Source organism: Rhizobium sp. UGM030330-04 (assembly GCF_003208455.1).
Taxonomy (GTDB): Bacteria; Pseudomonadota; Alphaproteobacteria; order Rhizobiales; family Rhizobiaceae; genus Agrobacterium; species Agrobacterium rhizogenes_A.
The window spans coordinates 55,434-237,195 of sequence record NZ_QKML01000010.1; the positions used below are offsets into that span (position 1 = coordinate 55,434).

Genomic DNA, 181,762 nt, shown 5'->3' on the forward strand with positions numbered 1-181,762 from the left:
CGATGAGCATCACCTGCTCGGCCGGGAAATCCTTCAGTGCCTTGAAGTTCAGGTCGCCGATGCGGGCAACGGCTGCGCCATCGACAAAATTGTCGACCTTGGTGAGCGTCACCGGCTCGCCGCGTTCGAGGCTCTTCTTCAAGCTGGGGGCGCCTTCCGGCTCGCAGAACACGAAGTTCTCCCTGTCGACCGTGCCGGCCAGAAAACCCGAAAGGCCGGCCGAAAGACCGCCACCGCCGACCGGCATGACGACGATGTCAGGCTTCGTGCCTTCCGGCAGCTGGTCCATGATCTCCGCGGCGACAGTCGCCTGTCCCTCGATGATATCCTCATGGTCGAAAGGCGGCACCATATAGCCGTCATTATCCTCGACATGCTTGCGCGCAGCCGCGTAACACTGGTCGAATATATCGCCCACCAGACGGATGCTGATGAATTCGCCACCGAAGATACGGGTCTTGTCGATCTTCTGCTGCGGCGTCGTCACCGGCATGAAAACGACACCGTGAACGCCGAAATGACGGCAGGCGAAAGCAAAGCCCTGGGCATGGTTGCCCGCGGACGCACAGACGAAAACCTTGTCCTTGCCAGCCTTCGCCACCGCCTTGCGGAGAAAGTTGAATGCGCCTCTAATCTTGTAGGAACGAACCGGGGACAGATCCTCACGCTTCAGCCAAATCGACGCGCCATACCGACGGCTGAGATGTTCATTCAACTGCAACGGCGTTTCCGGGAATATCTCCCGCACTTCCCGCCGCGCGGCCTCCACAAGCTGCTTGTCCACGATTGTCAATCCATTGAAATTCATAATGGCACCCGCTATGCCATAGGAAGGCGTCGGAGACAAAGACTCATTTCAGCGCGGCCACGAACTCTGGGTTTCATTTCTTGAACAGCAACCTTCTGCGCTCGGTCATTTATGTGGCGTCCATCTTCGGGCTCTATCTCGCGACGGCCATGTTCCTGCCCGCGCTGACGGATCTTTATTACGGCAATGACGACTGGATGGTGTTTGCGCTGTCCGGCTTCATGTGCGGCGGCTTCGCTCTTGCCTGCGCGCTCGCCACCCGCGGGCCGATCGCGTCCTTCAACAAGCGTTTCGGCTTCCTGCTCGTCAATATTCTCTGGCTGGTGTTTTCCATCGTCGGTGCGGTTCCGCTCTACCTGTCACAACTCGACCTGACGCCCGGCCAGGCGCTGTTCGAATCCGTCTCCGCCATCACCACGACGGGATCGACCGCGATTTCGGGCCTCGACAACGCGCCGCAGGGCATTCTTCTGTGGCGGTCGCTGCTGTGCTGGCTGGGCGGCATCGGTATCGTCGCGCTCGGTCTCTTCATCCTGCCGCTCCTGCGTGTCGGCGGAATGACCTTCTTCCGCATGGAATCCTCCGACACGGGCAATGACCGGCCCTTCGCGCGGCTGGCAAGCTTTACCCGGGCCTTCGTGGCGATCTACATTATCATGACGCTGGCCTGCACCATCGCTTATGATTTTGCCGGCATGTCGCATTTCGATGCGCTGAACCATGCCATGTCGACGGTCGCGACCGGCGGGTTTTCCACCCACGACGCCTCTTTCGCCTATTTCAACAATACCGCGCTGCTGTGGATCGCCACCATCTTCCTGATCTTCGGCAGCCTGCCCTTTTCGGTCATGATCCTGCTTGCGGTGCGCCGCCGGCTGGAGACGCTGCGCGACCCGCAGATCGCCGTCTTTCTCGGCTATCTCTGCGCCATCTCGATTGCGGTCGGCGTCTATCATCATTTCAGGAACGGCGTGCCGCTGGACGACGCGCTCAGCCATTCCTTCTTCAACATGACGTCGATCCTGTCGACCGGCGGCTTCGCCAGCGATGACTACACGCTCTGGGGGCCTTTCGTTGTCGTCGTCGCCTTTTTCGCCACCTTCATGGGCGGCTGTTCCGGCTCGACGGCGGGCGGCATCAAGGCCTACCGTTTTCTCATCATCTTCAACGTCGTGCGCGCCGGTCTGAAGAAGCTGATCTATCCGAACGCCGTCTATTCGGTGCGTTATGGCCAGCAGGTGGTCGATCCCGATACGATCAGGACGATCTTCCTGTTCGTCAGCTGTTTCATCGCGCTGTGGATCGGCGGCAGCCTTGCCATGAGCCTGATGGGTTATGATTTCCTCACCGCCACCTCGGCGGTGGCGACCTCGCTTGCCAATGTCGGCCCCGGCATCGGGCCGATCATCGGACCGGCGGGCAATTTCTCCACCATCAGCGACCCCGCGCTTTATCTCCTGTCGGTCCTGATGCTGCTCGGCCGCCTGGAAATCCTGACGGTTCTGGTGCTGCTGATGCCGATTTTCTGGAAGAACTGAGATTGCCTCACCTGCGTGAATAAAGCGCTTGACCTTCCCACGTTGGAATAGTCCAGGCTCTCCCGGTTACGAATTCCCAACCAAGGAGAACCACCCCATGTGCACCGCTCACCAGCATCATGCCGAAACCACCACGGCACCGGTTGATGCAGACCTTTCTTTCCATGTTGAAGACATGACCTGTGGTCACTGCGCCGGGGTGATCAAGGGCGCGATCGAAAAGACCGTTCCCGGTGCCGCCGTGCATGCCGATCCCGCAAGCCGCACCGTCGTCGTCGGCGGCGTTTCCGACGCGGCCCGTATTGCCGAAATCATCACCGCCGCAGGCTACACGCCGGAAGCACGCGCCTGATCGAAAGAAATACCGGCGGCGCGTATCCCCGCAGCCGCCGGATCATCCTGCCTGCCCCGCGTCACGCTGAATTTGTGTGACGGATTTTGGACGATGCCTGCGCTCGTCCCTCCTGTCTTCGCAGACGGCAGATGCCCTCTCCTTTCGCCAGTTCTCCACATTCCAGCTACCGCGCGATCAGGTTCCTGATCGCGGGAAATCCTTTTCACGGCGTGGAGGTGCCATGGCTGGACGCGGCCTCGCGGACGTCATGACCGAGGAGAGGCTCTCCGACTTGCCATGAAAAGACCCGGCTCTTTCAAGCCGGGTCTCCCTGTTATCGACAATATCGCGCCAGCTTATTTCGTTGCCAGATCCTTGGTCATGACAAAATAGTTGAGCGGATGGGGCCTGTAGTTTTCGAGCTTGGCCGAATAGGCGTCGAACACGGTCTCATGGATGAGGAAAACGGAGACGGCTTCGTCGTAAATCTTCTTCGCCGCTTCGCTGTATATGGCGTAGCGACCGGCGGGTTCGGCCGTGGCATAGGCGGATTTGATCAGCTTGTCCGTCGCCTCGTTGCAATAATGCGAGATATTGTAACTGCCGCCGCAGGTATAGTCCGCATTGAGGAAACCGGCCGGTTCGGCGACATCGGTGGCATAACCGCGCGACAGCAGTGCCATGTCGAACTTGCCGGCCAGAAGGTCGGGTTCGATCGCGCTATAGTCAGCCACGCGGACATCAACCTTGATGCCGAGTTCCTGCAGCTGCGCCTGAATGATCGCCGCGACATCCTTCAGTTCCGTTTTTGCCGTGTAGGCGAGCAGCGTGACCTTCAGGCTGCCGGGGGCCACTCCCGCTTCCTTCAGCAGGTCCTTGGCCTTTTCCACGTCATAGGCGGGCTTGCTTTCTTCGGCGGCCCAGGGCTCACCCGCCGCAAAGGGCATGGCCGCACCCTTGACGGCGCCTTCATAGATGCTGTCGGCGATGCCGCCCGTATCGATAGCGGCCTGGATTGCCTGACGCACCTTGAGATTGTCGAAAGGCGGCCTGGAATTGTTCAGCAGCAGTTCCGTGATGCGGGGCGACGGGATCGGCGCGACCTTGACGCCGTCGGTGGATTCGATTGTCTTGACGGTCCATGGCGGAACGAGGCGCGAAATCTGCGCTTCTCCCGTTCGGGCCTGGGTGGCACGGGTGTCGGCATCGGGAACGAAGTTCACGCGGCCACCCGCAAGCTTCGGCATTCCGCCCCAGTAATCGTGATTGGCGGTCAGTATCATATGCTGGCTGGGATCAACTTCCGTGATCTTGAAAGGTCCGGTGCAGGTTCCGACCGGATCGACCTTGCCGTCCTTGTAGGCGGCGGGTGCGAGAATGGAGGTGGCGGGGCTCGCCATCTGTGCCGGCAGCAACACCGAGGGCTCGATCGTCGTTATCCGGACGATATCATCGCCGCCGGCTTCGACCGAGGCGATCAGTTTGGGCGAAAAGGCGCGGGCCGGAACCGGAGCCTCCAAAAGATTGGTAAGAGCATTGACTGCGGCCCTGGCATCGAGCGCTTCGCCATTCTGGAATTTGACGCCCTTGCGCAGTTTGAATTCCCACACCTTGGGGTCGGTCTGCGTCCAGGATTCAGCCAGACTCGGCTCCAGTTTCATGTCGTAACCGACACGTATCAGGCTCTCGAAACATCCTGCCCGCGAACCGAGATAAGCGTCGTCGGACGCCATCTGCCAGCCGGTCTTCACCCCGAAATTATCGTCATAGGTAATTGTCGCGGCCTTTGCCGCATCGGCTCCAAACGAGGCCACGATGGCGCATGTCGCCCAAAGTGCGTGCTTCATCATAGAATATTCCCCTTTTATTTTTGATGATAATGCTCACAATCCATTTATCTTCACGAATTTTCCGATTAAATATCCTTAAGTCGCAAGACAAAAGAATATCAAGAGGATATTCATTGAATATCCATCCGAATATCATTCATTTTACGTTTCTATACTCGAAATATAATTCTGATATTAAATCTCAGACGCACGATTCATCTGTTTTTACCAAGGCGCAGAACTGTAACTGCTTTATGCTTCAGCCCCATTCGCGCCAGTGGTGGCAGCGTGCGAAATGCTCACCCGCAACACCCTCCAGAACCGGCTCCTTTTCGCCGCAGATCGGCGTCGCATATTTGCAGCGGGTGTGAAACTTGCAGCCGCCGGGAGGGTTCAGGGGGCTCGGCAGATCACCATCCAGCAGCATTTCCGGCGCATAAAGGCCGGTTTCATCCAGCATCGACGAGGCGATCAAAGCCTTGGTGTAGGGATGTTTCGGCGCGCGAAAAAGCTCTTCCCGGTCAGCGATTTCAACGATCCGCCCGAGATACATCACCGCGATGCGATCGCAGAGATAACGCACCACGCGCAGGTCATGGGAAATCATCAGAACGGTCAGGCCATGACGGCGTTTCATGTCCATCAGCAGGTTGAGGATCTGCGTGCGCATGGAGGCGTCAAGCGCCGATGTCGGCTCGTCACAGACAAGGAAGCTCGGATTGAGAAGCAGAGCGCGGCCGATGACCACACGCTGCAACTGTCCGCCGGAACACTGGCTCGGGTAACGGTCGAAAAACGATGAATCGAGGCCGACCTCTTCCAGCATCCTGAAAACGCGCGCCGTGCGCTCCTCACGCGTGCCGATACCATGCTGGGCAAGCGGCGCCTCCATGCTCTGCCCGATACGCATGCGCGGATCGAGCGCGGAATACGGGTCCTGAAACACCAGTTGCACGACACGGCGCATGCGCCGCAGCGTCTCGCCCTGCATGTGCAATATGTCGTGTTCGCCGATGCTGACTTCGCCTTTGGTGGCGTGGGTCATCCGGGTGATCAGCCCGGCGACGGTGCTTTTGCCGCATCCGGATTCGCCGACGAGGCCGAGCACCTCGCCCTCGCCGATGGTCAGGGACACATCGTCAACGGATTTCACCACCCGGTGACCAAGGCCGGATATCGGATAATATTTGCAGAGATTCTTCGCAACCACATAAGGCCGGCTCTCGCTACCAGCCATTGGCGGGTTCTCTCTCATCGCTGTCGATAACATGACGCCCTCTCCTTCAGCAGACCGCATGGCTGGCATGATCATGACCGGTGTGGTCCTCGCCGACTGCCCAGCACCGCGCCTTGCGGCCTTCCGGCAAGGCATTCAGGTCCGGTTCCGACGCCATGCACCGGCTGCCCATGCCGGCCGCCTTGGCGAGCGAACAGCGCGGATGAAAACGGCAGCCGCAGGACATGTCATGGGCCTGCGAACTCGATCCGGGGATTGTCAGCAATTGGCCGTCGCTGTCGGTGGTGAGAAGCGAGCAGCTGATCAGCGCCTTGGTATAGGGATGCTGCGGCGCCTTGAGGATCGCCTGCGTCGGCCCTTCCTCAACAATGCGGCCGGCATACATGACCGCGATCCTGTCCGCGAAAGCGGCGACGACCGACAGATCGTGGGTGATGAGCAGGGTTGCAAGCCGACGCTTGCGGCGCTCGTCATCGAGCAGGCGCAATATCTGTGCCTGGACGGTGACATCGAGAGCCGTCGTCGGTTCATCGGCGATCAGCAGTTGCGGATTGCCCGAGAGTGCCGCGGCAATCATGACACGCTGCGCCATGCCGCCGGAAAGCTCATGCGCGAAACATTGCGCCCGCGCCGAAGGGTCCGGGATGCCGACATCTGACAAAAGACCGACAACCCGGTTGAGCGCGGCGTGCCGGCTCATCTTGCGGTGAATCCACAGCGGCTCGGCAACCTGCGTCCTCACCCGGCTGGTCGGGTCGAGCATCGCCTGTGGCTGCTGGAACAGCATGCCGATATCGGCACCGCGCAGCGCATCGAGTTCGGAGGATGAAAGTGCGAGGATATCGCGCCCGGCAAAGGAAATGCGGCCGGAATTGATTTCCGCACCCTGCGGCAAAAGCCGCATCAGTGACAGGGCCGTCATGCTCTTGCCGGAACCGGATTCGCCGACGAGAGCGACAACTTCCCCCGCATTGACGGAAAGGGTGAGGCCCGAAATGACAAATTTACGGCCATTTTGCGCCGGCACCGAAACGTGCAGGTCCTCAATCTCCAGAAGCGGTGCGCAGTCGGGAGACATGGCCGTATTGGCATGCGTCTGTCCTTCGATATTCATAAGAGTTCCCCTTATTTTTATTGAATCGGAGGCATTTGCGTATTTTCATGCGGCTTCAGACGATATTACTCTCCTTCCAGTTCCTTCGCCTCAGCCATGTTTGACGATGATCAAGCCGGTCATTGCCCGTCGGCAGGCGTCAATGACCATTCTGTTTTTTGGTCTCCAGGTTCAGCCCGTGGCCAATCCATGTCACGCTGAGCGCCGACAGGAAAATCGCCAGACCGGGGGCGATGACGAGAACGGGCATGCGTTCCGCATAGGCCTGCGCATCGGCCAGCATCAATGCCCAGTCGGCGGCAGGCGGCTGGACACCGAGGCCCAGAAACGACAGCCCGCCCACCGTGATCAGCTTGTGGCCGAAGCGCAGGAACGCCACGGCCGCAATCGGCCAGATCGTGTTCGGGATGATATGCCGGAAGATGATGAAGCGCCGCGTGCAGCCGAGCACTTCCGCCGCGCGGATATATTCGCGTGAATTGATCGACAATGTCAGTCCGCGCGCCAGCCGCGCAAAGGGCGTCCAGCCAACGATTGTCAGCGACGCGATCAGCGTTCCATATCCCGGCCCGAAGATGGCGACGAGGAAGATGGCGATCACCACGTCCGGTATGGCGATGAGCAGATCCACCACGCGCATCAGGACCTCATCGAGAATGCCGCGGCTGCGGCCGCTGATGATGCCGATGAAGGTGCCGATGGCGACCGAGAGAATGACGGTGATGGCGGCAATCGTGACCGTGAAACGACCGCCGATCAGCAGCCGGCTGAGCACGTCGCGCCCCAGATGGTCCGTTCCCAGCCAATAGGTGGCGCCTGGCGCATTCAGTCGCAGGCGCAGGTTCTGCTGTGCGGGATTGTAGGGCGAAATCCACGGGGCGACGACCAATAACAGGATGATGGCGAGAAAGATCGCCGATCCCGCATAGAAGGTCCAGTGCCGCCGACGGATGAAGTCGGTGAAGCGGGAGAGCGTCGAGGGGCGCTTGGGCGTGGTCATCGGCAAGGCGGCGGCTGTCGCGGCTGGAAAGTGACTAATGGTCATTGTGACCTCGCATGGCTGGATTGATCAGGACATAGAGGCCATCGGCCAGGGTATTGATCAGGATGGACAGGGCGACGATGCAGATGAACCCGCCCTGCAGCATCGGGATGTCCCGATTGACCACCGCGTCATAAAGAAGCCGGCCCATGCCGGGGATGGCGAAGATCACCTCCACGACCACCGATCCGCCCAGGAGGCCGGCAAGCCACAGGGCGAAGAAGGTGACCACCGGCAGCGAGCCGTTGCGGATGCCGTGGCGCATGACCGTGCCATGCATGCCGAGCCCGCGGCTGCGCGCCGCCGTGATATAAGGCGCACGCAGAACCTCGGCCATGGCGGCACGCGTCACCTGCGTGAAATAAGCGAGCGGGCGCAGCGTCAGGGTGAGAGCCGGAAGCACCAGGGAACGCCAGCTTTCCCATCCCGCTGACGGCAGCCAGCCGAGATAAAGCGCAAAGACCAGCGCCGACATCGGCGCAAACCAGTATTCCGGCGTTGCGACGAATGTCTGGATCATCAGCGTCGCGAAATTGTCGAGCCGTCCGCCCGGGCGCATCGCGGCCAGCGTGCCGAGCGGCAGGGCGACGGCGACCGCGATTGCCAGCGCCGTCAATGCCAGTGTCACGGATACGCCGAGCGAGCGCAAAAGCTCGCCGGCCACGGGCTGGCTGCTGGTGAAGGAGAAGCCGAGATCGCCGCGCAGCGCACTGGACAGCCAGGCGAAATATTGCACGTAAAGCGGCCGGTCGAGACCGAGGCTCACCCTCAGCGCCTCCACCGCATGCGGATCGAGAGCGGTATCGCGCATGCGCGAAAACAGGATGGTGCGGGCCGGATCGCCACCCGCCATATAGGGCAAAAGAAACGCGATGACGGAAACGATGGCCAGCATCAGGCACAGGATAAGGAAGCGTTGCAATATCTGTATCCACATGGCCCGGTTTCCTTCACCGCAATTGGCGTTTGCTGCAATCAACGATCTGTTCCCGATGGGAACGGCTGGTTATTTCATGAGGCGCGGCAATTCCGTCACCGCCCCGGAAGTGCCCTTCAGCATTCCCGAACGCTTGGGCACAACCGCTACCGGAACAAAATCGGGATCTTCGGATTGCGCCAGATCCTGAATGATCGGGCAATCCGGCTCGCCATTATCGGGGCAATAGGTTGCGAGGTTTCGCAGCGTATCGGCCATGTCCCGAAGCGTATGCATCTTCGCCTCGAGGTCGACGACATGTTCCATGACGATGCGCTTGACATCGCAGGACGCACCGCCCGGATCACGCCACAACGTCATGAGCTGCCTGATCTTTTCGATCGAGAAACCAAGGTCGCGTCCGCGCCTTATGAAGCGCAGCGTTTCCAGATCGTTGGCCGTATAGACCCGGTATCCGGAATCCGTGCGGTTTGCCGATTTGATCAGGCCGATCATTTCGTAATGACGGATCATCTTCGCAGAAACGCCTGACGCGGTGGCGGCTGTGCCGATATTCATGGATCCTGCTCCTATCTGTCCGGGGTGAAAAACACGTCTGCATGAATGTCGGCGGTGCGCATGCCACGCGCCACCAGTTGCGGCACCGTGGCCTCGATCATGGCCGGCGGGCCTGCGAGATAGGCCTTCCAGCCATCGAGATCGTCGAAATCATCCGCCACCGCATTGCCGACATAACCGCACCGCATCTGCGCATGTGGCTCATTGGAGAGAACCGGAACGAAACTCAGATTGCCGTGCCTTGCGATGAGCGCCTCGAAATGATCCACCATATAAAGATCACGCAGGGCGCGGGCGCCGAAATAGACATGGATCGGGCGTTCCCGGCCGGCCGCTTGCCCCGTCGTAAGAGCCGCCTCGACAACCGCCTTGACGGGCGCCAGCCCGGAACCGCCGGCAATGCCGAGGATCGGTCCACAATGTTTTTCCCGCAGGAATGAGGAGCCGAAAGGCCCCACCAGAGTGACGGGATCACCTGCCCTGGCGCGAGTGACAATGTGGCTGCTTGTCAGACCGCCCGGCACATGCCGGATATGGAATTCGATCAGCTCCTCATCGACCCGGCTGGCGATGGAATAGTCGCGCGGCGAACAGTCCGGATAAAGCAGGCGAACATATTGCCCCGGTTTGAAGCTGAATGACGCGCGGTCATCGAGCCTGATGCGGATGAGCCTGATATCATGCGTCACATCCACCGCCTCCGCCACCGCGCCCTCGAAGCGGCCAGTCGGAATATCGGCGATTTCATCGGCTCCGTCGAGCCAGCTTATCGTCACATCGCTCAACGGCACGGCGCGGCAGGCAAGCGTCAGACCTTCCGCCTTTTCCTCTTCGGTCAATGAAAAGGGCGTGTGCTTGAGAAGATCGATCTCGCCGGAAATGAGATGGGACTTGCAGGCGCCGCAGCGGCCCATGCGACAGCCATGCGGATAGGTGACCCCTGCCGCCAGTGCGGCCTGAAGCACGGTCTCGCCTTGGGTCGCGGTGATGCCGCGCCCGATCTGGGGCAGATAAATTGTGTTGCCAGGCGTCATCACATCCGCCTCCTATTCGGCCGCTGCAAGCTGCATGCCGGACGATTTGTCCGCCAGCGGCGCGTGGAAGCTTTTGAGGCGCAGCGCGTTTGTCAGGACGAATACGCTGGAGAGCGCCATGGCTCCGGCGGCAAGGACAGGCGACAGCAGAACGCCGTTGACAGGATACAATATTCCGGCTGCCACGGGAACGAGCGCGGCGTTGTAGGCAAAGGCCCAGAACAGGTTCTGGCCGATATTACGGATCGTCGCCTTGGAGAGCGCTATGGCATTGGCAACGCCACGAAGATCGCCCGACATCAGAACCACATCGGCGCTTTCAATGGCGACATCCGTGCCCGTGCCGATGGCAAGGCCGACATCGGCCGCCGCGAGCGCCGGCGCATCGTTGATGCCATCGCCGACAAAGGCGACGCGCCGTCCGCCGGCCGCCAGTCTCTTCACGGCCTCGACCTTGCCGTCCGGCAGCACTTCCGCCACCACCTCATCGATGCCAAGGCGGCGAGCGATGGCTTCCGCCGTGCGGCGATTGTCGCCCGTGATCATCGTGACCTTGAGGCCAAGCGCATGCAGCGCCGCAATCGCTTCCGGCGTCGTTGGTTTCACCGGATCGGCAACGGCGATGATCGCGGCCAGCCTGCCATCGACGGCGGCATAAAGCGGCGACTGCCCTTCCCTGCCCAGCCGCTCTGCATCACCGGCAAACATCGCGACATCGTAACCGAGCTTCGTCATGAAGCGATCCGCGCCCGCCTCGACCCTGCGGCCGTCCACGATTGCCGCCACGCCGAAACCGGGGGTGGCCTCAAAGCCCTCTGCATCGGCAAGCGTCAGCCCACCATGTTTCGCAGCCTCGACGATTGCCTCGGCGATCGGATGTTCGGAACGGTTCTCAAGCGAGGCGACGAGGCGCAGCACCGCATCCGCGTCGAACCCCTCCGTCGTGATGAAATGGACCAGTTTCGGCTTGCCGAGCGTCAGCGTGCCGGTCTTGTCGACCGCAATAACATCGGCGTCGCGCAGGGTCTGGAGCGCATCGCCGCGCCGGAACAGCACGCCCATTTCGGCGGCGCGGCCGGTGCCGACCATGATAGAGGTGGGCGTGGCAAGGCCCATGGCGCAGGGACAGGCGATGATGAGGACTGCAACAGCGTTGACGAGCGCGAAGGTCAAGGCCGGGTCCGGCCCGAACACGAACCAGACGATGAAGGTGGCGAGCGCGGCGAGCATCACCGCCGGCACGAACCAGTTGGTCACCTTGTCCACCAGCGCCTGTATCGGCAGCTTGTCGGCCTGCGCCTCCTCGACCATGCGGATGATCTGGGCGATCAGCGTATCGGCGCCCACCTTGGTGGCGCGGAAGGTGAAGGAGCCGTTGCGGTTCACCGTGCCGCCGACGACCTCGGAACCCGCCGCCTTCGTTACCGGGATCGGTTCACCCGTAATCATCGATTCATCGACATAAGAGGAACCATCGAGCACCAGCCCGTCGACGGGCACCTTCTCACCGGGACGAACGACGATAACGTCGCCCGTCTGCACATCCTGCAACGGCACATCGATGGTTTCGCCGTCGCGCAGCACGCGGGCCGACTTGGCCTGCAGGCCGACCAGCCGCTTTATCGCCTCGCTGGTGCGCCCCTTGGCGCGCGCCTCGAGAAAACGACCGAGCAGAATGAGGGTGACGATAACGGCCGCCGCCTCATAATAGACATTGGCCGTGCCTCTCGGCAGGATTTCCGGCAGGAAGGTCGCGACCACCGAAAATCCCCATGCGGCGGAAGTGCCCAGCACCACCAGTGAATTCATGTCCGGCGCCAGCCGCAGAAGGGCGGGTATGCCCTTCCTGAAAAAGCGCAGGCCGGGTCCGAACAGGACCAGCGTGGTCAGCGCAAATTGCAGATACCAGCTTTCCCGCATGCCGATCGTGTCCATCACAAAATCATGGATGGCGGGCACCAGATGCGAACCCATTTCCAGGACGAAAACCGGCAGCGTCAGAATAGCGGCGGCGGCCAGGCTGACTTTCAGGCCACGCAACTCGGCCTCGCGCCGGTCCGGCTCCTCGCCCTTGGCTTTGTCCGCGGCGATCTCGCTTGCCTTATAACCGGCCTGCCTGATTGCTTCGGCCAGCCCGGCGGCGGAGACGGCATTGCCCGCGACGCGGACAGTGGCGCGTTCCGTTGCCAGATTGACGCTCGCATCGGAAACACCGGCGACCGCTTTCAGTGCCTTTTCGACACGCCCGACGCAGGAGGCGCAGGTCATGCCCTCAATATCGAGTTCGATGGTTTTCTCATCGACGCCATAACCGGCATTCCGCACGGCTGCGATAACGGCCACGACGTCGGGCGGCCCGGAAAAGGCGATATCGGCGCGTTCGGTGGCGAGATTGACCGAGGCCTTGAGAACCCCCGGCACTCTGGCAATGGCCTTCTCCACCCGGCCAACGCAGGAGGCGCATGTCATGCCATCGATCGCAATCTGATGACTCGCGCGGATCTCCATTTGTGACATGCGTATGACCCCTCTTTTCTTGTATTAAAAAAAAGATAGGGCTTCCCATCGTGGCAAGGTCAATAGGTTCTTTTTGATGATTTTCAAGAAGGGATGACGCGCGCGTGAACGGGCGTTTTATGTCGGTTCAGAACTTGCGACATCGGATAGATCAAAGGAAAGCTGGTGCGGACGGCGGGACTTGAACCCGCAAGACCAATGGTCGGCAGATTTTAAGTCTGCTGCGTCTACCGATTTCGCCACGTCCGCATTGCCGCGCCGCGTACCGTTCCGGCCGGGTGGCGCTGCAAAAATCGTCATGCTTCGGGCGCCCGGCGCAGGGGCCGATCCCAAACACGACTTAGCCCCATCTACACAGGCCGGGCCGTTTCGGTCAACGGGGCCTCAGCCACACCATGACTGATTTTTTGCCGATGCCGGATGCGCGAGCCCTTCCCGCACCAGCTGGTCGGCAAAGGATACGCCCGAACGGGAAAGCCGTTTGCGTTCCGTGGTTTGTCCGCCCGTAACAGCGGAAGAAGCCACGTCGAAGGCGCCGGCATTCAGCATGTCGCGAAGCCTTACCTTCGCAACGAAACCGCGCTGGCGCTCTTCCATGCAGCGCGCCCGGTCGATCTGCGGGACTTCGATGCCGGCAAGCTGCATTTTCACACCCTTCATCCAGAAGGTGTTGCCATCGGCCACGCAATTGTTGAGACCGGAACGACCACAGAAGGCAAAAGTGCCGCTTTTTTCTCCGAGCGAGATTTTTTCGACCGAAGGGCGCGTTTCCGGCAGGATAGCGGCGACCTGGCTCTGCTGTGCCGTGGACGGCATGGCAATCGGGCGTGGCGGCACCGGGCCATTACCGGGCAGAGCGGGCGATGCCGGGCGAATGGATGCGACTTTCTCCGGCGTGACGGAATCGCGCCTGGCCGCGGTCGCGACTTTCGGAGAATTCGTGGCCGACGATGTGGCCTTCGCAACATGCCGCTGCGGCAGAAGACTGTCGCGGTGCTCGTAAGCCTGAATGCCGCCGGCAACAACGCCCAGCATCAGCACCCAGGGCCAAACGCTTCCGCCACCCGATTTCTTCGCCGTGCGGCGTCGTGCTGTCGATTTTCGATTGCTCACGATCGGACTCCTTTTTACGGAGCCGCATTATCGGCCAAAGGAGTTTCCGAAAAGTTGGCATTCCCGAGCGTTTTCGTTTTTCCCGGAATCGGGAAACGCGCTAACTCCTTGTTTTTTCGAATTCCCCGATGGGAACCGCTCAAAACAGCTGTGGATAAACCGTCAGCGAACCTGATCGAGCAGGCGCTTGCATTCCAGCAGATCGAACAGGGCTTCCTGCAACAGCGCCTGATCGTCCTTGCCGATGCCCGACTTGCCGACCGATATTTCCGCATCGCTGTTGCCGCCACCGAAGCCGAAGAAACGACCGCTCGGCCTGGCCTTCGGACGGCCGACAACCTCGTCCCCATCGGTATCGATGACGCGCGGCTCGACGACTTCCTTTTCACCGCTCGCCGCCATGATGGCTTCCATGGTCGCGAGATCACCCGAGGCAATCGCGGCCACGAAGCGGTTGCCATTGGCTTTCAGCAGCTTCTGGACACCCTTGATGGTGTAGCCATGGTCGTAAAGGAGATGGCGAATGCCCTTCAGGAGATCGATATCGTCAGGGCGGTAATAACGGCGGCCCCCGCCCCGTTTCATCGGCTTGATCTGCGGGAAGCGTGTTTCCCAGAAACGCAGCACATGCTGCGGCAGGTTCAGCTCATCCGCCACTTCACTGATCGTCCGAAACGCGTCGGGGCTTTTGTCCAAATTTCCACTCCCATCCGAACCGGAGCGCCATGCATCCGGCCGGACACTGAACGAGAACGCTTTTCCTCCACCGGTCCAGACACCATGCGAAAGCCGTCTTCCGACCCTCGCGCCGATACCCGTTGCGGCGAGATACAAATCACTAAAATTGATTATGATGTGAGTCGACAGGATTTCAACGGCTTGCACGTTGAAATTCAAGCATGTTCACAAGAAGAATGGGGAAAAGGGCTTGCGATACGGCAAAAAAGGCGTGTCGCTGCGGCTTCAGGTCGGGCTTATGCCCCGGCCTTCTGGCCCTTCTGCTTGGCCTTGCGGGCCGTATGCGCCTTCAGGATGCGCTGCTTCAGCACGTTCGACGCCTTGAAGGTCATGACACGGCGCGGCGAAATCGGAACTTCCTCACCCGTCTTCGGGTTGCGGCCGATGCGCTCGTTCTTTTCCCTGATCTGGAAAGTCGCGAAGGACGAGAGCTTGACGACCTCGCCGCGAGTGATCGCGTTACATATTTCGTCGATGATCGTCTCGACCAGTTCGGCGGATTCGGTGCGGGACAGCCCGACTTTACGAAACACAGATTCTGCAAGATCTGCGCGTGTCACTGTCTTCCCGGCCATTTTTCCCCACAAACCGTGTCTGAACTCTTCTCTAGGAGCCGCCGAGATTATTTCCCTTGTGGCGACCGGTCAAGGGATTGTTCCAGATTCATTTGAGGCTTTCGGCAATCAGTGCAAGGGCTTAGAGCACCCGGCGCGGTTTTGCCGCAATAGCCGGGCGCTCAGGCGCGACGGATCAGGCTTCGGCTGCGAAAAACACAACCGATTTCGCGCCGCCGCCTTCCCGCAGAATAAATTCATCGCTACCAGCGCAGCAGCACTGCGCCCCAGGTGAAACCGCCGCCCATGGCCTCCAGCATGACCAGGTCGCCCTTCTTGATACGCCCGTCACCGGCGGCAACGGCGAGCGCCAGCGGAATGGAGGCGGCCGAGGTATTGCCGTGCTGATCGACGGTGATCACGACCTTTTCCGGGTCGATGTTGAGCTTCTTCGCCGAGCCGTCGATGATGCGCTTGTTGGCCTGATGCGGAACGAGCCAGTCGAGATCATCCGCCGTCGTGCCTGTCGCTTCGAAAGCCTGTTCGATGACGTCGGTAATCATGCCAACGGCATGTTTGAAGACTTCCCGGCCTTCCATGCGCAGATGGCCGACCGTGCCGGTTGTGGAAGGTCCGCCGTCGACATAGAGCTTTTCCTTGTGCGAACCGTCGGAACGCAGCTGCGCGGTCAGGATGCCGCGATCGGCGGAGGTGCCCTCGCCTTCACCCGCTTCCAGAACAAGCGCGCCGGCGCCATCGCCGAACAGGACGCAGGTGGTGCGGTCCTTCCAGTCGAGAATGCGCGAGAATGTCTCGGAGCCGATGACCAGAACGCGCTTGGCCATGCCACCGCGAATATAAAGATCGGCGGTCGATACGGCATAGACGAAACCGGAACAGACGGCCTGCATGTCGAAGGCGAAACCATGGGTCATGCCGAGACGATTCTGGATATTCACTGCCGTTGCCGGAAAGGTGTTGTCCGGAGTGGACGTCGCCAGAATGATGAGGTCGATATCATCAGGGGTCAGGCCGGCATTGTCGAGCGCGGCACGGGCCGCCGCCTCGCCGAGAGACGCGGTGGTTTCATCCTCGCCGGCGATATAGCGCTGCCTGATGCCGGTGCGCTGCACGATCCATTCGTCTGATGTCTCGACGACACCTTCGATTTCGCTGTTGGTCATGACACGCTTCGGAAGCGCTGCCCCGAAACCACGGACTATAGAGCGGATCATTCCCTTATTCCTCGTCAGCCACGAGAGCTTCGGGCGCCGGGGGCGGAAGCCGTCTTGCGTGGTAAATCTTCAGATCGTTTTCAATCTTGGCGGTCAGGCCGTTGTGAACCATGTCGTAGCCGACATCGACGGCGGAGGCAAAACCGATGGCATCCGTGCCGCCATGGCTCTTGATGACAATGCCGTTCAGGCCGAGAAACACGCCGCCATTGACCTTGCGCGGGTCCATTTTCTCCCGCAGCACATCAAAGGCGCTTTTCGCCAGAACATAGCCAATCTTGGCGAAGAAGCTGCGGGAGATCGCCTCGCGCAGCAGCGTGGTGATCTGACGCGCCGTGCCTTCGGCGGCTTTCAGCGCGATGTTGCCGGTGAAACCTTCGGTCACCACCACATCCACCGTGCCCTTGCCGATATCGTCGCCTTCGACGAAACCGCGATAATCGATGGTGCCGAGGTCAGCCTCGCGGATCAGCCGTCCGGCTTCCCGCACTTCTTCCTGACCCTTGACCTCCTCGACCCCGACATTGAGCAGGCCGACGGTCGGCCGATCAATATCGAAAAGCGCACGCGCCATGGCGCCGCCCATCAGGGCGAAATCCAGAAGCTGCTGGGAATCGGCGCCGATCGTCGCGCCGATATCGAGAACGATGCTTTCGCCTTTCAGCGTCGGCCAGATGCCGGCAATGGCCGGCCGCTCCACCCGCGCCATGGTGCGCAAACAGAATTTGGCCATGGCCATCAGCGCGCCGGTATTGCCGGCAGAGACGACAACATCCGCCTCGCCGAGCTTCACGGCTTCGATGGCACGCCACATGCTGGAGACATAGCGGCCGCGCCGCAGCGCCTGGCTCGGCTTTTCGTCCATACCGACCGAGACTTCACAATCGTGAAAGACCGACTTTTCCCGAAGCGCGGGATATTGTGCCAGAATGGGCTCGCATTTGCTCTTCTGCCCATAGAGCAGAAAAGTTACATCGTTGTGCCGTTCAAGCGCCTTGGCGGCACCGGGTATGGCAACATCTGGGCCGAAATCGCCACCCATGACGTCAATTGCAATTCTGATCACTCGTCCCTTATCCTTTTTGCCGCCACTCCAGCGGATTTTGCGCGAAAATACCTTTTCCGGCTTTTGTTACAATAAAATTATTTCAGCCCGGCGGGGCCATTCAGTCTTTTTTCCAATCTTTCAGCGCGGCGAAAGGCGACGGGCGCTTTTCCTCTTCGCGCTCCCCGTCGCCGGTATCAACAAATTCGGCATCCGGTTTGCGCGGATAGGGGTCGATCGCAAGGGCGGCAAATTCCACGACGACAGCGCCGACATCGATGCTGTCACCCGTGAACTGGTCGGGAATATCAGGACCATCGGGATCGAGCACGATCTCGCCTTCCTCATTGGTGACCATCCGCGCCAGCTTCGAACCTTCCGGAACGAAAATCTGTTCGAGCGTCTCTTCGATCCTGCTCGAGACCGGCTCCAGCGTCACGACGCAGGACTGGGTCACGGCCGCATGCACCTCACCCTTGATCTTCAAGCCATCCTTCTTCCAGCGGGATACCTGCAGCTCCGCCTTAAGATAATCGACGGAAAGCACATCCCAGAATTTCGCCAGCGCCTTCAGTTCCTCGGCGTCGGCCTCAAGACCAATCCTGACGGGATTGGCGGAAATATGGCCTACCTTTACGGGATAGGAAAAAGGCAGGTCGTCATTTGCGGCGTGTCGCGTGTTCATCGTAAACCTCATCGTCCAGGCAAGGGCAGCGTCAGGCTTCCGGTTGCGATTGTTTCTTCGGAGCAGGCGGAAAGGGCCAGGGAGGCTTCCATCATCCAGCCCGCCAGCCCGTCCAGCGCCGGTGCGGTCTCGTCTGTCTGCGGATATATATTGCGCCGGAGCGCTGCGGCAAGGGCAACGGCGTCCGACGCATCCAGCGCCGCCGCATAGGATTCGAGTCGTCCATAGAACATGCCGGCGAATTTCTTCATGCGTTTCGGCACGCCCTGGTCACCGATGCCGAGCTCACGGATGGAGTGATCGATATCCTGAAAAAAGGCGTCGACGATCTCCTGTGCGATCTCCTGGCCGCTGACGCCGGAGGACTTGGTACGGCGGAAATAGAGAATCATGATGACCGACAACATCTCGAAGCGGCCCATCACGGTATCGGGAACACCAAGATCGAGATAAAAGGCCGGCGTGCGGGCAGCAGCCGTCAAGGTCTCGTATTGCCTGTCGACTATGGCGCGATTGTTGTTTTTCTTCTTGAACAGCCCGAATATCATCGTTTTTTTCCGAACGGGGCCGGTGAATTCACTTACCGCCCCTCGCACTTGTTGCATGATCGTCAAAGCTGGTTTACCGAAGCATCCACGAATTGCAATGCTGTCGCGGTCACGTTCGTCTTTGCGCTGAAACAGTCGAAGAGAACCGGAGGAGTTCCAAAAGACCGGGAAAGCATTGAATTTGGGGGGTGATCGGGATTTTCCGTCCCCGGATTGACACAATCATGTGCACAGACACTGTGCACCACGCAATGCCGGAAGGTGCCATTCATGATCGCAGTCGGGGAAAAGCAGTTGAGCAAGCAGAAATCCGCAAGTCACGGCAAAATTCTGAGCAAGACCGCCATCGCAATCGTGCTCGCATCCGGCCTGCTTTCCGCCTGCACCAGCACGACAGACGTATTCCACAACGGCTATGTCATGGACGAGCAATCGCTACAGCTGATCCCGGAAGGCTCCAGCCGTGAGCAGGTTCTGCTGACCATGGGCACGCCTTCCACCACCGCGACCTTCGGCAACGAAGTGTTCTATTACATCTCGCAGAAGCGTGTGCGCCGCGCCGCCTTCATGAAGCCGACGCTGGTCGAGCAGAACATTCTTGCGATCTATTTCAACAAGGACGGCGTCATCGAGCGCAAGGCCAATTACGCGCTGCAGGACGGCAAGGTCTTCGACACGATTTCGCGCACCACCCCGACGGGCGGCAAGGACCTCACCTTCCTGCAGCAGCTGCTCTCCGGCGGCACCTCCGGCGCCAATATTGCCAAGAGCATTCTCGGCCAGGGCAACAACACGCCCTGATCGGAACAAGGACAATAAATTCAAAGGCCCGGGGATCGCTCCCCGGGCCTTTTTCGTTTGCCGGAACCTAAAGCCTTCAGTGGGCAAGAACCGCCAGCAGCAGCAGCGCCACGATATTGGTGATCTTGATCGCCGGGTTGACGGCGGGGCCAGCGGTGTCCTTATAGGGGTCGCCTACGGTATCACCCGTCACCGACGCCTTGTGGGCGTCCGAACCCTTGACGTGGCGCACGCCATCCTTGTCGATGAAACCATCCTCGAAGCTCTTCTTGGCATTGTCCCATGCGCCGCCACCGGAGGTCATGGAAATCGCTACGAACAGGCCGTTGATGATAACGCCGAGCAGCGATGCCCCGAGTGCGGCAAAGGCTGACGCCTTGGAGCCCGAGATCAGCAGCACGCCAAAATAAACGACGAGAGGAGCGAGAACCGGCAGAAGCGACGGGATGATCATTTCCCGGATCGCCGCTTTCGTCAGCAGATCGACCGCCCTGCCGTAGTCAGGCTTTTCCGTGCCCGCCATGATGCCGGGTTTTTCGCGGAACTGGCGGCGTACTTCCTCGACGATGGCACCTGCCGCCTTGCCCACCGCCGTCATGGCGATGCCGCCGAAGAGGTAGGGGATAAGGCCGCCGAACAGCAGGCCAGCCACCACGTAGGGGTTGGCGAGGCTGAAGGAAATCTCGCCTATGTCCTTGAAGTAGGGATAGGTATCGCCATTGGCGGCGAAGTAGGACAGGTCGTTGGCATAGGCGGCAAACAGCACCAGCGCACCGAGGCCGGCAGAACCGATGGCATAACCCTTGGTCACCGCCTTGGTGGTGTTGCCGACGGCGTCCAGCGCGTCGGTCGCCTTGCGCACGTCGGGATCAAGACCGGCCATTTCGGCGATGCCGCCGGCATTGTCCGTGACCGGACCGAAGGCGTCGAGCGCGACGATCATGCCGGCAAGGCCAAGCATGGCGGTGACCGCGATGCCGGTGCCGAACAGGCCGCCGAGCTGGTATGTGCCGATGATGCCACCGACGATGACAATGGCCGGCAGCGCCGTCGATTCCAGGGAGACGGCAAGCCCCTGGATGACGTTGGTGCCGTGGCCGGTGACCGATGCCTGGGCGATGGAATTGACCGGCCGCTTGTTGGTGCCGGTATAATATTCGGTGATGACGACGATCAGCGCCGTCACGACCAGGCCGACCAATCCGCAGAAGAAGAGGTTGGTGCCGGTGATCTCCATTCCGGCCACCGTACCCACCGTTCCCCAGCCCACCGTCGCATAGGTGGCGACCGCAAGACCGACGACCGAAAAGACGCCGGTGGCGATGAGCCCCTTGTAGAGCGCGCCCATGATGGAATTGTTGGTGCCAAGCTTGACGAAGAAGGTGCCGGCAATCGAAGTCAGAATGCAGGCGCCGCAGATCGCCAGCGGATAGACCATGGCGCTTTCCAGTATCGGTGTTCCGGCAAAGAAGATCGCGGCGAGAACCATGGTCGCCACAACAGAGACGGCATAGGTTTCGAACAGATCGGCCGCCATGCCGGCGCAATCGCCGACATTATCACCGACATTATCGGCGATCGTCGCGGGGTTGCGGGGGTCGTCCTCTGGAATTCCGGCCTCGACCTTGCCGACGAGATCGCCGCCGACATCGGCGCCCTTGGTGAAGATGCCGCCGCCGAGACGGGCGAAGATGGAAATCAGCGACGCGCCGAAGCCGAGCGACACCAGCGCGTCAATCACCTCACGCGAGCCGGCCGGATGGCCCATCACCGAGGTGAGGATGAAATAATAGATGGATACGCCGAGCAGCGCGAGCCCCGCCACCAGCATGCCGGTGATGGCGCCCGACTTGAAGGCGATATCGAGACCGGCTGACAGGCTGTGCGAGGCGGCCTGCGCGGTGCGCAGATTGGCGCGCACGGAGACGTGCATGCCGACGAAACCGGCGACGCCTGAAAGCACCGCGCCGACGAGGAAACCGATGGCCGCCATGGAGGACAGAAGATACCAGGCCAGAATGGCGACGATCAGTCCGACGATGGCGATGGTGAGATATTGACGGGTGAGATAAGCCTGCGCACCTTCACGGATAAAACCTGCTATTTCACGCATACGCTCGTTGCCCTGATCGGCATCGAGAACGCTCTTGGTCGCCCATACCGCGTAAACCACGGACAGGACACCGCATAAAATCACTATGGGTATTACGGTCATGCGCACTTACCTCCCAAAAGGCCGGGTCTCACTCCCTCCCCGGCGTGGCGAACCATGTGCAAGGACAGGGGCGATGGCACGCACTCCAGGTCCTGTCGTGGCCATTTGTTCCCCTCCCAAGGAAAAACGACCTGCGCGGCAAGATTGCGTTGGCGAAAGGCGCGGCGTCAAGCCCACAAATTCGCCTGAAACATGAAAGGGCTAGAAGACGGAGCCGCCCTATGCGGTGTTTTTGCGCGGCTTCAGCATCAGCGACAGGACGAGCAGGAGGCAAAGCCCCGCAACCGGCCAGATGACGAGGTTCATCACCGACCATCCCCAGGCCGTAAACACCTTGCCGGAAGAGAAGGATGACAGCGCCACCGTGCCGAACAGCACGATATCGTGGAAGCCCTGCACCTTGTCCGCCTCATGCGGGCGGTAACTGGAGGTGATGATGGCGGTTGCGCCGATGAAGCCGAAATTCCAGCCGAGACCGAGCAGGATGAGCGCCGCCCAGAAATTCCACAGCTCGATGCCCATATGGGCGACGATGGCGCAGGCCATCAGGACGACAAGGCCAGCCGCCACGATTTTTTCCGCACCGAATCGGGAAATCAGCATGCCCGTGAAAAAGCTCGGGCCGAACATGGCCAGAACGTGCCACTGGATGCCGAGCGTGGCAAGTTCGGTGGGGAAACCGCAACCGACCACCATGGCAAGCGGCGCGCCGGTCATCATGAAGGTCATCAATGCGTAGGAGCCGATGCCGCAGATCATGCCGGTGACGAAACGCTGCGTGCGAACGATTTCCGACAGGGGTCTGACGGCCTCCGTATGGGTGGAGGCGGCCTTTGGATCGGGCAATTTCAGGAATGCCAGAATGGCGATCGAGATGATGCCCAGCGGCACCAGCGCGATGAAGGCGCCGGCGAAGGTGACCGGCGCCAGCAGGTCCTTGCCGAGAATAGCCAGCTGCGGCCCGACGATGGCGGAGATGATGCCGCCCGCGAGAATCCACGAGATTGCCTTCGGCTTGTAGAAGGATGGCGATGCATCGGCGGCGGCGAAACGGATTTTCTGTGTGAAGCCGCCTGAAATGCCGATCAGCAGCAGACCGACGGCAAACAGCCAGAAATCCGTGCGGAAGAGCGCGACTGCGGCGATGCCACCGCCGATCGAGCACATCAGCGCGCCGACCATGAAACCGGCCTTGCGCCCGAGAAAACGGGATGCCGCAGCAACGCAGATGGCGCCGAGCGCCACGCCGATATTGAAGCCGGTGAGCGGCGCGGTCGCCAATGACTTGTCGGCGCCGAGCAGCTGATAGCCGGCAAGCGCGCCGACCGAAAAGCTCAAAGGCGCGGCCGATCCCATGATCGCCTGCGCCATGGTGAGGAGGAAGACGTTGCGCTTAGCCTCGTCCAGTTGAACTTCAAGTCCGGGGACGGAAACGGCGCTCATGTCTTCCTCACCTAAGGTTTTTTAGCGTTTTGCCTCGCCGCGCACCTGCTTGGCAATGCGGTCAAGTACCGCATTCACCAGCTTCGGCTCGTCGTGTTCAAAGAAAGCACGGGCGATTTCGACATATTCCGTGACGATGACGGCGACCGGCACGTCATTACGCTCGAGTATCTCGAAGGTGCCGGCGCGAAGAATGGCGCGCACGGTGGCATCGAGACGCGACAGCGGCCAGTCTTCCAGAAGGGCGGAACGCACCAGGGGGTCAATCTTCGTCTGGTCACGGACGACGCCGGAGACGATGGAGCGGAACCACGACGGATCGGCCTTCAGATAGGTATCGCCATCGACTTCCTGACCGAGACGGTGCGCCTCATATTCGGCCACCACTTCCATCACGCCGGTTCCGCCGACATCCATCTGGTAGAGCGCCTGCACGGCCGCAAGGCGGGCCGCGCCGCGCTGGTTGGCGGGCTTTACCGAAGGCTGGCGCGGTTCGCCGCCATTATCAACATTCGACATGCGCTCAGCCACCCAGTTTCTTCTTCAGCTCGATCATGGTCAGCGCCGCACGGGCGGCAAAACCGCCCTTGTCCTTGTCGGAACGGCGCACGCGCGCCCAGGCCTGCTCGTCATTTTCGACGGTGAGGATGCCGTTGCCGATCGGCAGCGATTCGCTGACGGCGAGATCCATCAGGGCGCGGGAGGATTCGTTGGAGACGATATCGAAGTGATAGGTCTCGCCACGGATGACCATGCCGAGTGCTACGAAACCGTCATATTCCGTGCCGTCATTGTCGGCACCGTCAAGCGCCATGGCGATGGCGGCGGGGATTTCCAGCGCGCCGGGAACGGTGATGACGTCATAGGTGGCGCCGGCCTCATCCAGCGCGAACTTCGCGCCTTCGAGAAGGGCATCCGCCATATCGTCGTAAAAACGTGCTTCCACGATAAGAAGATGGGGTTTGGACATGTGAGGGTTCCTGGGGATTTTCCCGAAAAGCTTTACGCCGGATCATACCGGCTTTTGCGGCGGTCAAACCACGGCTGGCCGTTCTTGGCAAGTATTTTCATGCATTACCCACGCAGCATGGCCCGTTTGCGGGGTATCCCGCAAGGCTTGATGTCTCTGCAGCGCGGCTGAAAAATCAGCTTTTCTGGAAAGCCAGATGCACGCCAAGCCCCATCAGCACCGTTCCGGCTGCGCGCCGGGCCAGAGCCTGCACGGCGCTCGACCGCTTCAGACGCCCGACCATCGCGCCCGCCAGAAGCACGCCGACGAGATCGGCGGAAGAGAAAATGAAATTGACGGCGATGCCGAGGATCAGGAACTGCAGCCAGACCGGGAAAGCGGCGGCCGGATCGACGAATTGCGGCAGGAAGGCCAGAAAGAACAGCGCCGTCTTCGGATTGAGGACATCAACGATGATACTGTCGATGAAGGCCCGACGCGCCGATTTCGGCTCGATGGTGAGATTGACCGCCTCACCTTCCAGCTTGCTGCGCAGCATCGAGAAACCCAGCCAGATAAGATAAAGCGCACCGCACAGCTTCACCGCCAGGTAAAGCCATGGAACCGCCTGAAACAGCACGGAGAGACCGGCCGCAGCGGCGAAGATATGGAAATAGCAGCCGACATGGATGCCGAGTACCGCCATCAGCCCGGCAAACCGGCCCCGCGCCATGGTCTGGGCGGCTGCATAAAGCATGGCCGGGCCGGGAATATAGGCGAACAGGGCGGTGGTGATGAAAAAGGCTGTCAGCAGTTCAAAAGACGGCATGATGTATGTTCCCTACCCCGTTGGCGCATAGTCGATCTCAAACGGCCGAACGACGTCTGTACAATCTTTCCGGTTCGACCGGAAGTGTGGCGGCGACCGACACCGATCAGGATTAAATTCGCTGCTCCTCCTTCGTCATGCCGGAATCGATCCGGCATCCAGCCGACGCGCGTCTGTGCGGCGAAAGGAGTCTTTTCAGCCCAAGGACTTGGGCTGGCTGGATTCCGGCTCAAGGCCGGAATGACGGGAGAAGGAAGAGTCCGCGAACATAATAAAGCGCCGAGCCTCCCCAGCTTACGCCGAAGGAAACTCCGCAAGCCGTGCGGCATAGCGCGCCATCGTATCGACTTCGAAATTGACGAAGTCGCCGGGCTGGCGCTCGCCCCACGTCGTCACAGTCAGCGTGTGGCGGATCAGCAGCACGTCGAAATCCGTACCCTCGACGGCGTTGACGGTCAGCGAGGTGCCGTCGAGCGCCACGGAACCCTTGGGCGCCACGAATTTCGCCAGATGGTCCGGTGCGCGCAGGCGGATACGTACTGCTTCGCCTTCCGGCTCCACGGCCAGGATTTCCGCCTTGCCATCGACATGGCCGGAGACGATGTGACCGCCAAGCTCGTCGCCGATCTTCAGCGCCCGCTCCAGATTGACATGGGTGCCCTGTTTCCAGCCGGCAATCGTCGTCAGGCGCAGCGCCTCTTCCCAGGCCTCGACCTCATACCAGCGCTCGTTGCTGCCGTCTTCCGGCAGCCTCGTCACCGTCAGGCAAATGCCGCCATGGGAGATGGATGCACCCATATCGATGGTCTTGGGATCGTAATTGGTCGCCACCCGCAGACGAATGCCTTCCGCCAGGGCCTCCAGCTCGGAAACAGTTCCAACGTCGGTGACAATTCCGGTAAACATCAAATCGGCCTTTCATAATCGAAGCAGCGATCCGGCCCATAGGCGGTTTCGCTGACCAGAGCATAATCGCCCGCAATATCGGCACGACGGAGCGGCGTTTCAATGCCGCCCTCACCGATCACAACAGGGCTTTCGAACAGCATGATACGGTCCACCAGCCCGGCTTCAAGGAATGATTTTGCGGCAAAGGCACCGCCTTCGACCAGAAGTTCCGACATGCCGCTCTCGGCAAGGATGTGGAGGAGGTTTTCGAGGGTTGTGGCTTCGAGAATCTGGACGCCGGCATCGGTGAGGAGCTGGCGCTTTGACTCGCGGTTACCCCCCTCTGCCCTGCCGGGCATCTCCCCCTCAAGGGGGGAGATCGATGGAGCGACGTGTTGCCCGACATCAACAGCTGGCGAATGAGACCCCGACTCAAAATTTGAGCGAGCGGACAGCCCCTTGCCGATCTCCCCCCTTGAGGGGGAGATGCCCGGCAGGGCAGAGGGGGGTAAAGCCGCAACCACCACCGGAACTTCACGCGCACTCCGCACCAGCTTCGACGTCAGCGGCAATTCAAACTGCCGATCCAGCACAATGCGCACCGGCGAACGCTGTTCCATTCCGGCAATGCGCACCGTCAGTTCCGGATCATCCGCAATCGCCGTGCCAATCCCCACAAGGATGCAATCGCAACGCGCCCGCAGCTCATGCACGGCATGGCGAGCCTCGGGACCGGTGATCGCCACCTGCCCCTCGCCTTTTCTGCCGATCATGCCATCGGCGGAAACGGCAAGCTTCAGAATCACATGCGGGCGTTTTTTCATCTGGCGTGTGAGGTAACCGGCAAGCGCCCTCTTACCCTCATCACGCAGCAGGCCGGTTTCCACGACAATGCCGGCATCGCGCAAAATCATATAACCACGGCCGGACACACGCTCATCCGGATCATCCACCGCCACCACGACACGGGCGACGCCGTATTCCACCAGGGCATTGGCGCAGGGCGGGGTCTTGCCCCAGTGCGAGCATGGTTCGAGCGTCACATAAGCGGTAGCACCACGAGCCGCATCGCCGGCGATTTCCAGCGCCTGCCGTTCGGCATGGGGGCGGCCGCCAATGGCAGTCACCGCTTCGGCGATGATTTTCCCGTCCTTGACGAGAACACAGCCGACCGAGGGGTTGGTCAGCGTCTGGCCCTGGTGGCGAAGCGAAACCTCGATTGCCCTTGCCATGAACCTTTCGTCATCGGCACGGCTCGTCACGGCTAGACTCCGGCGTCCGTGTCGCGGGCGATCTTGGCGTTGATTTCGGCAATCACGTTTTCAAAATCCTCGGCATGGCTGAAATCGCGATAGACCGAGGCGTAACGCACAAAGGCCACGTCATCGAGGCTCTTCAGCGCTTCGAGAACCTGCAGGCCGATTTCTTCCGAGGGAATTTCCGTCTCGCCGGAGCTTTCGAGGCGACGAACGATGCCGGAAACGGCACGCTCGATCCGGTCGCGATCAACCGGGCGCTTGCGCAGCGCGATCTCGAAGGATCGCACCAGCTTTTCCCGGTCGAAAGGCAGCTTGCGGCCGCTTTTCTTGATGACCATCAGCTCGCGCAGTTGCACGCGCTCATAGGTCGTGAAGCGGCCGCCGCAATCGGGGCAGATGCGCCGCCGGCGGATGGAGGTGTTGTCCTCCGCCGGACGCGAGTCCTTGACCTGTGTGTCTTCGGAACCGCAAAAGGGGCAGCGCATCGTCTTTTTTCCTTACATGTACGGGTACATCGGGAAACGGTCGGTCAGGCCGACGACCTTTTCACGCACCGCAGCTTCGACGGAGGCGTTGCCCTCGTCCGAATTGGCGACCTTCAGGCCGTCGAGAACCTCGACGATCAGCTTGCCGATTTCGCGGAATTCCGCTTCCTTGAAACCGCGCGTCGTGCCGGCCGGCGTGCCAAGACGGACACCAGAGGTGACGAAGGGCTTTTCCGGATCGAAAGGAATGCCGTTCTTGTTGCAGGTGATGTAGGCGCGGCCGAGAGCTGCTTCCGCGCGCTTGCCGGTGGCGTTCTTCTTGCGAAGGTCGACCAGCATCAGGTGGTTGTCGGTGCCGCCGGAGACGACATCCAGACCGCCTTCGACCAGCGTTTCAGCCAGCGCCTTGGCGTTCTTGACGACCTGTGCGGCGTAGTCCTTGAACTCCGGCTGCAGCGCTTCACCGAAAGCAACGGCCTTGGCGGCGATGACATGCATCAGCGGGCCGCCCTGCAGGCCGGGGAACACGGCCGAATTGAACTTCTTGGCCAGATCCTCTTCATTGGTGAGGATCATGCCGCCACGCGGGCCGCGCAGCGACTTGTGCGTCGTCGTCGTTGCAACATGGCAATGCGGGAACGGCGACGGGTGCTGGCCACCAGCAACGAGACCGGCGATGTGGGCCATGTCGACCATCAGGTAAGCGCCGACTTCATCGGCGATCTCGCGGAAACGCTTCCAGTCCCAGACGCGCGAATAGGCGGTGCCGCCGGCGAGGATCAGCTTCGGCCGGGTTTCCTTGGCCTTGCGCTCAACTTCGTCCATGTCGAGCAGGTTGTCGCCTTCGCGCACGCCGTAAGACACGACGTTGAACCATTTGCCGGACATGTTGACCGGCGAACCATGCGTCAGGTGACCGCCCGAGTTCAGGTCGAGACCCATGAAGGTATCGCCCGGCTGCAGCAGCGCGAGGAACACGGCCTGGTTCATCTGCGAACCGGAATTCGGCTGGACGTTGGCGAAGTTGACGCCGAACAGCTTCTTGGCGCGCTCGATGGCGAGTTCTTCAGCGATGTCGACGAACTGGCAGCCGCCGTAATAACGCTTGCCCGGATAACCTTCCGCATATTTGTTGGTCATGATCGAACCCTGCGCTTCAAGCACGGCGCGGGAAACGATGTTTTCCGAGGCGATCAGTTCGATCTCGTGGCGCTGGCGACCCAGTTCCTTCTCGATCGCGCCGAAAATTTCCGGATCGACATCGGCAAGCGGACGGGAGAAGAAAGCATCTGTGTTCGACATGGTGAAGGCTCCTGAAACAGTAATGCGATGGCGTCTTAGCGTTCCGCCCGGACAAGAGCAATACGGGGTGCGAGATTTGCCTGTCAAACTGCGACGTTGCGACAAAAAACAGCAGCTGTTTTCAGAAAATCGCCAAGAAAAAAGCCGCACCCGAAGATGCGGCCTGTTTTCATCGATGAAAGCGTGGATCAGTTGCGCGGCAGAAGATCGTCATCAACAGGGCCGGCCGGCTGCTCCATGCCGCTCGTGGTGTTGAGCGCCAGTTCGGCATTGCCATCCTTTTCATAGATGTCATCGCGGAACTGCACCACGCCGTCCTTCGCCGACCATGCGGTGATGTAGACGAAATAAACAGGCACTTCCTGCGCGAGCTTGATCGGCGTGTTGACGCGGGTGGCGATGACACGTTCCATTTCCTGACGCGACCAGCCGGGCGTGTCGCGCAGCAGCCAGCTTGTGAGGTCGCGCACATTCTGCACGCGCACGCAGCCGGAGGATTCAAACCGCATCAGCTTGTTGAACAGGCCCTGCTGCGGCGTATCGTGCATATATTCGTTGTTCGGATTGTGGAAGTTGATCTTCGTGGACGACATGGCGTTGATCTTGCCGGGGTCCTGACGGAACATCAGGTTCGGGGCCTTCGGCGCGAACCAGTCGACCGCAGTCGGCGGCACTTCCTGTCCCTTGCCATCGATGAGGCGGATATTGTTCCGCTCCAGATAGGTCGGGTCCTTCTGCATCAGCGGCACGATATCCTTCTCGATGATCGAGCGCGGCGCGGTCCAGTAAGGATTGAGGATGACCTCGTAAATCTTGGAGTTGATGACATGCGTCGGGCGGCTGGCGCGGCCGACGACGGCCGTGTTGCGCAGGACGACGCGTTCATTTTCAACGGCTTCGATGGCGGCGGCCGGAATATTGACCATCAGGTGACGCGGGCCGAGATCGCCCGACATGGACTGGATGCGCACGAGGTTGGTCTGCAACTGCGCCAGACGGATCTGCGCGGAAACATTGAGCGCCTTGGTAGTGTATTCACCGCTGACACCATCTGCCGGAAGGCCATGGCGGGCCTGGAAGCGTTTCAGCGCGCCATCGACGTAGCTATCGAAGGCGCTGGAAATGCCGGCTTCGCGCGGCAGGTCGCCGGATACCATCAGTCGCTGGCGAAGCGCCTGTACGGAAGGATCGGAGACGCCGATCTGCAGACGCTGCTGGGAAGCAGGCACTTCCGGCCAGCCGCCATTCTGCACGATCTGCTGATATTGCATGATCGCCTGCTGCATGTAGACAGGCGCTTCGCGTCCGAGAACCGGATTGTTGGAAACGACGCCCACGGCCGAACGCGACGTATTGGCGTCGAACTGGTCATCCCAGTTGCCGCGGCGCGACGAGCCCATGAGATCGTTGAGCGCGTTCTGCGCAAAGGCGGGCGCGGCAAGCGCGGCAGCACCAACGGAAACGGCCGAACGCAGAAGCGCGCGGCGCGATACGGAATCGGAAACGGATTTCTTTGTCATTCTACCTACCAGCCACTCTCTTCGGCATTCTCAACAATGCCTAAATCAATATGATTAACAAACACGTACAACGTGCCTGCCGGCCGGTAATGCTCGAGGCCCAGGGTCTGGGCGCTACAGTCTGGCAGAACAGTCGGGACTTGCCGCGACAGCAGGAGAAACAGCCGGCTCCCTCACCCTTGCCGGTCCCATATCAATATGGCCAATTCGTGTCACGAGCCTTTTCTCACAAAGCTGTGTTGCCTGAAAATGAAGGCGAAGGCTCAGATAATGGACCGGGCTTGACATGAAAAATGTGGGCCGGCGCTGCTCGGAATCCGCAAGCCGGAGGCAAAGCGATGCCCCCGGCTTAAACAGTGAAACCGTCGCGGATATCAGAGACGATAAGCGATCGAGTCGTTCCAGAAGCGATCGAGGCGCTGCAGCAGCTTGTTCATTTCGGAGAACTCGCCGGTGCCGATGCCGCCGACCTTTTCGATCGAACCGACGTGGCGTTCATAAAGGCGGGCAACCGTTTCGGCGATTTCCTGGCCCTTTTCCGTCAGGCTGATGCGGACCGAGCGGCGGTCGACACGCGAGCGCTGGTGGTTGATGAGGCCGAGATCGACCAGCTTCTTGACGTTGTAGGAGACGTTCGAGCCGAGGTAATAACCACGCGAACGAAGCTCGCCGGCCGTCAGTTCGGAATTGCCGATGTTGAACAGCAGCAGGGCCTGAACGGCGTTGACGTCATCGCGACCCTGACGGTCGAACTCATCCTTGATGACATCGAGGAGGCGGCGGTGGAGACGTTCCACCAGGTGCAGCGACTCCATGTAGAGCGAGCGGATGGTATCTTCATGTGCATCGGCAACAACGGCCTGCGGCTTAACTTTGCTATTGATCATGACTGCCTCACTGTTTTGTTTGGCGGTGTGTTTGTTTGTCTCCCGCCTTGAGTGAGAACCTAATCAATGCGCATAAAATTCTACTTAAAAGCTACGATTAACAAATGGTTACCTGCATTTTCCCTGGAGGGCCCAACTTGTGGCGAAGCGGGAATGGCCAGAGGCTATGCATTATAAATCAATAGCTTAGCGATAAAAAACGGCCTGAAAACAGGCCGAATTGCTTTATTCTTATGGTAAATCAATTCTTGCGCGTTCTTCATTCTGGCGGTGATCCAGCCAGAAAGCGACCAGGAATAGTATATAAATGGTTGCCACAAGGCCGTGCATGACGGGTACCAGCGTGTTGGCGCCGAAGATATGCGGCCATACCTTATACATGGCGATCTGCGCGCCTGCCCCCATGACCCACATGACCGCCCCCCAGGAGGCGCCAAGCCAGAGACCGAGTGCCGCGACGGGGAAAATGACCGCCAGCGCACTGCCCGCCACCCGCCAGGGCAGGTTCAGCATATCGAACCGCCCCTGCCCGCCCAGCGAATACCCCGTCAGCATCGCCCAATATTGCAGGCCGAACCAGAAACAGGAGACTGCAACCAGCCTCATGAAGACCAGAAAGAGGATTTCCGTAAGCGGACGTTTTGGCAGAGGTTGAGAATCAGGTTCCATGGCCGGAAGATACGGTCTCGACGGGCGGGCGACCAGTCCATATTGAATCTCGCCACCTGCCTTGTCAAAGCATCATCGCGGCGCGGGACGCCAATGAGGGAAGATTGTCGCATTCGCACGGGCGACTCTTCATGTTATGCAGCGTTCCAAATTTGATCGAAGGACACTCTTACATGCAGGACAAAACGCATCTGGTCGACGAGATCACCGGCCATCGCCGCATGCGGCGCAATCGCAAGGCGGATTGGACGCGCCGTCTGGTGCAGGAAAGCCGCCTCACCGTCGACGATCTCATCTGGCCGGTCTTCATCGTGCCGGGCAGCAATATTCTCGATCCCATTCCAGCGATGCCCGGCGTCAACCGGATGAGCGTCGACAAACTGGTGGAAGCCGCAAAAGAAGCCGCCGATCTCGGCATTCCGGCGATCGCCACCTTCCCGAATATCGAGATGGAGCTGCGCGACGAGACCGGTTCGAACGCGCTCGAGGCCAACAACCTCATCAATCAGGCGACTATCGCGGTCAAGAAAGCCGTTCCTGATATCGGCATGATCACGGATGTCGCGCTCGACCCTTTCACCAGCCACGGGCATGACGGCATTCTGCGCGGCGACGAGATCGTCAATGACGAGACCGTCGAACAGGTCGTCAGGGCGGCGATCCTGCAGGCCGAAGCCGGCTCCGACATTATCTCTCCATCGGAGATGATGGATGGCCGCATCGGCGCCATTCGTCGCGGTCTCGATGCCGCCGGGCACCAGAATGTCGGCATCATGGCCTATGCGACGAAATTCGCCTCCGGCTATTACGGTCCCTATCGCGAGGCCATCTCCACGGCCGGCCTGCTGAAGGGCGACAAGAACAGCTATTACATCAGCCCTGCCAACGGCATGGAGGCGATCCGCGATGCCGCACTCGACGTGGAGGAAGGTGCGGATATGCTGATGGTCAAGCCCGGCCTGCCCTATCTCGACATCTGCTGGCGACTGAAGGAGAATTTCGGCCTGCCGACCTTCGCCTATCAGGTGTCCGGCGAATATACCCAGATCAAGGCTGCCGCCATGAATGGCTGGATCGACGGCGAGCGGGTGATGATGGAAACGCTTCTCTGTTTCAAGCGTGCGGGCTGCGATGGCATTCTGAGCTATTTCGCCATCGAGGCGGCACGCAAACTCGCAAAGGGCTGAGGCCAGCGCTTATTGTATTCGGTCGTTTTCTTCCCATATTGTCTGCTGACACGGCAGGTTTGCCGAGCTGTCAGACCCTCTCAGGAGAAAACGACCAATGAGCCTCGACCAGAACCCCACCTATATCGCACCGGATGACTGGCGCGCCTATAGCGGCGTCCTGAGCCGGCGCGTCTTCGCGTTCCTGATCGATTACGCGATCGTTCTCCTGTTGTGCATTCCGGCCGCAGTGATCGTCTTCTTTCTCGGTGTGATCACGCTGGGTCTCGGCTTTTTCCTCTATCCGGCGCTGTTCGTCATCGTCGCGGTGCTTTATTTCGGCATGACGCTCGGCGGCCCCTCGCAGGCGACCCCCGGCATGCGGGCGATGGGGATAGCCATGGCGCGCATGGACGGACGGCGAATCGATTTCCTGCTTTCGACCGTTCACATCGTGCTTTTCTGGGTCATCAACTCGGTTTTGACGCCGCTGATTCTGCTCGCGGGCCTGTTTACCGAGCGCTCGCGCCTCGTTCACGACTTCCTGCTCGGCACCGTCATCGTCAGAACGCGCTGATATCGAAGAAAGCCACGCAAACGTGGCTTTCATATCAGGCAAATACCGCATCTCGCAGTTGACGTTTTCCGGCATTTTGCCATTCTGTGACATTATGCATGTCGCTTGAAGCGTCGCCGCCAACCCCGTGAAATCGCGGCGCGCTTTCATAACAGACGCAGGAGGCGATCACGGTTCGATGAACACGCAGGCGACGCCCTCTCCTCAATTTTATCTTACGGCGCCGGCCACATGCCCCTATCTGCCGAACCAGATGGAGCGGAAGGTCTTCACCCATCTGGTCGGCCCGCGCGCTTCGGAAATGAACGATCTTCTGACCCAGGGCGGTTTCAGGCGCTCGCAGAACATCGCCTATCGACCGGCCTGCGAAAACTGCCGTGCCTGTGTCTCCGTGCGCATCCTGACCGAGCAGTTCCAGCCGACAAAATCAATGCGGCGTGTTCTGGCAGCCAACAGGGATGTCGTCGCCACGGTGCACGCCGCCGAGCCCTCCACCGAACAATTTGCCCTGTTTCGCCGTTATCTCGACCACCGCCACCAGTCAGGCGGCATGTCCGATATGTCGGCGCTGGACTATGCGATCATGGTGGAAGACACGCATGTGAACACCCGCATCATCGAATACCGTGTGCGCGAACCCGGCTCCGGCATCGATTCCAGCAAGCGCGGCGAACTTCTGGCCGTGGCGCTCAGCGACGTGATGAGCGACGGCCTCTCGATGGTCTATTCCTTCTTCAATCCCGACCTTGAGAAGCGCTCACTCGGCACCTTCATGATCCTCGATCATATCACCCGCACCCGCGCACTCGGCCTGCCGCATGTCTATCTAGGCTACTGGGTCGATGGCTCGGAAAAGATGGGCTACAAGACCCGCTACCATCCGCAGGAGCATCTGACACCGCGCGGGTGGGAGGTTTATACGCCGGAAGAAAAATGAGCTGTCGTCAAAGCCTCAGCGAATGCTGAGTTCTTGTAAGTAAGACCAGGAAAGACGTCCCGGCTTTGCCGCCGGGAACATCATTCACATATTATCCGCCAAACTTCCCGCTGCGCGGAAAGCCCTTCGGCACGGTGCGGCCCGCCGTTGCGCGGTCGGCCAGCCATTCGCGCAGTTCTTCACCCACCTTGTTGAAGAGACGCCCGGCCGTGTCGGACCAAGACAAGCCTTCGGCAAGCGCGAAACATTTAACGTCGACAACGCCGCCATCCTTGTAGCGCTGCAGGCGCACGCCCTTGCCGCGCGACATTTCCGGCACCTGCGCCAGCGGGAAGGCCAGGAGCTTGCGGTTTTCGCCGACGACCGCGACGTGGTCGCCCGTGACCGGCACGGCGAGCTTGGCTTCATCGGGCATCGAGACATTCATGATCTGCTTGCCCTTGCGGGTATTCGCGACCATTTCGCTCTCGGGTACGATGAAACCGTTGCCGGCCGTGGAGACGAGCAGCAGCTTGCGCGACGGATCGTGTACGAAGGCGGTCAGGATATCCTGATCGTTTTCCATGTCGACCATGATGCGGATCGGCTCGCCATGGCCGCGCCCGCCCGGCAGCTTGTCGGCGCCGAGCGTATAGGCCTTGCCGCCTGTCGTCAGCATCAGCAGCTTGTCGGTGGTCTGCGCCGGGAAAGCCAGTTTCAGGCCGTCGCCTTCCTTGAAGGTGAGCGAGGACGTGTCGGACATATGTCCCTTCAGCGCCCGGATCCAGCCCTTCTGCGAAATGACGATGGTGACCGGTTCCTTTTCGATCATCGCCTGCTGGATGGCCTCGATATCGGCATCCGGCGCATCCGCGAACTGCGTGCGGCGGCGGCCGATCTCGGTTGCCTTGGCATATTTCTTTTTGACCTCGCCGATTTCCCAGGCGACGGTCTGCCACTGCTTGTCATCGGACGCGAGCAGACCTTCGATCTCGGCCTTTTCGCTGCTGAGTTCATCGAACTCCTTGCGGATTTCGAATTCCTCGAGCTTGCGCAGGTTGCGCAGCCGCATGTTGAGGATGGCTTCGGCCTGCGTGTCGGTGAGCGACCACTTGGCCATCATCACCTGTTTCGGCTCGTCCTCCTCGCGGATGATGCGGATGACCTCATCGAGATTGAGATAGGCGACGAGCAGGCCGCCGAGAATCTCCAGCCTGCGGTCGATGGCCGCCAGACGGTGGCGGGAACGGCGGACCAGCACATCCTTGCGGTGCGCCAGCCACTCGCTCAGCACCTCGTTCAGCGCCATCACCTTCGGCACCTTGCCGAGCGACAACACGTTCATGTTGAGCGGCAGGCGGCTTTCGAGGTCGGACAGGCGGAACAGCGATTCCATCAGCAGCGTCGCATCGACGGTACGGCTCTTCGGCACCAGCACGATGCGCACGTCTTCGGCCGATTCATCGCGAATATCCTCGAGAAGCGGCAGCTTGCGGGCAATCAGCAACTCGGCGATCTTCTCGATCAGGCGCGATTTCTGCACCTGGAAGGGAATCTCGGTGATGACGATCTGGTAACCGCCGCGGCCGAGATCTTCCGTTTCCCATTTGGCGCGCACGCGGAAACCGCCACGACCGGTCTTATAGGCATCGAGAATATTCTCGCGGCTTTCGACGATCACACCGCCGGTCGGCAGATCGGGGCCGGGAATGAACTCCACCAGCTTTTCCACCGTCGCATCGGGGTGCTTGATGAGATAAAGCGCCGCGTCGCAAAGTTCATGCGCGTTGTGCGGCGGGATCGATGTCGCCATGCCCACCGCGATACCGGAGGCGCCGTTGGCGAGCAGATTGGGGAAAGCGCCCGGCAGGACGACGGGTTCTTCGTCTTCCTCGTTATAGGTGGCGCGGAAATCCACCGCATCTTCGCCGATGCCCTCGAGCAGCAGCGCCGCAACCTCGGTCATGCGCGCTTCGGTGTAACGATAGGCGGCGGCGCCGTCGCCATCGATATTGCCGAAATTGCCCTGCCCGTCGACGATCGGATAACGCTGCGAGAAATCCTGCGCGAGACGCACCAGCGCGTCATAAACGGACTGGTCGCCATGCGGGTGGAATTTACCGATCACGTCACCGACGATACGGGCGCATTTCTTGAAGGCCGAGTTGGGGCGAATGCCCATTTCACTCATGGCGTGAATGATGCGGCGGTGAACCGGCTTCAGGCCGTCACGCACATCCGGCAGCGCACGATGCATGATCGTGGACAAGGCGTAAGCGAGGTAGCGCTCTTCAAGCGCCGCCTTCAAATCGACCGGATGAATGTTATCGTCTCCGCCGGACGGAGGTACAAGATTTTTTCCCATGGTGCTTGACTAGCGGAAATGCCGATTCCCGGCAAGAAATTCAGGGGTCTGCCCTGTGGATGAAAGCACCCCTTTCATGCGCTTTTTTGTTAACCGCGTTGCAAATGCCGCAATGCCGCCGTCATGGGAATCGATCTAAATCCTATAGACCTTTGAATAATCGCGAATATAAGTATCAGCATTCGAATTCGAACACGGTACACAGCCGTACGTTGAGGGAAGAAACATCATGAGACTGAAATCCACCCGGCAGGTTCTTTTTGCGAGTGCCGCGCTTCTCACGCTTTCGGCGCCGGCTTTCGCGCTGGACGGCGGGGATGTGCTGAAGAAGATCAACGCCGCCTATGCCACCCAGGGCGGTGAGATCGCCGCCGGCTCCGTTGCCGTCAACGGCACGACGGTGACACTGAACGGCGTGACCTTCAACGCGGCCGCAGATCCGGCCAAGAAAATTCCGGTCGGCAATATCACGCTTGAAGGCGTCGAGGAAAACAACGGCGGTTACACGATCAAGAACGCCCGTTTCGACAATATCGACTACAAGCAGGAAAACGTGGAAATCAAGGCAAGCGACATCTACATGTCGGGCCTCGTCATTCCCGCCGATGCGACCACGGGCACCGTCGACGCTCTGATGTTCTATGACGAAGCCCATAGCGGTCCGGTTTCGGTTTCCATCGACGGCAAGCAGGCTTTCTCGCTTGAGGAAAGCACCGCGACGATGTCGGTCAGCGACGACAAGGCCTCGATCGGTTTCGAACTGGATGCATCCGGCTTCAAGGCCGATCTCAGCGAAGTCACCGACCCGGCCACGAAGGACGCGATCGAGAAGCTCGAACTCAAGGCCCTTTCCGGCGACATGACCATGAGCGGCAGCTGGGAAGTTGCCTCCGGCACCGTCGACGTCGAGGAATATGCCATCAATCTCGACAATGTCGGCCGCCTCAACATGTCGTTCGGCTTCTCCGGCTACACGCTCGACTTCATCAAGTCGATGCAGGAGACGGTAAAGGCGCAGGCCGCCAATCCGAACAAGGAACAGGCGGACCAGGCAGCAAGCCTTGCCATGCTCGGCCTGATGCAGCAGCTCTCCTTCGTCAACGCTGAAATCAGCTTCGAAGACGCCAGCATCACCAAGCGCGCCATCGACTATGCGGCAAGCCAGCAGGGCATGACGGGCGATCAGCTTGCCCAGACCATCAAGGGCATGGCGCCGATCATGATGGCCTCGCTCAACGTTCCGGACCTGCAGAACATGGTCTCGGCGGCCGTCAACGCCTATATCGACAATCCGAAGAACTTCTCGATCACGGCGGAGCCGGAAAAGCCGGTTCCGTTCCCGATGATCATGGGCGCTGCGATGGGCGCGCCGAACACCCTGCCGAAAATGCTCGGCGTGACGGTGACGGCAAACGAATAAACAAAAAAGCCCCGGTTTTTCCGGGGCTTTTTTTGCGCTTAGTGCAGCGGCGCTGCCGCCGCATCCTGCTTGTCGTGCAGGGCGAAACGGTCGATCATATGGGCGCTCGCCTCGTTGACCCCGATCACCTCGACCCGCCTGCCGACTTTACGGAACTTCAGGACCACCTTGTCCAGCGCGCCGACCGCGGAAATATCCCACAGATGCGCCTCCGTCACATCAATCGTTACCGCCTCCACCTCTTCGGCGAAATCGAAGGCGGCGATGAAGCTTTCCGTCGAGGCGAAGAAAATCTGGCCGTCGACGCGGTAGATCCGCTCGCGACCATCGGCTGAAAGCTCCGGTCTGACGTGGAAAAGCTTGGAAACCTTGCCTGCGAAAAACACGCCGGAAAGAAGCACGCCCGCCAGCACACCCTTTGCAAGGTCATGGGTGGCAAGCACCGTACCGACGGTTACCAGCATGACGATGCTTGACGATGGCGGGTTGCGGCGGAGATCGATGATGGAGCGCCATGAGAAGGTGCCGATGGACACCATGATCATGACAGCCACCAGCGCCGCCATCGGTATGATGCGCACGAGATCGTCCAGCACCAGAATGAGGAACAGCAGGAAAGCGCCTGCCACAAAAGTGGACAAGCGGCCACGACCGCCGGAGCTGACATTGATGACGGACTGGCCGATCATGGCGCAGCCGCCCATGCCGCCGATAAGGGCAGACGCGATATTGCTCGTCCCCTGCCCGATGCATTCCTGGCTCTTGTTACTGCCCGTATCCGTCATGTCGTCAACGATCTGGGCCGTCAGCAGCGATTCCAGCAGGCCGACGGCTGCGAGCGCCACGGAATAGGGAAAGATGATCTGCAACGTCTCGAAAGTCAGAGGCACCTGTGGCAGGGCGAATATCGGCAATGTCGAGGGCAACTCGCCGAGATCGCCGACCGTGCGGATATCCATGCCGGAGAAAACCGCCACGCAGGTCAGGGCGACGATAGCGACCAGCGGCGAGGGAATGACCTTCGTGACCAGCGGGAAGAGATAGATGATCGCAAGACCGGCCGCGATCATGACATAGGTTTCGACGGGCACACCGATCAGTTCGGGCAATTGCGCCATGAAGATCAGGATCGCCAGCGCATTAACGAAACCGGTCATGACCGAGCGTGACACGAAACGCATCACCCGGCCGAGTTTCGCAAAGCCCGCAGCGATTTGCAGCACGCCCATGAGGATGGTGGCGGCAAAGAGATATTGCAGCCCGTGCTCCTTGACGAGCGTGACCATCAGGACGGCGGTGGCGGCGGTGGCCGCCGAAATCATGCCCGGTCGACCGCCGGTGAAGGCGGAGACGCAGGCAATGGCGAAGGAGGCGAACAATCCCACCTTCGGATCGACGCCGGCTATGACGGAAAAGCCTATGGCTTCGGGAATGAGGGCAAGTGCCACGACGATGCCGGAAAGAAGATCGCCGCGAATATTGGAAAACCACTCACGTCTGTAAGTCTGAAATCTGTTCATCTGATTTTTTCGCAAAGAATGACGCACCGGCCGGAGCCATGTCCGGTAGATTGAAAAGGAATGTCGGTGCTTTGCGTTGTCTGGCGGATCGGCGGCCAGAAGAGCCACCCGGAATTTCACCGGGTCCGTGGTGAGTGGCCCACCTATAAACGGCAAAAAAGCGGGCGGCAAGTTGCGCGCCCGCTTTTCGATGGCGTCGATGGCGTCTCAGGCCGCTTCGCGTCCGTGATAATCCAGCATCTCCACCTCGCTCAGCCGGAACTGGCAGACCAGTTCCTTGAGGCGTGTGGTCTCGCCCGCCAGCATGGCGCTGGCGGCATTGTTTTCTTCCACCATGGCGGCGTTCTGCTGCGTGCCCTGATCCAGATGATTGACGGTGGTGTTGATCTCGGAAAGCCCGACCGACTGTTCCTTCGTGGCGGCGGCGATGGCTTCGATATGGTCGTTGATCGTCTTCACCGAACCGCCGATGCGCGACAGGGCCGCGCCGGTTTCCCGCACGAAACGCGCCCCGTCCTTCACCTCGGCGCCGGAGGTCTGGATGAGCACCTTGATCTCGGCCGCCGCCCTTGCGGAGCGCTGCGCCAGTTCGCGCACCTCCTGCGCCACGACGGCGAAACCGCGACCCGCCTCGCCCGCACGTGCGGCCTCGACGCCGGCATTGAGCGCGAGAAGATTGGTCTGGAAGGCAATTTCATCAATAACGCTGATGATGCTGCCGATCCGGCCGGATGACTGCTCGATCTTTTCCATGGCCGCGATCGTATCGACGACGAGATCGGCCGTGCGGCTGGCATCCTCATCTGCGGAATGGGCAACCGTGCGGGCTTCCACGGCGCGTTCCGCCGAGATGCGGATATTGGCCGTCAACTCATCGAGGGCCGCGGCGGTTTCCTCCAGCGAGGCGGCCTGCTGCTCGGTGCGCCGGGCAAGATCGGCGGCGCTCTGGCTGATTTCCTGGCTGCCGCCATCAATGGCCACGCTGGACTGCACGACGCCAGACATGGCCGCATCCAGCTGGCGGATGGTGCGATTGAGATCGTGCCGCAACGCCTCGAAATCCGGGGCGAAAGGCTCGTTCAGTTCAAAGGAGAGATCGCCGGCGGCAAGACGATGCAGCGCTGCCGCAAGGCCGGTCGTTGCCTGCATCAGCCGCGCCTGCGCCTCGGCTTCCGCCTCGCGCTGGAAACGCGCCTTTTCCGCTTCGGCCTGTTGTCGGGCCGCAAGCGCCTGATTTTCCAGTTCGATCTTGGCGATGGCGGCCTGCCGGAAAATTTCCAGCGCATGGGCCATGGCGCCAAATTCGTCCTTGCGGCGCAGACCGGGAACGTCGAAGTCGGTCTCGCCTTCGGCAAGGCGGCGCATCGCGCCGGTTATTGCCGTGGCGGGTCGCGTTATCGAGCGGCCAATGAGATAGACACCGGCAAAAAGGACCAGAACGGTCAGGGCAATGAGGGCGACAACGATCGAAACCGTGCTTTCCGCCGCATTTTTATTCTCGAGCGCGCTGGCCTCCCGCTCCTGCCGATAGGTCGAGGAAATATCCGCGACGACGGGCAGCAGCGCCGTATAGGCGGTGACGACCGTTTCGCGTGCCTTCTGCTCCTCCAGCACCGCCTGCGCGTAGAAGCGGAAGGATGCGGTGTAGATTTCCAGGGCGTCCATGATGCGCTGGCGCTCCACTCCCGGCCGGTATTCCAGCTTCACCAGCGCCTTGAAGGTTTCCACCTCGGCGGCGTGTTTCGTCGCATAGGTTTCGTCGCGCCGCAGGATGAAGTCCTTTTCGTGCCGGCGCATCATCAGCATGCTGGCGCGGATTTCGGCATTGGCGACGGCGTCGATGAGTTTCTCGATGGAGTGCACACCATTGCGCATGGCGCCTTCAAGACCGTCCGCGGGCGTGAGACCCAGCTCCCGGTTCCTGGCAACCAGCGTCTTCATGCGGTCACTATAGGCAACGACGCCCTGCGACAGCGCCTCGAGTTTCGCACGCGTCTGCGCCGCCGCGCCGCTATCGAGGGAAGCGATGGACTGCTCGACCTTGCCCATCGTCTGGTCGAACTGCGCGACGGAATTCATATCCCTCGACAGCAGGAAGTCCTTCTGGTGCAGGCGGCTTTCATGCAGGGCATCCACCAGCGTCGTCAACACGCCGTCCCTCTGGATCAGCGTATCTTCAGCGACGCGATAACGCGCCTCCATCTGCCTTTGCCACAGCAGCATGCCCGCGATGACGGCGATACCGCACAGCGCGGCCAGCGCCAGCATAGACACGCGATGCGCTATTTTGAACGTCGAGACCAGCGAAAACATTCAACCCTCGTTTGTGAAATTTCATGGGGGCGATGAATGATCGACAAGGCTTAAGAAGTCCTCTACCGGATTTGTCAGTTCGATTAAGTTTTTATGACAATCCACAGGTCAAATCGGAAGAAGCTGACGTTTCCTGCAAGCAACAGACCTCTGCGGCCAAGATGCCCGCAGTAGAAAAGAGCGGATAAGAGACGGGAAAGCAATGCTTTCCCGTCTTGCGCGCTACCCCACCCTTCACGCCGGATGCCAAGCCGGATAAGGAAAAGCGGGCGTTATGGCCATCAGGACGGATGCTCTCGGAGCGAACGGAAACTATGCCATATTGTCCGTGGCGTTGCCTGCGCGTGTGGATCCGGCGCCCGACCAGTCGACCTGCCGGGTGGCATACATGGTTGCCGCAATGGCAATGAAGGAAATCACCGCGCCGGCCAGCAGCGCGTATTCATCCTCATTCAGAACCAGATACATGACGCCATAGGCGACCGCCAAAACCATAAACAGCGCCACACCGCTTTTACAACTATTGGTTGCACTGCCGAGATAAGATGCGATCAGCGCCGCCGTCGACGCCGATGCCGCGGCATAGGCGATCGTGAAGCCCGTATGTTCGGAGAGCGCGAGCAGCAGAACATAGAATATGACCAGAGCCAGCCCCGTCAGCACGTATTGTATCCAGTGCACGACTTTGCCGCCCTTGAGTTCGACGATGAAGACGGCGAGGAAAACCAGCGAGATGAAGCCGATCGAATATTTCAGCGTCCGGGCGATGATCTGGTAGAACTTCACGGGTTCGACGAGATTGATCGTCATCAGGCTGCCCGACAGTGGCAGGCGCGTGCCCTCCACCACCCGGTCTATGCCCCTGGCAAGATAGGGGATGGTCCAGCTGGCCTTGAAATCCGTGGCGGTGACAGTCTTCTGTTCGGGCAGGAACAGGCCTTCAAAGCCCGGATGCGGCCAATCGGCGTTCGCCGCAAAGCTCGTCGTCTGGCCAGCCGGCGCAACGGCGAAACTGCCTGAACCATTCAGGGAAAAGGCGATATCGAAGGCGAATCCGGTTTCGATGAGGTTTCTCTCAATCGGCCTGTGCACACCGGCATCTGACCTGATGGCGATTTCCGGACCGGCGCGGTTGGTCATCACCGAAATATCCCGCATGCCGGGATCAAAAGGCAGAACCGGGCCGCCATCGATCTTGACGCCGGCGCTGGACCGGATGCCGGTAATATCCTGTATGCTGAGGACGAGAATGGCGTTCTCCAGTCGCGGCGTGCCGGAAAAGCGTGCGAGGTCCTGCAGGATGCCGGAACCAAAGCGGCCTTTCAGCGCGATGTTGCCGTTATAGACCGGCAGGCTGTAGATCGACAGCTGCTTCTCCTCGGTCTTCAGATCGGCCGCGACATCAAGCGTTTCCGGCATGACCAGCACCCATTCCGTCGTGCGGTCGACGATGCTGCGGCCATCCACCTCGCGGCGGCGGTCCACGTCGAAAGGCACGGCAAGATAGGGGCCGTTCACCACCTGATCCCCACCCCAGCCATTGGCGATCCGCCCCGAGACGTCTTCCGCCCGCGAGGCGCGCTCTTCCGTCAGCCCCCAGACGAGCAGGAGCGGCACAAGCAGAACCATAGATATGAAGCCGATCATCAGGAACTTGGCGCCGGGCGAACGCAGGCTGACGGCGAAATTGCTGCGCGGCGGGGCTGGAGGTGCATATCCACCCGCCGGCGCGATATCTTTTTCCGTTTCATGTACCATTCTGAAATCCTTATAAATATGATCGCGCCGAAACCGAAAGCGAAGTTCGGCCGGCGCTGTCCCAAGTTTAAAACCCCGAATAGTCTTGCGTCCCTCAGGTGAACGCGAAGCCTATACTGGAAGCGGATTTCGGCTGATTGTGCGCGGAATTCGGTTTAACGCGCGGTAAAATTGTGACTTTGCCGCGTTCGTTGCAAAAAACAAAAAAGGGCCGGCGTCGCCGCCAGCCCTTTGTTTGAACCTGAATAATCCAGATCAGTCTTTCTTGGACGGAACCACCCGCAGCGCCAGTTCGCGAAGCTGCGTCGGCGTTGCCGGGGACGGCGCGTTCATCAAGAGATCCTGCGCCTGCTGGTTCATCGGGAACAGCGTGATTTCGCGCAGGTTCTTGGCGCCGACCAGCAGCATGACCACGCGGTCGATGCCGAATGCGCAACCGCCATGCGGAGGCGCGCCGTACTGGAAGGCGCGGTAAAGACCGCCAAAGCGCTCTTCCACGTCCGTCTGGCTGAGACCCACCTTTTCGAAGGCCTTGACCATCAGCTCGGGCGACTGGTTACGGATCGAGCCGGAGGCGATTTCGAAGCCGTTGCAGACTGCATCATACTGGAACGCCTTGATGGAGAGCGGGTCCTGCCCTTCCAGTGCTTCCAGACCGCCCTGCGGCATGGAGAAGGGGTTGTGGGCGAAGTCGATCTTCTTTTCCTCTTCGTTATATTCGAAGAAGGGGAAATCGACGATCCAGCACATTTCGAAACGGTCGCGGTCGATCAGGTTCAGCTCGTCGGCGGCGCGGGTGCGCGCTTCGCCGGCAAACTTGTAGAACTTGGCGGGATCGCCGGCGACAAAGAAGCAGGCATCACCCGCCTCAAGACCGAGCTGCTGGCGCAGCGCCTCGGTGCGTTCCTCGCCGATGTTCTTGGCAAGCGGACCGGAACCACCGACCTTGCCGTCCTCTTCCTTCCAGAAGATGTAGCCGAGGCCGGGCTGGCCCTGAGACTGTGCCCATGCGTTCATGCGGTCGCAGAAAGCGCGCGAACCACCGGTTTTCGCCGGGATCGCCCAGACCTGAACCTTGGGGTTGGAGGCGATCATGTTGGCGAAGACCTTGAAGCCCGAACCGTCGAAATGTTCAGTCACGGCTTCCATGACGATCGGGTTGCGCAGGTCGGGCTTGTCGGAACCATACTTGCGGATCGCCTCGTCATAGGGAATGCGCGGCCACTCTTTGGTAACCGGCTTGCCTTCGGCGAACTTTTCGAACACGGCCGTCATCATCGGCTCCATCGTGGTCCAGACATCTTCCTGGGTCACGAAGCTCATTTCGACGTCGAGCTGGTAGAATTCGCCCGGCAGGCGGTCGGCGCGCGGGTCTTCATCGCGGAAGCACGGCGCGATCTGGAAATAACGGTCGAAACCGGCCACCATCAAAAGCTGCTTGTACTGCTGCGGCGCCTGCGGCAGGGCGAAGAACTTGCCTTCGTGGATGCGCGACGGCACGAGGAAGTCGCGTGCGCCTTCCGGCGAAGAGGCCGTCAGGATCGGCGTGGTATATTCGGCAAAGCCGGCATCGGCCATGCCGGTGCGCATGGCGGAGATGATCTGCGTGCGCTTGACGATGTTCCTGTGCAGCGTTTCGCGGCGAAGGTCGAGGAAGCGATATTTCAGGCGAACGTCTTCAGGATAGTCAGGCTCGCCGAAGACCGGCAGCGGCAATTCCTTGGCAACGCCGAGAACTTCGATCTCCTGCGCATAAAGCTCGATCTCGCCGGTCGCCATGCCCTTGTTGACGGTGTCTTCCGAGCGTGCCTTGACGAGGCCGTCGATGCGGATGACCCATTCGCCGCGCACGGTTTCTGCAACTTTGAAGGCCGGGCTATCGGGATCGGCCACCACCTGGGTGATGCCGTAATGGTCGCGAAGGTCGATGAAGAGAACGCCGCCATGATCTCGCACGCGATGAACCCAACCGGAAAGGCGAACGGTCGCGCCGACGTCGGACTTGCGGAGAGCGGCACAGGTGTGGCTGCGGTAACGATGCATTTTTATATCCTGGAACGTGCTGCGGGCCAGATGGGCCGCACTGTCGAAATTGGCCGGAAAAGCGCATGGCCAGCCCGATTTGTCAAGGCAAAGCGCAACAATGTCGCCTCCTGGCTGTCCTTTCCCCCGCCTTCGCTTTAGATAGTGCTTATTCAGCCCGCCAAACCGAGTCGGCCCGCAATGAGCCAGATCAGACCTCTTATCCCGCTTCTCGTTACCGCCGGCATTCTGATCGGCGGCAATGGCCTGCAGGGAACCTATATCGCGCTGCGTGGCATTTCCGAGGGATTTTCGGCCAGCACCATCGGCCTCATCAGCGCCGCCTACAGCGTCGGATTCGCGCTCGGCTGCATTTCGGTGACGCAGCTCATGCGCCGGATCGGCCATATCCGTACCTTCGCCACCATGGCGGCGGTAGCCTCCGCGGCCTCCATCGCCATGCCGCTTGTCATTCACCCCGTGTTCTGGATGCTGATGCGTTTTGTCATCGGCATTGCGGTCGCCTGTCTTTTCGCCGTGATCGAAAGCTGGATCAATGCGCAGGTGACGAATTCCAACCGGGCACGCACCCTGTCCATCTATCGCTTCGTCGACCTCGGCTCCGTCACGCTTGCGCAATATATCATTCCCATCGCCGGCATTGGCGGGCCCGTCGTGTTTTCGCTGATCGCCATGGCGCTCTCGCTGTCGCTGGTGCCGATCTCGCTTGCCGACAAATCCAATCCCGCGCCGCCGAAGCAGATTCCCTTCAATCTTTTCGCCGTCTGGCGCATCTCGCCGCTTGCCGTCGTCGGCTGCGTGGCCGTCGGCCTCAGCATGGCGGCCTTCCGCAATATCGGGCCGATCTACGCCGAACAGATCGGCCTTTCGGTGACGGCCATCGCCACCTTCATGAGCGCCGGCATCATCGGCGGCGTGGTGCTGCAATATCCGCTCGGCGTCTATTCCGATCGCTATGACCGGCGCATCATCATTCTCGCCACCACGGCCGGCTCGGTCATCGTCGGTCTGTTTCTCGCCTTTTTCGCCGGCACGGATGAATGGAGCAACATCATCGGCGTCTTTGTCTTCGGCGCCTTCGCCCTGCCGCTCTATTCGCTGAGTTCAGCGCACGGCAACGACCATGCCAGGGAAGGCGAACATGCGATGATGTCGGCCGGGCTTCTGTTCTTCTGGTCCGTGGGCGCGACGGTGGGACCGCTTCTCGCCTCGCTCCTGATCGACCAGTTCGGCCCCAAGGCACTGTTCAGCTATACGGCCGCGATACAGGTCGTTTTCATTGCCTACACCATCTATCGCCTGCAGGTGCGCGAGGGTGTGCCCGTGGAGGAGAGGAACTGGCGGTTCCGCTCGCTTTTGCGCACATCCGCCTATTTTCAGAAGCTCGCCGCGCCCGCGGCACCCAAAAAGGACGGGCCGGAACCCAATCCGCCCGAGAAAAACGATCCATAAGCCTTCAAAAGCGGGCTTTGTATTGACATGCGCCCGTCAAAGGGAAAGTAAGACGAATAATTTTCACGAGTGGCCATTTGCAATGATTGAAACGACTGCCGCCCTCGCCGAGGCCTGCACGGAACTGGCGAAATCGGAATTCATCACCATCGACACCGAGTTTCTGCGCGAAACGACCTTCTGGCCGGAGCTTTGTCTCGTGCAGATGGCAAGCCCGACGCTTGAAGTGCTGGTCGATCCGCTCGCCAAGGGTCTCGATCTCACCCCGCTGTTCGAGCTGATGGCCAATCCTGCCGTCGTGAAGGTTTTCCACGCCGCGCGGCAGGATATCGAAATCATCTATCATCTCGGCGGGCTCATTCCGCACCCGATCTTCGACACCCAGGTCGCCGCCATGGTCTGCGGTTTCGGCGATTCGATCTCCTACGACCAGCTGGTGCAGAAGATCAAGAACGTGCAGATCGACAAATCCTCGCGTTTCACCGACTGGAGCCGCCGCCCGCTGACCGAAAAGCAGCTGGACTACGCGCTGGCCGACGTGACCCATCTGCGCGATGTCTATCTCTCGCTGAAAGCCCAGCTCGAGCGCGAAGGCCGCTCGCTGTGGCTGACCGAAGAGATGGATATTCTGGAATCGCGCGATACCTATGACATGCACCCGGACGATGCGTGGCTGCGGCTGAAGTCGCGTCTGCGCAAGCCGACGGAACTCGCCATTCTCAAATTCGTCGCCGCCTGGCGCGAGCGGGAGGCGCGGTCGCGCAACGTGCCGCGCTCACGTGTCCTGAAGGACGATGCGATCTTCGAAATCGCCCAGCAGCAGCCGAAGGACGCCGAGGCGCTGTCGCGGCTTCGCACCATTCCGAAGGGTTGGGAGCGCTCCGCCTCCGGTACCGCCATCGTCGAAACAGTGAATGCGGCGCTGGCATTGCCGAAAGAGGAAATGCCCAAGGCGCCACGCCACAGCCATGCACCGGAGGGCTCCGGCGCTGCCGTGGAACTGCTCAAGGTTCTCCTGAAACTGACGGCGGACAAACACGGCGTCGCCGCCAAGGTCATCGCCAACAGTGACGATCTGGACAAGATCGCCGCCGAAGGTGAAAACGCCACCGTGGCGGCTTTGACCGGCTGGCGGCGCGAACTTTTCGGTGATGTGGCGCTGAAACTCATCAATGGCGAAGTGGCGCTGCGTTTTGCCGGCAAGAAGGTCGAGGCGGTTGAGGTGAGCGGGTCGTAATCCCCCGCCCTTCACCCCAATTTTGCCCGCATCGCGGTCCATCTGTCTCAAGACAGTTGCGCTTTGAGGGTCTTCGCATGAAACCTGCCCGCACCCTGCTGCTGGCCGCCCTTCTGGCGGCCGCAGGCTTTCTTCCCACTCCGGCCCCTTTCCTGGCGCGCGCCGATGACGGCAAGGTGGACCTGCAGGGCGAATGGACGACCGATTGCCTGACAATCGGCAGGAACGACCGGCACGGCATCGTCACCCGCATCACGATACACGGCGGCCGCATGCACGCCATCTCGCAGATCTATGCCCGCAATGGCTGCCAGCAGCCAACGGTGCAGGTGCGTTACGAAGGCACGCTGGATGGCGGGCTGAAAGACCATGGCAGCCTGCTCTTTGCCCATACCGTTAGCGCCATCACCATGACGCCGAATGATGGCGACGTTGTCGCGCACTATAATGGTGACCCGAAAGGCACCGGCTGCGGCTTGAGCGGCTGGAAGGAGAATATTCCATTCGACGTCGACGGGCGGACCTGCGCCGCCATCACCTTCGCCCGCAAGGGGGAAACGCTGTTCGACCGGGCCTGGATCGATGGCAACCGGCTGCGTTTCGCCGCCTTTCCGCTCAAATGGTCGAACCGCTCACCGGACGACCGGCCGCAATCCCCGCTTGAAACGGTCTATTACAGAACATCATATTAGACGTAGCAGCGTCTCTGCGCCGGTTTTGCGGCAACAGGGCAACAACCTTTCCAATCCTTCATGTGACCTTACCGAAAGGTCACTTTTTGCAGCGCTTTTTCCGCATTAATGTCGCATATGACCACAATAGAAGCTTCGCCGACGGGAGCGGCGGACCTTCCCTTCCCGAGATCAAGAACCGACATGAGAAAATTGCTGCCCATTCTGGATTACGTGGTGCTCTTCGTTGCCGTGGCCGGCAGCGGTGTGGCCTACGCCTTTCTGGAATATGGCGGCGGCGCGCTGATCGGCGCGACCTATGCGCTGTTCGCCTGCGCGCCCATCCTCGCTTTTGAGCGCGGTTACATCATGCCCGGCCTGTCGCGGCGGGTCAGCGCCCTGCCGACGCCGGTCTATATCGCCGTCGGCCTCATCATCTATGCCGTTCTCGTCTTCTGCGGCTTCGGGCTTGGCGGCACCATCCTGTGGCTGAGCGGGATATTTCCCGGCACCTGGAAACGGGCGGTGCATGCCGAGGTGCAGACGCTCGTCTTCACCCTCATCGTCTGCGGCATCATCGTCTTCATCATGCGCGTACGTGAGCTTCTCGGGCGCGACATCTTCATCGATCTCATTCTCGGGCGCTATCGCCGGCCTGTCAGCGAGGACCGCGTCTTCATCTTCATCGATCTCGTCGGCTCCACCTCATTCGCCGAGACGCATGGCGACCTGAAGGCCCAGGAATTTCTCGGCGAAATCTTTGCGAGCTATGCCGCGCCGGTGAGAAAACACGGCGGTGTCATCGACGATTATATCGGCGATGCCGCCATCATCACCTGGCCCTATCACATGGCGATCCGGCGGGCCGCCTGCGTGCGCTGCGTTTTCGACATTCAGGCGACCATCGAGGAAAAGCGTGACATGTGGCTCTCGCGTTTCGGCGAAATGCCGCGCCTGCGCTTCGCCATCCATGGCGGGCCGGTCATAACAGCCGAAATCGGCGTCGATCACCACAAGATCACCTATTTCGGCGATACGGTGAACACGACCTCACGGCTCGAATCACTGAGCAAGATGCTCGGCCACCCGGTACTGATTTCCGCCGACCTTGCCCATCAGCTGGTACTTCCCAAGGGCGTGCGCAGCGAATATCTCGGTGAACATGCGGTCAAGGGCCGGGGCCAGACGCTGGGCGTGTGTACGCTCAGCCAGCATCAGGCCTCCGCCGCCTGAGGCGATACGCCGGAAAAGGCCATGCTATTCCGCTGTCGCCGGCGGCCGTCATCAAAATTCATCAAAGCTTCAAACGACAATCACCTGCCTGTCATGCGACGACCCTATCGCCTCAATCCTGTCTTCAACAGGTATCGAGGGGTCTCCATCATGAAGCACATTCTTTTCGCCTCCTGCGCGGTTCTCGCGCTTGCCACCACGTCTTACGCAGCTGAGAAGGAGTTTCCGGCGAAGCTGGTCTCCCACGCCATCCTGCCGGCCAACACCATTATCGCGGCGCCCGCCGATGCGCCGGAACACCTCAAGACCTCCGCCAAGTTCACGACGGCCGACCGCAAGCGCGCGGAAGGTACCGGCACCGTTCCCGGCAAGGATGGCGTGCGCCTGACCGGACTTTCCATGCCGTTCAACGGCCAGGCGATGCAGGGCTTTTCCGGCATCAAGGCGATGCCCGACGGCAGCTTCTGGAGCCTTTCCGACAACGGCTTCGGTTCCAAGCTCAATTCCAGCGACGCCATGCTGATGCTTCACCACCTGAAATTCGACTGGGACGCCGGCAAGGTCAACGCGCTTGAAACCGTGTTCCTCTCCGATCCGGACATGAAGGCGCCCTTCCCCATCGTTCTGGAAGGCACCGAGAAGCGTTACCTGACGGGCGCGGATTTCGACGTCGAATCCATTCAGCCCGTCGCTGACGGTTTCTGGGTGGGCGAGGAATTCGGCCCCTACATCCTGAAATTCACCCGCGACGGCAAGCTGACGGACGTCATCGCCACCAAGGCTGGCGACATCGAGGTGAAGTCTCCGGATCACCCCACCCTGGCCCTGCCCGGCAACCCGACGCAGAAAATGCCGGCCTTCAACCTGAAGCGATCGGGCGGTTATGAGGGCATGGCGCTTTCCAAGGACGGCTCCAAGCTCTACGGCCTTCTCGAAGGCCCGCTTTACATGGCCGATGGCCAGGTGGAAAAGACCGAAGACGGCGCGACCGCGCTGCGCATCATCGAACTCGACACCGCCAAGAAGGAATGGACCGGCCGCACCTGGCTCTATCCGCTGGCGCAGGGCGGCGAAGCCATCGGCGACTTCAACATGCTGGACGACAGCACGGCGCTGGTCATCGAACGTGACAATGGCGCCGGCACCGCCGACAAGGCGTGCGCCGATCCGAAGAAGCCGGAAGCAAACTGCTTTGCCGTGCCTTCCAAGGTCAAGCGCATCTACAAGATCGAGTTCAACGACGCCAATGTCGGCAAGGCCGCACGCAAGATCGGCTATATCGATCTTCTGAAAATCTCCGACCCTGATAACAAGAAGCGTCAGGGCGGCGGCGACGGCTACTATGACATGCCTTTCGTCACCATCGAGAATGTCGACCGCGGCGATGCCACCCATATCATCGTCGGCAACGACAACAACCTGCCCTTCTCGGCCGGCCGTGCGCTGGACAAGGCTGACGACAACGAGTTCGTCCTGCTGGAAGTCAAGGACCTGCTCGACGCCAAGTAAGCATAATGGCGCCGGAATTCGTTCCGGCGCCCTCCTGCGCCCTGCGCAGGTTCGACAGGACGGAGCGTCCTCGCAGCCTCTGGAGAAGGCGCGGCGCTCCGTTTCTCTTCAGATCATACCTGACCCGGACCCCGGCTCCGTAACAGGAAAGACCCCTTATGCAGGATCATGCCGAACGACTTTATTACGCGCTGAGGAAAAGCTGGTCTGACGAAACCAGCAGCCTGTGGTCGCGCGAAAATCCCGCCCGGGGACAGGGTGGCGTCACCGCACTGGTGGTTCAGGATATTTTCGGTGGCGAGATTGCCAAGACCGCAATCAGCGGCGCCGACCACTTCTATAATATCGTTGAGGGGATCCGCTGGGATTTCACCTTCGCCCAGTTCGATATTCCGGTCGGTTACCAGGACAGACCCTCCACCCGCGTGGAAGCGATGGCGAAGATCACGCCGCTGCAATATGCTTATCTCAGCGCCTGCATCAGAAAGGCGCTGGGGCACGGTTAATCCACTTAAAAATGTATTGATCCCGGCTTTTCCCGCAATGCGGACACAATCCATGACATATGATCGGTCAGCGAAACGAGGCGCACCAAGAGGAGAATTGCCCCGTGAATGAAAGCTGCCCCATCCTGACACCGGCCGAACGGCAAGCGCAGGACATATTTGAACAGACACAAGAAGCAATGATGGCTGCAATTTACGCGGCGCTTGAGCAGGCCAGCAGGAAGGCCGCGGAAGAACTCCAGGCCATTGGTTCAGAGATCGAGCCGCCAGCCTATGAATATCTTGTCGCCACGGCGCATCAGCAGCTCTTCCTGCTATTATGCGGAGCCGACCGGGAAACATTCGAGGGCGGAGACCCCGAAATCGCCGCCCACATCATCCGGAATGCTCAAAACATATCCGACCATTATTGGCGCAAAAACCAGACGGATGCCTCGAGCGACTGACGGCCTTCCTTCTGCCAACGTTTCTGCCTGTAGGCAGGGTTTTGCACGGCACGACGTGACGCCCACGATTCATCTTCAAATGGAGCAACCGGCGCGACCGGGCTCCTGTGGTGTCCCAGCCGTCACAGGCCCTTCATCATCCCCGGTTACGCAGGCGCAAATCCGGAGGCAGAAATGGATTCGACCGCACAACCCAATCGCCCGAAAATCGCAGAAACCGTTGTCCACGCGACGGCCAGCATCAGAGATTCAAACATCGGTAGATGCTGCGAAATTCTGGCGGATAGCTCGCTGCACAATGTCGAGCTTGGCGATTACTCCTATCTTGGGCCCCGTTGCATGGCAGGTGACGCCACCATCGGAAAGTTCTGCGCCATCGCGGCGGAGGTCAGGATCGGTGCGCCGAACCATCCGATGGACCGGCCATCCATGCATCGTTTCAGCTATTGTCCTGAATATTATTCCGCGAATGCCGTGCGTGACGATGCCTTTTTCGCCCAGCGAAAGCAGGACCGCACCGTCATCGGGAACGATGTCTGGATCGGACACGGGGTTATTGTCTTGCCCGGCGTAAAAATTGGCGACGGCGCCGTACTCGCAGCGGGCGCCGTCGTCAGCAGGGACGTACAGCCCTACACCATCGTCGGCGGTGTTCCCGCGAAAATCATTCGCGAGCGCTTTTCACGATCGATCGCGGAGAAGCTCGATTCCATCGCCTGGTGGGACTGGCCATTCGAGACGATCATGGCGCGTCTTGCCGATTTTCAGTCAAACGATATCGAAGCCTTTTGCGAGCGCTGGTCCTAGCCTGCGCCCACGACCCTTTTCATCGCAAAATAACACCGTGCCGTTGCGTTATTCGAACACGAATGCCAGCCGCTTGCCCGTCAGCTTCGCCAGCTGCTGCAAACGCCCATCCAGACGCTCGCCGGCAAAATCGCAATATTCGTGCGGCACCACAAATTCCAGATCGAGATCCGGATTATCGGACTTGCGGAATTTCAGGTGATCAACGACGCCCGGCATCGAGGCCGAGAAGAGGTAAACGACACGCAGCAGGCCGCCGAGCAACTTGCCGAGTTCGAGCAGGCGCTCTCCCGCCATGGCCGCAAGCGGCTCCGTGGTGCCGTTGTCGTTCAGTCCCTCAAAACGATAATAATTGGCAAGCGCGATATAGGCTCGGCCCGGATGGGTGATTGCGACGAAGGAGGAATGGGCGATGATGTTCAGCGCCTGCAGGCCGCGATAATCCGGATGGGCGCGCCAGCTGATATCGGCCAGCAGGCAGGCCGCCTGCCGGTAACGGCTCTCTTCTTCCGTCTCGTTGATGCCGAAGACCGGAAAGGTGCGGCCGCTCCAGTCCGCCAGTTCACGCGCATGTTCGGGCGAACGGGCACGCAGAATGGCAAGCTCATCGGCCGTGACCAGCAGCGGGTCCAGATCCCGTTCCGCTTCCGTCAGCAGCGAATAGAGATAACCTTCACGCACGCCCTGCGCGGAGAAGGCAATCTTCGCCGGTTTCATCACCTTCAGAACCTCGCGCATGGCGATGGCGCCGAAAGGCAGAAGCGAGCGGCGGCTCTTGGAAACCGCCTGCCACGCCGGGTCCTTGCTGTCCCTGGAGAGAATGACCTCTTCCAGAAAATTCAGCATTTCCTCCAGCGGCAATTCATATCCCTGCATCATATGCAGCGGATAACCGGTGATTTCCATGTGCAGCTTGGCGATGTTTCGCCAGGTGCCGCCCACCGCATAAAAGGTGCGCCCCTCGCCCGCCGTCAGCAGCTTTGCGAAGGATTTGACGTGTTTCCTGGCAATGGTGGCTGCTTTTTCCAGCGAGCCATCGGATTGTTCGGAAAGCCTCAGGCCACCGAGCGGCAGGGTAATGCCCTCGCCGCAGCTCTTGCCCTTGATGTCGATGAGTTCGAGCGAACCACCGCCCAGATCGCCCGCGATGCCGTCCGGATCGTGGAAACCGCTGATCACCCCATAGGCGGAATAAAGCGCTTCCTTCTCGCCGGACAATACCTCGATTTCACAACCGAGAATGGCTTCGGCCTCGCGGATGAAATCCGGGCCGTTTTCCGCTTCACGCGCCGCGGCGGTTGCCAGCACGTAGAGTTCCTGCGCCTGCGCCTGTTCGGAAAGCGCATGGAAGCGCCTCAGCGCCATCAGCGCCCGGCTGACACCTTCTTCATGCATCCTGCCCGTAAGCGCCAGCCCTTTGCCGAGACCGCAGAGGACCTTTTCGTTGAACAGCACGGCGGGCGCGCGGGAGAGACCTTCATATACGACGAGACGAACGGAGTTCGAACCAATATCTATGACGGAAACGGGGGCAAGGCCGGTCAGCCGCCCCTGTGCTTCTGATCGAGTCATTCAGCCTGTTTCTTGCGGGAAGAAATCAACCCGGCAATCAATTTGGGCGCACTGGATTTCAGGGCTTCACCACGTCCGGAAAGGCTGGGATTGGTCATGAAATAGTGCTGCGCGTTGAACGGTTCTTCGCCTTTACGCACCTCGATGCGCCTCGACGTTCCGTCCGCAAGTATCTCGTAGCTCTGCTGGTTGTCAATGAGATTGCCCAGCATAATCTGTGAAAGAACCTGCTCATGCACGGTGGGATTGGTAAGCGGCACCAGCGTTTCCACGCGCCGATCAAGGTTGCGCGGCATCATGTCGGCCGAGCCGATATAGACCAGCGCCTTGTCCGACGGCAGGCCGAAACCGTTGCCGAAGCAGAAGATACGGCTGTGTTCGAGGAAGCGCCCGACGATCGATTTGACGCGGATATTGTCCGAGAGGCCGGGCACCTGCGGGCGCAGGCAGCAGATGCCGCGCACGACGAGATCGATCTCCACGCCCGCCGCGCTGGCGCGGTAGAGCGTGTCGATGATCTCGGGATCGACCAGCGAATTCATCTTCATCCAGATCGCCGCCGGCGCACCGCGCTTGGCGTGCTCGATCTCTTCATTGATGTGCTTCACGATGCGGGCGCGCAGCGTATAGGGCGAAACGGCCAGCTTCATGCCCTCTTCCGGCTCGCCGTAACCCGTGATGAAGTTGAAGATATTCGCCATGTCATGGGCGATCTTCGGGTTGCAGGTGAAGAAGGACAGGTCGGTGTAAATCTTGGCCGTGATCGGGTGATAGTTGCCGGTGCCGAGGTGGCAATAGGTTCTGAGCTTGCCGTCTTCACGGCGCACCACCATCGACATCTTGGCATGGGTCTTGAGCTCGATGAAGCCGAAGACAACCTGCACGCCGGCACGCTCCAGGTCGCGCGCCCAGCGGATATTCGCTTCTTCGTCGAAGCGTGCCTTCAGTTCGACCAGCGCGGTGACAGACTTGCCGGCTTCGGCCGCATCGATCAGCGCGCGAACGATCGGGCTGTCATTGGAGGTGCGGTAGAGCGTCTGCTTGATGGCGAGCACATCGGGGTCGCGCGCCGCCTGCAGCAGGAACTGCACGACAACGTCGAAGCTCTCATAGGGGTGGTGAACCACCATGTCCTTTTCGCGGATGGCGGCGAGGCAATCGCCGGCATGTTCGCGCACACGCTCGGGGAAACGGGCGTTATAGGGTTCGAACTTCAGGTCGTCGCGCGGCGCACGCACGATTTCCGAGATGGTGTTGAGCGCCAGAAGACCGGGCAGAACGGCGACACGATTGTCGGGCACGCCAAGCTCATGCACGACGAACTGGCGCAGCGACTGCGGCATTTCGCTGTCGGTCTCGATGCGGATGACGGAACCGCGACGGCGGCGCTTCAGCGCGCTTTCGAAGAAACGGACCAGATCTTCCGCCTCTTCCTCCACCTCGATATCGCTGTCGCGGATGATGCGGAACGTGCCGGAACCGCGCACGGTGTAACCGGGATAGAGCCGGTGAATGAACAGGCCGACCACGTCTTCAAGCGTGATGTAGCGGATGGCGTTCTTGTCATCCGGCAGGCGCACGAAACGGTCGAGCGCCGGCGGCAGGCGCAGGAGTGCCGTCATCGGCTCGCGGCCGTTGACGCTGTCGAGCTGCAGGCCCATGGAAAAGCCGAGATTGGGAATGAAGGGGAACGGGTGCGCCGGGTCGATGGAGAGCGGCGTCAGCACCGGGAACATACGTTCCTCGAACTCCGTTTCCAGCCAGGTGCGGTCCGCATCCGACAGCGCGGCGGGGCGCACGATGAAGATTTCTTCCTTGGCGAGATATTGCTGCAGAACGGCAAGCGAGGCCTGCTGCTCCATCTGCAGGTTGTCGATTTCCTTCAGAATATCTTCCAGCTGCTCGGCCGGCGTCTTGCCGTCGGGCGTCTTGACGGTGATCTTCTGGCGCACCTGGCCTTCGAGGCCGGCGACGCGGACCATGAAGAATTCATCGAGGTTGGCGGCAGAAATGGACAGGAAGCGCAGCCGCTCCAGCAGCGGATGATCCGTGTTCAGCGTTTCCTCGAGAACGCGGCGATTGAACTGGAGCCAGGAGAATTCGCGGTTGACGAAACGTGCAGGGCTGTCCCACAGGCTCTCGCCCTCGGTCACCGGCTGAACCTTGTTGAAGTCTTCCTGCGCGATAGCGTCCATGCCCTGTTCCATCCCCTGACCAATTTCCAATCCGTGATCCTGTTGCATCGCGTGATCGTCCTTCTTGCCCGTATAACAGTTTGACGACGGAACTGTGACAGTCAATCGACGTCCAGCCCGGGGCCTGCCGCTGCGCTGTCCATCGCATTGAGGACCTCCGCCGCCAGCGGGCGTGTTATTCTCGTTCCGCGCGCCAGCGCCAGCCTGTCGATCCGCTCCACGATCGTCTGCGCCGTATCGAGCGAACGCTCCATTCTGTTGACGATGTAACCTATGAGTTTGTCATCCATGTAAAGCTGCCGGTCGGCGAAGAGTTTTACCAGCACCTGCGCCAGCAGCCCCTCGTCCGGCTCACCGGTCTCCACCACCGTCACGGCCTTCAGGCGCGAACGCAGGTCCGGCAGCGTCACCGGCCATGCGGCCGGCCATTGCCGGCTTGTCATCAAAAGCGTCGTGCCGTGCTGGCGCACGCTGTTGATGACATGGAACAGTTCGGTATCGTCAAAACCGCGGCGGTCGGCATCCTCGAAAAGAACGGCTCCGCTCTCGGCCACGCGTGCGGCGTCCGCGCCGGCCTGCGGGTGGATATCGCGGGCGCCGGCGATGTTTTTCCAGATATTGGCAAGGTGCGACTTTCCCGAGCCCGGCGGCCCGGCCAGCACGACGACCGGCGCGCGCCAGTTCGGCCATTCATCGACGAGGCTGACGGCGGCCTCAAGCGATGCGGACACGAGAAGATCGTCCCTGCCGGAGGCGGGCTGGTGCGAGAATGCGAGCGGCAGCTGCTCGGCCTTCGACCGGGCGTTGTCGGTTTTGATTTGGTCAGTCATCGTCAGCTCTGCGAGTCAACCTTGCCGGAGGACGTTTCCCCTTCTTCCAGGGCAGAATTGGTGTCCCAGGGAAGGTTGGCGGCATGCCCGTGGTAAAGATCGCTTTCAAGATACCGCGACAGGGCGAAGCGGACAAGCACACCGACAGCGGCCGCCGCCGGCACCGCGACCAGCAGGCCGACGAAACCGAACAGCGCGCCAAAGGCGAACAGGGCGAACATCAGCCACACCGGATGCAGGCCGACGCTTTTGCCGACAAGCTTCGGCTGCAGGATGTTGCCTTCGATGAACTGGCCGGAAAAGAACACGACGAGCGTCAGAAACACATAGATATAGTCCGGCCAGAACTGCACGATGGCGACGCCGACGGCAAGGATGAGGCCGACCATGGAACCGATATAGGGAATGAAGCTGATGAGGCCGGAGAAAAGGCCGATCAGCAGGCCGAAATTCAAACCCACCAGCGACAGGCCGACGGCGTAATAAACACCGAGAATGATGCAGAGCGACCCCTGCCCGCGCACGAAGCCGGCGATGGTCTTGTCCATGTCGCGGGCGATCTGGCGAACGGTATGCACGTAATCGCGCGGTATCCAGCTGTCGACCTTGTCGATCATGCGGTCCCAGTCGAGCAGCAGGTAAAAGGCCACAACGGGCGTGACCACCAGAAGCGACACGACATCAACCAGCGATTTGCCGGAGTTCCATATCTGCGTCAGCAGGGTGCCGATGAAGCCGGCACCTTCAGTCAGGAGCTTGGAGAAGTTCTCTTTCACCGCATCGATCTGGTTGCTGACCCAGTCCGGCAGGAGGTTGGTATCGGCACCGGCGATCAGCTGCTGCAGCGACGAGATATATTGCGGGATGCGCGTGATGAATTCCGAGGCCTGGGCGGCGATCAAAGGAATGATGATGATGAGCGACAGGGCGAAAATCAGCACGAAGGAGACGAGGATGACGACGGTGGCCATCAACCGGCTCAGGCCTCGCCGCTCCAGCCAGTCGGCAACCGGATCGAGAAAATAGGCAAGCGCCATGCCCGCCACGAAGGGCAGGAGAATGGAACTGAAGACCATCAGGAAAAGGACAAAGACGGCGAGCACGCCGATCCAGAAAAACACCTGCCGGCGCAGGTTCGTACCGCTCACATGGGGTTGCATTCATTCATCCTCTTGTCGCCGTGCCGTCACCGCCCATGATGGAGATAGGACGCCCATATGCATATGGTCAAGACCGGCCTTGCAGCGCACAGGCGGCTGCGCCCCGCAGGCCACCGGCGTTTTTTGGCGCGAAAGCCTCCCGCGCGCAAAAAACCGCCTTTCCGGGACCTTCCGCCGCAACGGCAGGTTGACCGGCGGATAGTCTTGGACAAATATCAAATATTATCGGGCGAGCCCGCTACGCTCCGTCATGCCCGATGGCCGGAGGCACGATGCAAGGCACCAGTGAAAATGGCATCGCTGAATACAATGCCGGTCTTTTCGACAACCCCGAAGTTGCCGAATGGTACGACAACCAGCAGCTTTACCCGGCCGAACGCATCATTCTCGACCAGTTTCGCCATGCCTATGCGGACAAGCGGCTGCTTGACCTCGGCGTCGGCACCGGCCGGACGACAAAGCCGCTTCTGCCGCTGGTGGGTGAATATATCGGTATCGACCGTTCCCAACCCATGCTGGCGCTCGCGCGGCGCAATTTTCCCGCCGCCACCTTTCTCGATATGGATGTGCGGGCAATCGGCCAGTTCGGCACGGAGCGTTTCGATTGCGTGCTCGGCGCGCTCGCGATCTTGAGCGCCTTCGGCCATGAGGACCGGCTTGCCATCATCCAAGCCGTCCGAAACATCCTGTCACCGGGCGGTTACTTCATCTTTTCGTTTCATAACCGGCAATGGAGGCGGGCCGGCGGCATGCCGCTGCATCGGCGTTCCTGGCACCCGCGCGAGGTGGTGAATTCGCTGCATCCGCAAAGCTGGATCAACTATCTGCGCCTGCAGCCTTCGACACGGCGGACACCGGAATATGCAATTCTGGCCGATCAGGCGCACCGCTGGAGCGGCCTGTTCTATTTCATCGACCTTGCCGCCCAGACCCGCCAGCTGGAGGCGGCGGGCTTCGAGATTGTCGGGCGCTACGGTGAAAACGGTCGGCCGATCGCGGAAAATTCCGATACCTCCAATGACGGCCTGCTCAATCTGGTCTGTCGCGCCGCGCCGCGGCCATCGTGACCGCCCAATCCGGCAAGCCCCGCCAAAGCCGTTAAAAACCGGAGCTTTTGCCACTCAAACCCTTGCATCAGGCCCCGTCCCGTGCGAATGGCGACGCGAACGGAACCAGCGGAGACGAGAGCCATGAGCCAGTCGGGCAAGAACGGTCTTACCTATAGTGACGCAGGTGTGGATATCGACGCCGGCAATCTGATGGTCGAGAAGATCAAACCGGCGGTGCGCTCGACACGGCGCCCCGGTGCGGATGGCGAAATCGGCGGCTTCGGCGGCCTGTTCGACCTGAAGGCCGCAGGCTTCACCGATCCGGTTCTGGTGGCCGCCAATGACGGCGTCGGCACCAAGCTGAAGATCGCCATCGACGCCAACTATCACGATACCGTCGGCATCGACCTCGTCGCCATGTGCGTCAACGACCTTGTCGTTCAGGGCGCGGAGCCGCTGTTCTTCCTCGATTATTTCGCAACCGGAAAGCTCGACCCCGACCAGGGTGCGGCAATCGTTTCCGGCATCGCCGCCGGCTGCCGCGAATCCGGCTGTGCGCTGATCGGCGGCGAAACCGCCGAAATGCCCGGCATGTATTCCGATGGTGACTACGATCTCGCGGGCTTTGCCGTGGGTGCGGCCGAACGCGGCCAGCTTCTACCGGCCGGCGACATTGCCGAAGGCGACGTCATTCTCGGCCTCTCCTCCTCCGGCGTTCACTCCAATGGCTTTTCGCTGGTGCGCAAGATCGTATCGGTCTCCGGCCTCGACTGGGACGCGCCTGCCCCCTTCGCCGAGGGCAAGAAACTTGGCGAAGCGCTGCTGACACCGACCCGCATCTATGTGAAGCCGCTTTTGAAGGCGATCCGCGAAACCGGCGCGCTGAAGGCGCTGGCGCATATTACCGGTGGCGGTTTCCCGGAGAATATTCCGCGCGTTCTGCCAAAGCATCTCGCTGCCGAAATCGATCTCGATGCGATCAAGGTTCCCGCCGTCTTCTCATGGCTGGCGAAAACCGGCGGCGTTGAAGCGAAGGAAATGCTGCGCACCTTCAACTGCGGCGTCGGCATGATCGTGGTCGTTTCGGCTGAAAATGCCGGCAAGGTCACCGATGCGCTGACGGCGGAAGGCGAAACGGTTTTCCCGCTCGGCCGCATGGTCGCCCGCAAAGAAGGCGCGCATGGCACGATCTACAAGGGCGCGCTTGGCCTATGATGCGCGCCGCCCTGTCGTCCGGCCGCAAGCGTGTCGTCGTTTTCATCTCCGGCGGCGGCTCCAACATGGTGTCGCTGGCCAAGGCCTGTCAGGCAGCGGATTTTCCGGCTGAAATCGCCTGTGTGATCTCGGACAAGGCTTCTGCGGGCGGGCTGGAAAAAGCCCGTGAACTCGGCATTCCGACGCTCGTCTTCGAGCGCAAGACCTATGCCAGCAAGGCCGAGCATGAGGGCGCCATTCTGGCCGCACTTGGCGAAATCGCGCCGGATATCATCTGCCTTGCCGGTTACATGCGGTTGATATCGGGGGATTTCATCGCTCCCTATGAAGGCCGCATCATCAATATCCACCCTTCCCTGCTGCCGCTTTTCCCCGGGCTACACACCCATCAACGCGCCATTGACAGCGGCATGAAGATTTCCGGCTGCACCGTGCATTTCGTCACCGAAGGCATGGATGAAGGCCCGACAATCGCCCAGGGCGCCGTACCGGTTGTTCCGGACGACACGGCCGAGACACTCGCGGCCCGCATCCTGACCGTCGAGCACCAGCTTTATCCGCTCACCCTGAAACGGCTCGCAGAGGGCAAGGTGCGGATGGAAGGCAGCAAGGCCGTCTTCACAGGCCACGACAGTAAAGCAGAGTATTCCACCCTGATTTCCGCCTTCTGATAAAGAAATCACTAAAGTACATCCGCACTTAAGATGGTATTTTTATAAAATAAACCGATCATTTACCATAATCATCTCTAATGCCCGCAACGGCCCCGTATTTCAGGCCCTCCGGTCATTCAGGAGCGATTATGCTATTTTCGAGATTTTCCCTGCCGCTTTTTGCGGTCGTGCTGATGAGCACAGGTCCGCTCGCCGCCGAACAGGGTGGTATTACCGCTTCGCTGGATGCGGGCGTTCTCAATCTTCGGGCGACGGAAACCGTTCATATCGGCGGCAGCAAGATCAGCGAACTCGAATGGGAAACCAAAAACGCCATGGCGCTGCGCGGCTCGCTGGGGCTTGAACTTGCGCCCGGCTGGCGGGTGAAGGCAGAAGGCCGCGTCGGTTTTGAGGGCGATGGCTACATGACCGATTACGATTGGGTGTGGCCGTTTTCCAGAGACTCATCCAAAGAGAACTGGAGCCATCGCTCCCAGCATGACGATACGCGGCTTGATCACTATTTCGCGGGAAGCCTGGAACTCAATCGCATGTTGCTGGATGATCCCCAGCAATATCTCAGCGCCGGCGTCGGCTTTCGCTACACGGATGTGCAATGGTCGGCCTATGGCGGCAGCGCCGTCTATAGTCTTTTCTCGCGAAGGGATCTGAACATCCGGTTCGAGGACGGTGAGAAAGGCATTACCTACCGCCAGCAAATTCCGGTCTTCTACGGCAACCTGACGGGCGGCCAGAGGTTCGGCAACTGGTCGCTCAATGCCGGCCTTGAAGGCGGCGCGATGGTATTTGCCAAAGCGACGGACGATCACTGGATGCGCGACATGCGCTTTACCGACAAATTCGACGTAGCCGGCATGTTCGGGGTAAAGGCGGGTGTTGCCTATGACCTGACCGAGAATGCCTCGATCTATCTCGACGGCGCCTATGAATATACCAGCCTGGGGCGCGGCGACACGCACTACAGCGGCGCGGGTGCGGGAGGCCTGTCATCGGAAAAGAACGCCGGCGGCGGTGACTTGCAGTCTATTTTCGTGGGGCTGGGCGTCAAAGGGCGCTTCTGATTGCGGAGATTACCCCCTGCCCTTAAAGCCGGGTGCGGTTCAGCATCGCCCATTGCAAAAGAATGATCGTCTTGGAGTCGGTAATCTCACCGGACGCGATCATCGCGAAGGCTTCGTCGAGGCCGTAAGTCAGAACCTCGATATCCTCGCCCTCGCTTTCCAGCCCGCCGCCGCTGCCGGCCTGCACATCGAGATCGATGTGCGCAACGAAGAGGCTGACCTTCTCCGTCAAGGTTCCGGGGCTGGCATACATGTCGAAGAGATAGTCGACCTTCTCGACCGCGTAGCCGGATTCTTCCATCGCCTCGCGGCGGATGGCATCGGCGGCATTGTCATCATCGAGAAGCCCCGCCGGCACCTCGATCATGAAGCTTTGGTCTCCGTTCACGAAGGCCGCGGGGCGGAACTGGCGCACCATCACCACGCTGTCGCGCTTTTTATCATAAAGCAGGATTGCGGCGGCGCTGCCGTGATCGTGCACTTCGCGCACGATGCGGATCGTCCTGCCATCCGGCATACGCTGGTCGAAAACGAGCTTCTGCATATGCACGAAGCCCCTCCAGACCGTCTCTTTTTCCACCAGCCGGATCCTGTCCGCGTCGCCGGTGGAAGCCATTTTCAGTGAACGGTCCATAATCACTCCGCAGGCAATCCCGTCACAGGGTGAGGGACGATTTGTTCAGGGCCGCCCATTGCAGCAGCATGATCGTCTTTCCATCGCAGATATCGCCGGTTTCTATCATCTTCATGGCATCCGCCAGTGAAAACTCCAGAACCTCAATATCCTCGTCCTCATGGGCGGCACCGCCACCCTCCTCCAGCCTATCCGATGAATCGATGACGGCAGCAAAAAAGTGGAGAATTTCGGTCACGGAGCCGGGCGACATGAAGGACTTGAACAGAAACCGGACGTCTCTCACGACATATCCGGTTTCCTCCATCACTTCACGGCGAATGGCCTCGGCCGGGTCGTCACCATCCAGAAGGCCGGCAGGCGCTTCCAGAAGCCAGCCGTGATAGCCGTTCACATAGGTCGGCATGCGGAACTGCCGCACAAGGACAACAGTGTCGCGGCGCGGATCATAAAGCAGGATGGCGGCGCCATTGCCGCGATCATAGGCTTCGCGCCTGATGACCTTCGTCTCACCCTTCGAATTGGTGTAATTATAGGTGATGTTGCGGAGATGATACCAGTTCTTCGAGAGCGTCTCGTCCTTGAGAATCTCGATCTTCACATTATCGAACCTGCTCATTCCATGTCCTGTCAGTCTCTTCGCAGCCACACCTTGTTGTCATGGAAAGCCGCGCCGCCATAGGGGGCAACGGCATCGGCGCCGGTAAGAACATTGATGCCCTCACCGTCCAGATGCGCCTTGTTGGGCCACAGCCCTTCGGCGATCAATACGCCCGGCCTTGCGCCCTCCACGATCTTCGCGTGGAGACGCACTTCGCCGCGTCCGTTGCCGATACGGACGATATCCCCATCGACGACACCGTGACCGGCGGCATCCACGGGACAGATCATCAATTCCGGGCGCCCTTCCTTCTGCACGGAGGTTTTGGTTTCCGCGAAGGTGGAGTTCAGGAAATTGCGCGCCGGCGATGTCGCCAGCCGGAACGGGTGCTCCTCATCAGCAGCCTCGATGACATCGACCTGGTCAGGGAATTTGGGAAATTCGGATACCGGTCCCATGACACCGATGTTCTTCGGCGGTTTGTTCGGAGACGGTCCGCTCGCCCAATCCGGGCTGAAACGGAATTTGCCATCGGCGTAACCGAAGCCTTCGAGATAATGCGCCACTTCGAAAGACGGCTGCGCATCGATCCATTTCTCTTCGGCCAGCGTATCGAAATCGCCCCAGCCGCTGACTTTCAGCAGACGGTCGACATGGTCGCGGGCCGAAAGGCCGAAGCCCGGCATGTGGTCGATGCCGAGGCGTTTCGCCAGTTCCTCGATGACGAAGAGGTTGGTACGCACCGTTTCCGGCGGCTCCACCAGTTTGGGCCCGAGCAGAATATGGTTCTGGCCGCCAGCACGGTAGATATCGTCATGTTCGAGGAACATGGTGGCCGGCAGCACGATATTGGCAACGTCGGCCGTCTCCGTCATGAACTGCTCATGCACGGCGACGAAAAGATCGTCTCGCAGGAAGCCCTGCTTTACCAGCCTTTGTTCGGGCGCAACATTGACGGGATTGGTGTTCTGGATGAGCAGCGCCGTCACCGGCCCGCCGTGGCGCAGCGCTTCCGCGTCACCCGTCAGCACGCGGCCGATCTGCGACTGATCGAGCTGGCGCACGTCAGGATCGGCATAGGCAGTGCCCATCAGCTCCGCCTTGTTGAGCCGGAAAATGTCGCCGTTGTTGTGAAAGGCGCCACCACCCTCATATTGCCAGGAGCCGAGAACGGTGGCGATGGACAGGGCCGCGTGCATGGAGGCTGCGCCGTTGCGCTGGCGGGCAAAACCGTAACCCAGCCGGAAGAAGGTCTTTTTCGTGGTGCCGACCAGCCGCGCGAAAGCCTCGATCTCGTCAACGGAAAGACCTGTTATCCCGGAGGCCCATTGCGGCGTCTTCGTTTTCAGATGTGCTTCCAGCCCTGCCGGATCGTCGGCGAAGCGCGCCATGTAATCACGGTCGGCATAACCATCGCGGAAGGCGATGTGCATGATGGCGCAGGCGAGCGCGGCATCCGTGCCGGGGCGAAGGACGATGCGCATGTCCGCCTGTTTCATGGTCGGATTGTCGTAGATATCGACGACGACGATCTTTGCGCCGCGTTCCTTGCGGGCCTTGACCGCATGGGTCATGACGTTGACCTGCGTGGCGACCGCATTGGTGCCCCAGATAACGACGACATCGGCCTTGCCGATCTCGCGCGGATCGGGGCCACGCAGCGCACCGGTGCCCATCACGTAGCCCGTCCAGGCCATGTTGGTGCAGATCGAGCCGAAGAAGCCGGAATATTTCTTGGCATGGCGTAGCCGCTCGATGGAATCGCGCTGCACCTGCCCCATGGTTCCAGCGTAGAAATAGGGCCAGACGGCCTCGGCGCCATGGCGGGCTTCCGCCTTGACGAAAGCATCGGCCACCTCATCCAGCGCCGCTTCCCAGGAAATCTCCTGCCAGTCGCCCGCGCCTTTGGCGCCCCTGCGGCGTTTCGGGGTCAGCAAACGGCCGGGATGATAGATGCGTTCGGAATACCGCGCTACCTTGGCGCAGATCACGCCGGCGGTGTATGTATTGCTATTGGCACCGCGCACGCGGCCGATACGGCCTTCCGCATTGATATCGACCTCCAGCGCGCAGGCGCTCGGACAGTCATGCGGGCAGACCGTATGACCGATACGGAGTTCGGCCTTGGTGGCGGTTTTTTCAGCGGAGATCGGGGTCGCAACGTTCATGGCTTTTGTATATTGCATCAATGTTGCGGCCAAAAGGCCGAAGTGACGTCCATCAAGAATATTCATCCTGACCATTCATCCGGATAAACGGCAAGCGAGACACATCCATGAACTACCGCCACATCTATCACGCCGGCAATTTCGCGGATGTTCTCAAACACGCGGTTCTCGCCCGCCTCGTGCGCTACCTGCAGAACAAGGACAAGGCATTTCGGGTGCTGGACACCCATGCCGGCATCGGGCTTTACGACCTGACCTCGGAAGAGGCGCAGAAGACCGGCGAGTGGCAGACCGGCATCGGCAAGCTGGTGGAGGCCGACCTGCCCGCCCCCATCGCCGAACTGCTCGAACCCTATCTTGCCGCCGTGAAGGAACTCAATCCGGAGGGCGGCATTCAATTCTATCCCGGCTCGCCGAAACTGGCGCGTATGCTGTTCCGCCCGCAGGACCGGCTTTCGGCCATGGAGCTGCATCCGGATGACAGCCGCGCGCTGTCGCGCCTGTTCGAGGGGGATTATCAGGTGCGCGTCACCGAACTGGACGGCTGGCTGTCGCTCGGCGCGCATCTGCCGCCGAAGGAAAAGCGTGGCCTCATCCTTGTTGATCCGCCATTCGAGCTTGAAAACGAATATCAGCGGCTGGCGGACGGGCTGAACAAGGCCTATCGGCGTTTTTCCACCGGCACCTATTGCCTGTGGTATCCGCTGAAAAAGGGCGCCCCGATCAAGGATTTCCATGAGCGGCTGCAATCCTTCGACATTCCGAAGATGCTGTGCGCCGAGCTTTCCGTCAAAAGCGACCGGCTGGATGGCCTGAGCGGCTCCGGCCTCATCATCGTCAACCCGCCCTACACGCTGAAGGACGAGCTGCACACGCTCCTGCCCTTCCTGAAGACGGTGATGGCGCAGGACAGATATGCTTCCCACCGCGCCTTCTGGCTGCGCGGCGAGGAAAAGCATGAAGAGGATTGAGGGCTACCTCAACCCTTCCCGCCTCTGTGCCGCCGCAAGCTGTGACCGTTCGAAGAACAGGATCACGAACAGGGCCATGATAAAGGGAATGATGAGGTAGAACAGCCGGAAGACCAGCAGCGCTGCAATCACATCCGCGGGGTTCATGTCCGGCAGGCCGGTGACGAAAACCAGCTCCAGCACGCCGAGCCCGCCCGGCGCGTGCGAGATGAGGGCCGCCGAAAAAGACACCAGAAAAATGCCGAGAATGACCATGTAGCCAGGATTTCCGGCTTCCGGCAGCGCAAAATAGATTATGCCCGCTGCGCCGATCAATTCGATCGGACCGATGACGAGCTGTTGCGCCACCAGCTTCGGTGCGGGGTAAGGCAGCACGAAGGAACCGATTTTCAGAGGCTTCAGCCTGAGCAGGCTGCCGAGAACATACAGGCCGACGAAAAGAAGCAGCAGAACGCCCGTGGTCGTGGAGGCTTCGACCGGCAGGATTCCGGTAAACCGTTCGGTGATGTCGGGCTCGTACAGCAGCACCAGACCGATCAGCATGATGGTCCCGATGAGGAAGGTAAAGGAGCAGAGGCCGACGAGGACGCCCACTTCCGCCACGCTCAGCCCCTTGGATGTATAGGCCCGGTATCGCACCACGGCGCCCGAGAATACGGACGCCCCGACATTGTGGGACAGCGCATAGGTGGTGAAAGAGGTGAGCGTGATGAAGAACCAGTTCACCTTGCGGCCGAGATGCTGCAGCGCGATGCGGTCGTAACCGGCAAGCGCGGCATAGGCCAGCAGAGTGGCAAGACCGGAACACAGCCAGTCACGCACGCGGATTGCCTTCAGACTGTCCCAGAGGTCATCGAGCGACAGGCCACGCAGTTCGTGGAAAAGCAGCCAAGCGGAAAAACCGATCGTCGCGAAACCAACGACAGGCCAGATGTATTTTTTGAATTTCATGCGGTCATGCCGCCTATTTCCTCCAGATTCACCCCTGCCCGGCTTCCGTCTTTCGCGGAAGATTCGTTCGACTCTATTCGTTATGCGGCGAAGCTTTCAACCTTTTTGCCCGTTTGCCTCGTTCACAAATTTATGTAAGACCGATTTGTCGCCGACGGCGATATGAGGTCGTCCACTTTCCGGGGAACGAGCACGGAATGAAGCGTTATGCGGGTTTCATCGCCTTGGGTCTTCTGTCGCTTGCAGCGCTGTGGTTTGCGCAGGAAAATCCGACGCCGAACGCTTCCGTGAACAACCGGCAGACGCAGGCCCCGTCGCAACCCGCAGGACGTCCCGGGCCGGAAATGTCCCGGCGCGATGCGGGCAATAATCCTGCGTTCAAGGGAACGGGATTCGATTTTTATGTTCTGTCCCTGTCCTGGTCGCCGGCCTTCTGCGCCAGTTCCGAAGGTTCCGGCAACCGCCAGCAATGCGGCAGCGACAGGCGCTACGGTTTTGTGGTGCACGGGCTGTGGCCGCAGAACGAAAACGGCTATCCCGAATTCTGCCAGAGCCGAGAACCCGACCGTGTTCCGGATGCGATCGGACGAACAATGTTCGACATCATGCCGTCCATGGGCCTCATCGGCCATCAGTGGCGCAAGCACGGCTCCTGTTCCGGCCTGTCGCAGAAGGATTATTTCTCGGCGACGCGGGCTGCCTTCGAGGCCGTGAAACTGCCTGAGACGATCGCTTCGGGCGCCCGGGCCACCACCCTTTCCGCCGATGCGATAGAAACCGCCTTCACCGACGCCAATCCGGGCCTGTCGAAACGCGGCATTTCAATCAGCTGCGACGGCAAGCGCCTGGAGGAAGTACGCATCTGCCTCAACAGGGACCTGACATTCCGCGACTGCCCCGAACTTGACCGCAGGGGATGCCGCGCCGGCTCCGCCGAAATCATCCCGATACGCTAATCACCAGATATCAAACCCACAGGACCCGATCATGGAACTGCTCTATTCGCCCGCCTCCCCCTATTCCGCCAAGGTGCGCATGGCCGCCCGCCATCTGGGAATCGACATCACCTCCGTGCGCGTCGACGCCAGCGCCGAACCCGCGACGCTGATGGACAACAATCCGCTCGGCAAAATCCCTGTCCTGCTTCTGGATGACGGCGGCTCCGTCTATGACAGCGTGGCGATCATGCATTATCTCCACCGTCTTTCGGGCGGCAAGCTCTACCCGAAAAAGGACGGCAAGCGCACGGAAGCGGAAATTCTGGAAGCGCTCTGCGACGGCATCATGGATTGCCTGCTGGCCATCGTTTACGAGCGCCGCTTTCGCCCGGAAGACAAGATCCACCAGCCGTGGATCGACAAGCAGTGGAAAAAAGTGGTCCGGGGTCTCGATCATCTGAACGCGAACCTGCCGAAGACCGGCAAGAAGCTGCATGGCGGCCATTTCGCCCTGGCAGCGATGATCGGTTATCTCGACCTGCGTTTCGCGGGTGAATGGGCCGAAGGGCGCGAGGCTCTTTCGCAATGGCCGGAGACTTTCGGCAAGCGCTTCGACGCCTATGAGGAAATGAAGGCGGCTGCCTGATACCGGGGCAGAAGCGTGCCCGGCCTCCGCGCCGGGCGACCGACCCAGACGGAAAAACAAAAAAAGCCGGGGCGCAAACCCCGGCTTTTCCTTAACCGATCCGGAAAGGATCAGAACTTGACGCCGATACCGGCCTTGACGGAATGGTCGTCGAAACCGCGCGAGAATGCGCCGGAGTCGAGACCGTAGTCCTTCTTCTGGTAGTCGCTGTAGCGATATTCCAGACGGGCGGTGATGTTGTCGGTCACCATGGCTTCAACACCGGCACCAACGGTGTAACCGAGGGCGGTGGCGCTGTCCTTGGAGGTCGCGTCACGAACCTTGTTGTCGGAGACAGCAAGACCGGCCGTGCCGTAGAGCAGGAACGGGTTCATGTCGTAACCGACGCGGCCACGCAGCGAGCCGTTAACACCCTGCTTGCCTTCGATGGCATTGCCGGCAACCGTACCGGCGGAGCCCTTCTCGTCGCCCAGGTTCACGTCTGCTTCAGCACCGTAAACGATCTGGCCGCTCTGCATGTTGTAACCACCGTAGAGGCCGCCACCGAAGCCCTTGGCGTCACGACCGTCATTGCTGGAGCTGAAACGGCCCCAGTCATAGTTGACGGTACCACCGAGGTAGGCGCCGGACCAATCCTTGACCGGTGCGGGCTGGTCGTAGGACACCGGTGCCTGCGGCACTTCATTTACGGCATCAGCGGCGTGAGCAGCCGAAAAGCCGGCGGCTGCAATGGTCGAAGCCATAAGGGTTGCTACGAAAATACGCATGCTATTCTCCTTTCAGGACCGCTCTGTACTCAAAACATCGTTTTCAGACGCGGTGTAAACTCGTCGGGTTAATCGCCCCTCTGGAAACTGAATTTGATGGGAGAATGCGGAGATCAAAGAGCCAAAATGTGAATTGTTTGGGGCAGAGGCGTGACTAGAATTAGACGTTGCCTAATTGCCACAAGGGTTTTATTAACCCTAACGGGATCCTAACCAGCAATAGATCAACTTTAAACTTAGTTATATTTAAATTAAATCAAAATTTCTTTTCGAATAAAAAATCGCCCAATTCTTTTAAGGCCGACGGACAGCTTGCGATTTGCATTTATATCCAGCACATAGGGCGTGTATGAGCAAATGCAGGTCCGCCGTGAAAGAAAATATACAAAAGACAGTCTTGATAACGGGAGCCGCCCGCCGGCTCGGGCGGGCAATCGCGACCGATCTGGCCGCTCACGGCTTCGCAATCGCCGTTCATGCCAATGAATCGATGGCGCAGGCCGAGGAATTCGCTAACGAAATAAGGCAAAAAGGTGGCAAGGCCGTTGCCGTTCAGGCGGATCTGACACAATCCGCGCCAACAATGGCGCTTGTCGACAAGGCCGCTTCCGCTCTCGGCCCCATCGGCGTGGTCGTCAACAACGCGTCGGTTTTTCTGGATGACACGGCGGACAAACCCGATCCGGCAATCTTCGATACGCATTTTTCCGTGCATGTGCGGGCGCCGTCCCTCATCGCCGCCGCCTTCGTCGAACAATTGCCGCGGGATAAATCCGGCCTGATCGTCAACATCATCGATCAGCGCGTGCTGGCGCTCACACCACGCTTCTATTCCTATACGCTTTCGAAATCCGCCCTCTGGACCGCCACGCGAACGATGGCGCAGAGCTTTGCGCCGCGTGTCAGGGTCAACGCCATCGGGCCGGGCCCCTCCTTCAAAAGCGAAAGACAGGCGCCCGAGGACTTTCAGGCGCAGATCGACGGCCTTATATTAAAGCGTGGTCCTGAACCCGACGAGTTCGGGCGGACGATTCGCTTTTTTTATGACACGCCGTCGGTCACCGGACAAATGATCGCGCTCGATGGCGGCCAGCATCTTGGCTGGGAAACCCCTGACGTGGCGGAGATACCTGAATGAACGGAAAGAAGCTGCCTGATGGCGGTATTCTCTTCGATGAAACCGATGACGAAGACGACGATGCCAGCCTTTCCGCGACGGATGCGGGCGAGGTTTCGCGCGATGTCGCCGGCATGGACTGGAATGCGGGCTGGAAGAACGAATCCGGCCTGAAGGGCATGGACCTCATCGGCGAATTCGTCAAACACCTGCCGAATGCGCCGGGCGTCTACCGCATGTTCAACGAGGCGGGCGACGTGCTTTACGTCGGCAAGGCGCGGTCGCTGAAGAAGCGTGTGGGCAATTATGCTCAGGGCCGCGTGCACTCCAACCGCATCGCCCAGATGGTGCGGCTGACCACCCATATGGAATTCGTCACCACCCGCACGGAGACCGAGGCGCTTCTCCTGGAAGCTAACCTCATCAAGCGCTTGCGGCCGCGCTTTAACGTGCTTTTGCGCGACGACAAATCGTTTCCCTATATTCTCATCACCGCCGACAATCGTGCGCCGGCGATCTTCAAGCACCGTGGTGCCCGGGCACGCAAGGGCGATTATTTCGGCCCCTTTGCGTCGGCCGGCGCCGTGGGCCGCACGATCAATTCGCTGCAGCGGGCGTTTTTGATCCGCACCTGTACCGATAGCGTTTTCGAGACCCGCACCCGCCCCTGTCTTCTGTACCAGATCAAGCGCTGTTCCGGCCCCTGTACGCATGAGATCAGTGATCAGGGGTATGCGGAACTCGTCAAGGAAGCCAAGGATTTCCTGTCCGGCAAAAGCCAGAGCGTCAAGACCGCGATTGCGCGGCAGATGAACGAGGCGGCGGAGGATCTCGATTTCGAACGCGCCGCCGTCTATCGCGACCGGCTGGCCGCACTTTCGCATGTCCAGAGCCATCAGGGCATCAATCCCGCCGGTATCGAGGAGGCGGATGTCTTCGCCATTCATCATGAAGGCGGCATTTCCTGTATTCAGGTGTTCTTTTTCCGCACCGGCCAGAACTGGGGCAACCGCGCCTATTTCCCGAAGGCCGACCCTTCCCTGCCCGGCTCGGAAATCCTCAACGCATTCCTCGCGCAGTTTTACGACGACAAGCCGGTGCCGAAACAGATTCTGCTATCCGAAACCATCGAGGAACAGGAACTGCTGGCTGCGGCGCTTGGTGAAAAAGCGGGACACAAGGTGACCATCAGCGTGCCGCAGCGCGGCGAAAAGAAGGACATTACCGACCATGTCCTGGCCAATGCCCGCGAGGCGCATGGCCGCAAGCTGGCGGAAACCTCGTCTCAGGCGCGGCTGCTGAAAGGTTTTGCGGAAACCTTCAGCCTGCCCTACGTGCCGCGACGCATCGAGATTTACGACAACTCCCATATCATGGGCACCAATGCCGTTGGCGGCATGGTGGTGGCGGGGCCGGAAGGCTTCGTGAAGAATCAGTACCGCAAGTTCAACATCAAATCGACCGACATCACCCCCGGCGATGACTTCGGCATGATGCGCGAGGTGATGACCCGGCGCTTTTCACGTCTCCTGAAGGAAGAAGGAAAACCGGATCGCGAACGGACGCCAACAGCCGAAGAAGCGGCCGACATGCCCTTCCCCACCTGGCCGGACGTGATCCTGATCGATGGCGGTCAGGGGCAGATGACGGCCGTGCGGGCCATTCTCGACGAACTCGGCATTCGCGATTGCGTGACGGCGATCGGTGTCGCCAAAGGCGTGGACCGTGAGGCCGGGCGCGAACGTTTCTTCGCCGACGGTCGCGCCGATTTCTCGCTGCCGCCGCGTGATCCCGTGCTTTATTTCATCCAGCGCATGCGTGACGAGGCGCACCGTTTCGCCATCGGCTCTCACCGGGCGCGGCGCAAGAAGGAAATGGTGCGCAATCCGCTCGATGAAATCTCAGGGATCGGCCCGGGGCGCAAGCGCTCCCTGCTGCAGCATTTCGGCACCGCCAAGGCCGTGTCCCGCGCCGGCCTCAACGATCTGATGGCCGTCAGCGGTATTTCCGAGACGGTGGCACGACAAATCTACAATCACTTCCACGAGAGCGGCGGCGATTGATACCGCACCGTCGTGGCGAACTGCTAAAAAAACATAATCACATGTTGACCCTATGCGTCAGGGGCGGCATCAAGACAGCTGATCTTTGACTGACAGGTTTCCCATGGCTTCGCGCGCATACAGCATTCCCAATCTTCTGACCTATGGCCGCATATTGGCGGTTCCTGTCATCGTTTTGTGCTTCTTCATCGAGGGCAAGCTGGAAAGCTCTGATTTCGCGCGCTGGACGGCTCTGTGGCTGTTCATCATCGCGTCGCTGACCGATTTTCTCGATGGTTATCTGGCCCGCATCTGGAACCAGACCTCCAATATCGGCCGGATGCTGGACCCGATCGCCGACAAGCTGCTGGTCGCTTCCGTCCTGCTCCTGATGGCCGCGGACGGCACCATTGCCGGCTGGTCGCTCTGGGCGGCCATCACCATTCTCTGCCGCGAAATTCTGGTCTCCGGCCTGCGCGAATATCTGGCGGCGCTGAAGGTCAGCGTTCCCGTCACCCGCATCGCCAAGTGGAAGACGACGATCCAGATGGTCGCCATCGCCTTTCTTCTCGCCGGTCCTGCGGGCGACAAGGTCCTGCCCTATACGACAGAGATGGGCATCACACTTCTCTGGCTCGCGGCGGCGCTCACCATGTATACCGGCTATGACTACTTCAAGGCCGGCCTGAAGCACATCGTGGACGAAGACTGATGACACGGATCGTTTATTTCGCCTGGGTTCGCGAAAAGATCGGCACGGACGAAGAGGAGCTGGACATCCCCTCCTCCGTCACCACGGCCGGCGAGCTGATCGCATGGCTCACGACCCGTGGCGAGAATTACGAGGCGGCCTTCGAATTTCCGGATGTGATCCGTGTCGCCGTCAATCAGGAACATGTCGAGCATGACGAGAGCATCGCCGGCGCACGCGAGATCGGTATCTTCCCGCCGATGACCGGGGGATGAGCGGATGCAGAAAGCCGTGCAGCCGACGATCCGCGTACAGGCAGGGGATTTCGACGCCACTGAGGAAACGCGACGGCTGACGCAAAGCGACAAGGGCATCGGCGCGGTGGTCGCCTTCACCGGGCTCTGCCGGGACGATGGTGGAACGCTTGCGGCACTGGAACTCGAACATTACCCCGGCATGGCGGAAGCGGAAATCGGCCGCATCGCCAAACTCGCGATAGAGCGCTTCAACCTTCTCGGCCTCACCGCCATCCACCGCTACGGCAAAATCGCTGCCGGCGGGAATATCGTTCTCGTCATCGCCGCTTCCAGCCACCGGCAGGCGGCCTTTGACGGCGCGAATTTCGTGATGGACTATCTGAAGACCTCCGCCCCGTTCTGGAAGAAGGAGCATGGCAAGGATGGCACGGCGGGCGACTGGGTTGCGGCAAAGACAACCGACGATACGGCAAAGGACAAGTGGCGGTAATCCATCGCCTTTTCCGCCTTTCCGGGTGGAAGACCGCAGTCCACTTTTCCCGGAAATGCCTCAGGGTGCCTCCACCCTGCTGCGCATGATGATCAGCCAGCCGACCAGAAGCGCCAGCACCGCCGCATCGCGCCAGACGACCGGGCCATAACCGGCCCACAGGGTTTCCGCAAATCCGACGGCAGCAGCTCCCAAACCGCAAATAAGCGGACTGGCATAACCGCCCGCCGCTGAAATCAGCACGACCTTGAGGCCGAAGACAAGTCCGGCGCCAAAATCCATGGTGCCGTAATAAAAGGTGGCGAGCACCCCGGCGATGGCGGCGACAAATCCCGCCGCGCAATAGGACAGCAGGAACACCCTGCCCGCATTCACGCCGCAGAACGATGCCGCAAGCGGATCATCGCAAACGGCCTTCCAGCGCCTGCCGAAAGCGGAACGGCCGAGATAAATGGACCCTGAGAGGATGAGTAGTCCAAACACCGCCGTGTTCAGCATCTGCATCGGCGTCAGGGTCACGGCAAAGCCGCCGTCGCTCCAAAAGCGTACCGGCTGCGACAAAAGTGGTGGCAGCCACAATTGCCGGGTGCCCGCGGCAAGCCTTGCGCTTTCGGTAAGCGCGATCAGCACACCGACGGAGGCGACTGTCACCGCATTGGGAGAGGCCTTCGCCAGAGGCCGCATCACCGCCCTGCCGACGAAACCCGCCGCCCACAACCCACCGAACAGGCCTGCTCCTGCCCCGAGCGCGAGCGTTGCCGGCAGAACCAGCCACAGCCGGTTCCAGCCGAAATCGGCAAACAGCAGGCACGTCTGGCCGGCGAAAGCGAAGATGGCGCCATAGGTGACATCGGCGCGCCTGGTGATGGAAAAGGCGATGGCATAACCGAAGGCCAGAACCGCATAAAGGGCTGCGACCGGCACGGCATTCAGCAATTGTTGCAGGAAATAGGCCATGCGCGTCCTCCCGCCATTATTATAACTGTTAAAATACATTTTGACAGTTATAATGTGCAGCATGAGTTTTCGCTGGACAGAACATCGTTTCGCGGGCGGCGCCCTGGCGCTGGATGTCGCCAATAGCGTGATCCTGCGCTCGGACGCGGCAAAATCGATCGATCGTTTTGCCGTGCCGGAGCAGATCGTCGCCTTTGCCGAAGCGGCGACACGGCTTGGCGCGGAACGCGGTAGGTTTCCCGCGCTCATTGCCCCCCAAGCGGCACAAAAGCCGGATTTTCTGGAGTTGCGGGAAGCGATCGACGATTATTTTCGTGCATCCATCACCAATGGCGGCGATGACGACGGCAGGCTGGCGCGGCTTCTCTTCGCCTGTGGCACGGCACTGCGCGCATTTCCGCTGGCCGAAAGTCTCGGCAATGCCACCGCCCATTCCGCTCTGTCACTGCTTGCGGCGCAGGCACGGGAAAGGCTGCGGATCTGCAGCAATTGCGGCTGGCTTTTCATCGATCGCAGCAAGAACAGAAGCCGTATCTGGTGCGACATGGCGGTGTGCGGCAACCGGCGGAAAGCCAGCCGGCACTATCACCGGACAAAGGAGGCACAGGAATGAAGGCAATTGCCTTGCCATTGCTGGTAATTACGGCTGCACTCGGCCTTTCGGCTTGCCAGCGCGACGAACCGCGCGAAGTCGCGAAGGTTTCGGGCCGCATGTTCGTCTTCAACTATCGCGTCGCCGTTGCCACTTATCTGGTCACGCTTCAGCGCATCGCCCCCATTCGCGACGGCAGCACGCTTGAGGCAACATTCGAAAATCCACGCGGCGGCCCTGACCTCACGACGAGCGACAGGATTTTTCCGGCAGACGAGAAGATCGCCGTTCAAAGTCCGCCAGTCGAGTGCGTGAAGCAGGACCGGCCTTACCGGGTCACCATCCGCATCAAGGGGCCGGAGGGCGACATTCTCCAGACGATCGAGACCACGATCCGCTCCGACACGGACCAGTCGCTTCTTCCCGCCAAGCCGCTGGTGATCGGGCCGCTCTATACGCCCAATCCGGAGGTGTTCAAACCTGACGGTACGACGGATATGCGGCCGGTCCAGGGGTGTCCGGCGTCATGAAGACTTTCTGCGCTTGAGTTCCCGGAGCGAAATAACAAGCTCTCATCCGTCATGCCGGGCTTGACCCGGTATCCAGCAGCCGCGCGTCTGCGCGACGTAAAGAGCCTTTCACGATCAAAGACTTGATCGCGCTGGACCCCGGATCTCGTCCGGGGTGACGGAGTGTGGAGGCCCGTACCTGTCACCCAACAAAAAACGGAGCCTTTCGGCTCCGTTTCCTCGAGTCTTTTCAACGGCCTCGCGCAATCGCCTGAAAGGACGATTCAAGCCGTTGATATTTTGAATCAGCCGACGATTTCGGTTTCGGCGAACCAGTAGGCGATTTCCTGTGCGGCGGTTTCCGGAGCGTCGGAACCGTGAACGGAGTTTTCGCCGATGGAGAGCGCGAAGGTCTTGCGGATGGTGCCTTCAGCGGCCTGGGCCGGGTTGGTGGCGCCCATGATTTCGCGGTTCTTGAGGATGGCGTTTTCGCCTTCCAGAACCTGAACGATGGTCGGGCCGGAGGTCATGCCTTCAACGAGCTCGCCGAAGAAGGGGCGCTCCTTGTGAACGGCGTAGAAGCCTTCGGCTTCGCGCTTGCTCATCCAGACGCGCTTGGAGGCGACGACGCGCAGGCCGTTGTCTTCAAATACCTTGGTGATCGCGCCCGTCAGGTTACGCTTGGTTGCGTCCGGCTTGATCATCGAAAATGTGCGTTCAATCGCCATGTGTCCGTTTCCTTTTCCTTCAGAGAAAGTGGGCGGTCTTTACCCGCCCAAAGGCCCGAAAACAAGGGGGATCGACGAGATTGCGACGATGACGCCAGACATTTCACGCCGCTGTCACACTGCGGCCTCTCGCATCATAGAGATCGAGGCAGCCTTCAAACCAGTCCCGCACCGGGTCATTGTCGGAAAACAGATCGGCCCCGGTGGTGATCCTTGCCCATTGCAGCGCGCCGAACACGATATAATCGGCAAAGAGCGGCGACGTACCGCCGATGAAAGGCTGGAAGCTCAACATGCGGCGGATCGGTGTCAGCAATGCGGGGAAGGCCGCGATTTCCGTCTCGCGATTGGCCACCACATCCTCAAGCGGGCGGCCGAGCACTTTCGTGCGGCTGTCGCGGAAATAACGGCGATCCGGCTCATCCAGCATGTTGTGGATATCGAGGACGGCGATGCGGGTAATCGCCGGGTGAAGCACCGTCTGCGACCAGCTTTCGACGAAACGGGCCATTGCCTTGCCACCCTCCCCGTCAAACAGCGAGGGGCGCTCCGGATAGGCGTCGTCCAGGTAAAGCGCGATCTCGAAGCTGTCGCTCACGAGCTGGTCGCCATCGCGCAGGATCGGCACCGTCTTCGAAAACCCGTCCTCAACCGTCGGAATGATGGTGAAGGGCAAAGGGCGCTCCTCGAAATCCAGCCCCTTATGCGCCAGCGAAAGAACGGTTTTCCAGCAATGGGGAGAAAAAGGCCGGGAGATATCGCTTCCGCACAGTGAATATAAGGTTCTGGAGGTCGTCATGATAAGCACCCTTTTTGGCAATCTCGATGGAACGATATAAAAACGCCCGCCGTCCGAAAGCAAATCAGCATTTGTCATATTATCGATCAAAAGCCGTTCGGAAGACGCCGGCTGCGACAGCGGAAAATAAAACCTGAAGGCGATCAAACTCTCTCCAGGGTTTAGCCAATTTTAAGCCGTTGGCGGTATGAATACGCCATTCAAAAACGATTTTTTCGTTCAATTCATACAACCATCGATATTGGAGCTGACAGCGATGGCATCTGCTGGCGATAAAAAACGCGAACAGGCAAGGAATAGTCTTGTCTTTACAAAAATCGCGCAGTTCATCGCCAAGATGAATATTGCGCCGCTGCCGCGCAATTATGAATTGATCTACGAAATATTGTCGGGACACAATCCGGCCATGGGCCGCGACATCCTCGCACTCGGCAATGCGCCGCAACAGCATGAGATCGATCTTGTCGGCCAGCGGCATAATCTGCCCGGTTTTTCCCGGATCGAGGCGGAACAGATGGCGAGCGAGGCCTTCGAGACCCTCAAGCAAATCTCCGCGCGGCTGGAAGCCGGCCTGCAGCGCACCGAAACCTTCATCGACAGCCTCTCCGATGACGAACATCGCGGATCGACGGCAACGGAGCGGCTGGCGGGATTGCTGGACGACATTCAGGAAGAACAGACAAGCCTGAAACATTTCATCGCCATGGGGCTGATGAAAATCCGCGAGGTTGAGCAACGCAGGGCCGATCTGCAGGCAAGCTCCCTTCGCGACGCGCTGACGGCGCTCCCCAACCGTGCAGCCTTCCTTGAAAAGCTCGGAGATATCTTCGCCGGCGATCAGGCGGCATCCGCCACCTCGCTGATGCTGCTCAACATCGATCATTTTCGCGAAATCAACGGCAAATACGGCCCCACCGCCGGCAACAAGGCGTTGCGGCGGCTTGCCGCCCTCTTCCGCAAGACGATCAAGAAGGACGATTTCGTCGCACGCATCGGCGGCAATGAATTCGCCTTCCTGTTTGCCGGTGTCTCACAGCATACGGCCGAAGCGATTGCCGAGCGCCTGCGGCAGAGCGTGGGGTCGCTGCGTTTCGTGACCAGCGAAGGCGATGGCGAGCACCTGACGGTTTCAATCGGCGTTGCGGCCGTTGACGGCACCGCCACGCCCGCCGAATTTTTCAGCCATGCCGAACTTGCCCTGCTTTCGGCACGCTGCGGCACGCGCAATTGCGTGGTCGGCTATTCCCGTGAGGTGGCTCAGCACAGCCGCGGCAGCTATCTGGCCCAGCTCGGCTGCTGAAACATCTCCAGCGAAACGGCACCCTTGTTTCCCCCTGGAAAACGCATGAAACCGAAGATATGGGATGCGCCCGGAGGGTGGCCTGCAAACCGGCTGCTTTTCCGGCGCCATATCTGCCCTGATGTGTCGTCGCTGCTCTTGCCTTGGCTTCCCAGTTCAGCCAAAACGACGCCATGATTACGATTACCGATCTTTCCGCCCGCATCGCCGGGCGCCTGCTTCTCGACCATGCGAGCGTGACACTTCCTGCTGGCGTGAAGGCGGGCCTTGTCGGCCGCAACGGCGCCGGTAAATCCACCCTGTTCCGGGTCATCACCGGCGATTTTTCGGCCGAAAGCGGTTCGGTGACGATCCCCAAACAGGCGCGCATCGGCCAGGTCGCGCAGGAAGCACCGGGTACGGAAGATTCGCTGATTTCCATCGTGCTTTCCGCCGACAAGGAGCGCAGCGCGCTTCTGGCAGAGGCCGAAACCGCGACCGATCCGCACCGGATCGCCGAAATCCAGATGCGGCTCGTCGATATCGACGCCCATTCGGCGGAAGCGCGCGCATCGAGCATTCTCGCCGGTCTCGGTTTCGATCACGAGGCGCAGCTGCGCCCCGCCTCCTCCTTTTCCGGCGGCTGGCGCATGCGCGTGGCGCTCGCCTCCGTGCTGTTTGCCGAACCGGACCTTTTGCTGCTTGACGAGCCGACCAACTATCTCGACCTCGAAGGCACGCTCTGGCTGGAAGACTACATCCGACGTTATCCGCATACCGTCATCATCATCAGCCATGACCGCGATCTTTTGAACAATGCCGTCAATTCCATCGTGCATCTGGACCAGAAGAAGTTGACCTTCTATCGCGGCGGGTACGACCAGTTCGAGCGGCAGAAGGCAGAGGCCGACGAATTGCAGATGAAGGCGAAGGCGAAAAACGACGCGGCACGCAAACATCTGCAAAGTTTCATCGACCGCTTCCGCGCCAAGGCCACCAAGGCGCGGCAGGCGCAGAGCCGCATCAAGGCGCTGGAGCGCATGGGCACCGTTGCCGCCGTGATCGAGGACCATGTCCAGCCGATCACCTTTCCGGAGCCGGAAAAGCAGCCCGCCTCGCCCATCGTCGCCATCAATGGCGGCGCTGTGGGTTACGAGCCGGGCAAATCGATCCTGAAGCAGCTCAATCTCAGGATCGACAATGACGACCGCATCGCGCTGCTCGGTTCCAACGGCAACGGCAAATCCACCTTCGCGAAATTCATTTCCGGCCGGCTTGCCCCGCAGGCGGGCGATCTTCGTGTGGCACCCGGCCTGAAGATCGGTTTTTTCGCGCAGCACCAGCTGGATGACCTTGTACCGGATGAAACACCGGTCGAACATGTGCGCAAGCTGATGCCGCTGGCGCCGGAAGCGCAGGTACGCGCACGCGTGGCGCAGATGGGTCTCGCGACCGAAAAGATGGCAACGGCGGCGAAGGACCTGTCCGGCGGCGAAAAGGCACGGCTGCTGATGGGGCTTGCGGCCTTCCATGCGCCGAACCTCCTCATCCTCGACGAACCGACCAACCACCTCGACATCGACAGCCGCCGGGCACTGATCGAGGCGCTGAATGACTATAGTGGCGCGGTCATCCTCATTTCGCACGACCGGCACCTCATCGAAGCGACGGTGGACCGGCTGTGGCTGGTGGCCGACGGCACGGTCAAAACCTTCGAAGGCGATATGGAGGAATATCGCGACATCGTCGTTTCTTCCGGCAGGAAAAAGGAAGACAAGACCGAGGCCGCTCCCGATCAGGCGTCGAAGGCCGATCAGCGCAAGGCAAGCGCGGAGAAACGCGCCCAGCTTGCGCCGCTGAAGAAAAAGATCAACGAAATCGAATCCCTGACGGCAAAGCTTGAGAAACTGATTCAGGCGCTTGACACCGAACTGGCCGATCCCGCCCTTTATGAAAAAGCACCCGCCAAGGCGGCGCAGAAAGTCAAGGAGCGCGGTGAAGCCGCAGCAAAGCTTTCCGACGCGGAAGAGCAATGGCTGCTGCTTTCCGGCGAATATGAGGAAGCAATGGCGGGGTGATGTTCGGCAGTGCAAGGCCGGCACGCGGTCCGGCGGCCTTCTACGAAGCCGCCGGATTACGTTGACGCTGCTTATTTCGCGCCGATTGCATTGAGACCTTCACGGGCGCATTCGGCATCGATGGCGCCCGACGGCGCGCCGCCAACGCCAATGCCGCCGACCAGCGCTTCACCGATCTTGATCGGCAAGCCACCCGCCTGGATGACCATGCGTTCATCCATATTGCGAAGACCATCATTGGCTGGCTTGGAAGCGATGAATTCCGCGATCTCGCCGATGTCGCGACCGAGCGAAGCAGCCGCGAAGGCCTTGCCCGTCGCGCTGGAAACCGTGTGCGGGCCGGAGTTATCCGCTTTCAGCACCGCCTTGGTGGCGCCGTCGCGGGTAACGATGGCAACAGTGACGGCATTACCCTTGGCGACGCAGGCCTGAAGCGCGGCTTTCGCTGCCTTCTCCGCCATTTCGAGCGGCAGATAGGGAGCGGTTGGCAGCGTCTGGGCCAAGGCGGCCGCAGGAGCGAGCAGAACGGAAGCGATGAGAAGATTGCGGATCATGAAAAGGTCCTCTTGCTTGATGAGGACTGCAACCTAGGCAATTGGAACGGGACTGCGAATCCGTAAGACTTGCCGGCCAGTCGGTAGTTCTACCGATCTTCGCCGGCCTCCAGCCACAGCCTTGTCATTTCCGCCTGGGAAGTGGTGCCAAGCTTGAGGCCGATGGCGGCGCGGTGGCTGTCGACCGTGCGCGGCGAAAGGCCGAGCCCGTCGGCGATCTGGCGGGTGGTGAAACCCAGTGCGATGCGCTCGAGTATCTCACGCTCACGCGCGGTGAGAAGCGACAGAAGCGCCATCGTTTCCGCCTGCAGCGCCCTGGCATCCAGCGTGCGCGCAAGCGTCCGGTGCGCTTTCTGGATCGCATCGATGAGATCCTGCTCATCCACCGGCTTGGAGAGAAAATCGACGGCGCCGTTGCGGAAGGCGCGGCGGCAGGCCTCGATATTTCCATGGCCGGAAATGATGATGACCGGCCAGTCGATGCCTTCCTCAACCAGTTTTTCCTGCAGTTTCAGGCCGGTGATGGCCGGCATGCGGATGTCGAAGATCAGGCAGCCGGGCTCGAGACCCGGCAATTGACCGAGAAAAACCGTCGGATCGGCAAAACCCTTCGCCTTGATGCCGACGGTGGACAACAGCAATATCAGCGCCTTGCGCACGGCGTCGTCGTCATCGACCAGATAGACGGGCAGCGTCATGGCTTCGTTGCCTCCGCCATGACCGGCAGGACGACACGGAACAACGCGCCGTTTTCCTGCTCTATGGAGAGGATTTCGCCCCCGGCGCGCTCCACCAGCCGCTGGCTGAGCGCGAGGCCAAGTCCCATGCCGTTGTTTTTCGTGGTCGCGAAGGGCGTAAAGAGCCGGTCGCGCAATTGCGGCGCCACGCCGGGCCCGTTATCGGCGACTTCGAATATGGCGAGATCACCATCGCGGCTGAGCGTGGCGGTGATGGCCCCCCTGCCCTCGGCACCGGCCAGCGCATCGAGGGCATTGCGCAGCAGATTGAACATGACCTGCTCCATTTCCACCGGATCAACCCGAACCAGAAGCGGCGCCTCCGGCTGCCGGATATCTATGACGACCTGTTGCCGCGCCGCTTCGCCGGCCAGCAACGCATCGACATTGCGCAGCGCGACGCGCAAATCATGCGCCGTGGCAGGATGGCGATGCGGCAGCGACCAGTTGCGGAACCGGTCGAGCATGTTGGCGGCGCAGCGCGCCTGCTCGATCATGTCGTCCAGAGCACCGGACAGCGTTGCGACATCCTGACGGGCAAGAAGCCGCCGCCCGGCCTGCGCCTGCGCCAAGATGGCCGTCAACGGCTGGGTCAGCTCATGGGCAAGGCCGCTGGCCATCTCTCCCAGCGCATTGACCCGCGATGCATGGGTCAGCCTCGCTTCCATGCCGCTCAGTTCGGCCCGCCTTTCGGCGGCGCGCATACGTGTCCTCTGCCTTGCCATAACGATGCCGAACACAAAAACGACGCTGGCACCGGCAAGCCCCGCGAGCAGGACGCGGCCCGGCAGAAGTTCCCGCCAGGTGATGGGAAGTGCGACTTCCAGAAGCAGCGGCTGGCTGGCGCTGCTGAGCTGCCGGGCATATTGCGGCTGCGCGGGCAGTTGCGGCGGGCCGTATAACAGGCGTCCATCGGGCATTTTCAGACGGATCACGGCGTGCTGTGCCGACCAGAAGGGAGCATCGGAGGCCAGCAGCTGCGCGGCGTCGACGGCCAACACAAGCGCCTGCTGCGCCGTCTCGCTGTTGGGGCTGCGCTTGACGATCAGGTAGTGGCCGGGCCTCAGCGCACTCGCCAGCAAAGCCGGCCGGCCTGAAAACACCGATGCCGCCTCGCGGACCGCTGCGGCCAGTTCGCTTTCCAGCGGCCGGGTGCCGATGGCGGGACCTCCCTCCGTGAGGGAGACCAGCTGAACTTCGTCGATACGCGGGTAAAATTGCAGTATGGGCGCGGCAATGGCGAGCAACAGACTATCGCCCGGTCCCTGCTGCGCCTGCGCCGCCGCCGAAAGTGCCGTCACATGGGCATCGTGCTGGTCGGCCCGGCGCGACGCCTCGGCCTGCAGGGCGTCGCTCTGCCGTTCCAGCTCACCCAGCAGGCTGACATATTGGTAAGCCGCCAGAGTGGCGACGACCGCAGCCATCAACAATGCCCAGACAGCGAACACCCTTAGCAGCGGCCAGGCCGCCGGAGGATTGGGATATCCCAACACAGGCCCTGCGCCGAATTCGGCATCGGCGATGGCGCCGAGCGACTGCGCGACGTCCGCTCTTGCCGTCTTTGCTTCCGGCGGGGACTGGCCGGATATTCCGGGCTGCCTGTTCCATGCATCGTTATTTTCAAGCATCGGTTCGCTCGCGTGACCGGAAAGCACGGTCGGACCACTGGTTCGTCATGGTACCTCCTCAGCACAGACGCGCCAAACATTCAATCCGGCCGAAGCCGGCTTCGATGTCGCTGGAGCCGCAACGTGGCGAGGTAACGCCGGGCCTGGTCCTGCCGGAAACCCTCTAGGCGCATTCCCTGCGCGGCTGCAAGCGATCGAGCGGCACCGCGGGCGAATAAAGATAACCCTGCCCGAAGCGGATGCCCATCTGCATGAGAAGCAGGCTCTGTTCTTCCGTTTCTATGCCTTCCGTCACCAGCTTGGCGCCGTAACGCTCGGCGCTTTCAAAGGCGAGCGCGATGGCGTCCCTGAACCGTGACTGATCGAGCCGGGACGTCATCCAGTGGTCGACCTTGACCTCTTCGAAAGGAAACCGCGCAAGCAGGGTGAGAGCGGAATAACCCGTGCCGAAATCATCAAGCGACAACCGCACGCCCGCCTCGTTCAGCGTGTCGAAATTCTGCTGCACGATATCGATGGCCGGTATGCGGCTCATCTCCGTTACCTCGATGGACAACCGATGCGCCGGGACCGCCATTTCCCTGAGGAGCGCCACGACCCGGTTTCCGAAACGTGGGGTCGCCAAAGACGAAGCGGAAATATTCACCGCCAGATGAAAATCGGGGGCGAGGCCGCGCAGGTCGGCAAGGTCACGGACAACCGCTTCGATGGTCGACCATTCGAACTCCACCAGCAACCGGTGGCGCTCGGCAATCTCCAGCACGTAATAGGGTGAAAGCGCCTGCCCGCGCCCATCGGTCGCCCGCAGAAGCGCCTCCGCGCCGATCATGTGGCGATTGTGCATTTCAAATTTCGGCTGGTAACATATGGGCGGCCTGCCGGATTTGATCCAATGGACCAGCATCTGCCGAACGCCTTCGTCGCGGCTGGCTTTTTCGGCAAAGGAGAACGGGAAAATCTGCACCGGATTTTCACTTCTTCCCAACTCCAGGCTGAGATGCCGGAGGAACGACGCCACATTCTGGTGGGAAAGCATATCCAGATTGGCCGCGCCTATCTTCAGATGCGGAACAGGCCCTGCCTCCGCGGATCGGCAAAATGCGCTCAGCCCTTCATGAAGATGCATCATGAGTCTGGCGCTTTCCGATTTTTCCAGCGCAATCCCCTCGACGACCACCGCAAGCGTCGTATCGCCGAACATGAAACCGCATGGCGCATTGGAACTCGACAGCAGGCTGCTATTGCCTTCGCAGATCTCCCGCGCCAGTCGCGGCCAGAAAAGATCGGCCCAGTCCTCGCCTTCGCAGGCGGCGACATCGGCAATATTGACGATTTCGATGAGAAGGAGCGCGCGTGGAACGGCCGGCTCCCGCCGTGCCGCCGTTTCGATATGATCCTTCAGCGCGCGCCGGTTGGGCAGGCCGGTCAGGGGATCCGTCAGCGCCGCGATCTCGCGCTTCCTCACATCTTCCCGCGCCCGCGCCTCGCTGCGCAGGAGAAGAAACAGGCAGGCAATCATCGGCAGACCGACGATGACCGCCCCGAGAGTGCGGCGGCCGACCGCGTCCAAAAACAGCGACTGCTCGACAAGACCAAGGCCGAACGACACGGAAATGGCGAACAGCACGGCAACAAACCGCACGGCAAACACGGCAAGAATATCCCGCATTCCCAGTTCGGCGAGGCTGCGCCTGCGCATCCAGCCATACATCATGATTCCGAAAGCCGAGATGATGGCCATGTCCTGAAAAGCGGCGAGAAACAGCACGGGGCCACCGACCAGGTAGCGCGCGGCCGCAACGAGAAACAGCGCGATGCCGCCGCCCTGCCATGACCCCAGAAGCCCGGCGAGAAACAGCAGATCCGAACGGATATAGGGTTTGGAGGGCAGCCTGATGAACTCGGCCACCAGAAGCGTCAGCAGAAAACCGGCCACGCCGAAAACGACGCCATAATAAATCTTGTAACGCGGGTCATCGAGGGCAATGTTGCGGCGCATGAGGATCAGCAGGGAGACCATGCCGATCACCGCGGCTGCCTGGAGCAGCAGGAATGGAAGCTCAGCGGCAGCGGCCGCCGCCTGGATGGCGATCAATTCCATCATCTGCACCCCCCCGATTGTCATTTGTCTCACAGCCGTAATTCCGGCATTTGCCCTTCACACTTTCTGTCTCTGCGGAGCACAATATAACACGCCGCCGATGCGACAGGCCGCCGACAAGCGGACGGCACCGATACGTATCCAATATTCACTCGCCGACGCGGTACAGGCACTGGCGAAGGCGGACATCAGTGGCGCCGTGACCAGCATGTACACCGGCACACGAGGTATTTCATGCGGGATCGCACCCGGAGGTTCCGGCACCGCATAATGCCGCGCCAGCAAATAAGTCAACCGGAGTGGCGTGACAACAGAAAGCCACAGGATAATGTTCGGCCGGATAATCTACTCCCCGCCCAATTCATATCGACATAGCTACAGACTATCGATAGCCATGCCGAACTCGGTCCATACATATTGAACCGATGATTGATTTCATTCATCTTGTAAAACAAAATACAAGAGATTTTCTTCTCAAAATAAAAATATCATCCAAACGCAATTCGAAGAACTCACAATAAAAACTAAAATCGACTATTAAATTTCCACGATGAATATCAAAAAACGATCTTATAAAACCATCTGAAGTTGAATTTTTTGATCAATTCTCAATTCATTATTTAATTTCAAGAATATTACTTTATTCACAAATAACGCTTTCACGTTTTTAACACCTGATATTGTTAGCCAAAAAAGCCGTTCCCGGTCTGGATGATCACCTTGCCCCTTCGGCCGTTTCTGCTAAAAAACTTGTAAAGTCACACTTTATCTCATGAAGCACTCAAACGGGTACCTCTCCATGTCAGCCACCAAGCTTGCCATCGTCGGCGTCGGCAAAATCGTTCGCGACCAGCACCTTCCAGCCATCGCAGGCAATCCGGATTTCGAACTGATCGCCACGGCAAGCCGTCACGGTACAGTGGACGGCGTCGCCTCCTATGGCACCATCGAGGCGATGCTCGAAGCGGTTCCGCAAATCGAGGCCGTGTCGCTGTGCATGCCGCCGCAATATCGCTACGAGGCGGCCTATGCGGCGCTGAATGCCGGCAAGCATGTTTTCCTCGAAAAGCCGCCGGGTGCCACGCTGTCCGAAGTGCAGGATCTCGTGCGCCTCGCGGATTCGAAGGGCCTTTCCCTGTTTGCCAGCTGGCACTCGCGTTACGCACCGGCAGTGGAAGCCGCCAAAGCGTTTCTGGCCGCGACAAAAATCGACAGCGTGCATATCATCTGGAAGGAGGATGTGCGCCACTGGCATCCGAACCAGGCGTGGATCTGGCAGGCGGGCGGCCTCGGCGTGTTCGACCCCGGCATCAACGCACTCTCCATCATCACCCACATCCTGCCGCGCGCGCTGTTCCTGACCAAGGCGACACTGGAATTCCCGGAAAACCGCGACGCACCGATCGCCGCCGACCTGCATTTCTCCGACGTGACGAAAATGCCCGTTCATGCCGAATTCGACTGGCGCCAGACCGGCAAACAGAGCTGGGATATCGTTGCCGAAACCTCATCCGGACGGATGGTGCTTTCGGAAGGCGGCGCGAAGCTCTCGATCAATGGCGAAGAGAAGCTCTCTGAACCGGAGCGGGAATATCCGGCGCTTTACGAGCGTTTTGCGGAAATCATCAAGGCGGGCCGTTCGGATGTGGATCTGGCACCGTTGACCCATGTGGCGGACGCCTTCCTTCTCGGCCGCCACAAATTCGTGGATTCCTTCTACGACTGAGACGCCGAAACGCTTTTCGAAGAAGCAGACATCACAGGGCGCGGCTGACGAAGCGGTCGCGCCCTGATTTTTTGGCCTGATACAGAGCCTCGTCGACGCTGCACAGCAACGTCGCTCGATCGGCACCCGCCTGCGGAGCAATCGCGCCGCCGATGCTGAGGCGTGCCTCGACCTCCTGGCCCTCGACATCGAAAGGTTTGCGGAAGGCGGATAAAAGCCGGTCGGCCATTGCGCGCATCACTTCCGGCGCGCCGGGTCGCGGTATGAAAATAGCAAATTCATCGCCGCCCATACGCACCGCGATATCCTCGCTGCGAATGGCACCGCGAATGCGCCCGGCGGCGGCGGTCAGCACGCAGTCACCGGCCGGGTGGCCGAACGTATCGTTAATCGTCTTGAAACCATCCAGATCGAGATAAAGCACGCCGAAGGTCTCGCTCGCCTGAAGTGCGGCGCCCAGTTGCCCGTCAACGATCGCTTCCAGCGCCTTGCGGTTATAAAAGCCGGTCAGAGGGTCTGTCATCGCCGCGTCGCGCAACTCACGCTCGGCAAGGCTCATGGTGAAATTGGCTTTCTGAAGCCGCAGGAGCGCCGCCGCCAGCATCGCAAAATGTCTGAGATTGTCGATTTCGCCGCGGGAAAACTTTCTCGGCACCGTATCGACCAGACAAAAGGCCCCGACGACGAGGCCGGGTTCCAGCTCGATCGGCGCACCGGCATAGGAGCGCAGTTCAGGCCCCCCTTTAACGTAGGACATGAAGCGGAAATCCGGATGCGCCGTCAGATCGGAAATGGCCACGACATCCCGCCTGTCAATGACGCGGTTGCAGATCGACAGATCGCGCGGGCATTCCGACAGCTGCATGCCCGCCTGTTCGGCAATATGCAGCCAATCCTCATCAACGATATGGACGGCGGCGCGCGGCACGCCGAAAACGCCCTGCCCCAGCTGCGAGAGCACCTTCAGCTCCGGTATTTCCGCATTTCTGAAGGACATGACGGACCTTACCGCGACCAGACGTTCCGTTTCCGCTTCCGGTCGCGATATCGCCTGTCCCATGATAATGTCCTTCCGCTGCTTCCTCTGAGGCCTCCGGGCCGGCCGGCACATAATGCAAAAACCGGCATGCGACGCCACGTGCGAGTTTTTGCCGGTCCGTTTATGGGCTATGCTGGCGGGCGAGATCGACACCTGCCCGCGCTCACGCCTTCTTCTGCCAGCGGCCCTCCGGCGACTGTTGCCAATAGGTCAGGGCATGACCTTCGCTCTTCAGTCGCTTCCAGTGATTTCGCGCCATTTCGAGCTGATAAGCATCATATCCGTCAAACATGAAGACGATGCGCTCATAGGCTTCCACCGCCGGCGGTTCGGCGCCGTCCACCAGAAAGCGGACATTTGCGCCGTTACCGTTGGCCTCCGAGGCCGTCAGGAGAATCGGCTGGCTTTGCGGTACCGAAGACGTATCCGTGGCGTGCGGCAGAAAGCTGTCGTCACGAAAGGTCCACAGATGCGTCTCGAGGAAGTCGCGACGCTCCTCGTCAACCGTCTGGATCGCGACCTTCCAGCCGCGTTCCAGCGATTTTTCGAGCAAAGGCGGCAAGGCATCCTCGAGCTTCGATTCCGTCAGATGGTAGAACAGAATTTCAGTCATCCGCAGACCTGGAGCTCCGGCCGTCTCAATCTTCGTAATGCGCGCGAACGAGTTCGTTCAAAAGCCGCACGCCATAGCCCGATCCCCAGGACTGGTTGATCTCGGTGAGCGGCGACCCCATGGCCGTGCCGGCAATATCGAGATGCGCCCACGGCGTTTCGCCGACGAAACGCTTGAGGAACTGGGCGGCGGTGACGGAGCCGGCCAGACGACCCGAGCTGTTCTTCATGTCGGCGAATTTGGAATCGATGATCTTGTCGTAATCCTTGCCGAGCGGCATGCGCCACAGCTTTTCAGCCGTCACCTCGCCCGCATCTGCAAGGCGCGTGGCCAGTTCATCGTCATTGGAGAAGAGGCCCGCCTGCAGATTGCCGAGCGCAACCGTGATCGCGCCCGTGAGGGTGGCGAGATTGATCATGAATTTCGGGTTGAAGCGTTCCTTGGTGTACCAGAGCGCATCGGCCAGAACCAGCCGGCCCTCGGCATCGGTATTGATGATCTCGATGGTCTGGCCGGACATGGAGGTAACGATGTCACCGGGGCGCTGGGCATTGCCATCGGGCATGTTTTCCACCAGGCCGATGACGCCGATCACATTCGCCTTGGCCTTGCGGGCGGCGAGCGCATGCATGAGGCCGGTCACGGCCGCAGCGCCGCCCATGTCGCCCTTCATGTCTTCCATGTTCAGGCCGGGCTTCAGCGAAATGCCGCCGGTATCGAAAACCACTCCCTTGCCGACGAAAGCAACGGGTTCATCTTTCTTGGAGCCGCCATTCCACTGCATGACCGCAAGCCGGGGCGGACGGGCCGAACCCTGCGCCACGCCGAGAAGCGCGTTCATGCCGAGTTTCTTCAGTTCCTTCTCGCCGAGAATTTCCACATCGACGCCGAGCTTGCGCAGCTCTTCGGCCTTTTCGGCAAATTCGACGGGACCGAGAGCATTCGGCGGCAGGTTCACGAGATCGCGCGCCAGCAGAACGCCGCCGGCCACGGCTTCGGACACGGCGAAGGCCTTTTCCGCTTCCCGATGGGCCGCGGTGACGATGATGACATCGACCTTCTTCGGGGTCTTTTCGTCGTCGGACTTCTTCTTGGTCTTGTAGGCATCGAAGCTATAGGCGCGCAGCAGCAGGCCGAGAGCAAAATCCGCCGCCGCCTGGGCACCGACCTCAATGCCGGGAGCGTCGAGATAGATGGCGACCTTGTCCGCCTTGCGGAAACCGGCGGCAGCCGTGCCGCCGGCGCGCAGCCAATCATGCGCCACGAGTTTCGACGGCTTGCCGAGACCGATGACGAGCAGCCGGTCGGCCGCGGAACCCTGCGGCGCGATCACGTCGAGCGTCGTCATCGACTTTGCGGAGAAGCCGGATATCTTCGCCGCCCTGTCGATCACCCCACCCGGATCGGCCTCGGAAGCACCGGCGACGGCCTGTGCCTCACCCGAGGCCTGCAGCACAACGGCCAGAGCGTTTTCAAGCGAAGCGGAATTGGCGAAAGAAATATCGAATTTGGCGGACATGTTTTCCTGCTCTTCGTGAACGACCTGCATGATGCGCACAATCATGGCCTTTTCGGCCCCGGGCGCAACCCTGCATTCTTTAAAGGCCTACAGTCTTTAAAGGAAAGGCATTTTTGTGAAACAGGAAATCACGTCATGAAACCGACAGCTTGTTCCACAAAAAGACACAGGCGATGGAAAAATCGTCGCGCAAAACATATTTGTGAGCACGCCGGAATAGCCAATTGCAAACGATGCGATTAGATAGGCGGAAATCCGGCGGGCGATCGTGCGGAAAAAACAATGTCGACAAGGGCAGTATGAAGCTTCTCGAGAACTATATCCTGCGGCGGACAACGCAGATGTTTCTGGTCGCGCTGCTGCCGGTGCTGGCCATCATCTGGACCATCCAGGTTCTCCAGAGAATCAATCTCGTCACCGATACGGGCCAGTCGATGGGCTCCTTCATGGCGCTTGCGACCATGATCCTGCCGACGCTCATTCCCGTCGTCCTGCCTTTCGCCCTCGTCATCGGCATCACCCAGATATTCACGGCGATGAACAATGATTCCGAGCTTGCCATCATCGATGCGGCCGGGGCGCCGCGTTCGGTGATGTTTCGCCCGGTTCTCATTCTGGCCGCCGTTCTGAGTGCGTTTTCCTTTACCATCACCAATTTCATCGAGCCGCCGGCGCGCAATTCCGCCCGGCAGATGGTGGCTGCGGCCTATGCCGACCTGCTCTCATCCGTGATCGAGGAAAAGACCTTCCGCACCATTCAGGACGGTCTTTACGTGCAGATCGCGCAGCGGCAGGGCCGTATTCTCAAGGGCCTGTTCGTCGCCGACCGCCGCGATCCGAATTTCGATCTCATCTATTACGCCAAGGAAGGCATGATCGATGAGAGCGGTACGTCGCTGACCATGCGCGACGGCGAAGTGCAGCAGAAGACGCCTGACGGCAAGGTCTCGATCGTCAAGTTCCTGTCCTATGCCTTCGATCTCTCGACCATGTCGGAAAAGCAGGATTCCGAGCCGTCGCTGTCTCCCGGCGATGCCAGCCTCAGCTTCCTTCTTTCTCCCGACGAGAACAATGCAAGCTACAAGCGGTCGCCGGAGAACTTCCGCAGCGAATTGCACAAGCGGCTGTCGGACTGGATGTTCGCCTTCTCCTTCGCGCTCATCTCGCTGGTCATCGCCGCCGATGCCCGCTCGCACCGCGAGGCGCGCATGCATCCGATGGTCGCCGCGCTGGTAACGGCCTTCATGCTGCGCTGGCTCGGTTTTTACGTCACCAATCAGGTCAAGCAGAGCGCGGCCTTCATCCCGCTGGTCTATGCCGTGCCGGGTCTCAGCGGCGCCGCGGCCGCCTTCATCCTGATAACCGGTCGCAAGCCGAAAATGCCGAAGGTGATCGCGGATACGGCAGGCCGCCTGCGCCGTCTGTTCTCCAGCCGGCTGGCACGCAATTCGGGGAGCGGCAACGCATGATTTTCAACACCCTCGCCCGGTATTTCCTGAAACGCTATCTGATAACCGCCGTATGGTTCGTGCTCGGCGTATCGTCGATCATCTATCTCGCGGATTTCAGCGAGACGGCGCGGCGCATGTCCAGTGTGCCGGGCTATTCGGTTCCGGGCGCACTTGGCCTGACAGCACTTCGCCTGCCGCTGATCCTGCAGCAGACCGTTCCCTTCATCGCCCTTTTCGTGGGCATGACGACGCTGATCTCGCTCAATCGACGTTATGAACTGGTTGTCACGCGCGCAGCAGGTGTTTCCGCCTGGCAATTCATCCTTCCCTTCGTCCTGGGAGCGGTCCTTCTCGGCATTCTGTCCGTCGTCGTTTTGAACCCCATCGCCGCATGGGGCCAGAACCGGTCGCTGGCGATGGAAGCGGGATGGCGCAACGAAGCCAATGGCGGCCGCCAGCAGCAGATCATTCCGTGGATGCGTCAGGCGAGCGGCGGCCAGGACACGATCATCGGCGCCAAGAGCTTCGAGGACAATGGAACGATGCTGCTCGATGTGGTTCTGATCCACCTCGACAAGGACGGAAACATCGTCTCGCGGCAGGATGCCAAGTCGGCAAAGTTGGAAGATGGTTACTGGCTTCTTAACGGCGTAACGGAAACCCGCGCGGGACATGTGCCAGTTCGGCAAGAGAGCACGCGGATCAGTACCAATCTGAGACGGGAATTCGTGCAGGAACGGATGACGCAGACGGAAACCGTTGCTTTCTTTGATCTTTCTCACAAGATCGAAGTTGCAAAGTCTTTTGGACTGTCTTCAAAAGCGCTTGAGACGCAGTATCATTTCCTGCTATCGACGCCCCTGCTTCTGGTTGCGATGACCTTGATCGCCGCGACCGTTTCATTAAAGTTCAGCCGCTTCGCCCAGTCGCGCTCCGTGATTCTGGGTGGAATCGTTTCCGGCTTCGTGCTTTATGTAGTAACCGTGCTCGTAAGGGCATTCGGGAGTGGTGGTGTTGTCCCTCCCACCGTCGCGGTCTGGGTTCCAGTTATCGTGGCGTTGGCTTTGGGGGCAACCATTCTGCTTCATCAGGAGGACGGCTAGTGGCGGTATATGACCGCGGGAATATCAGGCGGCTTTGGACGGCCCTTCTGACAGGTGCCGCTGTGTGCGCGTATTTGGCATCCAGCCCGGTCGCTTTCGGCCAGGATGGTTTGCTTGCGTCGGCAAGCCAAGACGATTCGAAACTCCTGCTTACAGCAAATGAACTGACCTATAATCGCGATTCCCAGCGCGTCATCGCGAAGGGCGTGGTTCGCATGAAATATTCGGGCTACCGCATGGTGGCCCAGCAAGTGGAATATAATCAGCAGACCGGTCGCGTGATCGCCCATGGCAACATCGAGCTGATCGAGCCCGGCGGCAACAAGATCTATGCCGACGAGATGGATGTCACTGACGATTTCGGTCAGGGCTTCGTCAACGCGCTACGCGTCGAGACCCCGGACAATACCCGCATCGCGGGTGAGAGCGCCGAGCGTCTCGAAGGCGACCTTATGGTCCTCAACAACGGCGTCTACACCGCCTGTCTGCCCTGCGCCGCAAAGCCTGAAAAGGCGCCGCTCTGGCAGGTCAAGGCCGAGCGCGTCGTCCAGGACGGAAAGACCCATACGATCCGGCTGGAAAAAGCCCGCCTGCAGCTTTTCGGCCATTCGATTGCCTATGTGCCGTTCCTGACGGTTCCCGACAATACGGTGAAGCGGAAGTCCGGCTTCCTGTTCCCGCAGATGAGCATTACCGACAATCTCGGTTTCGGCATCGGCGTTCCCTATTTCCACGTCCTGTCCGATACATCGGATGTGACGGTTACGCCGACCTATTACACGACGCAGGGCCTGCTGTTGCAGGCGGAACTGCGCCAGCGTTTCGAAACCGGCATGCACACGGTCACGATCGCCGGCATCAGCCAGCTGAAATCCGAAACCTTCACGGCCGGAACCAGCGACGCGCTGAACGACAATCGCGGCATGATCGCCAGCAAGGGCGACTTCACCATCAATCCGCGCTGGGCCTTCGGCTGGGATGCGATGGTGCAGACCGACAACAACTTTTCACGCACCTACGGGCTGAAGGGTTACAAGAACGACGTCCAGACCAACCAAATCTATCTGAGCGGATCGAGCGAGCGTAACAGCTTCGACGCCCGCGGCTATTATTTCAACGTTCAGAATACGGATAATACCGAATCTCAGGAACGTAAGCAGGCTATCGTTCATCCGGTCGTCGATTACCGTTATTTCGTGCCGGATCCGATCTATGGTGGCGAGCTCTCGCTGACCACCAACCTGACCAGCATCACCCGCCTGAAGCAGGATTCCTACGCACTTGGAGGTTATTCGCGCTTCAACGGACTCGAGGGCGATTATACGCGCCTTTCCACCGAAGCCGAGTGGAAGCGCACCTTCACGATGGATAGCGGTCTGCAGATCACGCCTATCCTCGCTGCACGCGGCGATGCGCTGTGGACGGACATGTCTCCGTCAAGCTTCACGTCGGGTGGCACATCCTATGCCTATGAGGGCATGATGCATGACGATGCTGCGTTTCGCGGCATGGTCACGGGCGGCCTGGAAGTGCGTTACCCCTGGCTCTTCACGGCGCTCAACAGCAGCCACGTGATCGAACCGATCGCACAGATTTTCGTGCGCCCGAACGAGCAATATTCCGGCCGTCTTCCAAACGAAGATGCGCAGGCATTCGTATTCGATGCGACCAATCTGTTCGAGCGCGACAAGTTCTCCGGTTTCGACCGGATCGAGGGCGGCACCCGCGCCAATCTCGGCTTCCGCTATAATGGTACCTTCGACAACGGTTATGGTGTTCGTGCCATTGTCGGCCAGTCCTTCCATCTGGCGGGTGAAAACTCCTTCGCCTCCTACGATCTGGCCAATGTCGGCGCCAATTCCGGTCTGGAATCGGACCGTTCGGATTACGTCGCCATGGCGGCCTTCGACGCACCGATCGGCCTTTCGCTGTCGTCGAGCCTGCGTCTCGACAAGGACGATCTGGATATCAATCGCTCGGAAACAGGCATCAGCTATTCGGACCGCCGCATCACCGGCAAGCTTAGCTATACGCAGGTGAAGGCTCAGCCGAAATATGGCTATAACGAAGACCGCGACATCGTTCAGGCCTCCGGCATGTTGCGCATGGACGACAACTGGTCGCTGTTCGGCTCGATCAACTACGATCTGAACGGCAAGTTTGCCGCCGAGCGCCGGATCGGTATTCTCTACCAGGATGAATGCACGATCTTCACCGTCAGCTATTCCGACGAGGGCAACATCAACTCCAGCCGGGAGGCCGCCAATGACTGGTCGATCAATGCCCGTCTGGCGTTCCGTACGCTCGGCGACATCAGTGTCGGCTCCGCAAACGAAGACTGGGCCGATATGGATATCGGCTGGAAACCGAACAATTACTGAGTTTAAAGGCAGGTCACACAGCATCGTGGCCTGCCTTTTTGCCATTCAGCCAGTAAAAGTCACGGTTTCGCCGCAACAACACGCCAGTGTCGGCTGCGTTTAAACCTCCATCGGGGTTTTCTTTCAACAAACCGACACATTGCCGTCCTGCGGATCACGATGATATATACGTGGCAAAATCGCGGTGCGGATACAAAAATGCAGCTCTGAAAGCCGGGAGTGCCGCACTCCTGAGCGACAGACGAACAGATTGGCGGGACAGGGAAACAGGACCCGGCCCGACGAAAGGGAGAAGGATATGATGAATTTCGGAAAGACGGCTTTGCGTGGCGCTGCTTTCGCCTTTGCGATATTCGCCGTTCCCATGGCCGTCGTGCCCTATTCCGGCCAGGCCTTTGCCGACAGCGCGGTCAAGATCGTCGTCAACAAGACGCCGATCACCAATGACGATATCGCCAAGCGCGTCGCCTTCCTGAAGCTGCAGCGCCAGTCCGGCAATCTCAACGAAAAGGCCCGCGAGCAGCTGGTGGACGAAGCGCTGAAGCGTGAAGAAATCGGCCGCGTGAAAATGTCGGTCAGTACGGACGATGTCGACGCGGCTTTCGCGCGCTTTGCCGCCAATAACAAGATGAACCCGCAGCAGCTGACACAGATCCTTTCGAAGGCCGGTGTTGGCGCCGATCATTTCAAAGCCTTCATCGCCGTACAGATGAGCTGGCCTCGCCTTGTCAACGCCCGTTATGGCGCACGTGGCAAGATGTCGACCCAGGACCTCGTTACCCGCCTGAAGGAACGCGGCGACAAGCCGGTCACCACGGAATATTTCCTGCAGCAGATCATTTTCGTCATTCCGGAATCGAAGCGTAACGCCATTACCGGCAAGCGCAAGGCCGAGGCCGAAGCCTCGCGCAAGCGTTACCCCGGCTGCGATCAGGCCATGAGCTTTGCCGCAACCATGCGCGACGTGGCGATCAAGGACCTTGGACGAATTCTCGCGCCCGAACTGCCGGAAGACTGGAAGGCGCTGGTGGAAAAGACCAAGGAAGGCGGCACCACCGGCACCCGCGTGACCGAAAAGGGCGTCGAATATCTGGCAATCTGCAAGCAGCGTCAGGTATCCGACGACTATGCCGCGGAAATGGTGTTCAAGGCCGAAGACCTGATGAAGGCCAAGGGCGGCGAAAACCCCAACGAGAAGAAATATATGGATGAGCTGCGCAAGAAGGCGCAGATCGTCAACACCTGATACTGAGACGAAAGCCGGGTCTTTCCGTGACACATGCATCCCTGCCGCTTGCCCTGACACAGGGAGATCCAGCCGGTATCGGCCCTGATATCGCCATCACCGCCTGGGCAAAGCGCCGGGAGAACGGTCTGCCGCCCTTTATCTTCATCGGCGATCCCGATGTGGTGGCAAGCCGCGCGGCGTTGATCGGTATCCCGGTCACTATCGAGACCTGCGAAGCGGGTGATGCCGCCGGCCTGTTCGAGCGTGCTTTCCCTGTGCTTCCGCTTCCCGTCGGTTTCGAGGTACAGGCGGGCCAGCCGCATGTCGGAGCAGCGCACGCGACGATCAAGGCCATCGAGACCGCCGTGACCCTGACAGTTGAGGGCAAGACTGCGGCTGTCGTCACCAATCCGATTGCGAAGTCCGTGCTTTACGAAGCGGGTTTCGGTTTTCCCGGTCATACGGAATTTCTGGCCGATCTCGCCTTGCGCCAGACCGGCGAGCAGGTAACGCCGGTGATGATGATTGCCGGCCCCAAGGTCCGCGTCGTGCCGGTAACGATCCATATTCCGGTAAAAGACGTGCCGGCGGCGCTGACGGAAGAGCTGATCGTCAAGACCTGCCGTATCATCGATACCGATCTGCGCGAGAAATTCGGCATTGCGGCGCCGCGTCTGGCTGTCGCCGGTCTCAATCCGCATGCGGGCGAAGATGGTGCGCTGGGCACCGAGGACCGCGATGTGGTTCATCCGGCAACCATGCGGCTTCGCAAGGACGGCATCGATGCCTTCGGCCCCCTGCCCGCCGACACCATGTTCCATGATGCCGCCCGCAAGCGCTACGACGTGGCGGTCTGCATGTATCATGACCAGGCACTCATTCCGGCCAAGGCGCTCGGCTTTGACGATTCCGTCAATGTCACGCTCGGCCTGCCCTTCATCCGCACGTCACCCGACCATGGCACCGCCTTCGGCATTGCCGGTCAGGGTATCGCCAATGAAGCGAGCCTTGTCGCGGCGCTGAAGATGGCGGCAGAAATCTCTGCCCGCAGCCGGGTTGGCGTATAATGGCGGCCATAGACGGACTGCCACCGCTGCGCGATGTCATCCAGCGCCACGGGCTCGATGCGAAGAAATCGCTCGGGCAGAATTTCCTGTTCGACCTCAATCTCACCCAGAAGATCGCCCGAACGGCGGGACCGCTTGAGGGTGTGACGGTGATCGAGGTCGGCCCCGGACCTGGCGGCCTCACCCGCGCCATTCTTTCACTTGGTGCAAAAAAGGTCATCGCCGTCGAACGCGACAGCCGCTGCCTGCCGGCGCTGGCGGAAATAGAAGCACATTATCCCGGACGTCTTGAGGTCATCGAGGGTGATGCCCTGAAGACCGATTTCGAGACCTTGCTTCCCGCCGGCGAACCCGTACGGATCATCGCCAACCTGCCTTATAATGTCGGTACGCAATTGCTGGTCAACTGGCTGCTGCCGAAACAATGGCCGCCCTTCTGGCTCTCCATGACGCTGATGTTCCAGAAGGAAGTCGGTCAGCGCATCGTGGCGGAAGAAGGCGACAACCATTACGGCCGCCTCGGCGTTCTCGCCGGCTGGCGCACGGTATCGGAAATGGCCTTCGACGTGCCGCCGCAGGCCTTCAGCCCGCCGCCGAAGGTAACCTCCACCGTCGTGCACCTGCTGCCGAAGGACAAGCCGCTGCCTTGTGACGTTGCCAAGCTTGAAAAAGTGACCGAGGCCGCCTTCGGCCAGCGCCGCAAGATGCTGCGCCAGAGCGTGAAAAGCCTTGGCGGCGAAACGCTGCTGGAAAAAGCGGGCATCGATCCGACACGACGGGCGGAAACGCTGTCGGTGGAAGAGTTCGTGACATTGGCGAACGCGCTGGGATAAATGCTAAGCTCTGAGACTATACCCAGTTTTCGGCTCGCAAGCCCGGCATACGAATGAATTCGCGCATATTATTGGTTACGACGATCAACCCCTCGCTACGGGCATGACCACCAATCTGCATATCATGAACGCCGCACGGCGTTCCAGCCTTGGCAAGCTCGGCCCTGATCTGGCCGTAGTGTGCGGCGCCTTTGTCGGCGAAAGGCAGAACGTCCAAACGCGCGGTAAAATTTTCAATGGCGATGATGTTTTCCTGGCGGCGGACAGATTTTTCAGCACCATAATATAGCTCGCCAAGTGTGATACTCGAGATACACAGTTGATCTGCTAGGGCGTTGAATTTCTCCCGCAGCTCCGGAGGATAAGTCTTCATCACATAGATACATATATTGGTATCGAGCATATATGTGAGCATCAGAAGGGCTCGCGCTCATCCAATGCAGGCTCTTCGCGAGCGGAAAGAAAATCATCCGTTGCACGTGGGCCGGTCAGAAAGAGGTCGTCCCAGCGCTTTCCCTGCGGCACTATAACACGCGCGAGACCGATTTTCAGAACATCGACCTTATGCACGTCATCAGGAAAAGCCACCGTCTTGGGTAGCCTCACAGCTTGACTGCGATTGCTTATAAAAACCGTTGACGTAGCCATTGTCAGAGCCTCGTATATCCTGTCGGGATATACATAACGCCGAACCGCTTCGATTTCAAGATTTTGGGGCCGGTAGCCAGAGGCTACCTTCCATCAGAGCTTCGGCTCTTCCTCGAGCAACGCCCGCACGAAATCGAACATACCGTGGCGGCGGTCGCGGCGGACGCGCTCGGCCTTCACGATGGCTTCCACGGCTTCGAAGGCGGCCTGCAGGTCATCATTGAGGATGACATAGTCATAATCGCGCCAGTGCTCGATTTCGGCGCGGGAATTGACAAGGCGCGTCTTGATGACCTCTTCGGTGTCCTCCGCCCGGCGGTGCAGGCGCGATTGCAGTTCGGTCATCGTCGGCGGCAGGATGAAGATCGACACGACATCGGCCTTCATCTTGTCCTGCAGCTGCTCCGCACCCTGCCAGTCGATATCGAACAGCATGTCACGGCCGGCGGCCATGGCATCTTCCACTGGCCCACGCGGCGTGCCGTAAAAATTACCGTGAACTTCCGCCCATTCCAGCAGCGCGTCACTGTCGCGCAGGCGCTCGAATTCACGCGTGGAGATGAAATGGTAATGGATGCCGTCAATCTCGCTCTGGCGGCGCGGACGCGTCGTGACGCTGACGGAGAGGCCGATATTCTTGTCCTTGTCGAGCAGGTTGCGGGCAATCGTGGATTTACCCGCGCCGGATGGTGAAGAAATCACCAGCATCAGCCCTCTGCGGGCAATCGTGACGGGAGAATCATTCACCGGGGCCATGGGGTCTACTCCAGATTTTGGACCTGCTCGCGGAATTGGTCGATAACCACTTTCAGCTCTATGCCTGCTGCGGTTACCGCACTGGCGTTCGATTTGGAACAGATTGTATTCGACTCGCGGTTAAATTCCTGTGCAAGAAAATCGAGCTTGCGGCCGACAGGCCCGCCATTCGTCAAAAGCTCCCGCGACGCCTGCACATGCGCGCGCAGGCGGTCGATCTCTTCGCGCAAATCCGCCTTGGTGGCGATCAACGCCGCCTCGGCATGGAGACGGTCGCGATCAAGCCCGTGCATGCCATCACCGATCAGGGCAATCTGCTGGGCAAGCCTTGCCGCGATCTGATCCGGCTGACGGGAAGGATCGCTCTCGATCACGTCTACAAGCTGCTCGATCCGGTCGATATGGCCGGACAGGATGGCAAACAGCGAAGCCCCTTCCCGCTCGCGCATATCCTTCAGCTTCTCGACGGCGGCCGCGAAACCGGCCAGCACATCGCCGTTGCGTCTCGCCTGCGCCTCTGCGTCGTCTTCCGCCTCGCGGAAATCGACAAGGCCGCGCAGCGTAAGCAGCGTATCGAAACTCAACGGCCTGTCGTCAACGACATCACCAAGTTCCTTCTTGAGCGCCAGAACCGCAGCAAGCGCATCGCGGTTGATGACGGCCTCCAGCCGGTTTTCCGCAATCGTCAGCGTCAGGCCCGCCTGTATATTGCCACGGGAGAGATGCTCGCCCGCGATTTCCCGCAGGCCGGTTTCCAGCGCTTCAAGACCGTTGGGCAGACGCAGGCGCATATCGAGCCCCTTGCCGTTCACCGAACGCAATTCCCACGCCCAGCGGTAACGGCCGGAGGTTCCTTCGCTGCGCGCAAAGCCGGTCATCGATTGCAATGTCATATCCAGATTCCCCCCGTCATGCCCTGCGAAACCGGGCCTTGCGATGACAAGGCCCGGTCACGATTATCAGTTGTTGGCCGGCTTTTCCGCCTCTGCGCCACCCGGCTGGCCATCCACGGCCACATCGGGATTGGCGCCTGCTGCCGCCTTTTCCGCCTCGATCTTGCGCCAGCGGCGCACATTGGCGTTGTGTTCGTCCAGCGTCTTCGCAAAGACATGGCCACCCGTGCCATCGGCAACGAAATAAAGGTCATCCGTGCGCCATGGATTGGCGACGGCTTCAAGCGCCGCGCGGCCCGGATTGGCGATGGGAGACGGCGGCAGGCCCTTGATGACATAGGTGTTGAACGGCGTCTGCTTCTGCAGGTCCGACTGGTAGATCGGCCGGTCCGACGGTTTGCCGTCGCCGCCGAACAGACCATAGATGATCGTCGGGTCGGACTGCAGGCGCATGCCCTTCTTCAGGCGGTTATAAAAAACGGAGGCGACGTGGGCGCGCTCGTCATCCTTGCCGGTTTCCTTCTCGACGATCGAGGCAAGCGTCACGAATTCCTCGACGGTCTTGATCGGCAGGTCGGGATCGCGCCGTTCCCAGATCATGTCGATCAGCTTGTCCTGCGCCGCACTCATCTGGTTGATGATCTCTTCGCGCTTGGTGCCGCGGGTAAAGCGATAGGTATCCGGGCGCAGGCTGCCTTCCGCCGGCAGGGCCGATGGCAATTCGCCGTCCAGTACCTCGTCCGCGGCAAGACGTGCAAACATCTGCTTGACGGTCAGACCTTCCGGCAGCGACACGGAATAAAGGATCGACTTGCCGGATTCCAGCAGCATCATGATGTCCTTCATCGACGCGCCGGCCTTGATCTCATATTCACCCGCCTTCAGCGTCTGGTCCTTTTGCAGGTAGCTGCCGGTCATCAGGCGGAAAACACGGGCATTGGAGATGACGTCGTTGCGCTCGAGATTATTGGCAATCTCGATGATGCCGGCACCGTTGCGCACCGTGAAATGGGTGTTCGTCTGAAGCGGACCGGGCTCCTGGAACGCATTGATCATGTAATAAAAGGCGGCGATGGCCAGCACACAGACGGCGACCGCAAGCGTCATCAGAAAATTCAGGAAGATCACCAGCTGGCCATGGGCCTTGCGGGAGCGCTTCGGCGGGGCCGGCACCTTTTCCGGGCGCAGCGCCTCGGTCGGGGATTTCGGAATGATCGGGCCGCGATTGCCCTCGCCTCCACCGTCTCGTCCGTATGGTCCCTGGCTGTTCTGGTTCGTGTCGCTCACCGTCGGTCCTTTTCAGTTCGGCGTTGTCAGCGCTTTTTGCGCAGGTAATGCGGCAAAAACAGGTTCGGAATATCTTCCTGCACCACATAGAGACATTGTGAATGCCTCTTTTCCGGCCCCGCGAAACATCGTTGCTGGCGGAGCCGGTCAGGTAAAGCCGTCTGCGATCTGCAATCCGCCCGTGGCGGGAAAATCATCCCGAAACCGGCAAACCACCTCCCATAGACGACTACAATATCGGCGCGAAAATCGAAATGGCTTTCGCAGGCCGCAAGGCGTTCTTCAAAGGAAAGAGCGCTGTCTTTCAGCACCCGGCGGGAGAGAGCCGCAACAACCCGAGGCGGTTTGCTGCGCGGGCGCCATCGCGACGGCAAATCCGTCGCGATCTGGATTCTGGTTTACGCAAGTCCTCACCCCAAAACCGCTGCCCGGTTTCGGAAGACATGCCTAGGCTTCGTAACGGCGCAGCACGAGGGAGGCGTTGGTGCCGCCGAAGCCGAAGGAGTTCGAGAGCGCCACGTTAACCTGACGCTTGCGCGCCTTGTGCGGCACCAGATCGATCTTCGTCTCGACATCGGGATTGTCGAGATTCAGTGTCGGCGGAACGATGTTGTCACGGATCGCAAGCGTGGCGAAAATCGCCTCGATGGCACCCGCCGCACCGAGAAGATGGCCGGTGGCCGACTTGGTGGAAGACATGGAGATCTTCGAGGCCGATTCGCCGACAAGCCGCTCGACCGCGCCAAGCTCGATCGTATCGGCCATGGTGGAGGTGCCGTGGGCATTGATGTAGTCGATATCGTCAGGTGTGAGACCGGCGCGCTTCAGAGCCATCGACATGCAGCGATAGGCGCCTTCGCCGTCTTCGGAGGGCGCCGTGATGTGGTAGGCATCACCGGAAAGGCCATAACCGACGACTTCGGCGTAAATCTTCGCGCCGCGCGCCCTGGCATGTTCCAGCTCTTCCAAAACCACGATGCCCGCACCCTCGCCCATGACGAAACCGTCGCGGTCACGGTCATAGGGGCGCGAGGCCTTTTCCGGATTGTCGTTGTGCTGGGTGGAAAGCGCCTTGCAGGCGGCAAAGCCGGCAAGCGCGATGCGGCAGACCGGCGATTCGGCGCCGCCGGCAACCATGACATCGGCATCACCAAGCGCGATCAGCCGGGCGGCGTCGCCAATGGCGTGCGCGCCGGTCGAGCAGGCCGTCACCACGGCATGGTTCGGTCCGCGCAGCTTGTGGCGAATGGAAACCTGGCCGGATACGAGGTTGATCAGACGACCGGGAATGAAAAATGGTGAAATGCGGCGCGGGCCCTTGTCGCGCAGCGTATAACCCGCCTCGACAATGCCTTCCAGACCGCCGATGCCGGAGCCGATCAGCACGCCGGTGGCAATCTGGTCCTCATCCGTTTCCGGATGCCAGTTTGCATCGGCAAGCGCCATGTCGGCGGCGGCCATGCCGTACAGGATGAATGGATCGATCTTGCGCTGTTCCTTGGGCTCCATCCAGTCATCGGCATTGAAGGTGCCATTGGAGCCATCGCCGACGGGAATGCGGCAGGCGATCTTTGCGGGCAGGTCCTCGACTTCGAACTCAGTTACGAGACGGGCACCATTCTGGCCGGCGAGCAGCCTTTCCCAGGTGACTTCCGTTCCACATCCAAGAGGAGATACCATGCCGGTACCGGTGATAACGACACGCCTCATCGCCAATGCTCCGCCCTTATCCAAATCATCGGTCTTTCTGCAACGCCGGACATCACAGGGGTGACGCTCACGGGATGCTGCAGCATTTCAAATGTCCGCATTATTTGCCGGGCACCGCCTCGGGGCCGGAAATCAATGCAATCTACGGGACACACACCCGTTCGGGCGCGTACCGTCTCTCTATAAAACATTGGCCCGGACAAGCCGGGCCAAGACGGGAAGATATTTCACCTTCCCGATGAAGGTCGATCAGGCCTGGGCCTTTTCGATGAACTTGACGGCGTCGCCAACGGTCAGGATCGAGTCCGCTGCGTCGTCGGGAATTTCAACGCCGAATTCTTCTTCGAAAGCCATGACCAGTTCAACGGTGTCGAGCGAATCAGCGCCCAGATCGTCAATGAAGCTGGCGCCTTCGACAACCTTGTCGGCGTCAACGCCAAGATGATCAATTACAATTTTCTTTACGCGTTCTGCGATATCGCTCATGTCGGTTTCCTCGACCTTTATTTTGAAGGGAATGCCTCGCGGCACCCTGCCCTGTTAGAAGCCCTCATGCGCCGTTCAAATCCGGCACTGCGGGCAAACCCGTTCAACCCGGTCCAAGCTAGACATCGTCACGCAAAATCGCAACGGCTTCCTGTCTCTCCGGGACGACTGTTCACAGTCTTGGCCCGCTTAACACGGTTTCAATCGGTCGAAAAGCCTGAAAACGCGCTAAGCACAGCGTATGACAGGCTATTTCGCCGGAAACCGGCATCCGGGGCCTTGCGGCGCCAGCTACCCAAGAAGGTACTGAAATCGCGCCGCAATCCTTTTCACAACGGCTGATGGCGCCGTCAGATCATTGCCATGCCGCCGTTGACGTGCAGGGTCTGGCCGGTCATGTAGGCGGCTTCATTGGAAGCCAGATAAAGAACGGCCGACGCCACTTCGGCACCGGTTCCCATGCGCTTCATGGGAATGGCGCCCATGATGGCTTCTTTCTGCTTGTCGTTCAGCTTGCCGGTCATGGCGCTTTCGATGAAGCCCGGCGCCACGCAGTTGACGGTGACGTTGCGGGTGGCGATTTCCTGGGCCAGCGACTTCGAAAAACCGATCATGCCGGCCTTGGAGGCGCAATAGTTGGCCTGGCCGGGATTGCCGGTGACGCCGACGATGGAGGTGATGTTGATGATGCGGCCGAAACGGCGGCGCATCATCGGGTGCGTCAGCTCACGCGTCAGGCGGAACATCGCGGTCAGGTTCACTTCGATGACGTTGTCCCAGTCCTCGTCGCTCATGCGCACGAAGAGGCCGTCCTTGGTGATGCCGGCATTGTTGACGAGGATATCGACGCCTTCCAGCTCGGCTTCGGCCTTTTCGCCGAGAGCCTTGACCTCGGCGCGGTCGGCAAGGTTGGCCGGGAATATCTTGACGCGATCGCCAAGTTCCGCCGCCAGCGCCTCGAGCTTTTCAACGCGGGTGCCGTGCAGGCCCACAGTTGCGCCTTGGCTGTGGAGAAGGCGGGCGATTTCTTCGCCGATGCCGCCGGTCGCGCCGGTTACGAGAGCCTTGCGGCCTGTCAGATCAAACATGTCCTATTCCTTCTTTAGAGCTTCGGACTGAAAATGTTCAGCGCTGTTGCGCCCGATGAATGCGGCAGCCGGAGTATCCGTCTCAGCCGATGAGGGTGGCAAGAAGCTGGTCGATATCGGCAGCGCCGTTGACGGCAACGCCGTTCACCGTCTTGTCGATACGGCGGGCAAGGCCCGTCAGCACCTTGCCGGAGCCGATCTCGTAAAGCTGCGTGACATTGTTGGCGGCGAACCACTCAACCGTTTCGCGCCAGCGCACCTGACCCGTCACCTGTTCGACCAGTAGGGCGGCAATCTCGTCGGCATCGGAAACCGGCGCGGCGCGCACATTGGCGATGACGGGCACGACAGGGGCCTTCTTTTCGACCTTGGCCAGCGCCTCGCGCATGGCGTCCGCCGCCGGCGCCATCAGCGCGGAGTGGAATGGGGCGGAAACCGGCAGCATGATGGCGCGCTTGGCGCCCTTTTCGGAGGCGATTGCCGCCGCCTTTTCGACAGCCGCCTTGCCGCCGGAAATGACGAGCTGGCCGCCGCCATTGTCGTTGGCGATCTGGCAGACGCCAAGAATGCCGGCTTCCTCGCAGATTGCCGAAACCGCGTCATGCTCCAGCCCGATGATCGCCGCCATGGCGCCCTCGCCCACCGGCACGGCAGCCTGCATGGCGTTGCCGCGGATGCGAAGAAGACGCGCCGTATCGGCAACCGAGAAGGTGCCGGCGGCACAGAGCGCCGAATATTCGCCGAGCGAATGGCCCGCGACATATGAGACGGCATCCGAAAGCTTGAAACCGCGCGCTTCGAGAACCCGCATGACCGCCATGGATACGGCCATCAGCGCCGGCTGGGCATTGGCCGTCAGCGTCAGCGTCTCTTCCGGGCCGTTCCACATGATATCGGAAAGCTTCTGGCCAAGCGCCTCGTCCACTTCCTCGAACACGGCACGCGCCTCGACATAGGTATCGGCGAGTTCCTTGCCCATGCCGACAGCCTGGCTTCCCTGACCGGGAAATGTGAATGCAATACCCATGGGATGTGGTCCTTCTTTTCTGGCCTTGCCTTTATTCCTGCGACTTCCATTCACATTCCCGGAAGCGAAGTCAAGGCTTGAGGCCCTATGGCAGGCCCTTCTCCGAGGTTTTGCCGTGCTGTTTTCCCCTGTCTTTTCATCATATTTTTTCTTGCACTGCGGCAATTCCCCATTACTTTCATGCCACCTTTCAAACCATCTCGCCTAGCACCGGGACATTTCCATGAAACAGAGACTATTGGGCCGCACGGGTATTTCCGTGTCCGAAATTTGCCTTGGCACGATGACGTGGGGCACACAGAACACCGAAGCCGAGGCGCATGCGCAGATGGATTACGCCGTCGAAAACGGCGTCAATTTCTTCGACACGGCAGAACTTTACCCCACCACCCCCGTTTCCGCCGAAACGCAGGGCCGGACGGAAGATTATATCGGCACATGGTTCGAAAAGACCGGCAAGCGCGATCAGGTCGTGCTGGCCACCAAGGTCGCCGGTTCCGGGCGCGATTATATTCGCGGCGGCCGTGATATCGACGCCGCCGCCATCCGCGAGGCTGTCGACACCAGCCTCAAGCGCCTGAAGACGGATTATATCGACCTTTACCAGATCCACTGGCCGAATCGCGGCACCTATCATTTCCGCGGCGTCTGGAGCTTCGACGCCTCCGGCCAGGACAAGGAGCGCACGCTCGCCGAAATCACCGAAAAGCTCGACACGCTCGGCGAGCTGGTGAAGGCCGGCAAGATCCGCGCCATCGGCCTTTCCAACGAAAGCGCCTGGGGCACCCAGAAATATATCGACATCGCCGAGGCCCGCGGCCTGCCGCGCGTCGCCACCATCCAGAACGAATATAACCTGCTCTATCGCAGCTTCGATCTCGACATGGCTGAAGTCGCCCATCACGAGGATGTCGGCCTGCTTTCCTATTCGCCGCTGGCGGCGGGGCTGCTGACCGGCAAATACCAGAATGGCGCGTGCCCGGCGGGATCACGCGGCAGCATCAACAGCAATCTCGGCGGCCGCCTGCAACCGCTTCAGGAAGCCCCCGTCAGGGCCTATCTGGAACTTGCCGCGGCCCATGGGATCGACCCGGCACAGCTCGCCATCGCGTTTTGCCTGACCCGTCCGTTCATGGCGTCAGTCATCATCGGTGCGACGACGATGGAACAGCTGAAGGTGGATATTGCCGCCGCCGACGTGACGCTGTCGGATGACGTGCTGAAGGGGATCGCGGCGATCCACCGGCAATATCCGATGGCGATCTGACAACCGGACGGCGCGCTTTTTCGCCCCTTGCCCTTGCATTCCGGGCAAAAATCCGTATAAGCGCGCTGTTCACAACACCCGGTCTTATGGCTGGTGGCTGAACGGAGGGCTGGTTCCGGTGACGGAACAGCAGGAACCATAAGGTTTTTCCGGCCTCCCGTGTCTCCGCTCTCGACCGTCTCGAACAACGCTTTTCTTGCTTTAAGGCTTCACCGCCTCACCCAAGAGCAGTCGTTGAGGCTTAGCGCCGTTGCCGGGTGAAGGACGAAACGCAAGAAAGGCAAAGCTTAAATGGCTCTTTACGAACACATCTTCCTTGCCCGGCAGGATATTTCTGCCCAGCAGGTTGACGCACTTGTCGAGCAGTACAAGGGCGTTATCGAATCGTTCGGCGGCAAAGTCGGACGCATCGAGAACTGGGGTCTGAAGTCCCTCACCTACCGCATCAAGAAGAACCGCAAGGCTCACTACGCTCTCATGGACATCGACGCTCCGGCGGCCGCCATCCATGAAGTCGAGCGCCAGATGCGCATCAACGAAGACGTTCTTCGCTACATGACCATCGCCGTCGAAGCCCACGAAGAAGGCCCGTCCGCGATGATGCAGAAGCGCGACCGTGACGACCGTCCGCGCCGCGATGGCGACCGTCCGGACCGTGGCCCGCGTGAAGATCGTGGCCCCCGCGCACCGCGCGAAGGTGGCTTCGGCGACCGCGAAGACCGTCCGCGCCGTCCGCGCGAAGACCGTGCATAAGAAGGAGTTTTGACCAATGGCTGACGCATCCTCTTCCCAGGCACGCCGCCCGTTCCACCGCCGTCGCAAGACGTGCCCCTTCTCCGGCGCAAACGCTCCGAAGATCGACTACAAGGACGTACGTCTGCTGCAGCGCTACATTTCCGAGCGCGGCAAGATCGTTCCGTCCCGCATCACGGCCGTTTCCCAGAAGAAGCAGCGCGAACTCGCCCAGGCGATCAAGCGCGCCCGCTTCCTCGGCCTGCTGCCCTACGTCGTAGCGTAATGAATTGAAGCGAGGCTGCGTCTTGGCGCGGCCTCGTTTTCTCCTTTGAAGCAACTGACTTTTAATCAGTAGGTTGCGAGTTCAAATCCTTCCGCGTTGGGCGCGGATCGATACCATAAAACCCATGTTGGGGATGAGGCTCCTAAGGAGCGATCCTCTAACTGCTTTCGTTTCAGCAGGACAGCGAAGTGCAAAAGTTGAACCAGACAGTGCTGATTTCCGGCGTTCTCGCCGGCATATGCGCCGCGTTTTTGACGCTTGGCGCAACGGCACAGTCGTCCTTTTCCTTCCTGCTCTATGCCGGTTCCGCCATGCCGATCCTGATTGCAGGCATGGGCTGGGGCAACCGCGCCGCCATCGTCGCGATCATTACCGCGGCCATCATCGGCGCTCTCGTCATGTCGCCGCTGTTTGCGCTGACCATCGCCATCTTCACGCTGATCCCGGCGGGCTGGCTTTCGCATCTTTCCAATCTGGCGCGCCCGGCTTCCGAACTCGGCGGCCCGGATGATCTGCTCGCCTGGTATCCGCTCTCCGGCATCGTCCTGCACCTGTGCATTCTGGTCTCCCTCGCCGTTGTCATTCTCGGTTGGATGATCGGTTACGGTCCCGATCTCGTTGCCCGCATGGTCGATATCATGATGACCTCGGTGCAGAACCGCGAGCCGCTGTTCGAACCCAATGCCGAGGCGCTCGCCCAGACGAAATCGCTGCTGGTGCTGATGCTGCCGATCGTTCAGGGCGGCCTGTGGGTCATCCTGCTGTTTGCGGCCTATTATTTCGCGACCCGGCTGGTCGGCTCCTTCGGCAAGGGTCTTCGCCCGCGTGAGGATATCGCTTCCGCGCTGCGCATGCACCGCAACGCCATCTTCATTTTTCTGGCCGGCATCGTCGCCATGTTCCTCGGCGGCGTCGCGGCCATGGTCGGCGCGGTCATCTGCGGCACCTTCGGCGCGGGCTTCCTGATGGCGGGTTACGCCTCGCTGCACAAGCGCGCCCGCGGCAAGGACTGGCGTCTGCCGGTTCTCATTCTCGCATATCTCTCAGCGGTCTTTGTCTTTCCGCTGTTCATCATTCTCGTGTTCGGCCTGAGCGACGTGCGCAGCACGATCTCTCTTACTCCGACGCGGAAAACCGACAATACGAACGAAACCAAACCATAGAAAGGATCAAGAAGATGGACGTCATTCTTCTCGAACGCATCAACAAGCTCGGCCAGATGGGCGAAACCGTCAAGGTTCGCGACGGCTACGCCCGTAACTTCCTGCTGCCGCAGGGCAAGGCGCTGCGCGCCAACGCCGCCAACAAGGCCCGTTTCGAAACCGAGCGCGCAACGCTCGAAGCCCGCAACCTCGAGCGCAAGTCGGAAGCCCAGAAGGTTGCCGAGGCTCTGGAAGGCAAGTCCTTCATCGTCGTCCGTTCGGCTGGCGAAACCGGTCAGCTGTACGGTTCTGTTGCTGCCCGCGACGTCGTCGAAATCCTCGGCGCAGAAGGCTTCAACATCGGCCGCAACCAGGTTGAACTGAACACGCCGATCAAGACCATCGGCCTGCACAACGTTACCCTTCACCTGCATGCCGAAGTCGAGCTGCAGGTTGAGCTGAACGTTGCCCGTTCCGCCGAAGAAGCTGAACGCCAGTCCAAGGGCGAAAGCCTCACCTCCGCCGACGCCATCTACGGCGTTGACGAAGACGCGCTGCGTCCGGAAGACTTCTTCGATCCGGAAGCAGACCGCGACGGCGACGACGAATAAGATCTGGCTTAACGGTCAAAGGAAAACCCCGGATGGAGACATCCGGGGTTTTTTTTTGGATTGAATTCGCGGAGGAATACCCCCCTCTGCCCTGCCGGGCATCTCCCCCTCAAGGGGGGAGATCGGCAGGAGGCGCTACCACCACTTCATTCACAACTGTTGAGATGGGCGAGACCTGACCGCGAGTCGATCTCCCCCCTTGAGGGGGAGATGTCCGGCAGGACAGAGGGGGGTAACCACGCTCGTCGAGCGTTCCCACTACTTCGCCGCCGTCTCCGCTCCATCAGGCGCCACGCTCTTGTCCACATGCACCACCACCGACATGCCCGGCGAAAGCTCCACCGCAAGCGGCTGGTCGGGATCAATCACGATCCGCACGCCGAGGCGCTGGGCGATCTTCACGAAATTGCCCGTCGCATTGTCCGGCTTGATGACGGCGAATTCCGAACCCGTGGCGGGCGAGAACCGCTCCACATGGCCGGTAAGCTTGCGGCGATGCAGGGCATCCACCGAGATCGTCACCGGCTGGCCGACCTGCATGCCCGCCAGCTGGGTTTCCTTGAAATTGGCGATGACCCAGACATCATGCGGCACGACGGCCATCAATTGCGTTCCGGCGGTGACATATTGGCCGGTGCGCACGCCGACTTCGCCGAGCCTGCCGTCCACGGGCGCGTGGATTTCGGTATTGGCGAGGTCGATCTTGGTGAGTTCGACCGCGGCCTCGGCGTTGGCGACAGCGGCCTGCAGGGAGCTGCGGTTGACGATGATCGTCTGCAGATCCTGACGCGAGACCTCAAGGGCGGCTTTGGCCTGCGACAGCGACGCCCGCGCCTTTTCAAGCGCGGCGTGGGCCTCTTCCTGCAGGCTGGAGGTTCCGACCCCGCTTTTGATGAGATTATCCTGCCGGTCGGAGGCAAGCTGCGCCTGCTTCAGCGAGGCTTCGGCGCTGTCGACCGCCGCCTGACTGGAGAGGATGTTGGCATTGGCGGCATTTTCCTGCTGGCGGGAATTATCCAGCGCCGCCTTCTGCGTATCGAGCGTGGCAGCCGCCTGCGCCTGTTTCTGCCGGTAGATGCGGTCATCGATCTTCGCCAGCAGCGTGCCCTGCTTGACCTCCTGATAGTCCTTTACCGGGACATCCACGACATAACCGCTGACCTGCGGGCTCATGGTCGTGACGTAACCGCGCACAAAGGCGTTGTCGGTCATTTCGACGGTGGAGAGAAACGGCGGCAGCCGCCACGCATAAAGCACCAGCGCGACACCGGCGAGACCGCCGAGCAGCACGAGAATGGAAACGGGGGTAAAAAACTTCTTCAGCATTGTGTCACTCTTGGAAGGTTCAAGACTGTGGTGCCGGCGCGGCATCGATGTCACTCCGGAGGAGGAAGGGACGGATGCGCATCCAGGCAAGGTGGAGTAAAAGCGCGACAAGCGCCAGCGCCGAAACGACTGAGATCAGCAGGAAGGTGTCATTATAGGCCAGCACATAGGCTTCCCTGCTGACCTGCTGGCCAAGCAGCGCAAGCCCTTCTGCCTTCAGCAGCGCCGGATCGGTGATGACGTGGCTGTAGGCGCCGGAAAGCTGCGACACGCGCTGGGCAACCAGGGGATTGGTGAGCAGGATATTTTCCACCAGAACATTGGAATGGAACTTCTCACGCAGGGTCACGAAGCTGCCGAGCAGTCCCGTCATCAACATCGAACCCGTGATCTGCGTGAACAGGAAGATGGTGATGAAGTTCACCAGATAGGGCACGCCTCTGGCAAGTGCTGCGGCAAATCCCTTGGACATGACCGGGGGCAGGAACATGGCGGCGCCGAAGGCGATCATCATCTGGCTGAGATACATCTCACCCGGCCGCGTCAGATTGGTGGACTGGCTGTCCATGAACGAACCGGCCGCAATCAGCGTCAGCGCGATCACATGGGCCGTATCGACATATTTCGTCAGCATCAGCCAGGCGCAGGCCGCACCGCCAAGCACGGTGGCCAGCAGCACCAGCGCATAAAGCGTGGTGGTCTGGTCGTTCAGCAGGCCGAGCTGCTGGTAGAAGCTGACCGCCGTGGAGGATTGCTCGGAGGAAACGGCGCGGTAGACGAGCAGCACCGCAATGATATGCAGGTTGGTTTTCGAGAAAATCCAGCGCAGGTCGAGCAGCGGGTTCTTGCGCGGCAGTTCGATGAAGGCCATGAGGGTCAAAAGTGCGATCGACGTTGCCAGAAGCACGCCCAGCCACCACGTTTCGAACCACCAGTAGAACCGGCCGAGCGTCAGCATGACCGCGAGGCAACCGAGGCCGCCCGCAAACAGCAGATAGCTTAAGATATCCATGCGCTCGATGACTTTCGCACGCGGCGGCGGCGTAACCTTGAGGACGTAGATCATCGCGAAGGAAATCAGCGCAAATCCCACTTCCATGGAATAAAGCGCGTTCCAGCCGTCGATTTCCAGCAGGGAGGGCGAGACGATACGCGCGATCGGCGCCGACAGCAGCGTGCCGGTCAGCGCGATGCTGAAACCGAGCGAGAATTTCCGTGCCGGCGGAAAGGCCTCCAGAATATAGAGAAAGCCCAGCGAGGAAATCGGCGCCGCCGCCATGCCGCTGACGAAGCGGATGACGATGGCCGAATGCAGGTCGGTCACGAACAGGTTGAGACAGGAAGCGACCACAAAGGCGATGATCGAGAGTTCGGCAAAGGGCCGCAGGCCATATTGCGCCCTGATCTTGAAGAGCGCGATGGAAAACGTGGCATAGGGCGCCATATAGGCGGCGGAAAGCCAGGCCACTTCGGCCACCGTGGCGGAGAACTCACCCTGCAACTGGTAGATATTGGCCATGACGAGGTTCATGCCCAGACCCTGGGTAATGAAGAATGACAGGCCCGCAAAGATGAAACACAGCCTCAGCCATACCGGCCGCTCAACCGGCTGCGGCGCAGCCGCTGCGGCAGGTTCCGGCGCAGTCGCATCGCCATCGGCGTCGCTCACCGTCCGAGAGGCAGCTACAGCGTCTTCAGGCCCGGCGGCGGGCACATCTTTTTCGGAAACCGCCTCGTCCGTGGCCTGCGGCAAGACAGTGCTCACGACTGCGCCCTCCCCGCCGCGAGATTTTGCAGATTGGCCGAAAGACGGCGCATCACATCGAGCGCCATCGCCAGATCCTGCGAGGAGATGTCGGCGGTGATTTCCGAACGCAGCGTCTTTGCCACCGCCTGCACCGTGCCGGAGGTCTTCTCACCTTCTTCCGTCATGTGGATGCGTTTGGCGCGGCGGTCGTTTTCGTCGGAGCGGCGTTCTATGAGGTTCTGTTTCTCCATACCGTCGAGCACCCGCACCAGCGTCGGGGTTTCGATTTCCATTTCCTCGGCAAGCTCCGTCTGCGTCAGCGGCCCCCGTCGCGACAGGGCAAAAAGCGCACGCGCACGCGCAAGCGTCAGCCCGCTTTCCCCTACCCGCGCATCAAAAAACGCGCGCAGCTTGCGGGTAAAAGCGGAAACCTCGTCGAGAAGCTGTTCCTTGTCGGTTTCGCGAGACATTCGAAGTAAGCCTTATAATTAGCACACTACTTATTTTCTGCCTATTTATTCGCAAGCCTGACGATTTTCAAGTTTCTTTCATGCCGGGTCTGCCATGCGGTAAACTCATGGCAGCGAATCACGTTGCCGGAAAATCCCGGCGCCCTGTCCCCGCCCCGCCTGTGGATTGCTGGGGACAACTGAAGATGTGATCCAGCTTTACAGAGCGGACGTCAGCCTGCCGCATAGTGTTGCAACAATATCATTGACTGCCATGCCCCAGGAAGCCAAACCCGAAGTGTAAGGACAAGGCAAAGGGAGATCGCGCAAACCATGAACGACGCTGTGAGAAAGATCACCCCCGCGCAGCCGGCGGAACCGCACTACCGCGAAGCGCCAAACAATATCGAGGCCGAACAGGCGCTGCTCGGCGCCATCCTCGTCAACAACGACGCCTATTATCGCGTGTCGGACTTCCTGAAGCCCGTGCATCTGTATGAGCCCCTGCATCGCAAGATCTTCGAGGTGGCGGGCGATATCATCCGCATGGGCAAGACCGCCAATCCAGTGACGATCAAGACCTTCCTGCCGGCCGACGACAAGATTGGCGACCTGACGGTGGCGCAGTACCTCGCGCGTCTGGCCGCTGAAGCCGTATCGATCATCAACGCGGAAGATTACGGCCGCGCGATCTATGATCTGGCGCTGCGCCGCGCGCTGATCCAGATCGGCGAGGATGTCGTCAACATCGCCTATGACGCGCCGCTCGACATGCCGCCGCAGGCGCAGATCGAAGACACTGAGCGCCGCCTGTTCGAACTGGCGGAAACCGGCCGTTACGACGGCGGCTTCCAGTCCTTCAACGATGCCGTGGCGCTGGCGATCGACATGGCGGGCGCGGCCTTCGAACGCGACGGCAATCTCTCCGGCATTTCCACCGGCATTCATTCGCTCGACGCCCGCATGGGCGGCCTGCAGCGTTCCGACCTTATCGTTCTCGCGGGTCGCCCGGGTATGGGCAAGACCTCGCTTGCGACCAACATCGCCTACAATATTGCCGCCTCTTACGAGCAGGAAGTGCAGCCGGACGGGTCGTACAAGGCCAAGAACGGCGGCGTCGTCGGCTTCTACTCCCTCGAAATGTCGTCCGAACAGCTGGCGACCCGTATCATCTCCGAGCAGACGGAAGTGTCCTCCTCGAAAATCCGCCGTGGTGACATCACCGAGTCCGACTTCGAAAAACTCGTCGCCTGCAGCCAGATGATGCAGAAGGTGCCGCTTTACATCGACCAGACCGGTGGCATCTCCATCGCCCAGCTGTCCGCCCGCGCCCGCCGCCTGAAGCGCCAGCGCGGCCTCGACGTGCTTGTTGTCGACTACGTTCAGCTGATGACCGGCTCCGGCAAGAGCGGCGAAAACCGCGTGCAGGAAATCACCCAGATCACCACGGGCCTCAAGGCGCTGGGCAAGGAACTCAACGTCCCGATCATCGCGCTGTCACAGCTCTCCCGTGCGGTGGAAAGCCGCGAAGACAAGCGTCCGCAGCTTTCCGACCTGCGTGAATCCGGCTCCATCGAGCAGGACGCCGACGTGGTGCTGTTCGTGTTCCGTGAGGAATATTACGTCAAGAACATGGAGCCGCGCGATCCAGCAGACCCGAAATATGCCGAATGGGAAGCCCTGTTCGACAAGGTGAAGGGCACGGCCGACGTCATCATCGCCAAGCAGCGTCACGGACCGACCGGCACGGTGAAACTCGCCTTCCAGTCCGAATTCACCCGCTTCGCCGATCTGGCCGACCCGTCCTTCAGCCAGTACGAAGAGCATTGACACACGGCCACACAGGCTATCGCTGAAAGAACACCGCCCCGTCCGGTTTCAGGATGGGGCGGAATCATTTCAATGGCTTGGCACCGCCCCCTCAGAAGCCGATTCATCCGGTGCCCTGCCTGGTAAAGCGACGACCTGATCGCCTGTGCGGATGCTGCTCTGGCGGTGGGTGATGGCGATGATGGTGATATCGCTGTCGACCCGTCTCAACTGGTCCATGATTTCCCGCTCCGTCTCCTCGTCCAGCGCCGAACTTGCCTCATCGAGTAGCAGAATGGACGGTTCGCCATAAAGCGCGCGGGCAATCGCAACCCGCTGACGTTCGCCGCCGGAGAGCTTCAGCCCCCTTTCGCCGACAATCGTATCGAAACCTTCCGGCATCGCCTCTATCCGGTCGAGTATGGCGGCGCGCTCGGCCGAGCGGCGCAGTTTTTCCTCATCCAGCACCCGCCCAAGCACGATATTGCTGCGCAACGTATCGTTCAGCAATTGCACCTCCTGCGGAACAATGCCGGCAACGGCAAACCAGTCATCCCGGCCGATGGCGGTCAGGTCGGTGCCATCGATGGTGATGCGACCGGACTGCGGCGCCATGGTTTTCTGTAGAAGCCGGAAGAGTGTCGATTTTCCGGAGCCGGTCTCGCCGGTGATGAAGGTCAGACGTCCCGGCGCTGCAGTGAAAGAAACACCTTCGACGCCGCGACCGTTTTCGTAGCGAAAACCCACCTGATCAAACTCAATCGCCTTGCCCGACAGCTGCAGCGGGCGGGTGTTTGGAAGTTCCTCCTCTGCTGGCTCGTTCCACATGCGGGCATAGGGCGCGAATTGGGCGAAGGATCGGACCGCCTCGCTGATCGATTGCCCGATCAGTTCAAAAGGCATGTTGAGCTGAAGCAGAAGCGTGTTGAAGAGAACGATATCGCCTATCGAGAGATCTCCCGCCTCATGGCGCGGCAACAGCAGATAAAAGCCGATGACCATCTGCACGACGAGTGCAAGCGAGATGGTGAAGACAAAGCCGATCCGCCGCAGGGAATAAAGCCGCCAGTTCCGATAGATCGAGCCTGCATTGTCCGCGAACCGGCGTTTCATCCATGCAGTGCTGCCCGTGTGCCGCAAAGGCTCGATCATGCCGATGGCATTGCCGACAAAACCGGCATTCCCCTGCCCGGCTTCAATGGCCTTTTCCAGAAAAGGCGTGGTCAGGCGGTTCGAGGCAAGCGTAAGCGCGATGAAGGCCGCACCATAAACAATGACGATGGCGACCAGATCCGCACTGAGGACAGTTCCCAGCAACAGGGTGCTGAACAGAAACGTGGCGATGCCCGGAACGAAATAAATAAGGCCGATCTGCATGATCGCCGAGGCAGCCGAAGCGCCCCTTGTCTGCGCAGCCTGAATCTCCGCCGGGTTGTGATCGTTGAAGAACGACGGATGTTTATGGACGATGCGCTCGAAGAAGCGCGTCGTCGCGACATATTCCAGCCGTTCCGAATGGATGACCGACATATATTGCGTGGAGCGCTGAATACCCGTCGCCAGTGCCGTCAGGCCCGCATAGAGCGAAAAACCGAGCATCCATTGCAGCGGCGCGTTCGGCAGATCGTCGATCAGGCGGGAAAACACATAGGGACCGGCGGTGGCGAGGACAGAGCCGAGCAGGATCGTCAGCAGCAAAAAGGTGATGGACGGCCATGACGTCTTCAGGTCTTCGGCATAGATCCGGGAAAGCGGTCCGAATGCAACTTCACGATTGCCTGTCATCACTCTCTCCCGCCCGGCGCTGCTTGAAAGATACGGCAGGCATTGGATAACGGCTCGGAAGTGCTCACTCAAGTCCGGGTTATCGTCGTCCGTTCACATTCAATATTCCGCATGGAATGAATTTGCGCCCCGTCCGGTTCCCGACGCGGAATCTTTTCAACGCTTTGACAGGATTGCCTCACAATCCGATTCCGCGCAGCAGCGCCACGGCCGCGACACCGAGCGTGGCGGCGGGCAGAAGGCTGAGGCGCAGCGCCGCGACGGCGGTGATTGCGCAGGCGATGGTTTCCGCCGGCCCGGTGGCAAGCGCCGTCGGGGTGACCACGGCCATCAGGACGGCGGGAGGAACCACGCCGAGCGCCTTTTTCAGGCGCGGCGTCAGGGTAAAATGACTGACCAGCAACAGGCCGCCAAGCCGGGTGGCGACGGTTGCCGCCATCATGGCGAGGATCGTCAGCAGGGTATTCGGGTCGAGCGTCATGCCGGCTGCTCCGCCTGCTCCCCATGGCCGAAAGCGGCGACAGCAAGCCCGGCCAGCGCGCCGACGGCAATGTACCAGGCGCCGGGAACCAGCGCGTGGGTGAGACAGGCAGCGGACGCGCTTGCCAGAAGCACGAAGCCGGTTTCCCTGCCCTTCCAGAAGCCCATGAGCAGGACGATGAAGACGGCGGGAAAGGCAAAGTCGAGACCAATGACCGACATATCCCCCACGACCGAACCGAGTAGTGCGCCGGCAAGGGTCGCAAGGTTCCAGACGAGATAGATCGACAGCGCCGCGCCGGTGAAGAATGCCGCCGTCAACCTGCCGGCGATGACGCGGAATTCTGACAATGCCCAGGATTCATCCGTCAGCACCAGCATGGCCGCATATTTCCGCCAGCCCCTGAAGTCATCCAGCTTGCCGGCAATGGAGGCGCTCATCAGCACATGGCGCAGATTGACCAGCAGCGCCGCAAAGCCGAGCGCGCTCCAGCTTGCCGGGTGCGTCCATAAATCCATCGCCACGAATTGCGAGCCGCCGGCAAAGACCAGGAGCGACATCAGCGAGGCTTCGAGGGGCGACAGGCCCTTGCCAATGGCAACTGCACCGAACACCACGCCAATCGGCACCATGGCGACCAGCAATGGGGCAGCAGCCCTCAGCCCCGCGGTAAATTCGGCGCGTTTTTCCGATATGGACATCGCATTCTCCCTTTCAGAAGAGAGCGATTACGCCCGGGACGCCGTCCGGTCTTGAACGAAAGTGACATCGAGAAGGAAAGGTGCGCGGAATCACGCCGCCCGGAACTGCCCCGGCGTTATGCCGGTGCGCGCCTTGAAATGCCGGGTGAAATGCGCCTGATCGGCAAAACCGCACATCGCTGCCACCTCGGCCGGTGTCTCACCGGCGCGCAGGAGGCTCCGTGCCCTGCGGATGCGTACATCCGTCAGATAGGCATGCGGCGTGATATGAAATTCCCTGCGAAAGGCACGGATGAGATGCGCGCGGCTGAGGCCGGCGATGGCGGCCAGCTCCTCAAGGCCGATATCGGTTTCATAGTGGTCGTAAAGATAGTCCCGGGCGGCATGGACCGCCGTTCTTTCACGGGTTTCCACAGGCAGGATGATGGCGCTGCCGTGCCGGCCGAACAGGGTGGCGAGAACCGAAAACATGCCCTCATCCGCTTCCAGCGCACCGGATTTCGCCTCCAGCCGCCGATGCGCCACCTGAAAGGCGGCGGCCATCTGCGGATCGCGCGGCAGGAATTTCGGGAAAGACGGCGTGCCGTGAAAAGCCCTGCCCGTCACATCCTCGATAACGTCGCGCAGCAGCGCCGTGTCAGGATAGATCATCCGGTAACGATAACCGCCGCCGCCCGGCGCGCCGTCATGTATCTCGTCCGGATTGATGAGATAGAGATGCCCCGGCCCTGTCTGTTCCGTGGTTCCCTGGATGGTGGAAATCTGCGAGCCGCTTTCGATCGCGCCGATCGAGAAGGTATCATGCGCGTGCGGCGAATATTCATGGGTGAGAAACGTCGCACTCAGGCACTCCATGCCGCCGAAACGCCCGTCACGCCAGAAACGCGTGGTTTCCGTCGCGGCAATCGGCATGACATCTATGGCCTGTTCCTGCGAAACATTGTGCATGAACGAAGTTTAGAGCATTCCATCCTTACCGTCTTGAACAAAAGTGCTAGGGTTCGGGCAGTTCCCATCAACCGGACGCATGGCATGACAGACGACTTCGAAGAGACTTTCGCCGAAACAGAAACCGACGCTTTCGAGCACGCACCGTTGAGGCTGACCGTCGATCTTGGCGCGCTGGCCGATAACTGGCGGGACATGAAGAAGCGGTCCGGCAAGGCGCGGACGGCGGCTGTCGTCAAGGCCGATGCTTACGGCCTCGGTATCGAGGATTGCGGCGCCACCCTGTACCATGCCGGTGCGCGGGATTTCTTCGTGGCGACGGTGGCCGAGGGCGCGACGCTGCGCTCCTATGCCCCGGAAGCGCGCATCTTCGTGCTCTCAGGAATCTGGCAGGGCCAGGAACGGCAGGTCTTCGACAATGATCTGGTGCCAGTGCTGGCCTCCGAGGAACAGCTGTCCTTCTGGATGGCGACGGTGGCCGAGCGTGGCGACCATCCCTGCGCGCTGCATGTCGATACCGGTTTCAATCGCCTCGGGCTGCCGCTCGACGACGCCCTGTTTCTGGCCGACGACGTGACAAGGCCGGCGAGTTTCGATCCCGTTCTGGTTCTGTCGCATCTCGCCTGCGCCGACACGCCCTCCTCGCCGATGAACAGGGCCCAGCTCGAATCATTCCGGAAGGTTAGCGCCGCTTTTGAAGGCATAGAATCAAGCCTCTCGGCTTCCGCCGGCATCTTTCTCGGCCCCGACTATCACTTTGACCTCACCCGCCCCGGCATCGCCCTTTATGGCGGCGAAGCGGTCAACGACCTGGCCAACCCCATGCGGCCTGTGGCGAAGGCTGAGGCGCGGATCATCCAGATACGCGAGGCGGGTGAAGGCCAGACCGTCAGCTATGGCGGCAGCTTCCTGCTGAAGCGTGCAAGCCGGCTTGCCATCGCATCCGTCGGATATGCGGACGGATACCAGCGTTCGCTCTCGGGTTCAGGCATTCCCCTGCGTGAAATGGGCCATGGCGGCGCCTATGGCGTGGTCAACGGTCACAGGGTGCCGGTGGCTGGCCGCGTGACCATGGACCTCACCATCTTCGACGTCACGGATGTGCCGGCAAATGCCATTCGCAGCGGCGACTATATCGAGCTTTTTGGTCCGAATGTGCCGGTCGATGAGACCGCACGGGCGGCCGGCACCATCGGCTACGAGATGCTGACAGGGCTTGGCCTGCGCTACGAGCGTCAATATCTGATGGCCGACGACTGAGAGCTGCCTTTAGCTCTTGGAAAGCCGACGTGACCTGTGCTAAAAGAGAACAAAAGGAGATCGAAATGCCCGAAATCCATTTGAGCGAGCAGGACGAAAAGTTCATCGAGGAGCAGGTGGCGGCGGGCGTTTACAGCGACGCGGACGCCGTTATCCATGCGAGCCTGCAATTGCTAAGCAGTGAGGAGGGTAAAAGAGCCGCGCTTCAGTTGCTGATCCGGGAGGGCATCGACGACGCCGAGGCGGGCCGGGTTCACCGTTACGCCTCACAGGACGAGTTTCTGGCCGATATAAAAAGAGTTTCCGCGCAGCAAAAAACGGGGACCGGCCATTAAAATCCGGACTCCAACCTTGACCACGCGCGCAAGGAACGACCTTGCCGAAGACCACGCCTATATCGAGGTTGAGAATCCCCTTGCGGCTGATCGCTTCGCCCTCGATATCTTCAATAAAATCGAATCGATAGCGGCACTGGGCTTATCCGGTATCTCAAGAAGCGAATATGGAGCCGGGCTTCGCAGCATCGCTTATCGTGAGCGCGTCATTTTCTTTCGTGTCGACAAGAATGAGCTTACCGTTCTGCGCGTTCTGCATGGCCATCAAGACATTTCCGCCAAAGATTTCAAACAAGAAGAAAACTGATAGAAGATGGCAAAAGCCAAGACCCAATTCGTGTGCCAGAACTGCGGCACGGTTCACACCCGCTGGGCGGGAAAATGCGAAGGCTGCGGCGAATGGAATACCATCGTCGAGGAAGACCCGATGGGCGGCATCGGCTCCGGGCCGGGCAAGACGCCCAAAAAGGGCCGGCCCGTCACGCTCACCTCACTTTCCGGTGAAATCGAGGAAGCGCCGCGTATTCCGACCGGCATCGGCGAGCTGGACCGGGCGACCGGTGGCGGTTTCGTGCGCGGTTCGGCCGTCCTGATCGGTGGCGATCCGGGCATCGGCAAATCGACTCTTTTGATGCAGGCCGCAGCGGCCCTTTCGCGGCGCGGGCATCGCATCATCTATGTCTCGGGCGAAGAAGCGGTGGCGCAGGTGCGTCTGCGCGCCCAACGTCTCGGGGCTGCGGAAACCGATGTGCTGCTGGCGGCGGAAACCAATGTCGAGGATATTCTGGCGACGATCTCCGAGGGCAAGCGGCCCGATCTCGTCATCATCGATTCCATTCAGACACTGTGGAGCGATACGGCCGATTCCGCGCCCGGCACGGTGACGCAGGTGCGCACCGGCGTGCAGGCGATGATCCGCTTCGCCAAGCAGACGGGCGCGACCATGGTGCTGGTCGGCCACGTCACCAAGGAAGGCCAGATCGCCGGTCCGCGCGTGGTCGAGCACATGGTCGATGCCGTGCTTTATTTCGAAGGCGACCGAGGTCATCACCACCGCATCCTGCGCACCGTCAAGAATCGCTTCGGGCCGACCGATGAAATTGGTGTGTTCGAAATGTCGGATCGCGGCCTCAGGGAAGTCTCCAATCCCTCCGAACTGTTTCTCGGCGAGCGCAACGAAAAATCGCCGGGCGCTGCGGTTTTTGCCGGCATCGAGGGCACGCGACCCGTGCTTGTCGAAGTGCAGGCGCTGGTCGCTGCCACTTCGCTGGGTACGCCGCGCCGCGCCGTGGTCGGCTGGGATAGTTCGCGCCTCGCGATGATTCTCGCCGTGCTGGAGGCCCATTGCGGGGTGAAGCTTGGCCAGCATGATGTCTATCTGAATGTTGCCGGCGGCTACCGCATTTCCGAACCGGCCGCCGATATGGCCATTGCCTCGGCGCTGGTTTCCTCGCTTGCCGGTCTTGCCCTGCCCGCCGATTGTGTTTATTTCGGCGAAATCAGCCTGTCAGGCGCGGTGCGACCGGTCTCGCATACGGGCCAGCGATTGAAAGAAGCTGAAAAACTCGGCTTTTCCGCCGCACTTCTGCCTTCTGCTTCGGCTGAATTGCCGAAAGGCGGCAAGGGACGCTGGACGGAAATTGAAAGCCTTCCGGACCTCGTGGCCCGCATCGCCGGCTCCGGCAACCGGTTCAAACAGGTTGAGGACGACGAATATTGATCCTTTCGCCAAGGGAAACAGTGGTGTAAGAGGATCGCAAAATTGGCAAGGCAGCGTCTGACAAGGCGTCGCACCTCCGGAGTTGGTATATGCCCATTACAATTTTCGACGGCATCGTCATCGCCGTTGTTCTTTTCTCCGCCATTCTCGCGATGGTCCGCGGCTTCTCCCGCGAAATTCTGTCGATCGCGAGCTGGGCCGGTTCGGTGGCTGCCGCCTATTATCTTTATCCGGTTCTGCTGCCCTATGCGCGCAACTATACCGATGACGACAAGATCGCCATTGCCGGTTCGGCAGGCGTCGTTTTCCTCGTCTCGCTGATCGTGATTTCCTTCATCACCTCGCGTATTGCCGATTTCATCATCGACAGCCGCATCGGCGCGCTGGATCGCACGCTCGGTTTCCTGTTCGGCGCGGCGCGCGGCATCCTGCTGCTCGTCGTCGCGGTCGCATTCTGGAACTGGCTGGTGGATGTGAAGACGCAGCCGGAATGGGTGACGCAGGCGAAGTCCAAGCCCTTCCTCGACGGGCTGGTGGGCAAGCTGGAAGCGGTTCTGCCTGACGATATCGAGCCGCAGATTCGCGCCCGTATCCTTGGAAAACCGCAGGAACCGGCGACGACGCAGGCGCCTGCGGAAGATGTGCCGGCAACAAATCCGCCAGCAACGAATAATTGACACGAGGGTGCGCCTTGCAATGCATGCAAGGCGCGCTATTTGTGCTAAATATCAAGCACGACACAGACGGACCGACCGGGGGAAATACTCACCGGAGAGGTCTTTCTTTTTTTCTCGGTAGAGAGCAAGGGCAAGCCGGATGATTGAGCCGCTTTCGCATTCCCCGTTCCCTGGGGCCACTTTCAAGGAAGAGATCGACGGCGACACGCTGCATGAAGAGTGCGGCGTGTTCGGCATTCTCGGCCATGCCGATGCGTCTGCGCTGACCGCTCTCGGCCTGCATGCGCTCCAGCATCGCGGCCAGGAAGCGGCGGGCATCGTCTCCTTCGATGGCAAGCGCTTCCACCAGGAGCGCCATATGGGCCTCGTCGGCGATCATTATACCGATCCAGCAACCCTTGCCCGCCTGCCCGGCTCCATCGCCATTGGCCACACGCGTTATTCCACGACCGGCGAAGTGGCGATGCGCAACGTGCAGCCGTTGTTTGCCGAGCTGGAAGAAGGCGGCATTTCCATTGCCCATAACGGCAATTTCACCAATGGCCTGACGCTGCGTCGCCAGATTATCGCCACCGGCGCCATCTGTCAGTCGACGTCGGATACCGAAGTCGTCCTTCACCTCATCGCCCGTTCACGCCACTCCTCCACCGCCGATCGTTTCATCGACGCCATCAGGCAGATGGAAGGCGGTTATTCGATGCTGGCGATGACACGCACCAAGCTGATCGCCGCCCGCGATCCTATCGGCATCCGCCCGCTGGTCATGGGCGAGCTGGACGGCAAGCCGATCTTCTGCTCGGAAACCTGCGCTCTCGACATCATCGGCGCGAAATTCGTGCGCGACGTTGAGAACGGCGAAGTCATCATCTGCGAAATCCAGCCTGACGGTTCGATCACCATCGATGCGCGCAAGCCTTCGAAGCCGCAGCCGGAGCGCCTCTGCCTGTTCGAATATGTCTATTTCGCCCGTCCCGATTCCGTCGTCGGCGGCCGCAACGTCTATACGACGCGCAAGAACATGGGCATGAACCTTGCCAAGGAAGCGCCGCTGGAAGCCGACGTCGTTGTCCCGGTTCCCGATGGCGGCACGCCGGCAGCACTCGGTTTTGCGCAGGAAAGCGGCATTCCCTTCGAATACGGCATCATCCGCAACCACTATGTCGGTCGCACCTTCATCGAGCCGACGCAGCAGATCCGCGCTTTCGGCGTCAAGCTGAAGCACTCCGCCAACCGGGCGATGATCGAAGGCAAGCGCGTGGTGCTGGTGGATGATTCCATCGTGCGCGGCACGACCTCGGTGAAGATCGTGCAGATGATCCGCGAAGCCGGCGCCAAGGAAGTTCATATCCGCGTTGCCAGCCCGATGATCTTCCATCCGGATTTCTATGGCATCGACACGCCGGACGCAGACAAGCTGCTCGCCAACCAATATGCCGATGTCGAGGCGATGGCGAAATATATCGGCGCCGATTCGCTGGCCTTCCTGTCCATTGACGGGCTTTACCGTGCGGTGGGCGGCGAAAACCGCAATCCGGCGCGTCCGCAGTTCACGGACCACTATTTCACCGGCGACTATCCGACCCGCCTTCTCGACAAGAATGGCGAGGCCATGGGCAGCAAGATTTCCATGCTGGCCAGCAACGGCTGATACGCCCTAGACAGAGCGGCCATCCGGCTTCCGGTGGCCGCTTTTTTCTTGCCTTTTGTTCAGGCTCTCGCATGCGACGATATGATCGCTTGCGAAAGGCCAGCGGCGCTTCGTAGAAGGAAGCGCAATCATTTCGGGGGAGACAATGACTATCGATCTCAAGGGGACTATCGATCTCAAGGGCCGCATCGCTCTCGTCACCGGCGCTTCGCGCGGCATCGGCTATTTCACGGCGCTGGAACTCGCCAGGGCCGGCGCGCATGTCATCGCCTGCGCCCGCACGGTGGGCGGTCTTGAGGAGCTGGACGACGCCATCAAGGCCGTCGGCGGCACCGCGACGCTGGTTCCCTTCGATCTCTCCGACATGAAAGCCATCGATGCGCTGGGTGCGAATATTTTCGAGCGCTGGGGCAAGCTCGATATTCTCGTCGCCAATGCCGGCGTTCTCGGCGTCATCTCGCCGGTCGGCCATATCGAGGCGAAGGTCTTCGAAAGGGTCATGAACATCAATGTCACCGCCACCTGGCGGCTGATCCGCTCGGTCGAGCCGCTGCTGTTGAAATCCGATGCCGGCCGCGCGCTCATCCTGTCCTCCGGCGCCGCCCATAGCTGTCGCCCCTTCTGGGGTGTCTATTCCACCTCCAAGGCGGCAGTCGAAGCGCTGGCCCGCACCTGGGCGGCGGAAACGCAGAAGAGCGCGCTTCGCGTCAACAGCATCAATCCCGGCGCGACACGGACGGCGATGCGTGCGCAGGCCATGCCCGGCGAAGACCCGGCCACCGTGCCGCATCCATCGGAGGTGGCCGCAGCCATTCTTCCGCTCGCCTCGCCCGATCTCACCGAAACCGGCAAACTCTTCCTTGTGCGCGAGGGAAAATTCGTGGATTACCGTCAGCCGGAATGAATATTTTCCGCTCGGAGCGGCGATAAGGCCACCACGGTTGCTCTTGACCGGGCCGCACCGCCGCGCCATAAAGCAAGATATGAGAACGATGATCTGCACCTGCTGCTGAGATTTTTTTTGCTGGTTCGCCACCGGCCAGATCGTTTTCGTCTCCCGCAAGGTCAAGAAAGATAAACGTTCCGGCCAGGATAATATTCTGCCTTTAGGGAACTGCCGCATGTCCTTGCGCCTGAAATTTCATAATACACTCACACGCGAAAAAGCGGAGTTCGTGCCGATCGATGCGGACAATGTGCGCATGTATGTCTGCGGCCCGACGGTCTATGATTTTGCTCATATCGGCAATGCGCGCCCGGTCATCGTTTTCGATGTTCTCTACCGGCTGCTGCGCCACGTCTTCGGCGAAGACCATGTGACCTATGCCCGCAACATCACCGATCTCGACGACAAGATCAACGCGCGGGCGTTGCGCGACTATCCGCATCTGCCTCTGAACGAGGCCATCCACGCGGTGACGAAAAAAACCGCCGACCAGTTCCACGACGATGTGGCCATGCTCGGCTGCCTTCCGCCGACCGTCGAACCGCGCGCCACCGATTATATTGCCGAGATGATCGATCTCATCGAAAAACTGATCGCCCGCGGCCATGCCTATACGGCGGGCGGCGAGGTGCTGTTCGACACCCGCTCGATGGCCGATTACGGCCAGCTTTCCAAGCGGCCGCTGGACGAGCAGCAGGCCGGTGCGCGCGTGGCGGTGGAAGCCCACAAGAAGACCCCCGGCGATTTCGTGCTGTGGAAACTGTCCTCGCATAACGAACCGGGCTGGGAAAGCCCCTGGGGCCGTGGCCGTCCGGGCTGGCACATCGAATGCTCGGCCATGGCCGGTCGTTACCTCGGCGAAGTGTTCGACATTCACGGCGGCGGGCTCGACCTCATCTTCCCGCATCATGAGAACGAAATCGCGCAATCGCGCTGCGCAAACGGCACACATGTCATGGCCAATGTGTGGATGCATAACGGCTTCGTGCAGGTGGAGGGCCGCAAGATGTCGAAGTCCGAAGGCAACTTCGTGACCATCTACGAATTGCTGCACACGGAGAAATTCGGCGGCCGAACATGGTCGGGCGAGGTGCTGCGCCTTGCCATGCTGATGACGCATTATCGCGAGCCGATCGATTTTTCGGTGAAGCGTCTGGAAGAGGCCGAACGCCTGCTGGCCAAGTGGCCAGCGGCCGATGCCGCCGATGCCGCACCGGACGAAACCGTACTCGAGGCGCTTGCCGACGATCTCAACACGGTTGCCGCCGTCCAGGCGCTGCACGCGCTGGCCCACGCCGCCAATACCGATCCATCCAAACTGCCCGCCTTTGCGGCCAGCGCCGCACTGCTCGGTGTCCTGCCGAAGAAAGCGGAAGTGGACGAGGCCATCGTTTCGGCTGTCGATGCGCTGGTGCAGCTGCGTCTGGAAATGCTGAAGGCGAAGAACTTCGCGGAGGCGGATCGTTTGCGCGATGAGCTTTCCGAGAAGGGCATTCAGCTGAAGGATGGCAAGGACAAGGAGACCGGGGAGCGGACGACGACGTGGGAGATTAAGCGGTAATTTGCTGCTGCGGCTTGCGGTTTACCCCCCTCTGCCCTGCCGGGCATCTCCCCCTCAAGGGGGGAGATCGATCTGCGGCAAGGTCTCGCCCATCTCAACGTTTGCGAATGAAGTGGCGGTAGCGCCTCCTGCTGATCTCCCCCCTTGAGGGGGAGATGCCCGGCAGGGCAGAGGGGGGTAAAGCCCCACGACACGCCCTTGCTTTCGACCACACCATACTCCAATCTCGCGGTACCCCATCAAGCCGCGAGCATCCCGTGCCCCACGCCAAGGTCAATCCTCAACATCGGTCACATGCCCGACAGATGCGAAAGGCCATGACCGACGCCGAACTGAGGTTCTGGAACGCCGTCCGTGCTCATCGCCTAGACGGCCTCTCTTTCAGACGCCAGCTACCGGTTTGCGGATACATCGTTGATTTCGCCTGCCCGTCGCATAAGATCGTCGTCGAACTGGACGGGTTTCAGCACGCGGACGACGCTGCGGCAGCCTATGACCTGCACAGAACGCAGGCACTCGAGGAACTTGGCTGGACCGTCCTCCGCTTCTGGAACGACGATATCATGAGCGACATCGACAATGTCTGTCTCCACATTATCCGAACGGTAAAGGAGAACCAACCATGACCACCCATACCGGCGGATGCCAGTGCGGCGCGATCCGTTTTCGCGCTACCGGCGATCTGAAAGACAGTTCGATCTGTCATTGCCGCATGTGCCAGAAAGCGTTCGGGGCCTATTACGCGCCGCTGGTTTCGGTGCGTGGCGTGGAATTTGAATGGACCCGGGGAGAGCCGAAGCGCTTCCAGTCCTCCAGCGTCGTCAAGCGCGGCTTCTGCCCGGAATGCGGCACGCCTTTGACCTATGAGGCGCCGGATGGCGTGGCGGTGGCCGCCGGTGCGTTTGACGATCCCGCGGCACTGCCGCCGACCATTCAGTGGGGTGTGGAGCGCAAGATCGATTTCGTCGACAGCATCCACACGCTACCGGCCGTTCCCACGGAAGACGACCTGACCTCGGTGGACTATCTCACCAACCTGATCTCCTATCAGCATCCCGACCACGACACCGAAAGCTGGCCACCGGAGAACAGAAAATGAGTGAAGCGGGCTTTTCCGGCGGATGCCAGTGCGGCGCCGTGCGTTTTCACGCGAGCAAGCTTGGCCGGGCCTCCATCTGCCATTGCCGCATGTGCCAGAAACATTTCGGCAATTTCTTCGGCGCGCTGGTCAGCGCCGATCAGGCGCATCTGGCCTGGACACGCGGCCAGCCAGCCCTCTTCCGCTCCTCGGCAAAAATCCATCGCGGTTTCTGCAACAAATGCGGCACGCCGCTGACCTATCATTATCCCGGCGGCGTGGAGATCGCCATCGGCGCTTTCGATGAGCCGGAGCGTATCGAGCCGCAGGTGCAGGTCAATTTCCACAAGCGCATGCCGTGGATCGAGCAGCTCTTCAGCAAGCCGGCGGTGGAACAGGGCGTCGACGAGGCGGAGATCACCTCCTATCAGCACCCGGATCACGACACGCAGGTATGGCCGCCGGAAGAAGGCCGCTAATGGACGAACTGACGGGCTTTTCCGGCGGATGCCAGTGCGGCGCGGTGCGTTACCGGATCAAGGGCGGCTTGCGTTATCCGCATCTGTGCCATTGCCGCATGTGCCAGAAGGCGTCGGGCAATTATTTCATGCCGCTTGCGGCAAGTACCCTCACGCAGTTTGAGATGACCCGCGGCGAGGCATCATGGTTCCAGTCCTCCGACCATGTGCGCCGCGGTTTCTGCGGTCGTTGCGGCACGCCGCTCTTTTATGACATGCCGGGGGCCGACTTCATCAACATTACCCTCGGTTCGCTGGACGAGCCGCAGCGGGTAAAACCCGAGGCGCAGTCCAATCTTGCCGGCAAGATGCACTGGTTCGCCGAGCTTGACGGCTTGCCGGTCGAGCCGGAACCTGCAACGGATGACGCGCCCGCGCCGGTGAACAGCCGGCAGCATCCGGACCACGACACGGCCAAATGGCCACCAGAGGATAGTGACACATGACAGAAGAATTGCGCGGCTTTTACCCCGAGATCGAACCTTTCGAAACCGGTATGCTCGATGTCGGCGACGGCCACACGATCTACTGGGAACGGGTGGGCACACGCGGTGCGAAACCGGCGGTTTTCCTGCATGGCGGTCCGGGCGGCGGGGTCAATCCCACGCATCGCCGGGTTTTTGATCCCGCGCTTTACGACGTCATCCTGTTCGACCAGCGCGGCTGCGGCCGCTCCACGCCGCATGCGGAGCTGGAAGCCAACACCACCTGGCATCTCGTTGCCGATATCGAAAGGCTGCGCGCGCTTTGCGGTTTTGAAAAATGGCTGGTTTTCGGCGGTTCCTGGGGTTCGACGCTGGCGCTCGCCTATGCCGAGACCCATCCGGACCGCGTCAGCGAACTGGTCCTGCGCGGCATCTACACCGTCACCAGGCCGGAACTGGACTGGTACTACCAGTTCGGCGTTTCCGAAATGTATCCCGACCGCTGGGAAAATTTCATCGCGCCTATCCCGCAAGCCGAACGCGGCGAGATGATGCAGGCCTATAACCGCTATCTTACCGGCACCGACGAGGCAAAGAAGCTCGAATGCGCCAAGGCATGGAGCCAGTGGGAAGGCGCGACCATCGCGCTCGTTACCGATACCGACCGTGTCGAGGATTTCGGCGAGGATAAATACGCCATCGCTTTCGCCCGCATCGAGAACCACTTTTTCGTCAATGGCGGCTGGCTGGAGGAAGGGCAATTGCTGCGCGACGCCGGCAAGCTGAAAGATATTCCCGGCGTCATCGTGCATGGACGTTATGACATGCCCTGCCCGCTGAAATATGCCTGGCAGCTGGCCAAGGCCTGGCCGAAGGCGGATTTCCACATCATCGAGGCAGCCGGACACGCGATGAGCGAGCCGGGCATTCTTGACCAGCTGATTCGCGCAAATGATCGTTTTGCGGGGAAATAACCAGTCCGTTCAACCGGTTGCAGAGGCCGGATGAGACAATGATTCAAACCGGATTCACGCTGGACCTGCCGGCGTGTATCCCCTGTCGGTCGCGACTGAAGCCCGTTTTGCGGGCAAAACGCCCTTTATTCATGCAGTTTTTCTCATGAACCCTTCACGGAAATGAATTGGCTCCCATCAAGCCGATCCGCTATGAAGGAACTATCCCAACGATTGGTGGTACTCCCATGGCACTCGACAAAACGCTCCCGGCCCAAGAGGGCGGCGATAGCGCGCGCGGTTTTGCTTTCGCGCTCTCCGCTTATCTGCTGTGGGGCTTTCTCCCCTTTTACATGAAGGCGGTCGCGCATATTTCGCCGATCGAAGTCATCGTGCATCGCGTCATCTGGTCGGTGCCGATCGCGGCGGTCGTGCTGATCGCGCTCGGGCGCACGGCGGAAATCCGCACGGCACTGAAAACCCCGAAAATGCTGGCCATGGCGAGCCTTACCGCCGCCCTCATCAGCATCAACTGGGGTGTCTATATCTGGTCGATCGGCGCCGGCCGCGCGCTTGACGCCGCACTTGGCTATTTCATCAATCCGCTGTTCAGCATCTTCCTTGGCGCAGTGCTGCTGAAGGAAAAGCTCTACCCGGCGCAGATTGCCGCCATCAGCCTCGTGGCGGTGGCGGTGGCGATTCTCACCTGGCACGCCGGCAGCCTGCCCTGGGTCTCCATCGCGCTGACTGTCTCGTGGGGCTTTTACGCTTTCTTCCGCAAGACATTGCCGATCGGCGCGACGCAGGGCTTCCTGCTGGAAGTCATGCTCCTGTCCATCCCCGCCGTGCTGGTCATGATCTGGCTTGCCTTCAGCGGACAGGCGCATTTCATGGGCGGCAATTCCGCAGACACATGGCTTCTGGCCGCAAGCGGCGTGATCACCGCCGTTCCCCTCATTCTCTATGGCAATGGCGCAAAACTGCTGCGGCTGTCGACCATCGGCATCATGCAATATATCGCGCCGACGATGATCTTCCTCATCGCCATCTTCATCTTCAAGGAACCCTTCGACATGGTGCGGATGGCGGCGTTTGCGATGATCTGGGTGGCGCTGGCGATCTATACCGGCTCGAGCCTGATGCGGCTCAAGCGATAATCTCGCTTGTCCCCTCATTCCTGTGCCCGTCACAGCAATGAGGGGGTCAATAATCCATCAGCAATTGCGGTTCCGCTTCGTAACCGAAACGCGGTTTGACACCGAGGAGCGCTGCCGTCTGGGCGACGATTTCGCGGATCATCGGCGCTGCGGTGGAGGCTGCCGTGCGCCCGCCGTTCTCACCCGTCTTCGGCGCATCGATCATCGATAGAACGACATATCTCGGCCTGTGCATCGGGAAGGCGGCGACGAAACTGTTGAAATTGATATCCTTGGCGTATCGGCCATTGATGACCTTGTCGGCGGTTCCGGTCTTGCCGCCCACATGGAAACCATCGACCTGCGCACGCCTGCCGGAGCCCTTGATACCGTTCCAGTTGAAAAGATAGCGCATATCGGCGCTGGTCTTTCCCTTGATGACGGCACGGGAAACCGTTGCCGCCTCTTCCCTTGAACGCGACAGGAAGGTCGGTGAAATCAGGTTTCCGCCATTGATAAGCGCTGCGGCGGCAACCGCCGTCTGCAACGGCGTGGTGGCGATACCGTGCCCGAAGGAAATGGTGACGGAATTGATCTTCTTCCACGTCCTCGGCTGGGTTGGCGTGGCCACGCCGGGCATTTCGGTCTCCATGCGCGACAGCAATCCGAGTTTCGTCAGGAATTGCTGGTGGCCTTCGACACCGACCATGTCGGCGACGGCGGCCGTGCCGATGTTGGAGGAATATTGAAACACTTCCGCGATTGAAAGCGGGCGGTTCTTGCCCCAGAAATCCTTGATGGTGAAGCCGCCCATGCGGATCGGCCGCGATGCGTCGACCACCGAATTGAGCGTGATCGCGCCCGCATCCAGCCCCATGGCGAGCGTGAAGCTCTTGAAGGTGGAGCCCATCTCGAAGGTGGCATTGCTCATGCGGTTGAACCACCCCTTTTCATACTCCCTGTCGATGCTGCCATCGGCAAGGGTGCGGGACGGTTCGTTGGGGTCGTAGTCCGGCACCGAGGCCATGGCCAGCACCTCGCCCGTCTCCACATCGAGGATTACCGCGCCCGCCGCTTCCGCCTGATAGTCGTTTTTCGCCTTCATGACGATCTCACGAACGATGTTCTGCACCCGCAGATCGATCGACAGTTTCACCGGCTCCAGCGCCATGCCGCTCGCAAGACCGGTGGCGCGCAGATCGGCGAGCCCCTGCTGGTCGAGATAACGCTCCATGCCGGCAAGGCCCTGATTGTCGACGTTCACATGGCCGATAATGTGCGAGGCGGTCGGGCCACCCGGATAAAATCGCCGTTTTTCCGGCCGAAAACCGATGCCGGGTATGCCGAGATTGAGGATAGCCGCCTGCTGCCGGGGTGTCAGCTGGCGGCGCAGCCACTGGAAGCCGCTATCCGAGCGCAATCTGCGGTGCGTTTCGCGCCAGTCGAGATTGGGGATGACAGTCGCGAGTTTTTCCACCACCTCATCCGGATCGACCACCCGGCGCGGATCCGCGTAGAGCGACACCATGTTGAGATCGGTGGCCAGCAATGTACCGTTGCGGTCGACAATATCCGGCCGCGACGCGACGGCTGTGGCACCCGTATTGATCCAGGCGGTGGCAACCGGTTCCGCAAGGCCATATTGAACGAGGCGCGCGGCCACGACGGCATAGATGACGGTAAAGACGGCGATCACGATGCCCAGCCTCATCCGGGCATCCACCCGGCGGCGGGCGGCGGCACCAAGAACGGCCTCCCTGCCCCGCAGCGGGCTTCTCTGAATAATGAAATGCGCCCGGCTTTTAAGCCGCACCACAAAAGCTATCATTTCCCGATGCACCCACTCTCATGGCGGCGAAATAAATTCCGCAACAGCCAACGCCCCGGTGAGGCTGGCACAGGATCAGTCGCGGGGCCATGAAAAGAGCGGTCGGAACGACGCTGCTGTTAAATCTGTATTAATATACATTTAAAATCGTAACGAACCGCAGGGCGGTTCATTAACGGTTTTCAGATGCCGGATGCACGCCGTTTTCCCGAAGACGCCGCGCGCTTCCGGGCAGGCCGCGCTAGAGGCGGGAAATCACCGAAGGGTCACCCTCCGGGTTCTGCTGCGCCAGCGCCCTGTCGATGATGGCGGGCACGATGTCCTTGACCTCGTCGATGACAAGCGGGTTCAGAAGATGGGCGCGATGGATGAAACCCTGGTCGCGCATATGCTGCACCAGTTCCAGCATCGGGTTCCAGAAGCCGTTGATATTGGCAAAGACCATCGGCTTGGCATGGCGGCCAAGCTGCGCCCAGGTCATGATCTCGACGATCTCCTCCAGCGTGCCGACACCGCCCGGCAGGGTCACGAAGGCGTCCGAGCGCTCGAACATCATATGTTTGCGCTCATGCATGTCCTTGGTGACGACCAGCTCGTTCAATTGTCCGAGAGAATGGCGGGTTGCCTCCATATCGACGAGAAATTCCGGTATGATGCCGGTCACTTCGCCGCCATTGGAAAGAACACCGCTGGCGACTGCGCCCATGATGCCCTTGGTGCCGCCGCCATAAACCAAGCGAATGCCGTTTTCGGCAATGGATTTCCCAAGCGCACGGCCTGCTTCCATATGGGCCGGATCACGACCGGGCTGGGAGCCGCAATAAACGCAGATGGATCGAATCGCTGTATTTTTGTCCGTCATGAAGGGAAGGAACTATGTGCGATGCGGCACGTCAAGAAAATTTGGGAAATCCCTTGCAAATATGGCCTTTTGCCGTCACGCCGCTTGTCTGGCGCAAGGTAAGACGCTAGCAATCTCAACTCGTGTGAAAAGCTTGAAATACCCGGAGATTCCAGGATGAAAAACAATAAGGCCGGTTTGCTGGCGCTGATCGTGCTGGGGATTGCATCCCTGCTCATGATCTTTTTCGTCCTGCCGAGAATTTCCAATGATGGCAAACCGATCGGCGACGCCATCAACGAGGCGGGCAACGCCGTGAAGAACAGCGTCGAAATGGGTGGCGACAAGGCGGGTGACATCCTGTCGGACGCAGCCGAGGAAACCGCCAATATCGCCGACAAGGTCGGGCGTCTGGCGGCTTCGGCCACGCAGTCGATCAAGGATCTCGCAGGGCTTTTCGCCGACGAAAAGGTTCCCTCCGACGCCGATTTCGCGGCCGCCCGCAAGAAGGTCGAGGCCTCGCTGAAGGAACTGACCAATATCGAAATTCCCGAAACGCTGGACGAAACCACGTCGCGGCTGATCACCACGGCGCGCGCTGCCGCCGAGCGCACCACCGCCTTCCTGCGCGGCCTGCCTGAAAACGCGGCCGCGGCCGCAGCACAGATCCGCCGTCTGGCCGGCGTCTTCGCCGGCACGGATGACGGTGCGCCGAAGCCTGTGGAACCCGCCGCCGCACCTGCGAACGGTGATGCCGCCCAGGCCACGCCCGGCGCGCCGACCTTCGACGTGCTGCGCGTCGAGCCTGACGGTTCGGCCGTGATCGCCGGCAAGGCACAGCCGGGTGCAAAGCTTGAAATTCTGAGCAACGGCAATGTCGTCGCCCAGACGACCATCGATGGAAGCGGCGATTTCGCCGCCGTCTTCGACAATCCCCTGCCCCCCGGCGACCACGAGCTGGTGCTGCGTTCGACCGATACCAGCGGCAAGGCGACGCAATCCGAGGAAGTGGCGACCGTTTCCGTGCCGGACGGCAAGGCCGGCGAACTTCTGGCGATGGTTTCCAGGCCCGGCCAAGCAAGCCGCGTGCTGGCGATGCCGGAGGCGGCACCGCCCGCCCTGCAGACCGCACAATCGGGACAGCCCGCCGCCGCTGCCGGTTCCGCCCCGGCCCCGACAGCGGCTTCGAGCGTTCAGGTCACCGCCGTCGAATTCGAAGGATCGAAGATTTTCGTCGCGGGTTCCGCGCCTGCCGGCTCGACGGTGCGCGCGCTGGTCGATGACAGGGAGATCGGCAAGAGCGTCACGGAAGCCTCCGGTCATTTCGTCGTCGAGGGTGATGTCGATCTGGCCGTGGGCAGCCATCTCATCACCGTCGAGGAACTGAATGCCGATGGCAGCGTGAAGCTGCGCGTGCGCGTTCCCTTCGAGCGGCCGCAGACCGATCAGGCGACCGTCGCCATGCAGGCGCCGGCCGCTTCACCCGCCACCACCACGACGGCACCGGCTGAGAACCAGAGCACGGCGAGCGATCGCGCCGCTTTCGAAAAGCTGCGCGACGACGTCGCCAAGGCATTCGGCATCCTGTCCAATCTCTACAAGGATCAGGCGACACCTGCGCTCGATCAGGCCATTGCCGGCCGCTCCGCGGTGGCGATAGGCCTGAAATCGCTTTCGGAATTCCGCACCGCCGCGGCAACAGAACCGGCCTTCACTGCCTTTGCAGGTGGCATCACCGCCAAGGCGCGCGATCTGCTGGCATCGGTCGAGGCATGGCCGAATGATGTAGCGGCCATCGGCAACGGCATCGCATCGCTCGCAAGCCGGCTGACCGAACTGCACATTACGGCGCCGGCCGCGCCCGCGCCGCAAGCGCCTGCCGGCCCGCAGACCTTCGAGCAGGCACCGCTTGCCGAGAGCCAGAACAGTGTCATCATCCGCCGCGGCGATACGCTGTGGCAGATTTCCCGGCGCGTTTATGGACAGGGCGTGCGTTACACGACGATCTACCTCGCCAATGAGGACCAGATCAAGAATCCCGACCTGATCGAGCCCGGCCAGATTTTCGGCGTGCCGAAAGAGGCCCTGCCGAATGCGGAGGAACTTCACCGCAAGCGGCTGAAGGGCGGTTCCTGAATTTGAAGCGTTGCGGTGAACCCGCAACGACCCTATCTGTGACACGCGCGGCGGCTTGACCAAAGCCGCCGCCCTGCTGTCGGCTTCCGGCAGTGACCGGAGCAAATGATGGCCACGAAGCAAAAAACCATTTCGGCAGATTCCAGCAATCCGACCCAGACCCTGATCAATCTCTGGCCCTATATGTGGCCGGAGGGCCGGTGGGACCTGAAAATGCGGGTGATCTGGGCCACCGTGTTCCTTGTTGTCGCCAAGCTGGTGCTGATCTCAGTTCCCTATTTCTTCAAATGGGCGACGGATGCGCTGAACGGCCGTCTGGACATGGCGGGTCTTGTTCCCGTCTTCCTGCTCGGCGCCGTGGCGCTGGTCATCGCCTATAATCTGACACGGCTGATCCAGGTCGGGCTCAACCAGCTGCGCGATTCGCTGTTTGCCAGCGTCGGCCAGCATGCGGTGCGCCAGCTCGCCTACAGGACCTTCGTGCACATGCACCGGCTTTCGCTGCGTTTCCATCTGGAACGCAAGACCGGCGGGCTTTCACGGGTTATCGAGCGCGGCACCAAGGGCATTGAAACCATTGTCCGTTTCACCATCCTCAATACCGCGCCGACCTTCATCGAATTCCTGCTGACGGCGATTATCTTCTGGGCCTCCTACGGTTTCTCCTATGTGCTGGTCACGGTCATCACCGTCTGGGCCTATATCTGGTTCACGGTCAGGGCCAGCAACTGGCGCATCTCCATCCGCCGCGCCATGAATGACAGCGATACCGACGCCAATACCAAGGCAATCGACTCGCTTCTGAATTTCGAGACCGTCAAATATTTCGGCAACGAGGAGATGGAGGCGAAGCGCTTCGACGTTGCGATGGAGCGTTACGAAAAATCGGCGATCTCGATCTGGACCTCGCTCGGCTGGCTGAACTTCGGCCAGGGCGTGATCTTCGGCATCGGTTCCACCGTCATGATGGTGATGTCGGCGCTCGCCGTGCAGCGCGGCGAACAGACCATCGGCGATTTCGTCTTCGTCAATGCGCTGCTGCTGCAGCTTTCCGTGCCGCTGAACTTCATCGGTTTCGTTTATCGCGAAATCCGTCAGGGTCTGACCGACATAGAGCAGATGTTCGACCTTCTCGAGGTTGAGGCCGAGGTTACCGACCGGGCGGCTGCGAAACCGCTTGGCGCCGGACCGGGCGCCATCTCGTTCCGCGACGTGCATTTTGCCTATGATCCCGAAAGGCCGATTTTGAAGGGCGTTTCCTTCGATGTACCGGCCGGCAAGACGGTGGCGATCGTCGGGCCTTCGGGGGCGGGAAAATCGACGATCTCGCGGCTGCTTTATCGTTTCTACGATATTCAGGAAGGTGCCGTCACAATCGACGGGCAGGATATTCGCGACGTGACGCAACAGAGCCTGCGTTCGGTGATCGGCATGGTTCCGCAGGATACGGTGCTGTTCAACGATACGCTCGCCTACAACATCCGTTACGGCCGCCCCTCGGCAACGCAGGAGGAGGTCATGGCCGCAGCGGATGCGGCGCAGATCAGCGCCTTCATCGGCAAGCTGCCGGAAGGTTACGCCACCATGGTCGGCGAACGGGGCCTCAAACTGTCGGGCGGTGAAAAGCAGCGCGTGGCGATTGCCCGAACCATCCTCAAGGCCCCGCCGATCCTCATTCTCGATGAGGCGACTTCGGCGCTCGATACGCATACCGAGCAGGAGATACAGAGCGCGCTCGATATCGTCTCGAAGAACCGCACCACACTGGTCATCGCTCATCGTCTCTCGACGGTCATCCACGCCGACGAAATCATCGTGCTGAAGGAAGGGCTGATCGCCGAGCGGGGCACGCACGCCTCGCTGATGGCGCAGAACGGCCTCTACGCCTCGATGTGGAGCCGCCAGCGCGAAGCCATCCGGGCGGAAGAGATGTTGCGCCAAGTTCGCGAAACCGACGATCTCGGGGTCGTGGACCGCGGCGAACCCGCGCACTAACGGGCAGAAACCCCGGGGAACTTGGGGTGGCATGACAACCGGGCCATTGCCGGGCGGGGCGTTTGGCTGTAACCAGCTAGGCAAAATTTGTCGCATTGCCGTGTGGATCGTGTCGTATCACGACCACATATAGACGCGACAACGGAAACCGGAGCAAGGAATCTCATGAGTCTGTTCGACACCATTCGCAACACCATCGTACCGATCCACAAGGAAGGTTACGTCTTTGTCGCCGCTTTCTTCGTCGCATCGCTGGTGCTCGGCTGGATCTCCGAACCGCTTTTCTGGATCGGCCTCGTGCTGACGGCCTGGTGCGCCTATTTCTTCCGCGACCCCGAACGCGTTACACCACAGGATGACGACCTGATCATCAGCCCCGCCGATGGCAAGGTTTCCGCCATCCAGACCGTCGTTCCGCCGCTGGAGCTGGAACTCGGCAAGGAGCCGATGGTGCGCATCTCGGTGTTCATGAACGTGTTCAACTGCCATGTGAACCGCGCCCCGGTACGCGGCCGCATCGTCAATGTCGCTTACCGCCCCGGCCTCTTCCTCAATGCGGAAGTGGACAAGGCTTCCGAAGACAATGAACGCAACGGCCTCGTCATCGAAAGCGCGCATGGCAAGGTGGGCGTGGTGCAGATCGCCGGTATGGTCGCCCGCCGTATCGTCTGCTGGGTCAAGCCGAATGAACCAGTTGATGCCGGTGAGCGTTTCGGCCTTATCCGTTTCGGTTCGCGCCTCGATATCTTCCTGCCGGAAGGTTTCCAGCCGCGCGTTTCCGTCGGCCAGACGGCCGTTGCCGGTGAAACCGTGCTTGCCGAGTTCGGCTCCGCCAAAGGCCCGGTCATCAGCCGCCGCGGCTGATGACAATCAGGAAGGGCATGCGCCATGGAAACGCCGATCGCCGAGCCGCAGCAGAACGGAAAACAGGAGGGCCGCAAGGATAGCGGCCGCGGGCCACGCCTGAGGGAAATTCCCTTTCGCCTCGTGGTTCCCAATCTCATCACCGTTCTGGCCATCTGCGCGGGTCTCAGCGGCGTGCGTCTCGCCATCGAGGGCCGCTTCGAACTGGCCGTCGGCATGGTGCTGCTCGCCGCCTTCCTCGACGGCATCGACGGTCGCATCGCCCGCATGATGAAGGCGACTTCCAAATTCGGCGAGCAGATGGACAGCCTCGCCGACATCGTCAATTTCGGCGTCGCCCCTGCCCTCGTGGTCTATGCCTATCTGCTGGATCAGGCGCGCTCCATCGGCTGGATCGCCGCGCTCATCTATGTCATTGCCGCCGGGCTGCGGCTGGCACGCTTCAACGTGATGATCGAGCGGCCGGTGAAAGCGCCCTGGCAGAACGAATTCTTCGTGGGCGTTCCGGCTCCCATGGGCGCCATGCTGGTGCTTCTGCCGGTCTATCTCGGCTTCCTCGGCGTGGCGCCGGACAAGCCCTTCGCTTATGTCGCCGCCGCCTATACCGTGCTCATCGGTTATCTCCTCATCAGCCGCCTGCCGGTCTGGTCGGGAAAATCGGGCACCAGCCGCATTCGCCGCGATCTGGTGCTGCCGATGATCCTCGTCGTCGTGCTCTACGTGGCGATGCTGATGAGCTTCACATGGGAAGTGCTGGTTCTGACGGTTGCTGCCTATCTCGTCTTCATTCCCATCAGCGCCCGGCTCTGGCACCGCCGCTACGGCACGCTGACCATCGAAGAAGACGCGCATGATGACGCGAATGGCGGCAACGGCCTCGACCGGGGTATTTGAAACCACAGGTGTTATTTTTCCCGCGGGACCCGGCTTGCGGATGTGGCGCAAAATGTCGCATCCCGAAAAGTCAGCTTCGTTTTTTTCGCCTCGAATCCGTCAAGATTACCCTCGAAAGAGAGGGCTCACACGCTTCGCACAGGCGAATGGCGTGAATTGTGGAGAGAGAGAAATGACGAACGAGACGAAGGCACAGCCGCAGGCGAAGCCCGACCTCAAAAGCCACTACCGCCCGCTCGGACTGAAGGCCGTAGCGGCCGCAGCCCTGATGCTGAAACGCAAGCCCGCTGCCAAAACCGCCTGAAAATACTCGGTTTTTCGGGTTCTGAGCTTTTCGGATCATGCGGTGGATCTGGTAGAGAGCCGCCATTCCCCGACAGAATTTCAGCGATGACGCGGCGCCTTTAACGGCGCCGTTTTTTTTCGCCGGCTTGCAGAATGGCGGCGCGACGCATCGGTATTCATAAATTCGGGAACTTTTTGTAACGAAGCTGCAACGAAAGTGAAGTAAAAAGCCCGGCCTCTACGAAACGTCTGTACGAGTGCAAACGTATAGACTAGTGAATAACAAAGAATTTTCTATTTTTCGCAGTTTTTTCCAAAACAATGCATAAGCCGACTTTCAAATCCGCAGACTTGCGGATGACGAATATCCGGTGTTCGGGAAAGAATGCGGAGACAGGCCAGGGGGGCTTGGGACGGCCATGCAGGATAAGATCCTTCTGATTGAAGATTCCGTTGCTCTTTCCATGCTGCTGAAGTCGCGGCTCTCGGAAGAGACCGAGGCTGAGGTCATTCATTGCGACAGCATGGCTGCCGCCGATGCCCTTCTGAGCGCCCATCATTTCACGCTGGCGCTGACGGGGCTCAACCTGCCCGACGCGCCGAAGGGCGAGATTTTGGGCCTGCTTTCCGAGCGCAAGGTGCCGGCGATCGTGTTCACCGCAACGGTTGATGAAGAAGCGCGCAAACGTTACGCCGAAAAGAAGATCATCGATTATATCGTCAAGGATGGGCATCGCACCGTCGATGCGGTGGTCAAGACCGTCGACCGGATTTTGACCAACCGGCGCTTTTCCGTTCTGGTGGTCGATGATGCGCGCACGGCGCGTTCCGGTCTGGTGGAAATTCTGGAGCGGCAGAATTTCAGGGTCAGCGAGGCCCATTCGGGCAACCGGGCGCTGGAGATCCTGTCGCAGGACCCATCGATCCAGCTCGTCATCACCGATTATCATATGCCTGACATGGACGGTTATGAGCTGACGCGCCGCATCTGCGACAGCCGCTCCTCGGAAGATCTGCGGGTGATCGGCATCTCGTCCTCCACGGACCGGCTGCTTTCGGCAAGTTTCCTCAAGGCAGGCGCGTCGGATTTCGTCTATCGCCCCTTCGTGCCGGAAGAATTGCAGTGCCGTATCGACAATAATATCGAAACGCTGAAGCAGCTGAAACGCCTGCGCGAACTGGCCGAACGCGACCATCTGACCGGCCTGCCGAACCGCCGCTCCTTCTTCGAGCGTACCCGGGCGTTGATGGATATCATCAACGACAACGATGAAAACGGCGCGGTCGCCATTCTCGATATCGACCATTTCAAGAAGATCAACGATACGCTGGGGCACGATGCCGGCGACCGGGCGCTGAAGAAGCTTGCCGAACTGCTGCACGACATGTGCCACGAACAGCGCCATATTCCAGCCCGTCTCGGCGGCGAGGAGTTCGCCGTGTTCCTGCGCGGGCTCGATGCCCATGCCGCCTATCAGTTCTGCGAGGAACTGCGCGGCGCCGTCGAAAGCAATGGCCGCCAGCTCAGCGGCAGCAGTCTCGCACTGACGATTTCGCTCGGCGTGGTGGAAATCGAAAAGGGCGAACCTTTCGACAATCAGCTGAATGCCGCCGACCAGTTGCTCTATCTCGCCAAGGCGAACGGCCGCAACCGGGTGTATTCCGACGTGATGATCCAGGAAGGCCTGCAGAAGATCGGGCTGAACGGCTGAGAGCCCTTCGAATAAGATAGTCGTTTATGGGAAACGGGCGGGTGCCGCTTGTTTCTTCTCCCCGCCGGGGAGAAGTCTGCGGCAGCGGGATGAGGGGGCAAGCTCTCCGAAATCCGGCAACGTTTCCCCCTCATCCGATCCTTCGGGCCACCTTCTCCCCGGCGGGGAGAAGAAATATGCGGCAACGTCCGGCCCTAGTCATTGGCCTTGGGAATCACGTCAGAACAGCGACATCTGCCCCTCGTCCTTCGGCGGCTTGATCTTGGCCAGCGGCGCGCTTTCCGGCACCGGCTCGATGAGATCCGCGCCGACATTGGCGACCTTGTTGACCTTGTCCGACACCGGAATCATCTCGAAGAAATCGTCCTGAGCCGGACGCATCAGATCGGCCACCTCGCGCGGTTCCTGCGTCTTGCAATCCAGCCAGCGGCTGAAATCCTCAGGCGCGATGACGACAGGCATGCGGTCGTGAATGCGGCCGATTGCGGCATTGGCGGCCGTCGTCAGGATGGCGCCGGTATCGACTTCCGATCCGTCGGCGGAAGACCATGTTTCCATCAGGCCGGCAAAGGCGACGATGCCGCCATTTTTCGGGCGGATGAAATAGGGCTGCGGTTTGCCGCCCTCCTCCTTCGGTGGTCGCCGCCATTCGTAAAAGCCGGTGGCGGGAATGAGCACGCGGCGATGGCGCATGGCGGCGCGGAAGGAAGCCTTGCCGATGGCGGTTTCCGAACGCGCATTGATGAGCAGGGGAAAATCCTTGGGGTCCTTCACCCAGCCCGGCAGGAAACCCCAGCGGACCAGCACCGCCCGGCGGTTGGGCAGGTTGCTGCCCCGCTCCTGCCGCTCGCCTTCCAGCACCACGAGAATCGGTTGTGTCGGCGCGATGTTGAAGCGGGCGGGAAAGTCATCAAGCCCGATCAGATCGAGATAATCGGCAATTTCTTCCGGCGTCGCCTTCAGGACAAAACGTCCGCACATCTTCTTCTCCTCAGGCGCGGGGTCCAAACAGGATGATGGCCGTGCCGGCAAGGCAGACCGCACCGCCGGCGACATCCCATTTATCCGGCAGCTGCCCTTCAACGCCCCAGAGCCAGAGAAGCGATGCGGCGATGTAAATCCCGCCATAGGCGGCATAGGCTCTGCCCGCCGTTTCGGTCGGCACCAGTGCCAGCAGCCAGGCGAAGGCGGCAAGCGACAACATGCCCGGCAACAATATCCAGACCGGCTTGCCGAGTTTCAGCCAGGCCCAGAAGGAGAAGCAACCGGCGATTTCCGCGACCGCAGCCAATACATAGATAAGATAGACCTTCATTCCACCGTCTTCTGCGTGCACAATGGGGCGTGTTGTTCGCAACAGGTTAGAGCCTCCGCGCCATATCCGAAAGGGCGCATCGGCGCTCACGCACCATAATATGCAGACAGGCCTCAGACGGCCGAAACGAGTGAAACCCTTCATGACCCTTCGCATCAAGCCCCGCCCCGCCTCCTCCGCCATCGTCAGGAATGGCGACCGGCTGCTTCTCGTGCGCCGCATCAATCCGCCGTCAAAGGACATGTTCGCTTTTCCGGGCGGGCGCGGCGAAGAAGGGGAAACGCCGGCGGAGACGGCGCTTCGCGAACTTCACGAGGAAACCGGCATCGTGGCGCGCAAACCGCAACTCTTCGCCACCTACGATCTGCCTTCGCGCAGCGCCGAAGGCGTTCTGACCAGCCATTATTTCCTGTCGGTCTTTACCGTGGAGACGGATGCCGATCCGGCGGTGACGGCGGCCGACGATGCGGCGGATGCGGGCTGGTACACATTGGCGGAAATCCGCCGGCTGCCGGCCCCTGAAAGCGTCATTGAGTGCGCCGAGCGCCTGCTTGCATGATTGCCAGCCAGCCAGAATCGCGATTATTTAGGGCATGTCCGCCCGCCGGATGTTCACGAGCCAGCAGTTCACGCGTATGTGTGGGGCAGAATAGAATTTTGATACGGCCAACCATTTTCCTGTCTCTTTTCCTGACCATGCTACCTGCGGGCCTGGAAGGTATCGCCCATGCGCAGCCTTCAAAGGCGGCTTCCAAGGAGGCACGCCCTGCGGAAGCGACGCCGCCCAAGCCCGCGCCCTATGACGACAAGCTGGCACGGCTTTCGGAAATACTGGGCGCGGTGCAATATCTGAGGACGCTGTGCCCTTCTTCCGGTCCGGAGGACTGGCGCAGATCGATGAGCGATCTTCTGGCTGCGGACACGGCCAATGAACCCGAACGGCGCCAGCGCATGACGGCTGCATTCAACCGTGGATACCGCTCCTTTGCGGCCATCCACACCAGTTGCACGCGCGCCGCCATCATGGCAGAAGAGAACTACCGTAACGAGGGAGCAACACTCGCTCAGGAAATCGCGTCCAGGTTCGGAAATTAGAGGATTGTTAACCTCTTTTCGCCGCAGCCCGTGCCGTTTTGATAAAAGGCTGCTAGTGTTGTTAACAGGGTGGTAAGGACTTGCCCGCCCTGTCGAGGATGAAAAATGCAGACGAGCCGTAACGAAATCGACGATATGATCGTGCATGAAAAGATGCAGGTCGCTCTGGAACACCAGAACGAGGCATGGGCTGACGGCATGGCCGACGGCATCGAGCCTGAGATCATCGCCGATGCCGCCATCGCTCTGGCCATGCGCGAAACCATCCGCATGCATGGCGAAGCTGGTGCGGAAGCAATGCTGGAATCGCTGCGCCAGCGTATGCTTGAAGGCGAGTTTTCTCCGCAGCGCGTGATACAGTAAAGCCGGGGTCTATCATGTCTTGCCTGAGCAAGGGGCTTTTGCGCTCTTCCGCCCTGCTGTCCATCCTGCTTGCCCTGACCGTCGGGTCAATCGGCTTGCCGGGCGCGGCCTTTGCCCTGTCCGAGCTGAAGCCGGCGCAGAATGGTGAAAACCAACCGCAGGCCCAGACTGGCGAACAGCCGAAGCAGGCCGAGCCCGCGGAGCCGGACGAGGTTGAAGGCGATTCGGAAGGCATTCCCCTGCCCGACCCTCTGGTCGACCGTTCCGCCGCCCAGACCAACCAGCAATCCTCCAAGCCCGACAATACGCCGGAAATGTCCGTGGTCATCGAACACGATATTTCCAAGGCCCCGGAAGCCGTGCGCAAGCTGCGCCAGCAGATCATCGACGCCGCCGCCTCCGGCGACATCGAAAAGCTGCGGCCCTTCATCGCCGCCGGGCAGAATGAATTCCGCATCGACGGCAATGACAGCGAAGACCCGATCGCGGCGCTGAAAAGCTATTCCGGCGATCCGGACGGGCTGGAAGTGCTGGCGATCATCATCGATCTGTTGTCGACCGGTTATGCCCATATCGATGCCGGCACGCCGGACGAAGCCTATGTCTTCCCCTATTTCGCCGGCAAGCCGCTCAACACGCTGACGCCGCCGGAAAAGGTGGAGCTCCTGCGCATCATCACGGCGGGCGATCTGGCGGATATGCAGGAATATGGCAATTACAGCTTTTACCGCATCGGCATTTCGCCTGATGGCAAATGGAAGTTCTTCACCGCCGGCGATTGATCGCCTTCGGTGCTTGCCGTTCTCCGGTAAAAATCCTAACTGTGCGGAATGAGCATTTTGGCAGAAACGCCTCGCGGTTTTGCCGGAATGGATGGAAATAATTGGGTAGAAGTTCTGCGATTCGTTTTTAGAGTGAACGACGCTGGGATTGAGATTGGTGCGGCAGGCTTAAAGTTTACTGCGGGTTGACGCTCCCTTCTCCCGTCATTCCGGCCTCGAGCCGGAATCCAGCCAGCCCAAGTCCTTGGGCTGTAAACGCTTGGCGGAACACGCTCCCATAAACCGAACGGTGACGCCATGCCTTCCGCCTTTCTTGCCGACCGCCGCCTGATCAGAGTTTCCGGCACAGGCGCCGCAGAATTTCTGAATAATCTCATCACCACCGATGTTGAAAATTTGGCTGAGGGCGAAGCCCGCCCTGCGGCGCTGCTGACGCCGCAGGGCAAGATACTCTTCGATTTCCTGATTGCGCGCGATGGAACGGATTATCTGATCGAGACGGGTGCTGCCGAGCAGGATGCGCTGCTGCGCCGCCTGACGATGTACAAGCTGCGCGCGCCCGTCGATCTGAAATCCGAAGCGACCGAAGGTGTCAGCGTTTTCTGGAACGAGAAAGCGCCCGAGGCAGGCATCCGGGATGGGCGTTTTGCCAAGGCCGGCGTTGATCTTTTCCGCCTGCCGGGCGCCTCGGCCTCCGGCGAGGCTGCTGCCTATGAGGCGCTGCGCGTCGAACACGGCATTGCCGAATCCGGCCGGGACTATGCGCTGCAGGATGCATTTCCCCATGATGTGCTGATGGATGTGAATGACGGCGTTTCCTTCAGGAAGGGCTGCTTCGTCGGCCAGGAAGTCGTCTCACGCATGAAACATCGCGGCACGGCAAGGCGGCGCGTCGTTACCGTTTCGGCCGAAGGTCCGCTTCCAGCCAGCGGGACAGAGATTACCGCCAATGGAAAATCGGTCGGCACGCTCGGGACCGTTTGCGGCAGCACAGCGCTCGCCATCGTGCGGATCGATCGCATTGCCGATGCGCTTGCCTCCGACACCCCGCTTCTTGCGGAAGATGCCACCGTAACCGTGGCCCTGCCGGTCTGGAGCGGCCTTTCCTTCCCGGCCGCCGATCCGGCAGCGCGGGCGGAGGACTAGGCGTGGCGCCCGCAAAAAGTCCGCGCGCCTGGCAGCGCATGCTCTCCGGGCGGCGGCTCGATCTGCTCGATCCTTCGCCGCTCGACGTGGAAATCGCCGATATCGCCCATGGTCTTGCCCGCGTTGCCCGCTGGAACGGCCAGACGCGCGGCGATCATGCCTTTTCCGTCGCCCAGCACAGCCTCATCGTCGAGACGATTTTCTGCCGCATGTGCACGGATGCGACGCCCGGCGACATGCTGATGGCGCTGCTGCATGATGCGCCGGAATATGTCATCGGCGACATGATCTCGCCGTTCAAATCCGTGGTCGGCGGCGGTTACAAGACCGTGGAAAAACGGCTGGAGGCCGCCGTGCATCTGCGCTTCGGCCTGCCGCCACATGCATCGCGCGAATTGAAGGACCGCATCAAGAAGGCCGATACGGTTGCCGCCTTTTTCGAGGCGACGGAGCTTGCCGGTTTTTCCACCGCCGAGGCGCAGAAATTTTTCGGCCTACCGCGCGGCATCACCCGCGACATGTTCACCATCACGCCCCTGCCCTCGACTGAAGCACAGAAACTGTTCATCGAACGTTTCGAAGCAATCGAGGCGCTGCGCGCAACCGGGACCGGGAGCACGACATGACGGCCATCGTGGTATCGCCGCTGTCGCGGATCGCGGAAATGGCCGTGAAGCACAAGGCCCGCGAAATGGTGACACTGATCGCCAGGGAGCAGAGCTTTCACCGCCCGGCGGTGATTGCCGCCGACCGGCATCTGACGCTTGCCATGAACGACATCGCCTTCAAGGGCACCGGCGATCTTATCGCCCCTGACGATGCGCATGTGCTGAAGCTCATCGATTTTGCCCGGGAATGGGATCAGTCCGCGCCACTGCTCATCCATTGCTGGATGGGGATTTCGCGCTCGCCGGCCGCCGCCGTCATTGCCGCACTTTGCCTCTATCCGGATCAGGACGAAATGGCGCTTGCGCTTCGCCTGCGCGCCGTCTCGCCCTATGTCACCCCTAACGCCCGCATCATCGCCATTGGCGACCGGCTGCTGGCGCGTGAAGGCCGGCTGGTCAAGGCGATCAAGGCGATCGGCAGGGGAGCAGATACCGACGGCAACGTGCCTTTCGTGTTGCCGCTTGCCGGCTGACGCGCCATTTTTGGCGGAACCCCTGCGGCACCCATTCGTTACCAACCCTGAACAGCAATGAAAATCACGGGATAATTCATGGAACAACAGGCAACGGATATCATCGTCGCATCGCAGGCTGCCGTGCGGCAGGCAAGCGCGCTGGCGGTGCAATATTCCTTTTCGATCGTCGGCGCGCTTCTGCTGCTGATCATCGGCTGGCTGGCCGCCACCTTCCTGCAGCGATGGGCCTTTCAGGGCCTGTCGCGCATTCGCGGCTTCGATGCGACGCTTGCCGGTTTCTTCGCGGGCGCGATCCGTTATGTCGTGCTTATTCTGGTGCTGGTCATGGTGCTTGGCCAGTTCGGCGTGCAGACGGCCTCCATTCTCGCGGCGCTCGGTGCCGCCGGTCTCGCCATCGGCCTCGCACTACAGGGCACGCTGCAGAACATTGCCGCCGGCATCATGCTTCTGGTGCTGCGCCCCTTCCGGGTCGGTGAATATATCGAGACCAGCACGGTCAGCGGCACGGTCATTGAAATCGGCCTGTTTGCCACCGAGCTCAAGACCAGCGACGGGCTTTACCGCCTTGCGCCCAACTCCACCCTGTGGAACGTGCCGATTACCAATTACAGCCGCTTTCCCTCCCGCCGTCACGAGCTGAGCCTGACCGTTACCAACGACGATAACCTGACCGCCGCCCAGGATATGCTGATGCGCGTGGTGCGCTCAGAAAGCCGGATATTGCTGGACCCTGCCCCTGTTACCTTTGTCGATTCGGTCAGTGCCGACGGCGCAACCCTCATCTTGCGTTACTGGGTACGCAGCGACAGTTATTTCGCAACAACCCGCGACGTGACGAAGGCCATGAAACTCGCCTTCGATGAACACAAGGCGGAATTGAGCGCACAGCCGGCCTGACGTCTGGAAAGGCCCCTCTTCCTCATCTCTTTTGCGAGCGCGGTGGCCGGGCAGGCCATCGCGCTTTTTCATCGTGGCATGTCAGAACATAACCTTGCGTCCCGCAGGCGCGACCTCTATAGGTCGCATTGTAATGTTATTACGTAACTTACTCTTCCATGACAGATACGAGAGGGCCGAAACAATGCAGAAGACACTCATCCGCGTCACCGGCGCGGTCGCACTTGGTTCCATGCTGCTGGTGGCAGCCGCTGCCACGGCCGCCGGCGGCGACAAATCCGCCGCCCACAGCCATGACCACGGGCACGATCACAGCCACCAGATGACCGAGGCGGAAAAGAAGATTTACAATGGCTATTTCGAGGATGCCCAGGTGAAGCCGCGCACGCTTTCCGACTGGGACGGCGACTGGCAGTCTGTTTATCCCTACCTGCTGAACGGTTCGCTTGATTCCGTCATGGCCGAAAAAGCCGCCCATGGCGACAAGACGGCCGCAGAATATCGCGCCTATTACGACATCGGTTACAAGACGGATGTGAACCGCATCGTCATCAAGGGCGACAGCGTGGCTTTCTATAAGGAAGGCAAGCCGGTCGAAGGCACATATGCCAGCGACGGCCAGGAAATCCTGACCTACACGAAGGGCAACCGCGGCGTGAGATACATCTTCAAGAAGACCGCCGGCGACGAGGCCGCTCCCCAGTTCATCCAGTTCAGCGACCACTCCATCGCCCCGGTAAAAGCCGGCCATTACCACCTCTACTGGGGGAATGACCGCAAGGCCCTGCTGGACGAAGTCACCAATTGGCCGACCTATTATCCCTTCCTGATGGATGGCGCTGATATCGTCAAGGAAATGGCTGCGCATTGAGCCATGGCAGGCTCACGGCTTTCCCTGACCTGAAGAATGCCGAGCGCGTGCCTCTTTCGCCTTCTCCCCCCGGGGAGAAGGTCGCGGCAGCGGGTTGAGGGGGCAAGCTCGCCGCATATCTCTGCTGTCGCCCCTCATCCGACCCTTTGGGCCACCTTCTCCCCGGCGGGGAGAAGAAAGACTCACTGCCCCATGGTGGAGCGATGCGCCCAGCCGGTCATGCGTTTTTCAAGCCAGGCCATGATGGCGTACATGACGATGCCTTCCACGGCGAGCATCAGGAGGCCGGCAAAGACCAGCGGCACGTTGAACTGGCTCTGCGCCGAACTCATCATGTTGCCGAGGCCATAATTGGAGGCGACGGTTTCCGAGACGACCGAGCCGACGAAGGCGAGCGTGATGGCGATTTTCAGCGAGCCGAAGAAATAGGGCATGGACCGCGGAATGCCGACCTTCAGCATGATGTCCATCTTCTTCGCGCCCAGCGCCCGCAGCACGTCCTCGGTTTCCGGCTCGATGGTGGCAAGGCCGGTGGCGACATTCACGACGATGGGGAAGAAGGAAATCAGGAAGGCGGTCAACACGGCGGGAACAGTGCCGATGCCGAACCAGATGACGAGGATTGGCACCAGCGCCACCTTGGGGATGGCGTTAAAGCCGATCATCAATGGATAAAGCCCGGCATAAATGGTTTTCGACCAGCCGATGAACAGTCCGATGGCAAGGCCGGCGACAACAGCGATGGCAAAGCCCAACGTCGTCGTATAAAGCGTCTGCAGCGAATTCTTCCAGATCGGCGACCAATATTGCAGGATGGCCTGACCTACCCTCACCGGCGACGGCAAGATGGTGGGCGGCATTTTCAGCGCATATACCAGCAATTCCCACAGCGCGAAGAGCGCCAGCGTATAAAGCCAGGGGGCGGCCTTCACCCAGTTGACGCGGGCAATCAGCGGCTTGCGCGGCTCGTCCGTGACGGTGCTTTCCATGATCGCGCTCATGCCGCCACCCTCGCCTGCGCGATTTCGCCATGCAGTGCCTGCACCATGTCGTTGAAACCCTTGTCATACATGAGATCGAGCTGGCGCGGGCGGGCGAACGGCACGCGGTGTTCCGCCAGCACCCGGCCCGGCCTTGCGCTCATCACGAAAATCTTGTCGGCGAGAAAGGTCGCTTCGCGCAGATCGTGGGTTACGAGAATGATGGTCACGCGCTGCGCGGCGTGCAGGTCGCGGATGACGCACCACAATTCCTCGCGGGTGAAGGCATCGAGTGCGCCGAATGGCTCATCCAGCATCAGCAGATCCGGCTCATGGATCAGCGCGCGGCAGAGATTGGCGCGCTGCTGCATGCCGCCCGAAAGCTGCCATGGATATTTCGAGCCAAATCCCTTCAGGCCGACAATTTCCAGAAGGCGCTCGGCTTTCGCGACATATTCCGCCTTGTGGGCGCGCAGGCGGCGGCGGTGTTTTTCGACGATTTCCAGCGGCAGCAGGATGTTCTCAAGCGTCGTGCGCCAGGGCAGCATCGTCGGGTTCTGAAACGCCATGCCGACGATGGAGACCGGCTCCGTGACCTGCCGCCCGGTAACGATGACATTGCCCTTTTGCGGAATATGCAGCCCCGTCACCAGCTTCATCAGCGTGGACTTGCCGCAGCCCGACGGGCCGACCACGGCGGCGAATTCACCCTTGTCGACCGTCAGGTTCAAACCGGATACGGCCAGCGTGCCGGCCGACCCGCCATAACGCATGTCGACATTGTCTATTTCCACGAGATGTGACATCGCAGTCCCCGTTTTCAGTTGCTAGATGCGCTACCGCCATCGCCGCTTGTTTCTTCTCCCTGCGCGGGGAGAAGGTGGCCCGAAAGGGTCGGATGAGGGGGCAATACCAGCGAGAGACCGCACCCCTGCCCCCTCATCCCGCTGCCGCGGACTTCTCCCCGGCGGGGGAGAAGAAGCGCGCGGCACCCACTCGCTCCACCCTTTAGGGAAGCATGCGTTCTTCCTTGGCCGGCAGGTAGGTCGCATCGAACACCTGTTCCGCCTTCACATTGCCCTTCAGGCCCATGGAAACCTTCAACGTCTCGATGGAGGCGGCAAGCCGGGCCGGGTCGACGCCGCCCATGCCGTTTTCCACCACATAGGGCGTCTTGATGTTCATGCTGTTGGCCATGTTGAGGCGTTCCAGCTCGATGGCGCTGTCGAGCGTCTCGTTGCGCTTCAGCACCGCCGCCACGCCCTCTTCCGGGGTCTTGACGGAATCGGCGAAGCCCTTGGCCAGCGCTTTCAGGAACCCCTTCACGGCTTCAGGGTTTTTCTCAGCGAAATCAGTGTTTACCAGCACCGCATTGCCATAGAGATTCAAGCCGTGCTCGGCCATCAGGATGGTTGAGATGTCGTCATCGGCAATGCCCTGCTTCTTCAGGTTGAGGATAACAGAAAAAGCAAAACCGAAGACGGCATCGACATCGCCTTTGGCAAGCATCGGTTCACGCACGGGAAAACCGATCGATTCGATCTTGATCTTGCTCTCATCGAGACCCGCGACCTGCCTGAAAGCCGGCCATTGCGCGAAGGCGCCATCCGGCGGCGGCGCGCCGAGCTTCCTGCCTTCCAGCGACTTCGGATCACCCGTGACGCCAAGCGACTTGCGGCCGACGACGGCAAAAGTCGGGCGCTCATAGACCATGTAAACGGCCTTGATCTTCTGGCTCGGATCTTCATCGAGGAACTTCATCACCGAGTTGATATCGCCGAACCCCATCTGGTAGGCGCCCGTCGCCACGCGCGGGATCGCTTCCACCGAGCCATTGCCGCTGTCGATCGTGACGTCTAGGCCTTCCGCCTTGAAGTATCCCTTGTCGAGCGCCAGCAGGAAGCCGGCGGCGGGGCCTTCGAATTTCCAGTCGAGCGTGAATTTGACCGGCGTTTCGGCACGGACAGCCGTCGCCGGCAACGAAATTCCGGCAGCGGCGCCGACCACGGCGATAGCCAGGGCCCTGGACAACAACCTGCGCGTTAAAATCATCTATTCCCCCTGATGGTTTTGTTGGATTGGTTGCATAAGAGCCAATTCCATCCCTCAAGGCAAGACAAAACTGCATACAAAATAGCCATAATTTCATATGCTTATTTTAAGAGCAAAAATGGTCAGTCGGCGAGTAAAAAGCGGGAATTCTGCCCAAGGCGCATGCAACGAAGCCTGCGGAATTCCGTTCACACGACGAACACAGCGTTCTCATTTGCCGGGGTTGCGGATCAGGGGCAGCGTAGGACAAATAGGATCACGAATAACGGGTAAAACAGCGGGACGGCGAGATGAATTCTGCACTGGGCATACACCACATCACCATGATCACCCGGAAGGTGCAGGCGAATGTGGATTTTTACGCCGGCTTCCTCGGGTTAAGGCTGGCGAAGCGCACCGCCGGCTTCGAAGACGCCATGCAGCTGCATCTGCTCTATGGCGACGACATAGCTTCGCCCGGCTCCCTTCTGACATTTCTTGTCTGGGAAGACGGCGGCCAGGGGCGTGTCGGTTACGGCCAGACGCTGGAGATTTCGCTGGCGATCGATCCCGCCGCCATCGGTTTCTGGCTGACACGGGCGCTGAAATTCGGCATTCGCACCGAAGGTCCGACCGACGAATTCGGCGCCCCGGTCATCCGGCTGAAAGACCCTGATGGCCTGATCGTCAAACTGGTCGGCACCCATGCCTTTGCCGATGCCACGCCGCATGTGACGGACGACATTTCTGCGCAGGACGCGATTCGCCGCATCTATGGTGCGACGATGCTGAGCGAGGTGCCGGAAGAGACCGTGGCGTTTCTGGAGAAACATTTCGGTTACCGGCAGGAAAGCCAGACAGGTGCGATCCGTCGGCTCGTTTCCGACAGCGGCGACATTATCGACGTGCGCGACGCGACCGGCTTCTGGTCCAGCGCGCCGGGCACCGGCACGGTCGATCACATCGCCTTCCGCGCCGAGGACATGGAAGAGCTGAACGCTGTTCTTGCGGGGTTGAAATCGCTGAATTCCAGCACCACCAACGCCCATGACCGCAAATATTTCCACTCGCTCTACGTCCGCGAACCGGGCGGCGTGCTGATTGAAATGGCGACCGACGGGCCGGGCATGACGGTGGACGAACCGCTGGAAACGCTTGGCGAAAAGCTGTTCATTCCGCCGCTGTTCATGAAGGACGAGGCGGATGTGCGGGTCGCCCTGCCGCAGTTTGCGATGCCGGGCGAAGAGCGCATCGTTTATCGCGACCTGCCCTTCGTGCACCGTTTTTACACGCCCGAGGAGCCGGATGGCAGCACCATCATCCTGCTGCACGGTTCCGGCGGCAGCGAAACCAGCCTGATGCCGCTGGCGCACCGGGCAGCAGCCGGCGCGACACTTCTTGGCGTGCGCGGCCGCAGCACGGAAGAGGATATCGCCCGCTGGTTCCGCCGTTATCCCGATTTCAGCTTCGACCAGAAGGATATCGTTTCCGAAGCGGAAGCCTTTGCCGCCTTCGTGGAAGGCGCGATACGCTCCTATGGTCTTGATCGTTCGAAGCTGCGGTTTATCGGCCATTCCAATGGCGCGAACTTCTATGCGGCCTTTGCCGCACTCCATCCGGAGCTGGCCGGAGACGCGCTGCTCTATCGCCCGACACCGGTTCTCGAAACATGGCCGGACGCCGACCTTTCCGGTCGCAATTTCCTGCTTGTGGCGGGAGAACGCGACAAATACCGCGACAAGGCGAGCGAGCTGCAGGGAAAGCTTGCGGCCGGCGGCGCGAGGGCCGAGATGGAAACGGTCGAAGACGGACACGATCTCGGGCTCGCCGATATCGAAGCCGCGCGGCGCTGGCTGGCGGATGTTTCCTGATTTTCGATAGATGCGCATAGGCCGAGCGGACGCCGCCCGCTCCCCCGTTACCCACACCTTCATCAACCGGGCCTTGCATAAACTCGCCAAAAGAGCTTTAAAAACAGCTTCGTAATTGGAGAGCCCGTTTGGACATCCCGCTGTTTATCCTCGCCCTCATCGCGGCCTTCATCTACATGCTGGTCGCGACCATCCGCAATTCAGGCCGAATCAAGTCTCTGGAACGGGAGGTTCACAGCCTCAAGCGGCTGATGGCTGCGGGCGTTGTGGCTCCTGCGGCGGCGCAGGCGGAGAGTGCGGAAACCACGGAAAAACCGGATTTCGCAGCGGAAAAGGAAAGTGAAACCGCTCTGGAAGCGGCGGCGCCCCAGGCTGAATACGCATCCGAGCCTGAAGAAATCGCAGCCACAGCAGTACCGGAAGAGGTCGTGCGCGAGGAAGCGCAGCCTGCGCTCGCCGCCGGGGCCGTATCCGCGCCGGCGGCGAATGAAAGTTTGGAAAGCCTGCTCGGCGCGCGCTGGGCGGTCTGGGCCGGCGGGCTGGCGCTGGCGCTGGGCGGTATTTTCCTCGTCAAATATTCGATCGAATCGGGGCTGCTCAGCCCGGCGGTCAGGCTTTCGCTTGCCGCCATTTTCGGCCTTGTTCTCGGGCTTGCCGGCGAAGCGATCCGCCGCAAGGCGGTGCCGGGCATCGCCGCCGCCTATTCCAACGCCATGATACCGGGCGTGCTGACGGCGGCCGGCGCATTGACGCTGTTCGGCGTGGTTTATGCGGCCTATGGCATCTACGGCTATATCGGCTCTGGAACGGCCTTCATCCTGCTCGGGCTTGTCGCCTTTGCCACCATTGGCCTGTCGCTTCTGCATGGGCAGGCGCTGGCCGGGCTCGGTCTTCTCGGCTCGATGCTGACGCCAGCGCTGATTTCCAGCGAAACGCCAAATATCTGGGCGCTGTTCGTTTTCCTGACGATCTCGTGGCTGGCGACCGCGGCCGCAGCGCGCAGGCAGGGCTGGACCGTGGTTCCGTCCCTTGCCAATGCCGGCCTTGGCCTCTGGACGCTCGGCTATATCGGCTTTTCCGAGACGATCAATGCCGAACCACCGACGCTCGCTTTGCTCGTCATGCTGGCCGGCACGATCTTCCTGTGGCCTGGAAAACACTTCGATACACCACCCGCAGAAACCGGCGAAACCGCCGCCCCGGAGCGGCGCGCCATCCGTGCTCTAAGGCTTCTGCTGCGCCCGTCGCTTGCCATCAACCTCACCGTATCGATGGCCGTCATCCTGCCGGCCATCGGCTTCCTGTTCGCCAGTGGCGGTATCGACACCCACCCGGCGCTGATCGTCTCGGCGCTCATCGCAGCGCTTGCGGCCCTTGGTGCCGCCCGCCACTATGCGGTGTGGCCGGCCATCATCGCAGCACTCGGTGCGCAGACGGCGGTTGCGCTGATGTCGCGGCAGGGCATCGATTTCATCGGCCTCATAAACGATACCGGGATCACGCTGCCGCCCGTCGGGACGGGCTATACGGCTGAAATCGCCATGGCGCTTGGTCTTGGCGCTGTCCTCGTGCTCTGCGCCTTCTCCTTCCTGAAGCGCAAGGGCGCTGACGATGCGGATTTCGCCCAGCTGTGGGCAGGTATTGCCGCGCTGTTCCCGGTCTGGCTGGCAACCGCAAGCTTCGTTGAATATGGCAATCTCGGTCGTGACTGGCTGCACGCCGCCTATGGCCTCGGCCTCGGCCTGGTGCTGATCGCCGGCGCTGAATGGCTGCACCGACAGAATAACGAGGCCTATCGCAAGCCACTCAACATTCTCGTGCTCGGCTCGTTTGCCGCCTTTGCGCTCAGCCTGCACACGCTGACGGAAGGGCTCGCGACAACCGTTCTGCTGTCCGTCATCGGCTTTGTTTATGTGCTGGCCAGCCGTTACCGCAACTGGGATGTGCTGCCCTGGGTCATGGCGGTGGCAAGCGTTGCCGTTCTCGGCCGCATCGCCTGGGAACCCACCATTGTCGGGCCGCAAAACCTCGGGACCACACCAGTCTTCAACGCGCTTCTGCCGGGTTACGGCATTCCCGCACTGCTGGCCGTCGCCTCGGCCTGGCTGCTGCGCGACTGGCCGGGGGTCAGGGCGAAGAACTTCCTGCAGGCGATTGCCAGCGTCATGGGTCTTCTCGCCGTCGCCATCCTCATCCGCCACGCGATGAATGGCGGCACGCTTGATAACAGCGTACCGACGCTCGGCGAACAATCGATCTACACGCTGCTGACCATTGGCTTCTCGGGCGTGCTGATGACGCTGGACCTCAAGAGCCCCAGCCCCGTCTTCCGTTATGGTTCGATGATTGCCGGCGTGATTGCCGTCATCAACGTGCTGACGATGCATTTCTTTACGCTCAACCCCTATTTCACCGGCGAAAATACCGGGCGCATTCCGGTCCTCAACCTGCTGCTGATCGGTTACCTCCTGCCGGCGCTCGCCTATGGCGGCCTTGCCTATTATGCGCGCGGCAAACGTCCGCCGCCCTATGTCAGCATGCTGGCGGTGGCAGGTGCGGCACTCGGTTTTGCCTGGGCAACACTTTCGGTCCGCCGGTTCTGGCAGGGCGAAAACATCGCCGACTGGAAGGGTTTTATGCAGGGCGAGACCTACAGCTATTCGGTGGTCTGGTTGCTGATCGGCGTGCTGCTGCTGGTGCTCGGCTCGCGCTTTAATGCCCGCAGCCTGCGTCTGGCATCGGCCGCCTTTGTGCTGATCTCGGTTGCCAAGGCATTCCTGATCGACATGAGCAACCTTGAAGGCGTGCTGAGAGCCCTGTCCTTCATCGGGCTCGGCGCAGTGCTGATCGGCATCGGCCTGTTCTACCAGAAAATCCTGACCCGGAAGCCGCAGGCATGATCGCGGCCGAGGCTTTCGCGCCCTATGCGGCGCTTGCGCAGGACCTGATACCGCACGCCGCCGATACGGGCGACGGCTCGCATGATCTTGCCCATATTCACCGCGTCTTCCGCAACGCCATGCGCATCCATGCGGGCGAAGGCGGCGATGGCACCGTGCTGGCGGCGAGCGTGCTTTTGCATGATTGCGTGGCGGTGGAAAAGAACTCGCCGCTTCGCGCGCAGGCCTCACGACTGGCGGCGGAAAAGGCGGCCGGCATTCTGGCCGGGCTTGGCTGGCAGCAGAAAGATATCGACGCCGCCACACACGCCATCACCACCCACAGCTTTTCCGCCAATATCGAGCCGCAGACGCTGGAGGCAAAAATCCTTCAGGACGCCGACCGGCTGGATGCCATCGGCATGGTGGGGGCAGCCCGCTGCTTTTACATTGCCGGACGCATGGGCTCGGCGCTTTACGATCCGGCCGATCCGCTGGCGAAGGACCGTCCGCTTGACGACCGCGCCTTTGCGATAGACCATTTCGAAACCAAGCTTTTCAAACTGGCGGACGGCTTTCGCACCGGGACGGGGCGACAGATGGCCAAGGCCCGCCATGAGCGGCTGCAACAGGTGCTCGACCTGTTTCTCGACGAGATCTGAGGATATCCAAGATGCGTGTGACCGAACTCAACATCTATCCGCTGAAAAGCGCGCGCGGCATTCCCCTCTCCGAGAGCGCCGTTTCGGCCGAGGGCCTGCCCGGCGACCGTCGCGCCATGTTGATCGACCCTTCCGGCCATTTCATCACCCAGCGCGAATTGCCTGCCATCGCCACGGTTCTGGCCCGGCATGAGGATGGCGGCATGGCGCTTGCGCGGGAAAAGGACGGCGAGATCGTTGCAAGACCGACCGGAGAGCGCATGGATGTGGCGGTATGGAAGTCGATCGTCAGCGCTAATATCGCCGATGACGAGACCAACAATACGCTTTCGGCATGGCTGGGGCGCGAGGTGAAGCTGGCATTCTTCGATGATGCCTCGAAACGCATTGCAAGCCTCGAATGGACCGGCAACGAAACGCCCGTCACCTTTGCGGACGGCTACCAGATCCTCGTCACCACCACCGCCTCGCTTGCCGCGCTGAACGACAATATGCGCGCCAATGGCGAGGACGCGGTCGGCATGGAGCGGTTCCGGCCGAATATCGTGCTGGACACGGACGAGCCATGGGCTGAGGACCGCTGGGCGGCCATCGAGATCGGCGGCATTCGTTTTGATCTGGTCAAGCCCTGCGCCCGCTGCATCATGACCACGCAGGACCAGATAACCGGCTCCCGCGATGTGCCCTCACCCATGAAAGCCATGGGCCGCATCCGCATGTCGGGTGATCGGCGCGTGCCCGGCCCGCTGTTCGGCTGGAACGTGACGCCGCGCAGTCAGGGCAGACTGTCGCTCGGCGACGTGGCCAAGGTGGTCGAGGAGCGGCCGGGAGGCTGGGCGATCAAGAGGCGGTAGGCCACGGGCGTTGCAACGTCCGCAGTGCCATCACGGCTTGCGGGCGCTGACGATCAGAAAGATCGGGCGGCGATCTTCGTGCTTCATCTCCGGTCGCTCCGCGAGCAAGGCGGGATCGGGCCTCGGCTCGGCCAGACGCGTCAGGGCAAAGCCAGCGGAAAGCAGGCTGTTGAGAATGCCTGACACCGTGCGGTGATATTTGACCACATCATCCGCCATCCAGTTGGAATGGCGCACGCCTTCGTTCTGGTAATTGTCGAGCGACCAGTGGAGGATTTCGCCTTCCTCGTCGTAGAACCAGTCCTGTTTTTCCAGCGCGGTGAAAACGGGATGTTCGATGGAAAAGATGAACTCGCCGCCGGATTTCAGCACGGTGGAAACTTTCGCGAATGCCAGGTCGAGATCGCGGACGTAATGCAGGGCGAGAGAACTCAGCACCACATCGAAACTTTCCGGCGGAAAATCGATGTCCTCGATTGCCGCCCGACGATATTCGATACCGGGGCCGCCATTTATTTCGGCGGCACGGCGCAGCATGTTCTCCGAAAGATCGACACCGACGACACGGGCCGCCCCCTGCTCTGCCGCATAACGGCAATGCCAGCCGAAACCGCAACCGAGATCGAGAAGGCTGCGCCCCTGCAACGGCGGAAGCATGGCGCGCAGTTCGTGCCACTCGCCGGCCTGCCGCAACCCTTCCACGGAGCGCGGCATGGCGCTGTAGCGCTCGAAAAACCCGGGGTCATCGTAAATATTCTGCTTCATCGTCATATCTCCGGTATCCCCGGAAGCTATATACGGGGCATCCCATCAATCCCATCAATCCCATCAATCCCACGAATAATGGGGGTCAAGAAAAGTCGCTAGTGGGGACAGCTGACAAAAGCTAATATTCATCCCGATCAGAGGGAATCTGCAGAAGATCTGCGCCATCTCCAGGGCGCATGCTGCAGCAGGAGAATTTCATGTCGCAAGCCACACGCCAGACCATGCCCTGGCTGATTATCGCCGCCGGGTCGCTGATTGCCGTCATGACCTTCGGGCCGCGTTCGGCCATGGGCTTTTTTCAGCTGCCGATGCTGGCCGACACCGGCTGGGATCGTTCCACCTTCGGCCTCGCCATGGCCCTGCAGAACCTGTTCTGGGGCCTCGGCCAGCCCTTCTTCGGCGCAATCGCCGATAAATACGGCACGGGCCGCGTGCTCGTTCTGTCAGGATTTCTTTATGCCGCCGGCCTCATCTGCATGTCCTTCGGCACCTCGCCCTTCTGGCTGCATTTCGGCGGCGGCGTGCTTGTCGGGCTTGGCATTGCCGCCGGCTCCTTCAGCGTCATCCTTTCGGCCTTTGCACGCCATGTCACGCCGCAGCAGCGCTCGCTCGCCTTCGGCATCGGCACGGCGGCGGGCTCTGCCGGCATGTTCCTGTTCGCGCCGATCAGCCAGGGGCTGATTTCCAACTATGGCTGGTCGGACAGCCTCGTCTGGCTTGCCGTGATGATGATGCTCGTGCCGCTGCTCGCCTTTCCGATGCGCGGCAACTCCTCTTCCGGCAGCCAGTCGCAGACGCAGTTCCAGCAGACGGCGGGCGAAGCGCTGCGGGAAGCGCTTGGCCACAAGAGCTATCTCCTGTTGACGACCGGCTTCTTCGTCTGCGGTTTCCAGGTGGCCTTCATCACCGCGCATTTCCCGGCCTATCTCGGCGATATCGGCATCGAACCGCGCTATGCCGTCATTGCCATGGCGCTGATCGGCTTCTTCAATATCATCGGGTCGTTGGCCGCTGGCGTCATCGCCCAGCGTTATTCGAAACCCTATATGCTGGCCTATATCTATATTGCCCGCTCGATCGCCGTTACGGCCTTCCTGCTTTTGCCGCAATCACCGCTTTCGGTCATCCTCTTTGCGGCCGTCATGGGCATTCTCTGGCTTTCCACCGTGCCGCCCACCAATGCGCTGGTGGCGATCATGTTCGGCACGCGCCATCTCGGCATGCTCGGCGGCGTCGTGTTCCTGTCGCACCAGATCGGTTCGTTCCTCGGCGTCTGGCTCGGCGGCTTTCTTTATGACCGGCTGGGGTCCTATGATCTTGTCTGGTGGCTCGGCGTCGGCATGGGAATCTTTGCCGCCATCGTACATTGGCCCATTCAGGAGCGCCCCGCACCGCGGCCTGCAATGGCCTAAGCCTACACGGCCTCATCAAGCGCGGGCGGCGATGCCCTGCGCTGCAGCGCCTTCAGCGCCGCCTGCACGAAACCGTCGCGGGCGGCGTTTTCACTCAGGCCACGCGGATCATAGACATGCCGATTGAGGAAATGGGCCGTCAGGCGGAAGGCCGCCGCGAGGCTTTCGGGATCGGCAGCTTTCGACTGGCCCTCACCGAGAAAAGCGGGCAGTGACAGCATCCGGGCCGCATAGGGCGCGCCTGCCGTGCGGCAAACCGCCCTGCCCGTTTTCGGCGATACATAGATGAGATCGGTGCGCAGCCCCGTCGCCGCGCATTCGGTGAGATCAAGCCCGAAACCGAGATCGTTCAGCACCGCGAGTTCGAACCGCACGAACAATTCCCCGGCATCGGCCGGATCGTGGAGATTGTCGAGGATGATATCGAGCGCCTGATAGAGATGCGGATGCGGATCGCGCTCCGGCAGAAGCCTGAGAAGCGCGCCCATGGCCTGGACGCCGTAAACGGCGGTCGCCGTTTCCATCAGCTGCGCGGCGCGCAACTGCAGAGGCTCGATGCGATATTCGCCGAGATGGTCGTCAAGACGCGCCCGCCAGACGACATCCACCCGGTTTCCCGCCTGCAGCACCGGCTGCATGCTACGGGAACGACCGGAGCGCACCATGCCGAGATGACGGCCACGCGAGCGGGTCATCACCTCGGCGATGACGCTCGTCTCGCCATGGCGTTTGACGCCGAGAATGATCGCCTCATCCTGCCACTGCATGAAACCTGTCCGAATTTCGATTCAAGCCCCACCATAACCGATCTGGCGGCGAAACGTTATTCTTTTACGGCATCCCCGTCCGTACCGACCAGACCAAGGACAAAACCGACGATTTCGTTTTCGCCGAAAGGCTTGCCAAGCAAGGGGGCATGCATCAGGTCTTCCGGAAAGCCCGTCGTATCGCCGTAACCGCTGACGAAACCGAAGGGAATGCCCGCCGCGCGCAGCTCACGGGCAAAATCGTAACTCTTGCCATCGGAGAGGCTGACATCGAGAAGCACGCAATCTGCAACATCCTGTCCGGCGGCCTCCCTCGCCTGCGCAAGCGTCGTGGCGATGGTGATGGTTTCCACCCCCATGGACTGGAGAACCGCCTCGACATCAAGCGCCACCAGATATTCATCCTCAACGATGATAACCCGTTGTGGCACCATATGTTTTCTTCTTCCTAAATGAGAGAGCCGTCAGGCCCGAAGCCGCGATCTCCGAAATGATTCCGCAGTGAGATATCACGACAGGAGTCGCAAATTACGGCCCCACCGTCATTTAAAAAAGACATGTCAAAGGAAGATCAGATGAAGGGCCTTTGCCGTTTCTCGTCGCTCTCCCACCCCGCCACATGGCTAAGCCCCGCATCATCAAGCACCAGACAGCCCTTGTCCGTCCAGCGGATGAGGCCGCGATCGACCAGCTTTCTCAGGGTTTTATTGGTATGAACGATGGAGAGGCCGAGTGTGTCTGCCACATGCTGCTGGGTGACCGGGATCGGTGTTTCGCCGGGGATGAGATTGACCGCTTTCGCCTTGCGATAAAGAAACGCGATCAGATAGGCGGCACGCTCCAGCGCGGTGCGCCGGCCGATGCTGAGAAGATGGCTGTCGAGCATGCGCTCCTCGCTTGCCGCGATCCAGGTCAGGTCATAGGCAAGTGTCGGGTGATCGGTGAAGAGGTTGTTGAGGCGGGACCGCTCGAAGACGCAGAGCGTCACCGGCGAGAGCGCCTCCACCGAATGCTGCATTTCCCCCATCACCGTGCCCTGAAGACCGACGAGATCGCCCGGCATGACATAGTTGAGTATCTGCCGCCTGCCGTCCTCCAGCGTTTTGTAACGGAAAGCCCAGCCCTGCAAAACGGTGTAAAGATGGGCGCTGTGCGAGCCTTCCATCAGGATGACCGAGCCGCTTTCCACCGCAAGTTCGCCCGTCTTGAAACGCGAGACGAAATCGAGTTCGGAGGAGGAAAAATCCCGGAAATGCGGCAGGTCGCGCAGGGGACATTGCTGGCACGGGGTGGTGGAAATTCCGTTCGGTTTTTTTGGCGACATGAATATCCGTCATCGAAAAAGGTTGCGCCCAATTGTTTTGGAACAACCCGCCCGAACCTATTCGGTTCCCGATGGAGGTGAAGATATTCAGATCGTTCAAGGATTGCGTCGCGTTCTCCCTCGAACACATAAAAACGAAGGGCTTGGGCAACCTCGACGTTCGCGTTGGTTCGCGACATTTCCGCCCGTCATTCCGGCCCTGAGCCGGAATCCAGTCGACGCGCGTCGGCGCGGCGAGAGTCCTCTTTTCAGCCCAAGGACTTGGGCTGGCCGGATTCCGGCTCAAGGCCGGAATGACGAAAGCGGGTGTGTTTTCGCATCGCGCATATCGCGCCTGCGCGTTACCCCCGCGGGAACTCCAGACCCATTTCACGGAAGCGCTCGGGGTCGTCGCCCCAGTTCTCGCGCACCTTGACGAACAGGAAGAGATGAACGGGCTGTTCGAGGATTTCCGACAGCTCCTTGCGCGAGGCGGTGGAAATGGCCTTGATCGCATCGCCGTTCTTACCGAGCGCGATCTTCTTCTGGCTGTCGCGCTCGACATAGATCACCTGCTCGATGCGCACGGAGCCGTCCTTGCGCTCCTCCCACTTTTCCGTCTCGACGTGCGAGGCGTAGGGAAGCTCCTGATGCAGGCGCAGGAACAGTTTCTCGCGGGTGATTTCGGCGGCGAGCTGGCGCATCGGCAGGTCGGAAATCTGGTCTTCCGGGTAATACCATGGACCTTCCGGCAGTTCGGCGGCCAGATAGTTCATCAGGTCCTCGCAGCCCGAACCGTTGGTCGCCGAGATCATGAAGGTACGGTCGAAAGCGACTGTCTCGTTGGCGGCGGCGGCGAGCTTCAGAAGGTCCTCGCGCTTCACCTGATCGATCTTGTTGAGGCAGAGGATTTTCTTCTGCGGAACATCCTTCAGACCTTCGAGAATGGTTTCCGCATCGCCCTTCAGGCCGCGTTCGCTGTCGATCAGCAGCAGGATGAGGTCCGCGTCCTTCGCGCCGCCCCAGGCGGAGGTGACCATGGCGCGGTCGAGCCGGCGGCGCGGCTTGAAGATGCCGGGCGTATCCATGAAAACGATCTGGGCATTGTCGTGAATGGCGATGCCGCGCATCACCGCGCGTGTCGTCTGCACCTTGTGGCTGACGATCGAAACCTTGGCGCCCACCAGCCGGTTCACCAGCGTCGACTTGCCGGCATTGGTCGGGCCGATGAGGGCGACGAAGCCGGAGCGGGTCGGAAGGGCTGCATCTTCGCCAGGGATGGCGGGGTTTTCGTGATCGGTCATGATATCCATTCAAGGTCAGAGGTATTCAACATGCGGCCAGAGGGTCCGCCATGCGCTCGATTTCAGCACCCGTTCGGGCACTCAGTCTCAGGTGGAGGATTTCTGCCAGACGCCTTCGCGCTCCAGCAACCGTGTCGCCGCCACCTGTTCGGCCGCGCGCTTTGAGCGCTCCACGCCGGTTTCCGGCTTCACGCCGGGAATTTCCACCGTCACGGTGAAGCGGGGATCGTGATCCGGTCCGGAGCGATCGTCAACCCGGTAAGAGGGCGTGGTCGCAAATCTGGCATGCGCCCATTCCTGCAATTCCGTCTTAGCGTCACGCCGCCCGGCATCCACGCTTGTGGCCCGGCTTTGCCAGTATTTCAGGATGAATTTGCGCGACGCCTCCAGCCCGCCATCCAGATAGATGGTGGCGATCAAGCTTTCGACCACATCGGCGCGCACGTTGAGCATCGCCTTGCCTGTCAGCTTCTTCACATCCGAGCCGGTGCGGATAAAATTATGCAGGCCCATCTCGTCGCCGATCGCAGCGCAGGATTCGGCGCTGACGAGCTGGTTCAGACGGACCGAAAGTTCGCCTTCGGTGGCGTTGCGGAAGGTGGAGAACAGCAATTCGGCAACGCAGAGACCGAGGACACGGTCGCCTAGAAATTCCAGCCGCTCGTAATTGCCGGCCGCCGCCGAGCGGGCGCTGGCATGGGTCAAGGCCCGGTCCAGCCGCGCCTTTTCCTTGAACTCATATCCGATCAACGCTTCCAGACGGGAAATCTCGTCCGCCGAAAGCGGCTTGGTCTTGCTCATTCCACAACCTTGAAGAGGCGGTCCCAACGCATGTTGGCCGGCCATTCCCAAATGCGGCTGAACGGCGTGTCGTTGCCCAGCGAGAAGAAGATGACGCTGGCGCGGCCGATCAGGTTTTCCTCCGGCACGAAACCGACATCGAAGCGGCTGTCGAGCGAATTGTCTCTGTTGTCGCCCATCATGAAATAATGGCCTTCCGGCACCAGGAATTCCCGGGTGTTGTCGCCGCGCGAGTCGGGCGACTGGTCAAGCGTGTCGTAGGTGACGCCATTGTCGAGCGTTTCGCGGAAAACCGGCACATTGGCGCCCGGATCGGCACGGTAATCGGAAGTGAAGGTGCCATCGGGCTGCTTCGGCACCGGCTGGCCGTTGATGAACAGCACGCCGTTCATCATCTGAACACGATCACCCGGCAGGCCGACCAGACGCTTGATGTAATCGACCTCGGGATTGGGCGGCAGGCGGAAGACCACGACATCGCCGCGCTTCGGCTTGCTGAATTCGAGAATGCGGCCCGAAAACAGGTTCGGCGAGAAAGGCAGCGAATATTTCGAATAGCCGTAGGAGAACTTGTTGACGAAAAGATAGTCGCCCACCAGAAGCGTCGGCATCATCGAGCCGGACGGGATGGTGAAGGGCTGAAACAGCACGGTGCGGATGACCATGGCCAGCAGCAGCGCCTGAATGATGACCTTGACGTTCTCCCAGAGGGCGTTCTGCTTCTTTTCAGCTTTTTCGGACACTTAAAGACCTGCCTGATTGTTTCCCGGCTTCTCCGATCGTGAGGGAGCATCCGGGCCGTTGTTTCGTCGCGCCTGCGGCGGGTGAAGCTGTTTCACGCAGCCGGCAACGCTTTCATATTTCTGCGACTTCTCTAGAACCTTTCCAGCCCGAAGGGAAGCGCTTCTATGACACCGGTGCAAATAGACCGCCAATGCGGCGACCCCGGGCCTTAACCGTTCACGGGCAGCGCTTCGATAATCACAAATGCCTGAGCATAAGGATAGTCATCCGTGATCGTCAGGTGAATATTGGCGCGGTGGCCGGCGGGCAGCATGGCCGCCAGCCTTTCCCCTGCCCCATTGGTCAGCACCATTGTCGGCCTGCCGCCCGGCAGGTTGACGACGCCCATATCCTTCCAGAAGACACCGTTCGCAAGGCCGGTTCCGAGCGCCTTGGAGCAGGCCTCCTTGGCGGCAAAACGCTTGGCATAGGAAGCCGCGCGGTTCTTGCGGCCATCGGATTTGGCGCGCTCTATATCGGTGAAACAGCGATGCGTGAAGCGCTCACCAAAACGTTCGATCGACTTTTCAACACGGCGAATATCGATCAGGTCGCTGCCCAATCCAATGATCATTTCAACATCTCCAGAGAAGCATTCCTGTTGGCGGCGCGATGCGCGAGATTTTCCATCTTGCGCCGCTGGAAGCCGCTGATGAGGCCGTAGACGGCGATATAGGCGATGACCGCGCTGATGACGGCAGGAAACACGGCGCCGATGGTCATGGGTTCCAGGACCGGCGTCCATATCTGCCGGAACTCGAGATGGCTGAACAGCGCCACGAAATCCACATGCGCCGCACTTGCCGTCTGCTGCCGCCCGAGGATGAAATGCCCGAGTTCCCAGGTGGACGCCCAGATGAACGGAAATGTCAGCGGATTGGCAAAGGTGGTTCCAAGCGCCGCGGCGACGAGATTGACCCGCATGAGAAAACCGAGCGCCATGGCGATGATGATATGAACGCCGAGAAACGGCGTCCATGCCACGCCGATACCAAGCGCGACACCAGCGGCAACCGAATGCGGAGAGGCGGAAAGCCTGAGCAGACGCAGCTTCATATAGCGCAACGAACGGGAAAAACCCGTGCGCGGCCAGAAGAGGTCGCGAATCTTCTCTGAAAAACCAATGGGTTCACGGCGGCGAAACGGCATGGGGGCAGTCTATTTCATCGCCCCGGCCGCGCCAAGAGCATCATAGACGACGCAGGGATCTTTTGCAGGTGTATTCTCCGCTTCCGTCATTCCGGCCTTGAGCCGGAATCCAGCCGACATGCGTCTGCGCGGCGAGAAGACTCTTTCCCGCCCAAGGACTCGGGCGGGCTGGATGCCGGATCAAGCCCGGCATGAGGGACGTGGGATGTCACGAATACAGTGAATATCGAGCCTTCGATATCAGTCCCAATTTAGTGTCGTCTATTGCGACAGGGGACTGAACCGGGATTTTTTGCGGCGTATTGGTCAACCAGTTTGGGACAACCGCTTGAAGCGCGCATTCACATAGTTTTGCAAGATACAGGGACGAGCGTGCCAACAACAGCCGCGCACCCTCCAAGTCTCATACGCATGGCGATGGGCTGCCATGCGCTGGGCGCATTACCGACGGAACAGGCCGCGGTCGATTTCGCGCTGGCGGAACTCGAGGTCGACATTCGATACCGAGCCGCTGAGATATTCGAATTCGCGTTCCTGCGTGGTCTTGCCACGAACGGCACGGGCGATCTTGCGAAGCGGAGTAAACATGATTTTCGGTCCTTTCGGTTTGGAACCGGCGTTTCTCATCGGTGTTGTTCCACCGGCACGCCGCGTTTCCTTCTCTTCAATTTCTGAGAGGAAAATAGTCGCAAACCGCCTCCGCGACCAGAGACAGGAAAAGGCCGCTGCCATGCATTCAATGCATAACAACGGCCTTTTGAGTTGCAGGATCGTCTAAAAATGCCTCAATCGAAGGCACGCGCCACTGTTGATACGCAGTCGAGATCCTTCAGCTGCGACAGGAGCTGGTTCAGCTGCCTGAGATCCCAGACCTCGACATCCAGCGCCAACTCGGAGAAGTCAGTGCCGATGCGGACCATGTTCAGTCCGCGAATATTGACATCCAGCGTCGCGATCGATTGCGCCACCGAGGCGAGCGTGCCCGGCTCGTTCAGCGCATTGATCATCACCCGCGCCATGAAGCGCGACTTGTTCGCCTCATCGAGGTCCCAGCGCACATCGATCCAGCGCTCCGGTTCATCGTCGAAGCGTTGCAGCGCCGGCGCCTGAATGGGATAGATGGTGATGCCCTTGCCTTTTTCCATGATGCCGACGATGCGGTCTCCCGGAACGGCGCCGGCGGCACCGAAATGCACGTCGACATTGCCGGAAAGGCCACGGATGGGCAGCGGGTCGGGTCCATCAAGCATCTCGGCCGCGCCATCGTCCTCAAGCACCGAGCGCGACTTGCCGGGGATCTTGAAGACCATGCCGGAGGCGCTGCGCATGTTGAACCAGCCATCGTCGCCGGTCATCTTCACCGTCACGCGCTCATCCTGATAATCCGGATAGACCGCGCGCAGCACATCGAGCGAGGAGACCTCACCGCGACCGACGGCGGCGATGGCGTCTTCGACATCCTTCTGCGCCAGACGATGCAGCACGGGCTTCAGCGCTTCCCGCGAGAAAGCCTTGCCGGCGCGCTCGAAGGTGCGTTCCAGAATGCGATAACCGAGGCCGGAATATTGCTTGCGGATGGCCATGCGGGTGGCGCGGCGGATGGCCGAGCGGGCCTTGCCGGTCACGACAACCTCTTCCCAGGCGGCGGGCGGCACCTGCACGCCGGAGCGGATGATTTCCACCTCGTCGCCATTGTTGAGCCGGGTGACGAGCGGCATGATCCGCCCGTTGATCTTGGCGCCAACCGTGGTGTCACCGATATTGGTGTGCACCGCATAGGCGAAATCGATGGGGGTGGCGCCACGCGGCAGGGCAATCAGCTTGCCCTTGGGCGTGAAGCAGAACACCTGGTCCTGAAAGAGTTCGAGCTTGGTGTGCTCGAGGAATTCTTCCGGGCTGTCGCCTTCGGCCAGCGATTCGATGGTATGACGCAGCCAGGAATAGGCGTTCGATTCCGGCGAGAGCAGATCGCCCTCCCCGTTTTCGCCATCCTTGTAAAGCGCATGGGCGGCGATGCCGAATTCGGCAATCTCGTGCATGCGCTTGGTGCGGATCTGCAGCTCGATACGCTGGCGCGACGGGCCGACGATGGTGGTGTGAATGGAGCGATAGTCGTTCTGCTTCGGGGTGGAGATATAATCCTTGAAGCGGCCGGGCACCACCCGCCAGCGGGTATGCACGATGCCGAGCGCCCGATAGCAGGAGGGAATGTCGTCCACCAGAATACGGAAACCGTAGACATCCGAAAGCTGCTCAAAAGAGAGCGACTTCGACTGCATCTTGCGGAACACCGAATAGGGCTTCTTCTGGCGCCCCTTGACGCCCGCGCCGATGAGGCCGTTGGCCACCAGCAGTTCGCGCAGCTCGTCCTCAATCTTCTTGATGAGGCCCTCATTGCGCGTTTCCAGTTCCTGCAGGCGGTTGGTCACCGTCTCATAGGCTTCCGGGTTGAGATAACGGAAGGACAGGTCCTCCAGCTCGTCGCGCATGTCCTGCATGCCCATGCGGCCGGCGAGCGGCGCATAGATTTCCATCGTCTCCTCGGAAATGCGGCTGCGCTTGTCGGCCGGCATATATTCCATGGTACGCATATTGTGCAGGCGGTCGGCGAGTTTCACGAGAAGAACGCGCACGTCGTCGGAAATGGCGAGCAGCAGCTTGCGCAGGTTTTCCGCCTGCTTGGCCTTGCGGGTAACGAGATCGAGCTTCTTGAGCTTGGTCAGCCCTTCCACCAGCCGGCCGATATCCTCGCCGAAGAGTTCGTCGATTTCGGCACGGGTGGCGGTGGTGTCCTCGATCGTATCGTGCAGCAGCGCCACCGCGATGGTCGATTCGTCGAGATGCATTTCGGTGAGGATCGCGGCAACTTCCAGCGGATGCGAAATATAGGGGTCGCCATTGGCCCGCTTCTGCTGGCCATGTTTCTGCATCGCGTAAACATAGGCCTTGTTCAGCAGGGCCTCATTCGCATCCGGTTTATATTTTTGAACCCGCTCGACGAGTTCGTATTGCCGCATCATGCGATATTCCACAAAAAGAAAGCGCGCCAACCTGAGGGTCGGCGCACAATGCTGCATCAATAGGGATCAGATTATGACGGCAACTATTGACAGACGGTAACCGCCGCCTGCCAAAGGCATCATAAAATCCTATCAATAATCGTCATTTTTTTCCGGCGGCACAAGGCCTTCGATACCGGCCAGCAGTTCTTCTTCCGACATCTGGTCGAAAGTAACGGTTTCCGGCTGGTCGTCCTCTTCGCCATCGGCAATGGCGGAGGCGGCAAGCGTGACCGGATCGGGCTCGGGCTCGTCCACTTCCACGTGCTTCTGCAGCGAGTGGATGAGGTCTTCCTTCAGATCGTCGGGAGACAGCGTCTCGTCGGCGATTTCGCGCAGCGCCACGACCGGGTTCTTGTCGTTGTCGCGGTCAACCGTGATGGAGGACCCTTGAGAAATCTGGCGCGCACGATGGCTGGCGAGAAGAACCAGCTCGAAACGGTTGTCTACTTTATCAATGCAATCTTCAACTGTGACGCGGGCCATTGCCTGTCCTTTGCGGGTCGTAATGTCGTGGATCAGAGCGCCGTGCTTTCTTCGGGATGCACAAGGGTTGCTCTAACCTATTGAATCTGCGCTTCGTGCCTTGCAAAAAACGCTTGTGATTTCTCGCGACGAAGCTTTCCAGCTTCCGATACAGCCATTGGCCGCGGAATTCAAGTTTTTCCTGTCTTTGGCGTCTTTTGGCACCTTATTGCCGATGTTTGGCGTCTGATGAACAAAATGTCTAGAAGAATTGTCTTGGAATACGGGGGAAGGTAGCTTACTTAAAACGCAACGGCGGTATGCAAAGCTCGTTGATACCACATGATTTTTTGCGTTCTCGACCGGATATAAAAGCCAGATAATGGCCTTTCCAAAAAAAGGAATGGGATGGAATGTTCGATCCACGGGAGAAAATTGCGCTCTTCATAGACGGAGCCAATCTTTATGCAGCATCGAAAAGCCTGGGATTCGATATCGACTACCGCAAGCTCCTGAAGGCGTTTCAAAAGCGTGGATACCTGCTGCGCGCCTATTATTACACCGCATTGATCGAGGATCAGGAATATTCCTCGATCCGCCCGCTGATCGACTGGCTGGATTATAACGGCTACAAGGTCGTGACGAAGCCGGCGAAGGAATTCACCGACGCGCTCGGCCGCCGCAAGATCAAGGGCAACATGGATATCGAACTCGCGGTCGATGCCATGGAACAGTCCGAGACGGTCGATCATCTGGTGCTGTTCTCCGGCGACGGCGACTTCACCACGCTGGTGGACGCGCTGCAGCGCAAGGGCCGCAAGGTTTCCGTGGTCTCCACCATGGCCACCCAGCCCGCCATGATCGCCGACGATCTGCGCCGGCAGGCCGATCACTTCATCGATCTGATGACGCTGAAGGCCGAGATCGGGCGCGACCCGAACGAGCGCCCTGCCCGCCACGCCGAAAGCCCCGAGACGATCTGATCCGGGCTTGTACGCCGACATTACAGGAACGCGTCCGTCCCAAAGGTGGGCGCGTTTTTGTTGGGGCTCATGCCACGTCGCCGCCGGAAAATTGCCGTTTAAATTAACAAACATCAAATCTGGCCATTCGAAATTATATCTTGGTTAATTTTAGACGTGTCTAAATCACGCAACGGCACCGGAAACTGAATTGGGTGTCAAATCAGGATGACCAGACATGCACGGCCAAGCGAAAACCAATCAACAACTTGACGAAAGACTGAATTTTCTGGGGCTTGGCCACGAGCAGCGGCAAAATCTCTCAGACATGAAGGGTGTCATTACCGGCTCGCTGGATGCGTCTCTCGACCGTTTTTATGCGAAGGTTCGTTCGGTGCCGGAGACGGCGAAGTTCTTCGCCAACGATGCGCATGTCCAGCACGCTAAAAGCATGCAGCTCAAACACTGGGCAAGGATCGCCTCCGGCACGTTCACCGAGGATTATACCGACGCCGTGACCACCATCGGCCGCACCCATGCGAGGCTGGGGCTGGAGCCGCGATGGTATATTGGCGGTTACGCCCTGATGCTCGACGGTATCGTCAAGGCCCTGATCGAGTCCGAATTGAAGGGCCTTTTCATGGAAAAGAAGGCCAGAAAGGTGAAGGACGCCCTGTCCGCCACCATCAAGGCCGCCCTCCTCGACATGGATTATTCGATTTCCGTCTATCTCGACGTGCTGGCCGCCGAGCGGCAAAAGGTGGAGGCCGAACAGGCGCAGATGAAGAAGGAGCAGGAGCATGTTCTCGCCCTGCTCAACAGCGCCCTCGACAGGCTGGCGAATGGTGACCTCACCTCCAGCATCGGCGAAAAGACCGCACCGCAATTCGAAGGGCTCGTCGCCAATTTCAACGCCGCTGTCGGCAATCTCTCCGGCGCGTTTTCTCAGATCGTCGAAGAGGCGAACAAGATTTCCGGCAATACGCGCGAACTGACCTCGGCAACCGATGACATGGCGCGCCGCACCGAACAGCAGGCCGCCGCCCTTGAGGAAACCGCCGCCGCCGTCGAGGAGATCACCACCATTTCCAAATTGTCGGCGCAGCGCTCCGAGGAGGCCAAGGCCATCGTCGAAAGCTCGGCCGTTGAAGCCGCGCGCTCGCGCGATGTGGTGACGGAAGCGGTGAAAGCAATGGGGGCTATTGAGGACTCATCGCAGAAGATAACCCAGATCATCTCCGTCATCGACGAGATTTCGTTCCAGACCAACCTCTTGGCACTGAATGCCGGCGTGGAGGCCGCCCGCGCCGGCGAGGCCGGCAAGGGTTTCGCCGTCGTCGCCCAGGAAGTACGGGAACTCGCGCAGCGCTCCGCCACCGCCGCCAAGGAAATCAAGACGTTGATCGCCAAATCTTCCGAGGATGTGATGCAGGGTGTCTCGCTGGTCAACAAGACCGGCGAATCCCTGAATACCATCGGCAACAAGGTGGATCACATCCAGGAACATATCGCCTCGCTGACCAAGGCGGCGCAGGAGCAATCGGTCGGCATTCAGGAAATCAGCGCCGCGATCAACAGCATGGACAACCTGACCCAGAAGAATGCGGCGATGGTGGAAGAAACCAATGCGGCAACGCATAGTCTGAGCGATGTCAGCGCCAATCTGGCCGCACTTGTCAGCCGGTTCAGCGTTTCGACGACGAAGGCGCATGTGGAACGGACGTATCGGGCCGCTTGAACTACAACAAGACTACATTCACCCCGTCATCCCGGCCTTGAGCCGGGATCCAGCCAGCCCAAGTCCTTGGGCTGAAAGGGCTCGTTCCACAGCGCGGACGCGCTGTGGCTGGATGCCGGATCAAGTCCGGCATGACGGAAGAACAAGTGGCGAAAGGCCGCTACCCTCTAGGCCGCGAAATTTCCTGCCGCTCAGGCGTTACCGCCTTTCAGCAACCGCGACTTCTGCCGGTTCCAGTCGCGTTCCTTCTCGGTCTCGCGCTTGTCGTGCAGCTTCTTGCCCTTGGCGAGCGCCAGTTCCAGCTTCGCGCGGCCCTTTTCGTTGAAATAGACCTTCAACGGCACCAGCGTCATGCCATCGCGGTTGATACCTGCCCGCAGGCGGCTGATTTCGCGTTTGCTCAAAAGCAGCTTGCGGCGGCGGCGCGGCTCGTGGTTGAACCGGTTGGCCTGCAGATATTCCGGCAGATGGGAATTGATCAGCCAGATTTCATCGCCCTCGTCCGAGGCGTAGGATTCGGCGATATTCGCCTTGCCTTCGCGCAGCGACTTGACCTCGGTGCCGGTCAGCACGAGGCCCGCCTCATAGGTGTCGATGATTTCGTAGTTGAAACGAGCCTTGCGGTTTTCCGCAACGATCTTGTTCACCACGCGCTGGCTGCCTTTGGGGGCCATGATATTTCAATCCCTTGTTTTTCTTATTGCGCCGCAGCCTGCCGGCCGGAGCGGTTTTCGAGCCTCTATTTAGTATCGTCGTCGCAAAAAGAAAAGGCGCGCGGAACCGCTTCTGTCGCGAAGCGGGCCCATTGCGCGCCTTTAAGGCTTTCAGGCGTCTCTCAGTTCATCAGGCCGGCGTGCTTCAGCGCCGCATCGATGGCTGCTTCCGTTGCCGGTTCCAGCGTGCTCATCAAGGGCGAGCGGACCCGGCGATTGCCGCCGCGTGTCTTCGACAGCGCGTATTTCGTGCCGCAGACGCCGGGCTCCATGAAGATCGCCTTGTGCAGCGGCATCAGGCGATCCTGATAGTCCAGCGCCTTGGCGTAATCGCCGGCAAGCATCGCTGCCTGGAATTCCGAACAGAGGCGCGGCGCGACATTGGCGGTGACCGAGATGCAGCCGACGCCGCCATGGGCGTTGAAGCCGAGTGCCGTGCCATCCTCACCCGAGAGCTGGATGAAGTCCTTGCCACAGGAAATGCGCTGTTCGGAGACGCGGTCGAGCTTGCCGGTGGCATCCTTGACGCCAACGATGTTCTTGTGCGCCTTGACCAGCGCACCCATGGTCTCAGGCGACATATCCACCACCGAGCGCGGCGGGATGTTGTAGATGACGATCGGCAGTTTCACCGCTTCGGCGACAGCGGAGAAATGGGCGAACAGGCCCTTCTGCGTCGGCTTGTTGTAGTAGGGGGTGACCACCAGCAGCGCATCCGCGCCGGCTTCCTGCGCGTGCAGAGCAAGCTCGATCGCCTCATCGGTATTGTTGGAGCCTGCGCCCGCAATGACCGGAACCCGTTTCGCCGCAACCTCGATGCACAGTTCAACGACCCGTTTGTGCTCGTCGTGGGAGAGCGTCGGGGATTCCCCCGTCGTGCCCACGGGCACAAGGCCGTTGCTGCCTTCGGCGATCTGCCATTCCACATGGGCGGCAAAGGCCTGTTCGTCCACGGCGCCATTGTCCGTGAACGGGGTAATGAGGGCGGGAATTGATCCCTTGAACATGCAAAGCTCCTGGCGCCGAGCCGGTTCATGCTTCGGCCGCATTCGATGGTTAAAACCGGCACACATTAGTGCCAGCCCTTGGCGCCGACAAGCGCAAAGGCAGCGTATTTTGTCCGAAATTGTCGGAAGTGTGACAGTCGCAGGGTAGTGATCGGCAGGCACAAAAGGCCCGCACCGAAAAGAGACGCCGCTCGCGGGCCGGTGAATAAAAGTTGATTGAATTGCAGGGCGGCAATTAAGATTTCATTAAGCCTGAAATCCCAAGATTTGCGGGCGGGACATCAGACCGTTTTCGGCAATCCCGCTGCAATGTAGCAATATTACAAGCAAGAAAGTCGGCAACTCCGTTACACGATGAAGAACGGCATGAAAAAGACAGTCTGGGGATTGATGGCGGCGGGTCTTGCCGCAACCGTGTGGAACGCGCTGGCCGGGCCGCTGCCGGAAGGTGCGGCACCCCTTCCCTATGTCAAACCGAATGCACCGACCGTGCCTGCCTTCATGCCGGCCTCGCCCGAAATCACCGGCGCCATTCCGCGCCTCAACCGTCCCGACGATACCAGCCAGCTGAAGGCGGGCCTCGACGCGCTTTCCAGCCGCGATGCGACGCGGGCGATCGCGCTGCGCAACACCATGCCGAACGGCAGCCTCGACCGCCATATTCTCACCTGGGCCATCGCGGTTTCCGGCCAGAAGGATGTCGCTTCCGCCGAAATCGCCGCCGCCCAACGCGAGCTGGCCGGCTGGCCGGGTGCGGCGACGCTACGCGCCAATTCCGAAAAAGCGCTCTACCGCGAAGATCCGCCGGCGTCGCAGGTGCTAGCCGCCTTCGGCAGCAGCCAGCCGGAAACCGCTGAAGGCACCGTCGTGCTCGCCAAGGCGTTCGCCTCCTCCGGCAAGGGCGCGGATTCCCAGCGCCTCATTCGCCAGCTCTGGGTCAGCGAAGGCATGGACAAGGACATGGAAGACCGTGTGCTTGCCGAGTTTCCAGGCTATCTGACGCCCGCCGATCACAAGGCGCGCATGGATTATCTGATGTATCGCAGCCGCATCAGCCAGGCGAAACGTTTTGGCGATCTCGGCAAGGCGCAGTCGCTTTATAATGCCTGGGCGGCGGTGCTGCAGCGGTCCGCCAATGCCGGCGCATTGCTGGGCAAGGTCGATGCCTCCTGGCGCAACGACCCGACCTATCTCTTCGCGCGCATCGAGAACCTGCGCAACCAGCAGAAATATCCGGAAGCCGCCGTGCTTCTGCGGCAGGCACCGAAGGAAACGGCCAAGCTCGTCAATCCCGGCGAATGGTGGAACGAACGCCGTATCGTCGCCCGCGGTCTTGCCGATCTCGGCGATTTTGCCGAAGCCTATCGCATCGTCGCCAATCATTCGGCGACGTCAGCCGTCGATATTGCCGATGCGGAGTTCCATGCCGGCTGGTATGCGCTGAGAGCGCTGCGGGACCCGGCGGCGGCCTCGCGCCACTTCAACACCTTGTTGCAGACGTCGAACCGGCCCCTTTCGGCCTCTCGCGCCTATTACTGGCTTGGGCGGGCGGCGGAAGCGGGCGGGCCGGGCAATGCCCGCGATTTCTTCACCAGGGCCGCTGCCCATCCCGGCACATTTTATGGCCAGCTGGCCGCCGCGCGAATCGGCACGAAGACCCTGAACGTCACCTATCCGAGCCCCAGCACCGGCGACCGTGAACGCTTCGCCGGCCGCGAAGCCGTGCGCGCCATAGACCGGCTGGAGGCGGCGGGTTACGGCTGGCGCGCCGACAGTCTTTACCGCTCGCTGGCGGACCAGCTCGACAGCCCCGGCGAACTTGCCATTCTGGCGGCGCGGGCGGAAGGCAACGGCAACCATCAGGTTTCCCTGCAGATCGGCAAGACGGCCTTCAGCCGCGGCATCGATGCGGCAGCGCTTGCCTATCCGCTCGGCGTCATTCCCGCCAGCGCCAATATTGCCGGTTCCGGCAAGGCACTTGCCTACGCCATCGCGCGGCAGGAAAGCGCCTTCAACCCGGCCGCCGTTTCCTCCGCCAATGCCCGCGGCCTGCTGCAGCTTCTGCCGGGAACCGCCAAGGGCGTGGCCGGCCGCCATGGCCTGCCCTACACGCAGGCGATGCTGACCAGCGATGCGGGCTACAACGCCACGCTCGGCGCCCATTATCTCGGCGAGCAGATCGACAGTTTCGGCGGCTCCTATATCCTCACCTTCATCGCCTATAATGCCGGGCCCAAGCGCGTGCCGGAATGGATTTCCCGTTATGGCGACCCGCGCGGCAAGCCTATCGACGAAGTGGTCGACTGGATCGAGCGCATCCCCTTCCCCGAAACGCGCAACTATGTGCAGCGGGTGATGGAGAATTATCAGGTCTACAAGACCAGGCTGGGGCAACAGGCCGATATTGTCGATGATCTGCGCCACGGGCGTGCGGGATAAAAACCGGACCTATCGGCAGATATCACCCTATCAAACAGTGAAGCATCGGCTGGCCCGGTGCTTTTTTGTGTTCCGGATATTCGCCGATGCGCATATCCACACGCGTCACCCTCAAACGAAAAAGCCCGGCTCGAGAGCCGGGCTTTCCATCACTGACAATGTCAGATCAGATTAGAACGTGCGCTGAAGGCGGACGAAACCGGTGACTTCGTCGTCAGCACCATCTTCGTCGTAGTAGTTCGCGGTGATCTTGGTGCTCAGGCCGTCGGTGATCTTGTAATCAACCGTCAGACCAGCAGTCCAGGCGTCACGGTCGCCAACGAAGTCGCCGTCAGCAGGGTTGACGTCGAGCTTGCCGAGGTATTCGAAGCCGGGGGTAAGCGTCAGGCGGTCGGTAGCCTTGATCGCGTATTCAACGGCAACGGCCCATTCAGACTTCGCGTAGTAAGCGTTGTCGCCAGAAGCCCAGATACCAGCAAGACCGAAGGTGCCCGGACCGATATCTGCAAACAGCATGCCGCGGATCGCAACATTTTCTGCGTCGAAGTCGTAGCTGGCGATCAGGTTAGCCGTAACAGCACCGAACTTGGCGCCGATCATGCCGCCGAGGCCGACGTTGTTGTCCGGACCGTACTGGAACTGACCATACTGGCCTTCGAGCTCGTCAACCGAAATCGCAGCCTGGAAAGAACCTGCGTCGTAGGTGTACTTGATCGAGTTGAACAGGGTGTTGGTCGACAGAATGTCGGTTTCGCCATTCAGATCGTCATCCCACCAGCTGTAGAACTTACCGACCTTCAGGCCGCCGAGTTCGATGAAGGCCTGGTCAACGAAGACGCTCGAACCAGAAGCAGTGCCGTTGTCGGCATTGCCGCGGAAGCCGATGAAGCCACGCAGAGCACCGAGTTCGGTGTCGGTGCGGGTGTCAACTTCGAACTGGGCGCGCGTGAACGAGTTCCAGTCAGACGTACCCTTGGCGTCGCGGCCGAAGTCGGTCTGGAAACGGATGTAACCGCCGAACTTCAGGCAGGTTTCGGTGCCGGGAATGTAGAAGAAGCCGGTGCCGAAAGCGTCGCAGACGCGAACATATTCCAGGGGCTCGGGCTCGGCAGCGACGATAGCGTCAGCGGCCTGTGCGCCGGATACTGCTGCGAGAGCTGCAGCGGAGCCGATCAGAAGGCTCTTGATGTTCATGGTTGACCTCCAGT

172 protein-coding genes, 1 tRNA gene and 1 other annotated feature (1 of these 174 running past the window's edge) are annotated in these 181,762 nt (G+C 60.4%); of the genes, 81 read left to right on the forward strand and 92 right to left on the reverse strand.

What is annotated here, in order from left to right; genetic code table 11:
- Nucleotides 1-808, reverse strand: the 5' portion of a protein-coding gene (ilvA, locus tag N434_RS16145) for a threonine ammonia-lyase (RefSeq protein WP_110759247.1). Its footprint begins 467 nt before the window's first position; 808 of the gene's 1,275 nt are visible here — the first part of the coding sequence; its start codon is at nucleotides 806-808; its stop codon lies beyond the left edge, outside the window.
- Nucleotides 809-888: 80 nt separating this feature from the next.
- On the opposite strand from ilvA, the gene N434_RS16150 reads away from it, so the two are divergent.
- Entirely contained in the window at nucleotides 889-2,346 is a 1,458-nt protein-coding gene (locus tag N434_RS16150) for a TrkH family potassium uptake protein (RefSeq protein WP_065115392.1), read from the forward strand.
- Between the two features lie 97 nt (nucleotides 2,347-2,443).
- Nucleotides 2,444-2,698 (forward strand): heavy-metal-associated domain-containing protein, encoded by a 255-nt coding sequence (locus tag N434_RS16155; protein WP_003521591.1) that lies wholly within the window; start codon nucleotides 2,444-2,446, stop codon nucleotides 2,696-2,698.
- Nucleotides 2,699-3,036: 338 nt separating this feature from the next.
- Here N434_RS16155 and N434_RS16160 read toward each other — a convergent pair whose 3' ends face one another.
- The 16 genes from N434_RS16160 to N434_RS16235 all read right to left on the reverse strand — a co-directional run bounded on the left by N434_RS16160 (nucleotide 3,037) and on the right by N434_RS16235 (nucleotide 18,866).
- Nucleotides 3,037-4,530, reverse strand: a complete 1,494-nt coding sequence (locus N434_RS16160; protein ID WP_065115391.1) for an ABC transporter substrate-binding protein — start codon at nucleotides 4,528-4,530, stop codon at nucleotides 3,037-3,039.
- 238 nt (nucleotides 4,531-4,768) lie between these two features.
- The gene (locus N434_RS16165; RefSeq protein ID WP_065115390.1) at nucleotides 4,769-5,779 is read right to left on the reverse strand and encodes an ABC transporter ATP-binding protein; all 1,011 of its coding nucleotides are present in this window, start codon (nucleotides 5,777-5,779) and stop codon (nucleotides 4,769-4,771) included.
- Between the two features lie 13 nt (nucleotides 5,780-5,792).
- On the reverse strand, nucleotides 5,793-6,860 hold the full coding sequence (locus N434_RS16170) for an ABC transporter ATP-binding protein (protein ID WP_065115389.1): 1,068 nt from the start codon (nucleotides 6,858-6,860) through the stop codon (nucleotides 5,793-5,795).
- A 139-nt stretch (nucleotides 6,861-6,999) separates the two neighbouring features.
- Entirely contained in the window at nucleotides 7,000-7,905 is a 906-nt protein-coding gene (locus N434_RS16175) for an ABC transporter permease (protein WP_110759249.1), read from the reverse strand.
- Nucleotides 7,895-8,839 (reverse strand): ABC transporter permease, encoded by a 945-nt coding sequence (locus N434_RS16180; protein WP_110759250.1) that lies wholly within the window; start codon nucleotides 8,837-8,839, stop codon nucleotides 7,895-7,897. The genes N434_RS16175 and N434_RS16180 overlap by 11 nt, the downstream gene beginning before the upstream one ends.
- A 69-nt stretch (nucleotides 8,840-8,908) precedes the next feature.
- Nucleotides 8,909-9,397: a Cu(I)-responsive transcriptional regulator gene (gene cueR, locus N434_RS16185; protein ID WP_065115386.1), complete on the reverse strand. Its 489-nt coding sequence runs from the start codon at nucleotides 9,395-9,397 to the stop codon at nucleotides 8,909-8,911.
- Nucleotides 9,398-9,408: 11 nt separating this feature from the next.
- Complete coding sequence (locus N434_RS16190) at nucleotides 9,409-10,431, reverse strand: 2Fe-2S iron-sulfur cluster-binding protein (protein WP_110759252.1); 1,023 nt, start codon at nucleotides 10,429-10,431, stop codon at nucleotides 9,409-9,411.
- A gap of 12 nt (nucleotides 10,432-10,443) precedes the next feature.
- Complete coding sequence (locus N434_RS16195) at nucleotides 10,444-12,948, reverse strand: heavy metal translocating P-type ATPase (RefSeq protein WP_181423996.1); 2,505 nt, start codon at nucleotides 12,946-12,948, stop codon at nucleotides 10,444-10,446.
- A gap of 163 nt (nucleotides 12,949-13,111) precedes the next feature.
- Nucleotides 13,112-13,197: transfer RNA gene (locus N434_RS16200), tRNA-Leu, on the reverse strand.
- Nucleotides 13,198-13,332: 135 nt separating this feature from the next.
- Nucleotides 13,333-14,061, reverse strand: coding sequence for a thermonuclease family protein (locus N434_RS16205; RefSeq protein WP_110759256.1), 729 nt, complete (start codon nucleotides 14,059-14,061; stop codon nucleotides 13,333-13,335).
- A 162-nt stretch (nucleotides 14,062-14,223) separates the two neighbouring features.
- Nucleotides 14,224-14,757: a MerR family transcriptional regulator gene (locus N434_RS16210; protein WP_110759401.1), complete on the reverse strand. Its 534-nt coding sequence runs from the start codon at nucleotides 14,755-14,757 to the stop codon at nucleotides 14,224-14,226.
- A 278-nt stretch (nucleotides 14,758-15,035) separates the two neighbouring features.
- Complete coding sequence (locus tag N434_RS16215) at nucleotides 15,036-15,374, reverse strand: integration host factor subunit alpha (protein ID WP_003502236.1); 339 nt, start codon at nucleotides 15,372-15,374, stop codon at nucleotides 15,036-15,038.
- A gap of 242 nt (nucleotides 15,375-15,616) precedes the next feature.
- The gene (locus N434_RS16220) at nucleotides 15,617-16,588 is read right to left on the reverse strand and encodes a beta-ketoacyl-ACP synthase III (protein ID WP_110759258.1); all 972 of its coding nucleotides are present in this window, start codon (nucleotides 16,586-16,588) and stop codon (nucleotides 15,617-15,619) included.
- A 4-nt stretch (nucleotides 16,589-16,592) separates the two neighbouring features.
- The gene (gene plsX / locus N434_RS16225; RefSeq protein ID WP_065115380.1) at nucleotides 16,593-17,654 is read right to left on the reverse strand and encodes a phosphate acyltransferase PlsX; all 1,062 of its coding nucleotides are present in this window, start codon (nucleotides 17,652-17,654) and stop codon (nucleotides 16,593-16,595) included.
- Nucleotides 17,655-17,754: 100 nt separating this feature from the next.
- Nucleotides 17,755-18,318: a YceD family protein gene (locus N434_RS16230; RefSeq protein ID WP_110759260.1), complete on the reverse strand. Its 564-nt coding sequence runs from the start codon at nucleotides 18,316-18,318 to the stop codon at nucleotides 17,755-17,757.
- An 8-nt stretch (nucleotides 18,319-18,326) separates the two neighbouring features.
- Nucleotides 18,327-18,866: a ubiquinol-cytochrome C chaperone family protein gene (locus N434_RS16235; RefSeq protein WP_065115378.1), complete on the reverse strand. Its 540-nt coding sequence runs from the start codon at nucleotides 18,864-18,866 to the stop codon at nucleotides 18,327-18,329.
- A 270-nt stretch (nucleotides 18,867-19,136) separates the two neighbouring features.
- On the opposite strand from N434_RS16235, the gene N434_RS16240 reads away from it, so the two are divergent.
- The gene (locus N434_RS16240; RefSeq protein ID WP_046798876.1) at nucleotides 19,137-19,667 is read left to right on the forward strand and encodes an outer membrane protein assembly factor BamE; all 531 of its coding nucleotides are present in this window, start codon (nucleotides 19,137-19,139) and stop codon (nucleotides 19,665-19,667) included.
- Between the two features lie 76 nt (nucleotides 19,668-19,743).
- Here N434_RS16240 and N434_RS16245 read toward each other — a convergent pair whose 3' ends face one another.
- The 12 genes from N434_RS16245 to N434_RS16305 form a co-directional block, all read right to left on the reverse strand.
- Nucleotides 19,744-21,882 (reverse strand): sodium-translocating pyrophosphatase, encoded by a 2,139-nt coding sequence (locus tag N434_RS16245; protein ID WP_110759262.1) that lies wholly within the window; start codon nucleotides 21,880-21,882, stop codon nucleotides 19,744-19,746.
- Nucleotides 21,883-22,101: 219 nt separating this feature from the next.
- The gene (locus N434_RS16250) at nucleotides 22,102-23,325 is read right to left on the reverse strand and encodes an MFS transporter (RefSeq protein ID WP_110759264.1); all 1,224 of its coding nucleotides are present in this window, start codon (nucleotides 23,323-23,325) and stop codon (nucleotides 22,102-22,104) included.
- A 21-nt stretch (nucleotides 23,326-23,346) separates the two neighbouring features.
- Nucleotides 23,347-23,844: a transcription antitermination factor NusB gene (gene nusB, locus N434_RS16255; RefSeq protein ID WP_046798873.1), complete on the reverse strand. Its 498-nt coding sequence runs from the start codon at nucleotides 23,842-23,844 to the stop codon at nucleotides 23,347-23,349.
- A 4-nt stretch (nucleotides 23,845-23,848) separates the two neighbouring features.
- Nucleotides 23,849-24,295 (reverse strand): 6,7-dimethyl-8-ribityllumazine synthase, encoded by a 447-nt coding sequence (locus N434_RS16260; RefSeq protein WP_020809943.1) that lies wholly within the window; start codon nucleotides 24,293-24,295, stop codon nucleotides 23,849-23,851.
- A 175-nt stretch (nucleotides 24,296-24,470) separates the two neighbouring features.
- On the reverse strand, nucleotides 24,471-25,103 hold the full coding sequence (locus tag N434_RS16265; protein WP_065115375.1) for a LysE family translocator: 633 nt from the start codon (nucleotides 25,101-25,103) through the stop codon (nucleotides 24,471-24,473).
- Nucleotides 25,104-25,397: 294 nt separating this feature from the next.
- The gene (locus tag N434_RS16270) at nucleotides 25,398-26,009 is read right to left on the reverse strand and encodes a riboflavin synthase (protein ID WP_110759266.1); all 612 of its coding nucleotides are present in this window, start codon (nucleotides 26,007-26,009) and stop codon (nucleotides 25,398-25,400) included.
- Nucleotides 26,009-27,253, reverse strand: coding sequence for a bifunctional diaminohydroxyphosphoribosylaminopyrimidine deaminase/5-amino-6-(5-phosphoribosylamino)uracil reductase RibD (ribD, locus tag N434_RS16275; RefSeq protein WP_110759267.1), 1,245 nt, complete (start codon nucleotides 27,251-27,253; stop codon nucleotides 26,009-26,011). Before ribD ends, N434_RS16270 begins: the two co-directional genes overlap by 1 nt.
- Before the next feature lie 2 nt (nucleotides 27,254-27,255).
- Nucleotides 27,256-27,735, reverse strand: coding sequence for a transcriptional regulator NrdR (gene nrdR / locus N434_RS16280; protein ID WP_003496675.1), 480 nt, complete (start codon nucleotides 27,733-27,735; stop codon nucleotides 27,256-27,258).
- Between the two features lie 12 nt (nucleotides 27,736-27,747).
- On the reverse strand, nucleotides 27,748-29,037 hold the full coding sequence (glyA, locus tag N434_RS16285) for a serine hydroxymethyltransferase (RefSeq protein WP_065115372.1): 1,290 nt from the start codon (nucleotides 29,035-29,037) through the stop codon (nucleotides 27,748-27,750).
- Nucleotides 29,038-29,225: 188 nt separating this feature from the next.
- On the reverse strand, nucleotides 29,226-30,557 hold the full coding sequence (locus N434_RS16295; protein ID WP_065115371.1) for a L,D-transpeptidase family protein: 1,332 nt from the start codon (nucleotides 30,555-30,557) through the stop codon (nucleotides 29,226-29,228).
- A gap of 374 nt (nucleotides 30,558-30,931) precedes the next feature.
- Nucleotides 30,932-31,441 (reverse strand): transcriptional regulator LdtR, encoded by a 510-nt coding sequence (ldtR, locus tag N434_RS16300; RefSeq protein ID WP_026363448.1) that lies wholly within the window; start codon nucleotides 31,439-31,441, stop codon nucleotides 30,932-30,934.
- 234 nt (nucleotides 31,442-31,675) lie between these two features.
- Nucleotides 31,676-32,113: a DUF6163 family protein gene (locus tag N434_RS16305; protein WP_046798867.1), complete on the reverse strand. Its 438-nt coding sequence runs from the start codon at nucleotides 32,111-32,113 to the stop codon at nucleotides 31,676-31,678.
- Between the two features lie 173 nt (nucleotides 32,114-32,286).
- On the opposite strand from N434_RS16305, the gene hemB reads away from it, so the two are divergent.
- The 3 genes from hemB to N434_RS16320 all read left to right on the forward strand — a co-directional run bounded on the left by hemB (nucleotide 32,287) and on the right by N434_RS16320 (nucleotide 34,793).
- The gene (gene hemB, locus N434_RS16310; protein WP_110759271.1) at nucleotides 32,287-33,300 is read left to right on the forward strand and encodes a porphobilinogen synthase; all 1,014 of its coding nucleotides are present in this window, start codon (nucleotides 32,287-32,289) and stop codon (nucleotides 33,298-33,300) included.
- Between the two features lie 97 nt (nucleotides 33,301-33,397).
- A complete protein-coding gene (locus N434_RS16315; RefSeq protein WP_065115369.1) occupies nucleotides 33,398-33,856 on the forward strand; it encodes an RDD family protein in 459 nt (152 codons plus the stop codon).
- Nucleotides 33,857-34,034: 178 nt separating this feature from the next.
- Nucleotides 34,035-34,793, forward strand: coding sequence for an arginyltransferase (locus N434_RS16320; RefSeq protein ID WP_065115368.1), 759 nt, complete (start codon nucleotides 34,035-34,037; stop codon nucleotides 34,791-34,793).
- 91 nt (nucleotides 34,794-34,884) lie between these two features.
- Here N434_RS16320 and parC read toward each other — a convergent pair whose 3' ends face one another.
- Complete coding sequence (gene parC / locus N434_RS16325; protein WP_065115366.1) at nucleotides 34,885-37,137, reverse strand: DNA topoisomerase IV subunit A; 2,253 nt, start codon at nucleotides 37,135-37,137, stop codon at nucleotides 34,885-34,887.
- A gap of 229 nt (nucleotides 37,138-37,366) precedes the next feature.
- Between parC and N434_RS16330 the strand changes: the two genes are divergently transcribed.
- The gene (locus N434_RS16330; RefSeq protein WP_110759273.1) at nucleotides 37,367-38,557 is read left to right on the forward strand and encodes an aq_1923 C-terminal domain; all 1,191 of its coding nucleotides are present in this window, start codon (nucleotides 37,367-37,369) and stop codon (nucleotides 38,555-38,557) included.
- A 38-nt stretch (nucleotides 38,558-38,595) separates the two neighbouring features.
- Here N434_RS16330 and N434_RS16335 read toward each other — a convergent pair whose 3' ends face one another.
- From N434_RS16335 to aspS, 4 genes are all read right to left on the reverse strand, one after another.
- A complete protein-coding gene (locus N434_RS16335; protein WP_110759274.1) occupies nucleotides 38,596-40,077 on the reverse strand; it encodes a SulP family inorganic anion transporter in 1,482 nt (493 codons plus the stop codon).
- Between the two features lie 74 nt (nucleotides 40,078-40,151).
- Nucleotides 40,152-40,207 (reverse strand) — a sequence feature (sul1 is cis-regulatory element that is thought to sense ions involved in sulfur or methionine metabolism; They are found in Alphaproteobacteria).
- Between the two features lie 77 nt (nucleotides 40,208-40,284).
- A complete protein-coding gene (locus tag N434_RS16340; protein ID WP_110759275.1) occupies nucleotides 40,285-42,390 on the reverse strand; it encodes a methyl-accepting chemotaxis protein in 2,106 nt (701 codons plus the stop codon).
- A gap of 312 nt (nucleotides 42,391-42,702) precedes the next feature.
- Nucleotides 42,703-44,148: a cell envelope integrity protein CreD gene (gene creD, locus N434_RS16345; RefSeq protein WP_110759277.1), complete on the reverse strand. Its 1,446-nt coding sequence runs from the start codon at nucleotides 44,146-44,148 to the stop codon at nucleotides 42,703-42,705.
- Between the two features lie 255 nt (nucleotides 44,149-44,403).
- Entirely contained in the window at nucleotides 44,404-46,191 is a 1,788-nt protein-coding gene (gene aspS / locus N434_RS16350) for an aspartate--tRNA ligase (RefSeq protein WP_065115361.1), read from the reverse strand.
- 180 nt (nucleotides 46,192-46,371) lie between these two features.
- On the opposite strand from aspS, the gene N434_RS16355 reads away from it, so the two are divergent.
- The 8 genes from N434_RS16355 to N434_RS16390 all read left to right on the forward strand — a co-directional run bounded on the left by N434_RS16355 (nucleotide 46,372) and on the right by N434_RS16390 (nucleotide 54,052).
- Nucleotides 46,372-47,643: an MFS transporter gene (locus N434_RS16355; protein ID WP_065115360.1), complete on the forward strand. Its 1,272-nt coding sequence runs from the start codon at nucleotides 46,372-46,374 to the stop codon at nucleotides 47,641-47,643.
- A gap of 82 nt (nucleotides 47,644-47,725) precedes the next feature.
- Nucleotides 47,726-48,880: a ribonuclease D gene (gene rnd / locus N434_RS16360; RefSeq protein WP_110759278.1), complete on the forward strand. Its 1,155-nt coding sequence runs from the start codon at nucleotides 47,726-47,728 to the stop codon at nucleotides 48,878-48,880.
- Nucleotides 48,881-48,957: 77 nt separating this feature from the next.
- Nucleotides 48,958-49,572, forward strand: a complete 615-nt coding sequence (locus tag N434_RS16365; RefSeq protein WP_065115358.1) for a hypothetical protein — start codon at nucleotides 48,958-48,960, stop codon at nucleotides 49,570-49,572.
- 183 nt (nucleotides 49,573-49,755) lie between these two features.
- A complete protein-coding gene (locus N434_RS16370; RefSeq protein ID WP_110759280.1) occupies nucleotides 49,756-50,784 on the forward strand; it encodes an adenylate/guanylate cyclase domain-containing protein in 1,029 nt (342 codons plus the stop codon).
- Between the two features lie 150 nt (nucleotides 50,785-50,934).
- Nucleotides 50,935-52,293, forward strand: a complete 1,359-nt coding sequence (locus N434_RS16375) for an esterase-like activity of phytase family protein (protein ID WP_110759281.1) — start codon at nucleotides 50,935-50,937, stop codon at nucleotides 52,291-52,293.
- Between the two features lie 158 nt (nucleotides 52,294-52,451).
- A complete protein-coding gene (locus N434_RS16380) occupies nucleotides 52,452-52,799 on the forward strand; it encodes a YunG family protein (RefSeq protein ID WP_110759283.1) in 348 nt (115 codons plus the stop codon).
- A gap of 104 nt (nucleotides 52,800-52,903) precedes the next feature.
- Nucleotides 52,904-53,245 (forward strand): hypothetical protein, encoded by a 342-nt coding sequence (locus N434_RS16385; protein WP_110759403.1) that lies wholly within the window; start codon nucleotides 52,904-52,906, stop codon nucleotides 53,243-53,245.
- 174 nt (nucleotides 53,246-53,419) lie between these two features.
- Nucleotides 53,420-54,052 carry a DapH/DapD/GlmU-related protein gene (locus tag N434_RS16390; protein WP_110759285.1) on the forward strand — a complete coding sequence of 211 codons (633 nt, stop codon included), beginning with the start codon at nucleotides 53,420-53,422 and terminating at the stop codon, nucleotides 54,050-54,052.
- Nucleotides 54,053-54,100: 48 nt separating this feature from the next.
- Here the strand turns inward: N434_RS16390 and ppx are convergent, their stop codons facing one another.
- From ppx to N434_RS16410, 4 genes are read right to left on the reverse strand one after another with little or no spacing between them, the layout of a single operon-like run.
- Nucleotides 54,101-55,624, reverse strand: a complete 1,524-nt coding sequence (gene ppx, locus N434_RS16395; protein WP_065115352.1) for an exopolyphosphatase — start codon at nucleotides 55,622-55,624, stop codon at nucleotides 54,101-54,103.
- Entirely contained in the window at nucleotides 55,621-57,924 is a 2,304-nt protein-coding gene (locus N434_RS16400; RefSeq protein ID WP_371741213.1) for an RNA degradosome polyphosphate kinase, read from the reverse strand. The genes ppx and N434_RS16400 overlap by 4 nt, the downstream gene beginning before the upstream one ends.
- On the reverse strand, nucleotides 57,921-58,649 hold the full coding sequence (hdaA, locus tag N434_RS16405) for a DnaA regulatory inactivator HdaA (RefSeq protein WP_110759287.1): 729 nt from the start codon (nucleotides 58,647-58,649) through the stop codon (nucleotides 57,921-57,923). The genes N434_RS16400 and hdaA overlap by 4 nt, the downstream gene beginning before the upstream one ends.
- A gap of 2 nt (nucleotides 58,650-58,651) precedes the next feature.
- Nucleotides 58,652-59,809, reverse strand: coding sequence for an AI-2E family transporter (locus N434_RS16410; protein ID WP_065115350.1), 1,158 nt, complete (start codon nucleotides 59,807-59,809; stop codon nucleotides 58,652-58,654).
- 272 nt (nucleotides 59,810-60,081) lie between these two features.
- Between N434_RS16410 and N434_RS16415 the strand changes: the two genes are divergently transcribed.
- From N434_RS16415 to N434_RS16430, 4 genes are all read left to right on the forward strand, one after another.
- Nucleotides 60,082-60,876, forward strand: coding sequence for a class I SAM-dependent DNA methyltransferase (locus N434_RS16415; RefSeq protein WP_110759405.1), 795 nt, complete (start codon nucleotides 60,082-60,084; stop codon nucleotides 60,874-60,876).
- Nucleotides 60,877-60,999: 123 nt separating this feature from the next.
- On the forward strand, nucleotides 61,000-62,073 hold the full coding sequence (purM, locus tag N434_RS16420; protein WP_110759288.1) for a phosphoribosylformylglycinamidine cyclo-ligase: 1,074 nt from the start codon (nucleotides 61,000-61,002) through the stop codon (nucleotides 62,071-62,073).
- The gene (gene purN, locus N434_RS16425) at nucleotides 62,070-62,744 is read left to right on the forward strand and encodes a phosphoribosylglycinamide formyltransferase (RefSeq protein WP_110759290.1); all 675 of its coding nucleotides are present in this window, start codon (nucleotides 62,070-62,072) and stop codon (nucleotides 62,742-62,744) included. Before purM ends, purN begins: the two co-directional genes overlap by 4 nt.
- A gap of 131 nt (nucleotides 62,745-62,875) precedes the next feature.
- A complete protein-coding gene (locus tag N434_RS16430; RefSeq protein WP_110759291.1) occupies nucleotides 62,876-63,808 on the forward strand; it encodes an omptin family outer membrane protease in 933 nt (310 codons plus the stop codon).
- 22 nt (nucleotides 63,809-63,830) lie between these two features.
- Here N434_RS16430 and N434_RS16435 read toward each other — a convergent pair whose 3' ends face one another.
- From N434_RS16435 to N434_RS16445, 3 genes are read right to left on the reverse strand one after another with little or no spacing between them, the layout of a single operon-like run.
- Nucleotides 63,831-64,442 carry an NUDIX domain-containing protein gene (locus N434_RS16435; protein WP_065115346.1) on the reverse strand — a complete coding sequence of 204 codons (612 nt, stop codon included), beginning with the start codon at nucleotides 64,440-64,442 and terminating at the stop codon, nucleotides 63,831-63,833.
- Nucleotides 64,443-64,464: 22 nt separating this feature from the next.
- The gene (locus N434_RS16440) at nucleotides 64,465-65,061 is read right to left on the reverse strand and encodes an NUDIX domain-containing protein (RefSeq protein ID WP_065115345.1); all 597 of its coding nucleotides are present in this window, start codon (nucleotides 65,059-65,061) and stop codon (nucleotides 64,465-64,467) included.
- Between the two features lie 11 nt (nucleotides 65,062-65,072).
- Complete coding sequence (locus N434_RS16445; RefSeq protein ID WP_181423997.1) at nucleotides 65,073-67,277, reverse strand: molybdopterin-containing oxidoreductase family protein; 2,205 nt, start codon at nucleotides 67,275-67,277, stop codon at nucleotides 65,073-65,075.
- A gap of 41 nt (nucleotides 67,278-67,318) precedes the next feature.
- On the opposite strand from N434_RS16445, the gene N434_RS16450 reads away from it, so the two are divergent.
- Nucleotides 67,319-68,182 carry a 23S rRNA (adenine(2030)-N(6))-methyltransferase RlmJ gene (locus N434_RS16450; RefSeq protein ID WP_110759293.1) on the forward strand — a complete coding sequence of 288 codons (864 nt, stop codon included), beginning with the start codon at nucleotides 67,319-67,321 and terminating at the stop codon, nucleotides 68,180-68,182.
- 3 nt (nucleotides 68,183-68,185) lie between these two features.
- On the opposite strand, the gene N434_RS16455 is transcribed toward N434_RS16450, so the two are convergent.
- A complete protein-coding gene (locus N434_RS16455) occupies nucleotides 68,186-69,133 on the reverse strand; it encodes a lysylphosphatidylglycerol synthase domain-containing protein (protein WP_065115342.1) in 948 nt (315 codons plus the stop codon).
- Between the two features lie 197 nt (nucleotides 69,134-69,330).
- On the opposite strand from N434_RS16455, the gene N434_RS16460 reads away from it, so the two are divergent.
- Both N434_RS16460 and N434_RS16465 read left to right on the forward strand, forming a co-directional pair.
- The gene (locus N434_RS16460) at nucleotides 69,331-70,089 is read left to right on the forward strand and encodes a ribonuclease T2 family protein (RefSeq protein WP_110759295.1); all 759 of its coding nucleotides are present in this window, start codon (nucleotides 69,331-69,333) and stop codon (nucleotides 70,087-70,089) included.
- A gap of 31 nt (nucleotides 70,090-70,120) precedes the next feature.
- Entirely contained in the window at nucleotides 70,121-70,717 is a 597-nt protein-coding gene (locus tag N434_RS16465; RefSeq protein ID WP_110759297.1) for a glutathione S-transferase, read from the forward strand.
- A 110-nt stretch (nucleotides 70,718-70,827) separates the two neighbouring features.
- Here N434_RS16465 and N434_RS16470 read toward each other — a convergent pair whose 3' ends face one another.
- The gene (locus N434_RS16470) at nucleotides 70,828-71,484 is read right to left on the reverse strand and encodes an outer membrane protein (protein ID WP_065115339.1); all 657 of its coding nucleotides are present in this window, start codon (nucleotides 71,482-71,484) and stop codon (nucleotides 70,828-70,830) included.
- 349 nt (nucleotides 71,485-71,833) lie between these two features.
- Here N434_RS16470 and N434_RS16475 point away from each other — a divergent pair, with 349 nt between their 5' ends.
- The 5 genes from N434_RS16475 to N434_RS16495 all read left to right on the forward strand — a co-directional run bounded on the left by N434_RS16475 (nucleotide 71,834) and on the right by N434_RS16495 (nucleotide 76,081).
- Complete coding sequence (locus N434_RS16475; protein WP_065115338.1) at nucleotides 71,834-72,622, forward strand: SDR family oxidoreductase; 789 nt, start codon at nucleotides 71,834-71,836, stop codon at nucleotides 72,620-72,622.
- A complete protein-coding gene (gene uvrC / locus N434_RS16480; protein WP_181423998.1) occupies nucleotides 72,619-74,664 on the forward strand; it encodes an excinuclease ABC subunit UvrC in 2,046 nt (681 codons plus the stop codon). The genes N434_RS16475 and uvrC overlap by 4 nt, the downstream gene beginning before the upstream one ends.
- Nucleotides 74,665-74,767: 103 nt before the next feature.
- Nucleotides 74,768-75,355 carry a CDP-diacylglycerol--glycerol-3-phosphate 3-phosphatidyltransferase gene (pgsA, locus tag N434_RS16485; RefSeq protein WP_046798832.1) on the forward strand — a complete coding sequence of 196 codons (588 nt, stop codon included), beginning with the start codon at nucleotides 74,768-74,770 and terminating at the stop codon, nucleotides 75,353-75,355.
- Nucleotides 75,355-75,609, forward strand: coding sequence for a molybdopterin converting factor subunit 1 (gene moaD / locus N434_RS16490; protein ID WP_065115336.1), 255 nt, complete (start codon nucleotides 75,355-75,357; stop codon nucleotides 75,607-75,609). Before pgsA ends, moaD begins: the two co-directional genes overlap by 1 nt.
- 4 nt (nucleotides 75,610-75,613) lie before the next feature.
- A complete protein-coding gene (locus tag N434_RS16495; RefSeq protein WP_110759299.1) occupies nucleotides 75,614-76,081 on the forward strand; it encodes a molybdenum cofactor biosynthesis protein MoaE in 468 nt (155 codons plus the stop codon).
- 60 nt (nucleotides 76,082-76,141) lie between these two features.
- Here the strand turns inward: N434_RS16495 and N434_RS16500 are convergent, their stop codons facing one another.
- Complete coding sequence (locus N434_RS16500) at nucleotides 76,142-77,038, reverse strand: branched-chain amino acid ABC transporter permease (RefSeq protein WP_110759301.1); 897 nt, start codon at nucleotides 77,036-77,038, stop codon at nucleotides 76,142-76,144.
- Nucleotides 77,039-77,090: 52 nt separating this feature from the next.
- On the opposite strand from N434_RS16500, the gene N434_RS16505 reads away from it, so the two are divergent.
- Both N434_RS16505 and N434_RS16510 read left to right on the forward strand, forming a co-directional pair.
- A complete protein-coding gene (locus N434_RS16505; RefSeq protein WP_181423999.1) occupies nucleotides 77,091-77,651 on the forward strand; it encodes a CGNR zinc finger domain-containing protein in 561 nt (186 codons plus the stop codon).
- The gene (locus N434_RS16510) at nucleotides 77,648-78,160 is read left to right on the forward strand and encodes a hypothetical protein (RefSeq protein WP_065115333.1); all 513 of its coding nucleotides are present in this window, start codon (nucleotides 77,648-77,650) and stop codon (nucleotides 78,158-78,160) included. The genes N434_RS16505 and N434_RS16510 overlap by 4 nt, the downstream gene beginning before the upstream one ends.
- A 284-nt stretch (nucleotides 78,161-78,444) precedes the next feature.
- Here N434_RS16510 and ndk read toward each other — a convergent pair whose 3' ends face one another.
- Both ndk and N434_RS16520 read right to left on the reverse strand, forming a co-directional pair.
- Nucleotides 78,445-78,867, reverse strand: coding sequence for a nucleoside-diphosphate kinase (ndk, locus tag N434_RS16515; protein WP_003496769.1), 423 nt, complete (start codon nucleotides 78,865-78,867; stop codon nucleotides 78,445-78,447).
- Between the two features lie 103 nt (nucleotides 78,868-78,970).
- A complete protein-coding gene (locus N434_RS16520; RefSeq protein WP_065116178.1) occupies nucleotides 78,971-79,666 on the reverse strand; it encodes a glutathione S-transferase family protein in 696 nt (231 codons plus the stop codon).
- A 256-nt stretch (nucleotides 79,667-79,922) separates the two neighbouring features.
- On the opposite strand from N434_RS16520, the gene N434_RS16525 reads away from it, so the two are divergent.
- Nucleotides 79,923-80,966, forward strand: coding sequence for a GGDEF domain-containing protein (locus tag N434_RS16525; RefSeq protein ID WP_161991622.1), 1,044 nt, complete (start codon nucleotides 79,923-79,925; stop codon nucleotides 80,964-80,966).
- Nucleotides 80,967-81,139: 173 nt separating this feature from the next.
- Nucleotides 81,140-83,023 (forward strand): ABC-F family ATP-binding cassette domain-containing protein, encoded by a 1,884-nt coding sequence (locus N434_RS16530; protein WP_065116177.1) that lies wholly within the window; start codon nucleotides 81,140-81,142, stop codon nucleotides 83,021-83,023.
- 71 nt (nucleotides 83,024-83,094) lie between these two features.
- On the opposite strand, the gene N434_RS16535 is transcribed toward N434_RS16530, so the two are convergent.
- The 4 genes from N434_RS16535 to N434_RS16550 form a co-directional block, all read right to left on the reverse strand.
- Nucleotides 83,095-83,577 carry a GlcG/HbpS family heme-binding protein gene (locus tag N434_RS16535; RefSeq protein ID WP_110759304.1) on the reverse strand — a complete coding sequence of 161 codons (483 nt, stop codon included), beginning with the start codon at nucleotides 83,575-83,577 and terminating at the stop codon, nucleotides 83,095-83,097.
- A gap of 89 nt (nucleotides 83,578-83,666) precedes the next feature.
- A complete protein-coding gene (locus N434_RS16540) occupies nucleotides 83,667-84,275 on the reverse strand; it encodes a response regulator transcription factor (RefSeq protein ID WP_110759306.1) in 609 nt (202 codons plus the stop codon).
- Nucleotides 84,272-85,942, reverse strand: a complete 1,671-nt coding sequence (locus tag N434_RS16545; protein ID WP_181424000.1) for a sensor histidine kinase — start codon at nucleotides 85,940-85,942, stop codon at nucleotides 84,272-84,274. The genes N434_RS16540 and N434_RS16545 overlap by 4 nt, the downstream gene beginning before the upstream one ends.
- Nucleotides 85,943-86,105: 163 nt before the next feature.
- Nucleotides 86,106-88,046, reverse strand: a complete 1,941-nt coding sequence (locus N434_RS16550) for an EAL domain-containing protein (RefSeq protein WP_110759414.1) — start codon at nucleotides 88,044-88,046, stop codon at nucleotides 86,106-86,108.
- A 796-nt stretch (nucleotides 88,047-88,842) separates the two neighbouring features.
- Between N434_RS16550 and N434_RS16555 the strand changes: the two genes are divergently transcribed.
- Complete coding sequence (locus N434_RS16555) at nucleotides 88,843-89,769, forward strand: Gfo/Idh/MocA family protein (RefSeq protein WP_110759308.1); 927 nt, start codon at nucleotides 88,843-88,845, stop codon at nucleotides 89,767-89,769.
- A gap of 31 nt (nucleotides 89,770-89,800) precedes the next feature.
- On the opposite strand, the gene N434_RS16560 is transcribed toward N434_RS16555, so the two are convergent.
- The 3 genes from N434_RS16560 to N434_RS16570 form a co-directional block, all read right to left on the reverse strand.
- On the reverse strand, nucleotides 89,801-90,829 hold the full coding sequence (locus tag N434_RS16560; RefSeq protein WP_110759310.1) for a sensor domain-containing diguanylate cyclase: 1,029 nt from the start codon (nucleotides 90,827-90,829) through the stop codon (nucleotides 89,801-89,803).
- Between the two features lie 142 nt (nucleotides 90,830-90,971).
- Nucleotides 90,972-91,421: a DNA polymerase III subunit chi gene (locus N434_RS16565; protein ID WP_110759311.1), complete on the reverse strand. Its 450-nt coding sequence runs from the start codon at nucleotides 91,419-91,421 to the stop codon at nucleotides 90,972-90,974.
- Between the two features lie 25 nt (nucleotides 91,422-91,446).
- Nucleotides 91,447-92,940 (reverse strand): leucyl aminopeptidase, encoded by a 1,494-nt coding sequence (locus tag N434_RS16570; protein ID WP_110759416.1) that lies wholly within the window; start codon nucleotides 92,938-92,940, stop codon nucleotides 91,447-91,449.
- Between the two features lie 299 nt (nucleotides 92,941-93,239).
- On the opposite strand from N434_RS16570, the gene N434_RS16575 reads away from it, so the two are divergent.
- The 6 genes from N434_RS16575 (at nucleotide 93,240) to rsmA (ending at nucleotide 101,003) form a co-directional block, all read left to right on the forward strand.
- On the forward strand, nucleotides 93,240-94,409 hold the full coding sequence (locus tag N434_RS16575) for an LptF/LptG family permease (protein WP_110759313.1): 1,170 nt from the start codon (nucleotides 93,240-93,242) through the stop codon (nucleotides 94,407-94,409).
- Entirely contained in the window at nucleotides 94,406-95,494 is a 1,089-nt protein-coding gene (gene lptG / locus N434_RS16580) for an LPS export ABC transporter permease LptG (RefSeq protein WP_065115325.1), read from the forward strand. Before N434_RS16575 ends, lptG begins: the two co-directional genes overlap by 4 nt.
- The gene (locus tag N434_RS16585) at nucleotides 95,494-97,875 is read left to right on the forward strand and encodes an LPS-assembly protein LptD (RefSeq protein WP_110759315.1); all 2,382 of its coding nucleotides are present in this window, start codon (nucleotides 95,494-95,496) and stop codon (nucleotides 97,873-97,875) included. Before lptG ends, N434_RS16585 begins: the two co-directional genes overlap by 1 nt.
- Nucleotides 97,876-98,173: 298 nt before the next feature.
- Nucleotides 98,174-99,121 carry a SurA N-terminal domain-containing protein gene (locus N434_RS16590; RefSeq protein WP_110759316.1) on the forward strand — a complete coding sequence of 316 codons (948 nt, stop codon included), beginning with the start codon at nucleotides 98,174-98,176 and terminating at the stop codon, nucleotides 99,119-99,121.
- A 26-nt stretch (nucleotides 99,122-99,147) separates the two neighbouring features.
- Nucleotides 99,148-100,170 (forward strand): 4-hydroxythreonine-4-phosphate dehydrogenase PdxA, encoded by a 1,023-nt coding sequence (gene pdxA / locus N434_RS16595; RefSeq protein ID WP_110759318.1) that lies wholly within the window; start codon nucleotides 99,148-99,150, stop codon nucleotides 100,168-100,170.
- Nucleotides 100,170-101,003, forward strand: a complete 834-nt coding sequence (rsmA, locus tag N434_RS16600) for a 16S rRNA (adenine(1518)-N(6)/adenine(1519)-N(6))-dimethyltransferase RsmA (protein WP_110759319.1) — start codon at nucleotides 100,170-100,172, stop codon at nucleotides 101,001-101,003. Before pdxA ends, rsmA begins: the two co-directional genes overlap by 1 nt.
- Before the next feature lie 16 nt (nucleotides 101,004-101,019).
- Here the strand turns inward: rsmA and vapC are convergent, their stop codons facing one another.
- From vapC to fabD, 10 genes are all read right to left on the reverse strand, one after another.
- The gene (gene vapC / locus N434_RS16605; RefSeq protein WP_110759321.1) at nucleotides 101,020-101,418 is read right to left on the reverse strand and encodes a type II toxin-antitoxin system tRNA(fMet)-specific endonuclease VapC; all 399 of its coding nucleotides are present in this window, start codon (nucleotides 101,416-101,418) and stop codon (nucleotides 101,020-101,022) included.
- Nucleotides 101,418-101,651, reverse strand: coding sequence for a type II toxin-antitoxin system VapB family antitoxin (vapB, locus tag N434_RS25495; RefSeq protein ID WP_146227660.1), 234 nt, complete (start codon nucleotides 101,649-101,651; stop codon nucleotides 101,418-101,420). Before vapB ends, vapC begins: the two co-directional genes overlap by 1 nt.
- 93 nt (nucleotides 101,652-101,744) lie before the next feature.
- On the reverse strand, nucleotides 101,745-102,407 hold the full coding sequence (gmk, locus tag N434_RS16610) for a guanylate kinase (protein ID WP_110759322.1): 663 nt from the start codon (nucleotides 102,405-102,407) through the stop codon (nucleotides 101,745-101,747).
- Nucleotides 102,408-102,412: 5 nt separating this feature from the next.
- Nucleotides 102,413-103,300: a YicC/YloC family endoribonuclease gene (locus N434_RS16615; protein WP_110759324.1), complete on the reverse strand. Its 888-nt coding sequence runs from the start codon at nucleotides 103,298-103,300 to the stop codon at nucleotides 102,413-102,415.
- Between the two features lie 66 nt (nucleotides 103,301-103,366).
- A complete protein-coding gene (gene mltG, locus N434_RS16620; protein ID WP_110759326.1) occupies nucleotides 103,367-104,587 on the reverse strand; it encodes an endolytic transglycosylase MltG in 1,221 nt (406 codons plus the stop codon).
- Between the two features lie 26 nt (nucleotides 104,588-104,613).
- Nucleotides 104,614-104,898, reverse strand: coding sequence for a hypothetical protein (locus tag N434_RS16625; protein ID WP_110759328.1), 285 nt, complete (start codon nucleotides 104,896-104,898; stop codon nucleotides 104,614-104,616).
- A 136-nt stretch (nucleotides 104,899-105,034) separates the two neighbouring features.
- Nucleotides 105,035-106,297 carry a beta-ketoacyl-ACP synthase II gene (gene fabF, locus N434_RS16630; protein WP_065115316.1) on the reverse strand — a complete coding sequence of 421 codons (1,263 nt, stop codon included), beginning with the start codon at nucleotides 106,295-106,297 and terminating at the stop codon, nucleotides 105,035-105,037.
- Nucleotides 106,298-106,546: 249 nt separating this feature from the next.
- Nucleotides 106,547-106,783 (reverse strand): acyl carrier protein, encoded by a 237-nt coding sequence (locus N434_RS16635; protein ID WP_003502080.1) that lies wholly within the window; start codon nucleotides 106,781-106,783, stop codon nucleotides 106,547-106,549.
- A 350-nt stretch (nucleotides 106,784-107,133) separates the two neighbouring features.
- On the reverse strand, nucleotides 107,134-107,871 hold the full coding sequence (gene fabG / locus N434_RS16640) for a 3-oxoacyl-[acyl-carrier-protein] reductase (protein WP_065115315.1): 738 nt from the start codon (nucleotides 107,869-107,871) through the stop codon (nucleotides 107,134-107,136).
- A gap of 82 nt (nucleotides 107,872-107,953) precedes the next feature.
- A complete protein-coding gene (gene fabD, locus N434_RS16645) occupies nucleotides 107,954-108,898 on the reverse strand; it encodes an ACP S-malonyltransferase (protein WP_110759329.1) in 945 nt (314 codons plus the stop codon).
- Between the two features lie 223 nt (nucleotides 108,899-109,121).
- Between fabD and N434_RS16650 the strand changes: the two genes are divergently transcribed.
- The 5 genes from N434_RS16650 to rplI all read left to right on the forward strand — a co-directional run bounded on the left by N434_RS16650 (nucleotide 109,122) and on the right by rplI (nucleotide 112,936).
- The gene (locus N434_RS16650; protein WP_110759331.1) at nucleotides 109,122-110,165 is read left to right on the forward strand and encodes an aldo/keto reductase; all 1,044 of its coding nucleotides are present in this window, start codon (nucleotides 109,122-109,124) and stop codon (nucleotides 110,163-110,165) included.
- A 291-nt stretch (nucleotides 110,166-110,456) separates the two neighbouring features.
- Nucleotides 110,457-110,918 carry a 30S ribosomal protein S6 gene (rpsF, locus tag N434_RS16660; protein WP_003520723.1) on the forward strand — a complete coding sequence of 154 codons (462 nt, stop codon included), beginning with the start codon at nucleotides 110,457-110,459 and terminating at the stop codon, nucleotides 110,916-110,918.
- A gap of 16 nt (nucleotides 110,919-110,934) precedes the next feature.
- On the forward strand, nucleotides 110,935-111,183 hold the full coding sequence (gene rpsR, locus N434_RS16665) for a 30S ribosomal protein S18 (RefSeq protein WP_003502063.1): 249 nt from the start codon (nucleotides 110,935-110,937) through the stop codon (nucleotides 111,181-111,183).
- A gap of 188 nt (nucleotides 111,184-111,371) precedes the next feature.
- Entirely contained in the window at nucleotides 111,372-112,346 is a 975-nt protein-coding gene (locus N434_RS16670; protein ID WP_110759333.1) for a DUF2232 domain-containing protein, read from the forward strand.
- Between the two features lie 14 nt (nucleotides 112,347-112,360).
- A complete protein-coding gene (rplI, locus tag N434_RS16675) occupies nucleotides 112,361-112,936 on the forward strand; it encodes a 50S ribosomal protein L9 (RefSeq protein WP_065115311.1) in 576 nt (191 codons plus the stop codon).
- Nucleotides 112,937-113,194: 258 nt separating this feature from the next.
- Here rplI and N434_RS16685 read toward each other — a convergent pair whose 3' ends face one another.
- Genes N434_RS16685 through N434_RS16695 form a run of 3 tightly spaced genes read right to left on the reverse strand, consistent with a single transcriptional unit; the run spans nucleotide 113,195 to nucleotide 116,479 of the window.
- Nucleotides 113,195-114,262: an HlyD family secretion protein gene (locus N434_RS16685; RefSeq protein ID WP_110759335.1), complete on the reverse strand. Its 1,068-nt coding sequence runs from the start codon at nucleotides 114,260-114,262 to the stop codon at nucleotides 113,195-113,197.
- Nucleotides 114,263-114,281: 19 nt separating this feature from the next.
- Entirely contained in the window at nucleotides 114,282-116,027 is a 1,746-nt protein-coding gene (locus tag N434_RS16690; RefSeq protein WP_065115309.1) for an MFS transporter, read from the reverse strand.
- Nucleotides 116,024-116,479: a MarR family winged helix-turn-helix transcriptional regulator gene (locus N434_RS16695; protein ID WP_065115308.1), complete on the reverse strand. Its 456-nt coding sequence runs from the start codon at nucleotides 116,477-116,479 to the stop codon at nucleotides 116,024-116,026. The genes N434_RS16690 and N434_RS16695 overlap by 4 nt, the downstream gene beginning before the upstream one ends.
- 312 nt (nucleotides 116,480-116,791) lie before the next feature.
- On the opposite strand from N434_RS16695, the gene N434_RS16700 reads away from it, so the two are divergent.
- Nucleotides 116,792-118,288, forward strand: a complete 1,497-nt coding sequence (locus tag N434_RS16700) for a replicative DNA helicase (RefSeq protein WP_065115307.1) — start codon at nucleotides 116,792-116,794, stop codon at nucleotides 118,286-118,288.
- A 69-nt stretch (nucleotides 118,289-118,357) separates the two neighbouring features.
- Here the strand turns inward: N434_RS16700 and N434_RS16705 are convergent, their stop codons facing one another.
- From N434_RS16705 to N434_RS16720, 4 genes are all read right to left on the reverse strand, one after another.
- Complete coding sequence (locus N434_RS16705) at nucleotides 118,358-120,052, reverse strand: ABC transporter ATP-binding protein (RefSeq protein ID WP_110759337.1); 1,695 nt, start codon at nucleotides 120,050-120,052, stop codon at nucleotides 118,358-118,360.
- A 178-nt stretch (nucleotides 120,053-120,230) separates the two neighbouring features.
- On the reverse strand, nucleotides 120,231-120,533 hold the full coding sequence (locus tag N434_RS16710; RefSeq protein ID WP_110759338.1) for an AzlD family protein: 303 nt from the start codon (nucleotides 120,531-120,533) through the stop codon (nucleotides 120,231-120,233).
- Nucleotides 120,530-121,234, reverse strand: coding sequence for an AzlC family ABC transporter permease (locus N434_RS16715; RefSeq protein WP_110759340.1), 705 nt, complete (start codon nucleotides 121,232-121,234; stop codon nucleotides 120,530-120,532). Before N434_RS16715 ends, N434_RS16710 begins: the two co-directional genes overlap by 4 nt.
- Before the next feature lie 90 nt (nucleotides 121,235-121,324).
- Entirely contained in the window at nucleotides 121,325-122,182 is an 858-nt protein-coding gene (locus N434_RS16720) for an AraC family transcriptional regulator (RefSeq protein WP_181424001.1), read from the reverse strand.
- An 84-nt stretch (nucleotides 122,183-122,266) separates the two neighbouring features.
- Between N434_RS16720 and alr the strand changes: the two genes are divergently transcribed.
- The 14 genes from alr (at nucleotide 122,267) to rarD (ending at nucleotide 134,460) form a co-directional block, all read left to right on the forward strand.
- Complete coding sequence (alr, locus tag N434_RS16725; protein ID WP_110759342.1) at nucleotides 122,267-123,442, forward strand: alanine racemase; 1,176 nt, start codon at nucleotides 122,267-122,269, stop codon at nucleotides 123,440-123,442.
- Nucleotides 123,443-123,507: 65 nt separating this feature from the next.
- Nucleotides 123,508-123,777, forward strand: coding sequence for a type II toxin-antitoxin system ParD family antitoxin (locus tag N434_RS16730; protein WP_110759344.1), 270 nt, complete (start codon nucleotides 123,508-123,510; stop codon nucleotides 123,775-123,777).
- 16 nt (nucleotides 123,778-123,793) lie between these two features.
- A complete protein-coding gene (locus N434_RS16735) occupies nucleotides 123,794-124,084 on the forward strand; it encodes a type II toxin-antitoxin system RelE/ParE family toxin (protein ID WP_110759346.1) in 291 nt (96 codons plus the stop codon).
- Between the two features lie 6 nt (nucleotides 124,085-124,090).
- Nucleotides 124,091-125,497, forward strand: coding sequence for a DNA repair protein RadA (gene radA, locus N434_RS16740; protein WP_110759348.1), 1,407 nt, complete (start codon nucleotides 124,091-124,093; stop codon nucleotides 125,495-125,497).
- Nucleotides 125,498-125,586: 89 nt separating this feature from the next.
- The gene (locus N434_RS16745; RefSeq protein WP_065115300.1) at nucleotides 125,587-126,174 is read left to right on the forward strand and encodes a CvpA family protein; all 588 of its coding nucleotides are present in this window, start codon (nucleotides 125,587-125,589) and stop codon (nucleotides 126,172-126,174) included.
- Nucleotides 126,175-126,313: 139 nt separating this feature from the next.
- Nucleotides 126,314-127,822 carry an amidophosphoribosyltransferase gene (gene purF, locus N434_RS16750; RefSeq protein WP_065115299.1) on the forward strand — a complete coding sequence of 503 codons (1,509 nt, stop codon included), beginning with the start codon at nucleotides 126,314-126,316 and terminating at the stop codon, nucleotides 127,820-127,822.
- A gap of 145 nt (nucleotides 127,823-127,967) precedes the next feature.
- Nucleotides 127,968-128,726, forward strand: coding sequence for an SDR family NAD(P)-dependent oxidoreductase (locus N434_RS16755; protein ID WP_110759349.1), 759 nt, complete (start codon nucleotides 127,968-127,970; stop codon nucleotides 128,724-128,726).
- A gap of 217 nt (nucleotides 128,727-128,943) precedes the next feature.
- On the forward strand, nucleotides 128,944-130,329 hold the full coding sequence (gene cysS / locus N434_RS16760; protein WP_110759351.1) for a cysteine--tRNA ligase: 1,386 nt from the start codon (nucleotides 128,944-128,946) through the stop codon (nucleotides 130,327-130,329).
- Nucleotides 130,330-130,586: 257 nt separating this feature from the next.
- Nucleotides 130,587-130,955: an endonuclease domain-containing protein gene (locus N434_RS16765; protein WP_110759353.1), complete on the forward strand. Its 369-nt coding sequence runs from the start codon at nucleotides 130,587-130,589 to the stop codon at nucleotides 130,953-130,955.
- Nucleotides 130,952-131,428: a GFA family protein gene (locus N434_RS16770; protein ID WP_110759354.1), complete on the forward strand. Its 477-nt coding sequence runs from the start codon at nucleotides 130,952-130,954 to the stop codon at nucleotides 131,426-131,428. Before N434_RS16765 ends, N434_RS16770 begins: the two co-directional genes overlap by 4 nt.
- Nucleotides 131,425-131,886: a GFA family protein gene (locus tag N434_RS16775; RefSeq protein ID WP_110759355.1), complete on the forward strand. Its 462-nt coding sequence runs from the start codon at nucleotides 131,425-131,427 to the stop codon at nucleotides 131,884-131,886. Before N434_RS16770 ends, N434_RS16775 begins: the two co-directional genes overlap by 4 nt.
- Nucleotides 131,886-132,371, forward strand: coding sequence for a GFA family protein (locus tag N434_RS16780; RefSeq protein WP_110759356.1), 486 nt, complete (start codon nucleotides 131,886-131,888; stop codon nucleotides 132,369-132,371). The genes N434_RS16775 and N434_RS16780 overlap by 1 nt, the downstream gene beginning before the upstream one ends.
- Complete coding sequence (gene pip, locus N434_RS16785) at nucleotides 132,368-133,324, forward strand: prolyl aminopeptidase (protein ID WP_110759357.1); 957 nt, start codon at nucleotides 132,368-132,370, stop codon at nucleotides 133,322-133,324. Before N434_RS16780 ends, pip begins: the two co-directional genes overlap by 4 nt.
- Before the next feature lie 227 nt (nucleotides 133,325-133,551).
- Nucleotides 133,552-134,460 carry an EamA family transporter RarD gene (rarD, locus tag N434_RS16790; protein WP_110759359.1) on the forward strand — a complete coding sequence of 303 codons (909 nt, stop codon included), beginning with the start codon at nucleotides 133,552-133,554 and terminating at the stop codon, nucleotides 134,458-134,460.
- A 46-nt stretch (nucleotides 134,461-134,506) separates the two neighbouring features.
- Here the strand turns inward: rarD and N434_RS16795 are convergent, their stop codons facing one another.
- Nucleotides 134,507-136,267, reverse strand: coding sequence for a peptidoglycan D,D-transpeptidase FtsI family protein (locus N434_RS16795; RefSeq protein ID WP_110759361.1), 1,761 nt, complete (start codon nucleotides 136,265-136,267; stop codon nucleotides 134,507-134,509).
- Between the two features lie 241 nt (nucleotides 136,268-136,508).
- Nucleotides 136,509-137,129 (reverse strand): LOG family protein, encoded by a 621-nt coding sequence (locus N434_RS16800; RefSeq protein ID WP_065115288.1) that lies wholly within the window; start codon nucleotides 137,127-137,129, stop codon nucleotides 136,509-136,511.
- A 156-nt stretch (nucleotides 137,130-137,285) separates the two neighbouring features.
- Here N434_RS16800 and N434_RS16805 point away from each other — a divergent pair, with 156 nt between their 5' ends.
- From N434_RS16805 to N434_RS16825, 6 genes are all read left to right on the forward strand, one after another.
- Complete coding sequence (locus N434_RS16805) at nucleotides 137,286-139,244, forward strand: LysM peptidoglycan-binding domain-containing protein (protein WP_110759363.1); 1,959 nt, start codon at nucleotides 137,286-137,288, stop codon at nucleotides 139,242-139,244.
- A 108-nt stretch (nucleotides 139,245-139,352) separates the two neighbouring features.
- Complete coding sequence (locus N434_RS16810; RefSeq protein ID WP_110759419.1) at nucleotides 139,353-141,239, forward strand: ABCB family ABC transporter ATP-binding protein/permease; 1,887 nt, start codon at nucleotides 139,353-139,355, stop codon at nucleotides 141,237-141,239.
- 129 nt (nucleotides 141,240-141,368) lie between these two features.
- Entirely contained in the window at nucleotides 141,369-142,103 is a 735-nt protein-coding gene (locus N434_RS16815) for a phosphatidylserine decarboxylase (RefSeq protein ID WP_077767785.1), read from the forward strand.
- Between the two features lie 24 nt (nucleotides 142,104-142,127).
- On the forward strand, nucleotides 142,128-142,997 hold the full coding sequence (gene pssA, locus N434_RS16820; protein ID WP_065115284.1) for a CDP-diacylglycerol--serine O-phosphatidyltransferase: 870 nt from the start codon (nucleotides 142,128-142,130) through the stop codon (nucleotides 142,995-142,997).
- Between the two features lie 172 nt (nucleotides 142,998-143,169).
- Nucleotides 143,170-143,301, forward strand: a complete 132-nt coding sequence (locus tag N434_RS26110; RefSeq protein ID WP_004440985.1) for a hypothetical protein — start codon at nucleotides 143,170-143,172, stop codon at nucleotides 143,299-143,301.
- Nucleotides 143,302-143,701: 400 nt separating this feature from the next.
- The gene (locus tag N434_RS16825) at nucleotides 143,702-144,994 is read left to right on the forward strand and encodes a GGDEF domain-containing response regulator (RefSeq protein ID WP_065115283.1); all 1,293 of its coding nucleotides are present in this window, start codon (nucleotides 143,702-143,704) and stop codon (nucleotides 144,992-144,994) included.
- A gap of 219 nt (nucleotides 144,995-145,213) precedes the next feature.
- Here N434_RS16825 and N434_RS16830 read toward each other — a convergent pair whose 3' ends face one another.
- Entirely contained in the window at nucleotides 145,214-145,975 is a 762-nt protein-coding gene (locus tag N434_RS16830) for an SOS response-associated peptidase (RefSeq protein ID WP_110759365.1), read from the reverse strand.
- A 10-nt stretch (nucleotides 145,976-145,985) separates the two neighbouring features.
- Nucleotides 145,986-146,309 (reverse strand): YnfA family protein, encoded by a 324-nt coding sequence (locus N434_RS16835; protein WP_110759367.1) that lies wholly within the window; start codon nucleotides 146,307-146,309, stop codon nucleotides 145,986-145,988.
- 142 nt (nucleotides 146,310-146,451) lie between these two features.
- On the opposite strand from N434_RS16835, the gene N434_RS16840 reads away from it, so the two are divergent.
- From N434_RS16840 to N434_RS16880, 9 genes are all read left to right on the forward strand, one after another.
- A complete protein-coding gene (locus N434_RS16840) occupies nucleotides 146,452-146,868 on the forward strand; it encodes an NUDIX hydrolase (protein WP_110759421.1) in 417 nt (138 codons plus the stop codon).
- A 98-nt stretch (nucleotides 146,869-146,966) separates the two neighbouring features.
- A complete protein-coding gene (locus N434_RS16845; protein ID WP_065115279.1) occupies nucleotides 146,967-147,404 on the forward strand; it encodes a TIGR02301 family protein in 438 nt (145 codons plus the stop codon).
- A 105-nt stretch (nucleotides 147,405-147,509) separates the two neighbouring features.
- Nucleotides 147,510-147,767, forward strand: coding sequence for a hypothetical protein (locus N434_RS16850; protein ID WP_003496894.1), 258 nt, complete (start codon nucleotides 147,510-147,512; stop codon nucleotides 147,765-147,767).
- A gap of 14 nt (nucleotides 147,768-147,781) precedes the next feature.
- Entirely contained in the window at nucleotides 147,782-148,549 is a 768-nt protein-coding gene (locus N434_RS16855; RefSeq protein ID WP_110759369.1) for a hypothetical protein, read from the forward strand.
- 297 nt (nucleotides 148,550-148,846) lie between these two features.
- Entirely contained in the window at nucleotides 148,847-149,695 is an 849-nt protein-coding gene (ygfZ, locus tag N434_RS16860; RefSeq protein ID WP_110759371.1) for a CAF17-like 4Fe-4S cluster assembly/insertion protein YgfZ, read from the forward strand.
- 2 nt (nucleotides 149,696-149,697) lie between these two features.
- A complete protein-coding gene (locus tag N434_RS16865) occupies nucleotides 149,698-150,321 on the forward strand; it encodes an HD domain-containing protein (protein ID WP_181424003.1) in 624 nt (207 codons plus the stop codon).
- Nucleotides 150,318-150,836 carry a tyrosine phosphatase family protein gene (locus N434_RS16870; protein WP_110759373.1) on the forward strand — a complete coding sequence of 173 codons (519 nt, stop codon included), beginning with the start codon at nucleotides 150,318-150,320 and terminating at the stop codon, nucleotides 150,834-150,836. The genes N434_RS16865 and N434_RS16870 overlap by 4 nt, the downstream gene beginning before the upstream one ends.
- Nucleotides 150,837-150,914: 78 nt before the next feature.
- On the forward strand, nucleotides 150,915-151,736 hold the full coding sequence (locus tag N434_RS16875; protein WP_110759375.1) for a mechanosensitive ion channel family protein: 822 nt from the start codon (nucleotides 150,915-150,917) through the stop codon (nucleotides 151,734-151,736).
- A gap of 184 nt (nucleotides 151,737-151,920) precedes the next feature.
- The gene (locus tag N434_RS16880; protein WP_110759377.1) at nucleotides 151,921-152,607 is read left to right on the forward strand and encodes a metal-binding protein ZinT; all 687 of its coding nucleotides are present in this window, start codon (nucleotides 151,921-151,923) and stop codon (nucleotides 152,605-152,607) included.
- Between the two features lie 182 nt (nucleotides 152,608-152,789).
- Here N434_RS16880 and N434_RS16885 read toward each other — a convergent pair whose 3' ends face one another.
- The 3 genes from N434_RS16885 to N434_RS16895 all read right to left on the reverse strand — a co-directional run bounded on the left by N434_RS16885 (nucleotide 152,790) and on the right by N434_RS16895 (nucleotide 155,639).
- Nucleotides 152,790-153,608 (reverse strand): ABC transporter permease, encoded by an 819-nt coding sequence (locus tag N434_RS16885; RefSeq protein WP_110759379.1) that lies wholly within the window; start codon nucleotides 153,606-153,608, stop codon nucleotides 152,790-152,792.
- On the reverse strand, nucleotides 153,605-154,393 hold the full coding sequence (locus N434_RS16890; protein ID WP_181424004.1) for an ABC transporter ATP-binding protein: 789 nt from the start codon (nucleotides 154,391-154,393) through the stop codon (nucleotides 153,605-153,607). The genes N434_RS16885 and N434_RS16890 overlap by 4 nt, the downstream gene beginning before the upstream one ends.
- Before the next feature lie 202 nt (nucleotides 154,394-154,595).
- Nucleotides 154,596-155,639: an ABC transporter substrate-binding protein gene (locus N434_RS16895; protein WP_110759381.1), complete on the reverse strand. Its 1,044-nt coding sequence runs from the start codon at nucleotides 155,637-155,639 to the stop codon at nucleotides 154,596-154,598.
- 290 nt (nucleotides 155,640-155,929) lie between these two features.
- Here N434_RS16895 and N434_RS16900 point away from each other — a divergent pair, with 290 nt between their 5' ends.
- From N434_RS16900 to N434_RS16915, 4 genes are all read left to right on the forward strand, one after another.
- The gene (locus N434_RS16900) at nucleotides 155,930-157,489 is read left to right on the forward strand and encodes a VOC family protein (RefSeq protein WP_110759383.1); all 1,560 of its coding nucleotides are present in this window, start codon (nucleotides 155,930-155,932) and stop codon (nucleotides 157,487-157,489) included.
- Between the two features lie 128 nt (nucleotides 157,490-157,617).
- The gene (locus N434_RS16905; protein WP_181424005.1) at nucleotides 157,618-160,389 is read left to right on the forward strand and encodes a DUF2339 domain-containing protein; all 2,772 of its coding nucleotides are present in this window, start codon (nucleotides 157,618-157,620) and stop codon (nucleotides 160,387-160,389) included.
- A complete protein-coding gene (locus N434_RS16910) occupies nucleotides 160,386-161,030 on the forward strand; it encodes an HD domain-containing protein (RefSeq protein ID WP_110759385.1) in 645 nt (214 codons plus the stop codon). The genes N434_RS16905 and N434_RS16910 overlap by 4 nt, the downstream gene beginning before the upstream one ends.
- 11 nt (nucleotides 161,031-161,041) lie before the next feature.
- Nucleotides 161,042-161,884: an MOSC domain-containing protein gene (locus N434_RS16915; RefSeq protein WP_110759387.1), complete on the forward strand. Its 843-nt coding sequence runs from the start codon at nucleotides 161,042-161,044 to the stop codon at nucleotides 161,882-161,884.
- A gap of 30 nt (nucleotides 161,885-161,914) precedes the next feature.
- On the opposite strand, the gene N434_RS16920 is transcribed toward N434_RS16915, so the two are convergent.
- Entirely contained in the window at nucleotides 161,915-162,649 is a 735-nt protein-coding gene (locus N434_RS16920; protein ID WP_110759428.1) for a class I SAM-dependent methyltransferase, read from the reverse strand.
- Between the two features lie 200 nt (nucleotides 162,650-162,849).
- Here N434_RS16920 and N434_RS16925 point away from each other — a divergent pair, with 200 nt between their 5' ends.
- The gene (locus N434_RS16925) at nucleotides 162,850-164,064 is read left to right on the forward strand and encodes an MFS transporter (protein ID WP_110759430.1); all 1,215 of its coding nucleotides are present in this window, start codon (nucleotides 162,850-162,852) and stop codon (nucleotides 164,062-164,064) included.
- 2 nt (nucleotides 164,065-164,066) lie between these two features.
- Here N434_RS16925 and recO read toward each other — a convergent pair whose 3' ends face one another.
- From recO to rpoZ, 11 genes are all read right to left on the reverse strand, one after another.
- Complete coding sequence (gene recO / locus N434_RS16930) at nucleotides 164,067-164,831, reverse strand: DNA repair protein RecO (RefSeq protein ID WP_110759389.1); 765 nt, start codon at nucleotides 164,829-164,831, stop codon at nucleotides 164,067-164,069.
- Nucleotides 164,832-164,887: 56 nt separating this feature from the next.
- The gene (locus N434_RS16935; protein ID WP_110759391.1) at nucleotides 164,888-165,265 is read right to left on the reverse strand and encodes a response regulator; all 378 of its coding nucleotides are present in this window, start codon (nucleotides 165,263-165,265) and stop codon (nucleotides 164,888-164,890) included.
- Between the two features lie 137 nt (nucleotides 165,266-165,402).
- Complete coding sequence (locus N434_RS16940; RefSeq protein WP_110759392.1) at nucleotides 165,403-166,155, reverse strand: Crp/Fnr family transcriptional regulator; 753 nt, start codon at nucleotides 166,153-166,155, stop codon at nucleotides 165,403-165,405.
- 341 nt (nucleotides 166,156-166,496) lie between these two features.
- Nucleotides 166,497-167,447, reverse strand: a complete 951-nt coding sequence (gene era, locus N434_RS16945; RefSeq protein WP_065115260.1) for a GTPase Era — start codon at nucleotides 167,445-167,447, stop codon at nucleotides 166,497-166,499.
- A gap of 78 nt (nucleotides 167,448-167,525) precedes the next feature.
- Nucleotides 167,526-168,239 carry a ribonuclease III gene (gene rnc, locus N434_RS16950; protein ID WP_110759394.1) on the reverse strand — a complete coding sequence of 238 codons (714 nt, stop codon included), beginning with the start codon at nucleotides 168,237-168,239 and terminating at the stop codon, nucleotides 167,526-167,528.
- Entirely contained in the window at nucleotides 168,236-168,982 is a 747-nt protein-coding gene (lepB, locus tag N434_RS16955; protein WP_065115258.1) for a signal peptidase I, read from the reverse strand. Before lepB ends, rnc begins: the two co-directional genes overlap by 4 nt.
- Before the next feature lie 209 nt (nucleotides 168,983-169,191).
- On the reverse strand, nucleotides 169,192-169,596 hold the full coding sequence (gene acpS / locus N434_RS16960) for a holo-ACP synthase (protein ID WP_065115257.1): 405 nt from the start codon (nucleotides 169,594-169,596) through the stop codon (nucleotides 169,192-169,194).
- Nucleotides 169,593-170,171 (reverse strand): DUF2062 domain-containing protein, encoded by a 579-nt coding sequence (locus tag N434_RS16965; protein WP_110759396.1) that lies wholly within the window; start codon nucleotides 170,169-170,171, stop codon nucleotides 169,593-169,595. The genes acpS and N434_RS16965 overlap by 4 nt, the downstream gene beginning before the upstream one ends.
- 441 nt (nucleotides 170,172-170,612) lie before the next feature.
- A complete protein-coding gene (locus tag N434_RS16970; RefSeq protein WP_003496944.1) occupies nucleotides 170,613-170,759 on the reverse strand; it encodes a hypothetical protein in 147 nt (48 codons plus the stop codon).
- 197 nt (nucleotides 170,760-170,956) lie between these two features.
- Nucleotides 170,957-173,191: a RelA/SpoT family protein gene (locus N434_RS16980; protein WP_065116173.1), complete on the reverse strand. Its 2,235-nt coding sequence runs from the start codon at nucleotides 173,189-173,191 to the stop codon at nucleotides 170,957-170,959.
- A gap of 132 nt (nucleotides 173,192-173,323) precedes the next feature.
- A complete protein-coding gene (gene rpoZ, locus N434_RS16985; RefSeq protein WP_035262680.1) occupies nucleotides 173,324-173,716 on the reverse strand; it encodes a DNA-directed RNA polymerase subunit omega in 393 nt (130 codons plus the stop codon).
- Between the two features lie 392 nt (nucleotides 173,717-174,108).
- On the opposite strand from rpoZ, the gene N434_RS16990 reads away from it, so the two are divergent.
- Both N434_RS16990 and N434_RS16995 read left to right on the forward strand, forming a co-directional pair.
- A complete protein-coding gene (locus N434_RS16990) occupies nucleotides 174,109-174,678 on the forward strand; it encodes a LabA-like NYN domain-containing protein (RefSeq protein ID WP_003521125.1) in 570 nt (189 codons plus the stop codon).
- Between the two features lie 217 nt (nucleotides 174,679-174,895).
- On the forward strand, nucleotides 174,896-176,395 hold the full coding sequence (locus tag N434_RS16995) for a methyl-accepting chemotaxis protein (RefSeq protein WP_065115255.1): 1,500 nt from the start codon (nucleotides 174,896-174,898) through the stop codon (nucleotides 176,393-176,395).
- A gap of 191 nt (nucleotides 176,396-176,586) precedes the next feature.
- Here N434_RS16995 and smpB read toward each other — a convergent pair whose 3' ends face one another.
- On the reverse strand, nucleotides 176,587-177,069 hold the full coding sequence (gene smpB, locus N434_RS17000; protein ID WP_035218083.1) for an SsrA-binding protein SmpB: 483 nt from the start codon (nucleotides 177,067-177,069) through the stop codon (nucleotides 176,587-176,589).
- Between the two features lie 161 nt (nucleotides 177,070-177,230).
- Nucleotides 177,231-178,115 (reverse strand): 4-hydroxy-tetrahydrodipicolinate synthase, encoded by an 885-nt coding sequence (gene dapA, locus N434_RS17005; RefSeq protein ID WP_065115254.1) that lies wholly within the window; start codon nucleotides 178,113-178,115, stop codon nucleotides 177,231-177,233.
- 366 nt (nucleotides 178,116-178,481) lie between these two features.
- Here dapA and N434_RS17015 point away from each other — a divergent pair, with 366 nt between their 5' ends.
- Complete coding sequence (locus N434_RS17015; RefSeq protein ID WP_181424006.1) at nucleotides 178,482-180,554, forward strand: lytic transglycosylase domain-containing protein; 2,073 nt, start codon at nucleotides 178,482-178,484, stop codon at nucleotides 180,552-180,554.
- Between the two features lie 171 nt (nucleotides 180,555-180,725).
- On the opposite strand, the gene N434_RS17020 is transcribed toward N434_RS17015, so the two are convergent.
- The gene (locus N434_RS17020) at nucleotides 180,726-181,748 is read right to left on the reverse strand and encodes a porin (protein WP_110759397.1); all 1,023 of its coding nucleotides are present in this window, start codon (nucleotides 181,746-181,748) and stop codon (nucleotides 180,726-180,728) included.
- Nucleotides 181,749-181,762 lie beyond the last annotated feature (14 nt).

Excerpts from the sequence above, each read along its gene's own strand:
- N434_RS16780 (WP_110759356.1), top strand. The coding sequence starts at position 131,886 with ATGGACGAACTGACGGGCTTTTCCGGCGGATGCCAGTGCGGCGCGGTG.
- N434_RS16335 (WP_110759274.1), bottom strand. The coding sequence starts at position 40,077 with ATGAACAGATTTCAGACTTACAGACGTGAGTGGTTTTCCAATATTCGC.
- N434_RS16685 (WP_110759335.1), bottom strand. The coding sequence starts at position 114,262 with ATGCTGAAGAAGTTTTTTACCCCCGTTTCCATTCTCGTGCTGCTCGGC.
- aspS (WP_065115361.1), bottom strand. The coding sequence starts at position 46,191 with ATGCATCGTTACCGCAGCCACACCTGTGCCGCTCTCCGCAAGTCCGAC.
- N434_RS16900 (WP_110759383.1), top strand. The coding sequence starts at position 155,930 with ATGAATTCTGCACTGGGCATACACCACATCACCATGATCACCCGGAAG.
- ygfZ (WP_110759371.1), top strand. The coding sequence starts at position 148,847 with ATGCCTTCCGCCTTTCTTGCCGACCGCCGCCTGATCAGAGTTTCCGGC.
- N434_RS16455 (WP_065115342.1), bottom strand. The coding sequence starts at position 69,133 with ATGAAATTCAAAAAATACATCTGGCCTGTCGTTGGTTTCGCGACGATC.
- rpoZ (WP_035262680.1), bottom strand. The coding sequence starts at position 173,716 with ATGGCCCGCGTCACAGTTGAAGATTGCATTGATAAAGTAGACAACCGT.
- era (WP_065115260.1), bottom strand. The coding sequence starts at position 167,447 with ATGGATATCATGACCGATCACGAAAACCCCGCCATCCCTGGCGAAGAT.
- N434_RS16990 (WP_003521125.1), top strand. The coding sequence starts at position 174,109 with ATGTTCGATCCACGGGAGAAAATTGCGCTCTTCATAGACGGAGCCAAT.
- rnd (WP_110759278.1), top strand. The coding sequence starts at position 47,726 with ATGATTGAAACGACTGCCGCCCTCGCCGAGGCCTGCACGGAACTGGCG.
- vapC (WP_110759321.1), bottom strand. The coding sequence starts at position 101,418 with ATGCTCACATATATGCTCGATACCAATATATGTATCTATGTGATGAAG.
- N434_RS16555 (WP_110759308.1), top strand. The coding sequence starts at position 88,843 with ATGTCAGCCACCAAGCTTGCCATCGTCGGCGTCGGCAAAATCGTTCGC.
- N434_RS16445 (WP_181423997.1), bottom strand. The coding sequence starts at position 67,277 with ATGAATATTCTTGATGGACGTCACTTCGGCCTTTTGGCCGCAACATTG.
- N434_RS16410 (WP_065115350.1), bottom strand. The coding sequence starts at position 59,809 with ATGCAACCCCATGTGAGCGGTACGAACCTGCGCCGGCAGGTGTTTTTC.
- N434_RS16545 (WP_181424000.1), bottom strand. The coding sequence starts at position 85,942 with ATGCTTGAAAATAACGATGCATGGAACAGGCAGCCCGGAATATCCGGC.
- N434_RS16895 (WP_110759381.1), bottom strand. The coding sequence starts at position 155,639 with ATGATTTTAACGCGCAGGTTGTTGTCCAGGGCCCTGGCTATCGCCGTG.
- purM (WP_110759288.1), top strand. The coding sequence starts at position 61,000 with ATGAGCCAGTCGGGCAAGAACGGTCTTACCTATAGTGACGCAGGTGTG.
- N434_RS16540 (WP_110759306.1), bottom strand. The coding sequence starts at position 84,275 with ATGACGCTGCCCGTCTATCTGGTCGATGACGACGACGCCGTGCGCAAG.
- N434_RS16170 (WP_065115389.1), bottom strand. The coding sequence starts at position 6,860 with ATGAATATCGAAGGACAGACGCATGCCAATACGGCCATGTCTCCCGAC.
- N434_RS16390 (WP_110759285.1), top strand. The coding sequence starts at position 53,420 with ATGGATTCGACCGCACAACCCAATCGCCCGAAAATCGCAGAAACCGTT.
- N434_RS16245 (WP_110759262.1), bottom strand. The coding sequence starts at position 21,882 with ATGACCGTAATACCCATAGTGATTTTATGCGGTGTCCTGTCCGTGGTT.
- rarD (WP_110759359.1), top strand. The coding sequence starts at position 133,552 with ATGGCACTCGACAAAACGCTCCCGGCCCAAGAGGGCGGCGATAGCGCG.
- nrdR (WP_003496675.1), bottom strand. The coding sequence starts at position 27,735 with ATGCGCTGCCCCTTTTGCGGTTCCGAAGACACACAGGTCAAGGACTCG.
- N434_RS16495 (WP_110759299.1), top strand. The coding sequence starts at position 75,614 with ATGCAGAAAGCCGTGCAGCCGACGATCCGCGTACAGGCAGGGGATTTC.
- N434_RS16270 (WP_110759266.1), bottom strand. The coding sequence starts at position 26,009 with ATGTTTACCGGAATTGTCACCGACGTTGGAACTGTTTCCGAGCTGGAG.
- N434_RS16570 (WP_110759416.1), bottom strand. The coding sequence starts at position 92,940 with ATGTCCGCCAAATTCGATATTTCTTTCGCCAATTCCGCTTCGCTTGAA.
- N434_RS16880 (WP_110759377.1), top strand. The coding sequence starts at position 151,921 with ATGCAGAAGACACTCATCCGCGTCACCGGCGCGGTCGCACTTGGTTCC.
- N434_RS16560 (WP_110759310.1), bottom strand. The coding sequence starts at position 90,829 with ATGGGACAGGCGATATCGCGACCGGAAGCGGAAACGGAACGTCTGGTC.
- N434_RS16250 (WP_110759264.1), bottom strand. The coding sequence starts at position 23,325 with ATGAGCGCCGTTTCCGTCCCCGGACTTGAAGTTCAACTGGACGAGGCT.
- N434_RS16850 (WP_003496894.1), top strand. The coding sequence starts at position 147,510 with ATGCAGACGAGCCGTAACGAAATCGACGATATGATCGTGCATGAAAAG.
- N434_RS16525 (WP_161991622.1), top strand. The coding sequence starts at position 79,923 with ATGGCATCTGCTGGCGATAAAAAACGCGAACAGGCAAGGAATAGTCTT.
- N434_RS16155 (WP_003521591.1), top strand. The coding sequence starts at position 2,444 with ATGTGCACCGCTCACCAGCATCATGCCGAAACCACCACGGCACCGGTT.
- N434_RS16190 (WP_110759252.1), bottom strand. The coding sequence starts at position 10,431 with ATGACGCCTGGCAACACAATTTATCTGCCCCAGATCGGGCGCGGCATC.
- N434_RS16925 (WP_110759430.1), top strand. The coding sequence starts at position 162,850 with ATGTCGCAAGCCACACGCCAGACCATGCCCTGGCTGATTATCGCCGCC.
- fabD (WP_110759329.1), bottom strand. The coding sequence starts at position 108,898 with ATGGGTATTGCATTCACATTTCCCGGTCAGGGAAGCCAGGCTGTCGGC.
- N434_RS16195 (WP_181423996.1), bottom strand. The coding sequence starts at position 12,948 with ATGTCACAAATGGAGATCCGCGCGAGTCATCAGATTGCGATCGATGGC.
- moaD (WP_065115336.1), top strand. The coding sequence starts at position 75,355 with ATGACACGGATCGTTTATTTCGCCTGGGTTCGCGAAAAGATCGGCACG.
- N434_RS16450 (WP_110759293.1), top strand. The coding sequence starts at position 67,319 with ATGAACTACCGCCACATCTATCACGCCGGCAATTTCGCGGATGTTCTC.
- cysS (WP_110759351.1), top strand. The coding sequence starts at position 128,944 with ATGTCCTTGCGCCTGAAATTTCATAATACACTCACACGCGAAAAAGCG.
- N434_RS26110 (WP_004440985.1), top strand. The coding sequence starts at position 143,170 with ATGACGAACGAGACGAAGGCACAGCCGCAGGCGAAGCCCGACCTCAAA.
- N434_RS16830 (WP_110759365.1), bottom strand. The coding sequence starts at position 145,975 with ATGTGCGGACGTTTTGTCCTGAAGGCGACGCCGGAAGAAATTGCCGAT.
- N434_RS16970 (WP_003496944.1), bottom strand. The coding sequence starts at position 170,759 with ATGTTTACTCCGCTTCGCAAGATCGCCCGTGCCGTTCGTGGCAAGACC.
- ppx (WP_065115352.1), bottom strand. The coding sequence starts at position 55,624 with ATGACTCGATCAGAAGCACAGGGGCGGCTGACCGGCCTTGCCCCCGTT.
- N434_RS16870 (WP_110759373.1), top strand. The coding sequence starts at position 150,318 with ATGACGGCCATCGTGGTATCGCCGCTGTCGCGGATCGCGGAAATGGCC.
- N434_RS16800 (WP_065115288.1), bottom strand. The coding sequence starts at position 137,129 with ATGACGGACAAAAATACAGCGATTCGATCCATCTGCGTTTATTGCGGC.
- acpS (WP_065115257.1), bottom strand. The coding sequence starts at position 169,596 with ATGATCATTGGATTGGGCAGCGACCTGATCGATATTCGCCGTGTTGAA.
- N434_RS16935 (WP_110759391.1), bottom strand. The coding sequence starts at position 165,265 with ATGGTGCCACAACGGGTTATCATCGTTGAGGATGAATATCTGGTGGCG.
- N434_RS16435 (WP_065115346.1), bottom strand. The coding sequence starts at position 64,442 with ATGGACCGTTCACTGAAAATGGCTTCCACCGGCGACGCGGACAGGATC.
- N434_RS16465 (WP_110759297.1), top strand. The coding sequence starts at position 70,121 with ATGGAACTGCTCTATTCGCCCGCCTCCCCCTATTCCGCCAAGGTGCGC.
- N434_RS16805 (WP_110759363.1), top strand. The coding sequence starts at position 137,286 with ATGAAAAACAATAAGGCCGGTTTGCTGGCGCTGATCGTGCTGGGGATT.
- pip (WP_110759357.1), top strand. The coding sequence starts at position 132,368 with ATGACAGAAGAATTGCGCGGCTTTTACCCCGAGATCGAACCTTTCGAA.
- creD (WP_110759277.1), bottom strand. The coding sequence starts at position 44,148 with ATGGTACATGAAACGGAAAAAGATATCGCGCCGGCGGGTGGATATGCA.
- N434_RS16965 (WP_110759396.1), bottom strand. The coding sequence starts at position 170,171 with ATGCCGTTTCGCCGCCGTGAACCCATTGGTTTTTCAGAGAAGATTCGC.
- pssA (WP_065115284.1), top strand. The coding sequence starts at position 142,128 with ATGGAAACGCCGATCGCCGAGCCGCAGCAGAACGGAAAACAGGAGGGC.
- N434_RS16510 (WP_065115333.1), top strand. The coding sequence starts at position 77,648 with ATGAAGGCAATTGCCTTGCCATTGCTGGTAATTACGGCTGCACTCGGC.
- N434_RS16590 (WP_110759316.1), top strand. The coding sequence starts at position 98,174 with ATGATGAATTTCGGAAAGACGGCTTTGCGTGGCGCTGCTTTCGCCTTT.
- N434_RS16840 (WP_110759421.1), top strand. The coding sequence starts at position 146,452 with ATGACCCTTCGCATCAAGCCCCGCCCCGCCTCCTCCGCCATCGTCAGG.
- N434_RS16565 (WP_110759311.1), bottom strand. The coding sequence starts at position 91,421 with ATGACTGAAATTCTGTTCTACCATCTGACGGAATCGAAGCTCGAGGAT.
- gmk (WP_110759322.1), bottom strand. The coding sequence starts at position 102,407 with ATGGCCCCGGTGAATGATTCTCCCGTCACGATTGCCCGCAGAGGGCTG.
- purN (WP_110759290.1), top strand. The coding sequence starts at position 62,070 with ATGATGCGCGCCGCCCTGTCGTCCGGCCGCAAGCGTGTCGTCGTTTTC.
- nusB (WP_046798873.1), bottom strand. The coding sequence starts at position 23,844 with ATGTCGAATGTTGATAATGGCGGCGAACCGCGCCAGCCTTCGGTAAAG.
- parC (WP_065115366.1), bottom strand. The coding sequence starts at position 37,137 with ATGGGAAAAAATCTTGTACCTCCGTCCGGCGGAGACGATAACATTCAT.
- N434_RS16315 (WP_065115369.1), top strand. The coding sequence starts at position 33,398 with ATGAGCCTCGACCAGAACCCCACCTATATCGCACCGGATGACTGGCGC.
- fabF (WP_065115316.1), bottom strand. The coding sequence starts at position 106,297 with ATGAGGCGTGTCGTTATCACCGGTACCGGCATGGTATCTCCTCTTGGA.
- lptG (WP_065115325.1), top strand. The coding sequence starts at position 94,406 with ATGATTTTCAACACCCTCGCCCGGTATTTCCTGAAACGCTATCTGATA.
- ndk (WP_003496769.1), bottom strand. The coding sequence starts at position 78,867 with ATGGCGATTGAACGCACATTTTCGATGATCAAGCCGGACGCAACCAAG.
- rplI (WP_065115311.1), top strand. The coding sequence starts at position 112,361 with ATGGACGTCATTCTTCTCGAACGCATCAACAAGCTCGGCCAGATGGGC.
- smpB (WP_035218083.1), bottom strand. The coding sequence starts at position 177,069 with ATGGCCCCCAAAGGCAGCCAGCGCGTGGTGAACAAGATCGTTGCGGAA.
- N434_RS16615 (WP_110759324.1), bottom strand. The coding sequence starts at position 103,300 with ATGACATTGCAATCGATGACCGGCTTTGCGCGCAGCGAAGGAACCTCC.
- N434_RS16920 (WP_110759428.1), bottom strand. The coding sequence starts at position 162,649 with ATGAAGCAGAATATTTACGATGACCCCGGGTTTTTCGAGCGCTACAGC.
- N434_RS16755 (WP_110759349.1), top strand. The coding sequence starts at position 127,968 with ATGACTATCGATCTCAAGGGGACTATCGATCTCAAGGGCCGCATCGCT.
- N434_RS16370 (WP_110759280.1), top strand. The coding sequence starts at position 49,756 with ATGAGAAAATTGCTGCCCATTCTGGATTACGTGGTGCTCTTCGTTGCC.
- N434_RS16470 (WP_065115339.1), bottom strand. The coding sequence starts at position 71,484 with ATGCGTATTTTCGTAGCAACCCTTATGGCTTCGACCATTGCAGCCGCC.
- N434_RS16380 (WP_110759283.1), top strand. The coding sequence starts at position 52,452 with ATGCAGGATCATGCCGAACGACTTTATTACGCGCTGAGGAAAAGCTGG.
- N434_RS16745 (WP_065115300.1), top strand. The coding sequence starts at position 125,587 with ATGCCCATTACAATTTTCGACGGCATCGTCATCGCCGTTGTTCTTTTC.
- pgsA (WP_046798832.1), top strand. The coding sequence starts at position 74,768 with ATGGCTTCGCGCGCATACAGCATTCCCAATCTTCTGACCTATGGCCGC.
- N434_RS16340 (WP_110759275.1), bottom strand. The coding sequence starts at position 42,390 with ATGTTTTCGCTGGTCTCGACGTTCAAAATAGCGCATCGCGTGTCTATG.
- rpsR (WP_003502063.1), top strand. The coding sequence starts at position 110,935 with ATGGCTGACGCATCCTCTTCCCAGGCACGCCGCCCGTTCCACCGCCGT.
- N434_RS16885 (WP_110759379.1), bottom strand. The coding sequence starts at position 153,608 with ATGAGCGCGATCATGGAAAGCACCGTCACGGACGAGCCGCGCAAGCCG.
- N434_RS16910 (WP_110759385.1), top strand. The coding sequence starts at position 160,386 with ATGATCGCGGCCGAGGCTTTCGCGCCCTATGCGGCGCTTGCGCAGGAC.
- N434_RS16730 (WP_110759344.1), top strand. The coding sequence starts at position 123,508 with ATGCCCGAAATCCATTTGAGCGAGCAGGACGAAAAGTTCATCGAGGAG.
- hemB (WP_110759271.1), top strand. The coding sequence starts at position 32,287 with ATGCAGGACAAAACGCATCTGGTCGACGAGATCACCGGCCATCGCCGC.
- N434_RS16320 (WP_065115368.1), top strand. The coding sequence starts at position 34,035 with ATGAACACGCAGGCGACGCCCTCTCCTCAATTTTATCTTACGGCGCCG.
- N434_RS16700 (WP_065115307.1), top strand. The coding sequence starts at position 116,792 with ATGAACGACGCTGTGAGAAAGATCACCCCCGCGCAGCCGGCGGAACCG.
- rnc (WP_110759394.1), bottom strand. The coding sequence starts at position 168,239 with ATGAGCAAGACCAAGCCGCTTTCGGCGGACGAGATTTCCCGTCTGGAA.
- cueR (WP_065115386.1), bottom strand. The coding sequence starts at position 9,397 with ATGAATATCGGCACAGCCGCCACCGCGTCAGGCGTTTCTGCGAAGATG.
- N434_RS16165 (WP_065115390.1), bottom strand. The coding sequence starts at position 5,779 with ATGTTATCGACAGCGATGAGAGAGAACCCGCCAATGGCTGGTAGCGAG.
- N434_RS16940 (WP_110759392.1), bottom strand. The coding sequence starts at position 166,155 with ATGTCGCCAAAAAAACCGAACGGAATTTCCACCACCCCGTGCCAGCAA.
- radA (WP_110759348.1), top strand. The coding sequence starts at position 124,091 with ATGGCAAAAGCCAAGACCCAATTCGTGTGCCAGAACTGCGGCACGGTT.
- N434_RS16505 (WP_181423999.1), top strand. The coding sequence starts at position 77,091 with ATGTGCAGCATGAGTTTTCGCTGGACAGAACATCGTTTCGCGGGCGGC.
- N434_RS16500 (WP_110759301.1), bottom strand. The coding sequence starts at position 77,038 with ATGGCCTATTTCCTGCAACAATTGCTGAATGCCGTGCCGGTCGCAGCC.
- N434_RS16180 (WP_110759250.1), bottom strand. The coding sequence starts at position 8,839 with ATGTGGATACAGATATTGCAACGCTTCCTTATCCTGTGCCTGATGCTG.
- N434_RS16915 (WP_110759387.1), top strand. The coding sequence starts at position 161,042 with ATGCGTGTGACCGAACTCAACATCTATCCGCTGAAAAGCGCGCGCGGC.
- N434_RS17020 (WP_110759397.1), bottom strand. The coding sequence starts at position 181,748 with ATGAACATCAAGAGCCTTCTGATCGGCTCCGCTGCAGCTCTCGCAGCA.
- N434_RS16550 (WP_110759414.1), bottom strand. The coding sequence starts at position 88,046 with ATGATGGAATTGATCGCCATCCAGGCGGCGGCCGCTGCCGCTGAGCTT.
- N434_RS16890 (WP_181424004.1), bottom strand. The coding sequence starts at position 154,393 with ATGTCACATCTCGTGGAAATAGACAATGTCGACATGCGTTATGGCGGG.
- N434_RS16835 (WP_110759367.1), bottom strand. The coding sequence starts at position 146,309 with ATGAAGGTCTATCTTATCTATGTATTGGCTGCGGTCGCGGAAATCGCC.
- N434_RS16705 (WP_110759337.1), bottom strand. The coding sequence starts at position 120,052 with ATGACAGGCAATCGTGAAGTTGCATTCGGACCGCTTTCCCGGATCTAT.
- N434_RS16875 (WP_110759375.1), top strand. The coding sequence starts at position 150,915 with ATGGAACAACAGGCAACGGATATCATCGTCGCATCGCAGGCTGCCGTG.
- N434_RS16430 (WP_110759291.1), top strand. The coding sequence starts at position 62,876 with ATGCTATTTTCGAGATTTTCCCTGCCGCTTTTTGCGGTCGTGCTGATG.
- N434_RS16460 (WP_110759295.1), top strand. The coding sequence starts at position 69,331 with ATGAAGCGTTATGCGGGTTTCATCGCCTTGGGTCTTCTGTCGCTTGCA.
- rsmA (WP_110759319.1), top strand. The coding sequence starts at position 100,170 with ATGGCGGCCATAGACGGACTGCCACCGCTGCGCGATGTCATCCAGCGC.
- recO (WP_110759389.1), bottom strand. The coding sequence starts at position 164,831 with ATGCAGTGGCAGGATGAGGCGATCATTCTCGGCGTCAAACGCCATGGC.
- N434_RS16235 (WP_065115378.1), bottom strand. The coding sequence starts at position 18,866 with ATGATATTCGGGCTGTTCAAGAAGAAAAACAACAATCGCGCCATAGTC.
- N434_RS16440 (WP_065115345.1), bottom strand. The coding sequence starts at position 65,061 with ATGAGCAGGTTCGATAATGTGAAGATCGAGATTCTCAAGGACGAGACG.
- N434_RS16355 (WP_065115360.1), top strand. The coding sequence starts at position 46,372 with ATGAGCCAGATCAGACCTCTTATCCCGCTTCTCGTTACCGCCGGCATT.
- N434_RS16475 (WP_065115338.1), top strand. The coding sequence starts at position 71,834 with ATGAGCAAATGCAGGTCCGCCGTGAAAGAAAATATACAAAAGACAGTC.
- purF (WP_065115299.1), top strand. The coding sequence starts at position 126,314 with ATGATTGAGCCGCTTTCGCATTCCCCGTTCCCTGGGGCCACTTTCAAG.
- N434_RS16825 (WP_065115283.1), top strand. The coding sequence starts at position 143,702 with ATGCAGGATAAGATCCTTCTGATTGAAGATTCCGTTGCTCTTTCCATG.
- N434_RS16720 (WP_181424001.1), bottom strand. The coding sequence starts at position 122,182 with ATGCACAATGTTTCGCAGGAACAGGCCATAGATGTCATGCCGATTGCC.
- N434_RS16575 (WP_110759313.1), top strand. The coding sequence starts at position 93,240 with ATGAAGCTTCTCGAGAACTATATCCTGCGGCGGACAACGCAGATGTTT.
- N434_RS16260 (WP_020809943.1), bottom strand. The coding sequence starts at position 24,295 with ATGTCCAAACCCCATCTTCTTATCGTGGAAGCACGTTTTTACGACGAT.
- N434_RS16710 (WP_110759338.1), bottom strand. The coding sequence starts at position 120,533 with ATGACGCTCGACCCGAATACCCTGCTGACGATCCTCGCCATGATGGCG.
- N434_RS16160 (WP_065115391.1), bottom strand. The coding sequence starts at position 4,530 with ATGATGAAGCACGCACTTTGGGCGACATGCGCCATCGTGGCCTCGTTT.
- N434_RS16215 (WP_003502236.1), bottom strand. The coding sequence starts at position 15,374 with ATGGCCGGGAAGACAGTGACACGCGCAGATCTTGCAGAATCTGTGTTT.
- N434_RS16375 (WP_110759281.1), top strand. The coding sequence starts at position 50,935 with ATGAAGCACATTCTTTTCGCCTCCTGCGCGGTTCTCGCGCTTGCCACC.
- N434_RS16330 (WP_110759273.1), top strand. The coding sequence starts at position 37,367 with ATGAGACTGAAATCCACCCGGCAGGTTCTTTTTGCGAGTGCCGCGCTT.
- alr (WP_110759342.1), top strand. The coding sequence starts at position 122,267 with ATGACAGACGACTTCGAAGAGACTTTCGCCGAAACAGAAACCGACGCT.
- fabG (WP_065115315.1), bottom strand. The coding sequence starts at position 107,871 with ATGTTTGATCTGACAGGCCGCAAGGCTCTCGTAACCGGCGCGACCGGC.
- N434_RS16230 (WP_110759260.1), bottom strand. The coding sequence starts at position 18,318 with ATGAACACGCGACACGCCGCAAATGACGACCTGCCTTTTTCCTATCCC.
- N434_RS16795 (WP_110759361.1), bottom strand. The coding sequence starts at position 136,267 with ATGATAGCTTTTGTGGTGCGGCTTAAAAGCCGGGCGCATTTCATTATT.
- N434_RS16715 (WP_110759340.1), bottom strand. The coding sequence starts at position 121,234 with ATGTCCATATCGGAAAAACGCGCCGAATTTACCGCGGGGCTGAGGGCT.
- N434_RS16265 (WP_065115375.1), bottom strand. The coding sequence starts at position 25,103 with ATGCCGTCTTTTGAACTGCTGACAGCCTTTTTCATCACCACCGCCCTG.
- N434_RS16295 (WP_065115371.1), bottom strand. The coding sequence starts at position 30,557 with ATGACAAAGAAATCCGTTTCCGATTCCGTATCGCGCCGCGCGCTTCTG.
- rpsF (WP_003520723.1), top strand. The coding sequence starts at position 110,457 with ATGGCTCTTTACGAACACATCTTCCTTGCCCGGCAGGATATTTCTGCC.
- N434_RS16650 (WP_110759331.1), top strand. The coding sequence starts at position 109,122 with ATGAAACAGAGACTATTGGGCCGCACGGGTATTTCCGTGTCCGAAATT.
- N434_RS16810 (WP_110759419.1), top strand. The coding sequence starts at position 139,353 with ATGGCCACGAAGCAAAAAACCATTTCGGCAGATTCCAGCAATCCGACC.
- uvrC (WP_181423998.1), top strand. The coding sequence starts at position 72,619 with ATGAACGGAAAGAAGCTGCCTGATGGCGGTATTCTCTTCGATGAAACC.
- N434_RS17015 (WP_181424006.1), top strand. The coding sequence starts at position 178,482 with ATGAAAAAGACAGTCTGGGGATTGATGGCGGCGGGTCTTGCCGCAACC.
- N434_RS16535 (WP_110759304.1), bottom strand. The coding sequence starts at position 83,577 with ATGATCCGCAATCTTCTCATCGCTTCCGTTCTGCTCGCTCCTGCGGCC.
- dapA (WP_065115254.1), bottom strand. The coding sequence starts at position 178,115 with ATGTTCAAGGGATCAATTCCCGCCCTCATTACCCCGTTCACGGACAAT.
- N434_RS16220 (WP_110759258.1), bottom strand. The coding sequence starts at position 16,588 with ATGATCCGCTCTATAGTCCGTGGTTTCGGGGCAGCGCTTCCGAAGCGT.
- N434_RS16770 (WP_110759354.1), top strand. The coding sequence starts at position 130,952 with ATGACCACCCATACCGGCGGATGCCAGTGCGGCGCGATCCGTTTTCGC.
- N434_RS16775 (WP_110759355.1), top strand. The coding sequence starts at position 131,425 with ATGAGTGAAGCGGGCTTTTCCGGCGGATGCCAGTGCGGCGCCGTGCGT.
- N434_RS16240 (WP_046798876.1), top strand. The coding sequence starts at position 19,137 with ATGATCGCAGTCGGGGAAAAGCAGTTGAGCAAGCAGAAATCCGCAAGT.
- N434_RS16635 (WP_003502080.1), bottom strand. The coding sequence starts at position 106,783 with ATGAGCGATATCGCAGAACGCGTAAAGAAAATTGTAATTGATCATCTT.
- hdaA (WP_110759287.1), bottom strand. The coding sequence starts at position 58,649 with ATGACTGACCAAATCAAAACCGACAACGCCCGGTCGAAGGCCGAGCAG.
- N434_RS16530 (WP_065116177.1), top strand. The coding sequence starts at position 81,140 with ATGATTACGATTACCGATCTTTCCGCCCGCATCGCCGGGCGCCTGCTT.
- glyA (WP_065115372.1), bottom strand. The coding sequence starts at position 29,037 with ATGTCGAACACAGATGCTTTCTTCTCCCGTCCGCTTGCCGATGTCGAT.
- vapB (WP_146227660.1), bottom strand. The coding sequence starts at position 101,651 with ATGGCTACGTCAACGGTTTTTATAAGCAATCGCAGTCAAGCTGTGAGG.
- N434_RS16415 (WP_110759405.1), top strand. The coding sequence starts at position 60,082 with ATGCAAGGCACCAGTGAAAATGGCATCGCTGAATACAATGCCGGTCTT.
- N434_RS16365 (WP_065115358.1), top strand. The coding sequence starts at position 48,958 with ATGAAACCTGCCCGCACCCTGCTGCTGGCCGCCCTTCTGGCGGCCGCA.
- N434_RS16995 (WP_065115255.1), top strand. The coding sequence starts at position 174,896 with ATGCACGGCCAAGCGAAAACCAATCAACAACTTGACGAAAGACTGAAT.
- N434_RS16855 (WP_110759369.1), top strand. The coding sequence starts at position 147,782 with ATGTCTTGCCTGAGCAAGGGGCTTTTGCGCTCTTCCGCCCTGCTGTCC.
- N434_RS16520 (WP_065116178.1), bottom strand. The coding sequence starts at position 79,666 with ATGACGACCTCCAGAACCTTATATTCACTGTGCGGAAGCGATATCTCC.
- N434_RS16305 (WP_046798867.1), bottom strand. The coding sequence starts at position 32,113 with ATGGAACCTGATTCTCAACCTCTGCCAAAACGTCCGCTTACGGAAATC.
- N434_RS16980 (WP_065116173.1), bottom strand. The coding sequence starts at position 173,191 with ATGATGCGGCAATACGAACTCGTCGAGCGGGTTCAAAAATATAAACCG.
- N434_RS16695 (WP_065115308.1), bottom strand. The coding sequence starts at position 116,479 with ATGTCTCGCGAAACCGACAAGGAACAGCTTCTCGACGAGGTTTCCGCT.
- N434_RS16175 (WP_110759249.1), bottom strand. The coding sequence starts at position 7,905 with ATGACCATTAGTCACTTTCCAGCCGCGACAGCCGCCGCCTTGCCGATG.